At 65.2% G+C, this 217764-nt stretch carries 228 protein-coding genes, 4 tRNA genes and 3 pseudogenes (2 of these 235 running past the window's edge); 105 read left to right on the top strand and 130 right to left on the bottom strand.

The annotated features are described in order from the left end of the window. From AC1G9C_RS07860 to AC1G9C_RS07845, 4 genes are all read left to right on the top strand, one after another. Positions 1-824: the 3' portion of a nickel/cobalt efflux protein RcnA gene (locus tag AC1G9C_RS07860; protein ID WP_033985550.1), read on the top strand. It extends 298 nt beyond the left edge of the window; the window shows 824 of its 1122 coding nt (coding positions 299-1122); the start codon falls outside the window, past its left edge; its stop codon occupies positions 822-824. Then, the gene (locus AC1G9C_RS07855; protein WP_033985552.1) at positions 825-1265 is read left to right on the top strand and encodes a YqaA family protein; all 441 of its coding nucleotides are present in this window, start codon (positions 825-827) and stop codon (positions 1263-1265) included. Beyond that, positions 1265-1966 (top strand): TraX family protein, encoded by a 702-nt coding sequence (locus AC1G9C_RS07850; protein ID WP_033985554.1) that lies wholly within the window; start codon positions 1265-1267, stop codon positions 1964-1966. The genes AC1G9C_RS07855 and AC1G9C_RS07850 overlap by 1 nt, the downstream gene beginning before the upstream one ends. A 99-nt stretch (positions 1967-2065) precedes the next feature. After that, positions 2066-2200 (top strand): YHYH domain-containing protein, encoded by a 135-nt coding sequence (locus AC1G9C_RS07845; RefSeq protein WP_021489078.1) that lies wholly within the window; start codon positions 2066-2068, stop codon positions 2198-2200. A gap of 47 nt (positions 2201-2247) precedes the next feature. Here AC1G9C_RS07845 and AC1G9C_RS07840 read toward each other — a convergent pair whose 3' ends face one another. Genes AC1G9C_RS07840 through AC1G9C_RS07830 form a run of 3 tightly spaced genes read right to left on the bottom strand, consistent with a single transcriptional unit; the run spans position 2248 to position 4879 of the window. Next, entirely contained in the window at positions 2248-2571 is a 324-nt protein-coding gene (locus tag AC1G9C_RS07840; RefSeq protein WP_033985556.1) for a rhodanese-like domain-containing protein, read from the bottom strand. Between the two features lie 9 nt (positions 2572-2580). Next, positions 2581-3942 (bottom strand): chromate efflux transporter, encoded by a 1362-nt coding sequence (gene chrA / locus AC1G9C_RS07835; RefSeq protein WP_034012868.1) that lies wholly within the window; start codon positions 3940-3942, stop codon positions 2581-2583. After that, positions 3935-4879 carry a chromate resistance protein ChrB domain-containing protein gene (locus AC1G9C_RS07830; RefSeq protein WP_243715899.1) on the bottom strand — a complete coding sequence of 315 codons (945 nt, stop codon included), beginning with the start codon at positions 4877-4879 and terminating at the stop codon, positions 3935-3937. The genes chrA and AC1G9C_RS07830 overlap by 8 nt, the downstream gene beginning before the upstream one ends. Positions 4880-5293: 414 nt before the next feature. Here AC1G9C_RS07830 and phnC point away from each other — a divergent pair, with 414 nt between their 5' ends. The 6 genes from phnC to AC1G9C_RS07800 are packed head-to-tail and all read left to right on the top strand — an operon-like array spanning position 5294 to position 10358. Continuing rightward, on the top strand, positions 5294-6121 hold the full coding sequence (gene phnC / locus AC1G9C_RS07825; RefSeq protein ID WP_003117867.1) for a phosphonate ABC transporter ATP-binding protein: 828 nt from the start codon (positions 5294-5296) through the stop codon (positions 6119-6121). Next, complete coding sequence (phnD, locus tag AC1G9C_RS07820; RefSeq protein WP_003117866.1) at positions 6118-6981, top strand: phosphate/phosphite/phosphonate ABC transporter substrate-binding protein; 864 nt, start codon at positions 6118-6120, stop codon at positions 6979-6981. The genes phnC and phnD overlap by 4 nt, the downstream gene beginning before the upstream one ends. An 8-nt stretch (positions 6982-6989) precedes the next feature. Further along, positions 6990-7817, top strand: coding sequence for a phosphonate ABC transporter, permease protein PhnE (gene phnE, locus AC1G9C_RS07815; protein WP_003298907.1), 828 nt, complete (start codon positions 6990-6992; stop codon positions 7815-7817). 8 nt (positions 7818-7825) lie between these two features. Beyond that, positions 7826-8836 carry a phosphonate dehydrogenase PtxD gene (gene ptxD, locus AC1G9C_RS07810; RefSeq protein ID WP_003152798.1) on the top strand — a complete coding sequence of 337 codons (1011 nt, stop codon included), beginning with the start codon at positions 7826-7828 and terminating at the stop codon, positions 8834-8836. Continuing rightward, entirely contained in the window at positions 8830-9684 is an 855-nt protein-coding gene (locus AC1G9C_RS07805; RefSeq protein ID WP_031653268.1) for a LysR family transcriptional regulator, read from the top strand. The genes ptxD and AC1G9C_RS07805 overlap by 7 nt, the downstream gene beginning before the upstream one ends. Positions 9685-9737: 53 nt before the next feature. After that, entirely contained in the window at positions 9738-10358 is a 621-nt protein-coding gene (locus AC1G9C_RS07800) for a tyrosine-type recombinase/integrase (protein ID WP_003118388.1), read from the top strand. A gap of 144 nt (positions 10359-10502) precedes the next feature. On the opposite strand, the gene AC1G9C_RS07795 is transcribed toward AC1G9C_RS07800, so the two are convergent. From AC1G9C_RS07795 to AC1G9C_RS07785, 3 genes are all read right to left on the bottom strand, one after another. Next, positions 10503-10775: a hypothetical protein gene (locus AC1G9C_RS07795; RefSeq protein ID WP_236081659.1), complete on the bottom strand. Its 273-nt coding sequence runs from the start codon at positions 10773-10775 to the stop codon at positions 10503-10505. 106 nt (positions 10776-10881) lie between these two features. Next, the gene (locus AC1G9C_RS07790) at positions 10882-11163 is read right to left on the bottom strand and encodes a hypothetical protein (protein ID WP_058133589.1); all 282 of its coding nucleotides are present in this window, start codon (positions 11161-11163) and stop codon (positions 10882-10884) included. Positions 11164-11329: 166 nt separating this feature from the next. Continuing rightward, positions 11330-11563 carry a hypothetical protein gene (locus AC1G9C_RS07785; RefSeq protein WP_031653269.1) on the bottom strand — a complete coding sequence of 78 codons (234 nt, stop codon included), beginning with the start codon at positions 11561-11563 and terminating at the stop codon, positions 11330-11332. Between the two features lie 333 nt (positions 11564-11896). On the opposite strand from AC1G9C_RS07785, the gene AC1G9C_RS07780 reads away from it, so the two are divergent. Further along, positions 11897-12547: a hypothetical protein gene (locus AC1G9C_RS07780; protein WP_031653270.1), complete on the top strand. Its 651-nt coding sequence runs from the start codon at positions 11897-11899 to the stop codon at positions 12545-12547. 6 nt (positions 12548-12553) lie between these two features. Beyond that, positions 12554-13708, top strand: a complete 1155-nt coding sequence (locus tag AC1G9C_RS07775) for a helix-turn-helix domain-containing protein (protein WP_031653271.1) — start codon at positions 12554-12556, stop codon at positions 13706-13708. A gap of 63 nt (positions 13709-13771) precedes the next feature. Here AC1G9C_RS07775 and AC1G9C_RS07770 read toward each other — a convergent pair whose 3' ends face one another. The 4 genes from AC1G9C_RS07770 to AC1G9C_RS07755 form a co-directional block, all read right to left on the bottom strand. After that, positions 13772-14407 carry a DUF6088 family protein gene (locus tag AC1G9C_RS07770; RefSeq protein ID WP_034012863.1) on the bottom strand — a complete coding sequence of 212 codons (636 nt, stop codon included), beginning with the start codon at positions 14405-14407 and terminating at the stop codon, positions 13772-13774. Between the two features lie 14 nt (positions 14408-14421). Then, a complete protein-coding gene (locus AC1G9C_RS07765; RefSeq protein ID WP_034012860.1) occupies positions 14422-14685 on the bottom strand; it encodes a BPSL0761 family protein in 264 nt (87 codons plus the stop codon). Between the two features lie 66 nt (positions 14686-14751). Then, positions 14752-16152, bottom strand: coding sequence for a DEAD/DEAH box helicase (locus AC1G9C_RS07760; RefSeq protein WP_034012858.1), 1401 nt, complete (start codon positions 16150-16152; stop codon positions 14752-14754). Then, positions 16149-16736 carry a hypothetical protein gene (locus tag AC1G9C_RS07755; protein WP_034012855.1) on the bottom strand — a complete coding sequence of 196 codons (588 nt, stop codon included), beginning with the start codon at positions 16734-16736 and terminating at the stop codon, positions 16149-16151. Before AC1G9C_RS07755 ends, AC1G9C_RS07760 begins: the two co-directional genes overlap by 4 nt. Positions 16737-16840: 104 nt before the next feature. On the opposite strand from AC1G9C_RS07755, the gene AC1G9C_RS07750 reads away from it, so the two are divergent. The 5 genes from AC1G9C_RS07750 (at position 16841) to AC1G9C_RS07730 (ending at position 23626) form a co-directional block, all read left to right on the top strand. After that, complete coding sequence (locus AC1G9C_RS07750) at positions 16841-17062, top strand: helix-turn-helix domain-containing protein (protein ID WP_023083092.1); 222 nt, start codon at positions 16841-16843, stop codon at positions 17060-17062. 371 nt (positions 17063-17433) lie between these two features. After that, positions 17434-20214, top strand: a complete 2781-nt coding sequence (locus tag AC1G9C_RS07745) for a class I SAM-dependent DNA methyltransferase (protein ID WP_034012851.1) — start codon at positions 17434-17436, stop codon at positions 20212-20214. Beyond that, positions 20211-20339: a hypothetical protein gene (locus AC1G9C_RS07740; RefSeq protein ID WP_257648654.1), complete on the top strand. Its 129-nt coding sequence runs from the start codon at positions 20211-20213 to the stop codon at positions 20337-20339. Before AC1G9C_RS07745 ends, AC1G9C_RS07740 begins: the two co-directional genes overlap by 4 nt. A 91-nt stretch (positions 20340-20430) precedes the next feature. Further along, a complete protein-coding gene (locus AC1G9C_RS07735; protein WP_430285726.1) occupies positions 20431-22443 on the top strand; it encodes a DEAD/DEAH box helicase in 2013 nt (670 codons plus the stop codon). Then, complete coding sequence (locus AC1G9C_RS07730) at positions 22436-23626, top strand: GIY-YIG nuclease family protein (RefSeq protein WP_031653272.1); 1191 nt, start codon at positions 22436-22438, stop codon at positions 23624-23626. The genes AC1G9C_RS07735 and AC1G9C_RS07730 overlap by 8 nt, the downstream gene beginning before the upstream one ends. A gap of 121 nt (positions 23627-23747) precedes the next feature. On the opposite strand, the gene AC1G9C_RS07725 is transcribed toward AC1G9C_RS07730, so the two are convergent. The 5 genes and pseudogenes from AC1G9C_RS07725 to AC1G9C_RS07705 all read right to left on the bottom strand — a co-directional run. Further along, positions 23748-24110 (bottom strand): hypothetical protein, encoded by a 363-nt coding sequence (locus AC1G9C_RS07725; protein ID WP_049950624.1) that lies wholly within the window; start codon positions 24108-24110, stop codon positions 23748-23750. Between the two features lie 49 nt (positions 24111-24159). Further along, complete coding sequence (locus AC1G9C_RS07720; RefSeq protein ID WP_034012844.1) at positions 24160-26487, bottom strand: hypothetical protein; 2328 nt, start codon at positions 26485-26487, stop codon at positions 24160-24162. Continuing rightward, a complete protein-coding gene (locus AC1G9C_RS07715) occupies positions 26450-28102 on the bottom strand; it encodes a hypothetical protein (protein WP_034012842.1) in 1653 nt (550 codons plus the stop codon). The genes AC1G9C_RS07720 and AC1G9C_RS07715 overlap by 38 nt, the downstream gene beginning before the upstream one ends. Next, positions 28099-29298 (bottom strand): site-specific integrase, encoded by a 1200-nt coding sequence (locus AC1G9C_RS07710; protein WP_223677414.1) that lies wholly within the window; start codon positions 29296-29298, stop codon positions 28099-28101. The genes AC1G9C_RS07715 and AC1G9C_RS07710 overlap by 4 nt, the downstream gene beginning before the upstream one ends. A 203-nt stretch (positions 29299-29501) precedes the next feature. Further along, positions 29502-29630, bottom strand: a pseudogene (locus AC1G9C_RS07705) (tRNA 2-thiocytidine(32) synthetase TtcA); the annotation flags it as partial. 99 nt (positions 29631-29729) lie between these two features. On the opposite strand from AC1G9C_RS07705, the gene AC1G9C_RS07700 reads away from it, so the two are divergent. From AC1G9C_RS07700 to AC1G9C_RS07690, 3 genes are all read left to right on the top strand, one after another. Next, positions 29730-30326: a DNA-J related domain-containing protein gene (locus AC1G9C_RS07700; protein ID WP_480409898.1), complete on the top strand. Its 597-nt coding sequence runs from the start codon at positions 29730-29732 to the stop codon at positions 30324-30326. Between the two features lie 166 nt (positions 30327-30492). Then, positions 30493-31092, top strand: a complete 600-nt coding sequence (locus AC1G9C_RS07695) for a Yip1 family protein (protein WP_021444086.1) — start codon at positions 30493-30495, stop codon at positions 31090-31092. 87 nt (positions 31093-31179) lie between these two features. Further along, positions 31180-31674 (top strand): SprT family zinc-dependent metalloprotease, encoded by a 495-nt coding sequence (locus AC1G9C_RS07690; protein WP_480409897.1) that lies wholly within the window; start codon positions 31180-31182, stop codon positions 31672-31674. 175 nt (positions 31675-31849) lie between these two features. Here AC1G9C_RS07690 and AC1G9C_RS07685 read toward each other — a convergent pair whose 3' ends face one another. From AC1G9C_RS07685 to AC1G9C_RS07665, 5 genes are all read right to left on the bottom strand, one after another. Continuing rightward, a complete protein-coding gene (locus AC1G9C_RS07685) occupies positions 31850-32362 on the bottom strand; it encodes an O-acetyl-ADP-ribose deacetylase (protein WP_480409896.1) in 513 nt (170 codons plus the stop codon). Positions 32363-32397: 35 nt separating this feature from the next. Beyond that, positions 32398-33579, bottom strand: coding sequence for a CaiB/BaiF CoA transferase family protein (locus AC1G9C_RS07680; protein WP_480409895.1), 1182 nt, complete (start codon positions 33577-33579; stop codon positions 32398-32400). A gap of 168 nt (positions 33580-33747) precedes the next feature. After that, a complete protein-coding gene (locus tag AC1G9C_RS07675; RefSeq protein WP_480409894.1) occupies positions 33748-35394 on the bottom strand; it encodes an AMP-binding protein in 1647 nt (548 codons plus the stop codon). Between the two features lie 83 nt (positions 35395-35477). Further along, positions 35478-36299 carry an amidohydrolase family protein gene (locus AC1G9C_RS07670; RefSeq protein WP_480409893.1) on the bottom strand — a complete coding sequence of 274 codons (822 nt, stop codon included), beginning with the start codon at positions 36297-36299 and terminating at the stop codon, positions 35478-35480. 23 nt (positions 36300-36322) lie between these two features. Further along, entirely contained in the window at positions 36323-37462 is a 1140-nt protein-coding gene (locus tag AC1G9C_RS07665) for an acyl-CoA dehydrogenase family protein (RefSeq protein ID WP_480409892.1), read from the bottom strand. A gap of 162 nt (positions 37463-37624) precedes the next feature. Here AC1G9C_RS07665 and AC1G9C_RS07660 point away from each other — a divergent pair, with 162 nt between their 5' ends. The 4 genes from AC1G9C_RS07660 to AC1G9C_RS07645 all read left to right on the top strand — a co-directional run bounded on the left by AC1G9C_RS07660 (position 37625) and on the right by AC1G9C_RS07645 (position 40152). Next, positions 37625-38623 carry an AraC family transcriptional regulator gene (locus tag AC1G9C_RS07660; RefSeq protein ID WP_021442163.1) on the top strand — a complete coding sequence of 333 codons (999 nt, stop codon included), beginning with the start codon at positions 37625-37627 and terminating at the stop codon, positions 38621-38623. Positions 38624-38943: 320 nt separating this feature from the next. Then, a complete protein-coding gene (locus AC1G9C_RS07655) occupies positions 38944-39201 on the top strand; it encodes a hypothetical protein (RefSeq protein WP_480409891.1) in 258 nt (85 codons plus the stop codon). 231 nt (positions 39202-39432) lie between these two features. After that, positions 39433-39657, top strand: coding sequence for a hypothetical protein (locus AC1G9C_RS07650; RefSeq protein WP_480409890.1), 225 nt, complete (start codon positions 39433-39435; stop codon positions 39655-39657). Between the two features lie 117 nt (positions 39658-39774). Further along, positions 39775-40152, top strand: coding sequence for a hypothetical protein (locus AC1G9C_RS07645; RefSeq protein WP_480409889.1), 378 nt, complete (start codon positions 39775-39777; stop codon positions 40150-40152). Here AC1G9C_RS07645 and AC1G9C_RS07640 read toward each other — a convergent pair. Further along, the gene (locus AC1G9C_RS07640) at positions 40100-41128 is read right to left on the bottom strand and encodes an IS30-like element ISPsp7 family transposase (protein ID WP_033959121.1); all 1029 of its coding nucleotides are present in this window, start codon (positions 41126-41128) and stop codon (positions 40100-40102) included. The two genes, AC1G9C_RS07645 and AC1G9C_RS07640, sit on opposite strands and share 53 nt — an antisense overlap. Before the next feature lie 376 nt (positions 41129-41504). Here AC1G9C_RS07640 and AC1G9C_RS07635 point away from each other — a divergent pair, with 376 nt between their 5' ends. The 4 genes from AC1G9C_RS07635 (at position 41505) to AC1G9C_RS07620 (ending at position 45036) form a co-directional block, all read left to right on the top strand. Beyond that, positions 41505-42230: a hypothetical protein gene (locus AC1G9C_RS07635; protein WP_480409888.1), complete on the top strand. Its 726-nt coding sequence runs from the start codon at positions 41505-41507 to the stop codon at positions 42228-42230. A 109-nt stretch (positions 42231-42339) separates the two neighbouring features. Then, the gene (locus tag AC1G9C_RS07630; protein ID WP_480409887.1) at positions 42340-43395 is read left to right on the top strand and encodes an AbiJ-NTD4 domain-containing protein; all 1056 of its coding nucleotides are present in this window, start codon (positions 42340-42342) and stop codon (positions 43393-43395) included. A 98-nt stretch (positions 43396-43493) separates the two neighbouring features. Then, a complete protein-coding gene (locus tag AC1G9C_RS07625; RefSeq protein ID WP_480409886.1) occupies positions 43494-44243 on the top strand; it encodes a hypothetical protein in 750 nt (249 codons plus the stop codon). Between the two features lie 241 nt (positions 44244-44484). Next, positions 44485-45036 carry a YdeI/OmpD-associated family protein gene (locus AC1G9C_RS07620; RefSeq protein ID WP_480409885.1) on the top strand — a complete coding sequence of 184 codons (552 nt, stop codon included), beginning with the start codon at positions 44485-44487 and terminating at the stop codon, positions 45034-45036. Positions 45037-45187: 151 nt separating this feature from the next. Here AC1G9C_RS07620 and AC1G9C_RS07615 read toward each other — a convergent pair whose 3' ends face one another. The 4 genes from AC1G9C_RS07615 to AC1G9C_RS07600 all read right to left on the bottom strand — a co-directional run bounded on the left by AC1G9C_RS07615 (position 45188) and on the right by AC1G9C_RS07600 (position 49198). Continuing rightward, entirely contained in the window at positions 45188-46570 is a 1383-nt protein-coding gene (locus tag AC1G9C_RS07615) for an ATP-binding protein (RefSeq protein ID WP_021445709.1), read from the bottom strand. Then, positions 46567-47244 (bottom strand): response regulator, encoded by a 678-nt coding sequence (locus AC1G9C_RS07610; RefSeq protein ID WP_397496602.1) that lies wholly within the window; start codon positions 47242-47244, stop codon positions 46567-46569. Before AC1G9C_RS07610 ends, AC1G9C_RS07615 begins: the two co-directional genes overlap by 4 nt. Before the next feature lie 63 nt (positions 47245-47307). Then, positions 47308-47913 (bottom strand): porin family protein, encoded by a 606-nt coding sequence (locus AC1G9C_RS07605; protein WP_021445707.1) that lies wholly within the window; start codon positions 47911-47913, stop codon positions 47308-47310. Between the two features lie 112 nt (positions 47914-48025). Next, positions 48026-49198 carry an MFS transporter gene (locus AC1G9C_RS07600; RefSeq protein ID WP_480409884.1) on the bottom strand — a complete coding sequence of 391 codons (1173 nt, stop codon included), beginning with the start codon at positions 49196-49198 and terminating at the stop codon, positions 48026-48028. 204 nt (positions 49199-49402) lie between these two features. Here AC1G9C_RS07600 and AC1G9C_RS07595 point away from each other — a divergent pair, with 204 nt between their 5' ends. The 5 genes from AC1G9C_RS07595 to AC1G9C_RS07575 all read left to right on the top strand — a co-directional run bounded on the left by AC1G9C_RS07595 (position 49403) and on the right by AC1G9C_RS07575 (position 53606). Continuing rightward, complete coding sequence (locus AC1G9C_RS07595; RefSeq protein WP_021446424.1) at positions 49403-49570, top strand: periplasmic nitrate reductase, NapE protein; 168 nt, start codon at positions 49403-49405, stop codon at positions 49568-49570. 27 nt (positions 49571-49597) lie between these two features. Then, on the top strand, positions 49598-49852 hold the full coding sequence (locus AC1G9C_RS07590) for a chaperone NapD (protein WP_397496598.1): 255 nt from the start codon (positions 49598-49600) through the stop codon (positions 49850-49852). A 146-nt stretch (positions 49853-49998) separates the two neighbouring features. After that, complete coding sequence (gene napA / locus AC1G9C_RS07585; protein WP_457790052.1) at positions 49999-52503, top strand: nitrate reductase catalytic subunit NapA; 2505 nt, start codon at positions 49999-50001, stop codon at positions 52501-52503. Between the two features lie 11 nt (positions 52504-52514). Then, positions 52515-53000, top strand: coding sequence for a nitrate reductase cytochrome c-type subunit (locus AC1G9C_RS07580; RefSeq protein WP_397496596.1), 486 nt, complete (start codon positions 52515-52517; stop codon positions 52998-53000). A 9-nt stretch (positions 53001-53009) separates the two neighbouring features. Further along, entirely contained in the window at positions 53010-53606 is a 597-nt protein-coding gene (locus tag AC1G9C_RS07575) for a cytochrome c3 family protein (RefSeq protein WP_457790051.1), read from the top strand. Positions 53607-53765: 159 nt separating this feature from the next. On the opposite strand, the gene AC1G9C_RS07570 is transcribed toward AC1G9C_RS07575, so the two are convergent. Beyond that, a complete protein-coding gene (locus AC1G9C_RS07570) occupies positions 53766-54224 on the bottom strand; it encodes a TlpA disulfide reductase family protein (protein WP_397496637.1) in 459 nt (152 codons plus the stop codon). Positions 54225-54272: 48 nt separating this feature from the next. Here AC1G9C_RS07570 and AC1G9C_RS07565 point away from each other — a divergent pair, with 48 nt between their 5' ends. Both AC1G9C_RS07565 and AC1G9C_RS07560 read left to right on the top strand, forming a co-directional pair. Continuing rightward, positions 54273-55706, top strand: a complete 1434-nt coding sequence (locus AC1G9C_RS07565) for a PilZ domain-containing protein (RefSeq protein ID WP_480409883.1) — start codon at positions 54273-54275, stop codon at positions 55704-55706. A gap of 247 nt (positions 55707-55953) precedes the next feature. Then, positions 55954-56346, top strand: coding sequence for a hypothetical protein (locus tag AC1G9C_RS07560; RefSeq protein WP_397496593.1), 393 nt, complete (start codon positions 55954-55956; stop codon positions 56344-56346). A 51-nt stretch (positions 56347-56397) separates the two neighbouring features. On the opposite strand, the gene AC1G9C_RS07555 is transcribed toward AC1G9C_RS07560, so the two are convergent. Further along, positions 56398-56595 (bottom strand): hypothetical protein, encoded by a 198-nt coding sequence (locus tag AC1G9C_RS07555; protein ID WP_021446432.1) that lies wholly within the window; start codon positions 56593-56595, stop codon positions 56398-56400. A 165-nt stretch (positions 56596-56760) separates the two neighbouring features. Further along, the gene (locus AC1G9C_RS07550) at positions 56761-57975 is read right to left on the bottom strand and encodes a virulence factor BrkB family protein (RefSeq protein ID WP_122108617.1); all 1215 of its coding nucleotides are present in this window, start codon (positions 57973-57975) and stop codon (positions 56761-56763) included. A 74-nt stretch (positions 57976-58049) separates the two neighbouring features. Here AC1G9C_RS07550 and arsC point away from each other — a divergent pair, with 74 nt between their 5' ends. The 3 genes from arsC to AC1G9C_RS07535 are packed head-to-tail and all read left to right on the top strand — an operon-like array spanning position 58050 to position 59405. Next, entirely contained in the window at positions 58050-58403 is a 354-nt protein-coding gene (gene arsC, locus AC1G9C_RS07545; protein ID WP_480409882.1) for an arsenate reductase (glutaredoxin), read from the top strand. Beyond that, positions 58400-58996: an NAD(P)H:quinone oxidoreductase gene (gene wrbA, locus AC1G9C_RS07540; protein WP_021446435.1), complete on the top strand. Its 597-nt coding sequence runs from the start codon at positions 58400-58402 to the stop codon at positions 58994-58996. Before arsC ends, wrbA begins: the two co-directional genes overlap by 4 nt. 1 nt (position 58997) lies before the next feature. Next, positions 58998-59405, top strand: coding sequence for a DUF2069 domain-containing protein (locus AC1G9C_RS07535; RefSeq protein WP_021446436.1), 408 nt, complete (start codon positions 58998-59000; stop codon positions 59403-59405). A 78-nt stretch (positions 59406-59483) separates the two neighbouring features. Here AC1G9C_RS07535 and hda read toward each other — a convergent pair whose 3' ends face one another. The 3 genes from hda to AC1G9C_RS07520 all read right to left on the bottom strand — a co-directional run bounded on the left by hda (position 59484) and on the right by AC1G9C_RS07520 (position 62399). Beyond that, positions 59484-60188 carry a DnaA regulatory inactivator Hda gene (gene hda / locus AC1G9C_RS07530; RefSeq protein ID WP_031304327.1) on the bottom strand — a complete coding sequence of 235 codons (705 nt, stop codon included), beginning with the start codon at positions 60186-60188 and terminating at the stop codon, positions 59484-59486. After that, positions 60185-61276 carry an AI-2E family transporter gene (locus AC1G9C_RS07525; protein WP_021446438.1) on the bottom strand — a complete coding sequence of 364 codons (1092 nt, stop codon included), beginning with the start codon at positions 61274-61276 and terminating at the stop codon, positions 60185-60187. The genes hda and AC1G9C_RS07525 overlap by 4 nt, the downstream gene beginning before the upstream one ends. Positions 61277-61358: 82 nt before the next feature. Next, a complete protein-coding gene (locus AC1G9C_RS07520) occupies positions 61359-62399 on the bottom strand; it encodes a DUF2066 domain-containing protein (protein WP_480409881.1) in 1041 nt (346 codons plus the stop codon). A 243-nt stretch (positions 62400-62642) separates the two neighbouring features. Here AC1G9C_RS07520 and purM point away from each other — a divergent pair, with 243 nt between their 5' ends. The 4 genes from purM to AC1G9C_RS07500 all read left to right on the top strand — a co-directional run bounded on the left by purM (position 62643) and on the right by AC1G9C_RS07500 (position 66063). Continuing rightward, positions 62643-63701 (top strand): phosphoribosylformylglycinamidine cyclo-ligase, encoded by a 1059-nt coding sequence (gene purM / locus AC1G9C_RS07515; protein ID WP_021441843.1) that lies wholly within the window; start codon positions 62643-62645, stop codon positions 63699-63701. Continuing rightward, the gene (gene purN, locus AC1G9C_RS07510; protein WP_397496590.1) at positions 63701-64345 is read left to right on the top strand and encodes a phosphoribosylglycinamide formyltransferase; all 645 of its coding nucleotides are present in this window, start codon (positions 63701-63703) and stop codon (positions 64343-64345) included. Before purM ends, purN begins: the two co-directional genes overlap by 1 nt. An 8-nt stretch (positions 64346-64353) precedes the next feature. After that, a complete protein-coding gene (locus AC1G9C_RS07505; RefSeq protein ID WP_122108623.1) occupies positions 64354-65070 on the top strand; it encodes a DUF3108 domain-containing protein in 717 nt (238 codons plus the stop codon). Positions 65071-65289: 219 nt separating this feature from the next. Then, positions 65290-66063 carry an SDR family oxidoreductase gene (locus AC1G9C_RS07500; protein ID WP_397496589.1) on the top strand — a complete coding sequence of 258 codons (774 nt, stop codon included), beginning with the start codon at positions 65290-65292 and terminating at the stop codon, positions 66061-66063. Positions 66064-66105: 42 nt separating this feature from the next. Here AC1G9C_RS07500 and AC1G9C_RS07495 read toward each other — a convergent pair whose 3' ends face one another. Then, complete coding sequence (locus AC1G9C_RS07495) at positions 66106-66408, bottom strand: putative quinol monooxygenase (protein ID WP_021441847.1); 303 nt, start codon at positions 66406-66408, stop codon at positions 66106-66108. 61 nt (positions 66409-66469) lie between these two features. Between AC1G9C_RS07495 and AC1G9C_RS07490 the strand changes: the two genes are divergently transcribed. Beyond that, positions 66470-66886 carry a VOC family protein gene (locus AC1G9C_RS07490; RefSeq protein WP_480409880.1) on the top strand — a complete coding sequence of 139 codons (417 nt, stop codon included), beginning with the start codon at positions 66470-66472 and terminating at the stop codon, positions 66884-66886. A gap of 2 nt (positions 66887-66888) precedes the next feature. Here AC1G9C_RS07490 and AC1G9C_RS07485 read toward each other — a convergent pair whose 3' ends face one another. From AC1G9C_RS07485 to AC1G9C_RS07430, 12 genes and pseudogenes are all read right to left on the bottom strand, one after another. Further along, entirely contained in the window at positions 66889-67593 is a 705-nt protein-coding gene (locus tag AC1G9C_RS07485; protein WP_480410394.1) for a methyl-accepting chemotaxis protein, read from the bottom strand. Positions 67594-67794: 201 nt separating this feature from the next. After that, positions 67795-67932: pseudogene (locus tag AC1G9C_RS07480) on the bottom strand (hypothetical protein); the annotation flags it as partial. A gap of 1268 nt (positions 67933-69200) precedes the next feature. Then, complete coding sequence (locus tag AC1G9C_RS07475) at positions 69201-70661, bottom strand: sodium-dependent transporter (protein ID WP_021441973.1); 1461 nt, start codon at positions 70659-70661, stop codon at positions 69201-69203. 120 nt (positions 70662-70781) lie between these two features. After that, positions 70782-71432 carry a maleylacetoacetate isomerase gene (maiA, locus tag AC1G9C_RS07470; RefSeq protein ID WP_397496587.1) on the bottom strand — a complete coding sequence of 217 codons (651 nt, stop codon included), beginning with the start codon at positions 71430-71432 and terminating at the stop codon, positions 70782-70784. A 30-nt stretch (positions 71433-71462) separates the two neighbouring features. Continuing rightward, complete coding sequence (locus AC1G9C_RS07465) at positions 71463-72449, bottom strand: fumarylacetoacetate hydrolase family protein (RefSeq protein WP_480409879.1); 987 nt, start codon at positions 72447-72449, stop codon at positions 71463-71465. A 50-nt stretch (positions 72450-72499) separates the two neighbouring features. Then, complete coding sequence (locus AC1G9C_RS07460; RefSeq protein WP_480409878.1) at positions 72500-73639, bottom strand: homogentisate 1,2-dioxygenase; 1140 nt, start codon at positions 73637-73639, stop codon at positions 72500-72502. 4 nt (positions 73640-73643) lie between these two features. Next, on the bottom strand, positions 73644-74726 hold the full coding sequence (gene hppD, locus AC1G9C_RS07455; protein WP_480409877.1) for a 4-hydroxyphenylpyruvate dioxygenase: 1083 nt from the start codon (positions 74724-74726) through the stop codon (positions 73644-73646). Between the two features lie 384 nt (positions 74727-75110). Further along, on the bottom strand, positions 75111-76889 hold the full coding sequence (locus AC1G9C_RS07450) for an ABC transporter ATP-binding protein (RefSeq protein WP_457790026.1): 1779 nt from the start codon (positions 76887-76889) through the stop codon (positions 75111-75113). Next, positions 76882-77514, bottom strand: coding sequence for a DsbA family protein (locus tag AC1G9C_RS07445; RefSeq protein ID WP_480409876.1), 633 nt, complete (start codon positions 77512-77514; stop codon positions 76882-76884). Before AC1G9C_RS07445 ends, AC1G9C_RS07450 begins: the two co-directional genes overlap by 8 nt. Before the next feature lie 2 nt (positions 77515-77516). Continuing rightward, positions 77517-78455: an oxygen-dependent tRNA uridine(34) hydroxylase TrhO gene (gene trhO / locus AC1G9C_RS07440; RefSeq protein WP_480409875.1), complete on the bottom strand. Its 939-nt coding sequence runs from the start codon at positions 78453-78455 to the stop codon at positions 77517-77519. A gap of 252 nt (positions 78456-78707) precedes the next feature. Continuing rightward, the gene (locus AC1G9C_RS07435) at positions 78708-79001 is read right to left on the bottom strand and encodes a BolA family protein (RefSeq protein WP_457790023.1); all 294 of its coding nucleotides are present in this window, start codon (positions 78999-79001) and stop codon (positions 78708-78710) included. 11 nt (positions 79002-79012) lie between these two features. Further along, positions 79013-79507 carry a DUF2059 domain-containing protein gene (locus tag AC1G9C_RS07430; protein ID WP_480409874.1) on the bottom strand — a complete coding sequence of 165 codons (495 nt, stop codon included), beginning with the start codon at positions 79505-79507 and terminating at the stop codon, positions 79013-79015. 270 nt (positions 79508-79777) lie between these two features. On the opposite strand from AC1G9C_RS07430, the gene AC1G9C_RS07425 reads away from it, so the two are divergent. From AC1G9C_RS07425 to AC1G9C_RS07415, 3 genes are all read left to right on the top strand, one after another. Then, positions 79778-80788 (top strand): DUF2804 domain-containing protein, encoded by a 1011-nt coding sequence (locus AC1G9C_RS07425; protein ID WP_457790021.1) that lies wholly within the window; start codon positions 79778-79780, stop codon positions 80786-80788. A gap of 80 nt (positions 80789-80868) precedes the next feature. Further along, positions 80869-82263: a class II fumarate hydratase gene (locus AC1G9C_RS07420; protein ID WP_021443244.1), complete on the top strand. Its 1395-nt coding sequence runs from the start codon at positions 80869-80871 to the stop codon at positions 82261-82263. Further along, positions 82256-82873, top strand: a complete 618-nt coding sequence (locus AC1G9C_RS07415) for an NAD(P)H-dependent oxidoreductase (RefSeq protein ID WP_021443243.1) — start codon at positions 82256-82258, stop codon at positions 82871-82873. Before AC1G9C_RS07420 ends, AC1G9C_RS07415 begins: the two co-directional genes overlap by 8 nt. A gap of 51 nt (positions 82874-82924) precedes the next feature. On the opposite strand, the gene AC1G9C_RS07410 is transcribed toward AC1G9C_RS07415, so the two are convergent. Then, positions 82925-83887 (bottom strand): DMT family transporter, encoded by a 963-nt coding sequence (locus AC1G9C_RS07410; RefSeq protein ID WP_480409873.1) that lies wholly within the window; start codon positions 83885-83887, stop codon positions 82925-82927. 282 nt (positions 83888-84169) lie between these two features. Between AC1G9C_RS07410 and AC1G9C_RS07405 the strand changes: the two genes are divergently transcribed. Continuing rightward, complete coding sequence (locus AC1G9C_RS07405) at positions 84170-84430, top strand: DUF6316 family protein (RefSeq protein ID WP_457790018.1); 261 nt, start codon at positions 84170-84172, stop codon at positions 84428-84430. A gap of 40 nt (positions 84431-84470) precedes the next feature. Here AC1G9C_RS07405 and AC1G9C_RS07400 read toward each other — a convergent pair whose 3' ends face one another. After that, positions 84471-85460, bottom strand: coding sequence for an alpha/beta fold hydrolase (locus tag AC1G9C_RS07400; RefSeq protein WP_480409872.1), 990 nt, complete (start codon positions 85458-85460; stop codon positions 84471-84473). Positions 85461-85708: 248 nt separating this feature from the next. Further along, positions 85709-88012 carry a 5-methyltetrahydropteroyltriglutamate--homocysteine S-methyltransferase gene (metE, locus tag AC1G9C_RS07395; RefSeq protein ID WP_480409871.1) on the bottom strand — a complete coding sequence of 768 codons (2304 nt, stop codon included), beginning with the start codon at positions 88010-88012 and terminating at the stop codon, positions 85709-85711. A gap of 197 nt (positions 88013-88209) precedes the next feature. Here metE and metR point away from each other — a divergent pair, with 197 nt between their 5' ends. From metR to AC1G9C_RS07365, 6 genes are all read left to right on the top strand, one after another. Then, positions 88210-89127, top strand: a complete 918-nt coding sequence (gene metR / locus AC1G9C_RS07390) for a transcriptional regulator MetR (RefSeq protein WP_480409870.1) — start codon at positions 88210-88212, stop codon at positions 89125-89127. Between the two features lie 89 nt (positions 89128-89216). Next, positions 89217-89636, top strand: coding sequence for a hypothetical protein (locus AC1G9C_RS07385; protein WP_480409869.1), 420 nt, complete (start codon positions 89217-89219; stop codon positions 89634-89636). Between the two features lie 88 nt (positions 89637-89724). Next, positions 89725-89931, top strand: coding sequence for a DUF2933 domain-containing protein (locus AC1G9C_RS07380; RefSeq protein ID WP_480409868.1), 207 nt, complete (start codon positions 89725-89727; stop codon positions 89929-89931). Positions 89932-89949: 18 nt separating this feature from the next. Further along, entirely contained in the window at positions 89950-90621 is a 672-nt protein-coding gene (locus AC1G9C_RS07375) for a methyltransferase family protein (RefSeq protein WP_480409867.1), read from the top strand. After that, on the top strand, positions 90618-93005 hold the full coding sequence (locus AC1G9C_RS07370; protein WP_480409866.1) for a heavy metal translocating P-type ATPase: 2388 nt from the start codon (positions 90618-90620) through the stop codon (positions 93003-93005). The genes AC1G9C_RS07375 and AC1G9C_RS07370 overlap by 4 nt, the downstream gene beginning before the upstream one ends. 19 nt (positions 93006-93024) lie before the next feature. Further along, positions 93025-93450, top strand: a complete 426-nt coding sequence (locus AC1G9C_RS07365) for a hypothetical protein (protein WP_480409865.1) — start codon at positions 93025-93027, stop codon at positions 93448-93450. A gap of 79 nt (positions 93451-93529) precedes the next feature. Here AC1G9C_RS07365 and AC1G9C_RS07360 read toward each other — a convergent pair whose 3' ends face one another. From AC1G9C_RS07360 to AC1G9C_RS07345, 4 genes are all read right to left on the bottom strand, one after another. Continuing rightward, positions 93530-96655, bottom strand: coding sequence for an efflux RND transporter permease subunit (locus AC1G9C_RS07360; protein ID WP_480409864.1), 3126 nt, complete (start codon positions 96653-96655; stop codon positions 93530-93532). Continuing rightward, positions 96652-98157: an efflux RND transporter periplasmic adaptor subunit gene (locus AC1G9C_RS07355; protein ID WP_480409863.1), complete on the bottom strand. Its 1506-nt coding sequence runs from the start codon at positions 98155-98157 to the stop codon at positions 96652-96654. Before AC1G9C_RS07355 ends, AC1G9C_RS07360 begins: the two co-directional genes overlap by 4 nt. Next, a complete protein-coding gene (locus AC1G9C_RS07350; RefSeq protein ID WP_480409862.1) occupies positions 98154-99413 on the bottom strand; it encodes a TolC family protein in 1260 nt (419 codons plus the stop codon). Before AC1G9C_RS07350 ends, AC1G9C_RS07355 begins: the two co-directional genes overlap by 4 nt. A gap of 94 nt (positions 99414-99507) precedes the next feature. Beyond that, a complete protein-coding gene (locus tag AC1G9C_RS07345) occupies positions 99508-99837 on the bottom strand; it encodes a hypothetical protein (protein ID WP_480409861.1) in 330 nt (109 codons plus the stop codon). A gap of 190 nt (positions 99838-100027) precedes the next feature. Between AC1G9C_RS07345 and AC1G9C_RS07340 the strand changes: the two genes are divergently transcribed. The 5 genes from AC1G9C_RS07340 (at position 100028) to AC1G9C_RS07320 (ending at position 107139) form a co-directional block, all read left to right on the top strand. Further along, positions 100028-100684, top strand: coding sequence for a TetR/AcrR family transcriptional regulator (locus tag AC1G9C_RS07340; RefSeq protein ID WP_480409860.1), 657 nt, complete (start codon positions 100028-100030; stop codon positions 100682-100684). Positions 100685-100690: 6 nt separating this feature from the next. Next, positions 100691-101773, top strand: coding sequence for an efflux RND transporter periplasmic adaptor subunit (locus tag AC1G9C_RS07335; protein ID WP_480409859.1), 1083 nt, complete (start codon positions 100691-100693; stop codon positions 101771-101773). A 1-nt stretch (position 101774) separates the two neighbouring features. Further along, on the top strand, positions 101775-104921 hold the full coding sequence (locus AC1G9C_RS07330; protein ID WP_457789969.1) for an efflux RND transporter permease subunit: 3147 nt from the start codon (positions 101775-101777) through the stop codon (positions 104919-104921). A 115-nt stretch (positions 104922-105036) separates the two neighbouring features. Beyond that, on the top strand, positions 105037-105810 hold the full coding sequence (locus AC1G9C_RS07325; RefSeq protein WP_480409858.1) for a glutathione S-transferase family protein: 774 nt from the start codon (positions 105037-105039) through the stop codon (positions 105808-105810). A 633-nt stretch (positions 105811-106443) separates the two neighbouring features. Next, complete coding sequence (locus AC1G9C_RS07320) at positions 106444-107139, top strand: SOS response-associated peptidase (RefSeq protein WP_480409857.1); 696 nt, start codon at positions 106444-106446, stop codon at positions 107137-107139. Positions 107140-107146: 7 nt separating this feature from the next. Here AC1G9C_RS07320 and AC1G9C_RS07315 read toward each other — a convergent pair whose 3' ends face one another. From AC1G9C_RS07315 to AC1G9C_RS07295, 5 genes and pseudogenes are all read right to left on the bottom strand, one after another. Further along, complete coding sequence (locus AC1G9C_RS07315) at positions 107147-107413, bottom strand: hypothetical protein (protein WP_480409856.1); 267 nt, start codon at positions 107411-107413, stop codon at positions 107147-107149. Positions 107414-107574: 161 nt separating this feature from the next. Beyond that, on the bottom strand, positions 107575-108006 hold the full coding sequence (locus tag AC1G9C_RS07310) for a hypothetical protein (RefSeq protein ID WP_480409855.1): 432 nt from the start codon (positions 108004-108006) through the stop codon (positions 107575-107577). 128 nt (positions 108007-108134) lie between these two features. Next, positions 108135-108326: pseudogene (locus AC1G9C_RS07305) on the bottom strand (hypothetical protein); the annotation flags it as partial. Beyond that, positions 108250-108720, bottom strand: a complete 471-nt coding sequence (locus AC1G9C_RS07300) for a hypothetical protein (RefSeq protein ID WP_480409854.1) — start codon at positions 108718-108720, stop codon at positions 108250-108252. The pseudogene AC1G9C_RS07305 and the gene AC1G9C_RS07300, both read right to left, overlap by 77 nt. Further along, on the bottom strand, positions 108717-109256 hold the full coding sequence (locus AC1G9C_RS07295) for a hypothetical protein (RefSeq protein WP_480409853.1): 540 nt from the start codon (positions 109254-109256) through the stop codon (positions 108717-108719). Before AC1G9C_RS07295 ends, AC1G9C_RS07300 begins: the two co-directional genes overlap by 4 nt. Positions 109257-109342: 86 nt before the next feature. Here AC1G9C_RS07295 and AC1G9C_RS07290 point away from each other — a divergent pair, with 86 nt between their 5' ends. Next, positions 109343-109546 carry a carbon storage regulator gene (locus tag AC1G9C_RS07290; protein WP_480409852.1) on the top strand — a complete coding sequence of 68 codons (204 nt, stop codon included), beginning with the start codon at positions 109343-109345 and terminating at the stop codon, positions 109544-109546. Here the strand turns inward: AC1G9C_RS07290 and AC1G9C_RS07285 are convergent. From AC1G9C_RS07285 to AC1G9C_RS07095, 39 genes are all read right to left on the bottom strand, one after another. After that, on the bottom strand, positions 109543-109827 hold the full coding sequence (locus AC1G9C_RS07285; RefSeq protein ID WP_480409851.1) for a hypothetical protein: 285 nt from the start codon (positions 109825-109827) through the stop codon (positions 109543-109545). The genes AC1G9C_RS07290 and AC1G9C_RS07285 overlap by 4 nt on opposite strands. Next, on the bottom strand, positions 109827-110534 hold the full coding sequence (locus AC1G9C_RS07280) for a hypothetical protein (RefSeq protein WP_480409850.1): 708 nt from the start codon (positions 110532-110534) through the stop codon (positions 109827-109829). Before AC1G9C_RS07280 ends, AC1G9C_RS07285 begins: the two co-directional genes overlap by 1 nt. Next, positions 110527-110733 (bottom strand): hypothetical protein, encoded by a 207-nt coding sequence (locus tag AC1G9C_RS07275; protein ID WP_480409849.1) that lies wholly within the window; start codon positions 110731-110733, stop codon positions 110527-110529. Before AC1G9C_RS07275 ends, AC1G9C_RS07280 begins: the two co-directional genes overlap by 8 nt. Further along, positions 110733-111251, bottom strand: coding sequence for a hypothetical protein (locus tag AC1G9C_RS07270; RefSeq protein ID WP_480409848.1), 519 nt, complete (start codon positions 111249-111251; stop codon positions 110733-110735). The genes AC1G9C_RS07275 and AC1G9C_RS07270 overlap by 1 nt, the downstream gene beginning before the upstream one ends. Positions 111252-111256: 5 nt before the next feature. Continuing rightward, on the bottom strand, positions 111257-111763 hold the full coding sequence (locus tag AC1G9C_RS07265) for a hypothetical protein (protein WP_480409847.1): 507 nt from the start codon (positions 111761-111763) through the stop codon (positions 111257-111259). Continuing rightward, positions 111753-112328 (bottom strand): hypothetical protein, encoded by a 576-nt coding sequence (locus tag AC1G9C_RS07260; protein WP_480409846.1) that lies wholly within the window; start codon positions 112326-112328, stop codon positions 111753-111755. The genes AC1G9C_RS07265 and AC1G9C_RS07260 overlap by 11 nt, the downstream gene beginning before the upstream one ends. 9 nt (positions 112329-112337) lie before the next feature. After that, positions 112338-112904, bottom strand: a complete 567-nt coding sequence (locus AC1G9C_RS07255; protein WP_480409845.1) for a hypothetical protein — start codon at positions 112902-112904, stop codon at positions 112338-112340. A 12-nt stretch (positions 112905-112916) separates the two neighbouring features. Then, the gene (locus AC1G9C_RS07250; protein WP_480409844.1) at positions 112917-113390 is read right to left on the bottom strand and encodes a hypothetical protein; all 474 of its coding nucleotides are present in this window, start codon (positions 113388-113390) and stop codon (positions 112917-112919) included. Positions 113391-113402: 12 nt separating this feature from the next. Beyond that, a complete protein-coding gene (locus AC1G9C_RS07245) occupies positions 113403-115145 on the bottom strand; it encodes a hypothetical protein (protein ID WP_480409843.1) in 1743 nt (580 codons plus the stop codon). Beyond that, positions 115135-115551, bottom strand: a complete 417-nt coding sequence (locus AC1G9C_RS07240; protein WP_480409842.1) for a hypothetical protein — start codon at positions 115549-115551, stop codon at positions 115135-115137. The genes AC1G9C_RS07245 and AC1G9C_RS07240 overlap by 11 nt, the downstream gene beginning before the upstream one ends. Further along, positions 115551-117314, bottom strand: a complete 1764-nt coding sequence (locus AC1G9C_RS07235; RefSeq protein ID WP_480409841.1) for a hypothetical protein — start codon at positions 117312-117314, stop codon at positions 115551-115553. Before AC1G9C_RS07235 ends, AC1G9C_RS07240 begins: the two co-directional genes overlap by 1 nt. 3 nt (positions 117315-117317) lie before the next feature. Then, positions 117318-117836, bottom strand: a complete 519-nt coding sequence (locus tag AC1G9C_RS07230) for a hypothetical protein (RefSeq protein ID WP_480409840.1) — start codon at positions 117834-117836, stop codon at positions 117318-117320. Positions 117837-117888: 52 nt separating this feature from the next. Further along, on the bottom strand, positions 117889-120546 hold the full coding sequence (locus AC1G9C_RS07225; RefSeq protein WP_480409839.1) for a tape measure protein: 2658 nt from the start codon (positions 120544-120546) through the stop codon (positions 117889-117891). A 101-nt stretch (positions 120547-120647) separates the two neighbouring features. Continuing rightward, positions 120648-120953, bottom strand: coding sequence for a hypothetical protein (locus AC1G9C_RS07220; RefSeq protein WP_480409838.1), 306 nt, complete (start codon positions 120951-120953; stop codon positions 120648-120650). A 54-nt stretch (positions 120954-121007) separates the two neighbouring features. Continuing rightward, positions 121008-121304 carry a hypothetical protein gene (locus AC1G9C_RS07215; RefSeq protein ID WP_480409837.1) on the bottom strand — a complete coding sequence of 99 codons (297 nt, stop codon included), beginning with the start codon at positions 121302-121304 and terminating at the stop codon, positions 121008-121010. 459 nt (positions 121305-121763) lie between these two features. Next, complete coding sequence (locus AC1G9C_RS07210) at positions 121764-122543, bottom strand: phage tail tube protein (protein ID WP_480409836.1); 780 nt, start codon at positions 122541-122543, stop codon at positions 121764-121766. Positions 122544-122546: 3 nt separating this feature from the next. Beyond that, positions 122547-122750 carry a DUF7210 family protein gene (locus AC1G9C_RS07205; RefSeq protein WP_480409835.1) on the bottom strand — a complete coding sequence of 68 codons (204 nt, stop codon included), beginning with the start codon at positions 122748-122750 and terminating at the stop codon, positions 122547-122549. Positions 122751-122753: 3 nt separating this feature from the next. Continuing rightward, entirely contained in the window at positions 122754-123218 is a 465-nt protein-coding gene (locus AC1G9C_RS07200; RefSeq protein WP_480409834.1) for a hypothetical protein, read from the bottom strand. Next, the gene (locus AC1G9C_RS07195) at positions 123215-123532 is read right to left on the bottom strand and encodes a head-tail joining protein (RefSeq protein WP_480409833.1); all 318 of its coding nucleotides are present in this window, start codon (positions 123530-123532) and stop codon (positions 123215-123217) included. The genes AC1G9C_RS07200 and AC1G9C_RS07195 overlap by 4 nt, the downstream gene beginning before the upstream one ends. A 3-nt stretch (positions 123533-123535) precedes the next feature. Then, positions 123536-123886: a DUF2190 family protein gene (locus tag AC1G9C_RS07190; protein ID WP_480409832.1), complete on the bottom strand. Its 351-nt coding sequence runs from the start codon at positions 123884-123886 to the stop codon at positions 123536-123538. A 74-nt stretch (positions 123887-123960) separates the two neighbouring features. Further along, positions 123961-125952, bottom strand: coding sequence for a prohead protease/major capsid protein fusion protein (locus tag AC1G9C_RS07185; RefSeq protein WP_480409831.1), 1992 nt, complete (start codon positions 125950-125952; stop codon positions 123961-123963). Then, positions 125927-127471: a phage portal protein gene (locus AC1G9C_RS07180; protein ID WP_480409830.1), complete on the bottom strand. Its 1545-nt coding sequence runs from the start codon at positions 127469-127471 to the stop codon at positions 125927-125929. The genes AC1G9C_RS07185 and AC1G9C_RS07180 overlap by 26 nt, the downstream gene beginning before the upstream one ends. A 1-nt stretch (position 127472) precedes the next feature. Beyond that, the gene (locus tag AC1G9C_RS07175) at positions 127473-127676 is read right to left on the bottom strand and encodes a phage head-tail joining protein (RefSeq protein ID WP_480409829.1); all 204 of its coding nucleotides are present in this window, start codon (positions 127674-127676) and stop codon (positions 127473-127475) included. Positions 127677-127678: 2 nt separating this feature from the next. Continuing rightward, complete coding sequence (locus AC1G9C_RS07170; RefSeq protein ID WP_480409828.1) at positions 127679-129625, bottom strand: phage terminase large subunit family protein; 1947 nt, start codon at positions 129623-129625, stop codon at positions 127679-127681. Continuing rightward, positions 129597-130142 (bottom strand): terminase small subunit, encoded by a 546-nt coding sequence (locus AC1G9C_RS07165; protein ID WP_480409827.1) that lies wholly within the window; start codon positions 130140-130142, stop codon positions 129597-129599. Before AC1G9C_RS07165 ends, AC1G9C_RS07170 begins: the two co-directional genes overlap by 29 nt. Positions 130143-130257: 115 nt before the next feature. Further along, entirely contained in the window at positions 130258-131049 is a 792-nt protein-coding gene (locus tag AC1G9C_RS07160; RefSeq protein ID WP_480409826.1) for a hypothetical protein, read from the bottom strand. Beyond that, positions 131046-131342 (bottom strand): hypothetical protein, encoded by a 297-nt coding sequence (locus tag AC1G9C_RS07155; RefSeq protein ID WP_480409825.1) that lies wholly within the window; start codon positions 131340-131342, stop codon positions 131046-131048. Before AC1G9C_RS07155 ends, AC1G9C_RS07160 begins: the two co-directional genes overlap by 4 nt. Position 131343: 1 nt before the next feature. Beyond that, positions 131344-131649 (bottom strand): peptidase M48, Ste24p, encoded by a 306-nt coding sequence (locus tag AC1G9C_RS07150; RefSeq protein WP_480409824.1) that lies wholly within the window; start codon positions 131647-131649, stop codon positions 131344-131346. A 117-nt stretch (positions 131650-131766) separates the two neighbouring features. Then, positions 131767-132243 (bottom strand): hypothetical protein, encoded by a 477-nt coding sequence (locus AC1G9C_RS07145; RefSeq protein WP_480409823.1) that lies wholly within the window; start codon positions 132241-132243, stop codon positions 131767-131769. A gap of 133 nt (positions 132244-132376) precedes the next feature. Beyond that, a complete protein-coding gene (locus tag AC1G9C_RS07140) occupies positions 132377-132931 on the bottom strand; it encodes a hypothetical protein (RefSeq protein WP_480409822.1) in 555 nt (184 codons plus the stop codon). Between the two features lie 13 nt (positions 132932-132944). Continuing rightward, complete coding sequence (locus tag AC1G9C_RS07135; RefSeq protein WP_480409821.1) at positions 132945-133253, bottom strand: hypothetical protein; 309 nt, start codon at positions 133251-133253, stop codon at positions 132945-132947. Beyond that, on the bottom strand, positions 133253-133546 hold the full coding sequence (locus AC1G9C_RS07130; protein ID WP_480409820.1) for a DUF1064 domain-containing protein: 294 nt from the start codon (positions 133544-133546) through the stop codon (positions 133253-133255). Before AC1G9C_RS07130 ends, AC1G9C_RS07135 begins: the two co-directional genes overlap by 1 nt. A 57-nt stretch (positions 133547-133603) precedes the next feature. Continuing rightward, positions 133604-134638, bottom strand: a complete 1035-nt coding sequence (locus tag AC1G9C_RS07125; RefSeq protein WP_480409819.1) for a tyrosine-type recombinase/integrase — start codon at positions 134636-134638, stop codon at positions 133604-133606. After that, complete coding sequence (locus AC1G9C_RS07120) at positions 134638-134883, bottom strand: hypothetical protein (RefSeq protein WP_480409818.1); 246 nt, start codon at positions 134881-134883, stop codon at positions 134638-134640. The genes AC1G9C_RS07125 and AC1G9C_RS07120 overlap by 1 nt, the downstream gene beginning before the upstream one ends. Then, the gene (locus tag AC1G9C_RS07115; protein WP_480409817.1) at positions 134880-135083 is read right to left on the bottom strand and encodes a hypothetical protein; all 204 of its coding nucleotides are present in this window, start codon (positions 135081-135083) and stop codon (positions 134880-134882) included. The genes AC1G9C_RS07120 and AC1G9C_RS07115 overlap by 4 nt, the downstream gene beginning before the upstream one ends. Further along, entirely contained in the window at positions 135073-135747 is a 675-nt protein-coding gene (locus AC1G9C_RS07110) for a replication protein P (RefSeq protein WP_480409816.1), read from the bottom strand. Before AC1G9C_RS07110 ends, AC1G9C_RS07115 begins: the two co-directional genes overlap by 11 nt. Beyond that, on the bottom strand, positions 135744-136502 hold the full coding sequence (locus tag AC1G9C_RS07105; RefSeq protein ID WP_480409815.1) for a DnaT-like ssDNA-binding domain-containing protein: 759 nt from the start codon (positions 136500-136502) through the stop codon (positions 135744-135746). The genes AC1G9C_RS07110 and AC1G9C_RS07105 overlap by 4 nt, the downstream gene beginning before the upstream one ends. After that, positions 136492-137355, bottom strand: a complete 864-nt coding sequence (locus AC1G9C_RS07100) for a phage antirepressor KilAC domain-containing protein (RefSeq protein ID WP_480409814.1) — start codon at positions 137353-137355, stop codon at positions 136492-136494. Before AC1G9C_RS07100 ends, AC1G9C_RS07105 begins: the two co-directional genes overlap by 11 nt. A 68-nt stretch (positions 137356-137423) precedes the next feature. Beyond that, positions 137424-137846: a phage regulatory CII family protein gene (locus AC1G9C_RS07095; protein ID WP_480409813.1), complete on the bottom strand. Its 423-nt coding sequence runs from the start codon at positions 137844-137846 to the stop codon at positions 137424-137426. 89 nt (positions 137847-137935) lie between these two features. Here AC1G9C_RS07095 and AC1G9C_RS07090 point away from each other — a divergent pair, with 89 nt between their 5' ends. Next, positions 137936-138205, top strand: coding sequence for a hypothetical protein (locus tag AC1G9C_RS07090; RefSeq protein WP_480409812.1), 270 nt, complete (start codon positions 137936-137938; stop codon positions 138203-138205). A 60-nt stretch (positions 138206-138265) separates the two neighbouring features. On the opposite strand, the gene AC1G9C_RS07085 is transcribed toward AC1G9C_RS07090, so the two are convergent. Next, positions 138266-138472, bottom strand: coding sequence for a Cro/CI family transcriptional regulator (locus tag AC1G9C_RS07085; RefSeq protein WP_480409811.1), 207 nt, complete (start codon positions 138470-138472; stop codon positions 138266-138268). Between the two features lie 104 nt (positions 138473-138576). On the opposite strand from AC1G9C_RS07085, the gene AC1G9C_RS07080 reads away from it, so the two are divergent. From AC1G9C_RS07080 to AC1G9C_RS07040, 9 genes are all read left to right on the top strand, one after another. After that, on the top strand, positions 138577-139254 hold the full coding sequence (locus AC1G9C_RS07080) for a helix-turn-helix domain-containing protein (RefSeq protein ID WP_480409810.1): 678 nt from the start codon (positions 138577-138579) through the stop codon (positions 139252-139254). Continuing rightward, positions 139220-140011: a HipA family kinase gene (locus AC1G9C_RS07075; protein ID WP_480409809.1), complete on the top strand. Its 792-nt coding sequence runs from the start codon at positions 139220-139222 to the stop codon at positions 140009-140011. Before AC1G9C_RS07080 ends, AC1G9C_RS07075 begins: the two co-directional genes overlap by 35 nt. Continuing rightward, positions 140008-140901, top strand: a complete 894-nt coding sequence (locus AC1G9C_RS07070; RefSeq protein WP_480409808.1) for a hypothetical protein — start codon at positions 140008-140010, stop codon at positions 140899-140901. The genes AC1G9C_RS07075 and AC1G9C_RS07070 overlap by 4 nt, the downstream gene beginning before the upstream one ends. Before the next feature lie 234 nt (positions 140902-141135). Then, the gene (locus AC1G9C_RS07065) at positions 141136-141642 is read left to right on the top strand and encodes a DUF4760 domain-containing protein (RefSeq protein WP_480409807.1); all 507 of its coding nucleotides are present in this window, start codon (positions 141136-141138) and stop codon (positions 141640-141642) included. 452 nt (positions 141643-142094) lie between these two features. Further along, positions 142095-142979 carry a TAXI family TRAP transporter solute-binding subunit gene (locus AC1G9C_RS07060; protein ID WP_480409806.1) on the top strand — a complete coding sequence of 295 codons (885 nt, stop codon included), beginning with the start codon at positions 142095-142097 and terminating at the stop codon, positions 142977-142979. Position 142980: 1 nt separating this feature from the next. After that, on the top strand, positions 142981-143142 hold the full coding sequence (locus AC1G9C_RS07055) for a hypothetical protein (protein ID WP_480409805.1): 162 nt from the start codon (positions 142981-142983) through the stop codon (positions 143140-143142). Positions 143143-143653: 511 nt separating this feature from the next. Continuing rightward, complete coding sequence (locus AC1G9C_RS07050) at positions 143654-143917, top strand: hypothetical protein (protein ID WP_480409804.1); 264 nt, start codon at positions 143654-143656, stop codon at positions 143915-143917. Between the two features lie 10 nt (positions 143918-143927). Next, a complete protein-coding gene (locus tag AC1G9C_RS07045) occupies positions 143928-144383 on the top strand; it encodes a hypothetical protein (RefSeq protein ID WP_480409803.1) in 456 nt (151 codons plus the stop codon). Next, positions 144364-144678: a hypothetical protein gene (locus tag AC1G9C_RS07040; protein ID WP_480409802.1), complete on the top strand. Its 315-nt coding sequence runs from the start codon at positions 144364-144366 to the stop codon at positions 144676-144678. Before AC1G9C_RS07045 ends, AC1G9C_RS07040 begins: the two co-directional genes overlap by 20 nt. Before the next feature lie 3 nt (positions 144679-144681). Here the strand turns inward: AC1G9C_RS07040 and AC1G9C_RS07035 are convergent, their stop codons facing one another. After that, positions 144682-144897, bottom strand: coding sequence for a hypothetical protein (locus tag AC1G9C_RS07035; RefSeq protein ID WP_480409801.1), 216 nt, complete (start codon positions 144895-144897; stop codon positions 144682-144684). 117 nt (positions 144898-145014) lie between these two features. Here AC1G9C_RS07035 and AC1G9C_RS07030 point away from each other — a divergent pair, with 117 nt between their 5' ends. The 3 genes from AC1G9C_RS07030 to AC1G9C_RS07020 are packed head-to-tail and all read left to right on the top strand — an operon-like array spanning position 145015 to position 147349. Then, the gene (locus tag AC1G9C_RS07030; protein ID WP_480409800.1) at positions 145015-145314 is read left to right on the top strand and encodes a hypothetical protein; all 300 of its coding nucleotides are present in this window, start codon (positions 145015-145017) and stop codon (positions 145312-145314) included. After that, positions 145311-145547 carry a hypothetical protein gene (locus AC1G9C_RS07025; RefSeq protein WP_480409799.1) on the top strand — a complete coding sequence of 79 codons (237 nt, stop codon included), beginning with the start codon at positions 145311-145313 and terminating at the stop codon, positions 145545-145547. Before AC1G9C_RS07030 ends, AC1G9C_RS07025 begins: the two co-directional genes overlap by 4 nt. Beyond that, positions 145544-147349 (top strand): DNA cytosine methyltransferase, encoded by a 1806-nt coding sequence (locus AC1G9C_RS07020; RefSeq protein WP_480409798.1) that lies wholly within the window; start codon positions 145544-145546, stop codon positions 147347-147349. The genes AC1G9C_RS07025 and AC1G9C_RS07020 overlap by 4 nt, the downstream gene beginning before the upstream one ends. Before the next feature lie 2 nt (positions 147350-147351). On the opposite strand, the gene AC1G9C_RS07015 is transcribed toward AC1G9C_RS07020, so the two are convergent. Beyond that, positions 147352-147603 carry a hypothetical protein gene (locus AC1G9C_RS07015; RefSeq protein ID WP_480409797.1) on the bottom strand — a complete coding sequence of 84 codons (252 nt, stop codon included), beginning with the start codon at positions 147601-147603 and terminating at the stop codon, positions 147352-147354. A gap of 82 nt (positions 147604-147685) precedes the next feature. Further along, a complete protein-coding gene (locus AC1G9C_RS07010) occupies positions 147686-148315 on the bottom strand; it encodes a hypothetical protein (RefSeq protein WP_480409796.1) in 630 nt (209 codons plus the stop codon). 170 nt (positions 148316-148485) lie between these two features. On the opposite strand from AC1G9C_RS07010, the gene AC1G9C_RS07005 reads away from it, so the two are divergent. From AC1G9C_RS07005 to AC1G9C_RS06980, 6 genes are all read left to right on the top strand, one after another. Continuing rightward, the gene (locus tag AC1G9C_RS07005) at positions 148486-148686 is read left to right on the top strand and encodes a hypothetical protein (protein ID WP_480409795.1); all 201 of its coding nucleotides are present in this window, start codon (positions 148486-148488) and stop codon (positions 148684-148686) included. Between the two features lie 3 nt (positions 148687-148689). After that, positions 148690-149073, top strand: coding sequence for a DUF1937 family protein (locus AC1G9C_RS07000; protein WP_480409794.1), 384 nt, complete (start codon positions 148690-148692; stop codon positions 149071-149073). A gap of 216 nt (positions 149074-149289) precedes the next feature. Then, positions 149290-150288 (top strand): hypothetical protein, encoded by a 999-nt coding sequence (locus AC1G9C_RS06995; RefSeq protein ID WP_480409793.1) that lies wholly within the window; start codon positions 149290-149292, stop codon positions 150286-150288. Continuing rightward, complete coding sequence (locus tag AC1G9C_RS06990) at positions 150285-150914, top strand: hypothetical protein (RefSeq protein ID WP_480409792.1); 630 nt, start codon at positions 150285-150287, stop codon at positions 150912-150914. Before AC1G9C_RS06995 ends, AC1G9C_RS06990 begins: the two co-directional genes overlap by 4 nt. Beyond that, positions 150911-151300 (top strand): DUF7694 domain-containing protein, encoded by a 390-nt coding sequence (locus AC1G9C_RS06985; RefSeq protein ID WP_480408072.1) that lies wholly within the window; start codon positions 150911-150913, stop codon positions 151298-151300. The genes AC1G9C_RS06990 and AC1G9C_RS06985 overlap by 4 nt, the downstream gene beginning before the upstream one ends. A gap of 84 nt (positions 151301-151384) precedes the next feature. Next, positions 151385-151630 carry a hypothetical protein gene (locus AC1G9C_RS06980; protein WP_480409791.1) on the top strand — a complete coding sequence of 82 codons (246 nt, stop codon included), beginning with the start codon at positions 151385-151387 and terminating at the stop codon, positions 151628-151630. On the opposite strand, the gene AC1G9C_RS06975 is transcribed toward AC1G9C_RS06980, so the two are convergent. The 5 genes from AC1G9C_RS06975 to dapA all read right to left on the bottom strand — a co-directional run bounded on the left by AC1G9C_RS06975 (position 151627) and on the right by dapA (position 155899). Then, entirely contained in the window at positions 151627-152601 is a 975-nt protein-coding gene (locus AC1G9C_RS06975; RefSeq protein ID WP_480409790.1) for a tyrosine-type recombinase/integrase, read from the bottom strand. The two genes, AC1G9C_RS06980 and AC1G9C_RS06975, sit on opposite strands and share 4 nt — an antisense overlap. A 109-nt stretch (positions 152602-152710) precedes the next feature. Next, positions 152711-152800, bottom strand: a tRNA-Ser gene (locus tag AC1G9C_RS06970). Between the two features lie 128 nt (positions 152801-152928). Beyond that, positions 152929-153798 carry a phosphoribosylaminoimidazolesuccinocarboxamide synthase gene (locus AC1G9C_RS06965; protein WP_021444966.1) on the bottom strand — a complete coding sequence of 290 codons (870 nt, stop codon included), beginning with the start codon at positions 153796-153798 and terminating at the stop codon, positions 152929-152931. A gap of 87 nt (positions 153799-153885) precedes the next feature. Next, the gene (gene bamC / locus AC1G9C_RS06960) at positions 153886-155004 is read right to left on the bottom strand and encodes an outer membrane protein assembly factor BamC (protein ID WP_480409789.1); all 1119 of its coding nucleotides are present in this window, start codon (positions 155002-155004) and stop codon (positions 153886-153888) included. A gap of 16 nt (positions 155005-155020) precedes the next feature. Then, positions 155021-155899 carry a 4-hydroxy-tetrahydrodipicolinate synthase gene (dapA, locus tag AC1G9C_RS06955; RefSeq protein ID WP_021444964.1) on the bottom strand — a complete coding sequence of 293 codons (879 nt, stop codon included), beginning with the start codon at positions 155897-155899 and terminating at the stop codon, positions 155021-155023. 204 nt (positions 155900-156103) lie between these two features. Between dapA and AC1G9C_RS06950 the strand changes: the two genes are divergently transcribed. Then, positions 156104-156661 carry a glycine cleavage system transcriptional repressor gene (locus tag AC1G9C_RS06950; RefSeq protein ID WP_021444963.1) on the top strand — a complete coding sequence of 186 codons (558 nt, stop codon included), beginning with the start codon at positions 156104-156106 and terminating at the stop codon, positions 156659-156661. Between the two features lie 22 nt (positions 156662-156683). Beyond that, positions 156684-157157 (top strand): peroxiredoxin, encoded by a 474-nt coding sequence (locus AC1G9C_RS06945; RefSeq protein WP_480409788.1) that lies wholly within the window; start codon positions 156684-156686, stop codon positions 157155-157157. Positions 157158-157218: 61 nt separating this feature from the next. Here AC1G9C_RS06945 and AC1G9C_RS06940 read toward each other — a convergent pair whose 3' ends face one another. After that, positions 157219-158283 (bottom strand): AI-2E family transporter, encoded by a 1065-nt coding sequence (locus AC1G9C_RS06940; RefSeq protein WP_457789957.1) that lies wholly within the window; start codon positions 158281-158283, stop codon positions 157219-157221. 115 nt (positions 158284-158398) lie between these two features. Next, the gene (locus tag AC1G9C_RS06935; protein WP_021444960.1) at positions 158399-158638 is read right to left on the bottom strand and encodes a sulfurtransferase TusA family protein; all 240 of its coding nucleotides are present in this window, start codon (positions 158636-158638) and stop codon (positions 158399-158401) included. A gap of 107 nt (positions 158639-158745) precedes the next feature. On the opposite strand from AC1G9C_RS06935, the gene AC1G9C_RS06930 reads away from it, so the two are divergent. Next, on the top strand, positions 158746-160179 hold the full coding sequence (locus tag AC1G9C_RS06930) for a M48 family metallopeptidase (protein WP_457789955.1): 1434 nt from the start codon (positions 158746-158748) through the stop codon (positions 160177-160179). A gap of 223 nt (positions 160180-160402) precedes the next feature. Here the strand turns inward: AC1G9C_RS06930 and AC1G9C_RS06925 are convergent, their stop codons facing one another. Beyond that, positions 160403-165244, bottom strand: coding sequence for an NAD-glutamate dehydrogenase (locus AC1G9C_RS06925; protein ID WP_457789954.1), 4842 nt, complete (start codon positions 165242-165244; stop codon positions 160403-160405). Positions 165245-165411: 167 nt separating this feature from the next. Between AC1G9C_RS06925 and AC1G9C_RS06920 the strand changes: the two genes are divergently transcribed. From AC1G9C_RS06920 to AC1G9C_RS06895, 6 genes are read left to right on the top strand one after another with little or no spacing between them, the layout of a single operon-like run. After that, positions 165412-166371: an AAA family ATPase gene (locus tag AC1G9C_RS06920; protein WP_122107370.1), complete on the top strand. Its 960-nt coding sequence runs from the start codon at positions 165412-165414 to the stop codon at positions 166369-166371. 60 nt (positions 166372-166431) lie between these two features. Further along, a complete protein-coding gene (locus AC1G9C_RS06915) occupies positions 166432-167379 on the top strand; it encodes a DUF58 domain-containing protein (RefSeq protein WP_397496545.1) in 948 nt (315 codons plus the stop codon). Continuing rightward, on the top strand, positions 167376-167870 hold the full coding sequence (locus AC1G9C_RS06910) for a DUF4381 domain-containing protein (RefSeq protein WP_122107372.1): 495 nt from the start codon (positions 167376-167378) through the stop codon (positions 167868-167870). The genes AC1G9C_RS06915 and AC1G9C_RS06910 overlap by 4 nt, the downstream gene beginning before the upstream one ends. Beyond that, complete coding sequence (locus AC1G9C_RS06905) at positions 167863-168867, top strand: vWA domain-containing protein (protein WP_480409787.1); 1005 nt, start codon at positions 167863-167865, stop codon at positions 168865-168867. Before AC1G9C_RS06910 ends, AC1G9C_RS06905 begins: the two co-directional genes overlap by 8 nt. Then, a complete protein-coding gene (locus AC1G9C_RS06900) occupies positions 168864-170618 on the top strand; it encodes a VWA domain-containing protein (protein WP_480409786.1) in 1755 nt (584 codons plus the stop codon). Before AC1G9C_RS06905 ends, AC1G9C_RS06900 begins: the two co-directional genes overlap by 4 nt. Further along, on the top strand, positions 170615-172255 hold the full coding sequence (locus AC1G9C_RS06895) for a BatD family protein (protein WP_480409785.1): 1641 nt from the start codon (positions 170615-170617) through the stop codon (positions 172253-172255). The genes AC1G9C_RS06900 and AC1G9C_RS06895 overlap by 4 nt, the downstream gene beginning before the upstream one ends. Positions 172256-172606: 351 nt before the next feature. Here the strand turns inward: AC1G9C_RS06895 and AC1G9C_RS06890 are convergent, their stop codons facing one another. From AC1G9C_RS06890 to AC1G9C_RS06845, 10 genes are all read right to left on the bottom strand, one after another. Further along, positions 172607-174961 carry an efflux RND transporter permease subunit gene (locus tag AC1G9C_RS06890; protein WP_480409784.1) on the bottom strand — a complete coding sequence of 785 codons (2355 nt, stop codon included), beginning with the start codon at positions 174959-174961 and terminating at the stop codon, positions 172607-172609. 18 nt (positions 174962-174979) lie between these two features. Further along, positions 174980-176074 carry a WD40/YVTN/BNR-like repeat-containing protein gene (locus AC1G9C_RS06885; protein ID WP_480409783.1) on the bottom strand — a complete coding sequence of 365 codons (1095 nt, stop codon included), beginning with the start codon at positions 176072-176074 and terminating at the stop codon, positions 174980-174982. 198 nt (positions 176075-176272) lie between these two features. Continuing rightward, positions 176273-177643 (bottom strand): DUF1329 domain-containing protein, encoded by a 1371-nt coding sequence (locus AC1G9C_RS06880; RefSeq protein ID WP_122107378.1) that lies wholly within the window; start codon positions 177641-177643, stop codon positions 176273-176275. Between the two features lie 212 nt (positions 177644-177855). Then, positions 177856-179856: a DUF1302 domain-containing protein gene (locus tag AC1G9C_RS06875; protein WP_021445932.1), complete on the bottom strand. Its 2001-nt coding sequence runs from the start codon at positions 179854-179856 to the stop codon at positions 177856-177858. 484 nt (positions 179857-180340) lie between these two features. Next, positions 180341-183013, bottom strand: coding sequence for an aminopeptidase N (gene pepN / locus AC1G9C_RS06870; RefSeq protein ID WP_480409782.1), 2673 nt, complete (start codon positions 183011-183013; stop codon positions 180341-180343). A 52-nt stretch (positions 183014-183065) separates the two neighbouring features. Continuing rightward, positions 183066-183902, bottom strand: coding sequence for a DUF2797 domain-containing protein (locus tag AC1G9C_RS06865; RefSeq protein WP_480409781.1), 837 nt, complete (start codon positions 183900-183902; stop codon positions 183066-183068). Continuing rightward, positions 183902-184165 (bottom strand): YeaC family protein, encoded by a 264-nt coding sequence (locus AC1G9C_RS06860; RefSeq protein ID WP_021445929.1) that lies wholly within the window; start codon positions 184163-184165, stop codon positions 183902-183904. Before AC1G9C_RS06860 ends, AC1G9C_RS06865 begins: the two co-directional genes overlap by 1 nt. A 60-nt stretch (positions 184166-184225) precedes the next feature. Next, entirely contained in the window at positions 184226-185086 is an 861-nt protein-coding gene (locus AC1G9C_RS06855; RefSeq protein WP_480409780.1) for a rhomboid family intramembrane serine protease, read from the bottom strand. Beyond that, the gene (locus AC1G9C_RS06850) at positions 185083-186057 is read right to left on the bottom strand and encodes a metallophosphoesterase (RefSeq protein ID WP_021445927.1); all 975 of its coding nucleotides are present in this window, start codon (positions 186055-186057) and stop codon (positions 185083-185085) included. The genes AC1G9C_RS06855 and AC1G9C_RS06850 overlap by 4 nt, the downstream gene beginning before the upstream one ends. Then, positions 186058-186945 (bottom strand): NAD(+) kinase, encoded by an 888-nt coding sequence (locus AC1G9C_RS06845; RefSeq protein ID WP_021445926.1) that lies wholly within the window; start codon positions 186943-186945, stop codon positions 186058-186060. A gap of 98 nt (positions 186946-187043) precedes the next feature. Here AC1G9C_RS06845 and AC1G9C_RS06840 point away from each other — a divergent pair, with 98 nt between their 5' ends. Beyond that, the gene (locus AC1G9C_RS06840; RefSeq protein WP_480409779.1) at positions 187044-188009 is read left to right on the top strand and encodes a DUF1853 family protein; all 966 of its coding nucleotides are present in this window, start codon (positions 187044-187046) and stop codon (positions 188007-188009) included. A 70-nt stretch (positions 188010-188079) separates the two neighbouring features. Here the strand turns inward: AC1G9C_RS06840 and AC1G9C_RS06835 are convergent, their stop codons facing one another. From AC1G9C_RS06835 to AC1G9C_RS06815, 5 genes are all read right to left on the bottom strand, one after another. Continuing rightward, a complete protein-coding gene (locus AC1G9C_RS06835) occupies positions 188080-189189 on the bottom strand; it encodes a cyclic nucleotide-binding domain-containing protein (RefSeq protein ID WP_480409778.1) in 1110 nt (369 codons plus the stop codon). Positions 189190-189211: 22 nt separating this feature from the next. Then, positions 189212-190150 carry a 1-aminocyclopropane-1-carboxylate deaminase/D-cysteine desulfhydrase gene (locus AC1G9C_RS06830; protein WP_480410393.1) on the bottom strand — a complete coding sequence of 313 codons (939 nt, stop codon included), beginning with the start codon at positions 190148-190150 and terminating at the stop codon, positions 189212-189214. A gap of 8 nt (positions 190151-190158) precedes the next feature. Next, positions 190159-191526 carry a chromosome partitioning protein ParA gene (locus tag AC1G9C_RS06825; protein WP_480409777.1) on the bottom strand — a complete coding sequence of 456 codons (1368 nt, stop codon included), beginning with the start codon at positions 191524-191526 and terminating at the stop codon, positions 190159-190161. 202 nt (positions 191527-191728) lie between these two features. Then, positions 191729-192160, bottom strand: a complete 432-nt coding sequence (locus AC1G9C_RS06820; protein ID WP_480409776.1) for a nuclear transport factor 2 family protein — start codon at positions 192158-192160, stop codon at positions 191729-191731. Positions 192161-192226: 66 nt separating this feature from the next. Next, entirely contained in the window at positions 192227-194260 is a 2034-nt protein-coding gene (locus tag AC1G9C_RS06815; RefSeq protein ID WP_480409775.1) for an oxidoreductase, read from the bottom strand. A gap of 202 nt (positions 194261-194462) precedes the next feature. Between AC1G9C_RS06815 and AC1G9C_RS06810 the strand changes: the two genes are divergently transcribed. The 10 genes from AC1G9C_RS06810 to AC1G9C_RS06765 all read left to right on the top strand — a co-directional run bounded on the left by AC1G9C_RS06810 (position 194463) and on the right by AC1G9C_RS06765 (position 202732). Further along, positions 194463-195488, top strand: coding sequence for a carbon-nitrogen hydrolase family protein (locus AC1G9C_RS06810; protein ID WP_480409774.1), 1026 nt, complete (start codon positions 194463-194465; stop codon positions 195486-195488). After that, positions 195485-196522 carry an AraC family transcriptional regulator gene (locus tag AC1G9C_RS06805; RefSeq protein ID WP_480409773.1) on the top strand — a complete coding sequence of 346 codons (1038 nt, stop codon included), beginning with the start codon at positions 195485-195487 and terminating at the stop codon, positions 196520-196522. The genes AC1G9C_RS06810 and AC1G9C_RS06805 overlap by 4 nt, the downstream gene beginning before the upstream one ends. 125 nt (positions 196523-196647) lie before the next feature. Further along, a complete protein-coding gene (locus AC1G9C_RS06800) occupies positions 196648-197841 on the top strand; it encodes a PepSY-associated TM helix domain-containing protein (RefSeq protein WP_480409772.1) in 1194 nt (397 codons plus the stop codon). Beyond that, entirely contained in the window at positions 197838-198383 is a 546-nt protein-coding gene (locus AC1G9C_RS06795) for a thiamine pyrophosphate-binding protein (RefSeq protein ID WP_480409771.1), read from the top strand. Before AC1G9C_RS06800 ends, AC1G9C_RS06795 begins: the two co-directional genes overlap by 4 nt. Next, positions 198380-198700 (top strand): hypothetical protein, encoded by a 321-nt coding sequence (locus AC1G9C_RS06790; protein ID WP_021444579.1) that lies wholly within the window; start codon positions 198380-198382, stop codon positions 198698-198700. Before AC1G9C_RS06795 ends, AC1G9C_RS06790 begins: the two co-directional genes overlap by 4 nt. After that, on the top strand, positions 198697-199260 hold the full coding sequence (locus tag AC1G9C_RS06785) for a DUF6162 family protein (protein ID WP_480409770.1): 564 nt from the start codon (positions 198697-198699) through the stop codon (positions 199258-199260). The genes AC1G9C_RS06790 and AC1G9C_RS06785 overlap by 4 nt, the downstream gene beginning before the upstream one ends. A 19-nt stretch (positions 199261-199279) precedes the next feature. After that, positions 199280-200203: a metal ABC transporter substrate-binding protein gene (locus AC1G9C_RS06780; protein WP_480409769.1), complete on the top strand. Its 924-nt coding sequence runs from the start codon at positions 199280-199282 to the stop codon at positions 200201-200203. Further along, positions 200200-200952, top strand: coding sequence for a metal ABC transporter ATP-binding protein (locus AC1G9C_RS06775; protein WP_480409768.1), 753 nt, complete (start codon positions 200200-200202; stop codon positions 200950-200952). The genes AC1G9C_RS06780 and AC1G9C_RS06775 overlap by 4 nt, the downstream gene beginning before the upstream one ends. Next, positions 200949-201848 carry a metal ABC transporter permease gene (locus AC1G9C_RS06770; RefSeq protein WP_021444947.1) on the top strand — a complete coding sequence of 300 codons (900 nt, stop codon included), beginning with the start codon at positions 200949-200951 and terminating at the stop codon, positions 201846-201848. Before AC1G9C_RS06775 ends, AC1G9C_RS06770 begins: the two co-directional genes overlap by 4 nt. Further along, positions 201845-202732, top strand: coding sequence for a metal ABC transporter solute-binding protein, Zn/Mn family (locus AC1G9C_RS06765; RefSeq protein WP_480409767.1), 888 nt, complete (start codon positions 201845-201847; stop codon positions 202730-202732). The genes AC1G9C_RS06770 and AC1G9C_RS06765 overlap by 4 nt, the downstream gene beginning before the upstream one ends. A gap of 574 nt (positions 202733-203306) precedes the next feature. Here the strand turns inward: AC1G9C_RS06765 and AC1G9C_RS06760 are convergent. The 4 genes from AC1G9C_RS06760 to AC1G9C_RS06745 form a co-directional block, all read right to left on the bottom strand. Next, positions 203307-203383 (bottom strand) — tRNA-Asp (locus tag AC1G9C_RS06760). Between the two features lie 111 nt (positions 203384-203494). Then, a tRNA-Asp gene (locus AC1G9C_RS06755) sits at positions 203495-203571 on the bottom strand. Positions 203572-203602: 31 nt separating this feature from the next. Continuing rightward, positions 203603-203678 (bottom strand) — tRNA-Val (locus tag AC1G9C_RS06750). Positions 203679-203791: 113 nt separating this feature from the next. After that, entirely contained in the window at positions 203792-204265 is a 474-nt protein-coding gene (locus AC1G9C_RS06745; protein WP_031303122.1) for a MarR family winged helix-turn-helix transcriptional regulator, read from the bottom strand. Between the two features lie 113 nt (positions 204266-204378). Between AC1G9C_RS06745 and AC1G9C_RS06740 the strand changes: the two genes are divergently transcribed. From AC1G9C_RS06740 to AC1G9C_RS06720, 5 genes are all read left to right on the top strand, one after another. Further along, the gene (locus AC1G9C_RS06740; RefSeq protein ID WP_480409766.1) at positions 204379-206148 is read left to right on the top strand and encodes an N-acetylglutaminylglutamine amidotransferase; all 1770 of its coding nucleotides are present in this window, start codon (positions 204379-204381) and stop codon (positions 206146-206148) included. A 138-nt stretch (positions 206149-206286) separates the two neighbouring features. Further along, on the top strand, positions 206287-208026 hold the full coding sequence (gene ngg / locus AC1G9C_RS06735) for an N-acetylglutaminylglutamine synthetase (RefSeq protein ID WP_480409765.1): 1740 nt from the start codon (positions 206287-206289) through the stop codon (positions 208024-208026). A 76-nt stretch (positions 208027-208102) separates the two neighbouring features. Next, entirely contained in the window at positions 208103-209302 is a 1200-nt protein-coding gene (locus tag AC1G9C_RS06730) for an osmoprotectant NAGGN system M42 family peptidase (protein ID WP_021444346.1), read from the top strand. A gap of 162 nt (positions 209303-209464) precedes the next feature. Then, positions 209465-212209 (top strand): hybrid sensor histidine kinase/response regulator, encoded by a 2745-nt coding sequence (locus AC1G9C_RS06725; protein ID WP_480409764.1) that lies wholly within the window; start codon positions 209465-209467, stop codon positions 212207-212209. Positions 212210-212253: 44 nt separating this feature from the next. Next, positions 212254-212496, top strand: a complete 243-nt coding sequence (locus AC1G9C_RS06720) for a YheU family protein (RefSeq protein ID WP_480409763.1) — start codon at positions 212254-212256, stop codon at positions 212494-212496. Between the two features lie 54 nt (positions 212497-212550). Here AC1G9C_RS06720 and AC1G9C_RS06715 read toward each other — a convergent pair whose 3' ends face one another. From AC1G9C_RS06715 to AC1G9C_RS06700, 4 genes are read right to left on the bottom strand one after another with little or no spacing between them, the layout of a single operon-like run. Further along, on the bottom strand, positions 212551-213171 hold the full coding sequence (locus AC1G9C_RS06715) for an HvfX family Cu-binding RiPP maturation protein (protein ID WP_480409762.1): 621 nt from the start codon (positions 213169-213171) through the stop codon (positions 212551-212553). A gap of 5 nt (positions 213172-213176) precedes the next feature. Continuing rightward, positions 213177-213887, bottom strand: coding sequence for an HvfC family RiPP maturation protein (locus tag AC1G9C_RS06710; protein WP_480409761.1), 711 nt, complete (start codon positions 213885-213887; stop codon positions 213177-213179). Beyond that, positions 213884-214726, bottom strand: coding sequence for an HvfB family MNIO-type RiPP peptide maturase (locus AC1G9C_RS06705; RefSeq protein WP_480409760.1), 843 nt, complete (start codon positions 214724-214726; stop codon positions 213884-213886). Before AC1G9C_RS06705 ends, AC1G9C_RS06710 begins: the two co-directional genes overlap by 4 nt. 22 nt (positions 214727-214748) lie before the next feature. After that, the gene (locus AC1G9C_RS06700; RefSeq protein WP_021443516.1) at positions 214749-215042 is read right to left on the bottom strand and encodes an HvfA family oxazolone/thioamide-modified RiPP metallophore; all 294 of its coding nucleotides are present in this window, start codon (positions 215040-215042) and stop codon (positions 214749-214751) included. Positions 215043-215356: 314 nt separating this feature from the next. On the opposite strand from AC1G9C_RS06700, the gene AC1G9C_RS06695 reads away from it, so the two are divergent. Both AC1G9C_RS06695 and ggpS read left to right on the top strand, forming a co-directional pair. Then, on the top strand, positions 215357-216607 hold the full coding sequence (locus AC1G9C_RS06695) for an MFS transporter (RefSeq protein ID WP_480409759.1): 1251 nt from the start codon (positions 215357-215359) through the stop codon (positions 216605-216607). 118 nt (positions 216608-216725) lie between these two features. Beyond that, a protein-coding gene (gene ggpS, locus AC1G9C_RS06690; protein ID WP_480409758.1) for a glucosylglycerol-phosphate synthase crosses the window boundary here: on the top strand, positions 216726-217764 show its start. The gene runs 1220 nt beyond the window's last position; the window shows 1039 of its 2259 coding nt (coding positions 1-1039); it begins with the start codon at positions 216726-216728; its stop codon lies off the right edge, out of view.

The following is a 217764-nucleotide window of genomic DNA, read 5'->3' as shown; positions in this document are numbered from 1 at the left end:
TCATCACCATCGCGCTCTGGATGCTGTGGCGAACCTGGCGTGGCGAACAGATGTGGCGTTTCGAAGAAGGTGATCATGCGCATGATCACCACCATGACGAGCTTCGCCGAATCGATACCGGACACGGGCGAATCGAACTCTCGATCTTCGAGGAAGGGGTTCCCCCGCGCTGGCGTCTGCGCACTCTGACTGGTCACTCTTGGCCAGCAGAAGACGTGAATCTGTCGACGACGCGTCCTGATGGGACAGCTCAGCTGTTCCGCTTTGTGCATCGCGGCGAATACCTGGAATCGGTCGCGGAAATTCCAGAGCCTCATCAGTTCACCGCGCGTCTGAGCCTTGGCCACGCGGGCCATTCGCACGACTATGACCTCGATTTCCATGAGCACGACCACGGCCACGACCATTCCGATCTGCAGGGCCTGGAGCTGTCGCTGGAGGGATACCAGGATGCCCATGAGCGAGCCCACGCCAACGACATCCGCAACCGCTTCAATAACCGCAACGTCACTACAGGCCAGATCATCCTGTTCGGCCTTACCGGAGGACTGATCCCCTGTCCTGCCGCGATTACGGTGCTGTTGCTATGCCTGCAGGTGAAGGAAGTCGCACTCGGGGCTGTTCTGGTGCTGTGCTTTAGTGTCGGCCTGGCGTTGACGCTGGTATCCGTCGGCGTAGCTGCTGCGGTGGGCGCTCGCCAGGCCTCCAACCGGTGGCCATGGCTGGGAGCGGTCGCGCGTCGCGCGCCCTACCTCTCGAGCATGCTCATTATTGGGGTCGGTATCTACGTCGGTGTTCATGGCTGGATCGGTCTGACCGCCTAAATGTGGGAGCTATCAGGCTACCTGGGCCTACTCCTCGCGGCCTTCAGTGCCGCGACTTTGATCCCTGCACAGTCCGAGGCAGTGCTCACCGGCCTGCTGATAAGTGGCAACTACTCGGTGGTCATGCTGTTGGTGGTGGCTACGGCAGGAAACGTTCTGGGTTCCGCGCTCAACTGGCTGCTCGGTCTCTACATTGAGCGCTATCGGCACAGACGCTGGTTCCCGGTCAGTGACGACAAGCTGGCCCGCGCGCAGCGGGCCTACCACCGCTACGGCCGTTGGTCACTGCTGCTGAGCTGGGTACCGATCATTGGCGACCCGCTGACCCTGATTGCCGGTGTCATGCGCGAACCCTTCTGGAGCTTCTTTTTGATCGTGCTGCTGGCCAAGGCGGCTCGATACCTGGTGCTCACCGTGGTGACCCTCGGGATCATGGGGTAATGCGCTCGACCAGCCTGGATCTCGTCAAATGGCTCGCCATGCTGACAATGGTCATAGACCACCTGCGCTATCTCTGGCCCGAAGCAACAGCATGGCTTTTCGTGGTTGGACGCTTCGCCTTTCCGCTGTTCTGCCTTGGCATCGCCGCCAATGTGTCGCGTTCCCACCCAGGAGATCTGTACAGCGAAAATAACTTTCGCTACTTGAGTTGGATTCTGGCCTTCAGCCTCATATCCGAGATGCCGTATCGGGCGCTGTCCGAGATGAGCAATACGCTGAATGTGATGCCGACACTGATGTTGGGGCTCATAGTTGCTTGGAGCGTCCATCACAGCGATCGTACAGGCTTGGTGCTGGGGCTATTCACGCTGACCGTTTCGATAGTGCTGCATGATCGGCTGATGTACGGCGCGTTTGGCGTCCTGCTGCCGGCGACCATGGTGCTGGCAGTGCAGCGCCCCTGGATTACCTGGCTCATACCTGCAGTCTTCAGCGTGTTGGCCAATAGCCGTGACGGCTGGATCGGAGCTGGTCCCTTTGGCACCTGGTGGGCCATGGCCACGACCTTTGCGGCTCCGCTGGTTGGCCTGTGGCTATTGCGGCAGAAAATCACCCAACACATATGGCCAGTGGGGCGCTGGGGTTACTACTTCTACCCCGGCCATCTAGCGGTGCTGGCGTTGCTTCGTGTGGCTCTCTGACCGAACGATCAAAATTCCCTTGCTCAATGCAGGCCTTTTGCCATAATCCGGAGCGTGACCTAGATCACATATAAGAGCCAATCGAAACGGAGTTTGAACATGAAGAAGCTTTCTGCCGCCCTGATCGCCACCGTGATTGCCCTGTCCTCCGCCGCTGCCATTGCCCATAGCGGCGGTACCGACTCGAAGGGCTGCCATACCAACCACTCCACAGGGGCGTACCACTGCCATTGATTAAGGCAGCGCTGGTCGCCTCTCGCGAGGCGGCCAGAACCAGATGGCTAGACCAAATCGCACACCGGCTGCTTGGCTTCACGCCACCCTGCAAAGCCGTCGACGAGATACCGCGCATCCAGTCCCATCGCCCAGAGAGTAGCGGCACACCCTTGGCTGATTTCATGCCCATGCGCGCAGTAAAGAATCACGGGGCGATCCCGTGGCACCTGATCCTTCCAGGAAAAAAGCAGTTCGGGGTCCTGCCATTTCGCGTTGGCGATCTGTGCCCCGTCGGCGTTGCGCACGATGGCTCGGCGCACATCGAGCAGCTCAAAGCTGCGACCTGCAGCCTGCCACTCAGCGAGCTCGCGAATCGATATGCGCTCCATAACCCCTCCCTAACGCAGCAGGTGGATAGCCAATCCCACAAGAGCACATCCCACCAACACTTGGATGACTCCACGCTTGAAGCGGAACAGCGCCACCGCGGCACCGACAGCGATCAACGCCGAGGGCCAGTCGAAGCTGCCTGCAAAGCCCTCAGGCCACAGCACGTGATAACCGAAGAACAGCGCGAGGTTGAGGATGACGCCTACCACCGCGGCAGTAATGCCGGTCAACGGAGCGGTGAACTTCAGCTCGTTGTGCGTGGACTCCACCAGCGGCCCGCCGGCGAGGATGAACAGGAACGAGGGCAGGAAGGTAAACCAGGTTACGAGGCTGGCCGCCACGGCACCGGCAAGGAATGCCTGCTCTGGCCCGAAGACCTGGTGCACATAGGCGCCAACGAACCCCACGAACGCCACCACCATGATCAGCGGCCCCGGGGTGGTCTCGCCCAATGCCAGGCCATCGATCATCTGGGGGGGTGTCAGCCAGCCGTAATGGCCTACCGCGCCCTGATAGACATACGGCAGTACTGCATAAGCGCCGCCGAAGGTGAGTAGAGCGGCCTTGGTAAAGAACCACCCCATCTGGGTCAGGGTGCCCTCCCAACCATACAGGACGGTCAGCAGCCCCATAGGCAAGGCCCACAGCACGGCGCCTACTCCAACCAGCAGAGCTAGGTGCGACCAGCGGAAGCGCGCATGCGCCGGCGGTGGCGTGTCGTCGTCGATCAACGCCGGCCCATAGGACTGTTTGGATGCCCCATGCCCACCACCGACGCTGAACTTGTCAGGTGCATACCGCCCGCCCAGATAGCCGATAAGAGCGGCCCCCAGAACGATCAAGGGGAAAGGGATATTGAGCGCAAAGATCGCCACAAAGGAGGCTGCAGCGATAGCCCAAAGCCAGTTGTTCTTCAGCGCGCGTGAACCGATACGGTGGGCAGCCTGCACAACGATGGCGGTGACGGCGGGCTTGATGCCGTAGAACAATCCCGCCACCACAGGCACTTCGCCGAAAGCGATGTAGACCCAGGACAGGGCAATCAGGATGAACAGTGAGGGCAGCACGAACAGTGCGCCGGCGATCACCCCACCCCAGGTGCGATGCATGAGCCAGCCAATATAGGTAGCCAACTGCTGAGCCTCCGGGCCTGGCAGGAGCATGCAGTAGTTCAATGCATGCAGAAAGCGGCGCTCCGAGATCCAGCGCCGCCTCTCCACCAGTTCCTGGTGCATGATCGAGATCTGCCCAGCCGGGCCACCGAAGCTGATGAAACCGAGTTTCAGCCAGAACAGAAATGCCTCGAATAGGCCAACTTTCTCTACCCTGCCCTGGTCTTGCTCAGTCGCTTGCATAGCTGTCTCACTCATCACTCTGTCCTTCCTTGCTGAATGCAGCCAGCAACCCATCGAAGATGGCGCAGGCCGCAGCCAATAACTGATCGTCGTTCTCGATGCTGGCTCGCAGTCCAGCCAGTACGCGCTCTACACCTGTCGCTTCTGTGGGTTGCGCGCCCCCCACATCCAGGTAATGAACCAGTGCCCCTAAGCGCTGCAGCCCTGGAGCCTCCAGCCCGAAGCTAGCCATAAGGGTCTCGAAGGTGACCTTGTTGCCGACATGGCTGAACCGGGCACCATCAAAATCGAACCCAAGTGCTTCCGCAGGACATGCATCAGGAGAGGGAAGCCAGAGGATGCTGGCACCTGGATCGATGAAGCGGCGGATCAGCCAGGCGCTGGCCAGGCGGTCTACCCAGGGGCGCTGGCGAGTCGCCCAGGTTCGCCCTTCGTAGTCCCGCGGATCGAGCTGCTCGATGGCTTGCTCATGGCTGGTGGGCTCATCCTTGGAAAGCGCCCGGTTGATGGCCACTTCGAGATCACGCAGCAGCGCGTCTGTCTGTTGCAAAGGTTCGCCCGGAAAGAAGTCGATCGACTGGATCTGAGCGAACGACTTGCGCAACTTGCGGGCCTGGCGAGCAGTCGCCAGTGCATTCTCAGGAGTCAGCTGGGCCAGTTGGGGCTCAACCTCCGAGCGCAACCTGGCGTAGTCGTCGCCACGATCAAAGAGAGGTATGAAGCGCTCACCCTGGGGATCAGTGACCGGCAGGAGCGACGCCGAGCCACCGCTATCCAGCACGTCACGCTCGACGGACTCCAGTACCTCACGACTAGCCGAGCCATCTGGCAGGAGATAAACCCCATCGCGTAGCACCGCAGCCCCAGCGCTTTTCAACGTGCGCCAAGCGCGCATTCGCTCGGCGGCATTTGCCGTAGGCAGTGCCATCACGAGACATAGCCAATTAATCAATGTAACGATCTCACGAAATTTGTTCGATTGCTACATTACCTAGAGGTTGCTGAATTGGGAACTGGGAAGTTAGCCCTGCTGGGCGGAGTGGTATGCGATTTTCGCCGCCTCCGATTCAGAATGTCCGCTTATGGCCGCTAGTGTGCGCTCTCTTGCTTGGATGGCATTACGTTCTGGCCCAACGTTACTGTAGCGAATCCGCAGCAGTATCAATCAAAGCCTCCTGTATCCCGCGTGAAGAAAGACGCTACGTTGCGCCCGTTCTTCCACGGCTTCGCTTGCCGCCCCGCTACGGCAGATTCGAAGCATTCATCGAAATGTCATCATTTAGAAGCAGTGCGTTAACAAGGAATTTCTACCCTTTGCATCGCGAACCGCAATTGTGCGGCCAGCAATATTGCGAAAGGTGATCAAATGACGCCCCATCCGATACAGGACGCCGTGCTGCGGGTCGACCGGTTGAGCGTCGTCTACCCAGGCGGCGTGACAGCCCTACGCGATACCTCGATTGCATTTCGGCGTGGTGAGTTCACCGTGCTGCTTGGTCTCTCGGGCGCAGGCAAGTCGACCTTGCTCCGTAGCCTCAATCGACTCGTCACGCCCACTCGCGGCAGTGTCACCAGCGAGCTCGGTGAGCTCGGCAGCGGCTCAGCCTTGCGTCAGCATCGTCGGCGTACCGCCATGATCTTTCAGCACCACCAGCTAATCGAACGTCAAAGCGCACTGGCTAATGTGCTTACCGGTCGGCTGGCCTTTCACAACACGCTCCGCTCGCTGTTTCCTCTGCCGCGTGCCGATCAGGAGATTGCGCTCAGTTGCCTCGCTCGGGTCGGTCTGGCAGACAAGGCGCTAAGCCGGGTGGACAAACTGTCCGGTGGCCAGCAGCAGCGGGTAGGCATCGCGCGTGCGCTAGCGCAACAGCCCGCGATCATTCTTGCCGATGAGCCGGTAGCCAGTCTCGACCCGGCCACTTCGGTCCGTGTTCTCGGACTGCTGCGCGACATCTGCAAGGAAGACGGCATCACCGCCATCGTTTCGCTGCATCAACTCGAATATGCCCGCCGCTTCGCCGATCGCGTCGTCGGGCTGGCCGATTCTCAGATCGTTTTCGATGCCGCGCCCTCGGAACTCACCGATGCGCAGCTTGAGCGCATCTATGCAGGCCGCTCTACGACTCAGCCAGCAACTGCTCCGGCTGAAACCCCTGTCATGCTCGCACCTTCACTGGAGATGTCCCGATGAAACGCTTATCCGCTCTCTTATTGACCTGTTTGCTGTCCGCTGTTTCAAGTCTGTCCGCCGTAGCGGCCGATGCCGATCCGGATGTGCTAAAGGTTGCGCTGCTGCCGGACGAAAACGCCTCGGAGTTGATCAAGCGAAACCAGCCGCTGAAGGATTATCTGGAAGAGCATCTGGACAAGAAGGTGCAGCTGATCGTAACCACCGACTATTCCTCGATGATTGAGGCGATGCGCTTTGGCCGTATCGACCTGGCGTATTTCGGTCCGCTGTCCTACGTCATGGCCAAAAGCAAAAGCGACATCGAGCCCTTCGCTGCCATGGTCATCGACGGCAAGCCGACCTATCGCTCAGTGATTATCGCCAATGTGGCGTCAGGCGTGAATGAGTATGCCGACCTTAAGGGCAAGAAGATGGCCTATGGTGACCGGGCATCGACGTCCAGCCATCTGATTCCCAAAACCGTGCTTCTTGAGACGGCCGAGCTGACGGGTGGGCAGGACTACGAACAACATTTTGTGGGCACGCATGACGCCGTTGCCGTCAACGTGGCGAACGGAAACGCCGATGCGGGTGGGCTGTCGGAGGTAATTTTCAATCAAGTAGCCGAACGTGGCCTAATCGATCCGAGCAAGGTGAAAGTACTTGGTTACAGCGGCGAATATCCCCAATACCCCTGGGCGATGCGCTCGAACCTGAGCCCCGAGCTGAAAACCAAGGTGCGGGATGTATTCGTCGGTATCGACGATCCCGAAGTGCTGCGCAACTTCAAAGCCGAGGCCTTCGCGCCAATCACCGACGCCGACTACGATGTGATTCGCAACATGGGATCGCTGCTCGGCCTCGACTTCGCCACGATGTGAGCACCGATATGTCTACTCATCATGACGTGCAGGCGCTGCCTGCAGAGCAACGCGAGCACATCCTTCGAGGCTTCGGCCTCGGTTGGTGGCGCCAGCTGGGGCAGGTGGCAATTGTACTCGGAGTGGTGCTGTTGGCCTGCTGGTACGTGGGGCTGCTCGATGCCACCACGCTGCTGAACGGGCTGCCCTCCATCGCGACCCTGGCAGGCGAGGCCATGCCGCCAGACTTTTCGGGCTATCGAAGCTGGATTCGCCCGTTGATCGACACGCTGGCGATGAGCATCGCCGGCACGGCCATCGCAGTGGTGTTCTCGCTGGTGGTGGCCTTCGTTGCAGCGCGCAATACGGCGCCGCACCCCCTTGTGTTCGGTGTTGCCCGGGTGCTGCTCAATGCCCTGCGGTCGGTGCCGGAGCTGATCATGGGCATCATCTTCGTTGCAGCCGTAGGGTTCGGCGCCTTGCCGGGCGTGCTTGCCCTGGGTCTGCATTCGATCGGCATGGTCGGCAAGTTCTTCGCCGAGGCCATCGAGCACGTCGACGAAGCGCCGGTGGAAGCCGCTCGGGCGGCGGGGGCTACGCCGATGCAAGTGCTGCTGCACGCGGTTTTGCCACAGGTGACTCCGCAGTTCGCCGACGTGGCGATCTACCGCTGGGAATACAACTTTCGCGCCTCCACCGTGATGGGCATGGTTGGCGCCGGCGGTATCGGCTTCGAACTCATGGGCTCGCTGCGCATCATGCAGTACCAGGAGGTTGCAGCAATCCTGCTGGTCATCCTGGCCATGGTCACGCTAGTAGACGCCTTCAGTGGCGTGCTGCGCAAACGTTTCAAATAGGACAAACCATGCTGCCGAAACTCGTTATAACTCACCGAGTACACGATGAGATCCTGCAACTGCTGGCGCCACATTGCGAGCTGATGACCAACCAGAGCGACAGCACGCTGACGCGCGAGGAAATTCTGCGCCGCTGCCGCGATGCTCAGGCGATGATGGCGTTCATGCCCGATCGGGTCGATGCAGAATTTCTCCAAGCCTGCCCCGAGCTGCGTGTGGTCGGCTGCGCGCTCAAGGGCTTCGACAATTTCGATGTGGACGCCTGTACTGCCCGCGGGGTCTGGTTGACCTTCGTGCCTGATCTGTTGACGGTCCCGACTGCCGAGCTGGCGATCGGACTGGCGGTGGGGCTGGGGCGGCATCTGCGCGCAGCAGATGCGTTCGTCCGCTCTGGCGAGTTCCAGGGCTGGCAACCACAGTTCTACGGCACGGGGCTGGATAACGCGACGGTCGGCATCCTTGGCATGGGCGCCATCGGACAGGCCATGGCTGAGCGCTTGCAGGGATGGGGCGCGACCCTGCAGTACCACGAGGCGAAGGCTCTGGATACACAAACCGAGCAACGGCTCGGCCTGCGCCAGGTGGCGTGCAGCGAACTCTTCGCCAGCTCGGACTTCATCCTGCTGGCGCTTCCCTTGAATGCCGATACTGAGCATCTGGTCAACGCCGAGCTGCTTGCCCTCGTACGGCCGGGCGCTCTGCTTGTAAACCCCTGTCGTGGTTCGGTAGTGGATGAAGCCGCCGTGCTCGCGGCGCTTGAGCGAGGCCAGCTCGGCGGGTATGCGGCGGATGTATTCGAAATGGAAGACTGGGCTCGCGCGGACCGGCCGCGGCTGATCGATCCTGCGCTGCTCGCGCATCCGAATACGCTCTTCACTCCGCACATAGGGTCGGCAGTGCGCGCGGTGCGCCTGGAGATTGAACGTTGTGCAGCGCAGAGCATCATCCAGGCGTTGGCAGGTGCGCGCCCAATCAACGCTGCGAACCGTCTGCCCCAGGCCGAGCCTGCCGCATGTTGAATCCGGTCTGGCTGAAGAGCCTGGTAGCGATCGTTCAAACAGGCAGTTTTCAGAGCGCGGCGAGGGCGTTGGGGCTGGCCCAGCCGACGGTGTCGCAGCACTTGCAGAAGCTTGAAGAGCAGGTCGGCGTAACGCTGGTGCAGCGCAGTCGTAGCGGCTGCCAGCCTACCACACGTGCGCTGGCCTTCATGCCGCATGCGACCGCCTTGCTCGACATGCACGCCCGGGCGCTAGAAGCCCTGCATGGAAATAGTGAGCGCGTCGGGGCCAGCTCCAACATCGGCACCTACCTTCTCCAGCCATTCGTGCGCAGCTATCTGACGACCGCAAATGAGAGGGGCGAGGTGGATCTGCGCATCGCCGCCAACCCGGATGTGGCCGACCAGCTACTGGCGGGCCAGCTCGACGCCGCGATCATGGAATGGTGGCTACCTCACCCCGACTTCGAACACCGCCTCTGGCGGGTCGAGCCGCTGGTACTTATCGTCAGCCCCGACCATCCGCTGGCTGAAGCAGGGTGCATAGAACGCGATCGTCTGGTGGACCTGCCGATGCTGGGAGGTGAACCGGGTAGCGGTACCGGACGGCTTCTGACCGAATACTTTGGCGAGCTGGGCGTGCCTCGCAGCGGTATGCAGCTAGGCAGCACCGAGGCAATCAAACAAGCAGTCAGGGCGGGACTCGGCGTGTCGTTGGTGATGGCTTCCGCAGTACAAGACGAAGTTCGCAGTGGCGCGCTGGTAGCTCTTCCCATCCCGGGGCTTGAAAAGCGTCTCCAACTGATCTGGCGCAAACCGCCCGGAAATCTGCACCCGCCGGGATTTGTGCGGCACTTATTGGCCGGTTAGCGACCACCGTTCAGGCTAGCCATTCTTGTCCTCCCACACGTGGAGGACTTGCTATGAACATCATCGCTACCTGCAGCCGCCAGCCCTGGAACAAAGGAAAACTGGTCGGACAGAAAACCCCACTCCGACTGAGAGATATCTGGGCCATCCGAGTAAGGCTTCAAATTGCAGAAAGAACTCGGGATCTGGCTCTCTTCGACCTGGCCATCGACAGCAAGCTTCGAGCCTGCGACTTAACCAAGCTCCGTGTGCGGGACGTTGCCCATGGTGAGCAGGTGTCATCACGAGCAATAGTGATGCAGCAGAAAACACAGCGGCCAGTGCAGTTCGAGATCACTGAGCAAACTCGGGCGGCGCTCGCGGCTTGGATACATCAAGTACAGCTCCGCGGCGAGGACTACCTGTTCCCGAGTCGACTGCATAACTCAGACCATCTATCCACTCGTCAGTACGCCCGTATCGTCAAAGGCTGGGTGAAAGCCATTGGCCTTGACCCAGCCATGTATGGCACTCACACAATGAGACGCACGAAGGCATCACTGATCTATCGCAGGACGAAGAACCTGCGGGCCGTTCAACTGCTGCTCGGCCATACGAAGCTGGAGAGCACCGTTCGATATCTGGGAATTGAGGTCGATGACGCCTTGGAAATGGCGGAACAGACCGAAGTGTGACCATGTGTAGCGACGGCCAAAGTCAGGCCGTCGCTAACCGGCCAAGAGCTGCCCGAGTGCGAACTGACTCGATCTAGTTGACTCAAGCGTTCATTGCCCCAGAGCAATCAGCGAGGCGTGGACTGAATGACGGCTGTTGCGGCTCTATGATGAAACCTGCCTGATATCCAACACGACCCAGACCTCATACCCTTTCTCCCGTGCTGCTTTCTCGGCCTCGAGTTGGGCAGCGAGAGTACTGATGGAACGGGAGCGGTGCTCGAAGCGGAATGGCGAACCACCGTTCTTGCGCACGCTCAATTCAACGAGTGTGAAGGTGGAGTGCTGTTTGGGAATTGGCTGCTTCGATTCTGATGGAGCGGGATCAAGACCGAGTGCGCGCCGCATCTCGACTTCAGTGAGTATTGTGTCAGTCAAGCGAGATCCCTAGACGATTGCGGGTGACGCCATTGTAGCGAGAAGTCGTGCTGACATGGCCTGAGTTCGATGCTGGCGAGCTAATAACCTCATCTCTGCAATATGGCTACGAATCACCAAAGTAGTCATCACGGTCGACTAGTCCGAATGGGCGTTCCTCGCAGGGCTGCTCATCGCTGAACAGATTCTGCGTGCGGCGCTCCTGCTTCAAAAACGCTAGCGCCGCGAAAAAGCAACTTTCGCATAGATTGACTCGATAGCGTTCGCCATCATGCCCTGCGCCATAGCCCCAGAGCGCCTGAAGCGTCCCGAACTGCTCGCCGTACCCCGGCACCCTCGTACTGGTAGCGCATACATCGCAAATGGTGTCTTTATGGCTCTCTGTCACCGGGCAGGCCTCATCTTCGTATTAAAAAGAGTAACCGAGGGCACTGCGCAACGGAGCGCCTTTTGCCAGTTTTCCAGCCCCGCTGCGTTAGCTCAAGCATGGCCTGGTGTGCCATGCCGGCGGTGGATATGGCAGGTCTTCAACAGATGCGGTTGGCGTTGGTTGATCATGGTTGTCCGCTGCACGTTTCTTGCGTTGCCGGCGGCGACCACTCCATTCCCTCTTCGAGGATCGGATGGCTTTCACTAACGACGATCAACGGTTTGTTCCGATTCTCCAGCGCGAACATGGCGATGGAGCCTTCGACGTCCACCGCCGGCACCTCCCCCTGTGGGTCAAGCCTGCCAACCCAGACATATTGCCGGGTCTCCAAACATGCGAGGTAATACGAAATACCCATGCTTCCTCCGAATTTGAATCAAGTCTATTACTGTGCCAATCCGGAACGGGAGGCGGTACTGCCGCAAACATCAAATGTTATCGCCAGTGCATTTTTAACCCAGGTGCCGACGCTATTCTGCCCTAACCCAGCAGTCTGAAAGCAAAATTCTACAACTCGCTTGGTGCTCGAAACTGGGTCAATGAAATTCCGGCATGTGGGTGGAAAATGCACAGGCGGCAACACGCATGCTGCAACTTCCTCTCGGTCTCCCTCCGCGACGTGTGCTTCTTGTTTTTTAACCTCATTTGAGGAAGAATAACCGGAAGTCACCGTTGTGTTAGGAGTCCTCAGATGCAGGCTTGCCAGGTATTCAGTGATCAGGATGAAATCGCCGCCCGTCTTGAACAGTTGAGTCTGGAGCGCGAGCCACTGCGTGAGGCTATCAATCAAGCTCACCTACAGCGGGTTCGCCTGACTCCTAACCATCCCAGCATTTTTCCCGGCCTTGAAATGTGGGGCTGGTTGGTAGGAGCGGTGCGCGATCAGCTGCGCCCACTAGGGTGGGTCGCGCATGAACAGTCGAACTACCCGCTTACCGTTCACTCGGCGCTCAATCTCGCGATTGCGGTCGCATCGGGGGATAGCTATGTTGGAAATCTGCTGGGGATGCCGAGCAGCCGATCCAGGAAGGGTAAAAATACAGTTGATGCTGTTGAGCGGAATTGCCAGTTCGACATGTTTGCTGACTTGCTGCCCGATCCGGAGGAGCTGCCTGAATCAGGCCCTCATGAGACCTGGATCCTGCTCCACCACACCGACACGGTGAAGAAGGAAATCCGCATCGAGCTCTCACGTCCATCGGGAATGGGTAAAGGCGGCAAGATCAATTTCTGGTCTGAACGCATCATGCTTGGCACCCTTGCTCTTGATGATGATTTCTTTGAGGTTACCTCCCCAGGCGGTCCGGATATCGACATCGAAATTCGCCGTAAAAGCTCGTGATAGATCATGTTTAATCCACAACGATTTGCGCTCGCCCGTCGCCGGCGAGGTATGAAAAAGCGTGAGCTTGCCACTCATATAGGAGTAACGGAGCGATCGGTCTCCGGCTACGAGAGCGGCACGCAGGAGCCTGAGCCTGGAACCCTGGCAAAAATCGCTAAAACGCTTCGGTTCCCCGAAGCGTTTTTCTTTGGTGATGATCCTGAGGTGCCAACGCCGGATGTTGCCAGTTTCCGGTCGCTCTCAAAGATGACTGCTGGCCTTAGGGATTCAGCTCTCGGTGCAGGCGCAATTGCGCTCCTGCTGAATGACTGGATCGAGCAACGTTTCGATTTGCCAGAGCCAGATCTTCCGGACCTGGGGTCCGAACGCGCTGCACTGACGAATTTTGAGGCGCTCGATAAGCTGGCACTATCACGCAGTGCCCAAGCGCCAGAGGCCGCTGCGGAGATGCTGAGGGCACACTGGGGTTTAGGTGAGCAGCCGGTTAAGAACATGATTGCGCTTCTTGAGTCGAAAGGCGTTCGTGTCTACTCACTTGCAATTGATGCAAAGGAGGTCGACGCGTTCTCGATGTGGAGTGGCGGCCGCCCCTTTATGTTCTTGAATACCTTTAAGTCGGCCGAGCGTTGCCGCTTTGACGCAGCTCATGAATTAGGACATTTGGTTATGCACCAGCATGCCCACCCACAAGGACCTGATTTAGAGCGTGAGGCGAATGCCTTTGCGTCGGCTTTTCTAATGCCACGTGCAAGCGTTCTAGCGATGGCTCCACGTTCGATCACTATCAAAAGCCTCATCAAATACAAGAAGCTCTGGTCCGTTTCTGTGGCAGCCTTAAATTACCGGCTTCATAGCCTGGGGCTTTCCACGGAGTGGGCTTACCGAACGCTGTGTATTCAGATTGCTCAAGAGGGCTATCGCACCGAAGAGCCGGAATCTATTGCTCATGAGCGGTCAGTGATCCTGGAGAAGATTTTCGCCGCGTTACGTGCAGATGGGGTTGGGAAAGCTGGCGTCGCGGGAGAACTGGCAATCAGTCCTGAGGAGATCAATGAATTGACGTTCGGATTGATGTTGAACGTGTTGAAGGGGCAGAGCGCTAACCCATCCGACTCTGGTGGGAAATCAGGTGCCCATCTTCGTTTGGTCAAGGGGTGAAGGGATGCCGCCGATGTCGCTTGGTCGGACTCGGCCAGCAACGGAAATCTGCCTGACAGAGCGTTAAGGAGCAAGCGTGTTGACGGTGTGTATGCGCGCTGACTGCTCCAACGCCATGCGCATCCATTTCGGCATTTTGCAGGCCATTAATGTGGTTAGGTCTTCAGGCCTGAGCACCTTCTTGATCGCGGCAATGCATTCCGGGGTCGAGCCGTCTTTACCGAGATAAAATAGTGCGCTGATAGCCGTCCCTACCTCGGTCCCGGCACGCTGCATGACCATTGGTGCCGCATGTACCAACCGGACCTCACCCTTACCTATAAAAAACGAGCGGCTGGGTCCGCTGGTGTAATAGATCGGAATGAGCGGCACCTGGGTGCTCAGTCCAAACAACCTGACCGCATGAGCGCCATGAATCTGAAGAACATGGCGGTTCTGCCTAGCGATCAAGCTCACTACTTCCCATACATTGGGGCGGACCCGTGCAACGTATCGACTGGATTTCGGGCGCATGTAAATTCCTCGATGCACCCGTTCAAGTTCGCCTTGGCTGACCAGCCGAGCTACTGCCTTGGATATGGCGCCACGCGCTCCAAGCTCCGCAAAGCGGCTGATGCAGAAGGGTTGCCCTTTGGGTAAGCGCTTGACCCGTTGCGCAATGCGGGTGGATACCGACAGAGCAAAATCAGTGCTGGACATTGCGGCTCTCATTTCTATCGAGTGAAGTCCAATGACGAGCTGAACAGCGGCTGATGAAAAGCGATCACCCGCCGTCGATATTCATCATCTGATGCATCGCTCACCAGGCACTCTTCAAGGCGCCCCAACGAGAGGATCTGGTCGGCCGACGGGTAGTGCCTGAGCAGGCTTTTCGCATAGCTGCGGATATCCTGAGGCAGCTCAGTGTTACGGGCGAGCTCTCGCAGGAACGCTTCGGTCTTGATGACGCTGCGGGTTCTTTCGTGAGGAAGGGTCAATGCGGCTATCTCCTGATTCAGTCAACCACGTCTGCCGACGCTTGAATTCTGGCCTCCATACAAGCATCAAAAGCAAGCCAGCAACTGTTGCCGGTAGTGCTTGGAAAAGCTGACCAGATGGTTTGGCTCAGCGGCAGAGCCCCCCAGGGATAAGGTGCATGTAGCACCTGCCCCAATTACCTGCGCAATGCCACTTCCATTACTGTCATCCAGGACATCGATATTGCCAGCAGCCCCAATCCAGCCAGATATTGAACCTGAAGTGGAGGCTGGCATCTCTACCTCGTTCAGCACTGCCAGGTCATCCGGTAGATCATCTGCAATTCTCTCTGCCAAGCACTGCAGTGTCGGCTCCGCTAACATGAATAGCCACGCCTGATTATCGGGCTCGCCTGTGCGCCGAAGCACTCGCCCCAGCACTTGTCGGTAATGCAGCTCAGTGCGGATGCGACTGAGGTAGCAGCACACCTGGAGTCGAGGAATGTCCGTGCCTTCGCTGATCATTCCAACTGCGATAATCCAACGGCAGGCGCTGTGTCTGAACGCATTGATAACCTGCTGCGCAGCCGGGGTTTTGTTGGTGACGATGCGGCAACCTTCACCCAGGGTTTCCAGGGCCAAAGCAATTTGCTGGGCGTGCTCGATGTCGGTGGCAACCACCAAGCCTGCCGCATCAGGCTTGATCAGGCGAAGCTCATCCAGCTTGCTGCACCCGAGACCGAGTAACTGATCAATCACCTCGTCATGACGCAACAGCTCTTCGTAGGTGACAGGGGACTCCCCCAATAGTTTGGCAATGCTGGGAAACATCCTGACAGTGCTCTCAGTGTCCAGCTCCTCGGTAAGTTTCACCTTCTGGTTGTCGAGGAGGACAATGCGAGGGGAGCGGCACACACCATCAGCAATGGCCTCTTTCAATCCGTAGCGGTAGTCGCAGATCAGGTACCCCTCGGGCGTCGAGTAGCGGGCCAGAGCAATGGCCCGGTCGTCCGAACGCCATGGGGTGCCGGATAGGGCCAGGGTGAAGGTGGCCCTGTCCTGTACCCGCTGAAGAATCTGTTGGCCCCAGGCGTTGCTCAGGAGTACATCATGGCCGGCGCAGTGGTGGATCTCGTCAAAAACCGCGAATACACGGTAGTCATCGAGGAGTCGCCAGAACGCCTCATCTCGGTATTCCATGGCTTGATAGGTGAACGCTGCACCAACTGCGCCGAGTTGGCCATCCAAGCGTCTGCCGAGCACCGCAGCAAAGGACGAGCGAAAGCCCTCGACAACCTGACAGGACGGAGCGAAGCAGAGCACCAGATCGATTCTGTCCTGCTCAAGCAGTCTGTTGGCCAGCTCTGCCGCCATGCGCGTCTTGCCGGCGCCCGGCGTTGCCTGGCAGAAGAAGTGCGGCGTGGTAGTGAAGTGCTCTAGTGCCGTGTCGATGCAGCGGCGTTGCCAGTCTCGAAGCAGTGTGGTCATCGTGCGGAGGCAAGCGTCTTGAGTGTCTTCTCGATGGCGCGAAGATGGCCCAGCAGGCGCGAGCTTCGGTCTCTAGCTTCCAGGTACTCGCCTTCGACCTTATCCCGGAGATGCGGCATATCATCGAGGAGCAGCTTGTATCGCTCCGCCTCGCCCATCGATGCCAGGAAGTCCAGCCTGATTTCCTTGAGGAGCGCTTCCAGGTGCTGATCCACATCGGCTGATGGTTGCGGTGCCGCCGCATTATTGAACGCTGACGGCTCCTGCTCTGACTCACAAGCGGTCTTATGGCTGTTCTCGAACCCGTTGTCGATCAGCTCCAGTTGCAGATGTGCCGGAATCGGCAGCAGGTGGTAGACCTGTCCCCGCGAACGGCGCTCTTCATCGAGCACAACCCAGCCCATGCGCAGCATTCTGCGGATCTGTTCATACACGTAGTGGCGCACATCGGCGATACGGAACTGTGTGCCCTTCAGGCGAGCAGCATAGGCGTCACGCAGTTCACGCGTCGTGAACCTTGCACACCCTTCCTCCTGAAGCAGCTCATACAGACGCCTGTCGAAGATAAACGAGGCCGATTTCATTGAGGCACCAGAAGAGTTAACGCAGCAGAAATGCGGATTATAATCCGTGGCCCCTGCGTCCGCAAACACACGATAGTGCCGCCTCAAGTGGAATTGAGACGGTCATGGAGAAGTTGGCGAAAGCGTTAGGGGAACGCATCCGGACGCAGAGAAAGGCCTGTGGGATTTCTCAGGATGCGTTAGCGCTGGCCTGCAGTATCGACCGTAGCTATATGGGGCGTATCGAGCGTGGTGAAGTAAACATCACCGTCGAGAAGCTGTATCGGATCGCAAGCGAGCTCGCCTGCGATCCATCCTGCCTTATGCCTCAGTTGTCAGAGCTGTAGCTCCGCATCTGATCGAGAGCGGTGTCCAAGAAGGCCTGACCAGATCCCGGCCTAATTTCGCTCTCGGATGCCCCCTGCTACTGCAGACAATACTTGGAGGTCTGCGGCTTTTTCGCATTACAGAAGCGCCTTCCTTTATCATCCCCGGCATCGTGTAGTGGTTGATTTCCCCGTTACTGGTTCAGGACACCCGGCTGTCGCTGTCAATGGCATTAGGCATACGTCAATACTGCTGAGCAGAGCGGAGTTGCTGATGCTAACGCCAAGCCGACAGAGCAGCATGTGCCGGCCGGGGGATGTAGCCATTACCCAAAATCCTAGCGGCTAAAATCGCCGCCTTCGCGCATCAGCGATCTGGACAGTGGTAAACCATGAATGCAGTAGAAATTGAGTCCGCCATATCGAACCTGGCCCTTGAGCCCTTTGACGCGGCGGAGTTCCCGTTCACCTTCCTGGCCGCGTTCGGCAACAAGGAAACCGCGCTCAAGCGCCTGCGCGCCGGCAACAACAACGCCTCGGACGTACCCGGCGGCGTACTACTGCGCAGTAACATCCATATCGCCACTTGCGAGCTTGGCGGCGTGGGCGAAACGCTCAAGGCGCTGCGTGCCAGCCCGGCCACTACAAAAGCCAAAGCCAAGTTCATACTAGCCACCGACGGACAAACGCTGGAGGCCGAAGAGCTGATCACAGGTGAAACCATCGCCTGCGACTACCCGGACTTTCCCAACCATTTCGGGTTCCTGCTGCCGCTCGCCGGCATCTCCACCATCAAGGAGATCAAGGACAACCCCATCGACGTGCGCGCCACCAGCCGCCTGAACAAGCTGTACGTCGAGCTGCTAAACGAGAACCCGGACTGGGCCAAGGCCGAACGCCGCCATGACATGAATCACTTTATGGCGCGGCTGATTTTCTGCTTCTTTGCCGAAGATACCGATATCTTCCGTGGCGATGGTCTGTTTACCAAGACAGTTGAGCAGTTTAGCGAGCGCGACGGTTCAAACACCCACCAGTTGCTGTCGGAAATCTTCCGCGCCATGAACATCAAGCTGGCCGAGCGCGCCACTGCTCAGCCACGCCTGCCCAGCTGGGCCAACACCTTCCCTTATGTGAATGGCGGTTTGTTCTCCGGTAGTACCGAAGTGCCACGCTTCACGCGCATGGCGCGCACTTACCTGCTGCACGCTGGCAAGCTCAACTGGAAAAAAATCAACCCAGACATCTTCGGCAGCATGATCCAGGCCGTAGCCGATGATGAAGAGCGCGGCGCACTGGGCATGCACTACACCAGCGTGCCCAATATCCTCAAGGTGCTGAATCCGCTGTTTCTGGATGACCTTCGGGAGCAACTGGATGCATGCGGTGACAACAAAGCCAAGCTGCTCAATCTGCGCAAGCGTATGGCACGCATCCGCGTATTTGACCCAGCCTGCGGCTCCGGCAACTTTCTAGTCATTGCCTACAAGCAGATGCGTGAGATCGAGGCGGAAATCAATCGTCGCCGGGGCGAAGCCCACAACAAATCCGAAATACCGCTGACTAACTTCCGCGGTATCGAACTCCGCGACTTTCCGGCAGAGATTGCCCGCCTGGCGCTGATCATTGCCGAGTTTCAGTGCGACGTGCTCTATCGAGGCCAGCAGGATGCGTTGGCGGAATTTCTACCGCTGGATGCGCAAAATTGGATCATCTGCGGTAATGCGCTATGGCTGGACTGGCTGAACATCTGTCCTCCTACAGGCACAGCTGTGAAATTACTCGCAGATGACTTGTTCAGTACTCCACTTAATCAGGCGGAGATCGAATTCGCGAACGAAGGTGGAGAAACATATATTTGCGGGAACCCGCCATATGTTGGGACAAAGTACCAAACAAAAGACCAAAAAGACGACATAGCGGCACTATTTAAAAGCGAAGGCATAAATTCCGGAAACCTAGACTACGTTGGCTGCTGGCTCTTAAAGGCGGCGCAGTATGCTTCTAAAGTTGAGAGATTCGCCTTCTCGTTTGTGACAACCTCCAGCTTATTCCAAGGAGAGCAGGCTGAAATAGTCCTCCATACAATCTCTCGCTATAGTCTGAAAATTTACTGGTGTCATCCAAGCTTCATGTGGTCGAACAATGCATCTAATAATGCAGGTGTAACATGCAGTATCGTTGGCTGTGCTCGTGACGGGGCTCGACCTGAGCGATACATATATGGTGATGAGTCTAGGCGCAGAGTTGAGAACATCGGCCCATATCTTGTTCCAATGCCCGACATTGTTGTCTCAAAGCGACAGACTCCATTGTCGCAGGTATCTGCAATGAGTTATGGGAGCATGTCTAACGACAACGGTGAATTCACATTCTCCGATGACAGATACAGAGCCAGCATCAGTGCCAATCCGGAAAATAAGAGTATTTTCAAAGTCGCCGTAGGAGGAGCTGAATTCATCAGGGGGATTGTGCGAAGGAATATATATATCGATGAGACAACCACATTATCAAGTGCTCAGGAAGAAGAGTTTTCGGGCGTATTTGATCGCGTGCGCAAATATCGCGCAGCAAGCAATCGAGAAGCAACTCGAAAGCTAAGCGCAGTTCCAATGTATTTTGCCGAAAGAAGGCATGCGGCGGCATGTAAGATATTTATACCTCAGGTTTTATCTGAGCGAAGGGAATATGTTACATCGGGGCTGTTAGGTAGTGATGCTCTCGTTATTGCTCCGCACATGCAAATCGTCGGCGGGCACAGTTATGAATTCGCAATTATCAGCAGTAAAATTCATCATGTGTGGATTTCTACAGTATGTGGAAAGCTGAAGACGGACATTCGTTACTCAAACTTGCTCGGCTGGAATACCTTCCCCATACCACTGCTCACCGAACAGAACAAGGCCGATCTGACCCGCTGCGCCGAGGACATCCTGCTGGCTCGCGAAGCCCATTTTCCCGCGACCATTGCCGACTTGTACGATCCAGAAGCCATGCCGGACAACCTGCGCCACGCCCACGAGCGCAACGATGAAGTGCTGGAGCGTATCTACATCGGTCGTCGCTTCAAAAACGATACCGAGCGACTGGAAAAGCTGTTTGATCTCTACACCAAGATGACAGCGGGTACATTGGGGGCCGCATCGAAAAAGCCACGAGGGAAAAAGGTATGAGCGATATCCCTGCTAGCCTGACCACCTCCCCTGAAAGCTGCGGCGATTGGTTAGCTGATCTTGAAGGCCGCATCCACAATGCTCAGGCGATGGCACTCTCATGGAGCAAGAATCACAGTGACTAACACTACCAACCCGACCAACAGCTACACAGTGCCGTCGGTATCCATTGCTACCGCGCACACAGGGGCATCCAGCAAGGCCAATCAGCTAGGCATGCGTACCATGCAGGAGCGCGCTTATGCCAAGCGCGGTGAACAGTACTTGCTGATCAAGTCGCCGCCCGCATCTGGCAAGTCCCGCGCCCTGATGTTCATCGCCTTAGACAAGCTCCATAACCAGGGACTGCAACAGGCCATCGTCGTAGTGCCGGAGCGCTCCATTGGCGGCAGCTTTGCAGATGAGCCGCTGAGCCAACACGGCTTTTACTGGGACTGGCAAGTAGCCCCACAGTGGAACCTGTGTAATGCACCAGGTATTGATGAACCGCGTGTGGCCAAGTCCAAGGTGGATGCCGTGCGTGCCTTCCTGACCAGCAGCGACAAGGTGCTGGTCTGCACCCATGCCACCTTTCGTTTTGCCGTGGAAGAGTTGGGCATTGACACCTTCGACAACCGCCTAATTGCCATCGACGAGTTCCACCACGTTTCCGCCAACCCGGACAACAAACTGGGTAGCCAACTGAGCGCGTTCATCAGCCGCGACAAGGTGCATCTGGTGGCCATGACCGGCTCGTACTTCCGTGGCGACAGCGAGGCCGTGCTGGCCCCGTCGGACGAGAATAAGTTCGAGACGGTGACATACACCTACTACGAGCAGCTCAACGGCTATCGCTGGCTCAAGTCACTGGATATTGGCTACTTCTTCTACACCGGGAGATACGTGGATGCGGTCGCTAAGGTGCTGGACCCGGCGCTGAAAACCATCGTCCACATCCCACATCCAGCTGCTCGCGAAAGCCTTAAAGACAAGGAGCGTGAGGTCAATGAGATCATGAGCTCGCTGGGCGATTGGCAGGGTGTCGACTCGGTGACCGGCTTCCACCTGATCAAAGCCAAGGACGGCCGCACGCTGAAAGTGGCCGACCTTGTGGATGACAGCGACCCAGGAAAACGCTCCAAAGTGCTAGGCGCACTGAAAGACCCGGCTCAGAAGAACAACCGCGACAACGTGGATGTAATCATCGCCTTGGGCATGGCGAAGGAAGGCTTTGACTGGATCTGGTGTGAGCATGCCCTGACCATCGGCTACCGCTCGAGCCTGACCGAAATCGTGCAGATCATTGGCCGCGCCACGCGCGATGCTGAGGGCAAGGAACGCTCGCGCTTCACCAACCTGATCGCCGAGCCAATGGCTGATCAAGCAGCTGTAGCCGAGGCGGTAAACGATATGCTCAAGGCCATTTCCGCCAGCCTGCTGATGGAACAGGTGCTCGCCCCGCGCTATGAGTTCACCCCGAAAGATACCGGGCCGAAAGAAGGCTTCACTTACGGGCCGGAGGGGTATCAAACGGGTGGCACCAATCTGGGTGTGAATGAGACCACGGGCCAGTTCCATGTCGAGATCAATGGCCTGACCACACCGCAAAGCACAGAAGCCACGCGCATCTGCAAGGAAGATTTGAACGAAGTAGTAACCAGCTTCCTGCAGGACAAAACCGTGCTGGAGCGCGGTCTATTCGATAAGGAAAATACCTTGCCTGAGGAGCTGACCCAGCTGCGCATGGGCAAGATCGTGCGCGAGCGTTATCCCGACTTGAGCGACGTCGACCAGGAAGCCATCCGCCAACACGCCATCGCGGCCATGAACATTACCCAACAGGCCAAACTGGCTTTGGCGCAGGCAGATGCAAACGGTAGCGATAACGTGCAAGGCAGCAACGCACTGCTGGATGGCGTGCGCAAGTTCGTAAACGTGCGCGAGCTGGACATTGACCTGATCGACCGCATCAACCCCTTCGATGCCGCCTATGCGGTACTGGCGAAGGCGATGGATGAAAAGTCCCTGCGCCAGGTGCAGGCCAGCATTGCGGCCAAGAAGGTGAGCATTCCCGAAGACGAAGCACGAGAACTGGCAAAACGTGCTCTGCAGTTCAAGAATGAGCGTGGCCGCCTGCCTGACATCAATTCTGCTGATGCCTGGGAAAAGCGCATGGCCGAAGGTGTAGCTGCGTTGGCACGCTACCGCGCCCAGGCCAAAGCGGCACAGGGGGAATCCGCCAATGGCTGATATGAACGATGACGACCTTCTGGATGCGTTGGGGGTAGAAGTCCCCACGCTCAAGACAGCCACTCGAACTCCTCGCGAAGAACGCATCATCGCTGGTTTCGAGGACATTCAGCGCTTCTATCAGACCCACGGCCGCGCCCCACTGCATGGCGAAGACCGCGACATCTTCGAGCGCTTGTATGCCGTACGCCTGGATCAGCTGCGCAAGCTGCCGGAGGCACAAACCCTACTGGCCGGCCTGGATAGTCACGGCCTACTGTCAGGCAGTGCGGACGCCGCAGTAAATGTGGATGACCTGGATGAGGACGCCTTGCTCGCCGAGCTGGGCATCGGCAGTGAGTCCGTCGACCAGGACGACATCACAGTGTTGCGACATGTGCGCTCCAGCGCGGCAATCAGGGCGGCAGAAGAAATTGCCGCTCGAAACCCATGTAAAGACTTCGAGAAGTTCAAGCCGCTGTTTGATGAGGTGGAAGCGGGCCTCAAGCAGAAATTGTGGATAACCAAGCCCTTTGGCAAGAACGCGAGCATCGAGGCCGGGGACTTCTTCATTTTGAGCGGACTCATTGCCTATGTCGCCGAGGTGGGCGACACTTACAAGACGCCAAATGCGGAGATGAATGGGCGCTTGCGCGTCATCTACTCCAATGAGACGGAAAGCGATCTGCTATTACGATCCTTGCAGCGGGCGCTCTACAAAGACAGTGACGGGCGTGCCGGATCTCGGCTCATCAAGGTAGATTCCGGCCCACTGTTCAGCGACATAACCGAGCCGGACGACATCGAGACTGGCACTATCTATGTGCTGCGCAGCCAGTCCAGCCACCCATTCGTAGCCAAACACCGCGAGCTGATCCACAAGATTGGCGTGACCGGTGGCAAGGTGGAAACCCGTATAGCTGGGGCGAACAAAGATGCCACCTACCTATTGGCAGATGTGGAAGTGGTCGCTACTTACAAGCTGCACAACCTGAATCGCACCAGGCTGGAGAACATCTTCCACCGCCTGTTCGGCGCAGCGCAGTTGAACTTGACCATCGAAGACCGCTTCGGCAATCCGGTCAAGCCGAGGGAATGGTTCCTAGTACCACTGCATGTGATTGATGAAGCAGTTGAGCGTATTCGGGATGGATCGATTACCGGTGTAGCGTATGACCCGAAAACGGCTCGCCTGGTCAGTTAAGGCGCAGCTAAAGCGTGATGATCAAATCCGGGCGAAAGCCAGTCTCCTCGCCCGGATACCCCCTTGGGTTGCACACCGAGCGTGTGCCCAATACGGCATAGTCGAGGAGGTGTGCGAATGATTAGCCATTTTGTATCTCTTCAGGTCTTTTCTTGACCAAGGCATAAAGATCCAGGTTGGGGATGGCATTGGCGTTCAAAAGCATCCTCTCAATCATACGCAGTTGCTCTGCATTATTTCTTTTGAGAACCGCAACCTCAGCCTTCAAGTGCTCTATTTGCTCCACAAGCTTTACTTCAGAAGCAGTTATCTTTGTGAGCAGGGAAGGCGTTGCCCCCCGAAGTTGAGCTTTTTTGTTCTTATAAGATGTGTTGATACCCACATAAGTGCAGAGGGTTTGCCTAGTCGTTTTTATGCCAAGCTCAAGTTCAACCTTAGTCACCAGAGCATCCCACGTCAGCTTACCTACCCACTTAGCCAACATTATCTCTATCTTACGCTGCTGCTGAGCTGATATTTTTGGGACTACCACATCACACCTCGCCTTCAGACAGACCGAAAGAGGATAAAAGAGAGCGCAACTCGGGATTAGCATCAGATGCTGTTCTGGCAGTCTTATCTTCAATAATACCCTTCAGGCGAGCCTCAAAATCCGGTAGGGCACACGCGACCTTTGTAATGATCTTGGTATTTAGATCGGTCAAACTGAACTCAGAATTTTTATCTGAGTAACAAATCATCGTTCCGACAGCCTTACTTTTCATCAAATCATTCAGCATGGATAGAATATGGGTATTTCGCGAGTGAATTAGATACCACTGCCTCATTGCCTGGGAGCTTGGTAAGCGTGGATCACACGCTACCGATTCTAATCTCAAAGTTTGAAACGATAAATCTTTCTCAAAAAACTCGATTGTCTTCACATCGCCTGCTATGTGACAAGTATCCGGACACATGAAGCACTGCGAGACGAAATCGTTCAAATAATTGCAAGGCGTTACATTAAGATTTTGAGTACAAAGACCGGTGGAGGTGACAGATGCCGGCAGGTTGGTGGTTTGTGTAAGTTGATCTTGGGAAACGACTCGAATATCCCGCCTGTCGATATCTGGCGGATTCAATATCGCACTCACACGACTGGCTTTCTCGTCGTGAGTCGTATGAATATAAGTATGGGTTTGCTCGGGATTCTTTCTGCCAGACCAAGCAGTGATAATTTCAACTGGAATGCTACTTAAATCAGCAAGGGTGTTAGATAAGTGCCGCAGACTATGCGGTCGAAGAATTAATTCTGACGAAAATCCGTAATCCTGAAAAATCGATGTCGTGTAGCGCCCCTGGCCGACCAGTCGAGTAAGAACCGAGGCGCCTAGCGACGCTAATGGCACCACCGCATAGTTTGTCTTTTGAAAAACCTTCCCACCACTTCCGACACTCTCGGGCGCACCATAAAGCCAACTCCCCAAGAAGCAGAACATGGCATCCTTAAGTTTGATACTTGATTCTCCGGTTGAAAATGAGAGCGGAAATTCCGGCAAAATTGATGTCCTATAGAAAGCAATCCACCACTCCTGCACTTCTTCAACCGAAACGACAGACTTATCGGAAAAAACTTTTGGCATATTGGCGTACCCGAACAAGTGGGGTAATCCTGCTAAAGCTGCACTTCTCGTTTGCGACACGGACAACTGATCTTGAGGCTGCAACGAGTAAATCGGTTTTTTTTCGAAAAAACGACCTCTTTGACTTTGATGGATGGAAGTCAGATCAGCTCCTTCCTTAAGGACCGGAACGCAATCATTAACCCCATAAAACCCTAAAGCATACCCCAATGTGAAAAGATTAGGCCGTTTGGTTAAATTTAAATTTCTCTCTAGCTCTGGTTCCATTTCGAACCCACTGAGCAACGCTTTCAAGCTTTTGCCCGGACTCTCGTAGAATCGACAGAGAATTCTTGCAGGCTCGCATGCCTTGTAGAAGAAGTTTAGGGCTTTCTTTATCGGCTCAGCGAGCACCGCAAGTACGTGATTTTTGTGGTTCCCGTAGCCTTTACTTCCAATCCAGTCGAGATAATAAACTGGCTCTCCATTACTTTCAGAGTAACAATGCAGTTTTTGTTTAGGCAGAACTGGTATTTCCGCAGAAATTCGATTGGGCGATGCCAGCGACAGTAGTGCAGAAGTCACCACTAAGGCATCATGGATTTTTATCTCTTTACCAGGGCTCAGCGAGCCATGTTCATCCACATACTCAAACACACTAGAGAAGATGTCGGCTAGCGCAAGTACTGTTTGGGTATCTGGAAGTTTCTCCAGCGTATTGTCAAACGCGGCATGTCCCGTCCTGTCTCTGTTGTCGCTGCCCTTCAGGTTGACCTTTCGCATCACCCCCTTTTCAGCGCAGAACGCGAGAAACGGCCGCAAGCGGTCAGCTGAACGCGCCCCCAAATTAAGGCCGGTGATTGTGGACTCTGATTGCTCATAGAGATCACCATCTATGAGTGACAACATCTTCCTAGCTACCGACGTCCGAGCTTGTTTTTCTTTGGCGGAAAGTGGTGTATTAGTTGTTTCTATGATCCATATTTTTATCAGGTGGTCATAGGGGTAAGGAAGGGCGTCTATGGGGTGGTTGCCGGCGTTTCCTTTGCCCTTGCGGCCATGTACACCGCACAAGAATCGGGTTCGGCGGCCAGTATTGGGATCAATATGATACCAGACCAAATCATCAAACTCCGCTTTCTTGCCGCCATGCCCTTCAAATTGCGCTAGCTTGGCTTCGCGATATTCGCTGATGAGCCGTTCCAATCGGCCAAGGTATTTGTTAAGCATCGATTGTGCGCCGCCTTGCGAGTTCTTCATCGCAAACCATTATTGTTTGCCTCACCCAAACAATCTGTCTCTCCAATTTTTCAATACTGCGAGCGTAAAGAGGACTAACTAGGGAGTTGCGGTTTGCAGCAAGCTTGCCCTCTGCATCAGCCAATACCGACCTGTGATCAGCTTCTAGCATCGGACGAAAGTTTGGGCACCCATAACACCCCAATGGTCTCCCTAAAACAGTTGAACAGGTCGCGCAGGAATGCTTGTTGAGTGCCCCACCAACAGGGTTGAACTTATTGTCGACAATGACCTCATCGCCTTCCGGAACGACAGTTAAGGTATGGCTAAAAGCCTTCTTTAGAAACTCATTTCCGATATACTTTGTGTCAATCTCTCTCCTAGATACATAATCCAAATCTATGTAATGCCTTGCAGCCGGCACGGTGACACCTGTCATCTTGGCCAATTGAACGGCGGGCAGACCATTTTGAGCACCGCGAGTTAATACGGTGTGACGAATTCTGTTGGAAGTAGCCATACATTCGACAGTTCGATCAGAGGCAACCGGAACCCATCTCATGGCCTGTGCAACTGCAGTCTCCGATATGTGGTAGGCAGTAGACTTTGGCGTAAACATGCTTTTGAACAAATCTAAAGAGTCAAATCGCACTTCAAAAAAATCAACCGCTGGAAACATAGGCATATCATTCATGAGGCTCAAGAGTTCAGATTGATCCACTTGAATCTCTGCTGAGTCCATCACTAGTCTGAGCCCTTCCAATACCACCCGTTTATAGTCTATAAGAACCCTTGAGATATATTCGGAAAGATGTATAGGATAGCGCTCGGGCCGCTCCCTTGAGAATTGTGCGCCCTTAGACTTAACTATGAACACTCTAAGCTGCAATGTTTGCCCCCCTACCGTGCCGATTTCGTCCACAGGAAGAATTCCCGCGTCGCGAAAACTCGCACCCGAGGGGATCAAATCAGACCATTTCAATAGCGCAATTTGAATTGGCCGCCTTACGATGGAGAGCAACAACTTGTTAGTGACTATATTTCTGAGCCGCGCATATAGCCTCGGCGACTGAAAAAACAAAAGATCCCGACTGGCGCCCCAGTCGAACTCTTGTATATTTTCATTGATCTGCCTGGCTAACGAGTCAAACTCAATATCGCTTAGTGCCCCAATGGAAGGATCAAGAGTATTGTCTTTACCCTTGTCCAAATGTGTCCGCGTAAACTTGTGATATTCTTCATACCGTGTATTACCTTGCCTAGAGAGCGTCCCAAAGAACTGATTGAGCCCCTTCTTATTGTTTGTCTGCAGCCCACTCCATATAGATTTAACTCTGGCTAACGACGGAATGCCATTCAACATAAATGGCTTTACATTGCAAACGATACCTGACGCCGTACTCGCAGCCTTGGTTCGCACGTAGTCCACAAATACACTCAGAATTAATTTTTTATCATCATCTGGCATGTTAGACGAATGAACCCAGTCAACGCACAACCGTTTTCCTTTTCCATTATTCGGCAGTAATATCCATACATCGTCTGAGGTATTTACCATCAGGCCAGATTTGGCCGTAATCCATGAGCCTTCATTAGTCAGAGACTTAAAAACTTCCCGCCTCTTCTCGCGAGTCATTTTTGCTGATCCACTCTTTTTTGATGCGCCATTGATATCTCTCTCGTCTTCAGCGCAATTCTCTTTTCATTATATCGTCTGTTCTGAGTCGTATTTTGCGACCAGCCCATGGCATATTTTCTAGCATCCTCAAGCAAAGCCGGATTGACCCCAAGCGACTCCCCTTTCTTATCAAAAATTTCATTCCATTTGTGGCGCAACAAATGAGGATGGACATGAAAGCCCAGCGATCTAGAGAGCTTTTGAAATATTGCATTTATTGCCTTTAAAGAAAGAGGCTGACCCGCAGTGCCTTTAGAGTCATTTTCGCTGACAAACACGAAGTCATGGAATTGCGCACGAGGAAAGACAATACGAACGTTGTCAATATAGAACTTAACCTTCTCCAAAAAACCTGGATCAACCGAGGCGAAGTGTGCTTTTGTCTTTTGATTGGGTTTTTCAGAGCGCGGATCTGTTGGATCATTTGCAGATCGATAAATAGCTAGCTGATCGTTAGTGCCATGAAATAGACAGTCAGAAATCTTCAATTTTGCCAGCGCACCTCTTCTGATGCCGCTTAGGACTAGCAAATTGACGATCAAGTAATTCCTCACCCTAGATGCTTTAAAGGGATTATTAGGAGATGACGGCATCACCATCTCTAAAAACTTTACGAAAACGTCATCCGGGATCACCGATTCCTCAGGATCGCCGACATGTTGCTCTCCATTCTTGCCAAGGGCATCTTCATCTAACCTAATTTTTGAAATAAGCCCATTAAATTTATTTTTTGTTTTTTCGTCAGCATCTTGCACTTCGTGAAACTCATCGAACAGCCATAAAAGAAATTGTCGAAGTCGTCTGATGCGACCTTGCAAGGTTTCGCTAGCGACCTTTGTCATCCCTTTCTGATTGGCAACAATGATGTTCCTTAAATGTTTATCATTTATATCTAGAAATCTTATATTTATACCTTCATCACCAGAACCCTTACTTAAGCAGCATCTGTCATAGAACTGCATGTACTCCATCTGGGATATAAAAATGCCCGATGCAACTCGTTCGGGTAGGTCAATATTTTTTTCCGAAAAGTACTGCAGCACGAACAGCAGTTCATTTGCGTACCTAAATCTCGTATTGGCCGATTTAGCAGATAAAGCGCCATTGAGATAGCAGGAAACATACGGATCAATAGGGCAATCCGCTTCGTCCACTATCGACACGAAGGGCAACGAATTGAATTGGTATCGTTTGACTTTCATGATTGACAAAAAAGCTAGTCCAATAACCGATTTAGTTACAAACTAGCCCACAAATGAGTTCTGTCAAACGAGAGGAAAGAAAAAGCGACGGAAGGCGGGGCTTACAGGCAATGTCTACAGGTTTATAGGCTTTACAAATATTTTTTTGGTTATAACTTGCCGCCGGACAGGCAGACCATCACCTTGTCGCCATCCTCGATCATGTTGAAGTCGGTGATGGCTTCGCCGGCCAGGCGGCGAATGCGCTTCTGCAGTTTGTTCTGGTTGACCGAAAGGGTGCCCATGGTGCGTCGGAATCCGGGGGTAGGAACGAAAGCGCGACATTTTACGCACAATGGCCCGCTCGCCCTACCCCACCGACGGCGAAATGCTAGGCTCGGCCGATGAACGACGACCTCGACCCCGCCCTGGACCTGGCCGACCAGGTGCTCGAACTGCTACTCGCCGCGCCCGACGGGTTGGCCGAGTACCAGCTGATCCAGCAGCTCAAGCAGCGCCACAGCGGCCATATCCCCAACCTGCCGCTGACCGACAAGCTGGTGCTGTTTCGCACCCATTTCCTCCTGTTCAACGCCCTGTACCGCCTGCGCGAGCGGCTCTGGCAGGAGGGCCGCCACCTGCTGCAGATCGCCCCGCTGTGCATCCGCCTGCTGCCCTACCAGGCCGGCAGCGCGGCGCTCAGCGAGCGCGACGGGCTGCGCGACTACTACCTGGACATGAGCAACCTGCGCGATACCGACGAGCGCGATGTCGAGCGTCTGCTGGCCAGTTTCTGGACCCGCATGCAGGGCGGCGAGGAGAAACAGGCGGCGCTGGCGCTGTTCGAACTGGACGGCCCCGGCGCGGTCCTCGACCTGGCCAGCATCAAGCGGCGCTACCGCCAGCTGGTCAGCCAGCACCACCCGGATCGCGGCGGCAGCACCGAGCGGCTGCAGTCGATCAACAAGGCCATGGAAATTCTAGAGCGCTATTACAACTGACCGGCAGAGAGCAATTCGCTCTAAAGCCAGGCACCACGCGCCCTCCAGCCCCTGCCTATACTGCGACATACGGTCGCATAGGTTCGGCCTGGCACCCGGTGGCGCTGTACACGCGCGCCGGGCGTCCGCTGGGGGGCGATCGTCATAAAAAGAGGAGGTGTCTGGCATGATCCACCACGTTTGGGGGCTCTTCACCCATCCCGACCAAGAATGGCAAGAAATCCGTGGCGAGGAAGAAACCATCAGCCACATGTACCTGACCCATGTCCTGCTGCTCGCCGCCATCCCGGCGGTCTCGGCTTACATCGGCACCACCCAGGTGGGCTGGTCGATCGGCGACCGAGCGCCGGTGATGCTCACCGAGGGCAGCGCCCTGAGCATGACCATCATGTCCTACCTGGCGATGCTCGCCGGCGTCGCGGTGATGGGCGCCTTCATCCACTGGATGGCGCGCACCTACGACGCCAACCCGACCATGACCCAGTGCGTGGTGTTCGCGGCCTACACCGCCACCCCGCTGTTCATCGGCGGCCTGGCGGCGCTCTACCCGCACCTGTGGCTGGCGATGGTGGTCGGCACGGTGGCCATCTGTTACACGGTGTACCTGCTCTATGTCGGCATACCGACCTTCATGAACATCCCCGAGGACGAGGGGTTCATGTTCTCCAGCTCGGTGCTGGCGGTAGGCCTGGTGGTGCTGGTGGCGATGATCGCCACCTCGGTGATCCTCTGGGGCCTGGGCGTCGGCCCGGTCTACACCAGCTGAGGGCAATGGCGACTCGGCGAAACCACCTGCGGGTGGTTTCGTCGTTTATGGGCTGCCGCCAGGGCCATGATTGGGCATAATCGGCGCATGCCCGAACAGCTCCATGCCCGCGTCGAGGCCTGCTACCAGCTGGCCGAAACCTTCTTCAAGCAACGCTTCGCTCGCCCCGAGATCAGCTTCAAGCTGCGTGGGCAGAAGGCCGGCGTCGCCCATCTGACGGAAAACAAGCTGCGCTTCAACCTGCAGCTGTATCGCGACAACCGCGAGGACTTCCTGCAGCAGACCGTGGCCCACGAGGTGGCGCACCTGATCGCCCACCAGCTGTTCGGCCCGCGCATCCAGCCCCACGGCGAGGAATGGCAACTGATCATGCGCGGGGTCTACGAACTGCCGCCGCACCGCTGCCACAGCTACGACGTGCAGCGGCGCAAGGTCAGCCGCTTTATCTACCGCTGCAGCTGCCCCGACGGCGAATTCCCCTTCTCCTCCCAGCGCCATGCCCTGGTGGCCAAGGGCCGGCGCTACTACTGCCGACGCTGCAAGGTGACCCTGCAGTTCACCGGCCAGCAGCGGGTGGAATAGCCTGCGGCCAGGCCCCGGCACCGCCCGCAGGCATGCCCTACGTCAGGAACGTCCTGAAAAAGCCATTTATCGCCACCCCCGCGAAGGCGGGAGCCCGGGGACGACGCAGCTTCTGGACTATTGCGCCGTTCAGCGATAAAGCTGCTGTCCTGCCTGCGCGGGAACGACGGCTATTTCAGAGTTGCCTTAGTAAATCCCGATACCGTGCCAGATCGGCGGCGGAAAAACAGCAGAACAGCACGCGCTCTATCCTCGGCAGGTGGGCAACTTCCTCGCGTACCGTCGCCACCGCGATGCCGGCCGCCTGCTCGGCGGGATAACCGTAGATGCCGGTGCTGATCGAGGGAAAGGCGATGCTGCGCAGCTCATGCTCGGCGGCCAGGCGCAGCGCATTGCGATAGCAGCTGGCCAACAGCTGCGCCTCGCCGCGCTCGCCGCCGTGCCAGACCGGCCCCACCGTATGGATCACGCAGCGCGCCGGCAACGCGAAGCCGGGCGTCAGCCGCGCCTCGCCGGTGGGACAACCGCCCAGCGGCCGACAGGCCTCCAGCAGCCGCGGCCCGGCGGCGCGGTGAATGGCACCGTCCACCCCGCCGCCGCCGAGCAGCGAGCTGTTGGCGGCGTTGACGATGGCGTCGACCTCCAGGCCGGTGATATCGGCCTGCAGGGCTTCGAGCATGGCGATCATGGCCGGGCCCTCCCGCTTCAGCATAGCCCCGTCAATCAGCCCAGCGCCTTGACCGCCCGCAGCGCGGCGATCTGCTCGGCGCTGTAGCCCAGTTCGGTCAGGACTTCCTCGGTATGCGCGCCGACCGCCGCGCCGATATGCCGCGGCGCCGGCAAACCGCCCGAGAACTTCAGCGGGCAGGCCAGTTGCCGCTGCGCCGGCAGCCCATCGCGCGGCACCTCGGTGACCAGCCCGCGCGCCTGGATCTGCGGATGTTCCACCGCCTCGGACAGCGGCAGCATGGGCTCGACGCAGGCGTCCAGGGCGGCGAAGCGCTGGCACCACTCGGCGAAGTCGCGACGCTCGAACTCGATCTCGATCTCGCGCTTGAGCGCGCGCTGATCCTCGGGCTTCGGCGACAGCCCGCGTGCCGCCAGCTCCGGCCGGCCGATGGCCTGGCAGAACTGCTGCATGAACTGCGGCTCCAGGCTGCCCACCGAGAACCAGCGGCCGTCGCGGGTGCGGTAGTAGTCGTAGAAGCTGCCGCCGTTGAGCGCCTGGTTCTCCATGTCCGGCTCCACCCCGGCGCCGAGGTAGCCGGCGCCGGCCATGGCGTGCAGGCTGAAGGCGCAGTCGGTCATGCTCACGTCCACCTGCTGGCCCAGGCCCGTGACCTGGCGCTGCACCACCGCGGCGAGCAGGCCGATCACCCCGTGCAGCGAGCCACCGGCGATATCCGCCAGTTGCACCCCCAGCGGCAGCGGGCCGCTGTCGCGGCGGCCGGTGTAGCTGGCGAGGCCGGCCAGCGCCAGGTAGTTGATGTCGTGCCCGGCGCGGTCCTTGTACGGCCCGCTCTGGCCGTAGCCGGTGATCGACACGTAGATCAGCCGCGGGTTGATCGCCTTCAGCGCCGCGTAGCCGACGCCCAGCTTGTCCATCACCCCGGGGCGGAACTGCTCCAGCACGATGTCGTACTCGCCCACCAGCTTCTTCACCACCTCCAGCGCCTCGGGGCGCTTGAGGTCGAGGGCGATGGCGCGCTTGTTGCGGTTCAGGTAGGCGTGGCTGGTGGAGGTGCCGCCGTCGTGCGGCGGCAGCACGCGCACCAGGTCCATGCGCGTGGGCGACTCCACCCGCAGCACCTCGGCGCCCAGGTCGGCCAGCAGCAGCGAGGCGAAGGGCCCCGGCAAAAGGGTGGAGAAGTCGAGGATTTTCAGCGAAGACAGTGGGCCGGACATGGCGACTCCCGATCAGATGATGTGGTGTCGGGCGAGAGGCCCTAGCCCCTCTCCCCAGCCCTCTCCCCAGAGGGGCGAGGGGTAGAACGGTGCAACCCCGGCCGGCGCGGCCGGCTTGGCCCGGAGGCCATCCGGGGTTGCGCTAACGGATTGCCTGCGGGCCAGGGATCAAGGCTCCCAGACGATGGCCTCGCTCGCCGACAGGCCGGCCAGCGCCCCGGCGTAGCGCGCCTCCAGCACGTTGCGGCGGATCTTCATGGTCGGCGTCATGCAGCCGTTGTCCACCGTCCAGGCCTCGCGCACCAGGATGAAATGGCTGATGCGCTCGTGCGGCGCCAGGCGCTCGTTGAGTGCCTGCAGATGCGCCTGCAGCGCCTGGCCGACCACCTCCTGCGGCTGCTGGCGGGCCGCCGGCGACAGCTCGATCAGCGCCAGCGGCTGGTCCAGGTTGCTGCCCATCAGGCACACCTGCTCGACCCAGTGGCTCTTGGCGATCTCGCCTTCGATGGGCGCCGGCGCCACGTACTTGCCCTTGCTGGTCTTGAAGATGTCCTTGACCCGCCCGGTGATGCGCAGGTAGCCCGCCTCGTCCAGCTGGCCGCGGTCGCCGGTGTGCAGCCAGCCGCCCTCGAGCGTCTCGGCGGTCTTCTCCGGCTCGCGGTAATAGCCCTGCATCAGGGTCTCGCTGCGCAACAGGATCTCGCCGCTGGCGTCGATGCGCAATTGCAGGTGCGGCATGGGCCGGCCCACCGTGCCGAAGCGCACCTGCCCCGGCCGGTTGAAGCAGCCGTAGGCGAAATGCTCGGTCATGCCGTAGCCCTCGCAAATGGTCATGCCCAGGCGCCGGTACCAGTCCAGCAGCCCGGTGGAAATCGCCGCCGCGCCGGACACCAGGATGCGCGCACGATCCAGCCCCAGCCCCGCGCGCACCTTGCGCGCCACCAGGCGGCCGAGCAACGGGATGCGCAGCAGCCGTTCGAGCTTGTGCGCCGGCAGCTGCTCCAGCACGCCCTGCTGAAAGCGCGTCCACAGCCTGGGCACCGAGAAGAACACGGTCGGCCGCACCCGCCGCAGGTCGCTGGCGAAGGTCTCCAGCGACTCGACGAAGGCCACCGGCGCGCCGCAATAGAGGCTGTTGAACTCCACCAGAAAGCGCTCGGCGGCGTGCGACAGCGGCAGGTAGGAGAAGAACTGGTCCTGCGGCGTCATGCCCATCTCCGCCGTGGCGTGCGCCGCGGAAAAGGCCATGGCATGGGCCGAGAGCATCACCCCCTTGGGCTGCCCGGTGGTGCCCGAGGTATAGAGGATCGACAGCAGCTCGTCGCCGCGCTGCTGGCGGCTACCCGCCAGGGGCTCGTGGGCGGCCAGCAGCTCGTGCCAGCGGTGCTCGGCCGGCATGCTCGGATAGGGCATGGCGATGCGCGTGATATGCGGGCCGATGCCGGCGGCCAGCTTGTCCGGCTCGTCCAGCTTGCCCACCAGGATCAGCTTGCAGCCGGCGTGCTGCAGCACGTAGGCGATCTGCTCGGGCGCCTGCAGCGGGTACAGCGGTACGCTGACCAGCCCGGCGTGCTGGATCGCCAGGTCGCTGATAAACAATTCGGCGCAGTTCTTCGCCAGCAGCGCCACCCGCTCGCCGGGCAAGCAGCCCAGCGCCAGCAGCGCGCTGGCCAGGCGCCGCGCCTGCTCGTCGACCTGGCGCCAGGTGAAATCGTGCCAGACGCCGGCCACCGGCTGGCGCAGCCAGACCGCGTCGGGTTGCCGATCCAGCCAGTGGTTGAAGCGTTGCAGCGGCAGTTGCAGTGGTTCGGTCATCGCGGCGCACCTGTTGTCGGTTGTTGTGCGGGGCCAGCGGCAGATCCCGGCGCGGCGCCGGGGGCGTCTCGCTCAGTCGGACATTACAAGGCGAACACCCGGCGGGCGTTGCCGTACAGAAATTGCGCCTCCACCTCGGCGGCCAGGCCGAGTTCCTTGACCTGGGCCATGCAGCGGCTCAGGGACAGCTGGGGGAAATTGCTGCCGAACAGCACCTTGTGCGCGCCGTAGCTCTGCATGTACTGCAGCAGCTGCGCCGGGTAGTAACGGGGCAGATAGGCCGAGGTGTCGATGAAGACGTTGTCGTGCTTCCAGGCCACGCCGATCATCTCGTCCGTCCAGGGATGGCCGATATGCCCGGCGACGATGCGCAGCTCCGGAAAGTCCAACGCCACCTCGTCCAGATAGGGCACCGGGCGCCCGGTTTCCGACGGCATCAGCGGGCCGGTATGGCCAACCTGGGTGCAGAAGGGAATGTCCAGCTCGATGCACTTCAGGTACAGCGGGTAGTAGCGCCGGTCGTTCGGCGGCAATTTCCACAGCCAGGGCACGATGCGCAGCGCCTTGCAGCCCAGCTCGTGCACGGCCCGCTCCAGCTCGCGCACGGCGGCCATCGGCTTGCTCAGGTCGACCGTGGCCACGCCGACGAAGCGCTCGGGAAAGGCCCGGGTGAACTCGGCGATCTCGTCGTTGCTGAACACCCAGCCCTCGGGGCGGCACCAGGCGGCCAGCATCAGCTTGTCGACACCGGCCTCGTCCATCAGCGCGATGGTCTCCTCGGGGCCGAGTCGCACATCCAGCAGATGCGCACTGCCGGACTTCTCGAACAGCCGCGCCACTTCCGGCATGCGTTCGCGCAGCCGGCCACCGGCGGGCTGGGCCCATGCGTCAATCGCAAGATTCATCTCCACTCTCCGTCGAACGGCCGCTACAGCTTCATCCCGCGGCTGATGATCTCCTTCATGATCTCCGAGGTGCCGGCGAAGATGCGCTGGATGCGCGCGTTCGCGTACATCTTGCAGATCGGGTACTCCCACATGTAGCCCCAGCCGCCGTGCAGCTGCACGCCCTCGTCGACCACCTTGCACAGCAGCTCGGTGGTGAACAGTTTGGCCTCTGCGGCGACTTCTGCACTGAGCTTCTTCTGGTTGTGATCCATCACGCAGCGGTCGGTGAACACCTGGGCCACGTCGATCTGGGTGCGCATCTCGGCCAGCTTGAAGCGGGTGTTCTGGAAATGCGCCACCGGGCGGCCGAAGGCCTGGCGCTCCTTGACGTAGTCGATGGTGGTCTGCAAGGCCGCCTCGGCGCCGGCCACCGCGCCGCAGGCGTTGGTCAGGCGCTCCTGGGCGAGCATGTTCATCAGGTAGAAGAAACCGCCCTTGGCATCGCCCAAGAGGTTCTCCTTGGGCACCTTGACGTCGTTGAAGAACAGCTCGGCGGTGTCCTGGCTGTGCATGCCGAGTTTCTTCAGCTTCTTGCCGCGCTCGAAACCTTGCATGCCGCGCTCCACCAGAAACAGGCCCATGGCATGCTTGTTGGCCGGGTCGGTCTTGGCCGCGACTATCACCAGGTCGGCCAGGTAGCCGTTGGAGATGAACACCTTGGAGCCGTTGAGCAGCCAATGGTCGCCCTTGTCCAGCGCGGTGGTGCGCATGCCGGCCAGGTCGGAACCGGCGGCCGGTTCGGTCATGGCCACGGCGAGGATGGTCTCGCCGCGGACGATGCCCGGCAGCCAGCGCGCCTTCTGCTGCGCGCTGCCGTACTCGGCGATATAGGGGCCGCACAGCGCCGAGTGCAGTGGGATCATGAAGCCCGGTTCGTTGATCCGCGCCAGCTCCTCGCACATGATCTGCTCGTAGCGGAAATCCTTGAGCCCGGCGCCGCCGTACTCCTCGTCCGCCCAGGGCAGCAGAAAGCCCATCTCGCCGGCCTTGGCCCACACACTGCGGTCGACCACCCCAGCGGCCTCCCACTCCTCCTGATGCGGCACCACCTCCTTATCGAGAAAGGCCGCGAAGGCGTCGCGGAACAGATTGTGCTCGGTGTCGAAATGGTTGCGCTGCATGGGGCGGTTCCTCCGCTGATTGTGCTGCCAGCGAGGTTAGGCGCCGCCCCCGTCCCCCTCAATGACCCATGCGCTCAGCCTCGATTGACCCAATCGCTCGGCTGGCTTGCCCTGCACCACAGCCGCTGCCTACCATCGTCACCCCGATCACGGAAGCCCGACATGCGCGAACGCACCATCGCCAGCCATTTCGTCCGCGCCGCCCTGCGCGGCGCGCAGCGTCGGGGCCTGGCCTGCGAGCCGCTGCTGCGCCAGGCCGGCATCCAGCCGGCGGTGCTCATCGAGCCGCGTGCGCGCATCGCCCCCGAGCAGTTCGCCCGGCTGATGCAGCTGCTGTGGGAAGCGCTGGACGACGAGTACCTGGGCTTCGGCCGCCAACCGAGCAAACGCGGCACCTTCGCCATGATGGGCCACGCCATCATCCACTGCCGCACGCTGGAAAAAGCGCTGAGCCGCGGCGCGCTGTTCTACGGCCTGTTCCCCGATGCGCCGAGCATCCGCCTGCAGCGCGAAGGCGACTGGGCGCGGCTGAGCGTGGACGACAGCAGCCTGTGGGACCCCGACCACTTCCTGGTGGAAAGCCTGCTGGTGATCTGGCACCGCCTCGGCAGCTGGCTGATCGGCCAGCGCATCCGCCTGGAGGAAGCCACCTTCGCCTACCCCGAGCCGGAGCACGCCGCCGAGTACGAACTGCTGTTTCCCTGCACCCGGCGCTTCTGCGCAGGCGCCACCAGCCTGCTGTTCCACGCCCGCTACCTGGCCATGCCGCTGCTGCAGGACGAACGCACGCTCAAGCAGTTCCTCGAACACTCCCCCGCCGACCTGCTGGCCCGCCCCGACGGCGGCGACAGCCTGACCAGCCAGATCCGCCGCCTGCTCGGCCGCGACTGCCAGCAGTGGCCGGACCTGGAACGGGTCGCCCAGCAGCTGCATATCAGCCCGCAGACCCTGCGCCGCCACCTGCGCGAGGAAGGCACCAGCTTCCAGGAACTCAAGGACCACCTGCGCCGCGACCTCGCCATCTACCACCTCGGCCGCGACGAGCTGGCCATCCAGGACATCGCCGAACAGCTCGGCTTCTCCGAACCCTCGGCCTTCCACCGCGCGTTCAAGAAATGGACCGGGCTGACGCCGGGGGCCTATCGCGCGCAGGAGGGGTAAGGCGCGCTGGCGGCGTTGCAACCGCCGCATTCGCAGCCGGCACAAGCTCCCTGGCGCTGTGCATGGACAGAATCGGCAGTCTGCACTAGCTTCTGGCTCAAGCCTGCTGGCATTACGCCAGAAGCGACCAGCTTGCCGTTATCCCTGTCACGTTGCTCCCTGAGTGCTGTCGCGTTTGCCGCAAGCATCTTCAGGCCAGACAAGGACTTACAGGACGACAAGGAAGGTTATGCGACAGGTGTCGTGGGGAAACGCGACAGCTATGTCGCCTAATTAATAGTTACCCAACGATAGGGAAATCGGCGTTCAAGGACACGTAAATGACATGGAATCAAGGTGACCAAAAAGCAAAAAATATGCTAATTAGCGAAACCAAACAGCGCTATCGCTTAACTGCTGTTAAGGCGAACAGCGCTGTTTGGTTTCGCTGGAAGTCGCTGTTTTTTGATTTTTCCTCCCTTGAGTTTTACCTGCATTTACCGACCCGCTTCGCGGGCGAGTGCAAATCGTCGGATAACTACTCACTAGAGCGAACACTTCGTGTGGCTCACCTCGAACGTTATACATACACAAGGTAAATCATGAGCGCCCCACAAGAGCAATTTAAAATCAATCTGAACCAAAATCTCTGGGGGCTCATCGTTGGTTTGGGCGCTCTTGGCTCAGCAGAGCACTTCAATTTAAGCGTCACATTCTGGCCCGCACTAATAATTACCTGCGCAATGCTCTTATCTGTAATTTGCACTACAACGGCATATACCGTCAACTATTGCAAAAATAAAACCAACTAACAAAACAGAGAAGGCGCCATGTCAACCTACAAAAATAAGGGATTCAAACGATTAGCAATCGTAATTTCCGGCATAGCCTTTATCTGCACCTACATTGCACTCTGCCTAAATGAATTTCGCGTAGACACCAACGAACTACTCATCGGCTTCCCTATAGCATCAGCCCTCAGCGCCATAGGCACATTTATCTCAATAAGAATAATATATTGGGTAATCGATGGATTTAAGAGCGGCGCAGAGTGATGTATAACAATACGCTCAACACCGTTCGCTTCGCTCACTGGACTCGCAAAAGCTGCGCTTTTACTCGCCTGTTAGCTTAACCGTTAGGCCCTATGTTAACCATGCAAGGAGATAGAAATGGATAGTTCTGAAAAGGTCTTTCAGATTGGAATCCCTGGAGATGAAGCGTTTGCTGCACCATCAACGTGCCGAGGAAACGCGTGTAAAGACTTCGCTATGCGCGCCAATTACTGGCCGAACTCAAGAGAGATTCGGTCTGTCTCGGCCCACAATAGTGGAAGTAAATCAATTAATGTTTCAATTTGGTGGGGAACAGCTCTTGGCGGCTGCGGTACGGGCAGTAGCGAGGTAATTTTCCCGGGAGAAACAATTGAAATATTTACCCCATCCCGACTCATCCTAGGCTATTGCACGGCGGTTGCAGGAGCTGAGTGCAACACGGTTATTGAATTGAAGCCGGAGCATCATGCCGCATTGCCATGGCATTTTGCATGACCTCTCCCATCACCTCGATGGGGCATTTGAAGTCGAAGCGCTTGCGCGGTCGCATGTTCAGTTGCAGCGCAATGGCGTCCAGCTCCTCCTGGCTATGTACCGACAGGTCTGTGCCCTTGGGCAAGTACTGGCGAATCAGGCCGTTGATGTTTTCGTTGCTGCCGCGCTGCCAGGGGCTGTGCGGGTCGCAGAAGTAGATCGCCACGCCGGTTCTTTGGGTGATCTCGGCGTGTCGCGCCATCTCCCGGCCCTGGTCGTAAGTCATGCTCTTGCGCATCTCCAGCGGCATGCTATTGAGCGCGGCGCTGAAGCCTTCCAGCGCCGAAGTCGCCGTCGCGTCGTTCATCTTCACCAACATCAGGTAGCCACTGGTGCGTTCCACCAGCGTACCGACGGACGAGGCGTTGGCCTTACCCTTGATGAGGTCGCCTTCCCAATGCCCCGGCATCAGCCTGTCTTCAATCTCCGGCGGGCGCACATGAATACTGACCATCTCGGGGATCTGGCCGCGCCGATCCACGCCACCAGAGCGCGGCCGGCGCGTCGTCTTGCCTTGGCGCAGACAGATGATCAGCTCCTTACGCAGCTCACCCACTGGCAGGGCATAGATCGCGTTGTAGATCGTCTCGCGACAGACGTAGGCATCTCGCAGGTTGGGTATGTTCATGCTGCGCAGCTTGCCGGCAATCTGCTCGGGAGACAAACGCTCACGCAGCATATGGGTCACCAGTTCGAAGCGCTCGCTACCCGGCAACAGTTTTCGCATCGGTCGACAAACCTGGCGGCGGGCCTGCATTTGCTGCTGGGCCAGGCGGGCCGAGTAGCCACCGCAAGCACCTCGGTTACGGCGCAGCTCACGGCTGATGGTCGAAGGGGATCGGTTGATCAAGCAGGCAATCCTGCGCAGGCTGAAGCCTTGGGTACGACCGATTTGAATGGTGGCGCGCTCTTCAACGCTGAGTTCGGTATAAGACATAGGGGCAGCACCGTACCGGAAAGGTCAGGTGTTGCACTCAGTTTTTGCCGCCGCCCACCTTAACTGTAAGCTACACCTCTAAAGAAGAAGAGGATCAGTGGAAAACTATGGGTGCTCAGTGTCATTTCAACGGCAGCTGGTACAACGATGGCGAGACCACCTGCATAAGTGATACTGATCATAAGTGCAGGAATGGCCGCTGGGTAAGATTGGGAACCCGGGAATATTGCAAAGACTAAAAATGGCCTAACAAAGCCATCAAAACGGGCGCCAGAGACTCCGCACCTTTTGCGCATGGCTTCGCCATTTTATGCGCAAAAGGCGCTCCGCGCTGTCGCCGTTTATGGCGGCGTTATACGCCTGAATCGGAGACCTCATGAGCGACATATACGCAAACGCTGTTGACTCACTTCGAATCGGTATTGAGCACTTTTTGAAAGAGCCCGGGTACTCCAGTCGCAAGCACGCAATCTTGACGCTCTTTCATGCAATAGAGCTATTCCTGAAGGAACAGTTACATAGAACCAACCCGATTTTAATTTATCGAAATCTTGACGCAAAAATTACCGATGACTCAATGACGGTCGGAGTCAAAGAGGCACTTATACGACTAGAGAATCTAGGGTTAGGTTTGCCAAAGCAGCCCAGAGAAGTCATCGAGAAAATACAACAACGAAGAAATCGAATTGAACATCATCGTTACGATCACCAAGAAAAAGACGAAGCTATAATTTCGGAATCATTGGCATTCATTTTGTTTTTCGCGGACAGCGTACTTAAATCCAAACTCGAATGCGACATACCGCCAGAAACGCTTCGCGAAATTCAACTTCTGGTCTATGGCCGCCAAGACCTATACTGGATAGCAATGCATCGCCTTGAACAGTGGATGCATGATAATTGGCCTGAATGGAGCAACGAGGAGTCAGACACACCAGATGACTTCGCGGGGACACTTGACTGTCCAATTTGTCGCCAGTCCTATCTGGTTATTGGATATCATGAAAAACCATTCTGTTTTCACTGCAACACATCTGTAGACGCTACTGAGTGTAACGACTGCGGCCGTGTATATATTACTAGCGAAGGCTGCTGTACGTGAGTCAGGCGTATAACAACTGGTTCAAGTCGTTCGCTTCGCTCACTCGGGACCGGCTAAAGCCGGCCCCTTAACCAAACGTTAGCCGTCAATGGAGAGTTGAGTAACCCCGATGCTCACAGATATCTTTTCTTACCGATACAAAAACACCCCGATATGGTCGGTGTACTCGGAAAATGAGCGGAGATTGCTGACGCAAGCGTTTGGTATCGTCAAAGAGGCTCTGCCGTATTACGACGAAAGCGGCAAGGTCGATAAACGTGGCGAAGAAAAATGGAAGTCGCTGCACGACATACTTTGCAGAGAGCTTGGCGTCACAGAACTTTCTAAGCGGTACTACTCGTACCAACAAACAACCGCGCTAGGCACCAATCCTGTATCCGGTTTCTTTTCGTGGATTCATGTTTGTGAGCAATTTGTCACTGCTCAAGTACCAGGAGACTTAAATCCGGATCAATTCATCAAAGAGCGTCTTAGCTTCGTTGAGCTTGGCTTACGGTTACGTGGCGAGGAAATTGCTCAACTTAATGAAAATTTGCCTCACGCGATTATGGAAGCAAAGCTTAGCGACTCAGCTCCGCGGCGTGGAATGCGAATCCCCGGAAGCTCAGTTGATCGCGTCAAATCTTGGAATGCGTCGGCAAACGCGGCGTACAACTCCCAAGTAAACGAATTAAACGAGCGTTTCAGGCAAGCGAGTGTTCCTCTCAACTACCACAACGGCTTTGTCCAGTTGTCACCGGATGAAGTGATGGAAAGTCAGGTAGCCACGCCCTTCTGGGAGATTGTTTCCGATCCACTGTGGGAAAACGTCGATATCGACATGAAAGAAGCTTTGGATAGGAGGGATTCCAACTCGAAGGATCCCGCGCTATTTGCAGCAAAGGCGCTCGAAAGTACCATCAAGATCATCTCCGATAAGAAAGGCTGGACTCACGGCAAAGAAAAGGGAGCCGCAAATTACATCGACAATCTAGTCAGTAAGGCCAATGGTCAATTTCTGCAGGTTTGGGAGGGCGATATCTTGAAAGACTATTTTCGCAAAGTGCGAAATACGGTGGGTCATGGCCCAGGTTCGGAGCCTATGCCTGTGCTGACCCTAGAACAAACAGATTGGGCAATTGAGGTAGCAATGTCTTGGGTGAAGTCTCTTGTTAAACGTATGTGAGTTGACGGCTAACAAGTGGTTCAAACCGTTCGATTCGCTCACTGGGACGGGCTAAAGCCCGCCCCTTAACCAAACGTTATCACTTAAAAGGAAAAACTTTGCTTACTCAAGAAATGCCGATCGTATTTGTTCAATATGCAGCTGACATTCTCGCTGACACGAACTCCGGCCTGAGTGGGCCAAATATAGTCCGCATCACTGCGGCATACGGTGTTGAGCACGGTGTAAATCTAACGCACCCAACATATCCATTTGAAGCGCCGAATAAGCGAACCGCCCTACTTGATAACTTGATGTGTTTCACTCCGCAACAGCAATATAGAATCATAAAAGAATTGTGTGACCATCCCTCCTTTCCAGAAACCCCAAACCCTGAAAGAAAGAAGCTAAAAATACAGTTGGTAACACGCTATTCTCATCTTGACCCGCGCGACACGCCATCAGAAGTAAACGAAACGCTGGTAGAGGAAACTCGTCACTGGCTTGATGGCTATGCGGAGGCCCAATCACTTTACAATCAAGCACTCGAAAAATACGGACACGGGGCGTTCAGTAGAAACCTGCTAGACGACCTACGCTTATCGCTTGAAAAATTGCTCCATAAAATATTTGAAAACAGAAAATCTCTTGAGAATCAAATACAAAATGTAGGGCAGTTACTCAAAGAAAAAGGAGGCTCACCAGAGCTATCCAGCATGTTTGTAAAATTAATTGATTACTACACGAAATATCACAACTCATACATAAAGCACGACGATGCAGTAAATGAGCAAGAAATTGAATTTATTCTTGAAATAACATCATCACTAATGAAATATCTAATTCGTCTTGCGCGTAATGAGAGCTAACAACTGGTATATGGACTCTCCCCACAAGCAGTGAGTAAAGCTTTGCTTTTGCACCTGTCGTCAGCGCGGTTGTATTCGTATATCCGGCTTGCGTCGGGCATCGCCCGGGCCATTCTGTAGTTCGCACAACAGGGGCCAGCCGGGTGTGCTCCGTGGCCAGCGTCATCGTCGCGCTAGTCTGACCACAGCAGCCGACGCGTTTTGGCTGCCCCCTAGGCTCAACCCCGAAGGATTTATCCCAATGCCTCAAACGGATAAAAACGCCCAGTTCCAGGCACAACTGCTGCGCCCTCGCCTGCCGGCTGGCGAGCCCTCCTGGGCATTCGTGGTGCTGCCGCGGGAGGTGAGCGGGAAGCTGCCGAGGCGCGGCAGGACCAGCGTGGACGGCCGCCTCAATAGCCAGCCGTTCCGCGCCAGGCTCGAGCCGGATGGCCAGTTGAGTCATTGGCTGCGGGTGGATAGCGACCTGCTGCAGGCGGCGGGCGCGAGTGTCGGCGATCTGGTCACGCTGGAAATCGAGCCCGTGGCGGAGGAGCCCGAGCCGCAGGTGCCGGCGGATCTGGCCGCGGCACTGGCCGCCGCGCCCGCGGCGCGCAGCGTCTGGGACGCGACGACGACTATCGCGCGGCTGGACTGGATTCACTGGATCGAGTCGGCCAAGCAGGCCAAGACCCGCGCCAAGCGTATCGCCGATGCCTGCGCCATGCTCGGCGAGGGCAAACAGCGGGTCTGCTGCTTCGATCAGTCGGGCTACTACAGCAAGGCTTTGCGCGCGCCCGAGGCCGCGGAGTGAGCGAACGGGTCACGCCTATACGCCCGGTCAGTCGCCGCGGGTGACGTTCGGGCCGTCGCAGCGCAGCGGCTAGCCCCTCCACCGGGATGCGATTGGCGGCGACGGCTTCGCGGCTGAAGCCACTGCTACAGGGCGTGCAGCGGGCGCGGGCTCAATCGTACAGGCGCACCCTGAAGCAGGCGCCGCCCAGCGGCGAATCCTCTAGGCTCAGTTCGCCGTCGTAGCTGTCGATGATGTCCTGCACCACCGCCAGGCCGATGCCCTGCCCCGGGTTTTGCGCATCCAGCCGTTCGCCGCGGCGCAGCACGCGGGCGCGCTGGTCGGCGGGCACGCCGGGGCCGTCGTCCTCGATGGTCAGGCGGCAGCCGTCGGGCAGTTCCTCCAGGCTCACGCGCACGCGGTGCAGGCACAGGCGGTAGGCGTTTTCCAGCAGGTTGCCGAGCAGTTCCATCAGCGCGCCGCGCTCCATGCTGATCTGGCTGTGCTCGGCCACCTGCACGTCCACCTGCACGCGCTTGTCGCGGTAGACCTTGTCCAGCGACAGGCACAGGCCGTCGAGCAGCGGCCATACGGCCTCGCGGTGGCGCACCAGGCCGCTGCGGCGCAGGCTGGCGCGCTGCAGCTGGTAGCCGATCTGCTGGCTCATGCGTTCGATCTGCGCCTGCATCAGCTGCGCCTGGTCGCGGTTGGCCGGCTGGCCGGCGAGGGTTTCGCCGAGGCCCTGGAGCACGCTGAGCGGGGTTTTCAGGCTGTGCGCCAGGTCTTCCAGGGAGTCGCGGTAGCGTTCGCGCTGGCGCCGCTCGCTGTCCAGCAGGCGGTTGAGCGAGCCGGTCAGGCGCAGCAGTTCGCGCGGGTGCTGGTCGCTCAGGTGCTGACGGGTGCCGGCCTCGACGCCGTCCAGCTCGTCGCTCAGGCCGCGCAGGCTGCGAAAGCCCCAGGTCAGGCCGAACCAGAGCAGGCCGAGCAGCGCCAGCAGGGCGATGCCCAGCCACAGCTTGAGGCGCCAGACGAAGCCGTCGAACAGCTTCTGGTACTCGCTGGTGGGCTGCATGGTGACGATGCTGAAGGCGGCGGCGTTGCCGCGCAGCAGGTCGACCTCGATGTCGTAGAGGAAGAATTCCTCGCCGTGCTCGTCGCGCACGCGGGCGAACTCGTGGCCGCGGCCGTCGTAGCGCGGCTGGTAGCGGATCGCCTCGTCCTCGGAGGAGCGCGAGCGCCACAGCAGGCGGCCGTCGCGGTCGTAGATGAAGCCGAGCAGGTGCGAGTCGAGGTTATCGAACTCCTCGTCCGGCATCTTCTCCGGCATGCGCAGCTGGCCATCGTGGATGCGCGCGGCGGAGATCAGCGCGGCGGCGTCGGAGGCCAGGCGCTTTTCCACGGTCTGCTCCAGGGCCATGTTGAACACGCCCTGCAGCACCGGCAGCAGCACCAGCATGAACAGCACCGCCAGCACCGCGGTGCCCAGCATCAGGCGCAGGCGCAGCGAGCCCAGGCGCGCCCGCAGCCGGCGCAGGTAGGCGCGGCTGCGACTCACTTGCAGCGCTCGTTGAACAGGTAGCCCTGGCCGCGCACGGTCTCGATCGGCTTGCCGCCGAGGGCCGCCTCCAGCTTGCGGCGCAGGCGCCCGACCAGCACTTCGATGACGTTGGGGTCGCGCTCCTCGTCGCCCGGGTAGAGCTGCTCCATCAGCCGTTCCTTGGCCACCACCTGCTGGTGATGGCGCATCAGGTATTCGAGGATGCGGTACTCGTAGGCGGTCAGCTGCAGCGGCTGCTCGTCCACCGTGGCCTGCTTGCGGTTCAGGTCGAGCACCAGGCCGCCGGCCTCGATGGTCGATTTGGTGAAGCCCGAGGAGCGCCGCAGCAGGGCGTTCAGGCGCGCCTCCAGTTCCTCGAACTGGAACGGCTTGACCACGTAGTCGTCGGCGCCGCAGGACAGCCCTTCGACCTTGTCCTGCCAGTTGCCGCGGGCGGTGAGGATCAGGATCGGGAAGTTCTTGTCCTGGCTGCGCAGCTGGCGGATCAGGTCGATGCCGCTCATGCCGGGCAGGCCGAGGTCGACCAGGGCCAGGTCGTGGTTGTAGGACTCGGCCCGGTACAGCGCCTCCTCGGCGGTGCGCACGGCGTCGACGACGTGGCCCTGCTCGCTGAGACGGGTGAACAGATGGTGGCGCAGCAGCGCTTCGTCTTCCACCACCAACAATTTCATGACGCATCCCCTATTGGCTGGCAGGCCGGGCAAGAGGCCCGGCCGCGGTTAATGGCGTGAACCTCAGAAGGCATAGTTGGCGCCGAGGTAGACCTGCGAGCTGCTGTGCAGGTCCAGCGAGCCGGCCTTGGCCGCGCCGTGCGGCGCCATTTCGGTGCTGGCGTTGCTGCGCAGGTAACGATAACCCGCTTCGATCGAGGTATTGCGGTTGAGTTCCTGCAGGATACCGGCCTGCAGGCCCGCGGCGTAGCCGATGTCGCTGTCGCGCGAGAAACCGCGGCTCTCCTGCTCCAGCTTGACCAGGCCGGCGCTGACGCCGCCGAACAGCTTGGTATTGTTGTCGCCCAGCGGGACGAACAGGTCGTAGCTGCCGAGCAGGTTCTGCTGGCGCAGCTTGTAGCCGTTGTGACTGTCGGAGACGTTTTCGTAGGTGGCGTAGTAGCGGCTGTCGGCCGTCTGCTGGCCGGCGCGCACGCCCCAGGTGCCGCTGTCGTGGATCGCCTTGTCGAGCTTGGGATCGTTGAGGTTGGCGTTCAGCGCGCTGGATTTCTGGATGTTGTTGCTGGTCTGGCCCCAGGTCAGGCCGACGAAGCTGTCGGCGGCCTGGGCGCCGACGGCGGCGCAGGAAAGTAGAGTGGCCAGGGCGATGCGGTTCAGGGTGGGTTTCATCGGGATTACCTCGCGGATCGGTTGTTGACTGACTCGACAAGCAGTCTGCCCGAAGGCCACTGAACCCCTACTGAACCCTCCTTGAACCTCGCCTGAACGACTCACAGAGCGTCTACAACCGCCGCACCAGGGCCGCGGCGAGGAGGAACAGGGTCGCCAGCACGGCCAGCAGCGCCAGCCAGCCGGCGTGTTCCCAGACGTAGCCGCCGCCGTAGCCGACCAGGCTGGAACCCAGGTAGTAGGCGCACAGGTACAGCGCCGAGGCCTGCGCCTTGGCGCCCTGGGCGTGGGCGCCGACCTGGCCGCTGGCCACCGCATGGGCGGCGAAGAAGCCCAGGGTGAACAGCGCCAGGCCGGCCACCGCGGCGCTCAGCCAGGGTGTCGCGCAGAGGGCCACGCCGAGCAGCATCAGCGCGATGCCGCCGAGCAGCACCCGGCGCGCGCCGAAACGCGGCACCAGCCGGCCGGACCAGCCGGCGCTGAAGATGCCCAGCAGGTAGACGGTGAACAGCAGGCCGATCACCGTGGCCGAGAGGTTGAACGGCGCCGCGGCCAGGCGAAAGCCGACGTAGTTGAACAGGGCGACGAAGCCGCCCATGAGCAGGAAGGCCAGGGCGAACAGCAGGCGCAGCCGCGGGTTGCCCAGGTGCAGGGCGAAGTTGCCGAGCAGCCCGCGCAGCGACAGCGGCTGGGCGCGGAAATGCCGCGACGGCGGCAGCAGCCAGAGAAACAGCGCCAGCGCCAGCAGACCGAGGCCGGCGATGCCGCCGAGCGCCCAGGGCCAGCCGCCGAGATCGCTGAGCAGGCCGGCCAGCAGACGCCCGAGCAGCCCGCCCAGGGCGGTGCCGCCGATGTACAGGCCCATGGCCGCAGGCAGCGCGTCCGGGTCGAACTCCTCGCCGACGTAGGCCATCGCCAGTGCCGGCAGGCCGCTCAGGGCCAGGCCGAGCAAGGCGCGCAGCCACAGCAGGTGGTTCCAGCTCTCCACCAGCGCGCAGGCGATGCCGAGCAACGCGGCCAGGCCCAGGGCGCCGGCCATCACCGGTTTGCGCCCCCAGCTCTCGGCCAGCGCGCCGGATACCAGCAGGCACAGCGCCAGGCTCAGGGTGGTCAGCGACAGCGCCAGGCTGCTGCTGGCCGCCGACACGCGAAAATGCGCCGCCAGCAGCGGCAGCAGGGGCTGCACGCAATAGAGCATGGCGAAGGTGGCGAAACCGGCACAGAACAGCGCCAGGGTGGCACGCCGGTAGGCGGCGGTGCCGCGAGCGAGATGGGTAGCGGACATGGAACGGACTCACGAAACAGGGCGCCGGAACGGCCGGTAAAAAGCTTAGCACGCTACCTATCAACCTGGCTGCGCCGCACTGGCACAAGCGCTGCGCGCCGCGCGGGCGGACGCAAACCATTTGCCTTGATCCAGCTCAACGGCTTTTGCCCGTACTGCTTATAGGGTCTAGCCTGAAAGCGACGCGAGAACGGAGTCGATCGCATGCGCAAACCCGCTGCCGAAGCCACCCCGAAGGGCAAGGAAACCCGCCTGTTCCTGTTCCTGGTCGTCTGCCTCTTTCCCCTGCTGTCCATCGCCCTGGTCGGTGGTTACGGCTTTTTCATCTGGTTCATGCAGATGCTGCTGGGGCCGCCCGGCCCGCCCAGCTGATCCCGACTACCCCTGGAGCCACGGAACATGGCCGAAGCCCTGCACATCGCCAGCCTGCTGGTACAGGTCCGCCCCGAACTGTTCGAGGCGGTGAAGGCCAACCTGCGCCGCCTCGACGGCCTCGAACTGCACCAGGAAAGCCCGCAGGGCAAGCTGGTGGTGGTGCTGGAGGCCGAGCACGAGCGGCAGATTCTCGAACGCATCGAGCAGATCAACGCCCTGCCCGGCGTGCTCAACGCCGCCCTGGTCTATCACGAACTCCTCGCTGAAGCAGACCGTTGAAAAACGTAGGCGAGGCAGCCAGTGCAAGGCAAAAACAGGCGAGGACGCGGAGTTTACGAGTTGTAAATGAGCAGTCCGAGCCTGTTTTTAACGCAGCAATGGTAACGCAGGTAGTTTTTCAACAGTCTGCTGGAGGGAGATACCGAATGAAGCTAACCCGCCGTCAATTCGCCAAGGCCAATGCCGCCGCCATCGCCGCGGCCGCCGCCGGCCTGCCGCTCGCCAGCACGGCGAGCAACCTGGTCACCGAGGCGGACATGACCCGCCTGGACTGGAACAAGGCGCCCTGCCGCTTCTGCGGCACCGGCTGCAGCGTGATGGTGGCGACCAAGGACAACCGCGTGGTGGCCACCCACGGCGACGTCAAGGCCGAGGTCAACCGCGGCCTGAACTGCGTCAAGGGCTACTTCCTGTCGAAGATCATGTACGGCGTCGACCGCCTGACCCAGCCGCTGCTGCGCATGCAGGACGGCGCCTACCACAAGCAGGGCGAATTCCAGCCGGTGAGCTGGGAGCAGGCCTTCGACATCCTGGCGCAGAAGACCAAGCAGGCGATCGCCGAGCAGGGCCCCGAGGCGGTCGGCATGTTCGGCTCCGGGCAATGGACGGTGTGGGAAGGCTACGCCGCCAACAAGCTGATGAAGGCCGGCCTGCGCAGCAACAACATCGACCCCAACGCGCGCCACTGCATGGCCTCGGCGGTGATGGGCTTCATGCGCACCTTCGGCATGGACGAGCCGATGGGCTGCTACGACGATATCGAGGCAGCCGACGCCTTCGTCCTGTGGGGCTCGAACATGGCCGAGATGCACCCGATCCTGTGGAGCCGGGTCACCGACCGCCGCCTGAGCCATCCACACGTGCAGGTGGCGGTGCTGTCGACCTTCGAGCACCGCAGCTTCGACCTGGCCGACATCCCCATGGTGTTCAGCCCGCAGAGCGACCTGCTGATCCTCAACTACATCGCCAATCACATAATCGAAAGCGGCGCGGTGAACCAGGACTTCGTCGCCCGGCACACCAGGTTCGCCAAGGGCACCGACGATATCGGCTACGGCCTGCGCGCCGACCATCCGCTGGAGCAGCAGGCCAAGAACGCGGCCAAGGCCAACACCTGGAACGACATGTCGTTCGAGGCCTTCGCCGCCTTCGTCAAGCCCTACACCCTGGAGCGCACCGCCAAGGAGAGCGGCGTGCCGGCCGAGCGGCTCAAGGCCCTGGCCGAGCTGTACGCCGACCCCAAGCGCAAGGTCATGTCGTTCTGGACCATGGGCTTCAACCAGCACACCCGCGGGGTGTGGGCCAACAACCTGATCTACAACCTGCACCTGCTCACCGGCAAGATCAGCGAGCCGGGCAACAGCCCCTTCTCGCTCACCGGCCAGCCCTCGGCCTGCGGCACCGCGCGCGAGGTGGGCACCTTCGCCCACCGCCTGCCGGCCGATCTGCTGGTGACCAACCCCAAGCACCGCGAAACCGCCGAGAAGATCTGGAAGCTGCCGCCGGGCACCATCCAGGAGAAGGTCGGCTTCCACGCCGTCGAGCAGAGCCGCAAGCTCAAGGACGGCGTGCTCAAGGTCTACTGGACCCAGGCCAGCAACAACATGCAGGCCGGGCCGAACATCATGCAGGAGGTGCTGCCGGGCTGGCGCAACCCGCAGGCCTTTGTCGTGGTCTCCGACGTCTACCCCACCGTCTCGGCCCAGGCCGCCGACCTGATCCTGCCCAGCGCCATGTGGGTGGAGAAGGAAGGCGCCTACGGCAACGCCGAGCGCCGCACGCAGTTCTGGCACCAGCTGGTCAAAGCGCCGGGCGAGGCCAGATCCGATCTCTGGCAGCTGGTGGAATTCTCCAAGCGCCTGACCACCGACGAGGTCTGGCCCGCCGAGCTGCTGGCCAAGGCGCCGGCCTACAAAGGCAAGACCCTGTACCAGGTGCTGTTCGCCAACGGCCAGGTCGACCAGTTCCCGCGCGAGCAGATCGAGGCCGGCTACGCCAACGACGAGGCCGAGGCCTTCGGCTTCTACCTGCAGAAGGGCCTGTTCGAGGAATACGCCCAGTTCGGCCGCGGCCACGCCCACGACCTGGCGCCGTTCGACGCCTACCACGCCGAGCGCGGCCTGCGCTGGCCGGTGGTGGACGGCGCGGAAACCCGCTGGCGCTACCGCGAGGGCCTCGATCCCTATGTCGAGAAAGGCAGCGGCGTGCAGTTCTACGGTCACCCGGACAAGCGCGCGATCATCTTCGCCCTGCCCTACGAGCCGCCGGCCGAGGCACCGGACAGCGACTACCCGTTCTGGCTCAGCACCGGCCGGGTGCTGGAGCACTGGCACACCGGCAGCATGACCCAGCGCGTCGAGGAACTGCACGGCGCGGTGCCCGACGCCCTGGTGTACATGCACCCGGACGACGCCAAGACCCTCGGCGCGCGGCGCGGCAGCGAGGTCAAGCTGGTCAGCCGGCGCGGCGAGATACGCGCCCGGGTGGAAACCCGCGGGCGCAACAAACCGCCGCGCGGCCTGGTGTTCGTGCCCTTCTTCGACGCCAACAAGCTGATCAACAAGGTCACCCTGGACGCCACCGACCCGATCTCCAAGCAGACCGACTACAAGAAGTGTGCGGTGAAGATCGAACTGGTCAGCCTGGCCTGAGGAGCATCGCCATGAGCCTGCGTCATCTGCCCCTGCTACTGCTCGCCGCCTTCGGCCTGGCCGTCGCGGCCGAGCTCGACTACCCCCTCGACGCCCCGGCGCCGGACGGCCGCCGTCCCGGCGGCACCCTCAGCCAGACGCTACCGGCACCGGTGATCGCCAACGAGGAAAACAAGGACCTCAAGCGCGAGCGCAACTACCCCGAACAGCCGCCGACCATCCCCCACAGCATCCGCGGCTACCAGGTCGACGCCAACGGCAACAAGTGCCTGGCCTGCCACAGCCGCGCCAACAGCGCGCGCAGCCAGGCGCCGATGATCAGCATCACCCACTACATGGATCGCGACGGCCAGGCGCTGGCGGCGGTATCGCCGCGGCGCTACTTCTGCACCCAGTGCCATGTGCCGCAGAAGGAAGTGCAGCCGCTGGTGGGCAACAGCTTCCAGAACATCGACCGCCTGCTGCAGGGTGAAGCGGCCGGCGCGGCGCAGCCCTGAGGAGAATTCATGAAGTCATTACTGGCCCTGCTCAAGGACTACTGGGGCATCCTGCGTCGCCCGAGCGTGCACTACAGCCTGGGGTTTCTCACCCTCGGCGGCTTTATCGCCGGGATCATCTTCTGGGGCGGCTTCAACACCGCGCTGGAGGCGACCAACACCGAGCAGTTCTGCATTTCCTGTCACGAGATGCGCGACAACGTCTACGTCGAGCTGCAGGACACCATCCACTACAGCAACCGTTCCGGGGTGCGCGCCACCTGCCCGGACTGCCACGTGCCGCACCAGTGGACGGACAAGATCGCGCGCAAGATGCAGGCGTCGAAGGAGGTCTGGGGCAAGATCTTCGGCACCATCAACACCCGCGACAAGTTCCTCGCCATGCGCCGCGAACTGGCCGAGCACGAATGGGCGCGGCTCAAGGCCAACGACTCGCTGGAGTGCCGCAACTGCCACAACTTCGACTACATGGACTTCACCAAGCAGAGCCCGCGCGCCCGGCAGATGCACTCCAGCGCCCTGGCCGAAGGCTCCGCCACCTGCATCGACTGCCACAAGGGCATCGCCCACCAGCTGCCGGACATGAGCGGGGTGCCGGGCTGGTGAGCGGGCGCAATATTTCGCCGTAGGTTGGGTCGAGGCGCGCAGCGCCGAAGCCCGACGAATCAAGGAGCGTCGCGCGGAGCAATGCGTGCTCCCCGTTGGGCTTCGCTGCGCTCAGCGCCAACCTACGACCAGCCCCAAGTTGCTTGGGGCAACGCGTCCTTATTCGCCGCGCAAGCGCTCGAGATGCGCCAGCAGGCCGGCGGCGGTCTGCTCGCCGACCAGGCGCTCGCGCAGCTTGCCGTCGGCGTCGACTATATAGGTCACCGGCAGCACGTCGTTGCGCGGCAACTGGAAGCGCGGCGCCGGGTCGACGGCTAGCACGGTGAAGGCGATGCCGAAGGCCTCGGAGACGCGCTTGAGATCCTCGCCCGCAAGGCCGTCGAAGTTGACCCCGAGCACCCGCGCCGAGCGCCCCTCGAGCTGTTTGGCCAGGGCGTTGAGTTCGGGAATCTCGGTGCGGCAGGGGGCGCACCACTCGGCCCAATAATTAATGACTAGCCACTGGCCATCGACGCTGCCAGCCGGTACCTTTCGTCCATACTGGTCGAGGCCGAAGTCCTCGGCGCAACCAGCCAGCAGCAGACCGGCGCAGATACCTATAACAGCCTTGCAGACCATCCGGAGCCGTAAGCCCATGTATTCGATCCTCGTCCACCCGGGGTTGATATGACGCTGGATGCCCTGCGCCTGGAAGTACCCGACATCCGCGAAGACGGCGCCGCCGCGCCGGCAGAAATCGCCGAACAGCTCGCCGCCGCCCGCCACCTGGAGCCCGAACACGGCCTGCAACAGGTGCTCGGCCTGCTGTTCACGCTCAACCGCAGCGGCCTGACCTTACTGGAAAGGCAACGCGCGCTGCAAAATTTCAGCGACGAATACCGCCACTATGCCGCCCTGCTGGGCCGCGGCCACACGCCGAGCGCACTGTTCGTGCGCCTGTGCGGCGAGCTGGCGATCGGCTTCAAGCGCCTGCTGCTGCAGATCCTCCAGGGTCGCCAGCCGTCGCGCCCGCACCTGGCCTGGTGCCTGTACATGGCCCAGCACTTCCTCGCCCAGCAGCTGCTGCGCCACTTCCAGCTGTACCAGGAACCGCCGGCGGCGCTGTGGCGCGACAGCCACCTGCTGTACTGGATCGGCGAACACCAGCAGTGCCTGGACGAACCGGTCGCCGCCGCCTTCCAGCCCAGGCCGGCCAGCACCCTGCGCGGCCTGTACCAGCAGATGCTGCTGCTGGCCCTGAGCAACCCCTTCCACCTGGCCGAAGGCGAGTGCGCCACCCTGTTCGCCGCCCTCGCCCCCCTGGCCAGCCTGGCGCGCCTGCTGCCCTGGGACGAGGAGGACGAGGCCGAGGGCCCGATAGTCGATCTCAGCGAGTCGCAGGCCTGCCTGGCGTTCGAGCAGCGCATCGAGGGCGACAAGGCCTACCTGCGCCGCTTCGAGCTGGGCGCCCTGCTGATCGCCCTGCACGAGCCGGCACCGCTGCAGAGCCAGGCAGAGCGCCAGTTGCTCGAGCAGGTGCGCCAGCACTGGCTGGGGCGCCAGCAACGCCGCCACGAACGCGCTGAGCTCGACGGCCAGTGCAGCCTGGTGATCGGCCTGCCGGCCATCCACGCCCAGTTGCTGGACAAGCTGCCGCAGCGCACCGAAGCCCATATCCTCGACGCCAGCCCCGGCGGCGCGGGCCTGCTGTGCAATGCCAACGAGGGCGGTCAGCTGCAGGTCGGCCAACTGGTGCTGCTGCTCACCAACGGCACCCCGACCCTGGCCCTGGTGCGCTGGCGCCACCTCAACAGCGAGGGTCTGCACCTGGGCCTGCGCTATCTCAAGGGCCTGCCGCGCCCGGTCTGGCTGCGCCGCGCGCCCAATGCCCAGACCCACCCCGGCGTGCTGCAGAGCACCCCGGCGCCGGGCAACGGCTGGCACCACGGGGTGTGGCTGCCCAACGGCCAGTTCGCCGCCGGCGAGCACCTCTGGCTGCAACTGGCCAGCGTGCACAACCAGGCGATCCTGCCGCTGCCGGCGAGCAACCTGGAGACGCCCTCGGTCAGCCGTCATCCCTTGAAACTGGCCTGGAAACCAACGCAAAGCCTGCTGCGTTAAAAACAGGCTCGGACTGCTTACTCGTAAAGTCGAGCGCGACTCCGAGCGGTCCTCGCCTGTTCTTGCGGGGCCGCCATCGGTACTGCATGCCTCTGGCTCGCGAGCCTTTGAGCAGGTTCCGATACGCGAAACTGCGAGGCCAGTCACGCCGCCTGTCTGCAGAGTGCACAGTTTCGGCCGTGGCGGCCTGCTTATAATTCCTGGCACTGGTGTTTCATTTAATTCGCTATCAGCCTGGAATCCCGTCATGTCCCAAGCACAAGACAAGCTGATCGGCTCCGTGCCCTCGCGCATCGTCGACGTCGCCCGCCTGCAGGTCACGCCCTACGAGGGCCGGGTGGCCGAATACAATGTCGCGGCCTGGCTGCAACTGCCGGGCCTGGCCAACCTGCCGGTGTCGCTGCTGGTCAGCTACCGCGACGGCGACAAGCGCCGCGAGGTCAACGTCGACCACGGCAAGGTCAGCGCCCAGGGCAAGATCCTGCTGTCGGGCATCGCCCGCATGCCGGTCAAGCAGAAGATCGAGGACATGCAGGTACGCCTGCGCTCGGCGGTGCCGGCGCAGAGCCTGGTGGTCGAGGAATTCTTCGTCCAGGCCGTCGAACTGGCCAGCAGCGAGAGCCGCCAGGCCATGGCTTGAGCGCCTGGCGAATGGCTGCCGAACCCCGCGCTCAGTCGCGGGGTTTTCGTTTCAACCGGAGGAAACCCCGGGGCTGGCCGGTAACGGCGGCGACGCCTCGGCCGGTGGCTGCGCATCCTGCTCGGCATGCGCCAGCAGCGACTCCGGCCAGCGCGCGAAGTGCAGCCCGGTGATGCGGTTGAGCCGCGTCAGCGCCCCCTGCGGGTCACGCCGATGCAGATGGATTACCTTGTCTTTGCGACCAGTCATTACTGCCAATACCCTTAGCGACCCCTGCCCTGCTGGCAGTTCGATAGCAACTGATACTGCCTTAGCCAGAAGCGTGCCAGCCCATCCGTAGCCCCATCGCCTGGCGTCCAGGCCATCGCCATGACAGCGCTGCGGAAGACGGACGCCGCAAACTGACGTTTTTTGTCACCCCGGCCCAGCCAGCCAGTCCGCCAGGCTGGCGCCGAACAGCTCGGCGCGCTCGGCCTGCAATCGCTCCAGCGCCTGACGCAGCGCCGGGAACCAGGGCTCGTCGAGCTGCGCCGGCAACTGCGCCAGGCGCGGCAACGGCCAGGGGCTGCGCTCCAGCAGCTGCTGCAGACTGAAGCGATGCAGGTCGCGGCATAGCACCCAACCGCCGCTGGCGCGACAGGCCAGTTGCTCGCGCTCGAGAAAATCCAGCACCTCGCCCCACTCGTCTTCCGGCAAGCTCCAGCCGGCGCGTTGCATATCCGCATGGCGCAGCGCCTCGCCGCGTTGCTGGCGCTGCAGCAGCAGGCGCAGCACGCCCAGCAGCACCAGCGTGCGCGGCAACGGCTGACGCCGCCAGTGGCGCGGCTGCGACAGCCCGTAGACCAGTTCGGCACCGAGCAGCACGATCAACCAGGACAGGTAGATCCACAGCAGAAACAGCGGCACCGTGGCGAAGGCGCCGTAAATCAGCTGGTAGCCGGGGAACAGGCTGACATAGAGGCCGAACAGCGACTTGGCCAGCTCGAACAGCAGCGCGCTGAACAACCCGCCGAGCAGGGCATGGCGCAGCGGCACGCGGGTGTTGGGCACCGCCGCATAGAGCAGGGTGAAGGCCGCCACGCTGGACAGCAGCGGCATGAAGCCGAGCAGTGTCTTGGCGCCGAGCAGCGCATCCGGCCCGGAGATCAGCGACAGCGAGGTGATGTAGGTGCTGACGGCGAAGCCGGCGCCGAGCAGCAGCGGGCCCAGGCTGAGAATCGCCCAGTACAGCAGGAAGCTGGACATGCCGCGGCGCGGCTGGCGCACCCGCCAGATGTGGTTGAAGGTCTTCTCGATGGTCACCAGCATGAGGAAGGCGGTCACCGCCAGCAGCCCCACGCCGAGCCAGGTCAACTGCCGCGCCTGCACGGTGAACTCACGCAGGTACTGCTGCACCGTCTCGCCGGTGGAGGGCACGAAGTTGCGGAAGATAAAGCCCTGGATATCCTCGCCGACGTTCTGAAAGGCCGGAACGGCGGAGAGCATGGCGAAGGTCACGGTCATCATCGGCACCACCGCGAACAGCGTGGTGTAGGTCAACGCCGCGGCGCTGCCGGCACCGCGATTCTGGACGAAACGCCGAGACAGGGTCAGCCAGAACTCCAGCCAATCCTTCACGCGATGGTGCATGCCCTCTCCTTAGCTAACCACAGCCAACCGACCCGGTTAGAATAGCCGCCACTTCAAGCCGGATGCGACCCACCATGACCGACCTGACCCTCTATCACAACCCGCGCTGCTCGAAATCCCGCGGCGCCCTGGAGCTGCTCGAAGCCCGCGGCCTGCAGCCGACCGTGGTGCGCTACCTGGAAACCCCGCCCAGTGCCGAGCAGCTCAAGAGCCTGCTGGGCAAGCTGGGCATCGCCGCGCGGGAGCTGCTGCGCAGCGGCGAGGACGAATACAAGACCCTGGGCCTGGCCGATGCCAGCCTCAGCGAGGCACAGCTGATCGAGGCCATGGTGCGCCATCCGAAACTGATCGAACGGCCGATCCTGGTGGCCGGCGACAAGGCGGTGATCGGCCGTCCGCCGGAGAAGGTGCTGGAGCTGCTGGCATGAGCGCGCCCTATATCCTGGTGCTCTACTACAGCCGCCACGGCGCTACCGCGCAGATGGCCCGGCAGATCGCCCGCGGCGTCGAGCTGGCCGGCCTGGAGGCACGCCTGCGCACGGTGCCGGCGGTGTCCAGCGAATGCGAGGCGGTGGCCCCAGCCATTCCCGACGAGGGCGCGCCCTATGCGACCCTGGACGACCTGAGGCACTGCGCCGGCCTGGCCCTGGGCAGCCCGACCCGTTTCGGCAACATGGCCGCCCCGCTGAAATACTTCCTCGACGGCACCAGCAGCCTGTGGCTGACCGGCGAACTGGTGGGCAAGCCCGCCGGCGTATTCACCTCCACCGCCAGCCTGCACGGCGGCCAAGAAACCACCCTGCTGTCGATGCTGCTGCCGCTGCTGCACCACGGCATGCTGGTCTGCGGCCTGCCCTACAGCGAGTCGGCGCTGCTCGATACCCGCGGCGGCGGCACCCCCTACGGCCCCAGCCACCACGCCGGCGGCGACGGCAAGCGGCCGCTGGACGAACACGAGATCGCCCTGTGCCGCGCCCTCGGCCAACGCCTGGCGCAAACCGCCGGCAAACTGGAGAACTGATGTGGCCCGCGCGAAGAAACCGCTGCCCAGCCTCGACTGGCTGCAACCCCGGCTGAAGCTCAGCCGCGCCCTCAGCCTGCTGAGCTTTTTCGCCCTGCTGACGCTGCTGCTGGTGTGGAACCTGGCCTTCGCCGACCTGCACGGCGCCCGCATCGGCGTGGTCCTGGCGATCCAGCTGCTGCCGCTGGCGCTGCTCGCCCCCGGCCTGCTGCTGGGCAACGCCCGCACCCACGCCTGGGCCTGCTTCGTGGTCAATCTCTACTTCATCCAGGGCGTGCTGGCCGCCATCGACCCGGCCCGCGCAGTGTTCGGCGCCCTGGAAGCGGTGATCAGCCTCGGCCTGTTCTGCAGCGCCCTGCTCTACACCCGCTGGCGCTTCCAGTACGACCGCAAGCTGGCCGGGGAATAGGCGCAACTCGAGGCGTAGCCCGGATGCAATCCGGGAATGACGGGGCCCTGGCCGCGGAATGCATCCGGGCCAGGGCGTCTACCAGCCCAGGGTTTCCTTGAGGAAGGGAATGGTCAGCTTGCGCTGGGCCTGCAGCGAAGCCTGATCGAGGCGTTCGAGCAGCTCGAACAGCGCGCTCATGCTGCGCTCGCCACGGGTGAGGATGAAGCGTCCGACCTCGTCGCTCAGCTGCAGGCCACGGCGCGAGGCGCGCAGTTGCAGGGCGCGCAGCTTGTCCTCGTCGGCCAGCTCGTGCAGCTGGAACACCAGCGCCAGGGTCAGCCGCGACTTCAGGTCCGGCAGTTGCACCGGCAGCTCGCGCGGCGACACGGTGCCGGCCAGCAGCAGGCGCCGGCCGCTGTCGCGCAGGCGGTTGAACAGGTGGAACAGGCCCTCCTCCCAGTCGCTGCGCCCGGCCACCGCGTCGAGATCGTCGAGGCAGACCAGCTCGCACAGTTCCAGGTTGTCGAGCAGCTCGGGCCCGTGCTGCACCACCTCGCCCAGCGGCAGGTAGACCACCGCCTCGCCGCGCTGCTCGAAGCGCAGGCAGGCGGCCTGCAGCAGATGGCTGCGGCCGACGCCCTCGGCGCCCCAGAGGTAGATCAGGCTTTCCGTCCAGCCGGCGTCGGCCTCGCACAGCCGCTCGACATAGCCCAGCGCCGCGGCATTGGCGCCGGGGTAGTAGTTGGCAAAGGTGGCGTCGTCACGCAAACGTACGCCGAGGGGAAGCTGGATTGGTTTCATGCCGGGCTCGGCGGTTCGTCGGAACCGCTGTTGGACTCTCCGTAAAGGCCGGAAAGTTTATACAAATCATGGGCATGGCGCAGCAGAACCATGATCACCGCCGCCACCGGCAGGGCCAGCAGCACGCCGGTGAAGCCGAACAGCTGGCCGCCGGCGAGGATGGCGAAGATCACCGCCACCGGATGCAGGCCGATGCGGTCGCCCACCAGCAGCGGGGTCAGCAGCATGCCTTCGAGCAACTGGCCGACCATGAACACGGCGGCGATACCCAGCAGCGGATAGGGCTCCAGGCCGAACTGGAACAGCGCCGCGGTGACCGCCGCGCCGATGCCGACGATAAAGCCCATATAGGGCACGATGCTGGCCAGACCGGCCAGCACGCCGATCAGCAGGCCCAGTTCCAGACCCACCAGCATCAGCCCGGCGGCGTAGATGACGCTCAGCGCCAGCATCACCAGCAACTGACCGCGCAGGAAGGCGCCGAGCACCTCGTGGCACTCGCCCACCAGCCTGACCACCAGCGCCTCGCGCTGGCGCGGCAGCAGGCGGCGCAGGCGCTCGACCAGCAGGTCCCAGTCGCGCATCAGGTAGAAGCTCACCACCGGAATCAGCAGCAGGTTGCCCAGCCAGGCCAGCAGCGCCAGGCCCGAGGACGTGGCCTGGGCCAGCACCGTCTTGAGCACGTCGGTGGTCTTGCCCAGGTGCTCGGAGAAGGCCGCCTTGAGCTGGTCGAACTGCCAGAAGTCGTCGTTCAGGCCGAAATGTGCCTGCGTCCAGGGCAAGGCGGTGCCCTGCAGCCAGTCGAGTATTTCCGGCGCCAGCTGGTACAGCCGCGCCAGCTGGCGGCCGAGCATGGGCACCAGCACCAACAGCAGCACCAGCAGCGCCAGGCCAAACAGGGCGAACACCACCGTCACCCCGGCAGTGCGCGACAGGCGCTGCCGTTCGAGGCGATCGACCAGCGGATCGCCCAGGTAGGCCAGCAGGATGCCGATCAGAAAGGGCGAGAGAATCGGTTGCAGCAGGTACAGCAGCCAGGCGAGCAGGAACAGCCCAGCCATCCATAGCCAGCGGGTGGAATCGGTCATGCTCGCGTCCTCGATGCGAAACGGCGCCCGACCGGCGCCGCGGATGGAGCCCTGGCGCGGCACATGGCCAGGGCGCTGCAGTTTACCAGCGGAAACGCAGTTGGTTGCTGCGCGGCAGCACCTGCGGCGCCGCTTCCGTGCCGGCGTCGGCGCTGTCGACCGGTGCAGCGGCGCCCTGCGGCTCGGCGACCTCCTGCAACTGGCCCAGGGCCAGTTGCGCACGCAGTTGTTCCGGGCTGGCGTTGACCTGGTAGGTCAGGCGCTGCCCGTCGATCGCCTGCAGGCGCGCGGCGAACGGCTCTAGCAGGCGCTCCAGGGCGGCGAAACGGCTCAGGTCGGCGCCTTCGATCACCAGGGTCAGGCTCTCGGCCGCGCCCGGCTTGACCAGAAAACGCGGGGCCAGGCGCTGGCTGACCGCCAGCAACACGGCATCGGCCAGCGCTGCCGGATCGGCGGCCTCGGCCTTGCCCTGCTCGCGCTCGTCGCCCAGCCACAGGCGCCAGGTCGCCTGCCAGGTGCCGCCGCTCTCGCTCGCCTGCACCGCCAGCAGGGCGTCGGCGGCGTAGCGTTCGGAGGCCTCGCGCAGCGCCTGCGGATCGTTGGCCGCCAGGGCCTCCGGCGTGGCCAGCAGCTGCTCGCTGAGGTCCGCCAGCGGCAGGCGCAGCGGTAGGCCGCGGTGCTGGGCGGCGTCGCGCAGCATCGTCGCGGGGCCCTGGCTCTCGCCGATCAACTGGCTGCCCTCGGCCGACTCGGCGAGCCACCAGGTGAGAATCGCCGGGCGATTGGCCCCCCACAGGGCCAGCCCGGCCTGGCGCAGCTGGCGCTCGGTGCTGGCCGGGTCGAACTCCACCAGCAGCACATCGCCCTCGTAGCCGTACTGGCTGACGATCTGTTGCGGATCCTGGCGCAGGCCCTCCAGCTTGGTGCTCTGCAGCGCCTCGGCATCGCCGGTCAGGCGCTGCACCAGGGTCTGCAGGGCACGCTGCATGGCCGCGTCGCGGGTCTCCGGCTGCTGGTCGGCCACCGCCTCGCGCACCTGATACAGGCCGGCGACCGGCGCGGCCAGGGCCGGCAGGCACAGCAGCGACAGACAGAACAGGATCGGGCGGACGGACAGGCGCATGGCGGGCTCTCGCAGACGGGTGATGGCACGGAGTCCGTGCGCAAAGGCGTATACCTTAAACAGCCGCTCCAGCCCCGGCAACCTGAGCGCTTGCCCGCGACGAAGCGCATGCACGCGAGTGGCCGCTACCGGGCAAGCCTGATAAAATCGCGCGCCTTCGCCAGCCGGTGCATGCGCCGGGCCCCTGCACGGGCCCCGCCACATCGGCGCCTACACGAACTCCCCATCCAAAGGCCCGGATCTATGAGCAAGCAACCCTCCATCAGCTACAAGGACGCAGGCGTCGACATCGATGCCGGCGAGGCCCTGGTCGAACGCATCAAAGGCGTGGCCAAGCGCACCGCGCGTCCGGAAGTCATGGGGGGCCTGGGTGGCTTCGGCGCCCTGTGCGAGATCCCGGCCGGCTACAAGCAGCCGGTGCTGGTGTCCGGCACCGACGGCGTCGGCACCAAGCTGCGCCTGGCGCTGAACCTGAACAAGCACGACAGCATCGGCCAGGACCTGGTCGCCATGTGCGTCAACGACCTGGTGGTGTGCGGCGCCGAGCCGCTGTTCTTCCTCGACTACTACGCCACCGGCAAGCTCAACGTCGACGTGGCCGCCACCGTGGTCACCGGCATCGGCGCCGGCTGCGAGCTGGCCGGCTGCTCCCTGGTCGGTGGTGAAACCGCCGAGATGCCGGGCATGTACGAAGGCGAAGACTACGACCTGGCCGGCTTCTGCGTCGGCGTGGTGGAGAAGAGCGAGATCATCGACGGCTCCAAGGTGGTCGCCGGCGACGCGCTGATCGCCCTGCCCTCCTCCGGCCCGCACTCCAACGGCTACTCGCTGATCCGCAAGATCATCGAAGTCTCCGGTGCCGACATCGAACAGGTGCAACTGGACGGCAAGGCCCTGGCCGACCTGCTGATGGCGCCGACGCGCATCTACGTCAAGCCGCTGCTCAAGCTGATCAAGGACACCGGCGCGGTCAAGGCCATGGCCCACATCACCGGCGGCGGCCTGCTCGACAACATCCCGCGCGTACTGCCGCAAGGCGCCCAGGCCGTGGTCGACGTGGCCAGCTGGCAGCGCCCGGCGGTGTTCGACTGGCTGCAGCAGCAAGGCAATGTCGACGAGCACGAGATGCACCGCGTGCTCAACTGCGGCGTCGGCATGGTCATCTGCGTCGCCCAGGACCAGGTCGAGACCGCCCTGGCCAGCCTGCGCGCCAGCGGCGAAGCGCCCTGGGTGATCGGCCAGATCGCCGTGGCGGGCGAAGGCGCGGCCCAGGTTCAGCTGAACAACCTGAAAGCCCACTGATGCCCTGCAACGTCGTCGTCCTGATCTCCGGATCGGGCAGCAACCTGCAGGCGCTGATCGACAGCAGCGCCGATGACGGCAACCCGGCACGCATCGCCGCGGTGATCTCCAACCGCGCCGATGCCTACGGCCTGCGGCGCGCGCAGGCCGCCGGGATCGCCACCGCGGTGCTCGATCACAAGCAGTTCGACGGCCGCGAGGCGTTCGACGCGGCGCTGATCCAGGCCATCGACGCCCACCAGCCCGAGCTGGTGGTGCTGGCCGGTTTCATGCGCATCCTCACCCCGGGCTTCGTCCAGCACTACGCCGGCCGCCTGCTGAATATCCATCCCTCGCTGCTACCCAAACACAAGGGCCTGCACACCCATCAGCGGGCGCTGGAGGCCGGCGACACCGAGCACGGCTGCAGCGTGCACTTCGTCACCGAGGAACTCGATGGCGGCCCTCTGGTCGTACAAGCTGTGCTGCCGGTTGCCGCAGACGACAGCGCCGACAGCCTGGCCCAACGCGTGCACCGCCAGGAGCACCAGATCTATCCGCTGGCCGTGCGCTGGTTCGCCGAGGGCCGCTTGCGTCTTGGCGCCCAAGGCGCAATGCTGGATGGCCAGCCGCTGCCCGCCAGCGGCCACCTGATTCGAACCTAGGAGACTCTATGCGTCGTGCCCTGCTGTTCGCCCTGACCCTGCTCAGCCTGCCCGCCCTCGCCAGCGAGCTGCAACCCTTCTCCGCCAGCTACACCGCGGACTGGAAGCAGCTTCCGGTCAGCGGCAGCGCCGAGCGCAGCCTCAAGCGCGAGGACGACGGCCGCTGGACCCTCAATTTCGAGGCCTCGATGCTGGTCGCCAGCCTCACCGAGCAAAGCACCTTCCGCGTCGACAACCAGGCCCTGCTGCCGCTGACCTACCGCTTCAACCGCAGCGGCCTGGGCAAGGGCAAGACCGTCGAGCAGGACTTCGACTGGGAACAGAAGCAGGTGCTCGGCAACGACCGCGGCGACGCGGTACGCTTCCCGCTCAACCGCGGTCTGCAGGACAAGTCGACCTACCAACTCGCCCTGCAGCAGGACGTCGCCGCCGGCAAGCAGAGCATGAGTTACCAGGTGGTGGACGGCGACGAGATCGAGACCTACGACTTCCGCGTGCTCGGCGAGGAAGTGGTGCGCACCAAGGCCGGCCTGATCGACGCGATCAAGGTCGAGCGGGTGCGCGACCCCACCCAGAGCGCGCGCAAGACCGTGCTGTGGTTCGCCAAGGACTGGGGCCACCTGCTGGTGCGCCTGCACCAGGTGGAGAAGGACGGCAAGGAATACCAGATCATGCTCAAGGAAGGCACGGTCGACGGCAAGCCGGTCGAAGGCCGCCGCGACTGACTTCGAGCGAAACACGAGAGCCGGGCGCCTGCCCGGCTTTTTTCTGTCCGCACGACGGGCGCGTCGGAGCGCATCGGGGACAGGCTTTTAGCGCGCCTCGATCCGCACGCACGACGCCGCCTGCGCATAGGGCAGCATTTCGCCCGGCAATGATGCCTGCGTTCTGCCACGCGCGGCCCTAGGCTGGAGGCCCGATCAGCCAACTCCGAGGCCTCCTCCATGCATCGCTATTTCTCCCTTGCCGGGCGTACCGCCCTGGTCACCGGCGGCACCCGCGGCATCGGCCTGATGATCGCCAAGGCCTTCGTCGAGGCCGGCGCCCAGGTCTATATCTGCGCCCGCGACGGCGAGGCCTGCGCGCAGACTGCCGCCGAGCTGTCGGCGTTCGGCCACTGCCAGGGCCTCGCCGCCAACCTGGCCAGCGAGGAAGGCGTGCAGGCGCTGGCCCGCGAGCTGGGCGAACGCATCGAGCGCCTGGACATCCTGGTCAACAACGCCGGCACCACCTGGGGCGCACCGCTGGAAAGCTACCCGGCCAAGGGCTGGGAAAAGGTCATGCAGCTCAACGTCACCTCGGTGTTCGGCTGCATCCAGCAGTTGCTGCCGCTGCTGCGCAAGGCCGGCTCGACCGACTGCCCGGCGCGGGTGATCAATATCGGCTCGGTGGCCGGCATCAGCGCCATGGGCGAGCAGGCCTATGCCTACGGCCCGAGCAAGGCGGCGCTGCACCAGCTGTCGCGGATGCTGGCCAAGGAGCTGGTGGGCGATCACATCAACGTCAACGTGATCGCCCCCGGCCGCTTCCCGAGCAAGATGACCCGCTTTATCGCCGAGGACGAGGCGGCGCTGGCCGCCGATACCGCGGTCATTCCCATGCAACGCTGGGGCCGCGAGGACGAGATGGCGGCGCTGGCCCTGAGTCTGGCCGGCAGCGCCGGGGCCTATATGACCGGCGCCATCATCCCCATCGACGGCGGTTTTCATCTGGGTTGAGCCCGCCGGGGTCGGCGCGCGGCGCACCCGGCCGCCGCGCCGTCAGCGTGACGGATTGAGCGCCAGCAGGTCGGCCTCGATGGCGTCCTGGCGTTCGATCAGCGGTTCGACCAGCGGCCGGCTGGCGAGAAAATGCGGCGTGCGCATATGCGCCTCGAAGGCCGCCTCGTCGACGTAGACCTCGTACAGCCAGACCAGATCCGGGTCGCTGCGGTCGCGCAGCACATCGAAGGTCAGGCAGCCGGGCTCGTCGCGCACCGAGGCGGCGGCGTTGACGCGCATGGCGTCCATGAAGGCAGCGAAGCTACCCGGCTTGAGCTGGGTCTTGAGCAGCAGGCAGTACACAGCGAACTCCTTTATGTCTTATATTGAAAGACAAATTGTATACATATTGGAGTGCCCGCACATGCTCGAACGTCCTTCCCGCCTCAATGGCCTGCGCCACCTGGCGCTCCTGGTGCCCAATCTGGAGGAATGCGAGCGCTTCTACGTCGAGGTGCTGGGCATGCAGGTACTGCACCGTGCCAACCAGGACCTGGTCTACCTGACCTGCGGCAACGACAACCTATCGCTCGGCCGCGCCTACGCCGAAAGCCATGGCGTGCCGCTGGTCGATCATTACGGTTTCATCGTCGACAGCGTCGAGGAGCTGGACGCCTGGTACCAGTACCTCAGGGCCCGCGGCGTGCCCCTGCTGGATCGCCCCTTCGACCATGGCGACGGGGCGCGCAGCTTCCATCTGCTCGATCCGGCCGGCAACAAGGTGCAGCCGCTGTACCACCCGGCGCTGTCCGGGCAGCGTTTCAGCCAGCCGCAAGGCTAGGCTCAGGTGCGGAACTGCCGCACCAGTTCCTGCAGCTCCACGCCCAGGCGCGCCAGTTCGGCGCTGGAGGCGGCGGTCTGTTCACTGGCGGTGGCGCTCTGCTCGCCGATGTCGCGCACGCGGGTGACGCTCTCGTTGATCGCCTCGGCCACCGCGCTCTGCTCCTCGGCGGCGGCGGCGATCTGCTGGTTCATCTGCTCGATGGTGCTCACCGCCTGGGTGATGCGGCCGAGGGCGTCGCCCGCCTCTCCCGCCAGCTCGACGGTGCGCCGGGTCAGCTCGCGGCTGCTGTCCATCTGCTCCACGGCGCCCTTGGCCATGCGCTGCAGGCCGGCGATCAGGCTCTCGATTTCCTCGGTACTGTCCTGCGCGCGCTTGGCCAGCGCGCGCACCTCGTCGGCGACCACGGCGAAACCGCGGCCCTGCTCGCCGGCGCGGGCGGCTTCGATGGCGGCATTGAGCGCCAGCAGGTTGGTCTGCTCGGCGACGTTGCGGATCACCTCGAGCACGCTGCCGATGCGCGCGCTTTCCTGATTGAGCGCGGCAATGGCCTCGGCGGACTGCTCCACCTCGCTGGCCAGGCCGTCGATCTGATCCACTGCCTGCTGCACCACGCGGTTGCCCTGCTGCGCCTCCCGGTCGGCGTCGCGCGCCGCCAGCGAGGCCTGCTCGGCGTTCTGCGCGACTTCCTGCACGGTGGCGGCCATCTGGTGCATGGCGGTGGCGGTCTGCTCGGTCTCCAGCTTCTGCGTCTGCACCCCGGCGCTGGTCTGCGCGGTGATGGCCGAGAGCTGTTCGGCGGCGGCGGCGATCTGCCCCACCCCGCCGCCGATGCGGCCGACCAGGTTGCGCAGGCTGAGGGTCATGCCCTGCATGGCGGCGAACAGCTGGCCGACCTCGTCGCGGCGTTGCTGGGGAATGTCCTGGCTCAGGTCGCCCGCGGCGATACGCTGGGCGAAACCCACGCTCTGGCGCAGCGGCACGACGATCAGGCGGGTGATCAGCAGCGCGGCGCACAGCCCCAGCACCACCGCAGCGGCGCCCATCAGGCCGAGCAGCACCAGCGAGCGTCGGCTGTCGTCGAGCATGGCCTGCTCCGCGCCGGCCTGGGCGGCCTCGGCCAGGTCCACCACCGAGCGCGCACGCTCGATCATGGCGTTTTCCGTCGCCAGGTTCTGCTCGCGCAGTTGCTGGTAGTAGAGGAAGGAGCGCTGATACAGGGTCAGCGCCTGCAGCGCGGTCTCGATCGCCGCCTTCTGCTCGTCGTCGAGCCAGATCATCAGGCTGCGGGCCACGGTCTGCAGGTCTTCGCTGACGTACTCCCACTCCTCCAGCGCCTCGGCGGAGCCGTCGATGATGTACAGGCTCTCGTGACCGCGCAGATCGAGCATGCGCTTGCTCAGACCGGAGGCGGTCTCGGCCAGGGTCAGCGGATCGCTGCCGCGCAGCTTGTCGCCCTGCAGGCGCAGTTCGCGCACCGCGTCGTACATGTCCAGCTCGATCACCTCGAACTGATCGCGCGCCTCAGTGGCGGCGTTGCGCATGTCCTGCCGCGCTTCGCGCGCCCGATCCTGCTGCTCGACGTAGTTGTCGAACTGCTTGAGGTACTCGGCGACCGCCTGCTGCATGGTCTGCAGGCGCGTGCCCTCGACCGCGGCGGAGCCCTGCGCCAGGCGCTCCAGCATGCCCTGCACCTGGGTCAGGCTGGCGCGCACCCGCTCGGCGCTCTGCGGGCTCAGCTCGATGGCGAAGCTGCGCTCCAGACGCCGCGCCTGGAGAATCTCCTGATTGACCTGCGCCAGCTGGCCGACCTGAGCATGCCCCTGCAGCACCGCTTGCACGGCGAGAAAGCCGCTGCCGGTCATCGCCGCGGTGAGCAACAGCACCAGACCGAAGCCGATGAGTAATTTCTTGCCGACGGCAAGGTTGGCGAACAGACGTGCGGCAGGCTCGAACATACAGGGCAACTCCAGGTTCTTCTTATTAGGGTCGCACCTCGTGAGCGCGACCTGGTCGATAGCCTAGGCAACCCTTGTGCCAGGCCCGTGACAGCACATCGGCCGACACGGGCAGAGGCTTGAGTGCTGGCAGTTGGCCAAGAGCGGATTGCCGAGCGGAGCCTGCCGTCGGCGGGCGCCCCCGCCGATTCGGCAAGAATCCGCTTGTTGACGCCGGACTATTGGCGGATTTTCGCCAGGTATGGGTATGCAGCAATTAGCCCTGGCGTCGGTGCGCACGGCGCCCCCCACCGCTTTGGCCAGACGCAAAAAGGCGCAGCCCCTTGCGGAGCTGCGCCTGGATGTGCGCAGAGGACTCAGCGCCCGGCCAGCACCGGCATCACCCGCGGCCGCAGCACTTCGCCGGCCACCGCCAGCAGACCGATGGCGCCGGCGATCCAGTACCACTGCGCCACCGGGTCGAACAGCAGCCAGCCCAGCGCATGGAGGAACACCACCAGGATCAGCACCGGGCTGACGTAGCGCACCATGAACAGCCACAGCGCGTAGCCGGCCGGCGGCAGGTTCAGCTCGTCGCGCATGATCTCGCCGCGCAGCACATAGCCGGCGAGGATCACCATGCAGATGCCGCCCAAGGGCATCATCCAGCGCGAGGTCAGGTAGTCCAGCCAGTCGAAGAGGTTCTTGCCCAGCGGCGTCCAGCCGGCCAGCAGGTTGAACGAGAGCATCGCCAGCAGGCTGATCAGCAGCAGCACCGCGCCGGAAACCACGGCGGCGCGCAGACGGCTGATGCCGTGCTTCTCGTTCAGGTAGGCGACGGTGGCCTCGATCATGGAGATCGCCGAGGTCAGCGCGGCGATCGACACCATGGCGAAGAACAGCACGCCGAAGGCGGTACCCAGCGGCATCTGCTGGAAGGCCAGCGGCAGGCTCATGAAGATCAGCCCCGGCCCTGCGCTCGGGCTCATGCCGTTGGCGAAGATGATCGGGAAGATCGCCAGGCCGGCGAGCAGCGCCACGCAGGTATCGCAGATCGCCACCATAAAGGTGGTGCGGGCGATGGACTGGCCGTCGGGGATGTAGGAGCCGTAGGTGAGGATGGCGCCCGAGGCCAGGCTGAGGGTGAAGAAGGCGTGACCCAATGCGGCCAGCAGCGCCTCGCCGGTGATCTTCGAGGCGTCGAAATGGAACAGGAAGTCGAAACCGGCGCTGAAACTGCCGCTGGTGAAGGCGTAGCCGACCAGCACGATGAGCATCAGGGCCAGGCCCGGCATCATCCAGCGCACCGCGTTCTCGATGCCCTGCTGCACGCCCCTGGCCACGATCCACAGGGTCAGCAGCGCCACCAGCAGGCTCCAGCCGCCGAGCTGCCAGGGGTTGGCGTTGTGCGCCGCGAACACCCCGCCGAGCGCCTCGACGCTGCTGGCGGCCAGCGAGCCGTCGAGCATCTTCCAGGTGTAGGCGAAGGCCCAGCCGGCGACGACCACGTAGAAACACAGGATCATGAAACCGGCCAGCATGGCCATGCCGCCGACCGCCTTCCACAGCGGATTGCCGCCGTTCTCGCGGACCACCCGGCCGATGGCGTCGATGGGGCTGCCGCGGCCGCGGCGGCCGAGGGCGATCTCGGTCATCATCACCGGAATGCCGATGGCCAGGATGCAGGCCAGGTACATCAGCACGAAGGCGCCGCCGCCGTATTCGCCGGTGATGTAGGGGAATTTCCAGATATTGCCCAGGCCCACGGCCGAGCCGGTTGCAGCGAGGATGAAACCCCAGCGCGAGAGCCAGAGGTTCTTCGGTTTTTCACGGGTCATGCGTCACCTGTTTGTTTTTATCTGTGACGGAATCGGACCCGCCGCGCTTGTGGCGCAGCGGAATGCAAGGCTTTTATCGAGCCGGGTTCGCCTGGGCACGGCAGGCAAGGCCAGCCGGGCTCACTGGGCGTCGGGCTGCGCCTCCGGCGCGGCCTGTTGGAAGGCCTGCAGGGGTTCGCAGCGCGCCGCCAGGGCGAGAATGCGTGGGTACGCGGCAAGGTCACAGTTAAAACGCCGCGCATTATACAGCTGCGGGATTAGGCAGGCTTCCAGATAACCGGGCCGCGCGCCGAGCGACAGGCGCCCGTCGAACGGCGCCAGGCCCTCCTCCACCGCCGCCAGCCCCAGCGCGACCCAGTGCTGGTACCAGGCGTTCTTCGCCTCGTCGGAGGCGCCCAGCTCGGCGGACAGGTACTGCAGCACGCGCAGGTTGTTCAGCGGATGCAGATCGCAGGCGATATGCAGCGCCAGCGCCCGCACCTGCGCCCGCTCGGCCGGATCCGCTGGCAGCAGTGCCGGCACCGGGAAGATTTCCTCCAGGTACTCGAGAATCGCCAGCGACTGGGCGATGCGCACCCCGCCGTTCTCCTCGTCCACCAGCAGCGGCAGGAGCTGCTGCGGGTTCAGCGCGCGGTAGTCGGCGCCGTGCTGCTGACCGCCGTCCTTGACCAGGTGCACCGGCACCTGCTCATAGGCCAGGCCCTTGAGGTTCAGGGCGATGCGCACGCGGTAGGCGGCGCTGGAGCGCCAGTAGCCATAGAGCTTCAACATCTCGGATTCCTCTCGAAACGCTCCAAGGGATCAGCGGGCGTCGTACTTTTCCACCACCTGATCGATGGCGCCGAAGAGGCTCTGGCCGGCCGCGTCGAACATCTCGATACGCACCCGGTCGCCGAACTTGAGAAACGGCGTTTTCGCCTCGCCCGACTCGACGATTTCCAGCATGCGCTTTTCCGCCAGGCAGGAAGAACCCGCGCTGCGGTCGTAGTTCGACACGGTGCCCGAGCCGATGATGGTTCCGGCGCCCAGCGGGCGGGTCTTGGCGGCGTGGGCGACCAGGGTGGGGAAGTTGAAGGTCATGTCCACACCGGCATCCGGCTGGCCGAACAGCGCGCCGTTGATATGCGAGACCAGCGGCCGATGCACCTTGCCGTCCTTCCAGCTCTCGCGCAGCTCGTCCGGGGTGATCGCCACCGGCGAGAAGCTCGACGACGGCTTGCTCTGGTAGAAGCCGAAGCCCTTGGCCAGCTCGCCGGGGATCAGGTTGCGCAGCGACACGTCGTTGACCAGCATCAGCAAACGGATATGCCCGCCCGCCTCGGCCGGCGTGGCGCCCATCGGCACGTCGTCGGTGATCACCGCCAGCTCGGCTTCCAGGTCGATGCCCCAGGCCTCGTCGGCCAGGCGGATCGGGCTGTGCGGCGGGATAAAGCTGTCGGCGCCGCCCTGGTACATCAGCGGGTCGTGCCAGAAGGATTCCGGCATCTCGGCGCCGCGCGCCTTGCGCACCAGCTCGACATGGTTGACGTAGGCGCTGCCGTCGGCCCAGTGATAGGCGCGCGGCAGCGGGCTATGGCAGGCGGCCTGATCGAAGGCGAAGGCGCCCTGCTCCAGACCGTCGTTGAGGCGCTGGTAGACCGCCTCCAGCTTGGGCCGGGCCACGGCCCAGTCGTCCAGCGCGGCCTGCAGGGTGGCGGCGATCTGCGGCACGCGCACGGCGCGGGCCAGGTCGCGGGAGACCACGACGAGCACGCCGTCGCGGCCCTGGTTCAGTGATGCGAGTTTCATATGCGATTTCCGTTCTTGGCATAGGAGCCGGCTTGCCGGCTCCTACAGGTTCAACCTTGGGTACCCGGCGCGCGCCAGGAGTTGACGTACTCGGCCAAATCCACCGCAGCGGCGGCATCGGCCACTTCCAGGGCGCGGCGGGTGTCGATCATCACCGCCACCTCGTCGATGAAGGTCGCCGGGTCCTCCTGGCTCTTCTTCAGCGCCTTGGGATGCGGCCCGTGGGGGAAGCCGCAAGGGTGCAGGGTGACCATGCCGGCCTCGATGTTGTCGCGGCTGAAGAAGTTGCCGCGGTGATAGAACAGCACCTCGTCGTAGTCGTCGTTGTTGTGGAAGAACGGCACCTTGAGCGCGCCCGGGTCGGACTCGACCGGGCGCGGCGTGAAGGTGCAGACCACGAAACCGTTGGCGACGAAGGTGGTGTGCGCCGACGGCGGCAGGTGATAGCGGTGGCTGAGCAGCGGGCGAATGTCGCGCCAGTTCAGCCGCACCACGGTGTTGTCGCCGTGCCAGCCGACCACGTCCAGCGGGTTGTAGGGGTAGGTCACGGTGCTGATCTGATTGCGCCGCTTGATCCTGATCTGCCAGGTGTTCTCGTCCTGCTGCGCCTTGAACGCCTCATCGATATGCGGGTGCTCCAGCACCGCCGGATCGAAGATCGCCTGCGGGCCGAGCAGGCCCTTGTCCGGCAGCTGATAGGCGCCATCGCTGTTCTCGATCAGCAGGAAGTAGCTCGGCGTGCTGGCCTCGATGCGCCAGGCGGTGCCGCGCGGAATCAGCAGGTAGTCGCCGTCGCGATATTCCAGATGGCCGAAGTCGCAGTACAGGTGCCCCGCACCCTCGTGGACGAACAGCAGCTCGTCGCCGTCGGCGTTGCGCACCAGGTGGCGCATGGCGCCGTGGGTGCGCCAGACGCGCAGCTTCACATCGGCGTTGTGCAAGGTCAGCGGCGCCGCCAGCGGGCAGTCGCGCTCGCTGGGGATGTCGTTGAAGTTGAACGCGTGCGGGCGCAGCGGGCCTTCCCAGTCGATCCAGCCGGTCGGCGGATGCTTGTGGTGCAGGTGTGCGGTGGGGCCGAAGAAGCCCTCGCGGCCCATCTCGCGCTCGTAGGTGCCCTGCGGCAGGTCGCAGTGCGCCTGACGCGAGCACTCGCCCTCGCGCAGGGGAAAGCTGATCCATTTACGGCTCATGGCATCACTCCTCGGAGATCACGCCGCGACGCAGCTGGTCTTCCTCGATGGATTCGAACAGCGCCTTGAAGTTGCCCTCGCCAAAGCCCTGGTTGCCCTTGCGCTGGATGATCTCGAAGAAGATCGGACCGATCACCGTGTTGGTGAAGATCTGCAGCAGGATGCCGTCGTCGCCCGGCGCACCATCGATCAGGATATTCAGCTCGCGCAGCAACTCCAGCGGCTCGCCGTGGCCAGCGACGCGGCTGTCGACCTTTTCATAATAGGTGTCCGGGGTGGTCATGAAGTCCACGCCATTGGCGCGCAGCTGGCGCACGGTGGCGTAGATATCGTCGGTGGACAGGGCGATGTGCTGAATGCCCTCGCCGTGGTACTCGCGGATGAATTCCTCGATCTGCGACTTGTCGTCGGCCGACTCGTTGATCGGGATGCGGATCTTGCCGCACGGCGCGGTCATGGCGCGGGAGAACAGGCCGGTGAGCTTGCCTTCGATGTCGAAGTAGCGGATCTCGCGGAAATTGGCGATGCGCTCGTAGAAGCCGGACCAGACGTCCATCTGCCCACGGCGCACGTTATGGGTCAGGTGGTCGATGCACTGCAGGCCGACGGCGTTGTCGTTGGCACTGCGGCCTTCGATGTATTCGAAGTCGACGTCGTAGATGGTCTTGTCGCCGTAGCGGTCGACCAGATACAGCAGCGAGCCGCCGATGCCTTCCACACAGGGGATATTCAGCTCGCCGAAGTTGGCGTGGCTACCGACCAGCTTGGCGCCCTGCTGCTCGACGTAGGCCGCGGCCTGGGCCGCGTTCTTCACCCGGAAGGCCATGGCGCAGGCGCTGGGGCCGTGCTTCTCGCCGAAGGCGCGGACATGGCCGGTGGGGCTGCCGTTGAGGACGAAATTGATGTCGTTCTGCTGGAACAGCCAGACCTGCTTGGAGCGGTGCTTGGCGGTTTCGGTGAAGCCCATGGCGGTGAACAGCTGGCGCAGCTGGGCGATGCCTTCTTCGTTGGGCGCGGTGAATTCGACGAACTCGAAGCCGTCGGTACCGATGGGGTTGTGCTGCTCGATCTTGGCCACGGCGGTCATTTCGCCTCCTCGTTGTTGTTGTGGGCTGCGCCGTGAGGCGCGTTTGAATGAACCCATGACAACCCGGCGACAGACGGCGAACAAGGCGGCGCAACCGCCCGGCTGGGGCGATCTCAGCGAGGTATTGGCAAGTTTTCCTTACACCCTGAAAAACCGGGGGATGCGGCCTGGCAAGACCTGTAAATGCGTAAGGTTTTCTTGCCAGAGCGGTTCGCCAGGCTGCCAGACGAGCTGCCGCGGCGAGGCCGAGGAAGACCATGCGCAGTGGATCGGGGCGCCGCGCCGAGGCTCAAGCGCGCAACGGTGGATGGGTAAAGCCTCGGCCACGCGCCCCGATCCCCCTGGATCAGCTGTGCCTTGCCGGGCGGACAACGCGCCGGCGCCTCAGCGCTGCAGATGCCCGTAGAGCTTGGCGTACAGACCGCCGTCGGCGATCAGCTGCTGGTGGTCGCCGTCCTCGGCGACGCTGCCGCCGTCGAATACCAGCACGCGGTCAGCCTGCTTCACCGCGCTCAGGCGGTGGGCGATGATCAGCGTGGTGCGCCCGTTGAGGAACTGCGCCAGCGCCTCGTGCAGGGCGTATTCGGTGGCGGCGTCGAGCGCCGAGGTGGCCTCGTCGAGGATCACCACCTTGGGCTCGGCCAGCACCATGCGGGCGATGGCCAGGCGCTGACGCTGGCCGCCGGACAGGCGCACACCGCTGCGCCCGACCACGCTGTCCAGGCCCTGCGGCAGCGCCTGGATGGTCGGCGCCAGCTGGGCGATTTCCAGTGCGCGCCAGCAGGCCTGGTCGCTGCGCTCGCGGCCCATGCACAGGTTGGCGCGCACCGTGTCGTTGAACAGCGCCGGGTGCTGCAGCACCACCGCGACGTTGTCGCGCACGCAGTCCAGGCCGATCTCCTCCTGGCTGCTGCCGCCGAAGCGGATGCTGCCGGCCTGCGGCGTGTAGAGCCCCAGCAGCAGCTGCACCAGGGTGCTCTTGCCGCCACCCGAGGCGCCGACTATGGCCACCTTCTCGCCGGGGGCGATGGACAAATCGAGGCGATCCAGTACCGGCTCCTCGCCGTAGGCGAAGGTCAGCCCGCGCACCTCGATGCCGACGGTGTCGCGACCCTTGAACGGATCGACGCGGCCCGGGTACTGCGGCTCGTCGCGCCGCGCCAGCAGCTCGTTGATCCGCGTCAGTGCGCCGCCGGCGGCGTAGAAGGCGTACTGCAGGCTGAGCAGCTGCTCCACCGGGCCGATCATGAACCACAGGTAGCTGAACACCGCGAGCATCTGGCCGATGGACAGGTCGGAGAACAGCACGGTGAGCATGGCGGCGGCGCGGAACACGTCGATGCCGAACTGGAACAACAGGCCGCTGGCGCGGTTCGAGGCATCGCTCTTCCACTGCGAGGCCACGGCAAAGTCGCGTACCTCGCGTGCCCGCCCACCGAGGCGGCCGAGGAAATAGCCCTGGCGGTTGCCGGCGCGCACCTCCTGGATGGCGTCGAGGGTCTCGGTCAGCGCCTGGGTGAAGCGGCCGGTGCTGTCGTTCTCGAGCTTCTTCAGGTGCTTGACCTGCTTGCCCAGCTGCACCGTGGCGTAGATCACCAGCGGGTTGAACAGCAGGATCAGCAGCGCCAGCTGCCAGTGCATCCAGATCAGGATGGCCGAGGTGCCGACCAGGGTCAGCACCGCCACCAGGAAGCGGCTGAGGGTCTCGCCGACGAACTTGTCCAGGGTGTCCAGGTCGGTGACCAGATGGGTGGTGACCGTGCCGCCGCCGAGGCTCTCGTACTCGCCGAGGGAAATGCGCTTGAGCCGCTCGATCAAACGCATGCGGATGCGGTAGACGATGTCCTTCGACAGCCGCGCGAACAGGCGTGCCTGCAGCACATTGAACACCAGCGCCGAGCCGCGCAGCAGCAGGGTCAGCAGCAGCATCAAGCCGATATAACCGGCGGCGGTCTCCCAACTGGCCGGCAGGAAGTTGTCCATCACCTTGAGCGCGGCGTCGCCGTCGTGCAGCAGCACTTCGTCGACCAGCAGCGGCAGCAGCAGCGGAATCGGCACGCTGCACAGGGTGGCCAGCACCGCGACCAGGTTGGCGAGGATCAGCGCTTTCTTGTGCTGCAGGGCCAGGCGACGGATTTCTGCCCAGCTCAACCGATCAGGCATGGGCGGCGCGCTCCAGCCAGCGGCCGAGCAGCGGCGCCAGCACCTCCAGCGGTTGATAGCCGTTGGTCAGCAGCGCCAGCTGGCCGTCGCGCTCGGCCAGCAGGGTGGGGAAACCGGCGATGCCCAGATCCTGCACCCAGCTGAAATCGGCGGCGGTGGCATCAACCATGGCCTGGCTGTCGAAGGCCTCGGCGAACTCGATGCGCGGAATGCCGGCCTGCTCGGCCAGTTGCACCAGCACACCGGCCTGGGTGACGTCGACGCCCTCGGTGTAGAAGGCCTGCTGGATCAGCTTGAGCAGCGGCCAGGCGCTGGCCGCGTCGAGGCTGCGCGCGGTGACCAGGGCGCGGCAGGCCGGCTCGGTGTCGTAGACCAGGCCCTCGGGCAGGCCGCGCTCGAAGTCGAACAGCTGCCCGGTGCTGGCGTTGACCGCCTGCCAGTAGCCCAGGTAACGCACCCGCGCCGCGGCATCGATGGCCACCTGGTCGCGGCGCAGGCCGCCGACCACCAGCTGCAGCGGCACGCCGGCCACTGCGGCCTGCTCGGCGAGGGCCTCGGCCACCGGGGCGAAGCCCCAGCACCAGGAACACATCGGGTCCATCACGTAGAGCAGGCGGCTTGCCATGGTCAGGCCTCGTTCAGTTGGCGGGGGTCGCGTCCCAGAGGATGCGGCTGGTTGCGCGCGCGCGCCAGCTCGATCTGCTTCTGCCGCTCGCGGGCGCCTTCACGGGTCTTCTCCGGCAGTGAGTCCCAGCAATGCGGGCAGCTGACGCCGGGGCTGTAGCGCTCGGACTGGCGGTCTGCCACGGAAATCGGCGTGCGGCAGGCGTGGCACTGGTCGTAGTCACCCTCCGTCAGGTCGTGGCGCACGGTCACCCGGTTGTCGAAGACGAAGCAGTCGCCCTGCCACTTGGTCTCTTCCTGCGGCACTTCCTCCAGGTATTTGAGGATGCCGCCCTTGAGGTGGTAGACCTCCTCGAAGCCCTCGCCGAGCATGTAGCTGGAGGCCTTCTCGCAACGGATGCCGCCGGTGCAGAACATCGCCACCTTCTTGTGCTGGTGCGGGTCGAAGTGGGCCTTGATGTACTCGGGAAATTCGCGGAACGACTTGGTCTTGGGGTCGATGGCGCCCTCGAAGGTGCCGATGGCCACCTCGTAGTCGTTGCGGGTATCGATCAACAGCACCTCGGGGTCGCTGATCAGGGCGTTCCAGTCCTGCGGCTCGACGTAGGTGCCGACGCGCTGGTTGGGGTCGACGCCCGGCACGCCGAGGGTGACGATCTCTTTCTTCAGCTTGACCTTGGTGCGATAGAACGGCTGCTCATCGCAATAGGACTCCTTGTGGTCGATATCGGCCAGACGGGCGTCCTCGGCGAACCAGGCAAGCAACGCATCGATGCCGGCGCGGCTGCCGGAGACGGTGCCGTTGATGCCCTCTTCGGCGAGCAGCAGGGTGCCCTTGATGCCGTTATCGAGCAGGGTTTGCAGCAGGGGTTCGCGCAGCGCCTGGTAGTCCGGCAGGGAGACGAACTTGTACAGCGCCGCGACGACGATCTTGTCGGTCATGGAATGTCCTTCAGTAGTCGCCCACGTAAAGGGCGGACTGGGGCTCGATCGGCGCGAACTCGCCGGATCGAGAAGCCAAACGAAAGCGCCGGCGTGGGCCGGCGCGAGGCGGATTGTAACAAAGCCGCGAAGCGCCGGGGCGAGTTGCCGACAAGGCGCGACAGCCTGTCGCCTGGCCCGGCTGCAACGCTCCGCAGCGCGGGTCGAGCGCAGCGATAGCCGGGGAGCACCCCGGCGTTCATCCGGCCTGGGTCAATGACCGCCGCGGCAGGTCGGCGAGGCCGGCGCCACGCCCTGCGCCGCCCACTCCTCGGGGGTATAGGTGTGCAGGGCCAGGGCATGGATCTGCGCCATCAGCTCGCCGACCGTGGCATAGACCTTCTGATGCCGCTTGACCGCGTTCAGGCCGGCGAACGCCGGGCTGACGATCACCGCTTTGTAGTGGGTCTCCAGGCCACGGCTGTGCATATGGCTCTCGTCCAGCACCTCGAGGTGTTCGGGCTGCAGATCGGCCAGCGCGGCGACGATCAGGTCTTGCTTGGACATCGTGGGCTCCATCAGGGTTGTTTGACGCCGAGCTCGTCGCTCATATCGGCCAGCAGCTTGTTCACCTCCGGCACGGCGGTTTCCAGCTTGCTCTGGGTGATCTGTGCAGACTGCGCGGTGAGGGTCGGCATCTTCTGCAGCACCTTCTGCCCCAGCGGCGACTCGTAGAAGGCGATCAGCTGCTTGAGCTCCTGCTCGTCGAAGTTGCTGGTGTAGAGCTTGACCATGTCCGGCTTGAGCTTGTCCCAGCCCACCGCCTTGTCCAGCGCGGCATTGGCCTTGGCCTGATAGCTTTCCAGCAGCGCCTGCTTGCCGCCCGGCGCCTGGGCGAAGCGCTGGGCGAACATCTGCTGCACCTGGCCATACACCGGCACGGTCAGCTTGTCGGCATGTGCCAGCTTGAGGAAACGCTCGGCATCGGCGGCATGGCTGGCGGCATCGGCCAGGGCCAGGGACGCCGAGGCGCTGAGCAGAACGGCGGTGCACAGCTTGAATAGATGAGGCATGGGAAGGCTTCCGGGGGTGACGGGTGAGTCTGGGTAGACTGCGCTGGGGGCATTTTGTGCCCAAGCCCGGTTTACCTCAAGTCGGCCGCATCGTGCGCCAGCGCACAAAACCCCTGCGCACTGCCGCACCCGCTGGTCAGTTGCCAAAATGCCAGCACTTGCCCATGCTTGAACGTGCTCGGCATGCTGTGCGCCCCCGATTCGAATGGCGTGCGCACTCCTCGCCCCGGCAATTGATCGCCAGCCTGCGCACACACATGGACGTGCCCGATGACCAGTTTCGCCAGCCCCGCCGAATTTCCCCCCCAGCCGCTGTGCGACAGCAAGGGTCGGCTGCTGGCCGAAGCCATCGGCTGGTCGAGCCGACCGCAGGTGCACTGCGCCCTGCGCGGCCACCTGGGCCGGCGCAAGCGCTGGAACCACTGGTGCATCACCACCCCGCAGTGGATGCTCGCGCTGACCCTGGCCGACCTCGATTACCTGGGCTACGGCGCCGCCTACTTCCTCGACCTGGACAGCGGCCAGGCCGTCGCCCACACCCAGCTGCGCCCCTTCGCCTTCGGCTGCCAGCTGCCCGACCTGCCGCTGGAAAGCCACGCCTTCAACCACCCGCGCCTGCAACTGCGCATCGACGAGCATCCCGGCCGCCTGCGCCTGACCGCTGCCGCCCCGGATATCGGCGGCCAGCCGCTGCAGGTAGCGCTGGACATCCAGCGCCCCGCCCACCTGCAATCGGTCAACCTGGTGGCGCCGCTGCAGGGCGGCGGCTTCCACGCCACCAGCCGCCAGCTCGGCCTACCCGCCGCCGGCAGCCTGCAGCTGGGACGCAAGCAGTACAGCTGCGCCCCCGGGCAGAGCTTCGCCGCCCTGGATTTCGGCCGCGGCGTGTGGCCGCTGAACAGCCACTGGCAGCGCGCCGCCTTCGCCGCACCGGGCGGCATCGCCGGCAACTTCGGCTCCGGCTGGCTGGAACACAGCGGCCTGTCGGAGAACGCCCTGTGGTTCGGCGGCGAACTGCAGCGCCTGGACAGCCCGCTGAGCATCGAACAGAGCGCCCACGCGCCGCTGGCACCCTGGCGCCTGGACAGCGCGGACGAGCGCGTGGCGCTGCGTTTCAGCCCGCGCCAGCTGCACCGCGCCTGCCCCAAGCTGGGCCCCTTCCATGCCGACACCCAGCAGTGGTTCGGTCGCTACGACGGCGTGCTGCGCGGTCCCAAAGGCGAGCGGGTACCGGTGGACGGCGCCCTCGGCTGGCTCGGCGCGACCCACGCCCGCTGGTAATGGTCGCGATAGAAAATCCGCGGAACCAGTGCCCGACGCAACGGCCTAAACTGCCAGCCGTCCTACTCCCGGAGATCGCCATGAGCCGCACCGAAACCGACAGCATCGGCCCCATCGAAGTCCCCAACGAGGCCTATTGGGGCGCGCAGACGCAGCGCTCGCTGATCAACTTCGCCATCGGCACCGAGCGCATGCCGCTGGCAGTGCTGCACGCCCTGGCGCTGATCAAGAAGGCCGCGGCGCGGGTCAACAGCCGCAGCGGCGAGCTGCCGGCGGATATCGCCCGGCTGATCGAACAGGCCGCCGACGAGGTGCTGGGTGGCGACCACGATGCGCAGTTCCCCCTGGTGGTGTGGCAGACCGGCAGCGGCACGCAGAGCAACATGAACGTCAACGAGGTGATCGCCGGCCGCGCCAACGAACTGGCCGGCGGCACGCGCGGCGGCAAGAGCCCGGTGCATCCCAACGATCACGTCAACCGCGCGCAGAGCTCCAACGACTGCTTCCCCACCGCCATGCACATCGCCGCGGCGCAGGCGGTCAGGCACAGCCTGCTGCCGGCCATCGCCGAGCTGCGCGACGGCCTGCAGGAGCAGGCGCAGCGCCACGCCCACCTGGTCAAGACCGGGCGCACCCATATGATGGACGCCACCCCCATCACCTTCGGCCAGGAGCTGTCGGCCTTCGTCGCCCAGCTCGGCTACGCCGAGGCGGCCATCCGCGCCGCCCTGCCGGCGGTATGCGAACTGGCCCAGGGCGGCACCGCGGTGGGCACCGGACTCAACGCCCCACCCGGCTTCGCCGAGGCCATCGCCGCCGAGCTGGCCGCGCTGAGTGGCCTGCCACTGACCAGCGCGCCGAACAAGTTCGCCGCCCTCGCCGGCCACGAGCCGCTGGTGCAGCTCTCCGGCGCGCTGAAGACCCTGGCCGTGGCGCTGATGAAGCTGGCCAACGACCTGCGCCTGCTCGGCTCCGGCCCGCGCGCCGGCCTGGCCGAGGTGCGCCTGCCGGCCAACGAGCCGGGCAGCTCGATCATGCCCGGCAAGGTCAACCCGACCCAGTGCGAGGCGCTGTCGATGCTCGCCTGCCAGGTGCTGGGCAACGACGCCACCATCGGCTTCGCCGCCAGCCAGGGCCACCTGCAGCTCAACGTGTTCAAGCCGGTGATCATCCACAACCTGCTGCAGTCGATCCGCCTGCTCGCCGACGGCTGCCGCAACTTCCAGCAGCACTGCATCGCCGAGCTGCAGCCGGATGCCGTGCAAATGGCCGCGCACCTGGAGAACGGCCTGATGCTGGTCACCGCGCTGAACCCGCATATCGGCTACGACAAGGCCGCCGAGATCGCCAAGAAGGCCTACGCCGAGGGCAGCACCCTGCGCCAGGCGGCGCTGCAGCTGGGCTACCTGAACGACGCCCAGTTCGACCAGTGGGTGCGGCCACAGGACATGCTCGGAGCCGGCAAACATGACTGAGGGCAAGAGCGGCGCCACGCCGTTGGAGGGCGACGGCAAACGCATCCTGATGATCTTCGGCACGCCCAAGCGCGAAAGCCTGTGCCATGCCCTCGGCGCCGCCTACGCCCAGGGCGCGCGCGACCAGGGCCATGTGGTGCGCCAGCTGAAGCTGGGCGAGCTGCAGTTCGACCCAATCCTGCGTGACGGCTACGACCAGAGCCAGAACCTGGAGCCCGACCTGCTCGAGGCGCAGCGCCTGATCCACTGGGCCGAACACCTGGTATTCGTCTACCCGGTCTGGTGGGGCGGCCTGCCGGCGCTGCTCAAGGGCTTCTTCGACCGGGTGTTCCTGCCCGGCTTCGCCTTCAAGTACCGCCACCGCTCGCAGCTGTGGGACAAGCTGCTGAGCGGGCGCAGCGCCGACCTGCTGGTGACCCTGGACACCCCGCCCTGGTACTTCCGCTGGGTCTACGGCGCGCCGGCACACCGGCAGATGGTGCGCACCATCCTCGGTTTCTGCGGGATCAAGACCCGCCGCCTGGCCGAATTCGCCCCGGTGCGACCGTCCAGCGAGGAGCAGCGCCAGGCCTGGCTGCGCAAGGCCGAGGCGCTGGGGGTCAAGGCCTAGGCAGCGCGTAGCGCTGGCCAGGGTTGCCGGCTGCTGGTGCGCGCGGCGCCTCTACGCCCTGGCCAGCCGCCTTGCCTTGCGTGCGCGCAGCCCGGCCAGCAGCGACGGCCCCAGCGCGGTCAACGCCGAGCCCAGCACCACCAGCAGGGCACCGCCGTAGGCGATCCAGTTGACCTGCTCGGGCTGCACGTGATCCGGCCACCAGCTCGCCGCCACGGCCACCGAGGCGAAGGTCACCAGCGGGGTGATGGCCAGGGTGGCGCTGACCCGCGAGGCCTCCCAGTGCGCCAGCGCCTCGGCGAAGGCGCCGTAGGCGACCAGGGTGTTGAGGCAGCAGGCCAGCAGCAGCCAGCCCTGCAACGGGCTCAGCTCGAGAGCCTGCAGCGGATGCGCCCAGGGCGTCAGCAGCAGGGCGCAGGCCAGGTAGATCACCATCATCACCTGCACCGAGTTCCACAGGGTCAGCAGCTGCTTCTGCGCCAGACCGTAGAAGGTCCAGACGAAGGCCGCCGCCAGGACGATCAGTACGCCGGCGGTGTAGGCGGTGAGCGAGGTCAGCAGCTCGCTCAGGCGCTGATTGAAGAACAGCACGAAGCCCAGCAGCAGGATCGCCAGGCCGATGCCCTGGCCCAGGCTGAAACGCTCGCGGAAGACGAACAGGCTGCTGACCAGCAGCAGGATCGGCGCCACCTGGATCACCAGCTGCGTCGTGCCGGGGCTGAGCAGATTGAGGCCGACCAGGTACAGCACGTAGTTGGCGGTCAGTCCGGCGATCGCCAGCACCAGCAGCCAGGCGCCCTTGCGCCCCAGCGGGCGAAAGCGCGGCAGCCGGCGGGACGCGGCCAGGTAGGCGAGCAGCAGCGAGCCGGCCACCAGCAGGCGGTACCAGGTGACGGTGACCGGGTCCATCACCTGCAGCACTTCTTTCAGCTTGATCGGCAGGATGCCCCAGAGCACGGACGTGGTCAGGGCGAGCAGCAGGCCGTAGAGCCAACGGCCGGAGGAGATATGCATGGCGACCTCGAAACGGGCGACCCGGCAAGTCGCTCGGGCCGCAAAGCGCCATTCTAGGAGGCGGACCGCAACCGGCACAGTAACAGTTAGGTGGCATTGCACGGCGCAACTGTACCGCCCTCACCCCTGAAACTGTCAGGCTTCCGGCGCCAAAATATTGGAAAACTCGACAAAAAGCACCAATCAGGCCGACAACCTCGACCACTGGTCGCTTCGCTCGGCAGGGCGCAAGGCGCGCAGTAGACTCAAGTCATCCCGCCCCTTGCAGATGGAGCCCGCGTCATGTTCGGCCAACGCAACGTCGATCCCCAGCCCGGGACCCATTACCGCAGTTCGCGCCTGAGCGCCGTCAACGGTCAGTACTTCTTCGCCACCCGCGAAGGCACCCTGGAAGGTCCCTTCATGTCCCGCCACGACGCCGAGCTGAGCATCGCCCGCTACATCGACCGGGTGAACATGGCCGACAAGCTGCTGCGTCACAGCAACGAACATATCGACAACCTGCAACGCCGCGCGGCGATCAAGCATAACCAGGAACTCTGAGCGCACCTGGATGCCGGGGCGCATGCCCTCGCCTCTTATCTCACAGCCTTGCCAGCCCCAGATCCTGCCGGTGCGCGGCCAGATGCGGCAGCACCGCGGCCAGCAGCGGCTCCTTGAATGCCTCCTGAAAGCGATGGGCCAGCCCCGGGATCAGCTTGAGTTCGGCCCCCCGGATGTGCGCCGCCACGTGCACGCCGTGCATCACCGGCAGCAGCGGGTCGGCGGTGCCGTGCACCACCAGGGTCGGCACCCGCAGGCGACCCAGCAGCGCCACCCGGCTCGGCTCGGCGAGGATCGCCAGTAGCTGACGCTGCACGCCCTCGGGGTTGAAGGCGCGGTCGTAGGCCAGCTGCGCCTGCTGCAGCAACAGCGCACGGTCGTCGCGCACCGCCGGGCTGCCCAGTGCGGCGAGCAGGTCGGCCTGCTGCTGCAGCGCCGCCTCGCGGCTGCCCGCCTCGCGCCGCGCCAGCAGGCGCAGCAGCGACTCGTCCGGTGCCGGCAGGCCCTGGGCGCCGGAGCTGGTCATCACCAGGGTCAGGCTGAGCACCCGCGCTGGCGCCAGGTCGGCCAGGTGCTGGGCGATCATGCCGCCCATGCTCGCCCCCAGCACATGGAAAGCCGCAACGCCCAGAGCGTCCATCAGCCCCAGGGCGTCGCCGGCCATGTCGCGCAACCGGTAAGGCGCGCCCGGCGCCAGGCCCAGGCGGTAGCGCAGCACCTCGTAGCCCAGGTTGATGGTCGGCGCCGGCTGCCGCCAGCTGCTCAGGCCGACATCGCGGTTGTCGAAACGTATCACCCGAAAACCCTGCTGGCAGAGGCGCTCGACCACCTCGTCGGGCCAGTGGATCAGTTGCCCGCCCAGACCCATGACCAGCAGCAACGCCGGGTCGCGCTGGCTGCCGATGCTCTGGTAGGCCAGGCGCACGTCGCCGACATCCACGTAACGGGTCGGTTGCTCGAGCTCGCAGCGAGTCGCCGCCCAGGACGGCAGGCCGCACAGCAGCGCCGCCAGGAAAATAAATAGACGCATGAAAACACCGGAAACGCAGAACCCCACTAAACCGCGAGTCTGGTGATAGTCGTTCGCGAGCGCTGCCACACAACGATGACAATTTGATGAAGGAAGACAAGCGGTCGCCCTGCGGCTCCGCGTTGGGCTTCGCTGCGCTCAGCGCCAACCTACGCCCGTAGGTTAGGTTGAGGAGCCTGCGACGAAGCCCAACGCCCCTGGCTCCCATCGAACGGCAACGCAGGCAAACCGACAGGGCGAAGCGCCGATCAGGCCAGTTCGGCGCGCAACTGCCTGGCGGCGGCGACCATATTGACCAGCGCCGCCTCGGTCTCCGGCCAGGCGCGGGTCTTCAGGCCGCAGTCCGGATTGACCCACAGCCGCTCGACGGGGATGCGCGTGGCCGCCTTGCGCAGCAAGCCGGCCATCTCGGCGCTGTCCGGCACGCGCGGCGAGTGGATGTCGTAGACGCCCGGGCCGATCTCGTTGGGATAGGCGAAGCGCTCGAAGGCCTCCAGCAGCTGCATGTCCGAACGCGAGGTCTCGATGGTGATGACATCGGCATCCATGGCGGCGATGGATTCGATCACGTCGTTGAACTCGCTGTAGCACATGTGGGTATGGATCTGCGTCTCGTCGCGCACGCCGCTGGCGGTCAGACGGAAGGCCTCGGTCGCCCAGTCCAGATAGCCCTGCCAGGCGGCCCGACGCAGCGGCAGGCCCTCGCGGAAGGCCGCCTCGTCGATCTGGATGATCTTGACGCCGGCCGCCTCCAGGTCCAGCACTTCGTCGCGGATGGCCAGGGCCAGCTGGCGCGCCTGCACCTCGCGCGGCACGTCCTCGCGCGGGAAGGACCACATCAGCATGGTCACCGGCCCGGTCAGCATGCCCTTCATCGGCTTGGCGGTCAGGCCCTGGGCATAGCGAATCCAGTCCACCGTCATCGCCCGCGGACGGCTCAGGTCGCCGACTATCACCGCCGGTTTGACGCAGCGCGAGCCATAGCTCTGCACCCAGCCGAAACGGGTGAAGGCGTAGCCGTCGAGCTGCTCGGCGAAGTATTCGACCATATCGTTGCGCTCGGCCTCGCCGTGCACCAGCACGTCCAGGCCGAGGTTTTCCTGCACCTCAACGGCGTGGCGGATCTCGCTGTGCATGGCCTCGGCGTACTCGGCCGCGCTCAGCCTGCCGGCCTTGAATGCCTGCCGCGCCAGGCGAATGGCGGCGGTCTGCGGGAAGGAGCCGATGCTGGTGGTCGGCAACGGCGGCAGCTGCAGGTGCGCGCGCTGCTTGGCGCTACGCGCGGCGAAGGGCGACTGACGTTGGGCATGACGCGGGCCGATCGCCGCCAGGCACGCCTGCACCTCGGCCTTGTGGATGCGCTTTGATGCGGCGCGGGCGGCCTGCACCGCGCGGCTCTGCGCCAGCGCGGCCTGCACCTCGGCATCCTCCGGCGCCTCCAGCGCCTGGCCGAGCAACGCGACCTCGCGGCATTTCTGCACGGCAAAGGCCAGCCAGCTCTTCAGTTCGGCGTCCAGCTGATCCTCGCGTTCCAGGTCCACCGGGCTGTGCAGCAGCGAGCAGGACGGCGCCACCCACAGGCGCTCGCCCAGGCGTTCGTGGGCATGGCGCAGCAGCTCGAGCGCCTTGTCCAGATCGCTGCGCCAGACGTTGCGGCCGTTGACCACGCCGAGCGACAGCACCTTGTAGGCCGGCAGGCGGTCGAGGATGGTCGGGTACTGCTCCGGCGCGCGCACCAGGTCGATATGCAGGCCGTCCACCGGCAGATTGGCGGCCAGGCCGAGGTTGTCCTCCAGGCCGCCGAAGTAGGTGGCGATCAGCTTCTTGCCCGGCTCGCGCTGCAGCAGGTTGTAGGCGCGCTCGAAGGCGTTCTTCCAGTCCTGCGGCAGATCCAGCGCGAGGATCGGCTCGTCGATCTGCACCCATTCCACGCCCTGGGCGGCCAGGCGCTGGAGTATCTCGCCGTAGACCGGCAGCAGGCGTTCGAGCAGCTCCAGCTTGTCGAAGTCGCTGCCCTTGGTCTTGCCCAACCACAGGTAGGTCAACGGGCCGATCAGCACCGGCTTGACGGCGTGACCGAGGGCATGGGCTTCGTCCACTTCCTCGAACAACTGCCCCCAGCTCAGGGCGAACTGCTGGTCGACGGCAAACTCAGGCACCAGGTAGTGGTAGTTGGTATCGAACCACTTGGTCAGCTCCTGGGCGTGGGCGCCGCCGCAGCAACTGTGGCCACTCTGGTTACCAACGGCGCCACGGGCCATGGCGAACAGGGTATCGAGGCCCGGCTTGCCGGCGGCCGGACGAAAGCGCTCGGGGATCACGCCCAGCGCCAGGGAATGGCCGAGCACCTGGTCGTACCAGGCGAAGTCGCCGACCGGTAGCAGCTCGATGCCGGCGTCCTTCTGCAGCTGCCAGTGCTCGGCGCGCAGGCGCTGGCCGACCGCACGCAGGCCGGCCTCGTCGAGCGTGCCTTGCCAATGGGCTTCGAGGGCTTTCTTCAGTTCGCGGTCGCGACCGATACGGGGAAAACCGAGGGAATGGGACAGGGCCATGTCAGAACGCTCCATAGGGAAATCGGGATGGCGCTATTCTCGGCAGCCGCATCGAGTGAGACAAACTCAAGATATTTGTATTGAACTATAGAATTACTCATGTAGCCTGGATGAGGCTTTCCCCATCCACCATCGAGCGGCGCGCGCCGGCGGTGGATACACACAGCATCATCCACCCTAGGTTCCGTGAGTCCGCCATGCTCGAACTACGCCATCTGAAAACCCTGCACGCCCTGCGCGAAACCGACAGCCTGGTGGAGGCCGCCGAGCGCCTGCACCTGACCCAGTCGGCGCTGTCGCACCAGTTCAAGGAGCTGGAGGAGCGCCTGGGCTTGCAGCTGTTCGTGCGCAAGACCAAGCCGGTGCGCTTCACCAGCGCCGGCCTGCGCCTGCTGCAACTGGCCGACGCCACCCTGCCGCTGCTGCGCGGCGCCGAGCGCGACCTGGCGCGCCTGGCCGGTGGCACCGCAGGCCGCCTGCATATGGCCATCGAGTGTCACAGCTGCTTCCAGTGGCTGATGCCGACCATCGACCAGTTCCGCGATGCCTGGCCGGAGGTGGAGCTGGACCTGGCCTCGGGCTTCTCCTTCGCCCCGCTGCCGGCGCTGGCGCGTGGCGACCTGGACCTGGTGGTGACCTCGGATCCCATCGAGCTGGCCGGCATCACCTACGTGCCGCTGTTCACCTACGAGGCGATGCTCGCCGTGGCCAACCAGCACCGCCTGGCGAGCAAGGCCTATATCCAGCCCGAGGACCTAGCCAGCGAAACCCTGATCACCTACCCGGTGGAGCGCGACCGCCTGGACATCTTCACCCGTTTCCTCGAACCGGCCGAGGTCGAGCCGGCGCAGGTGCGCACCTCGGAGCTGACGGTGATGATGATGCAGCTGGTGGCCAGCGGCCGCGGCGTCTGCGGCCTGCCCAACTGGGCGCTGCACGAGTACAGCTCGCGCGGCTACGTCAGCGCCAAGCGCCTGGGCGAAAAGGGCCTGTTCGCCACGCTCTATGCGGCGATCCGCAGCGACATGCTGGATGCGCCCTTTATGCGCGACTTCCTGCTGACCGCCAAGGACACCTCCTTCGCCAGCCTGGAAGGGGTCAGCGTGGCGCGCTGACGGCCAGCGGCGACATTGATCTGGATCAAGGCGCCTCGCACGCGGCGGGTCTTTACTGACAATACTTTCACCCACCTGCGGCCCGCGCCATGATCCAAGCCCTGCGCCAGCGCCATTCGAGGCTTGCCGGACACCTGGCGGTGCTGTGGCTCGTGCTGTTTCTCGGCTGCTCCCTCGTCCATGTCGGCAGCCACGTCCATCTGGATGGGCAGCTGGGCGAGGAGTCGGCCAGCGTTCTCAATCTCGAGGAAGCGACCACGTTTCTGCAGACCACCCACGGCCATGGCGCGGCTGAGGCCGGCGCGCTGGACGACAGCTGCAGCACCCTGCAGAACATCCTTTTCAGCCAACTGCTGTCGCTGCTGGCACTGGCCGCGCTGATCGCCATGCCCGGCCTGCTCGCCCTGCCCGACAGGCTGCGCGGCCGCCTGCTGCGTCTCGTCCCCTGCGCGCACGCGCCCGGTTTCCCGCCGCCCCTGCACCTGCAACTGCAGCGCTTCAACGAATAACCCCGCCTCTTCCAGTGCAATGCGCAGCCTGCCCGCGCCGGTCATTCGCCGTGCCGGCAAGCTCCCTCCGATTCCTGGAGAGTCCGTCATGTCTCACGATCTGCGTCCGGCCCCCGCGGCCGCTACCTGGCGTTTCTGGCCGGCCCTGCTGCTGTTCGGCGCCATCGCCCTGTTCCTCCTCTGGGAGGAGCACGAAGCCCATCTGCTCGGTGCCCTGCCCTACCTGGTCCTGCTGCTCTGCCCGCTGCTGCATCTGTTTATGCACCGTGGGCACGGTCGGCACGATCGTCACTGAGGCGGGAGGCTGCCGCATATGGACGCTACGACCTCGGCCTACGGCCTGTGGGGCCTGGTGATAGTCAACTCACTGGTGTTTATACTGTTCGCCTTCAGCTTCTTCAAGCCCAGCAGCGCGCGGGACTGGCGTACCTTCGGCAGCTTCGCGGCCTTTATCGTCGCGCTGTTCGTCGAGATGTACGGCGCGCCGCTGACCCTCTACCTGCTGGCCGGCTGGCTGCAGAGCCGCTACCCGCAGCTCGACCCGCTGTCCCACGAGGCCGGCCATCTGTGGCACAGCCTGCTGGGCCTAGAGGGCGATCCGCACTTCGGCGCGCTGCATATTCTCGGCAACCTGCTGATAGTCGCCGGTTTCTGGCTGCTGGCCAGCGCCTGGCGCGTGCTCTACCGCGCGCAGCAGGCCGGCGAGCTGGCCGACAGCGGCCCCTACGCGCGCGTTCGCCATCCGCAATACCTGGCCTTCGTGCTGATCTTGTTGGGCTTCCTGCTGCAGTGGCCGACCCTGTTGACCCTGCTGATGTTCCCCGTGCTGCTGCTGATGTACGTGCAGCTGGCCAGGCGCGAGGAGCAGGAGATGCTCGTGCACTTCGGCGAGACCTATCGCCGCTACCGCGACGCCACCCCGGCGTTCCTGCCCTGGCCAACGGCCCGTCCGCACGCCGCCGCGGACACGAGGAAGCAACCATGAACCACTTGCCCATGCCGCAGCCCACGGCAGCGCCCGATGGCCAGGAACAGGTGCTCGACCCGGTGTGCGGGATGGCCGTCGCCCCTACCGCGGCCAGTGCCAGCGCCGAGTTCGCCGGCACCCGCTACTGGTTCTGCTCGGCCCATTGCCGCGAGGAGTTCCTGCGCGATGCGCCGCGCTACGTCGCCGGCAGCGCCGCCCAGCCCTGCCAGCACAGCCATGCGCCGGCTGCCGCCACGCCGGCGAGCGCAGGCCGACAACTGGCCAAGGACCCGATCTGCGGGATGATGGTGGACAAGGCCACCGCGCTGTCGCGTGAACGCGGCGGGCGCACCTACTACTTCTGCAGCGACAGCTGCGTGCGCACCTTCGAGTCGCCGGAGGCCGAACTCAAAGCCATGCAGACCCGCGTGGCCATCGCCCTGACCGGGGTGCTGGCGCTGGCCTTGCTGCGCGCCGGCGCCTTTATCGGCCTGGCCACCGGCGTCATGCTGATGAGCTGGGTGCCGTTCGACGCGCTGCCGTTCTTCACCTGGGGCATGTGGCTGTTCCTGCTGGTGACGCCGGTGCAGTTCATCGGCGGCTGGAGCTTCTACAAGGGCGCGTGGAATGCCATCCGCACGCGCAACATCAACATGGATTTCCTCATCGCCATGGGCACCTCGGTGGCCTACTTCTACAGCGTCGCGGTGCTGTTCTTTCCCGAGGTGCTGCCGGTCAGGGTGGGTGAGCGCGAGGTCTATTTCGAGGTCTCGGCGGTGATCATCGCCTTCGTCCTGCTGGGCCGCTACATGGAGGAAATCATCAAGAAGAAATCCTCGGCCGCGGTGCGCCGTCTGCTCGACCTCAAGCCGGCCATCGCCCACGTGATCCGCGACGGCGAGGAAGTCGACCTGCCGGTGGAGAACGTCATGGTCGGCGAGATGCTGGTGGTCAAGCCCGGCGAGAAGATTCCCACCGACGGCGAGGTCAGCGAAGGCCAGACGAGCGTCGACGAGTCGATGCTGACCGGCGAATCGATGCCGGTGGACAAGCGCCCGGGCAGCGTGGTGATCGGCGGCACCCTCAACCGCAGCGGGGTGTTCCGCTTCAAGGCCAGCCGGATCGGCGCCGACACGGCGCTGGCGCAGATCATCAGGATGGTCGAAGAGGCGCAGGGCAGCACCGCGCAGATCCAGCGCCTGGCCGATCAGGTCACCGCCTACTTCGTCCCGGCGGTGGTCGGCGTGGCCTTCCTGGCGCTGTTCGGCTGGTCGCTGGCCGGCAGCTTTCCCCAGGGGCTGATGGCCTTTATCGCGGTGCTGATCATTTCCTGCCCCTGCGCGCTCGGCGTGGCCACCCCCGCCGCACTGATGGTGGGGGTCGGCAAGGGCGCCGATAACGGCATCCTGATCCGCGGCGGCGAAGTGCTGGAGCGGGCGGAAAAGCTCTCCACCGTGGTGTTCGACAAGACCGGCACCATCACCCGCGGCGAACCCGAGCTGACCGACCTGCTGGCCTTCGGCGACGCCGCCGAGGACGAGGTGCTGCAACTGGCCGCCGCCGTCGAGTCCGGCTCCGAGCATCCGCTGGGCGCGGCCATCGTCCGCGCCGCCCGCCAACGCGGCATGCGCCTGCCGAAGGCCGACGCGATCGAGGGCATCGCCGGCCATGGCATCGCCGGCACGGTCGAGGGGCGCACCGTCTGGCTGGGCAACCGGCGCCTGTTCGCCCGCGAGGGGATCGCCAGCGCAGAGGCCGAGGCGAGCCTGGTCGCCCTGGAAGCCGATGGCAAGACCGCCATGCTGGTCGGCGTCGAGCAGCGCCTGCTCGGGGTGATCGCCGTGGCCGACACGGTCAAGCCGGAGGCGGCCGAGGCGGTCGCGGCGCTGCTCGCCGACGGCATCCAGGTGGTGCTGCTGAGCGGCGACAACCGGCGCACCGCCGAGGCGGTGGCGCGCCAGGTCGGCATCGGCCGGGTGATCGCCGAGGTGCTGCCGGACGACAAGGTCGCGGTGATCCGCCAGCTGCAGGGCGAGGGCCAGGTGGTGGCCATGGTCGGCGACGGGGTCAACGACGCCCCGGCCCTGGCCGCGGCCGAGATCGGCATCGCCATCGGCTCGGGCTCCGACGTGGCCAAGGAGACCGGCAGCATCATCCTGATCCGCGACGACGTGCGCGACGTGGTGGCCGCAATCCAGCTGTCGCGCGCAACCATGCGCAAGATCAAGCAGAACCTGTTCTGGGCCTTTATCTACAACAGCATCGGCATTCCCATCGCGGCCTTCGGCCTGCTCAACCCGATCCTGGCGGCGGCCGCCATGGCCTTGTCGTCGCTGTCGGTGATCGTTAACTCCGCGCTGCTCAAGCGTGTACGCCTGGGCAGTCTTCGCCACACCCCGTAAACCCCGCAGGAGCATCACCATGAACACCACCTCACGCAACGCACTGACCGCCCTGGCCCTGGCAGGCGCCCTGCTCACCGCCCCGGCCTTCGCCGAGCAGGCCCATCATCCGGAGCAGCTGGCGCAGAACCAGCAAGGCATGCCCATGGGACAAGGCATGGGCCAGGGCATGATGATGGACTGGTCGCAGATGCAGGACATGATGCGGCAGATGCACGGCACCACCGACCCTCAGCAGCGGCAGAAAATCCGCAGCGAACACCGTCAGGCCATGCGTTCGCAGATGGGCATGATGAACCAGCGCATGCAGCAGAGCCAATGCCCGATGGCCAAGGATGCGCCCATGCAGCAGCAGTGCCTGAAAGACATGCACCAGAACATGCAGGACATGCTGCAGATGATGGAGCAGATGCTGGAAAACCAGTCGACGGCAAACGGGCAGTGAGCCGACGCGGCTCCGGTTGGCCGCCGGAGCCGCGCTGCCCTAAGGTGCGCCGCACACCGCCTTTCGCCACCGGCTCCGCCTAGCGCACCTCGCGCAGGCGCAACAGCTGGTAGGCCGCCGGCAGCACCAGCAGCGACAGCAGCGGCGCGCTCAGCATGCCGCCGACCATGGGCGCGGCGATGCGACTCATGATCTCGCTGCCGCTGCCGCTGCCCAGCAGGATCGGCAGCAGGCCGGCGATGATGGTCGCCACCGTCATCGCCTTGGGCCGCACCCGCTGCACCGCGCCCTCACGAATCGCCTCCAGCAGCGCCGCCGGCGTGCCCTGTCCGGCCGCCTGGCGCTCGGTCCAGGCGTTGCGCAGGTACAGGAGCATGATCACGCCGAACTCCGCCGCCACCCCGGCCAGGGCGATAAAGCCCACCCCGGTGGCCACCGACAGGTTGTAGTCCAGCCAGTAGAGGAACCAGACGCCGCCGGTCAGGGCGAACGGCAGGGTGGCCATGATCAGCAGCGCCTCGTCCAGGCGCGAGAAGCACAGGTAGAGCAGCACGAAGATGATCAGCAGGGTCGCCGGCACCACCAGCTTGAGCCGCGCATTGGCCCGTTCGAGAAACTCGAACTGGCCGGAGAAACTCAAGCTCATGCCCGGCTGCAGGCGCACCTGCTCGGCGATGGCCTGGCGCAGGTCCTGTACCACCGAGGCCATGTCGCGGCCGCGGGTGTCGATATAGACCCAGCCGGAGGGCCGCGCATTCTCGCTTCTGAGCATGGGCGGGCCGTCGCTGACAGCAATGCGCGCCACCGTGCCGAGGGTGATCTGGCTGCCCACCGGGGTGTAGATCGGCAGCTCGCGCAAACGGCTCAGGGAATCGCGCCACTCGCGCGGGTAGCGCAGGTTGATGGGAAAGCGCGCCAGGCCTTCCACGGTTTCACCGACGTTCATCCCGCCGATGGCGCCAGCCACCAGTTCCTGCACCTCGGCGATATTCAGGCCATGGCGGGCGGCGGCCACCCGGTCGATATCCACGTCGATATAGCGCCCGCCGGTCAGGCGTTCGGCCAGCGCCGAACTGACCCCGGGCACGGTGCGCGCCACCCGCTCCACCGCCTGGGTCACCGCGTCGATCTGCGCCAGGTCGCTGCCGGCCACCTTGACCCCGATCGGGCTCTTGATGCCGGTGGCGAGCATGTCGATACGGTTGCGGATCGGCGGGATCCACAGGTTGGCCAGCCCCGGCACCTGCACCGCACGGTCCAGCTCCTCCACCAGCTTTTCCGCGGTCATGCCGGGGCGCCATTGCTCGCGCGGCTTGAACTGGATGGTGGTCTCGAACATCTCCAGGGGTGCCGGGTCGGTGGCGCTGTCGGCGCGCCCGGCCTTGCCGAACACCCGCGCCACCTCGGGCACCGTCTTGATCATGCGGTTGCTCTGCTGCAGCAGCTGCGCGGCCTTCTGCGCGGACAGCCCCGGCAGCGCCGTTGGCATATACAGCAGGTCGCCCTCGTCCAGCGGCGGCAGGAACTCGCCGCCCAGCTGGCTGGCCGGCCACAGCGCGCTGAGAAACACCAGCAGGGCCAGCACCAGGGTCGCCTTGGGAAAGCGCAGCACCCGCTCCAGCACCGGCTGATAAACACGTATCAGCCCGCGGTTGAGCGGATTGCGCTGCTCATCCGGGATGCGCCCGCGAATCCAGTAGCCCATCAGCACCGGCACCAGGGTCACCGACAGCCCGGCGGCGGCGGCCATGGCGTAGGTCTTGGTAAAGGCCAGCGGGCCGAACAGGCGGCCCTCCTGGGCCTGCAGGGTGAACACCGGGATAAACGACAGGGTGATGATCATCAGGCTGAAGAACAGCGCCGGGCCCACCTCCAGCGCCGCCGCGCCTATCACCTGCCAGTGCCGCTCGCCCTTGAGCTGCTGGCCCGGGTGCTCGGCATGCCAGTGTTCGAGCTTCTTGTGCGCGTTTTCGATCATCACCAGGGCCGCGTCGACCATGGCGCCGATGGCGATGGCGATGCCGCCGAGGGACATGATGTTGGCGTTGATGCCCTGCTGCTGCATGACGATAAAGGCGATCAGCACCCCCAGCGGCAGCGAGACGATGACCACCAGGGAGGAGCGCAGGTGCCAGAGAAAGGCCAGGCACACCAGGGCCACCACGACGAATTCCTCCACCATCTTCTCGCCCAGGTTGCGCACCGCGCGGTCGATTAGCTGGCTGCGGTCGTAGGTGGTGACGATCTCCACGCCCTCGGGCAGGCTGGCCTTAAGCTCGTCGAGCTTGGTCTTGACCGCGGCGATGGTGCTGCGCGCGTTCGCCCCGCTGCGCAGGATCACCACGCCGCCGACCACCTCACCCTCGCCGTCCAGCTCGGCGATGCCGCGGCGCATCTCCGGGCCGAGCTGGATATGCGCCACCTCGCCCAGGGTCACCGGCACACCGCCGGCGTCCAGGCGCAGGGGGATGGCGCGAAAGTCCGCGAGGCTCTGCAGGTAGCCGGAGGCGCGCACCATATATTCGGCCTCGGCCAGTTCCAGCACGCTGCCGCCGCTTTCCTGGTTGGCCTCGCCGATGGCCGCCGCCACCTGCTGCTGGGTGATGCCGCGGCTGGCCAGCTTGATCGGGTCGAGCAGCACCTGGTACTGCTTGACCATGCCGCCGATGGTCGCCACCTCGGCCACGTTGGCCAGGGCCTTGAGCTCGAAGTTGAGGAACCAGTCCTGCAGGGCGCGCAGCTGCGCCAGGTCGTGCCGGCCGCTGCGGTCGACCAGGGCGTACTGGTAGATCCAGCCGACCCCGGTGGCATCCGGGCCGAGGGCCGGCTTGGCCCCGGCCGGCAGGCGCTCCTGGATCTGGCTGAGGTACTCCAGCACCCGCGAGCGCGCCCAGTACAGGTCGGTGCCGTCCTCGAACAGCACATAGACGAAGCTGTCGCCGAAGAAGGAGAAGCCGCGCACCGCGCTGGCCCCCGGCACCGAGAGCATGGCGCTGGCCAGCGGATAGGTAACCTGGTTCTCGACAATCTGCGGCGCCTGGCCGACATAGGGCGTGCGGATGATCACCTGGGTGTCGGACAGATCCGGCAGGGCATCGATGGCGCTGTTCTGCACCGCCCACACGCCCCAGGCAGTGGCGAACAGGCTGGCCAGCAGCACCAGCAGGCGGTTGGCCAGGGACCAGCGAATCAGCGCGGCGATCATGGCTGCACCTCGTCATGGCCGTGGTCGCCATGCTCGGCGGCTGCCAGCGGCTGAATCCGTTCGATCAGCAGGCCCTCGTCGCTTTCGCGAACCGCCACGCGTACCCGCTGCCCGGGCTGCAGGCCCTGCAGCAGGGCGGCATCGGCCACCGGGAAGAACATGCTCATGCCCGGCATGCCCAGGGTCTTGAACGGACCATGGGTGAGCAGCAGACCATCGGCCTCAATCTCGTCGATCTGCCCCTCGGCCTCATGCAGGGCCGGCTGTAGCTTGACCTCGGCCGCCGGCTGGCCCAATTCCTGGGCCAGCAGACCACGCAGGCTGGCCTCGGAATCCAGCAGGAACTGCCCGGACGCCACCACCTGCTGGCCCTCGCTCAGGCCTTCGAGGACTTCGACCTGGTCGCCCTGCTCGCGGCCGATGCGGATTTCCAGCGGCCGGTAGCGGCCCTCGCCCTCGGCCAGCAGCACCAGGTTGCGCCGGCCGCTGCGGATCACCGCCTCGCTGGGCACTAGCAGGGTCTCGCTGCCCTGGCTGTGCTGCAGGCGCACCCGCGCGCTCATACCGGGGCGCAGGCGCCCCGCGGGGTTGTCCAGCACCACCCGCAGGCGCAGGGTGCGGCTGTCCAGGTTGGCCTCGGGCAACAGCGCCTCGATACGCCCGCCGATACTCTCCCCCGGCAGGGCCGGCAGCAGCACCTCGACCGGCTGGCCGGGCTCAATCGCGCTGGCTTGCGCCTCGGGCAGCGCCACCTCCAGCCAGACCCGCTGCAGACCGTTGATCCGCGCCAGGCTCTGCCCGGCACTGAGGGTCATGCCCTCGCGCACCTGCAGCTCCTGCAGTACCCCGGCGATCGGGCTGGTCACCGTCCACAGCCGCTGCACCTGGCCACTGCGCTCCAGGCGCGCGATCAGCGCCGCCGGCATGCCCACCAGTTGCAGGCGCTGGCGCGCCGCGGCCAGCAGCTGCGGCTGATCGAGATCGCGCAGGGCCAGGTATTCCTCCTGCGCCGCCAGCCAGTCGGGTACCAGCAGATCGACCAGCGGCGCGCCGGCCGCCAGCAGGTCCTCGGGCGCCAGCGGGTAGACCCGCTCGACGAAGGCGGCGCTGCGCGTCTGCACCAGGGCCACGTCGCGCTGGTCGAAGCCCAGGCTGCCGACCACCTCCAGCTCGCCCTGCAGCGGCCCGCGCACCACCGGGGCCAGGCGCATGCCGAGGTTCTGGGTCAGGCGCGGGTCGATCTGCATGGCCGTGCTCGGCGCATCGCCGGCCTGCGTATCGGCGTAGCGCGGCACCAGGTCCATATCCATAAAGGGCGACTTGCCCGGCTGCTCGAAGCGCTGCTGCGGGTACATGGGGTCGTACCAGTAGAGCACCGGGCGCTCGCTGTCGGCCGCCACGGGCGGCTGTGCAGGTTCCTGGCGGCCAAGCCAGTAGCCGCTGGCCGCGCCGACGGCAATCAGGACGACGAGGCCCAGGGCCTGGATCGGTGAGGGGCTCATAGGTCACGCTCCTGCTGGTTGGCGTAGGCGAAATGCAGGCGGGCAGCGACCAGCGCCCGCTGTTCGAGAAAATCCAGATGGCGCAACTGCGCCTCCACCCGCTCGCGGCGAGCGGCGATCAGCTCGCCCAGCTCGCCGCGACCGGCCTGGTAGTCGGCCAGGCTCAGGCGTACCCGCTGCTCGGCCAGGGGCAGCAACTGCTCCTGGCTGCGCTCGACGGCGCGCTGCAGGCGACGGTGCTCGGCCAGGTCCATGGCCAGCTGCAGGGCGTGCTCGCGCAGCAGCGCCTCGCGCTCGGCCTCCAGGGCCAGCAGCTCGGCGCGCTGGGCGGCGATGCGCGGGTTCTGCCGGCTGCCGGCGAACACCGGCAGGTCGATGCTCAGCTGTAGCGAGAGCATGTCGCCGAAGGCGCGATCACGCTGCTGGTAGGCCAGCTCCCAGCTCCAGTCGGGGCGCCTGTCGGCTTCGGCCAGCTTGACCCGGGCCTCGGCCTCGCGGGTCTGCGGGACGAAGGCCTGCAGTTCGGGGTGCTGGGGCAAGGCATGGCGGTAGCGCGCCTCGTCCACCGGCCAGTCGGGCAAGGGGCCGCGCAGCGACTCGTCGGCCGCCGCGCCGACCCAGCGGCGCAGCACGGCGCGGGCCTGGCTGCGCTGCTGCTGCAACTCATCCTCACGCTCAGCCAGGGCCAGGGCTTCCTGGCGCGGCGCCAGGCTGTCGGCGCTCGGTCCGCGGCCGCCGGCCAGGCGCGCCTGCACCGCCCGCTCGAGCAGGCGGTTCTCCGCATAGAACTCCTGGAACAGCTGCAGGCGCTGCTCCAGGGCCTGGGCGACTATCCAGGCCTGGGCGGTCTGCCGCTGCACCTGCAGGCGCTCGACCTGCTCCTGGGCCGCGGCCGAGTCGATGCCCGCCCGCGCCAGTTCGACCCGGGCGCTACGCTTGGCGCGGTTGGGCACCTCCTGCATAACGCCGAGCATACCCATGGTCATGGGCTCGGCATCCAGGCGCCAGCGCTCCTGCCCTTCGATGGGCAGGTTCTGCAGGCCCAGCAGCAGTTTCGGATCGGGCAGCTCGCCGGCGGGCACGGCGGCCTGGCGCGCCGCCTCCAGTTCGGCGGCGCGCGCCAGCAGGTTGGGCGCTTCACGCCCGGCCAGGGCCAGGGCCTGCTCCAGGGTCAGGGCCAGGCTCGGCATGCTGAAAAGACTCGCCAGCACGGCGCCGGCCAGCAGCGGGCCGAGGCGCGAATAGACAATGGACATCGGCTGATTCCTGTCGAAAACCAGCGTCCCGCGGGACGCACAGCCCCCCGCCGGCAGCCGGGCTGCACGGAGGGCATCGAGGTTGGCGAGGGAATCAGGCCCGGGGCGGACGCCAGGGCGCGAGCGAAGGTCGTGACAGGGGATCGGCGAGAGCCTGCCAGGCAAGCCGCGAGGGAGCGAGCAGCCCGTCCATCCGCGGCGGCTGGTTGCCGAGCAACAAGGCTCCGGCGCTGGAGCACTGCGACATCTCGGCGCACAGTTGATCGCCAGCGGCCATCGCCTCGTCGTCGCAGCAGTCGCCCGGCTGGCCGCTGCCCTGGCTCATCGGGCAGGGATCGCCCTGCGGCAGGAGGCCCGCCAGGGACTGCAGGGGCAGCACCAGCGTCAGCAGCAAGACCAGATAGAGGCGGGCCATGGCGTTCATGCCAGGCAGTCTAGTGCGCCGCCAGGTCGGCGGCAATTGACCGGGCTCAAGGCTGCCTCAGCCCTCTGCGCCCTGCGACAACCGCTGGGCATCGCACCGCCTCGGCCAAGCCCGGTTACAACTCTCGACTTGCTCGATGTGACCAGCAGTCATAGCATGACCGCCGGTCACAACTCGCCGCGGACAGTCCATGCGCTACCAGGATCACCTCTTCCAGCAACGCGAAAACGCCCTGCTCGAAGCCGCCCGCCAGCTATTCCAGGAGCAGTCCTGGGATCGCGTCACCATCGCCGAGGTGGCCCGCCACGCCTGCATCGGCAAGGGCACGGTGTACAAGCACTTCCCCAGCAAGGAGGCGCTCTACGCGCGCCTGGTGCTGGATCGCTCACGCCAGCATCTGGGCGAACTGCGCGCCGTCGCCCAGCAGGCGCCGGCGCCGCAGGCCATGCGCCGGGTGATTCGCCGCGCCTTCGAGCAGTTGCTGGCCGACCCGCTGCAGGCCGAGCTGTGCCTGCTGTGCGACCGTCCGGCCTTTCAGGAACGCCTGGAGCCGCCCTACCGCGAGCAGTTTCTCGAACTTGAGGGCCAGTACCTGGCGCTGTTCAACCAGTTGCTGCAGGCCAGCTTCGCCGAGCTCGAGCTGTCGCCGGCCGACTGCCAGCACCTGCTGTGGGGCGTCGAGGCCTGCGTCAACGGGGTGATGGCACGCATCGCCTCCGGCGGCTTCGCCCATTGGGCCGAGCCGATTGCCCTGGACGCCTACTTCGAGCGCGTCACCGATTTCATCATCGCCGGCCTGCAGGGTCAGGCCGCCGCGCTGCATCCAGCGCCCGCATTCAGCGAGTAACCCGCCATGTTCGCCCAACTCAGCAAACGCCCCTGGATCATCGCCGTCCTCATCGTCCTGGTGCTGCTGCTCTGGCTGCTCAGCGGCGAGCGCTTCGCCGCCCGCGACGAGGCCACGGCCGACCAACCGGCCGCGGCCGCCGAACTGCCGCGGGTCGAGGTGCAGTGGCTGCAGGCCGAGCCGATGCAACGCCAGCACGTGGTGCAGGGGCAGATCGAGGCCTGGCGCCGGGTCGAGCTGCGCGCCCAGGTCAGCGGCAGCGTGCAGCGCCTGGATCAGGACAAGGGCAACCGCGTCGCCGCCGAACAATTGCTGCTGAGCCTGTCGCCGGACGACCGCCCGGCCCAGGTGGCGCGCAGCGAGGCCGACGTGCGCCAGCGCGAGAGCGACGTGAGCGCGGCCAAGCGCCTGCGCGAACGCAGCCTGATCTCGGCCAACGAGCTGATGCGCCTGGAGAGCGAGCTGGCCAAGGCCCGCGCCGAACTCGACAGCGCCCGCCTGCAGCTGCGCAACACGCGGATCGTCGCGCCCTTCGCCGGCATCTACGACCAGCGCCAGGTCGAGCTGGGCGATTTCGTCCAGCCCGGGCAGAGCCTGCTGACCCTGGTGGACATCGACCGCCTCAAGGTCAGCGCGCAGATCGCTCAGCAGCAGGTGACCCAGCTGCAGCTGGGCCAGCCGGTCAAGGTCGAGCTGCTCGACGGCCGCACACTGGAAGGCGAGCTGCACTTTATCGCCGCCGCGGCCGACCCCGGCTCGCGCAGCTTCCGCATCGAGGTCAAGGTGGACAACCCCGCCGGCCTGCGCCTGGCCGGCGCCAGCGCCACCCTGCATATCCAGACCGGCGAGGCCCTGGCCCATCGCCTGTCCCCGGCCCTGCTCAGCCTCGACCAGACTGGCCGCCACGGGGTCAAGTGGGTCAACCAGGAGCAGCGCGTGGAGTTCACCCAGGTGCAGCTGATCAGCGTCGACAACCAGGGCGCCTGGGTCAGCGGCCTGCCGCCGAAGGTGGCGCTGATCACCCTCGGCCAGGGCTTCGTCGAGCCGGGCCAGCAGGTACGCACGCAACTCGCCGCAGAGGGCAGCTGAGATGCACGCCCTGATCGCCGCGGCACTGGATCGCAGCCGCACCAGCCTGTTGTTTCTGGCCTTCCTGATCCTCGGCGGGCTGGCCGCCTATATCGCCATTCCCAAGGAGTCCAACCCGGACGTGGCGATCCCGATCATCTACGTCTCGGTGACCCTGGAAGGCATCAGCCCGGAAGACGGCGAACGCCTGCTGGTGCGTCCTCTGGAACAGGAGCTGCGCAGCCTCGAGGGCGTCAAGGAAATGCGCTCGGTATCCAGCGAGGGGCATGCCTCGGTGACCCTGGAGTTCGACGCCGGCTTCGACGCCAAGGTGGCGCTGGCCGACGTGCGCGAGAAGGTCGATACCGCGCGCAGCAAGCTGCCCGAGGAGGCCGACGAGCCGACCGTCAACGAGGTCAACGTGGCGCTGTTCCCGGTGCTCTCAGTGGGCCTGTCCGGCCCCATCGCCGAGACCGAGCTGGTGTACATCGCCCGGCGCCTGAAGGAGAACATCGAAGGCATCGCCGAGGTGCTGTCGGTGGAGATCGGCGGCGACCGCGAAGACCTGCTGGAAATCGTCGTCGACCCGCAGGTGCTGGACAGCTATGGCATCGACTACAACGAGCTGTTCAACCTGGTCAGCCGCAACAACCGCCTGGTCGCCGCCGGCAGCCTGGACACCGGTGCCGGACGCATGAGCATGAAGGTGCCAGGGGTGATCGAGAACCTCGAAGACGTCATGAGCATGCCGATCAAGGTGGTGGCGGGCAGCGTGGTCACCTTCGCCGACGTCGCCAGCATTCGCCGCACCTTCAAGGACCCCACCGGCTTCGCCCGCATCAACGGCCAGCCGGCCATCGTCCTGGAGGTGTCCAAGCGCAGCGGCGCCAACATCATCGCTACCATCGAGCAGGTCAAGGCGCTGCTGGAGCAGGCCAAACCGCTGCTGCCGGCGGGCGTGGAAGTCAGCTACATCATGGATCAGTCGCAGGAAGTGCAGAGCATGCTCGGCGACCTGCTCAACAACGTGCTGACCGCCATCGTCCTGGTGCTGATCCTGGTGGTGGCGAGCATGGGCCTGCGTTCGGCGCTGCTGGTCGGCCTGACCATTCCCGGCGCCTTCCTGAGCGGCATCCTGCTGATCTGGATGCTCGGTTTCACCCTCAATATCGTCGTGCTGTTCAGCCTGATCCTGGTCGCCGGCATGCTGGTGGACGGCGCCATCGTCGTCTCCGAGCTGGCCGACCGCTACCTGCACCAAGGCCAGAACCCGCGCCAGGCCTGGGCCAATGCCGCTACGCGGATGGCCTGGCCGGTGATCGCCTCCACCGCCACCACCCTGGTGGTGTTCCTGCCGCTGCTGTTCTGGCCCGGGGTGGTCGGCCAGTTCATGAAGTACCTGCCGGCCACCGTGATCCTCTGTCTGCTGGCCTCGCTGGCCATGGCCCTGGTGTTCCTGCCGGTGCTCGGCGCCGTCACCGGCGGCGCGGCCCAACCGCAGGCGCAGCACGCCAGCCGCGCCGGCAGCGCCTACCGCCGGCTGCTGGAAAAGCTGCTCCGGCGTCCCGGCCTGACCCTGCTCGGCATGCTCGCGCTGATCGCGCTGATCTACGTCGGCTACGGCCGCTTCAACCACGGCGTGGAATTCTTCCCCGAGGTCGAGCCGGAAAGCGCGCAGATCTGGCTGCGCGCCCGCGGCGACCTGTCGGTGCAGGAGAAGGACACCCTGCTCAAGCAGGTGGAACGCCAGGTGCTCGGCATGCGCGAGGTCAAGGCGCTGTACGCGCGCTCCCTGGCCCAGCCGGACGGCCAGCTCGGCGCCGACGTGATCGGCACCCTGCAGTTCCAGTTCGTCGACTGGCACCAGCGTCGCCCGGCCAAGGACATCCTCGCCGAGATGAGCCGGCGCACCGCCGACATCCCCGGCGTGGTGCTGGAGTTCCGCAAGCAGGAACAGGGCCCCACCGACGGCAAGCCGGTCAAGCTGCAGATCAGCGCCATGGACCCGGCGCTGAGCGAGCAGTGGGTCGAGCGCATCCGCGGCGAAATGCACAGGCTCGGCGGTTTCGTCGACATCGAGGACGACCGCGCCCTGCCCGGCATCGAATGGCGAATCAAGGTCGACCGCGAGGCCGCCGCGCGCTTCGGCGCCGACGTGCTCAGCGTCGGCAACGCGGTGCAGATGATCACCAACGGCCTGAAGCTGGCCACCTACCGCCCCGAGGACGCCACCGACGAGGTGGACATCCGCGTGCGTCTGCCCGGCAACTGGCGCTCGCTCGACCAGCTCGGCCGCCTGACCCTGAGCACGCCGACCGGCCAGGTGCCGCTGAGCAACTTCGTCGACCTGCAGCCGGCGCCCAAGGTCGGCACCCTGCGCCGGGTCGACGGCGACCGCACCATCACCCTGCAGGCCGACCTGGCCGAGGGCGCACGCCTGGACGAACGGCTCAAGGCGTTGCGCGAGGCGCTCGGCGAGGTACCGGCCGAGGTCAAGGTGCAGTTCGCCGGCGAGGACGCCGACCAGCGCGAGGCGGCCACCTTCCTGATGACCGCCTTCGTCGTCGCCATCTTCCTCATGGCGATCATCCTGGTCACCCAGTTCAACAGCCTCTACCAGGCGGCGCTGGTGCTGTCGGCCATCGTCCTGTCCACCGCCGGCGTGCTGATGGGCCTGTTGATCAACGGCCAGTCGTTCGGCATCGTCATGGTCGGTATGGGCCTGATCGCCCTGGCTGGCATCGTGGTCAACAACAACATCATCCTCATCGACACCTACAACCAGTTGCGCCGCCAGGGCCTGGAGCCGCGCGAGGCAGCGCTGGAAACCGGCAGCCTGCGCCTGCGTCCGGTGCTGCTGACTGCGGTGACCACCATCCTAGGCCTGATGCCCATGGTGCTCAGCGTCAACGTCGACCTGCTCAGCCCGAGCCTGGGCTTCGGCGCCCCCTCGACCCAGTGGTGGACCCAGCTGTCCAGCGCCATCGCCGGCGGCCTGGCCTTCGCCACCGCGCTGACCCTGCTGCTGACACCCTGCCTGCTGGTGCTCGGCGCCCGCTTCGAACGTCGCCCGCCGCCACTGGAAACCTACGACACCGACCTGCTCGACCTGCCCGAACACCTGATCGCGGCCAAGCCCGACAAGGTGCAGCTGCAACGCACCGACTGAGCCAAGCGCCCCGCCGCATTGGCGGGGCGCCCAACAAAAGCCTGGCGCGCGCCACTCGACTGGGTGGTCAGGCGCTTTGCCCCTACACTCGGCGGCTCACTTGCAAGGAGCCGCCATGCGCACCCTCTACCAGTTCCCCATTTCCCACTACTGCGAGAAGACCCGCTGGCACCTGGAGCACAAGGGCCTCGACTACCGGGTCGACAACCTCTTCCCCGGCCTGCACCGGCTCAAGAGCCAGCGCCTGGCCGGCATCGCCACCCTGCCCATCCTGCAGGACGGCGAACGCACCATCGGCGACTCCACCGCCATCGCCCTGTATCTGGAAGAGCGCTACCCCGAGCACGCCCTGCTGCCAAACGACGCCGAACAACGTCGCCAGGTGCTGGAGCTGGAAGAAGGCTTCGACCGCCTCGGCGTGCACGTGCGCCGCTGGCTGTACGGACAGATTCGCCAGTGGGACTCGGTGATGCACGCCATGCTCAAGGTCTACCGCCCGCTGCTGGGTCTGCGCGACCTGATGAAGCCGGTGCTGATCAACGGCGTACAGAAGCTCTACGGCGTAACGCCCGAGCGCGTGGCCAAGTCCCAGGCCGAACTGCTCGCCGGGCTCGACCTGATCGAACGCCTGACCGACGGCGACCCAGCGCGCTACCTGGTGGGCGAGCGCCTGAGCCTGGCCGATGTCGCCGCCGCGGCGCTGTTCGCCCCGCTGTTTACCCCAGCCGGCACGCCCTGGGCCGACATCGCCGGCCACAACGCCGAGACCCAGACCCTGCTCGACCAACTGCACGCCCGCCCCGCCGGCCAGTGGGTGCTGCAACGCTATGCCCGGGACCGCCACCGCGACGCCCAACAAAATAATGGCAAAGCGCCAGTTATCGCCTAGGCTAAGCAACAGATACGACTAAGGGCGGGGATGGAGAGACGGCACGGACGCCTTTTATTCGACGGCCAACGCAACGCGCGCCGCAGCAAAACAACAAAGCCCTCCGAGCGAGGGCTTTGTCTTGTTCGTGCGCAGGCTGCGCACGACGGGAAAATCGAGTACCGAGCTAACGAAGTGTATGGGGTCGGCATCCTGCCTGTTGGCCACTTCGTTAGCCCGGTGACCGGAGAGTAGTGCAGACAGTGGCACTGTGCCAACCCTCGGTTGCGCGGTTTGTTTCACAGAAACGCGCAGGCTGACGAATCAGGGCTAGGCGCTGAAAAGCAAAAACCCCTGAGGCTGAAAGCTTCAGGGGTTTTTTATATGGCGGGAAGATAGGGATTTGAACCCTAGGTGCCATTGCTGACACAACGGATTTCGAATCCGTTTACAGGCCACTCATAGCGCACCCGCCATCACGCGAGCCCAGTAAAATAGGCGCCTCTATCAATCCGCATGCATCATGATGCAGCGCTGTTTGGGGGAGCTATTCCCCCATAATTCCCCCACGCCCCGCCTCGCCCGTCCTGGGTACCTTTAAACACCCCCACAACACACCTATCCTTCAGGCTTCCACCGACCTCGGAGCAAGCCATGTGTGGCCGCTACGTCTCCCCCGATGATCGAGCCATTGAGCAGTACTGGCACATCGGCGCGCGCAACTCCGGGCAGTGGATCAGGCGCTACAACGTTGCGCCGAGCACTCAGGTGCCGCTGCTGCGCCTGAACGATGATGGCGAACTGGAGCTGGACGGCGCCCGCTGGGGGCTGATTCCAACCTGGTGGAAGAAGCCGGTTCCGCCGACCTTCAGCTTCAATGCGCGCAGCGAAGAGGCCGCCAGCAAGCCGATGTGGCGCCAGGCGATCCGAGCGCAGCGCTGCATCATGCCGGCCCTGGGCTGGTATGAGTGGAATGAGCACCAGCAGGTGCGCAACCGCGCCGGCCGGCTGGTGAACCAGCCCTACTACCACCACGCAACCGACAACGGCATGCTCGCCATCGCCGGCTTGTGGTCATCCTGGGCCGGCCCGGAGGGTCAGCAGGTGCTGTCCTGCGCGCTACTGACGCGCGATGCTGCCGGCCCGGTGGCGACCATCCACCACCGCATGCCCGTCATCCTGGCGCCCGAGCAGTTCGACCTATGGCTGTCGCCCAGCACCAGCAGCGAGCAAGTGCACAGCGCTATCGCCCTCAGCCGCGAGGACTTCGACGCCTACGCGGTCACGACCGATGTCGGCAACAATCGCAACGATTACCCGGAGCTGCTGCAGCCGATTGAAGTGGCGTGATTCACCCTCAGCTGTCTGACTCGTAAGCCGCGACGCCCTCGCCGAACGGTATCCACTCAGCCTCTGGCGCCGATGCCTCCCGGCAGATGAATAGTTCAACGGCCTTACCCGCTGCAGGCTCGGCCGGCTTGATACGCGCCAGACGGTGCGTCTTCACGCCCAGGGTGTAAGAGCTTTCCGCACGGTGGAAATCCCACACCCCCCAGCCACCCGCCTCGCTAAGCTTGCGTTCTAGCTTGATCGGCCGCTTGCCGTTCACTCGGATCACCAGCACGCCACTACCCCTGCGAGGAAGAAAGACCGCAGTCTACCTCAGCCCATGCCGCAGCGTACCTCTCTATCCAAACCGGCACCTGCCGGGCGTAACCCAGCAACTCAGCTTCACCACCGGAGAGCCCGAGGCTTCAAAGCAAACGATGCGTCGTAGTTAGCCAACTAACCACATAACTCTTCAAGAATTACTTTCTCGGTCACTCCAAGGTACCTTCTGAGAAAACCTCGAACATCTGCTGGCAGGGCATAAGATATACCCATTGACTTAGTAGACTTATAGGTTTCCCCAGCAGCAAAAATCCCCAAGTTACCCATCACAGAAGAACAATACTTACAACATGGCTTAGCCGTACATTCAATCGTGACCGTATAGTTGGCAAAAGACGCCACATCCCATTGAATCGCTTTTAAGAATTGATACAGCGCATCAATTTCTGCGTGCCCGTGTCCATTATTCGTAGACCCATAGTACGTGATAGTAACTTGCGTAGCGTTATTGGTTGCCTGCAGCTCAGCATCACACCTCTGCTCTCCGTCCGAGAAGTTTCTCACTTCTGCAACAAACGCATCCCAACCATCTTTGAATATCCCCATCATCTGCTCCCTGCTTTACGCTATTTAGCCGCCCTAAACGACACCTCAGCCTAGTAGAGCGACTGCGAGCAAACCACGGGGATCAATCACTAATCCGACAAGCTGCTAGAACCTTACCGGCGGCCCCCTTAAGGCGGGACGCTTGCTGCCCGCTGCTTCGCCTGCCGCTCGATGCACGCCAGCACCTGACCGGCACAGCTCAGCAGCTCGGCCTCGGTGGCTTCCAGCGCGCGGCGCCAGTCGTCATTGATTACCAGCGGTGGCCTGGCCGGCAGGCGGCACGGCACCAGGCTGCACTCCAGCCGGGGCGGTGTAGGCGGCGGGGTCGGTGGTTTCGGGGCGCTGGTAGAGCAGGCCGAGAGCAGCAGGCACAGCAGCAGCGAGATAGTCGGCAACAGCCTGGTCATTGCGTTTGAGCTCCTCGAGGGCGGCCGCACTGGCGGCCTGGTTGCGGGTGATGGCCTGGCCGAGCTGCTGCATGCGGCGCTCGATGTCGGCGAGTTCGCCCAGGGTCTGCTGCTGGGCGGCGAGCACGCCGGCCTGCAGCTCCACCATGGCCTCTGCTTCGGCCTTCTCGCGCTCGGCACCGTCGGCGCGCTGCGCCTGGATGGCGATGCGCGGGGCCAGGCCCCACCAAACGGCGCCGCCGGCCAGAACCATGAGCAGCACCACGCCGGCGGCCTTGGCGGCCAGCCGGTACTGGGCCGGGATCATGCCGCCACCTGCAGCGCTTCCAGCACGCGCGCGTAGTTTGCGCCCCACTTCTGCCGCAGCTTGCGCCGCTCCGGCGGCGTGCCGCGCTCGTAGGCGCCGGGGCGCCAGGTGCGCAGGTAGCACTGCCAGGCGGCCTCGACGTCGCCCACGGCAGGCAGCGGCAGCGGGTCTGTCCAGAACAGCAGCCGGGCGAACACGGCGTCGATCACGTCCACCTGGCCGGGCAGCGCGGCGAACACCCCGTCAACGGTCGGCTCGATACCCAAGGCGCGGCAGGCGGCCACGGCTGCAGCGCGGCTGGCGTGGTGGCGCAGGACACCGGCCACGCCGCCACCGCGCTCGAACTGCCAGATGCCGCGGGCCGGCCCGCATTTGCCGGGGCGAATGGGCAGCTGGCACTGCTCGCGGTTCGGCGCCTCCTGCAGATGCGCGGTGAGCATGAGCAGGTCGACCTGCAGGCGCCGCTGGCTCATCTTCGCCGGCAGCAGCGCCAGCGCAGGCGTGATGGCCTGCTCGCGGATCTCGAGTAGGGTCATGGGTGCTCCAGAAATGAAAATGCCCGCACAGCGGCGGGCATGGTCTAGGATGGTTTGGGAACTACTACTGCAGGGAGGCAGGCAACATGGCACTGACACTTACACGACGCCCCGGCGAGCGGCTGCTTCTGCGGCTAGAGCCGGACGTGACGCCCGAGGAGCTGCAGGAGCTCATCAGCCACGGCATCATGATCGAGGTCGGTGATTTCAATGGCGCTCAGGTCAAAGTCAACATCAGCGCCCCACGAGTTGTATCCATCCTGCGCACCGAGCTGCTGCGCGAGCTCTAGTTCGGCAACTGCACCGGCCCATCCGGCACATCGAGCAGCGGCTCGGGGTACAGCACCGCATCGGATGCCTCGCCCCAGTAAGGCAGCAGCAAGGTCACGCTAGTTTCTGTAGCGGAGACGACGAAGTCAGGCCGCGGGTCTTCATCACCGAGAGCAGCCAAGGCCTCAAGGGCATGGGTGTGGCCATTGATAATTACAGCGCCGCCTAATACAGCCAGGGTGTAGACCGAAGATACCGAGCGCGGAGCGCTCGGGGATATCGGCGCAAAATAGATGTCCATTAGTACCACCTGGCGGATATGAGTATTCGTAGAGCAACAGCAGAAATCGTCGAAGAGGCGGAAAGAACTTGGAGAGTCACGCTGGAACTTCCTATGCTCGCTGTGAGCACCCAGGCGTATTGCCCCTGGTCTTGGCCACTGCCGCCCGCTGCGCCGCTACCAGCTATCGCCGTTGCTGGCAAACTGATGCTTTTCTGGTGCCTATACAGCCCTGCTGCTGCGGCCCCGTACACTGACGATGACCAGCCTGTGCCGTCGTCATGCAGAATGACAAAGTTGAGAGTCCCATCCGCCATACGGACGTAGCTACCACTCGCGTTTATCCCCCGCTCTATCTCTCGCCCAACGACAAACCGATCACCCACCGCATCGTAGGTAATCGTCGTATCCACATCCGTGCGGATATACCCCGCCGGCAGCGCGGCGCCCGTCACTGTGACGGCCGTTTTCGCGCCCAGACCTGCGACGTTGATCGTCGTAGCGCCAGTGTTGGCGGCGCTGGACCGGAAGCGGAACTGCTGGCCGGCGCGGTAGGCGCTGGGCTTGCCGAGGCCGTGCTGCAGGGTGAGGGTCAGCGCGTTGGCCGTGCCGCCCACCGTGCAATACGGCGCCACCACCCACCACTCGCCGTCGCCGTCGGCGAGCTCGCGCAACTCCCCCAGCCCGCCGCCGGCCGCCACCAGCTTCAACGGTTTCACATCAGCCATTGAGCACCACCTGGATGGTCAGTGACCCGCCGCTGGACTGGTAGGCCGTGAGCGAGTAGTCGAGGTTAAGGGCCAGCTTCAGCAGCGCGCCATCGGCCTGGTAGGCGGGCAGGTACGCCGGCAAGCCGAGCAGAGTGTCGCCGGCAGGCAACTGCCGGCGGCGGCCATCCACCGACACAATCGGCCTACGCGCTGCCATCACAGCACCACGTAGCCGTCGTCATCAGTCACCAGTTCGGTGGCCGACTTCGCCACGCCCAGGTACTGGCTGACCTTGTTGGCATTGCCGGCGTCGGTCTCGTCTAGCGGCGTGCCGATCACACCGCCGGCGGTGCCGAGCCAATAGCGGCCGCCGATGGTCAGGCCGGTCAGCTGCGCGTTGGTGCCGTCCAGCGGGTAGACGGTGGCGGTGGTGGCCGCGGTGAACTCCTCGAGCACGAAGCCATCGGCCTGGCGGCCGTTACTGTTGTCGGCCAGGCGCGCGGAGAACACGCCGCCGTCGTTGTGGTAGTTGACGAACTTGCCGGCGCCGAGCGTCTCGCTGGCCACCGCCTGGGTGGTGTCGGCGCCGATGCCGACGGGCATCACGCTCTCGTCGAGGCGGCCGTCATCGCCCAGGGCGACGATGTTGCCGGCATTGCCGGCACCAGCCGACACCACGGTGGCGAGGATCTGGCGGGTGCGGCCCGCAACGCGGGCGAGAAAACCTTGAGCCATGGGGGTTACTCCAGTTCGATGGGGGGTTGCAGGTTGAGCAGCAGCCGGGTGGCGGATACCGCCGCGCCGATCAGCACGTCGTAGCCGTCCGCCGGCGGGGTTTGCGTGAGCGCACCGGCGGCGCCGAGCCACACGGGGCCGGGCTGCCAGGTCCAGGCGCTGTCATCGAGGGGGCCGAGGACCTGCACGTTGATCGACGCGCCGACCTGGGCGGCAGTGAGGGTGATGCCCGAGAGCAGGTCGATGTGTTCACCGTCCCGGTAATCCAGCGCGAACACCTGGCCATCCAGTTCGTACACCGCGCGCAGCGCACTGAGGGTCTCGCCGGCCTGGCGCTCCACCGCGGCGCCGCCGGCCGGGCCGGGGCTGCCCTGGCGCCCTGGCGGGCCCTGCTCGCCTATCGTGGTGCCGTGCACCTCGGGCTGCTGCAGCACCACCAGGTACTCGCGCTCCACCTCGCCGGTCTGCAGGTCGGGTAGCTCCAGCACGGCAACGTAGGGTTCAGCATCCATCGCGGCACCGCGCCGGCGCCGGGCCGCCTTCGTAGTAGCGGGTCACCGTGCCGTCGCTGAACGTCACGTCCAGGGTGTAGCGCCAGTCGCCGGTGAGCAGCGCGGTCTGCTCCGGTGTGAGTTCGCGGGTGATGGTGCCCGGCGATGGGCTGGCCAGGCCGGCGCCGAGGGTGAGCTGCAGCAGCTGCTGGCCGACGCGGGTAAAGCGCATGGCCAGCGTGGCGCCGGCGAGATCCACCGGCAGGTTGTACGCCAGCTCGCCGCCGTTGGGCGCGAGGCCGGCGCCGGACAGCTGGTTGATTTCCAGGGCGTCGGCATCGAGGCGCTTGGCGCGCCAGGGCAGCGCCTTGCCCGGCTCGCGGTTCAGCGCGGGCATGCCCACCACGCCGCGCACCCACACCGGCCAGTCGCCGGCCAGGCCGTGCTCAACGGTGAGGCGCACCCCGCTCGACGTGCCGGCGATAGTGGTGATCGGCAGATAGACGAATGCCGGCTGCATGAGCCGCACGGTGTCGCGGTAGGTGGTGCCCGGGGTGATGGGCAGGTTTTCGCAGGCCGGCTGCATGGCGGCTCCTTACACGTAGCTGTTGGAGTTCGGCGCCTGGTACGCCTTCAGCTCGAAGGTCAGTAGCGCGGAGGCGCCAGCGATATCGAACGCGAGCAACGCCAGGCGAAATGGCGTGGCGGACTCGACATAGAAGCCGGCGCCGCCCAGGGTCAGGCCGGCGGTGTGCGTCATGCCGTCATCAAGCACAGTCACCTCCAGCGGTTTGTCCAGCGCAGTGAAATCCAGGCGCAGCTGCGTGCCCTCCGTTTCATTCACCCCCACGGTGAACGCCAGACCGTGCGGCTGAGCGGTGTATGCAGGCATGGTCAGGGTCAGCTCACCCAGGGCCGCCTCGGTCCAGTCGGTGACCTGCACGGCGCGGGCGCTGCGCGGCAGGGCCTCGGTGGTCGGCTCGGTTACCGTGTAGGCCTGCGCAGGCGCGGGGCCGGCGGCCTGCACCCAGTGCTCTGGCGAGCTGTCGCCGGCCGCGAGGTACAGCGCGCCCAGGGCGGTGTCCACGTAATGCGCATGAATGCTGGGCGGCGCGCTGGTCGGCGGCGTGGTGCCTGTCAGGGTGTGGGTCACGTTGGGCATGGATTACTCCAGTCAGATGAGGTAGTTGCCGGCCTGGTCGACCAGCGGGTTATTGGCGACGTCCACCAGCGCACCCTCCGGCAGGGCGCCAGACTCCAGCGCCGTCACGCGCGCGGTCACGTCTTCCATGTCCACTTGCAGGCTCTCAATCGCCGCCTGCTGCGCGACCAGGGTCAGCTGCTGGGTATTGAGCGCGGTCAGCAGTTCGGCCAGCTGTTGTTGCAGGCCGTGGAGGAAGCCGGCCGTCACCGACAGGTACATGACACTGCCGTCTGGCCAGTCCTGGTCGGTGGTACCCTCGCGGCCGCGGGTGAGCGTGGCGGTGCCGCTGGCCACCACCGCCTGGACGATCTCCCAGCGGGTGGCGGCGTTCAGGCTGTCGGCCAGGGTCAACAGGTAGGTGCCGTTGGCCAGGGCTACGTCCAGCGTGGTTACGCCGGGTGCGAGCAGCACGGGCTCCCACCAGTTGTTGGCGAAGTTCTGCATAGGCTCTCCGGGCTAGGCCCATGAAAATTGGCGGGTGGGGTCGCAGCGCGCTACCTGGCCGGTGACCGGGTTGTAGGCGCCAGACAGGAACACATCGCGCTGCGCGCCCGCCCAACCGCCGGGATAGCTGTAGCTGCCGGCATCCACGCCACCTGGCGTGAGCGCCGGGCCGGCAGTCAGGGTGGTGAAGTCGGCACCGGTGGCGCTGCGCTGGACGATGCAGGCCATGTGATTGCTCAGCGGCCAGATGGTCGACTCACGCGCCAGGTGATTGCTCTCCGGGTAGGCGTGCAGCAGGGTGCCGGCCGCGGTGGAGGTCAGCAGGCCCTGGCCGCGCAGCGACGGCGCGTCCTGGTAGACACGCCGCTGCAGGATCGCCGTGTCAGCCGGCAGCTCGATGCTGGCCACCTCGTTGCCGTTGATGCTGAACACATGGGTGTAAGGCTCAGACTCCAGCGTCTCGCTCAGCTCGGGGATGCGGTGGTGCTTGTAGAGCCGCGACCAGTTCGTCACGCCCTCGTAGTTGCGCTCGTCCACCAGCCCCCCGCCGTAGCCGTAGATGGCGTGGCGGATCTGCATACGCGAGCGCTCGTGCTCATCGAAAATCACATAGCTGTCGAGGTCGGATATCACCTCCACATCGCAGGACTGCCCGTCCTCGGCCAGCGAGTAGCGCCACTCCAGGTAGCTGCGGCCATGGTTGGTATGGCTGCGCACCAGGTCGCGCTCGTAGCTGTACTCGGCATCGTAGTGCGCCGTTTCCACCGCCCCGGCGGCGTTGTAGCGGGCGCACAGCAGGCCGCCCTGGATGCTGTAGGTGCGGTGGCGGTTATCGACCCGGTCGAACAGGAAACCCGATGGCCCCAGGCTGGTCTCCACCATGCCGCCGGGGGCGTCCTCGATGTAGCTGCCGGAGCAGGTAGGCCAGCCGACGCGGGTGTCGGTGATGGTCGGCGCCGGCCACTCCAGCAGGTTGCCGTTGACCTCGGCGCCGCCGGCGACGATGGTGCGCGTGCCCAGCGCGGCGGCACGGTCGAGCAGCACGTTGACGCTGGGGCTGAGCGCACTCCATTCCGGGTCGAACCCCACCACCAACTCCAGCAGGCCGATCAGCATGGGTGGGCGCTCCGGGTAGAAGGCACTGGCCACGTTGCCTGAGCCCCGCCCGGTGATGCCGAACAGCACTCGATCACCGCGCCCATCGAGCACCCGCCCGCCGTACTGCAGAATGCTGCTGCCCAGCACCGCCTGGCTGACCGTGGACGACGAGGAGAACAGCTCGATGGCGGGCTGCCCTGCCCCCTGGCCGCAATCCTCCAGCGGGAAATCCCAGGCGAAGGGCAGGCCCGCGGCGAATGTTTCCAGCGTGTAGACGCGCCCGGAAAACCGCAGCAGGCCGCCCACCGATATGCACTGCAGGTTGAGCCAGCACACCACGCGCTGCTCGCCACCCACCAGGGCGCAGATCGGGAAGCCGGGGATGGCGAAGCCCGGTGCACTGGCACCATTGAGCGAGTCGGTCAGCGACCACCGCAGAATGGCCTGCGACCACAGCTCGCCGCCCATCGCCGCCACCTCGGCTGGGGTTTCAATCGGCGGCCGGCCGATATCGAACAGGGTGGTGCACACGCCGCCATAGATGCGGTTGAACGGCACCTCCTGCTGCGGGTGGTGCAGGCCTTCTACGCTGTCGACCAGGCCGTGCCAGGGCCAGCCCCAGGCGACGATCTTGTCGTCATGCACCTCACGGAACATCGGCGAATCTCCTCTCCTCCTGCGTGCCCTCGGCGTCCTCCATTACCAGCACGTTGACGCGCTGGATCAGCAGCGGCACCAGGCCGTCGGCCGTCCACACCACACGTTGCGGGTGGTAGGTGCGCGACACCTCCTCGACAGGGCTCACCAGCCCGCCACCGCCGCCCAGCGCCGGCGCCCGCCAGCTGCCCACGCCCATGGTCGCCGGCACTCCGCCGCGGCGTTCCAGGCGCGGCAACTGGGCGCTCTTGCGCGGCGTGGTTTCCAGGGCGTTGAGGTCGTCCTTGATGCCGCGGCGGGTGTTCACCAGCTGCTGGCCGAGGGCCTGGCGCTCGGCCGGGCCGCTGGCGCGGCGGCTGGCGGCCATGCCTTCGGCGATGGCGCGGCGTTCGTCAGCGAGGGCCATCAGATGAACTCCAGCAGGTCATTGGGCACCGCCACGCGGTAGGTGGCGGTCTGGGTCAGTTCCAGTTCGTCGGTGTAGAACTCGTCGATTTCCGGCGCCCGCAAGCGGAAGTCCCGCGGGTAGGTCTCCGCGCCGGGGAACGGCACGTCGTAGTTGCCGCTGAACCCCTGCAGGGTGTCGTCGAACGGCGGCGAGTCAGGCCGGCCGCCGAGCTGCGTGGGCAAGGTGAACTCCGGCTGCGGGTCCGGCACCGGCGGGCCCTCGGGCAATGCCGGCGCCGCGGGCACGGTGATCGCGTCGGTCACCTCGCCGCCGCCCTGGCTCACGCCAAGGGCGATGGTGGTGATGGCCGTTTGCGCGTCGATGCTGAGCTCGTTCAGCAGCACCCACACCGGCGCCTCGCAGCGGCACAGCTGGTCCTCCACCCGCACGGTGTGCGCCAGGGTCACCCCCATGGCGTCGCTGGTGGGTACCTGGAAGCTCAGCCGGTTGCCCCGGTGGGCCGCCAGCACCTGCACGCGGGCCATGGCCACGGCGCAGGTCAGTGCCTGCTGCCAGCGCCCATGCTCGCGCAGCTCCACTACCCAGTCGCCGTTGGGGTCGTTGACGGCATCCGGCGCCAGGCCGGCCCAGGTGCCCTCGCCCCAGGTGGCGGCGCGCTCCTGCTCGGAGCTGTCCACGGCCACGCGATCGCGGCGCAGCACCTCACCCGCCGCGGCAATGCTGCCGGGCGCCTCGATACGCAGGGTGTAGGTCTCGGTCACGGCCTGCACCCAGCGCCGCGCGGCCGTCCAGGTGGCGCCCAGCAGCAGGTCGGCGTAGTTGTTCACCCACACGAACTGCGGGTCGCAGAACTGCCCGGTGTTGGTGCCGTCGGTGCTGCTCAGCGGCAGCCGGTACCACAGCGGCGCGAGCAGCGCGCCGTAGCCTGCGCTGCTGTTGGCCTCCTCGATCATGGGAATGTCCGGCAGTTCGCCGGCCTCCACATGCCAGGCGCAGAACCCGCCGATGCCCGTGAGGCCGCTCAGGTTCGGGTGCTCCCAGTTGTGGTTGGCGCGGCGCTCGCGCAGCAGCGGGTAGCGCAGCAGCGCCTCGACCTCTACCACGTTCACACGCTCCGGCAGGTCGACCGGACTCCAGGCCAGGCTGCGGTCCAGGGTCACCCCCTCGCCGTAAACGAACGCCGGCGCGGTGGCCGCCCAGGGCGATACCACCAGGGTGCCCGCGGCGGTGCGGTTGAGGCTGGCGGCGCGGGTGCTGAGGCGCTCCTGCGCGTAGTCCCAGCGGCTGCGGCCTACTGGATCTTCGAACAGGTCGGCGCTCCAGTAACCGCCAGTCAGGGCATCGACCTGCGCCACGCTCAGCGCCTCGACGGCATCCTGCAGGCGGTCGCTGCACTCGAACGCCACGGTGCGGTCTACCGGCTCGAAGCTCGGGCGAATCACCCAGCCGCTGAACAGCAGGTACTCCACCCACGCGCCGTCGCGCCATTCCAGATAATGCAGGGTCACGGCCTGGCCAGTGTAGGCCAGCGGGTTGACGGCGCCGGGGTCGAGCAGGATGGACCAATCGGCCAGCGCGGCGGCGCCGCGCTCCTCCTCCACGCGCACAGTGCCCACCAGCAGGTGGCTCACGTTCGCCCCGCCGAGCATCGCCCGCACATCCCACAGAATGCTCTGCCGCGGCACCACCTCCACCGGCGGCGCCGCGCCAGGCAGCGCGCTGTTGACGGGGGCGCCGTTGATCAGCAGTGCGTTGATCATCGGTTACGCCTCCTCGGCGGTGAAGGACCAGCTGTGCACGTTGGTCCCGGCGTCCAGCCCGCGCGTAGGGCGCGCCATCAGCACGGTAAACACCGGCATCCAGCACACCTGGTACTCCAGGGCGCCGGCCACGGGGGTGATGCTCACGGCCTTGGTTTCGGCATTCCAGGTGATCGGCGTCTGCACCCAGTCGCGGCCGGTGTAAGCCAGGGCCCAGGGGGCCACGTCCGGGCGGACATTGCCGGGGATCACCGTGCTGGTGCTGGTGGTGTGCAGTTCCATCTGCTGGGTGCAGCGCAGCTCCAGCGCCTGGGTGAAGTCCAGCGCCGCCAGCCCCGGCCCCATCCAGCCTTCGCCGGAAACGGTGATCTGCCAGCGCAGGTCCCAGTGCTGCATTTTCACCCCCGCACCGCGGCTGCGCCGCAGAACCGGGCCGTCACCCAACGGGGTGTAGGTCTGCTGCGGCAGGCCGTGCTGCAGGCGCAGCGGCACGCCGCCGAGCATCACGCGATGGGCAGTCATTCAATACTCCGTGCATGAAAAAGCCCGCGCGGGGCGGGCTTGGTTCAGGGGTTCAGGTACGCGGCCGGGGGCTGCCAAACTTACGCGCGGCGCGGCGGATCTCCTCGGCCGTGCTGCGCGGCATGCGGATCGGCGCCGGGCCATGGCCCAGGTCGATCACCATCGAGCCCCAGTCCTGGTCAGCGCCGCCGCCAGATGCGGACAGTTGCTGCTGCAGGGCTGGGGCCAGCGACGGGATGGATGGCACAGGAATGTTCCCTACTACCCCACCCGTTGCGAACCTCGGCACGCGCAGCCGATTCAGCTGGTGGATCAGGTCGGCGCCGTAGTGCTGCACCGCACGAGCATTGATGATGCCTTCTCCGTTAGAGATCCGCGCCAGGATGCTGTCGCTGGTTCCAGTACCAGGGCCTCGCGCAACACCGCCGCCAGCGAACTGAGGCACTTTCAGGTCGCGAATTACCACGTCCTGCGGCGCCGCGCCGATATCCTTGAGGATCGGGCCATCCGGGTGCGCCACCCGCACAGGAATGACGACCTCCTTCTGACCAAGCTGCGCGACCAGAGACTCGATCTGGCTGCGCACCTGCTCGATGCTCGCCTCGTCGGCCTTCACCGACACCGGCATGCCCTCCAGCTCCTTGGCCTTGTCCTTCAGCTGCTGCATCTCGTCGCGGATGCTCGCCAGCTTGTCCTCGGCGTTGCTCTGCTCCAGGTCGTTGGCGGCCAATTCGATATCGCGCAGCTCGCGCACGAAGAAGCTAAAGCCCACCGTGCTCTCGCCGGCGGCGGCCAGATCCTGCAGCACCTTCAGCGCCGCCTGGGCCTGCTGCTGGGCGCCGGCGATATCGCCATTGTCCAGCGCCGCCTGGGCGCCGCGCTTCAGCGCGCTGTACTGCATCAAGCTCGGCGCCGCGCCGGGGCCGTTCTGGATATCCGCCAAGGCCTGCTGGTAACGCTGGTCGATCTTCAGACGCTCATCGCGCACCTTCTGCAGGTCGCTGATCGCCTTCTTCTCGGCGCTGACCAGCTTCTTGGCGCCAGCCTCGGCGGCCTTGATCTGCTTCTCGCGCAGCTTGTCGAGATCGGCGATGTAGGAGGCGTAGTTGCTGAGGTCCTCCTCACGCTGCGTTGCAACCTCGTCCACCACCTCTCCCACCTCGTCCGCCTGCTCTTTGGCTCCGTCAAAGCCGAAGAACAAGAAGGAGAACGCCGTGGATTGGAGTTTTGAATTACTGAGCAGGCGGAAGGTTTCGCCGAATCGGTCGAGCCAGGAGGGAGCCTTGGCCTTGCTAACCGCGCTAAGCGCCCCAGAGAAACGCCCCAGAGAACCGATGGCCGACTCGGACGCCCCAGTAAATTGGTCCAAGACCGTAATTGCACCAATCAGTTCGTTCTTGAACTTGGTGGATGCGCCAGAAAAAGTCTCCGGCAGTTGCGCGGCCTCCTCCGCCAGCTTGGGGAGTTGGCCGATCAGGGCGTCAGAGATCACATTCGCGGTGAGCTCCCCATCTGCGGCCATCTGGCGCAATGCGCCAACGTTCGTGTTCAGGCCATCGGCCAGTGCCCGGAGCAGGCGGGGGGAACTTTCGGCCAGCGTATTGAACTCTTCGCCACGGAGAACGCCCGATCCAAGCGCTTGAGAGAACTGCTGGATCGTGGAGGCCGTCTCCTGAGCAGTCGCGCCACTGATGCGGAGCGACTTGGTCACTGCTTCGATGATCTTCAGCGCATCGCCCTGTCCACGACCGACTTCACGCAGCGCTGGCGTCAAACGAGAGTAAAGGCTCACTACGTCTGCGAGCGGAGCCTGGTTTTCCTGCGCAATTCGGTAGGTTTCCGCCTGAGCGCGGTTGAACTCTTCCTGGGAGTCAGTGGCGAGGCGCAGTTGCGCTTCCATTTTCTTGGCGAGGTCAGTGGCGTTCGCAAAGCCGCGCACAGCCTCAATAATGCCGAAGCCGCCCAGGACTCCGCTGACCGCACCGCCAACGCCACCGCCGCCACCCGACTGAGACGAAGACGTCTCCCTCAGCGCTTGATTGGTCTCACGAATGCGCCTGGTCAGGTTGCTCTGAGCGACCGCGAGCTCTTGGTTGGTCAGTTTTCCGGACGCCCTCAGCAATTGGTACTGCCCTTGCAGCTTGCCAAGCTCAGCCTGAAGTGCCCGGTAACGATTCACGCCGAGGTCAGCCCTAGCCGCCTCGATGTTGGCGGCCCGCTGCTCGCGAGAGACTTGCGCCAGCGCCGCCGCGCGGGCGCGAATGCCAGCAACGGCCTGGTCGTTTCTGCCGGCCGTTAGGGCGGAGTTCAACTCACGAGACAGGCGCTGTTGTTCGTCCGCGAGCTTGCGCGTGTCCACGCCGGCACGCCGCAGCTCGTCGCGCTGCTCACGGACTTTGCTCTTCTGGCGCTCGAACTCGCGGGTAGCAGCCGTAAGAGTTCGCTGGGCCTGAGCATATGCACGATCCAGCTCGCGCACCGGCTGGCCGGCCTTCGCGATAGCGTCTCGCAATTCTTCGACGCGGCGCTTCGCGCCAAAATAGGCCGTGCTCGCGGCTTTTGCAGACTCCTGCGTCCTCTGCAGCGCATCAACCTGGCGCAGCGGTTTCTCGACCGCACGCACCATCTCGACGTATTCCTTCCGGAACCCAGCCACCTCCTTGGTGGCCTGGTCAAGGTCGGCCGTGAGCCGGAGTTCGACATCGGTCATCGCTTAGCCCTTGAGTGCGCGCATAAAAAACGACCACGGATAGCTGAGCACATCGCGATGGCCAAGGCGGATTAGCTGGCAGCAGGCGCTGTCCAGCCGGCTCACGGATTGCTCCGCACTGCATCCAGCCTGGCCATCAGCGCGAAAAAATCTGGATTTGCCTCCTTGCACGCCTGCACCACCTTGGCCAGTTCGCTCGGCAGCATGCGGTCGACCTCCTTCTTGCTGAGCGAGCAGAAGATCGGCAGGTCGTCCAGCGGGATGTCCTTGAATATCAAGTCCACGACATCCACCTGCTCTGGCCTGGCCCTGCTCATCAACTCTCGAACCTTGCCTACCGTGAGCTCTCTGCAGATCACCTCACGTCCCGCAATTTCTAATACGGTCGTCATTCCAGGGGTACTCATGAAACCTCCAGGCAATAAAAAACCCGCCGAAGCGGGCTCTCAGATGGGTGGTCGTCACCGACCGACAAGCGCGCCCGATAAGCCGCCCAGAAACCCAAGCAGCACGGCGCCGACAATGAACAGGATGATAAAGGCTGGGATTGACGCAATAGCCGCCTTAACCATGAACCACATGATTGACATGAAGCTCATGTGCAGATCAACGACTACCACAGGCTGAGCGCCAGCATAGTCCCGCAGTGCCGCCCTCACGCCAGGGGCGACGGATATTCTTGCTGCTCGGTCCTCCAGCTCAGTCTCCCGCGCACGGGCACACTGCGGGCAATCCGCCTCTTGCTGAACTTCCTTCATCGTGAATTCGTAAGAACAAAAGCTGCACTTCACAGGCGTCCCTCCCAGATGATCTGGCAGGGACTCTATCCGATCCGCGGCACCGCCGAAACCCGGCCTACCCCACCAACACTTTTACCAGCGGCGTGGCTGCAAGCAGCAGGCCGCCAAGCGCGACCATCAGTAGCGAAACGCCGATGCAGATACGAATCCATCGGTCTGTTACCAAATCCATCTTCAGGCCCTCCTTCGGATGAATCTCTACTCTTGATCGGCTATCATCCAATCACTTTCTCCTCATGCCATCTCATGGGGTTGAAACAAAAACCCCCGAGAGCCGGCCAGCTCCGGGGGTTTTGCTTTTTTGGCCGGTGAAGCAATCGTGCCGTCACGACCTGGCCGGAACAAACCCTACAGGGGGTCTTTCGTTCCGCTCTTTACGTATGTGACTTCAAGCCCGGCCATCCATGGCCGCACCGATCAAGCCGCGACCGGCAGTTCCTTCTTGATGCGGAAGTACTTCGACTTGCCTGCGCCGACCTTGGTCGGGTCGCTGATCACCTTGCAAGTGGACTCGGCGCCCATGAAGTCCTCGACGTTCAGCCAGTCCTGGCTAGTGGCGGGGTTCAGGCGGCACTTCCAGAAACGCGCCTCGATGCGCTTCTTGGTGCCGGCGGCGTTCTCGCCCTCGAACAGCAGCTCCAGCTCCAGGCCGGAGTTGGTCAGCGCCTCGACCACGTCCACCGCGGCGGAGCTGTAGTCGACAGACACCAGGTACGGGGTGCCGGCGGCGGCCACGATAGCGGTCTCCAGCGCGCCACCGGACACCACCTCGATGCCAGAGCCAGTCATGACCCAATCGTCGAACTCGTCGAAGGTGACGTCGCCGGCCAGGTTGGTGACGCCGTCGATCTCCAGCGGCATGTTGTCCAGGGCGATGGTGCCATCGACAGCGGCCACATGATCTTCGCCGGTGTGGGTGGCGGCCGGCACGGTGGTGGCGTCGCCCCACAGGATGCCCGCCAGGATCGGGGTGAAGAACTCGCGGAAGTTGATCGCCAACCCCACCGAGGTGATGCGATCAACCGCGTCGTACTCACCGCCCTGTGGGGTGGTGGTGTCGGTCAGCGTCAGGTTGGTGGTTTCGATGGTGGTCTGGATCGTGGACACCAGGCCGCACTTCTGGAACGGCAAGCCGCTGCCCGCAACGCGCATCTTCAGGTGACCGCCGATCACGAGGGTTTCTTTCTGAATTGCCATGGATCAGGCCTCCTGGTTGGCGCCAGCGACAATGCCGCGCGCGATGAGCTGGTCGCGCTGGGCCTCGCTGACCTTCAGCTTTTGGCCGGCGGCGTAGTCCTTGCGCTTGTGGGTGTGCGGCTTGGCGAGGGTGACCTCGACCAGGTCAACGGCCTTTTTCGGGGCGGCCGCATCCCCTGCCGGGGCGGCAGTATCTTTCTGGGTCATGGACTAGGTCCTTTCGATGATGGTGTGCAAGTGCACGGGGATGAGCACGCTGGCGGCGATCTCGCCGTTGCCTGGGGGAAACTGCTCGGCAGCGCCGACGGTGATGCCCTTGATGCCGCGCGGCAGCCAGCGCAGAGGCACGCCTTCGCTGGGCGTGAGCGCCAGCAGCAGGTCGTGCTCAAGGTCGTCGAGGGCGTCCTCGTAATCGTCCAGGCCCGCCTTGATGGCGCCGATGACGTAGTAGCCGTTGAACATGGTCAGCGCCGCAGGGCCCGGGCGCGGCGGTTGATCCTTGCCCTTCTGCACGCAGATGAACGGGAAGCCCTGCGTCTCGCTCTTGAGCACCTCGTTGAACCAGCCGCTTTTCACGTTGGTGCCGGCGTTGGTGGTGTAGCCGTTGGCCACGGTGATCGTGCCCAAGTGCTGCACCAGCGCCTTGCGCCCGAGGCTGATGGGGTTCTTGTTCATTGATCCTCCATGCAGGCCGCGGTGGCCATGTGGCCGTCGTCCATGATGGGTTGCTCGACGATGAAGCGCCGACCGCCGAACACGAACACCCCGCCGCGCTCAACCTGCTGCAGCTGCTCCTTGCGCCAGGTGATGCCCACGGCATCACTCGGAAACACGCCCTCCGGGCCGTTCTGCATCAGGTTGTGATCGACGATGACCTCGACGCCGGCCACCACCGGCGCCCCGGCGGGGCCGGTGTACTGGGCGCAGCCGTCCTTGAGGTGCGCGACCACGCGCTGGTGCATGCGGTCGCGCATGTCCGCCCAGGCCATGGCTTAGGCGGTTACCGGATGGCCCAGCGAGCCGTTGAGGCGCACGCGACCGGTGGCGGACGGGTTGGCTGCCACGGCAGTGGCCACGCCAACAAGGTAGTTGCCGGTACCGGCCACGTTGGTGAGCACGTTGGTGGCGGCGATGGCGTAGATCGGCTCACCAACGGCCCAGGCCTGGGCGCTGGTCTTTGCCAGGTCGAAGACGCCAGTGGTCTTGATCTCGACCTCTTCACCGATGGCGGCATCGGTTGCGGCCACGCCGATCAGGCCGTTGGCGCGCACCAGGGCGCCGGCCGCAATAGCGGCGGCGGCAACGATGGTCACCATGTCGCCGTGCTGAACGAAGTTCTTCATGTTGGGTTCCTCGATTCGAGAGAGCAGAAACGACAAGGGCGCCCGCTGGCGCCCTTAGTCGATGGGGTTGGCGATTACGCGCCGGCGTTCTTGTAGGCGCCGCGGTAGTCGATCCAGGCGGCGCCGAACACCAGGCGGGCCTTGATCTCCATGCCGTCCACTTCGAAGCCCTCGCGGGTTTCGGTGAACACGCCCTGCTCGCCTTCCAGGTAGGCGTACTCGAAGGTATCCACCATGCCCGGCGCGGCGTAGAGGTACCACTGGTTGCCGGTGATGCGCGCGTCGACGATCACGGTCAGCGAGGTGTTGCGGCTGTCGTTGATGTCGGCGTTCTTGGCCGGCACGTAGTTGGAGCTGGTGAACTGGAAAGCCTCCAGTTCCTTGTCCGGGCCAACCACCAGGAACTGCGGGCCCAGGTTGAGGAAGTGCCCGGCCTTGGACTTCTGCTTGCGCATAGCAGCGCGGGCAGCGGCCAGGGTGGCGGTATTGATGGGGCCGGCGCTGCCGGCCAGGTTGCCGTGGTCGGCATGGAACACCGCAGTGCCATCGACGAAGTTCGGGTTGCTGAGCAGCAGATCCCAAACCAGGTCGGATTCGGTTTGCGCGGCGGCGGCGCCCAGCGCGCGCGGCACACGGGTCAGCGCCGCCAGGTCGTCATTGACAATCGACTCCCAGGTGATGGCGATGATCTTGCCGAACTTGGCCACCTTGATCGGGGCCCCATCTTCGCCCAGGCTGCCGTACTTGTACTCGCCGTGCTCGTTGACCTTCTCCAGGGCGGTGATATCACCCAGGGCGACGCGGGTCACCTCGCGGAAGTCCGGCACGGTGGTCTGGCTGCCGAGCGGGCGCCAGGTTTGCGGGGCCAGCTCGTAGCCGGCGCGCAGGGTGCGGTTGACGGTGCTGCCCAGCAGCAGCGGGAAGTCGCTGGTGGTGTGCATACCGGCGGCACGGAAGGCCTGGCGGTCGCAACCCAGGGCGGCGCGAGCCACTTCCTGCGGGGTCATGCCGCGTACGCTGCCGCCGACCAGCTCCACGCTCTCGCGGGCCATGTCGATCAGGCGCATGCCGCGGAACTCGCGGGCGGGCTCCTCGAGCTTCACGTTCGGGTCGCAGCGGTGCAGCAGGGCGTTGAGCATGGCGCCGCGCTTGGCGACGATCACCGACTGGTCGATCTCGCTGTTGACGCGGGTGGCCTGGGTGCTGCGAGTGGCCGGCTGCTCCGACTCCTGGCCCTCGGCCAGCTTGTCGATCATCGCAGCGCTGGCATCGGACACGGACACGCCGCGCTCCACCAGGTCTTCGGCGAATTCTTCCGGCAGGCCGACCTTCTTGGCCATCTGGCGGATGGTGAGGCCGCGCTTGCGCTCGGTCTCCTGGGCCTCACGGCGGATCTGCTCCTCGGCCGCGCGCTTCTCTTCTTCGGTCATGACGTTTTCCTCTTGGATGGTGGCCACGGCGGCCGGTTGTTCGGCAGGCTGTTCGGCCTCCCGAGTCTCGAAAACAGTGGTGAAGCGTTGGCCCTGGTACTCGCCCGGGGTCTTGGCGCTGCGAACCTTGGCGCCGTCGTCGAAGCCGATCGGCACCAGGGAGAGCTCGGTGGGCTCCCAGTCGGTGGCGCGGTACAGCGGCATGGCGTCCTCGCCGTCCTCGACGAGGACATAGCGGTGCACCATGTAGCCGACGCTGATGTTGCGCAGGATGCCGTCCTTGACGTCGCGAAAGATCGGGTCGACGTCCTCGCGGGAACTGAAGCGGATCACCGCCCGGCCCTCGCCGCCCTCCAGCCAGGCCCGTTCGACCACGCCGATGACGTCGTCGAGGTCCCACTGGCCATGGGCATTGAGGAACGGCGCGCCGTTGTTGAGGCGCTCCATGCGGATGGCGCCGTCGCTGACGTCCAGCTCTTCCTGGTATTCGCCGATGGACCAGCTCCAGCGCTTGCCGCGCGCGCCGGTGGTCCAGGTGATTTCTACAGTGCGCTGCTCGATATCAACGGTGCCCGGGCGGACAGCCGCGCGAATACTCAGCAGCGGGGTTTCAAGCGTCTGGGTCGCCGTCGTCATGGGTCTGGCTCTCTTTGGTTGGTGGCTCCGGGTCGACTTCCGTCGATGGGATGACGGTGCCTTGCGGGCGGGCCTGGGTGAGGCCGGCGTTGGAGACTTTGCGCGGGTCGCAGTCCAGCACCAGGCCGAGCTTGTCGAACAGCTCGTTGGCCTTGGCGATCTCGTCGGCGTGGGCGTTCGGGTCGGTGATGCCGAGTTCGCGCAGGGCGTTCGGCCAGGTGATCAGGCCGGAGCGCAGACGCTCCTTGACCGTCTCGGTTTCGGTCTTGGGGTCGACCATTTCGCGCCGGGGCGGCACCCACTCGGCGAGCACGTCAGTCAGTACGGCGCCAGGCAGCAGGGCCTGGGCCTCCATGAACCACTGCCAGACCACCTCGCAGAGCTGCGGGATGAGCATGCGCCACTGCCACACATCCACCCGGCGGGCGAAGTGCAGCCAGCCCATGCGGCCGCTGGAGAAGTTCACGCCCTTGAGGTCGCCGGTGATCAGCTCGTAGGGCACGCCCATGCCGACCGAGATGGCATGCAGCGACTGCCAGCTGTAGGGCTGGTAACCGTTGAAGGTGGGCGGTGCGGCGAAGCTGACGCTCTCGCCGATGGCCAGCTCCTGGATGATGCCGGGCTCCATGCGCTCGATCAGCGGTTTTTTCTTGCTGGCGTTACCGCTCGTGCCATCGTTGGTGACGAAGGCGGCGAAGCAGGCGGCGATCTTCGCCTGCTCCATTACCGCGTCTTCCATCTCGTCGAAGTTCTTCAGGCGCTGCATCACCGGGGCGAACCAGGTGTAGCCGCGGGCCTGGCCGGCGCGCTTGGGCAGGAAGACGTGGATCACGTCCTCGGCCGGGATGCGCCGCGACTCGATGGAGCGCATGGACGAGTTGGAGCCCGGGTGTTCGTCGAACAGCCAGTAGGCAACCCGCTTGCCGAGGGAATCGAACTCAATGCCCTGGATGATCAGGTTGCTGCCGTTGGCGCCGGTCTTGGCGTCGTCGAGGAAGTCCGGCTCCATCACCTGCAGCTGCAGGGGCACGGGCAGGCCGTCAGAGCTGTAGCGCCGGCGGCGGCGCACCAGGCATTCGCCGCTCTCGACCACGCACTCGGTGATCTTGTGCTGCAGGCCGTAGAAGTTCTCCAGGCCATCGGCATCGCACAGCAGGGTTTCGCCCCAGGCCGCCCACAGGCCGGCCAGGCGCTTGTTGTTGCGGTCCCGATCGGCCATGGGCCGCGGCACGATGCCCGCCCCCACCACGTTGTCGGCGATACCGGTCACGGCGCGCTCGGCGTAGGGGTTGTTGCGGCGAAGGTCGCGCGCGCGATTGCGCAGCACGGCAAGGGCCGGGCCGTTCTCCGCGTTGGCGTCGGCACCAGCAGCGCGCCAACCGGCATTGCGGCGGCCGCCGGCGGCACCCTCGAAGCGGCGCTCCATGGCATTCAGGATCAGGTCGGCGCGCTTTTTCTCCAGGCGAGCCATGGCGCGCTTCGCGGCGTAGCCGGGAAACAGGGTGTCGATCACGCGCATGTCAGTAGCCTTTCGAGAAGGAGGTCAGCCGGCGGCCGCCGGTGGTGTCTGCGTTGAGGCCCAGTTCGTTCTCCATCAGCCGCAGGATTTGCAGCATCTCGGCGATGGAGCGGTACGTGACGCTGCGGTCGGCGTAGCGCACGGACAGTTCGCCGCCGGCGATGGCCGCCTGCAGGGCCTTGTACTGCTCGAGGGTGTAGGCCATCGCTATCGCTTCCAGTATTTGGATTTCGCCCGTGGGCGCTCTTGGTTGTCAGCTGCGGCGTCGCCGCCCGGGTGCGGGTCTTCTGCCAGCACGTCGAGGTCGAGGCCGAAGCGCTGTTGACTGATGCGCAGCGCCGCCAGGGCGCCAACGAAACAGTCGAGCGCTTCGTTGCGGCGGCCTTGGCTGTCAAAGCACAGAATGCGTTTGCCACGGCTGATCTTGGGCACCTTCACTTCGCTGACCAGTTGCCTGACTTCGCTCTCGTCGCACACGTTGTCATTGGCTGGCAGGTGCACAACGCCTGGCTGCGGTTCGCCGGCCTGCGACTTGGCAGTGTCCAGCGGCAGCTTGAGGCGGCTGTAGATCAGTTCCTTGGCGTTGTCAGTACCGATCTCGGTCAGGTAAACCTTCGATTTGTTGCGGGTGCGCGGCATGTTGGCAATCGGCTTGCCGTACACGCTGGCACCCTTGGTGGGGATGACCCACAGCACGCCGTGCCGCAGGCTCTCGCCATATACTTCATCGGTGTAGTGCCCGCCGGAGTCCCAGCCCCAGCGGTCAACGCGCATCACCAAGCCGTCAGCGCGGGTGAACTGCTTCTGGAGCTCTGCCGCAACCTTGCGGCGCAGCACTTCGCTGGCTGGGTCGCCCATGAGAATGAAGCGGTAGACAAGCCAGGCTTCTTCTCCCGGCCCCCACGCCCATACGCGCCCTTCGTAGCGATCATCCTGGGTATCGATGAAACCGGTGAGCACTACGGCGCGCTGGGGCACCTGGCCCGTCCACACCTCGCGCCGGCCGTAGAGCACATCCCACTCGACCTTGTCCTGGGTCTCCTCCCACACCTCGCCCAGCGTGGTGTTGGTGAAGGTGACCAGCTTCTCGCGGTCGCCCTTGATCTTGAGGAACTCGGTGGCGATCTTCAGCCAGGTGGACCAGGTGCTGTAGATCGCCCAGCAGTAGAAGGCGATCGAGCGCGGCGTGCGGATCGGCTCACCATCCGGGCCGAACCAGTCCATGGCGTCGCGCGTCCAGATGCCGGTCACTTCGCAGATCCAGCGGCCAGTGCGGGAGGCCTCGACCATGTCGGGGTGGAAGAACATCGCCTTGCAGTGCTCGCACAGGTACCAGGCCTTCACCGGCTCGCCGAGTGCGTCCTTCTCCCACTTGAGACCGTGATCGCAGTCCTTACCGCCAAACTTGAGCGTCTGCTCACCGTGGCAGTGTGGGCACTCAATATGGAAACGCAGCCGGATCGGCGACTCGCTGGCGGCCTTGCTGACCTGGCAGCTGCCGGCCTTCTTCGGCGTAGAGCCACGGATCGACTTCGGGTAGACGGCGCCATCGAGGCGCTTGTCGCCCAGGGTGACGGGGTCGCCCTCGCCTTCGACGTCGGCGTCGAAGTTCGACAGCTCGTCGTAAATGACCTCGTCGGCCGACTTCTCGCGGTAGTTGCGCGAGGCCTTGCCGCCGCGCACCCATAGCGTCTTGCGGTTGGCGAAGACCTTCTGGTCGAGCGTGTTGTCGCTGTGCTTGCGGCCGAACCAGGGGGCCAGCTCGCGAACGACTGGCACGTCACGGATCAGGCCATTGACGTGGCTCTTGCTGATGTCCTCTGCGTCCGGGTCGGTCGGCGACCACATCATCACGTTGCGGCGCTTGTGCTGGACCTTGTAGCCGATGTTCGCCAGCAGCAGCTTGGTGTAGCCGATCCGCGCCGACTTCACGAAGTTGACGACCGCGATCAGGTCGTTGCCCATCGCGTTGAGGATGGCTACCTGAAACGGGTCGGTTGTCCACTTGCCCTCGTTGTAGGAGGACTCGGACGACATGTAGAAATGCTTGTCGGCCCACTCCACCGCCGTCAGCGGCGGCTCCTTGTACATCCCCTGCAGGCCGAGCCTGACCGCCTTGCCGAGATCATTGATCCATGGTTGCAAGGTACTCATCGAGGATTCCTGGTAGGTCGTCACCGAACTGCGCGGTGATGTTGCGGGCCATGGCTATCTCCCGCTCCAGGGTTTCCAGGATTCGTGGGTCGATCTCCGGGTGGCGGCGGCTTACCGTCTTGCCTACGGTCTCCAGCTTCGAGCCGATCTGAGCGGCGATCTTGGCCAATGCGAAGGTCGCGAATGGCACGGGCACCAGGATCTTGTCGTTGACCTGGTTCTTCTGCTCCTGGGCGTACGCCTGGGCAGTGGTGAGGCGAAGCTTCTGCTGAGTCAGCTTGGCGTCGGCCAGCGGATCGATACCTTCCAGTTCCGATCCGTTCAGTTGCTGCTTCCGGGCGGCGTGGTCGACGCGGTTCTGCACCACATCCTGCACCCGGTAGAACGCCTCGCGCCCTACCCGCGCAACAGGCTCAACGCCCCATTTATCAAAGGCTTGCGGGGATATGCCGAGCGACTTCGCCATCTCGGACTTGTTCAACCATCCCGGCTGCTTGGTTGTTTCGTTCTTGGCCATGACTAAACAACAACCAACCTCCGAAAAATGCCCATACATAGTGGAAGGGCGGGGCCCGAATTACCCTCCAGGCACCCCCACCCGGGGAGGACCCAAAACGCACCACAGTGGTGCATCACCGCCGCCGCGTCCCGAGGGCGCGGGCCAGAGCTAGCTCGAACTGGATGGGCAGCTGATCCTCTGCGACCTTCTCGGCCACGCCGAAGAAGTCCAGGCGCTGCCTGTACGCTGGGCCACCCACGAAGGCCAGCACCATGCGGATGTTGTTCCTGCTGCCCTTGCCATATCCCAAGCGCTCAGCAATACCGATCGGCCTGCTCCCCTTCTTGATCAGGAAGTAGCGGCGATTGCCCTTGCGAGAAGAGCGGCGGCTGTCTGTGGCGTTGGCGGTGTAGCCCTCCTCGGTGAAGAGCTGGGCACCGGACAGGATCTTGTTCAGCTGGCCACGGCCGATGTTGCCGTACTGGTCCAGCGGTAGCTTGTCGCCAGGGACGACGTACTGGCCTGGGCCGAGGACGCCCTTGCGGCGCAGCATCTTCTCGAAGCCCTTCTCTCTACGGCCACCACCGTACACCTGGGGTGTGAGCCAGGTAGATGCAGCCCTACCCTTCCCCCACTGCCCCTCCTGGCCTACCAGGTTGCCCGCGGCATTGGTGCTGCGACCATCCTTGATCCAGACCCGCGCCTCCATCTTCTCCTTGGTCGCCGGCTGGATGAACAGGCTGTTGAGGGTTGCGCGCGTGGGCCGGTCGAACACCGTCTCCATCTCGGAGCGGATGCCCTTCTGCACTTCCTGGGCGGTGCGGGTCAGCGCAAGCGCCGCGGCGAACGGCAGCTGCTCGCGCTCAAGGCGATCCAGCGTCTGCAGGCGTTCTCGCAGGCCGGTGAACGTCACTTTGAAACTCATGGCCGAGAATGGCGGCGCTCCTTGCCATCCCAGCGCCACTCATGCAGGAAGATCTGCGGGTAGTGCGCCGCCGCGTAGAGCGTCACGCCGAGGTGCAGCAGCACCTCCCAGGCTGACGGCTGCTTGCCCGCGTACAGCGTGACCAGGATGCCGAACGCGCCGACCACCACCAGATAGAACGCGGCGCACACAAGCGGCTGATCCATGAAGTAGACCGCGCGCAGGTAGTCCAGAGCGGCGAGCATGATGAGGATGCACAGCACGGCATCCAGGCCGATCAGGATGGTTGCCATATCACGCACCTCGCAGGGCGACGATCCGTTCGAGCATCGCCTTCACGGCCGGGATCAGGTTCATGGCCAGCAGCCCGATCAAGAAGGCCACGCCATAGCGCGACTCCAGGTCGGCCGGCAGGCCGAAGTAGGCGACCACGAACGGCGTGGTGAACACGGAAGACGCAAAGCCGGTCAGCACCGCGGCCACTGCTTCCTTGCGGGTCAGCCCCTTGAGAAAGCTGAGCGAAAGGATGGCGCCGACGAAGCCGGCAATCACCGCGCCGTACTTCGCCAGCACGGCGCTGCCTGCGGTGGTCGGGTCCATAAGCCTCTCCGAAATAAAAAGCCCGCACGAGGCGGGCAAGGGCGACGGGCTAGGGAAATCCGCCGCGGAGCAGAAACTAAACCCAAGCATAATCGCTGGGCATTTACCACCATGAGGTCAGGCCAGTCTTGCGAACTCGCCGTGCAGCTTTACTGCGGCCTTCTTGTAGGCCTGGCTGGCCTCCTCAGCCGTGCTGTATCGACCTAGATTGAACTTCTTCCCAGCAACGCGAATTTGCGCGCGCCAGGGCCGAACACTCAGGCTTCTGTCGAAATAGATGCCCTTAAAGCCGGAACGGTTATTCGCATGGACCTTCCGGTTTCTCAGATTCTCGGCATGGCTGCATATCCGTAGATTGCAACGCCTATTGTCGAGTCCGTTCCCGTTCATATGGTCGACCACATCACCCTGCCCGCAACCGGCTATTAAACGGTGGAGACTTTCATACCCAGAGTATTCGTGGCCGGCATAGGTGTTGCGCTGTACGTATGACGTACCACCACTCCTCCTAATGAACCATGAAGTGGACTCGATTAAGTGCAAGTCTTCTTTATCCAGCAGGACGTCATGCCCAGCAATCTTAATTGTGGGCATAGCAACTCCGACTGTTCGGCATAGCGTTCGCGCATAAAAAAGCCCGGCGCAGTGGCCGGGCTTTCGGGATTATCAATCCTGAACGCGCAAGATCGACAGTATGGGGAAATACTCGGCCACTCGGACAATCAAGTCAAGCCGCATGTGAGAGAAGCACGCCCTCGCCTGCCAAGATCGCCTCAGCCGCCATCAGCGCCTCAGTGACCATCTCCTCGAGCACCACGCCGACAGCCTGGCGCCACCGACGACGGGTGCGCTCGTGATTCGCTTCCAGATCCCACGTGTTCATGTCGTAGAACGACGCCGGCAGGACGATCATCTTGGACGAGCGCTTGCCTTCTGCGCCCTTCATTGGCGGGATAGCCCAGGCCGTCACTGCCTTGTACACAAACAGCTTCGGCGCCGGCGACGCGATGATCGGCGCCAGGCGGCCGATGGCCTCCACCTTGCGCGCCTGGTGGGTGCTGTACTTCGCCACCAGCGCATTCCAGTGCCGCGGTATCAGCTCGCTGTGCAGCCTGGCGAACACCCAGCAATCGACCAGCGTCCGATCCGGAGCCCCGCCACCACTACCAACCCTGGCGGTATCCAGATCGATCAGCTTCTGCCAGGCCTGCTTGGCCGTGTTGTCGATGCACTCGGCCGCCAGGGCCGACACCACCGCGCTCAGCACGCTCGAATAGACCATGTTCTCCTCCCCCTCAATCCCCAGTGAAGTGCGCCCCGCCGGCGCCCTTCTTGTTGTTCCCGCGGTAATCGTTGGCGACATCGCCCAGCGGCCACAGCCCCGCCCGCTCAAGGGCCTGCTGCATGCGCAGCTGCTCGGCGCCGGAGCGCTCCAGGCGCAGGCGCAACTGCTGCACCAGCTCCGGGTAATCCAGCGCCGTGCCGTCCTGGCGCACGAAGGCGCCGCCGTTGCAGGCCGCGCACTCCATCAGATGGAAGATGCCGCGTATCCGGCCGGCCCCCTTGCAGATCTCGCAGCGCTCCAATTCGATCAGCCCGACCATCAGAACTCCTCGACCGTCCAGCCAGCCGCCTGGCGGCTCTTCTTCAGGGCGATGAAGCGGAACGGGTACTGCGCCGCGGCGACCTTGATCTTCACCCTGGCATCGTCGGTCCAGTGCCCCTTCACCTCGTGCACCTCGAGCTCGCCCGTCGAGAGCATCACCGTGAAGTCCGTGTCGTAGAACGTGGCATCCGCCAGGCGCAGCTTCAGCCCCTCGAACACCCACCAAGCCACCTCACCGGCAGCCTTGCGGCACTCCAGATGCACGGCATAGGCGGCCTCGGTCTTGTTCATTCGCCCCCTGGGGAGACGCCCCAGCGCCTGCCAATTCTTGGTGCCTTGGCGCATTCTTCACCCTCCCCACGTAGAAATACTGGAATCGGCGGGAATGCCCGCCACTACTGGCGGCGCGCCAATTTGCAGAAGTGCAGGAACGGCCACTTTTACGCCGTGCGCACCGGCGAACCCGCACTCATCCAACCGCGCATGCCAGCGCTCCAGCGCCTCGCGCCGACGCTCCATCGCATCGCGGGTCAGGTATGTCTCGGTGGTCACGCCCAGGGCATGGTTGATCAGCAGCTCGCCCACCATGTGGTCGACGCCGATATCGGCCAGGCTGGAGCGCATCAGCTTGCGCAGGTCGTGGCTCGTCCACTGCCGGCCGCTCACCTCGCGCATCAGCGCATGGCCGCTGGTGAGCGCCATGCCGGCGCCGCCTCGCACCGGGAACAGCCAGGCCGCCTTCATCCGCGCATCCGGCAGCGCCTCGCGGTAGCGCGCCAGCAGGCCGAGCACCTGGGCGGTCAGCGGCAGCACGTGCTCGCGGCGGCTCTTGGTGTTCGCCTCGGGGATCACCCAAACCCGCTCATCGAGCGAGATGTGCGACCAGCGCGCCGCCAGCGTCTCCGCGATGCGCGTGCCGTGCGCCAGCATCATCAGCGGCAGCATGCCCTTCGCCGGGTCACGCTCGAACACCTCCACCAGATGCTGCACCAGCGCCTGCAGGTCGACCCGCGACAGCGCCGCCGGCTTCGGCCGCAGCTTGCCCTTGTAGAAGTCGCGGAAGGTGGTGCCCGCCAGCGGGTTGGCCTCAATGCGCCCCTGCGTCTCCGCCATGCGGAAGGCCTGGCGCATCCCCTGCAGGGCCTTCTGCACGGTGCGCGGCGCCAGCTCCTGGTGCATGGGGAACACCAGCTTATCGTCCAGCAGCACCCGGTCCAGCTTGCGCAGCGCCACCCGGCCCACGCGCGGGATCACGTGCCGGCGCATCAGCGAGCCCATGCTGCCGCGGTACTTCTCGCTGCGCGTCCGGTCGCCCTCGATGCGCGACAGCCACCACTCCACCACCTCGCCCACCGAGCGCATGCCCGCCTTCTTGCTCGCCACTACCCCGCCTCCCCCTCGAACTTCGCCACCGGCTCGCCGGCCATGTGCGCCCGGATCGCCGCCACCACCCCGTCACGCCCACGGCGATATGCCAGCGCCACCGATTGCCCCGGCGCTGTCACGGTGTAGACCTTCACCTCATCCACCAGGAACTCCGCCACCAGGTAGCCCGCGGCGGTGATCCAGCAGCCCGGCACCACCTCGCCGTCGCGGTTCTTCTTGGGCGCCCAGCCGATCGCGTTCATGGCTGCAGGGCCTCATCGACGGCCAGCTCCACCACCTCGGCCAGGGCGCCGTACAGCTTGCGGCCGTGCGCCTCTGCCGTTGCCCGGCAGGCGAACAGCGCCACCGGCTGACCGCGATCAGCAGCCAGGCCCAGGCGGTCGGCACGTGAGTACAGGGCGAAGCGATAGCGCGCGTAGATCTGAACCGGATCAACGCCCACGACCACCTCCCAGCCTCGCCCGCATCTTCGCCAGGTGCTCGTTGGCCACCTCCGGCGAGCCCTTGCGCAGCGGCGCCGGCAGCGCGGCAACCGGGGCCGGCGCCAGCTCCTCGCCGCGCGCCATGCGCCGGCGCTGCTCCAGGTACTTCTCGGCGAACAGCTGCTGGCCCATCTTGCGCTCCAGGTTCTGCAGCGCCAGGTAACCGCAGGCCACCGCTGCGTGGTACAGCGCCGGGTGCGGCCAGCGCGCCATGCCGGCCTGGGCCGGATGGGTGTTGCGCATGGCGATCTTGTAGGCCTTGTCCTCGCCCGGCAGGCCGAACGCCTCTGGCGCCAGGCACCAAGCCACGAACTGGCCCGGGGTCGGCGGCCACGGCCGCTGGTCGCGCCCGGCGATGCGCATGCCGTGGTCGACCAGGCCGGCGCGCAGCACCCCGGAGCGGATGCCCTCGCCCAGGAACTCGTCCTGCCAGGCGAACTCCTCCTGCTCGGTCGGCCACACCTGGCGCCAGCCGGTGTACACGCCCTTGAGGCGGAGCATCAGGTCGGCCAGCGCGTCCTGGGTGGCGTCGTCCACCACCACCTGCTGCGGGGCTGGCACTTGCGCCATGGGCTGGGGCTTGAGGTTGGCGGCCACCTCGCCGGCATTGCGGGGCGCGCTCATACGGTCACCACTCGCGGGCCGCGCGGCCCTGCCGAGCGCTCACCGCGCAGCGGCGTCACCTTCCCCGCCGCCGCAGCGCCCCGCGCCGCGTCCTGCTTCGCCCAGGCCACCAGCTTGGCGTGCCACTCGGCCGAGGTCAGCGCCAGCCCCTTGGCCTCGTGGTGCGCCACGAACAACCCCAGCGCCTCCAGGCAGCCCGCCAGGGTCACCCCGGCGCGAAACGCCACGGCCTTCAGCCGTTGGTGATCAGGCTCCCACTCCAGGGTCATCGCGAAGGGTGCGCCGCTGTCGGGCTCCTCGGCCGGCTCCGGTTCGGGCTCGATCGGCTCGCGCGCAGTGTGAGAGGGTTTTATATTCTTCTCTTCTCTAGCTCCGGTCGGTGTCCGGGTTTTGTCCGCTTGCGATGCGGACGGATTGCGGACAGCTGCCTTGCGCTGCGCGTCCTGGCAGCGACGTTTCGCGGACACGCCGTTGTGCTCGCTGAACTTCACCACCTCGATACCGCCCTCCACTTCCGCCAGCCAGCCGATCTGCACCAGGGCATCGCCCAGGCCAGCCACGCCCGTCTTCCGGTCGATGGCGCGCAGGGCCATGCCCGGCAGCACGCCGTCCTCGGAGTGCTCGTCGGCCATCGACCACAGCCAGTACAGGCCGCCCACCACCATCGCCTCGGGCTGCTCCACCAGGTCGCACAGGTGAGACACGCGCGGGTCGTCCCAGAGGTTGGTGCGCATCTTGATCCACTCACCGGCCATGCTGTGCACCCTCGCTGCGCGCCACGTTTTCGACGTTCGCTGAATGTGGCGCGCCGAGCTTCTGCGCCAGCAGCGCCAGCCCCTTCGGCGTTACCCGCACCTGGCTGGCCAGGCGCTTGGCGCCGTCGTCCTCGGTACCGATCACCGTCACCTTGTGGTCGAGCAGGCCGGCGGCCTGGCGCGGCTGGTAGGCCATCCAGCGGGCGCTCCCCTCGCGGCGGTAGATCCAGCGGTTGGCGCGCATCCACTCGATCAGCCGGCCGCGCGGCACACCCAGGTGCTTGGCGGCATCGGTGAGGCACATCGAGCCGCTGGCATCGGCAATGCGCGCCAGGGCCTCCACCTTCGGCGCCTGCTCGCTCACCACCACCTGCAGGCGGTTGTTCTGCTCCGCCAGGTCGGCGGCCAGGCGCAGGGCCTCGGGCAGGGTGCGCGGGATGGCGGGGCCGGCCGGGCGCTGCTCCAGTTCCATCCAGCGGTCGATGATCCGCTTGCGAAGCTTGACGTTGTATCCAGACACCAGGGTCAGCGAGTGCTCTTTGTCCAGGCGGAACTCGCTGACGTAGCCGCGCGAATCTCGATCCCAAGCGAAACCCCGATGATCCTGATGGCGCCGATCGGCGCCATCGCCAAACAGCGCCTTCATGATGCTGTCGGCGTTCTCGCGGATGTACTCGGAATGGCGGTTGCGGTACTGCTCCGGCACTACCGCATCCAGATGCTCATCACCGTAAAGCCCGATCAGCATCACCCGCACGTCGCGGATCACGTCCTTGTGCTGCTTGCCGGTGATGGCCGCGATCTCTCGGGTCGACATCGTCACCGGGTTGTCGGTATTCAGCAGTTGGTTCATACTTCGGTCACCTCTGTAGGTGTTGTTGAAGAAGCCGGGCTGCCACCCGGCTTTTTTGTGTCTGCTGATCAGGCAACCTTCACCGAAGCTTCCAGCACATCCAGGCTCTGCCTGGCGCCCAGCAGCTCGCGCTTGATCGCCTGCTTCTCGGTCTGGCTCACCCGACCGTCTGCCAGGGCATCCGCCACCGCCCGCGTCACGTCCGCCACCTCGGCGGACATCTGCAGCAGCGCACCCGTCAGGTTCTGCGGGCGCACCTGCTCGCGCGGCACCAGGTCGTAACCGAACTCCGCGGCCAGCGCCTTCAGCGCGCGCATGTCGTTGCTGTGCACCAGCACCTGCAGGAACTGCTCGATGTTCAGTCGGTGGCTGTCGTCGTTCGGGTTGCTGCGGTTCAGCAGCGCCGTGTGCGACATCCCCATCAGGTGCGCTAGCGTCTTCGGGCCTGCCTCCAGCACCGTCTCGTGAATCGCGCGGTGTACCTCTTCCATCTCGGGAACCTCTCTCTGCTTTGTCGTGGCGCCCTAGGCATGCCTGGGCGACTCTGTAATCACTCGATAAGCCGCCAGGGACCACGCCCATGCGCCAGCCAACCGTCCAACACCTGCAGGGAGAGCTGCTCGCCCTGCGCTGCTACGTGGCAGCCCTGATCCAGGTGCTGCCCGAGCCCTACCAACACCGCCTGCCGGCCGCCTTCGGCTCCCGCGCTGAACTCGTGCGGGGCCAGCTGTGTGCCGCCGGCGACGCCGCCTTCGAGCAGGTGGCTATCGCTCTGGCGGCGGGTGCCGCTCCAGGTCTTCCCGAAGTCGCTCCAGGTCGTCCTCCAGCAACTCCATGTGGTGCTTCATGACCTCCAGTCGCTCCAGCGGGCTCTCGCCCTGCCCCGGCGCTGCAGGCCCAGTCTCCCCGGCTAGGCCACGGCTTTTTTTGCTGAAGGCTGCGACGGAAACGGCCGCGACTCCTCGGCGGAGAACGAGCCGTCAGAATGCTCGGTGACGAAAACGGCACGGCCCACGCGCAGGGCCTTGCTCAGCGCGCCTTGCGACATGCCGAGCAACGTGGCCGCCTGCACCTGGCCTTTCTCGTTTGCGAATTCATGTAGGGGGATGCGTCGCATCACGTGACCTCCTGCTGCTTTTCACAGAAGGTTATATCCATGGGATATACATAGCAAGCCCATTGGAGATAGAAGCCTATAGCCATTGGGAATACGATTTAGGAATGAGCACAGACCGCCGACCACTGACCGACCTAGAGAAAGCCGAATGCGCTGCGCTTAAAGCAGAGATAGCGGCGCGCAACTCGCAGAACACTGGAGGTCGCAGGCTCACCCAGGAGTTTCTGGCGCAGGAACTGGGCATGACCCAGGGCAACCTAAGCAGTCACCTCAATGGCAAGCGGGCCATCAGCAAAGACATGGCCGCCAAGGCCGCGTTGCTGCTCGGAATCCCGGTCGAGAGATTCAGCCCACGCCTCGCGAAGGAGATCGCCACCATGGCGCAGGCTGTCCAGCCACCCAAGAACCCGGGCTCATCCGGCGAAAGCCAGGGCAGCTATTCGGCAGCGCATCGCAGTGGCGAGGTCGCTGATCAGACAGCCGCACTGCTTGCGACGCTCGCCGCCCTGACCTCCATCCAGGCCGGACTGCTCTCCGGGCAGTTGACCGATGACCAGGTTCGGCGCCTGCTGCAGATCCGCAATGAAATTGCCCACCAGAAGCCGCACGCCGACAGGGCCCGCCGCCTGCAGGGATTGCTCGCCGCGGCCTTTCAGGTCGATGGCAACGGCCACTCGCCGGACGACCTGCTGAAGATGTACCAGCTGGGCATGGAAAAAGAGTTCGCAAAGGAAGGTGCCAAGGCCCATGAGCCAGGAAAAAAACCCGCTCGCCGATCCTGAAGTTGGCATGTACCTGGGTGGTGACCCGGTCGAAGACCGCGATGTGCGCGGCAAGAACCCGCTGTTCTACGGCATCGTCAAATTCTCCGGTGGCCGCAAGTACCACGCATACGTCAAGCTCCTGCCACCAAAGCAGATGTACGCCGAGATGCTCAGTGCTGCCCTCGGCCGACATTTCGGCCTGCCCATCCCTTACACCTCCGTGGTCGCCGCACGGGGTGCTGATGTGGGGGTCGTCGCCGATATCGTGCCCTGCCTGGCCAGCGTCGACACCGGGGCCAGGCCTATCTCGCGCATGGTCCGGCTCGATGAAGTCAACGACCTGCTCAACAAATGGGCGCACCGCCGCACCGCCATCGTCTTCGACGAGCTGATCGCCAACTCAGACCGTAACCTGCGCAACCTGCTGCTGGGCGGCGACGGCAAGCTCTGGCTTATCGACCACGAGGAGGCCATGGGCGACCCGCTCAGCGTGCCCCATCGCACCATCTGCAACCACCTACTGGAACGCCTGCTGGCCGATGTACAGAAGTTCGAGCGACGGCGCAGCGGGCAGCTCCTGGCCGAGCAGGCCCAGGCCTTCGAGGCGTGCGACTTCAACGCGCATGCCCTTAAGAGCCTGCCCGGCAACTGCCGGGTGGATGCCAATCATGTGCGCGAGGTTGTGGAATTTCTCCAGGCCCGGATCCATCATATGCCTCGCCTTATCGGCAAAAGCATCGATCCCAACCAACCCCACCTGGACCTTGGCACGTGAGCAGCTCAATCGCTGACTTCTCCGACTTTCCCGCCATGCCCACCTACGAAGCGCAGTGGGCGGCCGTGTACATGGAGCCCATCGTGCAATCCGGCGAGCGCCTGACTATTGGCGTGGTGGCGTTCGACGGCGCCGAGGCCGGCGGCCAGTTGGCCATCAGTCGCAAGGCGCTGGAGTGCCTCTACGGTGACTCGGCGGCCGGCCTGGAAAAGATGATGACCATGGCCCTGGAGCGCGCCATGCGCTTCGCTCGGGGCGGCTTTCGCGGCGAATTTACCTCGGGCATGCACGGCGTCAGCCTGGGCAAGAAGCGGGTGGCCATCGGCGACGACCTGCAGGACGTGATCGACCAGGGCATCAGCCTCACCTCCAGCCTCAGCACCATCCACGCCGGCGATGACGCTCGGTACGACCACGACCGCACCATGTACTGGAAGCGCTTCAAGAAGGCCATGGAGAAGGTCAACCCCGCACTGGTCGAGCATTTCGGCCGTTCGGTGGATGTGCAGGTAAAGGGCTCGATCATCTCCCTGCCTTGCGACTACTTCTCTTCCCGGATCGCCGCCAACATCTGCAGTGTCAGCGCCGGTTACCGCCAGAGCAACCTGTTCGACGTGGCCAGCTCGCGCATCCTGCGCCTTGAGCAGCTCAAGGAGCACGATGGGTTGGTCGAGCACCACCAGCAGCCCACCATGATGCTCGTGGTGCCAACCGAACAGCACATCGACAACCTCAAGCCAGCCAACAAACAGTCGTTCCGCGACCGACTGCTGCTGCTCCAGGACATGGCCGACAAGAAGCAGTTCCCGCTCGTCACCATCCACGATCCCGTGGAAGGCGCGCGGCGCCTCCAGGACATCGAGACATCGATTAAGGTAGCTGCAGGCTGAAGACTAGATGGCGGCTAGCCATAAAAATGGTGGCCAGTCAATATTGAACTTATCCACAGGTTACTATACTAATTACGCAACTGGACCCTCTCGTTGGGGCCAGCTAGAAGGAGCGAAAATTATGGCTGATAAACTTGTGAGTGGCGGGCGCGAAGAATACGACGGCCTCTAAAGCGTCGAGGCTGGACGGGGAGACCATGAGGTCTCCCTTTTTTGTTTCCGGGGAGGGAGCTTATGGAAGTAATAACCTGGCTATGGGAGCTTCTGGCAAAGCCGCAGGTAACCACGCTAGTACTCATTATCGGTGTGGCAGTAGCCGTGCGGTCCATCAACATGCACAGACTGACCGAGATGCAGAAGGAGACAGTCGTCTTGCTTTTCAACTCAAGGACGGATGACCGCCTCGCTGAGGGCCTTGCCGTTCTGGAGCGCATCCACGACGACCCAAACGACAACATTCGTGCGTATGGTAGGGAGAAGAAGCAGGAGCAGGACGCGGTCCTGATCCGCTACGTGATCAACCACTGGGAGCGTATCTCGATCGGCGTACAAGAGGGCACCTACTGCGAGAAGATCCTCAAAAAGGCGCAGTGCAGCAGCCTCCTCTCCCTGCATGAGCAAGCGTCGCCGATGATCCTGGCGATTCGCGCGGCGACCGGAAAGCAGACCTATTATCAGGATCTCGACTGGCTGGCCGAGCGCTGGAAAGCGAAGCCGCTGAAGCAGAAGAAGAAATCCTAGCGCTACCGGTGCAATCGATTGCACCGTCTATTCACCGCATGCCCGATCGAAGCCCGCCTAGCGCGGGCTTTTTCATGCCCGCGCGAAATATTATTTCCAATGGATTTGACAAATGTATATCCCGTGGATATATTCACTCCCATGCCGGCCCGCAACCGGCCAGGCCGAAAGGCCACCGCTCTTTAACAACACGCGCCATGAACGACTACCCGGCCCAGCCGGCTAGGTCAGCCCGAGCGATCTCCTGGCGGGCGACAGTAATCCAGGGGAGCAACAGCGCTGCGCCAGAAGGCGACCGGCGCGCACGTCAAGCCGCAGAGGGGCCAAGCGTGCGCGAGGTGCTGACCGAACCGTGCGAATGACCCGGACGACGTAGCGAGCAAGACCCGATTTCACTGGCTGGCCTTCCCATGAGGGCCAGACGGGAAACCAACCAGCAGGAGCCACACCCCATGAAACACATCGCACTCATGCTTGGCCTGATGCTCGCCCTCGCCGGCGGCGCCCAGGCCGCGCCCGCGCCGCTCACCTTCTGCACCGGCGGCGAAGGCGGCTTCTACGAAAGCCTCGGCCAGGCGATCGGCAAGGCCATCACCCGCAACACCGGCGCGCAGCTGGAGGTGCTCAACACCGGCGGCTCCGTCGAGAACGCCCAGCTGATGAAGGACGACGACTGCAGCATCGCCATCCTGCAGGCCGACGTCGTCACCAGCATGCCGCTGCCGGCCGACATCAAGGTCAGCGACGCCCACACCGAGATCGTCTACTGGCTGCACGGCCGCAACGGCGTGGACGACTTCGGCAAGATGGAGAAGGACAGCGTCGCCGAGAAGTACGCCTTCGCCGCGGTGTCCGGCTCCGGCGCGCTGGTCACCGTGCGCAACTGGATCAAGACCGACAAGGATTACGAAGGCGCCCGCATCGTCGAGTTCGAGGACTGGTACAGCGCCGCCGAGGCCGTCGCCCAGGGCTACGTCTCCAAGGCCGGCGTGCGAATCGAGATCGCCGGCATGCTCTACATCGGCCGCGCCGGCAAGATCACCACCGATATCACCGAGGACTTCGGCAACCAGATCCTGATCGGCGAGGTCAACGACAGCTCCTTCGCCAACGCCAAGGACGTCAACAGCAACCCGCTGTACACCGCCTGCAGCGTCGACAACCAGGCCGCCAGCGGCCTCAAGACCAGCACCACCCTCGCGCCGGACACCTACTGCCTGCGCGCCCAGGTCGTCTACAACAACGACTACCACAAGGACCTGCCCGCCAAGGAGCAGCGCGCCGTGCGCCGCGCCGTCGACAAGGGCATCAACTCCATCGTCAAGGCGGTGCGCTGACATGCTGCGTCTGGCCCTGGCCGCCGTTCTGGTAGGCCTGCTGCTGGCCGCCACCACCGTTCTGCACCTGCTCACCACCTCCTACCTGCTCGGCCTGGCCTCCGGCCTGCTGCTGGGCATGGTGCTGTGGCTGAAGGTGCGCCGGCGCAAGCCGGCACCCTGAATCCCCGCCACCACGACACGGGGCGTCGCCGGCAACGCATGACGCCGCGCCGGTAACGACAGGCTGGCCACTTGGGCATTCGGCCGAATCAGAAGGCGAGCGGACGCCTATCACTACCGCGCTACCCGAGGGCACCGCCATGCACTAGACCCGCCAGCGCCGGCGCGACCAAGGCGCATTGGGCGAGCGGTAAGCCTGAAGGCTGCTCGCGTAAACCATGGCAGGCAGCGGCCAAACGGGGCGCCGATCTCACCGCGGATCAGCCGGCACAACCGGCAGCCCCACCGAAATGCATCCCTCCACCGTGCCGCTTCGGCATGCAGCTGCGTTAGCGCCGGGCACTTACACCGGCAGATCGGGCGCCCCATCGCCTGGATCAAAGCGCGCGGCTGTGAATAAAGCGGTAGCCAGGGTGCCCGGTGAATGCCGGGAGTCCATTGCGGCGGTGGGCCTCGCCGCTGGCGACAAAGAGGCCGCCCCAACTCTCCCTTCACCTACAAAGGTGCCGACGATGAATGCACTCACCCAGGCCCGCGAGGCCATCGCCGAACTGATCGACGCCATGCGCCAAACCGGCCAGGCGCGCATGGCTGCCGACGCTCGCCGCCGCCAGCCGGTACCAGCGCCGCGCGCCATCCACCTGGTGTGCAGCGGCAACGCCATGATCCGCGTCGTCGACGTCGACACCGGCAAGGTGCTCGGCTTCCGCCGCACCATCCGCGAGGCGCGCTGGCTGGCCGAACACCTGCAGCGCGGCCTGCACCTGCAGCAGTGAGGGCGCCAGCATGATGCCCTCCCCGCGCTTCAACTCCCACGCCGAGCAGCAGGCCGCCCTGGGCTGCGCCGCCAACCTCGACCCCGACAAGCACCCGCGGCGCTACGCCATGCAGAAGGCGCGGGAGAAGTTCACGCCGTTCAAGCGCATCAGTCAGCCCTCGTCCGAGGGCCGCAGCGCGCTTGTCGAGCGGGCGCGCGCCCTCTCCCACCTGAATATCAATGCGGCCGCCCGGGCGCTCGACATCAGCCGCAGCGCGCTCAACCGGCTGCGCTACGACTACGGCCTGGAGTTCGCCCCGTCGCCGCGCCCCAACGCATCCGACCGACTCAAGGCCCTGGCCGGCGACAACCCAACCCTGAAGGAACTGGCCGCCGCGGCCGGCGTCTCCTACGCCACCGCGCACCGGCTCTGCGGGGAATACGGCATCGAACCAGGAGTGCCCCATGCCCAAGACCCAGCGTGACCGTGACCAGGCGCTCGCGCTACGCCGCCAGAAGGCGGCCGAGACCGAACTGCGCCACCGCGTGCGCCCGGGCATCACGGCCATGCTCGCCGAGCTGATGCAGTGGCACGGCCTGGACGAGAAGTCCGAGGCCATCCAGCTGCTCATCATCAACGCCCACGCCGCCGGGCCGGATGGCTCCGCACCAATGCTCGCCATACCGCGCCACGAATTCACGCCATCCGAAAACGTGGCGCGCCAGCTCTACCAGCAAGGCGCCGAACAAGCTGGCCGCCTCGATCGGCAAGAGCAATAGCGGTCAGCGAGTAAGGACCATGACCTCTGCATGCGCGTCGTTTAGCGCTTTCACCGCGTTACTCACATGCGGATGCTCGACATAACGGATCTGGTTGTTCCCGAGAAGCAGCGCACCTGCGTGATCGACAAGGGCGCGCTCATCAAGGCCCTTGTGTTTTGCCGCGCCGATCAACGCGACCAGCGCCTGTTCTAGTGCAATTTCGCGATCTGTAGCCATAACCCTTTCTCCTTGATCCGGCTCCATGCCGGGCCATCACAGATACCCCATTCCCAAACAACAAGCCACTGGCCAGTAGTCGCAGGCCAGCGGGACTACTCACGCCTGGAGAACGCCATGACACGCGAAGAGGCCTACAAAGAGATTGGCCGCATAGGCGAAGAGCACGCCCTAATCGCCCAAGCGTTTGGCGGCGTCATCACCGTTGTGCATCCAGACGTACAGCGCGAGTACGGAATTGAGGCCAAGTGCCTCTACATGGCCGGGCAAGGCCCGTGGCCTGGCGATTCACCCGCCACGCCTGAACCACAATCCGCGCAGGAGCTAGCCGCGGCGCCGGGTAATGCTCCCATTCGTGAAGAACAAACCGACCTCTTCGCCCTGCCCGATGCCGAGCAGCAGGAAGGTGCGGAATGACCACCTACCACATCGGCCTATCCATCGCCGGCACCCTTCGGCAGCCAGGCCACCACATCGAAGGGCTGATCAGCAGCGATGGGCGCGACCTTTCCGCCAGCGAGGTTCGCCACTTCCTGCGCGAGTTGAAAGAGCAAAACCCCGCCCTGGAACTGTTCACCGGCGACAAATGCGACAACCAGGGGCCGAACGGCGGCTGCCTGGGCCACCCGGATAAGGAAGCATCTGAATGATCACCCAGACCCTGCACCATTTTCATTTCTGCTGCGGCCTGGGCGGCGGCGCCAAGGGCTTCAACCGGGCGAAACCCATCGTCGGCAACGTGCAGGCGCGCTGGGAATGCCTGGGCGGCATCGACGTTGATCCTGCTGGCCTGCGCGACTTCGAGCAGCTCGCCGGCGTGCCTGGCACGCTCATGGATCTGTTCACCCGCGACCAGTACACCCGCTTCCACGGGAAGGAGCCGCCTGCAGGCTGGCGCGAGGCCTCGGCCGACGACGTGCGGCGAGCCGCCCAGAACAAGCGCCCCGATGCTGTGTTCATCAGCAGCCCCTGCAAGGGCGCCAGCGGCCTGCTCTCCGAGAAAATGAGCCAGACCCCAAAGTACCAGGCGCTGAACGAACTGACCCTGCGCTGTATCTGGCTGATGGGAGAGGCCTGGAAGAACGACCCGGTGCCGCTGATCGTCTTCGAGAACGTGCCGCGCCTGGCCACCCGCGGCCGGCACCTGCTGGACCAGATCAACAGCCTGCTGAGCCACTTCGGCTATGCCGTCGCCGAAACCACCCACGACTGCGGCGAGCTCGGGGGCCTGGCGCAGTCTCGCAAGCGCTTCCTGCTGGTAGCGCGCCACGTCGAGAAGGTGCCGCCGTTCCTGTACGAGCCGGAGAAAAAGAGCCTGCGCGCCGTCGGCGATATCCTCGGCCGCATGCCTCTGCCGGGCGATATTGACGCCGCAGGCCCGATGCACCGCGTGCCCTCGCTGCAGTGGCAGACCTGGGTACGCCTCGCCCTGGTGCGCGCCGGCAGCGACTGGCGCAGCCTCAACGAGCTGGCGATCGAGGATGGCCACCTTCGTGACCTGATCATCGTGCCGGAGTACCGCAGCGGGTACCTCGGTGTGCACGGCTGGGACGATACCAGCGGCACCATCGCCGGCCGCAGCAGCCCCACCAATGGCGCCTTCTCGGTTGCCGATCCCCGGTACCGCCAGGCCGCGAACTGGAATCACGGCCAGCAGTTCGGCGTCATTCGCTGGGACGATTCGTCGCCGACCATCCCCGGGCAAACCATGCCCGGCCAGGGCACCTTCAGCGTTGCCGATCCCCGGTACCACAACTGGCACCAGGGCGCGAGCAGCCGCAAGCTGCACGTCGGCAAGTGGGACAGCCACACCGGTACCGTGACCGGCTCGCAGCAGGTGGCCAGCGGCGCCCTGTCGATCGCCGACCCTCGACCGAACGGGATTCGTCATAACAACGTCTACCGTGTGGTTCGCATGGATCAGCACGCGGGAACGATCACGGGTGGCCAATCGCCAAGCTCTGGCGGTCAGTGCATTGCCGATCCTCGCATCCTGCATCGCGGCAAGGGCGACAACTACCTAACCGGCGGCCACTACGGCGTAATCCCGTTCGACCAGAACTGCGGCGCGATCGCCGCCAGCTCGCGCTACGACAGCGGGCGCTTCAGCGTCGCAGACCCGCGCATCCCTGCCGCCAATGACCGCCTGACCTGCATCATCCGCAGCATCGACGGCACCTGGCACCGCCCGTTCACCACCTTGGAGAAGGCAGCGCTGCAGAGCCTGGTCGACCCGGAAGAGCAGCTGATTCTGGATGGCCTGAGCGACAAGGACTGGAGCGAACGCATCGGCAACGCGGTCCCACCGCACGCCGCCGAGGCCATCGCCCACGTCATGGGCACCACCCTGTTACTGGCCGCCCAGGGCGAGACCTTCATGCTCAGCAATATGCCGGTGTGGGTTCGCCCGGTAGCCGTTGGCCTGAGCGTCGCCGAGGTGCCGCAGGCATGACCCTAATTGTCTGCGCCCCGGTGCCGCTCGTCGGTCATAAGCGCCTGCAGCCGATGCAGCGCCATCAGGTTGCCGCCAACGCTGTGCCGCCACGCTTCGTGCGTGGCCTTGTACAGCCCATCAACCTCGGCGATGACCCGGCGGTAGCGCTCGATTTCCAGCACCAGGCGGCGCATATCCGGGTGCTCGGCCCAGATCTGGCGCAACTCGTCCTGGGTGACCGGGCGGAAGTCGGGGAGTCGGTAGTCGTTCATGGCGCAGAATGCTGTATGGATTTACAGCATTCTGACAAATAGCAGCGCGGTGGTCACTGCGGGCCGATGCGCGGCACGACGCTCAAAAGTGATGGCCAGACCTATTGAGCGCAGCCTCAGACCGCCTGGCGATATCCATGGCGCCCTCTGCTAACTTGACCATGCTAAAAACCTCACCGCGAAATGTGAAATCCCCGGTGCCAGGGTCAAACTGACGCATCATGTCCGTTTCTTCTAGGCCGACAATGCCACCCGCTGGGCCGATATAGTCCTGCACATAATTACGCCTCACGCTGGTTTGCTGCCATGCATCCAGCCTTTCATCAAAGTGCTCAAGGTGATCTCTGAGAGAGCGATCCTTGAGAACGTGCTCCTCTCCTGCGATTTCGAGCTCCCGCTGAACAATTTCTGCCCTCTTCCTGGCCAGGCAATGCCCGCAGGTAAGACCCTTGGCCTTAGGCCTTCCGCAATAGCAGTCCTTCTTGAAGAACGAAGGAGGCCAAATAAGCCTTGATGTGTTGCTCAGGTGAGTCAGGAAGCTATGGATCGTTCGAAAGTGCTCCGAATGCATGATTTGACGATCAAGCTGCTGATCTCCCCGACCATCTCGCATCCTCCTGTTAATAGCGCCTAGCGCGTTCATTGCGTTCACCGACATCAACGCCTGGTTTCTGATTTCTCTCAGAAAAGTTGTAGTTGCGTGAGCGTCCATTTTCCCCTCCTGGCCGGGCCCCATGCCGGCCCCTGAACCTACCCCACAACCACCCTTCACGCCAATGGCGAGGGAGAAGCCATGTCCGCGCAAACGTACTGCCGCACCACCCGCCTCCCGATCACCGATTGCCGGTGCCTGCGCTGCAACACCGCCAAGGAGCCAGCGCCATGATGACCATCAGAGCCTGCCACCTCGAGCGCGACAAGATGGAGCCGATCATCTCCGTCGCCGGCGCCGGCGTGGTTACCACCATCAGCGGCTACTTCACCGCCGCCCAACTGCGCGCGCTCGCGCGCCAGCTAATCACCATCGCCAACGACGCCGACCAGGGCGAACGCGGCCCTGTCACCTACACCGCCGAGGAATAACCCATGCAGCCACTCATCTACGTGGCCGGCCCATACCGGGCGGCCACACGGGACGCTATTGCCCAGAACATCGACGCCGCGCGCCAGGTTGGCACCTCCGCCGCGGCGATCGGCTGGTACCCGGTAATCCCCCACGCCAACACCGCGCACATGGAACTTTCGCTGCCGCACCTGGGCGACGAGTTCTGGCTGCGCGGCACGCTCGAGCTGATGGAGCGCTGCGACGCCCTGGTGCTGTGCCCGGGCTGGGAACGCAGCGAAGGCACCCTGGGGGAGATCGCGCGCGCCGATACCCTGCGCCTCCCCATCTTCCGCAGCCTCGACCTCCTCCCCAGCGCCAGCGAGTTCATCGCCTGGCTGCACGCCGTCGAGGCCAGGCGGGCATGAACGGCCAAGGCGGCCTCTGCGCCAGCGCCGTCATGCGCCGCATCTGGCGCCTGGTCAACGGGTGCTGCTACTGCGGCCGGGACGGCCACACATCCGCGAACTGCCCTTGGCACAAGGCCGGCTGAATCCAGCCCGGCCGGACTTCCCTGCCCGATGCCGCCGGCCAGGCCAGACAACGATTATCCCACAGCTGTGAGGTGACCAATGAACGAAGCTATGGAACCTATCCACCCCGCATTCGCCGCACTGCTTATGGGCAAACGCCCTGAGCCTTGCGAGCCCTTCGTCGAGATATCCAGCAAGGCGCTGACCCGCCTGCTGGATGTTGTCGAGTTTGGCGACCAACTGGAGCGCGTCGAGAAAGACAACATCCTGTCCTCGATGAAGGAACTGCTGGCCATGGAGCAGCCCGAGTTGTGGGTGCTCCACAGCGTAGGCCCGGGCGAACTGCACCCGATGATTTCGAAGGAAGCCGCCGAAAGCCAGGCCGCCGAGCTGGCGGAAATGTTCAAGGAGCACGTCGGCAAGCTGGGGATTCGCTTCGACGTGATCCGCTCGCCATTCACGCCGCTGGAGCACTTCGAGATCCTGGCCGAGGAAGTCACCGAGCACCGCGACAACCTGCTGCAGCACTGCAAGGCGCTGGAGAAGAAGCTGGCTGAGCGCCCCGTCATTAAAGCTGAAGTCGTCATGCCCGATCGACTCGACGACAAGTACAAGGAGTACTTCGAGGATGTTGAAGGTGACTCTTTCAACTATGCCCTCTACCTGCGTGACGTTGAGGCGGCCATCGAAGCAGCCGGAATGCAGGCCGTCCAGCCAGCCCCTGCAGTTGTAAACCAGCGGTTTAGTCCTGCAGCCATCGACGTTCTGCTCGAGCGCAAGCGCCAGGTTGATAAAGAAGGCTGGACGCCAGAGCACGACGACGAGCACGACAGTGGCGAGCTCGCTGCAGCAGCTGCGGCCTACGCCATGCATGCCGCCGATCATCTAAACCCATACAGCCAGGGCGATGGAGGAGACGAAGCGCCGATTTGCTGGCCATGGCATGACGGCATTGCAGGGCGCGGTGAAGGCCCGGAGAAAACTAAGCCGGCCTGGTGGAAGCCAGGCGCCCCTCGCCGCAACCTCATCAAGGCAGGCGCCCTGATCCTCGCCGAGCTCGAGCGCCTGGATCGTGCCGAACAAGCCAAGCAGCAGGAGCAGCAGCTATGACCGACGCTGAGTTTCTGAGTGACGTAGCCAACCATGGCCTGAAAATCCTGCGCGACGACGGGCTCTATCGCCACCTCCGCTTCAAGCAGCCGGACACCAGCTGCATGTACTTCGACCTGATCACCTGGCCAGGCCACCTCTGCTACACCGGCGACATGGGCACCTACGTGTTCCAGCGCGTCGAGGACATGCTGGAGTTCTTTCGGCGCGACTGCTCCGATGCGCTGCCGATCAACCCAGGATACTGGTCGGAGAAGGTTCAGGCCGCCGACGGCGGACGCCACCCCGGCTGCGTATTCGAGTATGACCACGACCGTTTCCTTGCAGTCGTAAACGAATACCTGAGCGACTGGCTCGAGGGGCTCGACGAAGAAGCTGCATCGGACCTGCGCGAGGCCGTAGACGACGATGTTCTGCAGTGGTCGGACGCAAACGATGAGCATGGCAATTACAAGCGGGCCTACGAGTTCAGCGCAGAAGTTGGCGGGCACACCTATCAGTTCACCGACTTCTTCGAGCGCAACTTCCGGCGCTTCACCCACCGCTATCTGTGGTGTTGTCGCGCGCTGGTATGGGGCATCGACCAGTACGACAAGCTGAAGGCCGGCGCAGAGGTTGCAGCATGACCAGCCTAAGTCGACAGCAGCGCCGACTGCTGGAAAAGGAAAACGCCAAACAACCGCGAACCCTGCAGCCAGTTCCTCGCAGTCAATGGCCAGAGCATCAGCGCCAGCCCAAGGAGGTCTGGCGCTCTCGCGACTTCCTGGTGCAGATCTACGAAGAGCCCAACGGCATCGAGCGCATGAGCATCAGCAGGACTTCTCTGCACGGTGAGCGCTGGATGGACGGAATCACCTGGGACGACCTGATGGGGCTCAAGCGTCAGGCCGGGCGCGGCGATCGGGACGCGCTGGAGGTCTACCCGGCCGACAAGGACGTCATCAACGTGGCCAACATGCGCCACCTGTGGCTGCCGCCTGAGCCTGTGGCCTTCGCCTGGAGAAAGCCATGATCCCCGACACCGACCGCCCCACCGTCTACGACTGGAACTCCACCTGCGATATCGGCCGGCACCGGGCTGAAAAGGAGTGCAACCATGGAACCTGAAATCATCCACGTGCCAGAACTGGCAAAGCTTCTGGGGCGCACCGAGTCATCGATCCGTAGCGCGATTCAGGCCCGGCCTGACTGGCTGCCGCCCTACTTCAAGCAGGGTGTGCGGGTTTGCTGGCGGCTGGAGAGCGTGCGCAAGTTCCTGCGCGAGTACGAGGCGGGAGAGCACAAGGCTGTGAAGGCGGGTCGGCCAAGGCGCGAACCGCCGAGGCTGGCCAAGGTTGGCTAGCCCAGCTTGTCGGCCAGGTCGTGAGGGGAAAGGTGGGTGTAGCGCTTGAGCATGGCCAGCGTCTTGTGGCCGGTGATGGCTTGCACCTCCATGATCGCGAAGCCGCGCTCGAACAGGCGTGACGTCGCCTCATGGCGGAGGTCGTGGAAGGTCAGGCCGGAAACTCCGGCCGCCCGGCAGGCCTTCGGGAAATAGTTGCTGACCGTGTTCGGCGCCAGGCTGAAAACCTTACCGTCGATCCGGGCGGGCAGCGACTTGAGCAGCTCGCGCGCCCGACTGGAGAGCGGCACCATTCGGCGCTCACCGTTCTTCGTCTCCTCAAGCACGGCAATCTTTTCCTTCACCTGCTCGCGGCGCAGCAGCAGGAGCTCGGAACGGCGCATCGCGGTGTCAGCGGCCAGCTCGATGATCACCGGCAACTCTGGGTGCAGCTTGGCAGCCTCGGCGTAGACCCGGCGAAGTTCATCCGTGGTCGGCCGCCGGTCGCGGGCCTTGCTGCCCTTCGGCATGCGCAGGTTCTGGCAGGGGTTGGTCAGCCCCTCCAGGCGCCACTCTTTCGAAGCGACGGTGTAGAGATGGCTGATGATCGCCAGGTCGAGGCGGACGGTTGCCGATGAAGCGCCGGCCTTCAGGCGCTCGTCGCGGAACTCAGCCAGGTCTGACGGGGTGATCTCGCCCAACCCCTTGTCGGCGAGCGGATGATCGAGCCAGCGCTTGATGCGGGTGCGCTCCTGGCTGGCGCCCTTCTTGTGCTCGGTCACCTCGCGATCGTACTGCTGCAGGGCCTTGCCCAGCGTCGTGCGCATGGCGGCGCGAGTATCGACGAAGCGCGAGCGCGACATGTCGCCCTCGATCTCAGCCGCCCAGCGCTGGGCCTCGGCCTTGGTGTCGAAGGTCGCGGAGAGTGTCGGGTGACCTTTGCGGCGGATCTGGGCGCGCCAGGCGCTGCCGCGTTTCTCGTAGTACGCCATGCGGCGAACTGTAGTGGGGGAATGGGGGAATGTCACGCAAAGTGGCTCCCCCAAAATTCCCCCAAAAGCAAAAGGCTCCAGAGGTGTGAACCTCTGGAGCCCTTTAAAATGGCGGGAAGATAGGGATTTGAACCCTAGGTGCCATTGCTGACACAACGGATTTCGAATCCGTCCCGTTCGACCACTCCGGCATCTTCCCAAGCGGCGCGCATCATAACAGCTCGAGGCGCTTTGGCGAAGCTTATTTTGAAAAATTTTCTTGTGCTATCAGGCGCTTGTGAAAAGGCCGAGCGATGCACGGCCTGGCTGTAGCGTTCGCCTTGGGCCTCAGGCCGTGAGGCGGGTCAGGGCTTCGCGGTATTTGTCGGCGGTCTTCTGCGCCACCTCGGCCGGTACCGCCGGGGCCGGCGGTTGCTTGTTCCAGCCGGTGGATTCCAGCCAGTCGCGCACGAACTGCTTGTCGAAGCTGGGCGGGTTCTTGCCCTCTTCATAGCTGTCGGCCGGCCAGAAGCGGCTGGAATCGGGGGTCAGCACTTCATCCATCAGGGTCAGGGTGCCGTCTTCGTCCAGGCCGAATTCGAACTTGGTGTCGGCGATGATGATGCCGCGGGTGGCGGCGTACTCGACGGCGGCGCTGTACAGGGCGATGGCGGTGTCGCGCACCTGGGCGGCCAGTTCGGCGCCGATGATGGCTTCGCACTGGGCGAAGCTGATGTTCTCGTCATGGTCGCCGACGGCAGCCTTGGTCGAGGGGGTGAAGATCGGTTGCGGCAGCTTGGCCGCTTCCTTCAGGCCGGCCGGCAGGGCGATGCCGCACACGGTGCCGCTGTTCTGGTACTCCTTCCAGCCGGAGCCGACGATATAGCCGCGCACGATGGCCTCCACGGCCACCGGCTTGAGGCGTTTGGCGACCACTGCGCGGCCTTCCACCAGCGGCAGTTCGGCGGCCGGTACCACGTCTTCGACCTTGTCGCCAGTGAAGTGGTTGGGCACCAGGCCGGCCAGCTTGTCGAACCAGAAGTTGGAGATGGCGGTGAGGATCTTACCCTTCTCCGGGATAGGTTCGGCGAGGATCACGTCGAAGGCCGACAGACGATCGGTGGCCACCATCAGCATGCGCTTGTCGTCGATTTCGTAGAGGTCGCGGACCTTGCCCGAGTAGATCTTCTTCAGGCTCAGGGTGGTGGGTGTGCTCATGTCGGCATTTCCGTTTCTGGCAAACAAAACAGGCGAAACCTTTGCGGGTTTCGCCTATCGGTTATCGGCAGGTGGCGCGAGCGCCGATCAGCCGAGGTTGTCCTGGATCAGGCTCAGCACGCGGCGCGAGACATCGGCCGGGGCAATGGTGTTGAGGTCTTTTTCCACGGTGACCTGGACGCCGTCGCCAACCGGCGTCAGGCGCACCTGGTAGCGTTCGGCGCGGGCTTCGAGCTCTTCCTTGCTCGGCTCGCTGCCGAACATGCGGCCGAAGAAGCCGGGCTTCTCCTCATTGACCTGGGCCCCTTCGGCCAGGTTGATGTAGTACAGGCCGAGGCTGCGGTTGAGGTCGTCGACGCGCACATCGGCCAGCTCCAGCGAACGGCCGACGCCCGACCAGGCGCGGTCGAAGTCGGCGCCGAGGTTGAGCACCGGGTTGCCGTTGCCGTCCTCGCTCAGGCTGACGCGGCTGGGCGCATCGAAGTCGCGGGCGGCGAGCAGCGACACCGAACCGCCCTGCTCCACGCTGCGCGCCATGCTCACCAGCATTTCGTCAAGCAGCGCGGCTTCCAGGCTGGCGTTGCCGCTGCGCGCGGCGAAGGCGACATCGGCAGTGCTGCCGGCCGGACGCTCGGCGCTGGTGACGAAGACTTCGCTGGTGTTGCGCTGCACGCCCGGCTCGATACGCACCCGCACGCGGGTCTCGGCATCCGGGGCAACGCCGGAGACGCGGCTGCTCAGGCGCCGCGCCATGCTCGCGGAAAGTTCGTCGAAACGTTGCCAGGCGGTGGTGAATTCGCCGGTCTGCGGGCGTTCGTCGGCGATACGGAAACCATTGTCCTCGAAGAACTGACGGGCCAGCGGCCAGACTTCGGCCGGCACGCGCTGGGCCACGACCCAGCGCGACTCGCCGCTGCGCTGCAGGCTGAATTCGCGTTCGTCGGCACGCACCTGCAGGCTCTGCGGGCGCGGCACCTCGAACTTGCCGCTGGCCTCGGAGCTGGCCACCTGCGCCGGCACCGGCAGCAGCGGGTCGAGGCGCTTGGCCTGGACATCGGCCGGCAGCTGCATCGGCGCGGTCTGCCGCGCTTCCAGGTAATCGCTGCCGCGGTCGCGGAAGTAGCCTTCTTCACCCCAGAGCCAGCCACAGCCGCTGGTACTGGAGACGATCAGAGCAAGGGCGGACAATCCGGCCAGTCGCTTCATGCGTAAAATTCCTCGATTAAACCAATACGCCGCACTGGCGCATGGCCTGGCGCAGCGGTTCATGACAGCGCGGGCTGAGCCAGGTCAGCGGCAGACGAATACCGTCGCCCATCATGCCCATTTCGTGCAGCGCCCATTTCACCGGAATCGGGTTGGATTCGATGAACAGCGCCTTGTGCAGGGGCATCAGGCGGTCGTTGATGGCGCGGGCGATGGCCGCCTCGCCGCGCATGGCGGCGGCGCACAGCTCGCTCATCGCGCGCGGAGCGACGTTGGCGGTGACCGAGATGTTGCCCTTGCCGCCCAGCAGCATCAGTTCAACCGCGGTGGCGTCGTCGCCGGAATAGACAAGGAAGTCCTTGCTCACCCGATCCAGCACGTCCTGGGCGCGCTGCAGGTCGCCGGTGGCTTCCTTGATGCCGATGATGTTGTCGATCTTCGACAGGCGCTCGACGGTCTCCGGCAGCATGTCGCAAACGGTGCGACCCGGCACGTTGTAGAGGATCTGCGGGATGGCCACGGCTTCGGCGATGTGGCGAAAATGCAGGTACAGGCCTTCCTGGGTCGGCTTGTTGTAGTAGGGGGTGACCAGCAGGCAGGCGTCGGCGCCGACGTCCTTGGCCGCGCGGGTCAGCTCCACCGACTCGCGGGTGGAGTTGCCGCCGGTGCCGGCGATCACCGGAATGCGCCCGGCGACCTGGTCGACCACGCGCTTGATCACCTCGATGTGCTCGGGCACTTCCAGCGTGGCGGATTCACCGGTGGTGCCGACCGCGACGATGGCATTGGTGCCCTCTTGCAGGTGGAAATCCACCAATTTGCTCAGGGCCTCCCAGTCCAGACCACCCTGCGCATCCATGGGCGTGACCAGTGCCACCATACTGCCCGCAATCATGCAACCGCTCCTGCCGGAAAAATTGAGCCGTAATGGTACTGGCGCCACCAGTCCTGCACAAGCAACGGACAAGGCCGTGCACGGCCGTCTCGCCGCACGCGGGAAGCGCTTGCCGGCATTCCCCTGGGCGGTGCTTTTCGCTAACCTGCTGCCTTTGGTCGACGGCTGTCGCTCGCCGACCGTTCATCGCTTTAGGAAGGCTGCATGTCCACCCCCCTCGTTCGCGAACAATTTCTCCTCATCAGCGCCCTCGGCCCCGACGCCATGGCGCTGACCAACCTGCTGTGCCGCACCTGCCACGAGAACCGTTGCGCGGTGGTCAGCACGCGCCTGAGCCGCCACGGCGAGTTCAGTGCCCTGGTGCTGCAGGTCTCCGGCAGCTGGGACGCGCTGGCGCGCCTGGAGTCGAGTCTGCCGCTGCTGGCGAAGAAAAACGCCTTCTCGGTCAACCTGATCCGCAGCGCCGCCGCCGAGGCGCGCCCGCAGGCCCTGCCCTACGTCGCCTACGTCAGCTCGGTATACCGCCCGGACATCCTCAACGAGCTGTGCCAGTTCTTCATCGACCACCGCGTCGAGCTGGAAAGCCTGACCTGCGACACCTACCAGGCACCGCAGACCGGCGGCACCATGCTCAACGCCACACTGACCGTGACCCTGCCGGCCGGCACCCAGATCAGCTGGCTGCGCGACCAGTTCCTCGACTTCGCCGACGCCCTCAACCTGGACGCGCTGATCGAACCCTGGCGCCCGCAGAATCCCTGACAGCCAACCTCAAGGAGCTCCCATGACCGTCGCCATCGACCACGCCGTCGCCGACTTCCAGGCCGAGGCCACCAGCGGCAAGCAGGTGAAACTGTCCGACCTCAAGGGGCAGCAGGTCGTGCTGTATTTCTACCCCAAGGACGCGACCCCGGGCTGCACCACCGAGGGCCTGGACTTCCGCGCTCGCTTCGCCCAGTTCCAGGCGGCCAATACGCAGATCTTCGGCGTGTCGATGGACAGCCTGAAGAAGCATGAAAGCTTCAAGTGCAAGCAGGAGTTCCCCTTCGAACTGATCAGCGACCCGGACCACCAGCTGTGCGAGCAGTTCGGCGTCTACCAGCTGAAGAAGAACTACGGCAAGGAATACATGGGCATCGTGCGCAGCACCTTCCTCATCGACAAAGACGGCGTGTTGCGCCAGGAGTGGCGTAGCGTCAAGGTCGCCGGGCATGTCGACGAGGTGCTGGCGGCAGCCGAGGCCCTGCACAAGGCCTGACCCTCACCGCTATCGAAAAAGGCCGCAATTGCGGCCTTTTTTCCGTCCGTGCATTTGTCTCTCACTCGGCAGACACCGGCTCGATCCGCGGCCAGGCGTTGAGTACCGCCTTGAACAGGGTCGCCAGCGGGATGGCGAAGAACACTCCCCAGAAGCCCCACAGGCCGCCGAACAGCAGCACCGCGCAGATGATCGCCACCGGGTGCAGGTTGACCGCCTCGGAGAACAGCAGCGGCACCAGCACGTTGCCGTCCAGCGCCTGGATGATGCCGTAGACCACCATCAGGTAGAGGAACTGGTCGCTCCAGCCCCACTGGAACAGGCCGATCAGCGCCACCGGCACCGTCACCACCACCGCGCCGATATAGGGCACCACCACCGACAGGCCGACCAACAGCGCCAGCAACGCGGCATAGTTGAGGCCCAGGTAGGCGAAGGCGATATAGCTGACCACACCGACAATAATGATCTCGATGAACTTGCCGCGGATGTAGTTGGCGATCTGCTGGTTCATCTCCTGCGCCACCTGGGTGATCAGCGCACGCTCGCGCGGCAGGTAGCCACGGAACCACTGGCCGATCTGCTCACGGTCCTTGAGGAAGAAGAACACCAGGATCGGCACCAGCACCAGGTAGATCATGATGCTGACCAGCATCGGCAGGCTGGACAGGGAGAACGACAGCGCCCACTGACCGAACTTGCCGGCCTCGCCGCGCATGCTGTCGATCAGCTGAACGATCTGCGCGTCGGTGATCAGGTTCGGGTAGCGTTCCGGCAGCAGCAGGAACACCGACTGCCACTCCGCGGCCATCCGCGGCAGTTCATTGAACAGGGTGCTCAGCTGCTGCCAGAGCAGCGGCATCAGCACCAGCATGAACATGGTCAAGCCGCCCAGAAACAGGGCGAACACCAACCACACGGCGAGCACCTGCGGCACCCTCAGGCGCTCCAGGCCGTTGACCAGGCCCTGCATCAGGAAGGCCAGTACCAGGCCGGTCAATACCGGCGCGAGCATGCCGCCGAGGGTCAGCACCACGGCGAAACCGAGCACCAACAGCACCGCCAGCACCACCGCTTGCTCGTCGGAGAAGTAGCGGTGCAGCCAATCGCGTAAAACCTTGACCATCAGAATTCCTTACCCCGGGACAATACCGGCTCACTCATACGCCAGACGCATGAAAAATGACGTGCACGGCCAACAAACGGCGACAGCGCATATGTTTCAAGCCGCTACAGCGGTTTCAAGCCTTGCGCAGCCAGTAGCGATACACCCCGCCCTCCACCTCTTCGTGCAGCAGGGCATGCCCGGCCAGGCTGGCGAAGGCGCGGAAATCGCGCTGCGAGCCGGCGTCGGTGGCACTGACCTTGAGCACCGCGCCGCTGGCCAGGCGATTGAGCTCGAGCTTGGCCTTGAGCAAGGGCAGCGGGCAGTTCAGCCCGCAGGCATCCAGTTCGGCATCGAAGGCCGGTACGTCTGTCATCGTCTACTCCATAAAGGCGGCTAGGATACCCAAGGCTGAAGAACCCTGGCCAGCGCCGCAGCTGGCCGGCTACAGTAACGCCTTTGCCGCCTGAGAGCCTTGAGTGCATGACTTTTCTGCGCCCTACCCTGTTGACGCTCGCCTGCCTGTTCGCCGGCCAGATCGGAGCCAGTGACCTGCCGTCGCTGGGCGACGCCAGTTCCTCGATCGTCTCGCCGCAGCAGGAACACCAGCTCGGCCGCGCCTGGCTGGGCCTGCTGCGCGGCCAGGTGGCCCAGCTGGACGACCCGCAGCTCAAGGACTTCGTCGAGACCAGCGTCTATCGCCTGTCGGAAACCAGCCAGCTGCAGGATCGCCGCCTGGAGTTCGTGCTGCTCAACAGCCCACAGCTGAACGCCTTCGCCGCGCCCGGCGGGATCATCGGGGTCAACGGCGGCCTGTTCCTCTACGCGCAGACCGAAGCCGAATACGCCTCGGTGATGGCGCACGAACTGGCGCACCTGTCGCAACGCCACTTCGCCCGCGGCGTCGAGGCCCAGCAACGCATGCAGCTGCCGGTGATGGCGGCCATGCTCGCCGGCATAGTCGCGGCGGCGGCCGGTGCCGGTGATGCCGGCATGGCGGCGATCATGTCGACCCAGGCAGCGGCGATTCAGGAGCAGCGCCGCTTCTCCCGGCAGAACGAACAGGAGGCCGACCGTATCGGCCTGCTCAACCTGGAAAAGGCCGGCTACGACCCGCGCGCCATGCCGCTGATGTTCGAGCGGCTGATGCGCCAGTACCGCTACGACGCCAAGCCGCCGGAATTCCTGCTCACCCACCCGGTGTCCGAATCGCGTATCGCCGATACCCGCAACCGCGCCGAGCAGTACCCGGCCCAGGGCCGCGAAGACAGCCTGCGCTACCAGCTGATGCGCGCCCGCGTGCAGCTGACCTACGAGGAAACCCCGGGGGTGGCGGCCAAGCGTTTTCGCGCCATGCTCGACGAGAACCCCGGCCTCGACGCCGCGCGTTACGGCCTGGCATTGGCGCAGATGAAAACCGGCCAGCTCGGCGAAGCCGGGCAGACCCTGGCGCCCCTGCTGAGCAAGGCGCCGGAGGATATCGTCTACAACCTGGCGCAGATCGAGCTGGACATGGCCGCGAACCGCCTGGACGCCGCACAACGGCGCCAGGAGCGCATGTTCGCGCTGTATCCCAGCAACTACCCGCTGCAGCAGGCGCATATCGACCTGTTGCTCAAGCAGCAGCGCACCCGCGAGGCCGAACGGGCGCTGGACGAGTTGCTGAAGAACCGCGCCAAGGACCCGGACGTCTGGTACCAGGTCGCCGAGGTGCGCGGCCTGAGCGGCAACACCATCGGCCTGCATCAGGCCCGCGCCGAGTTCTTCGCCCTGGTCGGCGACTACAACCAGGCCATCGAGCAGCTCGACTTCGCCAAGCGCCGCGCCAGCGGCAACTTCCAGCTGGCCTCGCGCATCGACGCCCGTCAGCGCGAGCTGGCCGAGGAAAAGCGCCTGGTGGAGCAGATGCTGCGCTGATCGCACTCCCCTGCGTAGGGTGGATGACGCTTTTTCATCCACCGGGGCGGCGTGATGGTGGATCGGTGAAGCGTGATCCACCCTACGACGCTACACGTCATGTAAAGCGCCCTATCCCGGGTATCGCTGCGCTCAACCCAGGCTACGCAAAGCTCATGAATACCGCACCACCTGAATGAACAAGCCCCGCACTGGGCGGGGCTTGTTCATTTCAGCGGATGGATCAGGCGCTCTGCGCCAGGTCCATCAGCTCGCGGTTGGCCACCGCGTACATGGCATAGTCAGTGCCGGTGGCCGCGCGCAGCTCGGCCAGCATCAGCTTCCAGCGCTCGACCAGGCGGTGGTGCTGCTCCAGCCACAGCGCCACCCGCGCCTCGATCTCCTGCGGGCCGTCGGCCATCTGCAGCACCGACACGGTGATCGCACGCTGCTGCCAGTCGAGGTCGTCGCGGAAGGCTTCGCGGGCCAGCGCCTGCCAGTTGTTTTCCACCGGCAGGCCGGTGATCTGCTGCAGGTACCAGGACAGCTCCAGCGCGCCGCCGACGGCGAAGTAGGCGGTGGCCACCTCGCTGGCGTCCTTGCCGGTGACGTCCGCCGCTTCGATGATCGGCAGCAGGGTGTACAGGTGACTGGTGCCGGCCACCACGCGGGCCAGCTCCTCCGGCGTGCCGGCTTCGACGAAGCTCTGGTAGCGCGCCAGCCACTGCTCGCGGGCCGGGCCCTCGAGCAGTTCGTCCAGACGGCCGACCAGCGCTTCGATACGCGGTGCAAAATGCGCCACGTCGCGCGCGGCGTCCAGCTCGTTGCGTCGGCTACGCAGGAACCAGCGGGTGGCGCGGCGGCCCAGACGCATCAGCTCGTCCATCAGCTGCAGCTGCAGCTCGGCCGGCACCTTGTAGTCCAGCGCCTCGATCTGCGCCCACCAGTACGGCAGGCGGAACAGGTCGCGGACGATCACATAGGCGCCGGCGACGTTGGCCGCGCTCATGCCGGTGGACTCCTTCAGGCGCTGCACGAAGGTGATGCCCATATGGTTGACCAGGTCGTTGGCGATCTGCGTGCTGACGATCTCGCGCTTGAGGCGATGGCGGCGCATGGCGTCGCCGAACTTCGCGCTGAGCACCGCCGGGAAGGCGGTCTCCATCTCGCGCGCCAGGTAGTCGTCGTCCGGCACCAGGGACTTGAGCAGCGATTCCTTGAGGTCGATCTTGCTGTAGGAGATCAGCACCGACAGCTCCGGCCGGGTCAGGCCCTGGCCGTTGGCGGCGCGCTCGTTGAGCGTTTCGTCGCTGGGCAGGAACTCCAGCGCCCGGTCCAGCTTGCCGGCGCCCTCCAGGGCGTTCATCAGGCGCTTGTACTCGCCGACCCGCTCGCGGGCGCGGCGCTCGGCCAGCGACAGCGCCTGGGTCTGCTTGTAGTTGTTGCCCAACACCAGCTCGGAGACGTCGTCGGTCATCTCCACCAGCAGCTTGTTGCGCTGCTTCTCGGTCATATCGCCGGCGGAGACGATTTCGCCGAGCAGGATCTTGATATTGACCTCGTGGTCGGAGCAGTCCACACCGCCGGCGTTGTCGATAAAGTCGGTGTTGCTCGCTCCCCCATTGAGACCGTATTCCACGCGCCCCAACTGAGTCATGCCCAGGTTGCCGCCCTCGCCCACCACCTTGGCGCGCAGCTCACAGCCATCCACGCGCAGGGCGTCGTTGGCCTTGTCGCCGACGTCGGCGTGGCTTTCCTTGCTGGATTTCACATAGGTGCCGATGCCGCCGTTCCACAGCAGGTCGACCGGCGCCTTGAGCAGCGCATTGAGCAGCTCGGTCGGCGCCAGCTTGTCGGCGGCGATATCGAAGCGCGCCTTCATCTGCGGGCTGATGGCGATGCTCTTGGCGCTGCGCAGGAAGATGCCGCCGCCCTCGGAGATCAGCCCCGCGTCGTAGTCGGCCCAGCTCGAGCGCGGCAGATCGAACAGGCGCTTGCGTTCGGCGAAGCTCTTGGCCGCGTCCGGATTGGGGTCGATGAAGATGTGCAGGTGGTTGAAGGCGGCCACCAGCTGCAGTTTGTCCGACAGCAGCATGCCGTTGCCGAACACGTCGCCGGCCATGTCACCGATGCCGATCACCGTGACGTTGTCCTTCTGCACGTCGATGCCGCGCTCGCGGAAGTGGCGCTGCACGCTGACCCAGCCGCCCTTGGCGGTGATGCCCATGCCCTTGTGGTCGTAACCGGCCGAGCCGCCGGAGGCGAAGGCGTCGCCCAGCCAGAAACCATATTCCGCCGCAATCCCGTTGGCGATATCGGAGAAGGTCGCGGTGCCCTTGTCGGCCGCCACCACCAGGTAGGGGTCGTCGGCGTCGTGGCGCACCACGCTCACCGGCGGCACCACGGCGCCGTCCTTGAGGTTGTCGGTGATGTCGAGCAGGCCGCTGATGAAGATGCGGTAGCAGGCGATGCCCTCGGCCATTACCTCGTCGCGGCTACCGCCGACCGGCATCTTGCGCGGCACGAAGCCGCCCTTGGCGCCCATCGGCACGATCACCGCGTTCTTCACCTGCTGCGCCTTGACCAGGCCGAGCACCTCGGTGCGGAAGTCCTCCTCGCGGTCCGACCAGCGCAGGCCGCCGCGGGCGACGTCGCCGAAGCGCAGGTGCACGCCCTCGACGCGCGGGCTGTAGACGAAGATCTCGAACTTCGGCGTCGGCCGCGGAATCTCCGGAATCGCTCGCGGGTTGAGCTTGAAGCTGAAATAGCTCTTCGCCGCGCCGCTGGCATCGGCCTGGTAGAAGTTGGTGCGCAGGGTGGCCTTGATCAGGTCCAGGTAGCGCCGCAGGATGCGGTCTTCGTTGAGCACCGCGACGTTGTCCAGGGCGGCGAGGATGGCCTGCTCGAGTTTCTGCTGCTTGTCTTCCAGGTCCTCGGCGGCGAGCTTGCGCGCCAGGTAGAAGCGGGTGCGGAACAGGCGCACCAGCTCCTTGGCGATATCGGCGTGGTTGACCAGGGTGGCAGCGATGTAGCTCAGGTCGAAGCCCAGGCGGATCTGCTTGAGGTAGCGCGCGTAGGCGCGCAGCAGGGCGACGTCGCGCCAGGGCATGGCGGCGGTCAGCACCAGGCGGTTGAAGGCGTCGTTCTCGGCATCGCCGCCGACGATATGGATAAAGGCGTCCTGCAGGGTGTCGTTGAGCTGCTGGATGTCGACGTTGAGGCCTTCGGCGTAGGTGAAGGCGAAGTCGTGGATCCAGAACTCGCGGCCGTCGACGCGGCGCAGCTTGTAGGGGAACTCGCCGAGCACGCGCAGGCCGAGGTTCTCCAGGATCGGCAGGACGTCCGACAGCGGCAGCGGCGTGTCGGCGTGGTACAGCTTGCAGTGCAGCTGCTGGTCGCCCTGCGCCAGCGGCTGGTAGAAGCTCATCACCAGCGGTTTGTCGTTGCTCAGGCTGAGCAGGTGCTGCATGTCGACCACCGCCGAGTGCGGGGCGAAACGCTCGCGGTAGCCGGCCGGGAAGCCGCCGGGGAACTCGGCCAGGACGTTGGTGCCCTGGGCCTCGCCGAGGCTTTCCACCATCAGACTGACGTAGTCGTCCTTCCACGAGCGGCAGGCCTGGATGACTTCCTTCTCCAGACGCACGGGGTCGATCTGCACCTTGTTCTTCGGGTCGACACGCAGGATGAACTGCACCCGCGCCAGCACCGACTCGGAGAAGAAGGTCCAGAACTCGCAATCGGTGGCCTGCAGGCGCTCCATCAGCACCTGCTGGATCTTCATCCGGGTTTCGGTGGAGTAGACGTCGCGCGGCACATAGGCCAGGCAGTAGCAGAAACGGCCGTAGGGGTCGCGGCGCAGGAACACGCGAATCTTGTTGCGCTCCTGGATCTGCACGATGGCCAGGGCGGTGGCGAACAGGTCGTCCACCGGGGTCTGGAACAGGTCGTCGCGCGGCAGCACTTCCAGCACCTGGGCCAGCTCCTTGCCCAGGTGGGCGCTGCTGTCGAAGCCGGAGCGCTGCTTGATCACGTCCACCTTGCGGCGAATATAGGGGATGTTCCACACGCTCTCGGCGTACACCGCCGAGGTGTACAGGCCCATGAAGCGGCATTCCTTGACCACGTTGCCCTTGGCGTCCAGCTCGCGGATCGAGACGAAGTCCGGGTAGGCCGGGCGGTGCACGCGGCTGGGCACGGCGGCCTTGGCAAACGACAGCAGCTGCGGCTCGCGCAGGTAGGCCACCGCTTCCGGCTCGATGTGCAGTTCCTCGGCCTTGAGCCCGCTGCGCAGGCGCTTGGACAGGCCGAGCAGGGATTTCTCGTCGTAGACCAGGGTGCCGCCGTCGGCGCTCGGCGTCACGGTGAACTCCTCGTAGCCGAGGAAGGTGAAGTGGTTGTCCAGCAGCCAGCCGAGGAACACCTTGATCTCGTCCAGCTCGGCCTTGTCCACCTTGAGCTTGGCGCGGTCGAGCCAGGCCAGCAGCTCGCGGGCCTTGGCCTTCATCGGCTGGAAGTCGGCGACGCTCATGCGCACGTCGCCGAACACCTCGTGAATGGCCTTCTCCAGGGTCTTCAGCTCGCCGGCGCTGGCGCAGCGGTCGATCTCCAGGAACATCAGCGCTTCCTGCAGCACGCCCTCGCCCTGGCTGCCCTTGGGCAGGATCTCCAGCAGCTCGCCGTTCTTGTCGCGGCGCACGCTGAACACGCTGTTCTGCAGGGTGTGGATGCTGTAACCGCGACGGTTCAGTTCCATGCGCACCGAGTCGACCAGGAACGGGATATCGCCATGCAGGATCTCCACCGCGGTGTGGGTCGACTGCCAGCCGTGCTTCTCGTAGTCGGGGTTGAACGCACGTACCTGCGGTTTGCCGTGATCGAAACGCTCCAGCATGCGCCAGGCCGACAGGGTGCAGCCGACCAGGTCGGACAGGCGCCGCTGGGTCAGCTCCTCGAGGGCGATGATGCCGAAGAATTGTTCGGCGAACAGCGCCACTTGTGGCAGCGCCTGCTCGCTCACGTGCTGCGCCAGCGCCGCTTGCAGTTGATGCTGGAAGTCGGCTTTGCTGGCCGCCGTAAAGAACGCCATGGTTGTGCTCCATTTTCGACTGGGGGCGTGAAGAGGTGGGGGTGACCGTCGCCACAAGGTTATGGATCAACGTTAGTCTAGGTGACCGCGATTGCATTAAAGTGGCGGTCCCAGAACCCCGGCGAAGTCTTCGACTCGCCGGTCACTCTCGCCGGATGAGCTTAACGATGGAACACCGTGAGGCGCTTGTCGCGCTGCGACATTTTCTTTCAACCCAGATCCTCGGCCAGGAAAAACTCATCGAACGGCTGCTGATCGCCCTGCTCGCCGACGGCCACCTGCTGGTCGAGGGCGCCCCCGGGCTGGCCAAGACCAAGGCGATCAAGGAGCTGGCCGAAGGCATCGAGGGCGAGTTCCACCGCATCCAGTTCACCCCCGACCTGCTGCCGGCGGACATCACCGGCACCGAGATCTACCGCCCGGAAACCGGCAGCTTCGTGTTCCAGCAGGGGCCGATCTTCCACAACCTGGTGCTGGCCGACGAGATCAACCGCGCCCCGGCCAAGGTGCAGTCGGCGCTGCTCGAGGCCATGGCCGAGCGCCAGGTCTCGGTGGGCCGCTCGACCTACGACCTGTCGCCGCTGTTTCTGGTGATGGCGACGCAGAACCCCATCGAGCAGGAAGGCACCTACCCACTGCCCGAAGCTCAGCTCGACCGCTTTTTGATGCACGTGAAGATCGGTTTTCCCGACGCCGCGGTGGAGCGCAAGATCCTCGCCCAGGCCCGCGGCGAGGCGCTGCACGGCGAGACCAAGCCGGAGCACCGGCTCAGCCAGCAGGCGGTGTTCGCCGCACGCAAGGAGATCCTCGGCCTGTACATGGCCGACGCGGTGGAGGAATACCTGGTGCAACTGGTGATGGCCAGCCGCACCCCGGCCAAATTCGACCCCGAGCTGGCCGAGTGGATCGCCTACGGCGCCAGCCCGCGCGGCTCCATCGCCCTGGACCGTTGCGCACGCGCCCACGCCTGGCTGGCCGGGCGCGACTTCGTCAGCCCCGAGGACATCCAGGCGATGCTGTTCGACGTGCTGCGCCACCGCATCATCCTGTCGTTCGAGGCCGAGGCCTCGGGCATCGACCAGGACCGGGTGATCCAGCGCATCCTCGACGTGGTGGCGGTGGCCTGAATGCGCATCCCTGGCCGCACTGCCGCAACCCGGATGCAATCCGGGAACGCCCCCTAGACCATGTCCAGCCCCGCCGGCGCCAATGCCATCCACCTCGATCTCGCCGAGCTGATCGAGATGCGCCATCGCGTGCATGAGGTGCCGCTGTTCTCCACCCCGGCGCGGCGCAGCCCGCTGATCGGCCTGCACCACTCCAAGCTGCGCGGGCGCGGCGTCGACTTCGACCAGGTGCGCGTCTACCAGGCCGGCGACGACGTGCGCAACATCGACTGGCGCGTCACCGCGCGCACCCAGGAACCGCACACCAAGCTGTTCCACGAGGAGCGCGAGCGGCCCATCTTCATCCTCGCCGAACAGAGCCAGCGGCTGTTCTTCGGCTCCGGGCAGTGCTTCAAGTCGGTGCTCGCCGCCCGCGCCGCGGCGCTGGTCGGCTGGGCCGCGCTGGCGCACAACGACCGCATCGGCGGCCTGGTGTTCGCCGACACCGAGCACCACGAGGTCAAGCCGCGGCGCAGCAAGCAGAGCCTGCTGCAACTGCTCAACCTGCTGGCCCGCGCCAACCAGGCGCTGGGCCCCGACGCTCCGCCCGGCGCCGCGCGCGACACGCTCGGCCTGGCCCTGCGCCGCGCCCGCGAGGTGCTGCGCCCCGGCAGCCTGGTCATAGTGCTGTGCGACGAGCGCGCGCTGAACGACAACGCCGAGCAGCAGCTGACCCTGCTCGCCCGCCACACCGACCTGCTGCTGCTGCCGCTGTCCGACCCGCTCGACCACGCCCTGCCGGCCGCCGGCCTGCTGCGCTTCACCCAGGGCGGCGCGCAGCTGGAGCTCGACACCCATAACGGCGACCTGCGCCAGGCCTATCGCGCCCAGGCGCAGGCCCGCGAGGCGCGCTGGCAACGCCTGGCGCAGAAGCTCGGCGTGCCGCTGCTGCCGCTGAGCACCCAGGTCGAGCTGATCGAACAGCTGCAGGAACTGCTCAGCGCCCTGCGCCCGAGGAAGGCGCCATGAATCCGCTCGACCAGCTGCAGCCCTTGATCGACCCGCCACCGGTGCCCTGGTGGCCGCCGGCACCCGGCTGGTGGCTGCTGGCCGTGCTGCTGCCGCTGGCCGGCTGGGGCCTGTGGCGCCTGCTGCGGCGCTGGCGCGTCCGCCGCCGCCAGGTGCGCGCCGAGGCGCCGCTGGAGCCGCTGCGCCAGGCCGCCCTGGCGGAGCTGGCGCAACTGCGCAAACCCTACGACGGCGCCCCGGCCGGGCCCTGGCTGCAGCAGCTCAACGCCCTGCTCAAGCGCCTGTGCCGCGAACGCTATCCGGACAGCCACAGCCACGTGCTGAGCAGTCGCGCCTGGCTGGCCTTCCTCGACAACCGCTGCCCGGCCGCCGGCCTGACCCGCTGGATGGTGCTGGTCGAGGGCGCCTACAAGCCGCAGTGCACGCTCAGCGACAAGGCCATCGACGAGCTCGAGCAGGCCGTCGCCACCTGGATTCGCAAGCATGTTTGAGTTCGCCTGGCCCTGGGTCTTCGCCCTCGCCCCATTGCCCTGGCTGCTGCGCCGGCTGCTGCCGGCCGCCGACAGCGGCGACGCGGCGCTGCGCGTGACCTTTCTCGACGAGCTGCAGGCGCTCAGCGGCCGCCGCGCCCGCGCCGGCCTGCCGAGCTGGCGCCAGCAGGCGCCGCTGGCCCTGCTCTGGCTCCTGCTGCTGTGCGCCGCGGCCCGCCCGCAATGGGTCGGCGAGCCGCTGCCGCTGCCGGCCAGCGGCCGCGATCTGCTGCTGGCGGTGGATGTCTCCGGCTCCATGGATTACGCCGACATGCTCTGGGACGACGAGCCGATCAGCCGCCTGGAACTGGTCAAGCGCCTGCTCGGCGACTTCATCGAGGACCGCCGCGGTGATCGGGTCGGCCTGATCCTGTTCGGCAGCCAGGCCTACCTGCAGGCGCCGCTGACCTTCGACCGCCACACGGTGCGCACCTGGCTGGACGAGGCGCTGATCGGCATCGCCGGCAAGAACACCGCCATCGGCGACGCCATCGGCCTGGCCGTCAAGCGCCTGCGCCAGCGCCCGGCGCAGAGCCGCGTGCTGGTGCTGATCACCGACGGCGCCAACAACGGCGGCGAGATCGAACCGCTGACCGCCGCGCAACTGGCCGCCGAGGAAGGCGTGCGCATCTACACCATCGGCATCGGCGCCGATCCGCAGCAAAGCGGCGTGCTCGGTGCGCTCGGCTTCAGCACCCTCGACCTGGACGAAACCAGCCTGCGCGCCATCGCCGACGCCACCGGTGGCGAATACTTCCGCGCGCGCAGCCAGGCCGAGCTGAGCCAGATCGAGCTGACCCTGGACCGCCTCGAACCGGTCGCCCAGCAACCCACCCTGGCCCGCCCGGCCCGGGCGCTGTATGCCTGGCCGTTGGCCCTGGCACTGCTCGGCAGCCTGCTGCTGGCCAGCCGCACGCTCTGGCCGGACCTGCCGCAACGCCTGCGGAGGCGCGCATGAGCCTGCTCTGGCCGCAATGGCTGCGCCCGCTGTGGCTGCTGCTGGTGCCGCTGCTGGTCTGGCTGCTGTGGCGCCTGTGGCACCGCGAGCGGCAGAGCGGACGCTGGCAACTGCTGCTGCCGGCCGCCTTTCATCAGACGCTGCTGGCGGGCGGCAACGGCCGTGGCAGCCGGCTGCCCTGGCTGGCCCTCGGCCTGGCCTGGCTGCTGGCCGTGCTGGCGCTGCTCGGGCCGAGCTGGCAGCGCGTCGAGCAGAGCAACCAGAAACCGGCCGACCCGCTGCTGGTGCTGCTCGAACTGACGCCGCAGATGCTCGCCGCGGACGGCCCGCCGAACCGCCTGGAACAGGCCCGGCGCAAGCTGCTCGACCTGCTCGAAGCCCGGCGCGACGCGCAGACCGCGATCATCGTCTACGCCGGCAGCGCGCACAGCCTGGTGCCGCTGTCCGACGACCTGGCCACCAGCCGCAACCTGCTCGAAGCGCTCAAGCCCTCGCTGATGCCCGAACCGGGCCGGCGCGCCGACCTGGCCGTGGCGCGCGGCCTGCAGTTGCTCGAGCAGGCGCAACTGGGCCAGGGCCGCCTGCTGCTGATCACCAGTGCCCTCGACGAGCAGGAACGCAGCGGCATCCGCCAGGCGCTGGAACGCCGTGCCACGCCGCTGCTGATCCTCGGCATCGGCAGCCGCGAAGGCGCGCCGGTGGTGCAGGAGGACGGCAGCTTCCTCAAGGACGAGCGCGGCGCCATCCTCATCCCGCGCCTGGACGCGCCCGGCCTGCGCGAGGTCGCCGAGGCCCACGGCGGCCGCTACGCCCAGGCCCGCCTCGACGACGACGACCTGCGCCGCCTCGGCCTGCTCGATGGCCCGCAGGCGCTGCGTGCCGCCGGCGAGCCGACCCAGCTCGAGGCGCGGATCGACCAGGGCTACTGGCTGCTGCTGCCGCTGCTGCTGCTGGCCGCCTGCGCCGGGCGGCGCGGCTGGCTGTTCTGTCTGCCCCTGCTGCTGATGCTGCCGCCGCAGACCAGCCAGGCCGTGACGTTCGACGACCTGTGGCTGCGCCCGGACCAGCAGGGCCAGCGCCTGCTCCAGGCGCAGCGCCCGGCCGAGGCGGCACAACGCTTCGCCGATCTGCAGTGGCAGGGCAAGGCGCTGTACGAGGCCGGCGACTACGCCGCCGCCGCCGAACGCTTCGCCCAGGGCGACGGCGCCGCCGACCACTACAACCGCGGCAACGCCCTGGCCAAGGGCGGCGAACTGGAGGCGGCGCTGGACGCCTACGAGCAGGCGTTGGAGCGCCAGCCCGAGCTGAGCGCGGCGCAGCACAACAAGGCTCTGGTCGAGGAGGCGCTGCGCCAGCGCCAGGCGCAGCAGCAGTCCGGCGACAACGCGCAAGCGCCACCGCCGAGCCAGGAGGCGGACAGCGGCGAGCCCAACGAAGCCTCGGCCGGCCAGGCTGCCGAGCCGCCGCCGAGCCAACCGGCGCAAGCGAACCGCCCGGACGAAGCGGGCGACAACGGCGAGCCGCAGCCGGGCGAGAGTGACGACAACGCCGCCTCGACAGCGCCGGGCGACGAAGCAGCGGCGGATACCGGCACCGCCGAAGGCCCGCTGGCGGAAGAACAGCTGGGCTCGGCCGACGAGCGCCAGCAAGCGCTGGAACAATGGCTGCGACAGATTCCGGACGACCCGGCCGAGCTGTTGCGGCGAAAATTCTGGTACGAACAGCAACAGCGTCAGGAACCCTCCCGATGAAGCGTCTAGCCACGCTGCTCCTTCTCCTGCTGGCCGGCCAGGCCAGCGCCGAGGCCTTCTTCGCCAGCGTCGACCGCACCCGCCTGAACGAAGGCGAGACCGTGGTACTGACCCTCGAGTCCACCGACCCGACCCGTTTCGGCCGGCCGGACCTGAGCCCGCTGGACGAGCACTTCGAAATCCTCGGCAGTCGCCAGGTCAACCGCCTGAGCAACCTCGGCGACACGCCGCGCGCCGCCACACGCTGGATCCTCACCCTGCAACCCAAACACAGCGGCGAGGTGGTGATCCCGCCGATCCGCCTGGAAGATGCCGAAACCCTGCCCATCACCCTGCAGGTGCAGGCGACCGGCGAGCCGGGCAACGGCGAGAAGCTGGCGCCGGTGTTCATCGACGCCAGCCTGGATCAGGACAGCGTCTACGTGCAGGCCCAGGCCGTGCTGACCCTGCGCATCTACCACTCGGTGTCGATGTACGACGACAGCAGCCTGACCCCACTGCAGATGCAGGATGCGCGCATCGAGCAACTGGGCGAGCCGCGCACCTACGAGAAGACCATCGGCGGCGTGCGCCACGGCGTGATCGAGCTGCAGTACGCCATCTACCCGCAGCGCAGCGGCGAGCTGAGCATCCCCGGCCAGGTGTTCAGCGCCACCCTGGTCGACCGCTCGCGCGGCGACGACTTCCTGCCCTTCGGCCCGCGCGCCGGCAAGGTGTCGCGGGTCAAATCGCCGGACATCCCGCTGCAGGTCAAAGCCAAGCCGGCCGAGTACCCGGCCGACGCCCCCTGGCTGCCGGCACGCGCCCTGGGCCTGGCGGAAACCTGGAACCCGCAGCCGGGACAGAGCCGGGTCGGCGAGTCGCTGACCCGCCGCCTGATCCTCAAGGTCGATGGCCTGTCCAGCGCCCAGCTGCCGCCGTTGCCCGCCACCCAGGTCGACGGCCTGCGCCGTTATCCGGATCAGCCGCAGCTCAGCGACCAGCGCAGCGAAACCGGCATCATCGGCAGTCGCGAAGACCGCGAGGCGCTGGTGCCGAGCCGCAGCGGCAGCTTCGAGCTGCCGGCGCTGGAGGTGCTATGGTGGAACACCCAGACCGACAGCCTGGAACGCACCGCCCTGCCCGCGCGCACCCTGCAGGTGGCGGAAAACCCGCAGTTGCACAGCGACGAGCCGGCCAGCCCCAGCGTGGTGACCACACAGGTGCTCGAAGGCCCGCCGCTGTGGCCCTGGCAGCTGGCCTGCGCCCTGCTCGCCGGCACCAGCCTGCTCGGTTTCGGCCTGTGGTGGCACGCCCGGCGCCAGCCGGCGATCCAGCGCGCCGCGCAAAGCGGCCCGAGCCCGCGCACCCTGCTCGACGACCTCAAGCGCGCTTGCCTGGCCGGCGATGCCCAGACCACCCGCCACGCCCTCGACGCCTGGGCGCGCCAGCAGCCGGAAACCCTGGCCGATATGGCGGCGCGCTACGTGCCGCTGTCCGACGCCCTCGACGGCCTCAACGGCGCGCTGTACAGCGAAACCGGCCAGCAGTGGCAGGGCGAGGAATTGTGGAAGGCGATCCGCAACCTGCCGGCCGCCCAGCAACCGAGCGCCGCCACGCAGGAAAGCAGCGCGCTGCCGCCGCTCTACCCACGCTGACGGCGATATTGCGGGTGCGCACGGCGCCGCCAGGGTCGATCGCAGGCAGGCTTGGGTAGGGTGCGCCGCGCGCACCGGCTATCGGGCATTTATCCGCTGTAGCCGCCCACCCTTGATCGGCAGCCGTTGTCGGTAGTTCGCCAACGCAGGGCGTACCCCCGTATCCATCGGAACCGGCTGCCGGCGAAGGCCCCGGATTTCATCCGGGCTACCGGCGCCAGCGCGTGCCTTCGCCAGCGCCCCCGGTTGACGGACAAGCCTGGCGGCCTATCCGCCCTGCGCGCGGCACACCCCAGCGCCATAAAAAAACCGCGACCCAAGGGCCGCGGTTCTTCTGCTGCAGGTCAGGCATCAGCCCTTGGCGCGCAGCTTCTCCGGGTTGATCAGGAAGCGGGCCAGGGCCGGCAGCAGCCAGATCGCGCCGATCATGTTCCAGAGGAACATGAAGGTCAGCATCAGGCCCATGTCGGCCTGGAACTTGATCGCCGAGAAGATCCAGGTCGCCACGCCGATGGCCAGGCACACGCCGGTGAACAGCACCGCCTTGCCGGTGGACTTGAGGGTCTCGTAGTAGGCGTCCTGCAGCGACAGGCCCTGACGCAGGTAGGTCTCCATGCGGCTGTAGATGTAGATGCCGTAGTCCACGCCGATGCCCACGCCGAGGGCGATCACCGGCAGGGTAGCGACCTTGACGCCGATGCCCATCCAGGCCATCAGCGCGTTGCCGAGGATCGAGGTCAGCACCAGCGGCAGGATCACGCACAGGGTCGCGGCCAGCGAACGGAAGGTCAGCAGACACATGATGCTCACCGCCGCGTAGACCGCGATCAGCATGGTGGTCTCGGACGCGGCGATCACCTCGTTGGTGGCCGCCTCGATACCGGCGTTACCGGCCGCCAGCACCACCTGCAGATCGTCGCTGCTGTGCTGCTTGGCGAACGCCTCGGCGGCGGCCACGGCACGCGACAGGGTCTCGGCCTTGTGGTCCTCGAGGAACACCAGCACCGGCGCCACCGAGCAGTCGGCGTTGTACAGGCCTTCGGCACGGGCGATCGAGTTGTTCAGCACGTCCTGGTTGCGCGACAGGGTTTCCCATTTCAGGTTGCCCTCGTTCATGCCCTTGATCACCTGCTTGGACACGGTGACCATGGAGATGGCCGATTGCACGCCCTGGGTGTTCTCCATCTGCCACATCAGCTCGTCCATGGCGGCCAGGGCCGGATAGGTGGAGCAGCCTTCGGTGGCAGTCTTGATCATCACCACCAGCACGTCGGAGCTGGTCGAGTAGTTGCGGATGACGAAGTCGTTGTCCAGGTTGTAGCGCGAGTCCGGATGCAGTTCCGGGGCGCCCTGGTCGAGGTCGCCGATCTTCAGGTTCTGCCCGTACCAGACGCCGCCGGCCAGGGCCACCACGGCGACCACCACGGAGATCGGCGCCACCATCGGGTGGGCGAAGTTGGAGATGGCACGCCACAGCGGATGGTCCTTGGCTGCCTCTTCGCGGCTGATCTTCACCGCCTTCTTGCTGATGCCGATGTAGGAAATCATTACCGGCAGCAGGATCAGGTTGGTCAGGATGATCACCGCCACGCCCATCGAGGCACCGATGGCCAGTTCGCGGATCACGCCGATGTCGATCAGCAGCAGGGTGACGAAGCCCACGGCGTCGGACAGCAGCGCCACCAGGCCGGGGATGAACAGCTGACGGAAGGCCATGCGCGCGGCGGACAGGGCGTCGGTCGCCTCACCCGAGGCCATGGCGATGCCGTTGATCTTCTGCACCCCGTGGGAGATGCCGATGGCGAATACCAGGAACGGCACCAGCATCGAATAGGGGTCGAGACCGAAGCCCAGGGTGTGCAGCAGACCGAGCTGCCAGACCACCGCGATCAGCGTGGTGATGACCACCGCCAGGGTGCTCTTGAAGCAGTGGGTGAACCACAGCAGCAGGACGAAGGTGATGCCGATCGCCACGGCGAAGAACAGCGCCACGCCGAACAGGCCGTCGATCAGGTCGCCGACCTTCTTGGCGAAGCCGATGATGTGCACCTTAACGTCGGGGTTCTGCGCCTGGTACTTCTCGCGAATCTTCTCTTCCAGCTCGTGGGAGAACTTCTGGTAGTCCAGGGACACCAGCTTGCTCTGGTCGTTGGGGTCCGGGTAGGACTCCAGCAGCGGCACGTCGATGATGCTCGACTTGAAGTTGTTCGCCACCAGGCGGCCGATCTGTCCGGACTTGAGGATGTTGCTGCGCAGGTCCTCCAGGCTTTCCACGGAACCGTCGTAGGTCTGCGGAATCACCTCGCCGCCGGCGAAGCCTTCCTCGGTCACTTCGGTCCAGCGCACGCTGGGGCTCCACAGCGACTTGAGGCCGGAACGATCGACGCCGGGGATGTAGAACACCTCGTCGTGGATCTGCCGCAGGGTCTCCATGTATTCCTTGCTGAAGATGTCGCCCTCGGTGGCTTCCACCGAAATGCGCACCGTATTGCCCAGGTTGGCCAGGTCGTTACGGTGCTCGAGCATCTTCTGGATATAGGGGTGGCCCAGCGGAATCATCTTCTCGAAGCTGGTCTGCGGGCGTACCTGGGCGGCCTGGTAGAACAGGAACAGGCTGATCAGCAGGCAGATCAGGATCACCGCCGGGCGATTGTTGAAAATCAGCCGCTCGAGGAAAGAGGCAGGCGTTTGTTGATGCTTGGTCATGCAAAGGCTCCCGGCTTGTTATTGTTGGCCCAGATCGGCGCCGGTCGCGGCGGCGAGGTGAACGCCGCCCTGCCCCACCAGGATCAGGTTGCCGTTATCCAGTGCAGTTACCCCGGCCAGCGAGATGCGGTCGGGACGGTTGATCAGGCTGAAACTCTGCCCGTGGTCGGTGCTGCGCAGCACGGTGCCGCCATGGCCGACCACGGCGATGCTGCCGTCGGCCAGCAGGGTGCCGTCGGCCAGGCCGAATTCCAGCGGGCCGTTGTTCGGCGTGTTGATGACGATCTGCTGCCAGCTGTCGCCGAAATCGGCGGAGCGGAACAGGTGGCCGCGCAGGCCGTAGGCCAGCAGGGTGCCGGCCTGGTCGGTGCCGAGCACGCCGAACAGCGAGCCATCGTAGGGCTGCTCCTCGATGCGTTCCCAGGTCTGTCCCCAATCGGCGGAACGGAACATCTGACCGAGTTCGCCGACGACGAACAGCCCCGCATCCTTCACCGCAGTGATGGCATTGAGGTGATAGGCATCTTCGTTGTCGAGGCGGTCGCTGACGTCTTCCCAGTTCTGCCCGCCGTCGCTGGTTTCCAGCAGCGCGCCGTAGGCGCCGATGGCGTAGCCGGTTTGCAGGTCCTTGAACCAGATGTCCAGCAGCGGCGCTTCGCGCTCGAGGTCTTCGAACTGCTTGATCCAGCTCAGGCCGCCGTCACTGGTGGCGAGGATCTGCGCGTCGTGGCCAACGGCCCAGCCATGCTGCGCATCGACGAAGAACAGCGAGGTGAGCATCTGCCGGCTGGGCACCTTGGCCTGCGTCCAGCTCTGTCCCTGGTCGTCGGAATAAAGGATATGGCCGCGGTCGCCGACGGCGACCAGGCGCTTGCCGGTGTTGACCACATCGAGCAGCAGGCTGTGCACCGCCTGGGGCGACTCGATGGCATAGCCGGCCTCTGCGGCTGCCGAGGTTTCGGCCTGCAGTGGCGCGGCGGCGAAGCTCAACACGGACAGCACACTGCACAGCGAGAGCGCTTTGGCCAGCGGCGAATGGACACGGAGCGCCGGTTTGCGCGCCAGGATGGACGCCAGACCGGACTGGGTGCGCCGCATGACGGGCTCACTCATATACCTTCCCCCTTATTGTTATAGGCGGTACTGCCTTATTAGCAGGCCGCTCATCCTAGCGAGCTTCGGAAAGCCCTGACAATCGGCGCGACGTTATGTTTTGTTAAGGCCGCAGCCGCTTGAGCACGGCCCATTCGCCGAGCTGATACGAAAAGGCCGCTACTACTGTAGCGGCCTTCGCGTGAGACTACACGACTATTAGCGGGTACCGCGACGACGCAGGGCGGCCGGCTTGAAATAACCGTCGTCCGGAATCGCCTGGCTGAAGTCGATGGTGTTGTTCTCTTCGTTGTCCAGGTTCTGCACGTGGTAGCGACGCGCCTGCAGATCGTGGAACACGTCCAGCGCGGACCAGGTGGTCGGCAGGTCGTAGTAGTTCTTCAGGTAGGCGATGGATACGCGCCACAGCTCGCCGCGACCGTCGTACTGATCCACCACCGCGGCCTGCCAGCTGTCCTCGTCGAGGAACAGGGTGCGCTTGGAATAGATGTGGCGGGCGCCGGACTTCAGCGTGCCTTCCACCACCCAGACGCGGTGCAGCTCGTTGCGGGTCAGCGCCGGGTTGAGGTGGCCGACCTGCAGCAGATCCTTGTACTTCACGTCCGGGCTGGTGACCTGGTAGTTGTTGTAGGGGATGTAGATTTCCTTCTTGCCCACCAGTTTCCAGTCGTAGCGATCCGGCGCACCGTTGAACATGTCGGTGTCGTCGGCGGTACGCAGGCCGTCGGCGGCAGCGATCGGGGTGTCGTAGGCCAGGTTCGGCGCACGCCGCACGCGACGCTGGCCAGCGTTGTAGCCCCAGGCCTGACGCGGCTCCTTGACCTGATCCAGGGTCTCGTGAACCAGGGTGGCGCCACCGGCCAGGCGCGCCGGGCTGGTGGTGAACGACAGGTAGTAGAACATGATGTTGTTCAGATCGGCGAAGGAGCCGTTCTGCATGTAGTACTTGAACATCGCCTCCTGCTGCGAGGTCACCAGCGAGTAGGCGCCGTTGCGCTGCACCGCCACTTCCGAGGCGCGGCGCACGATGTAGGTGCCGCGGTAGCGGGCGATGTGGTTCCACAGCGCCTCGACGCCGTTCTGCGGAATCGGGAACGGGATGCCGCCATAGGCATTGCTGAAGCCGTTACCGCCATCGGCCAGCTTGGCGCTGGTGGCGTTCTTGATGCTGTTGTCGTAGACCCACTGCGGCGCGGAGCCGGAGCGGCGGGTCTGGTACACCGGCATCTGGTAGGTTTCCGGATAGGCCTTGAACATGGCGATCTGACCCGGGGTCAGGTTGGCCTCGTACTGGCTCAGGTTGGCCGCGGTGATGGTGAACAGCGGCTTGTCTTCCGGGAAGGGGTTGACGTGGTGCTGGCCCGAGCGGGTGTAACCGGCCGGCGCCTGGGTGATGCCGCCGGTCCAGGCCGGGATGGTGCCGGCGGCGTTGCCGGCCTTCTCGGCGCCGAAGGGGGTCAGGGTATCGCCGAGCTTGGCGGCTTCCTGCGGGGAAACGGCAGCCAGCGCGGTGCCGGCGGAAAACGCCAGTGCAACGGCTACGGCCATCAGCCTGTGCTTGTTCAGCATGGTAATTCTCCGTGAAGAGTCTGGCCGCACGCCCTGCGGCGCCCGGCTGTTTTTCTGGTTATGGGTCTTTAGAGCCTGTTTACGATCTCGCGAGCTAGAGATAAACGGTGGCGAAAACGGCCGAGGAAGCGGAGTTTACGTATGTAAATGAGCATTCCGAGGTCGTTTTCAACGCCGTTTAGCCGACACGCAGCAGATCGTGGACAGGCTCGTTAGAAGGAGTACTTGACGTTGACGCCGACGTTGTCGCGGTCGCGCGAACCGTTGTTCTGCCCGGCACCGTAGAACTCGGTGTACTGGATCTCGGCTTCCAGGCTGTTCAGGTAGCTGGCGCGCATGCCGACGGTGTAGGCCATACGGCCTTCGACGAAGTTGCCGGTCTGGTGCGAGTTGCCCTCGAAGTCGTGCTTGAACACGGCGAACGGCGACAGGTTGACGCCGGCGTAGACGTCGTTCCAGGTGCCGGACATGACCAGGGTGTAGCCGTAGGCGTTCTTGTTGATCTGGTCGTCGCGGTCATAGCCGGAAACGTAGGAGTTGTTCGGCCGGCCGGCGTAGTAGCGCACGTTGCCCTGGTAATCGACGTACTGCAGGCTGTCGCCGCGCACGTGCTCGGACGCCAGCTCGGCGACGCCGAACAGCGAGTCGAAGCCCAGCGACGGACCGAAGTTGTAGATGGTGCCCAGCGAGGTGTTGAAGGCCTCGACACGGGTGGAGTTGTGGATCTGATCGTCGATATCGACCATCTGACCGCCGATGTTCACCGGGCGGCCGGCGGACAGGTGGGCGGCCTGGCCGAGCAGGTCGCCGAGCAGGTCGTTGGTGGTGGCGATGCCGATCGGCAGGTTCGGCCGGTAGGACAGCTCGCCGAACACCGAGGCCTCGCCGACCGTGGTGTTGAAGCTCATGCCGTACATGCGGATATCTTCGGCATACTCGCGGCGGGCGTTGACCTGGTTGGCCACGTCCACGGCGGCGGCGCCGTTGACCAGGCCCAGCACGGTAGCCGCGGCTGGGTTGCTGGCGGCCTGACTGACCAGATCGTCGTAGCTGGTGGCGCTGACGCCCAGCAGGCTGCCCAGGCTGGCCAGCTGATCGATGTTCAGGCCGGCGTAGGTGGAGTTGATATCGGCGTAGATGGTCGGTTCTTTGGCGTGGTAGTTGACGAAGTAGAAGCCGAACTCGGTGGAGTTGAGCTCTTCGGCGATATAACGGAAGGCGACGCCGAACTGGCCATCGTTCTTGGCATTGATGTCGGAGCCGACGCTGGCCACCTTGATCACGCCGTTGCTGTCCAGATAGTTGGTGCCCTGCAAGCCGCCGAAGTTGGCCGGCAGACCGGCGAAACCGCCATTCACCGCGCCGTTGTAAACGGTCTGGAACAGCGGATTGGACAGTGCATCGACCGTGGTGTAGGCGGTGTTGCCGCCATCGGCGAACAGATCGGTCTCGGAGAAGTAGGTGCCCACCGGGTCGACCGCGGTTTCCTTCCAGTTCCACTGGTAGAAGGCTTCCATCGACAGGTTGTCGGTCAGGCCGAGGTTGAAGCTCAGCGCCTCGACCGGCACCAGCACTTCCTTCACTTCCGAACCGGGCAGGCGGAACTTGGCGGCGTCGACCGGGTTGGTGGTGTTCACCCCGCCGCGGTAGAACAGGCCTTCGCCCCAGTTGAACACCTGCTTGCCGAGACGGCCGGAGACCGGCATATCGCCCACGTCCCAGTTGCCGTAGACATAGGCATCGAGGATCTGCGCATCGCGGCCGGCCTTGTGCCGGGTCTCGTAGGTGAAGCTGTCGTCGCGCGGGAAATTCTGGCTCGGCTGGGCCGGATCGTTGGCGCCGTAGTAGTCGTTGCGCTTGTCCATGATCTGGGTGTCGTAGAACGCGGTGCCGCGCACGAACACGCCGTAGTTCTGATACGAGGCTTCCAGATCGGTGGTGATCTTGAACACTTCGGAAACCAGGCCGGTATCGAAGTTGCGGTTGCCGTCGTTGGTGTTGATGTCGTTGTTGCTCTTGTCCTGGCCCTGCACGCGCCACAGCTGGCCGTAGGACACGGTGGTATCGATGGAACCGGTAATTTCGTTGTCGGCGAAGCTGAACTCCACCGCCTGAACCTGGGCGGCAACCAGCAACGGCAGGACGCCAGCGAACGCGAAGCCGGCGGTGGCCGGGGCAAATCGCAGAACGGGCTTGCGGGACTTAATTTCCATCGAGACTTTACTCCGTGGACAGATCATTCTTTTGGGCGATCCCGCAGGCGGGACGGCGATATGCCGTACTGACGACGGCTTTTTTTGGCTTGCGCCAATGCGTTGCAGCGGCCCCTGGCGCAGCGGCGTGGGGCCGAATCCCGTCCTGCACTGCAACCATGGTGCCAATTCAAACGGGCGTATCAGCGCAAAGGCTCTAGTTAGACAATCGGCGGTGTTTCCTTCGGTGACTGATCATTCACTGACCAATCTGTCAGCTATTCGCCAGGCCGGTGGCGTCTTTTGTCCTACGATCCGACGCTTTATGCCCCTTGCTAGAGGTCTTGCGTGGGTTTTCGCGCAAGCAAGAGCACCACTCAGTCAAGGGCCAAGACCCTAACTTAAGTGTGCAAATGCATAACAGGCGAAGGGCATATTTCTTTGAGTAACAAAAAAGTGTTACCAGCCAGAGACTGGTAACACTTCTTGTGCAGCAGAACCCGTCTTAGGCCAGGCTTTTGCTCACCACCTCGTAGACATCGCTGGACAGCTCACCGGAGGCGAGGATGCGCTGCAGTTCAGCCTGCATTTGCGCCTGACGGGCGGCGCCGTACTTGCGCCAGCGGGTCAGCGGCGCCAGCAGGCGCGAGGCGATCTGCGGGTTGAGGGCGTTGAGGGCGATCACCTGGTCGGCGAGAAAGCGGTAGCCCGCCCCGTCGGCGCGGTGAAAGTTGACCAGGTTCTGGTTGGCGAAGGCGCCGATCAGCGCGCGCACCTTGTTCGGGTTCTTCAGGGTGAAGGCCTCGTGCTGCATCAGCGCATGCACCCGTTCCAGGCCGCCGGGCAGCGGGCAGCCGGCCTGCACGCTGAACCACTGGTCCATCACCAGCGGGTTGTCCTTGAAGAAGTCGGCGAACATCGCCAGGGCCTTGCCCTGCTCGTCCCGGAACGGCGAGTTGACCAGCACCGCCAGCGCCGCCAGGCGCTCGGTCATGTTGTCGGCGTTCTCGAACTGATCGACGCAGGCGGCCAGCACCTCGGGCCGCTCGCTGAGCATCAGGTAGGACAGTGCGATGTTCTGCAGGCTGCGGCGGGCGAAGTGGGCGGCCTCGGCGACATAGGGGGTGACCTTAGACACTTCGCGGTTGGCCTGGTAGCGCGCCCACAGTGGCTCGAACAGCGCGCTGGCCAGCTCCTTGCGGGCGAACTCGCGGGCGACGTGGATGGCCTCGACGTCGGCCACCTCGCTGATCTCGGTGAGGTAGGCTTCGCCCGGCAGCGAGAGCATCTCGGCGACCATGGATTGATCCAGCGCTTCGTCCTCGAGCAGCGTGCGCAGCGCCGTGACCAGGCGCCGATCCAGCAGCAGGGTCTCGCCGCGCTGCTGCTGGCCGATCAGCTCCTGCAGCACCTGCACCGACAGCTGCTGGCCGGCTTCCCAGCGATTGAAGCCATCGCTGTCGTGCTGCATGAGGAACATCAGCTGGTCGCGGTCGTAGGGAAAATGCAGCTTGACCGGTGCGCTGAAGCCGCGCAGCAACGACGGCAGCGGCCGCTCGGCGACATCCACGAAGGTGAAGCATTGCTCGGCCTCGGTGACCGACAGCACGCGGCTGGCGCCCTGCGCGGCAGCCTCGCCCTGCAGGCGCAGCGGCAGCTCGTGGCCCTGGGCATCGAGCAGGCCGAGCGCGACGGGGATGACGAAGGGCTGCTTGTCCTTCTGCCCCGGCGTGGCCGGGCAGCTCTGGCGGAAGCTAAGGCTGTAGGTCTGGGCCGCGGCGTCATAAGCCTCGCTGACCTCCAGGCGCGGCGTGCCGGCCTGGGTGTACCAGCGCTTGAACTGGGTCAGGTCGACGCCGCTGGCATCCTCCATGGCCTTGACGAAGTCGTCGCAGGTCACGGCCTGGCCGTCGTGGCGCGCGAAGTACAGATCCGAACCCTTGCGGAACAGCTCCGGCCCGAGCAGGGTGTGGATCATGCGCAGCACTTCCGAGCCCTTTTCATAAATAGTCAGGGTGTAGAAGTTGGAGATCTCCATGTACGCATCCGGGCGCACCGGGTGGGCCATGGGGCCGGCGTCCTCGGCGAACTGGTGGGTGCGCAGATAGGCCACGTCCTCGATGCGCTTGACCGTGCGCGAGTGGGTGTCGGCGGAGAACTCGGCGTCGCGGAACACGGTGAAGCCTTCCTTGAGCGACAGCTGGAACCAGTCGCGGCAGGTCACGCGGTTGCCCGACCAGTTGTGGAAGTACTCGTGCGCCACCACCGCCTCGACGCGCTGGTGGGCGGCGTCGGTGGCGGTCTCGGCCTTGGCCAGCACGCAGCTGGAGTTGAAGATGTTGAGGCCCTTGTTCTCCATGGCGCCCATGTTGAAGTCGTTGACCGCGACGATCATGAAAATGTCCAGGTCGTACTCGCGGCCGTAGACCTCCTCGTCCCACTTCATCGAGCGCTTGAGGCTGTCCATGGCGTGCTGCACCTTGTCGATGTTCTCCGGCTCGACGTAGATGCGCAGCGCGACTTCCCGCTGGCTCATGGTGGTGAAGCTGTCTTCCACGCACCACAGGTCGCCGGCGACCAGGGCGAACAGGTAGGCCGGCTTCTTGAACGGGTCTTCCCAGGTCGCCCAGTGGCGACCGCCCTCTTCCGTGCCGCTGGCGATCGGGTTGCCGTTGGACAGCAGCACCGGGTAGCTGTGTTGCTCGGCGCTGACCGTGGTGGTGAACTTGCTCATCACGTCCGGGCGGTCGAGGTAGAAGGTGATCTTGCGAAAGCCCTCGGCCTCGCACTGGGTACAGAACATGCTGCCGGACTTGTACAGGCCCTCCAGCGCGGTGTTGCTTTCCGGATGGATACGCACCGTGCTGTCTACCACGAAACGCTCCTGGGTCGGCTGCAGGGTCAGGTGGCTGTCGGTCAGCGTGTAATCGCCTTCGCCCAGCTCGCGGTCATCGAGCTTGAGCTCCAGCAGTTCAAGCTGCTGACCATCCAGCACGAGCGGCGGCATGCGGCCCCCCGACAGGCCGGCGCCGGCCTCGGGATTACGGCGCATGACCAACTGCGCGTGCACCAGGCTATGGTCCTCGAACAGCTCGAAGGTCAGGTGGGTCTCGTCGATCAGGTAGTCGGGGGCCTGATAGTCCTTGAGGTAGATCATCTTCGGTTGTTCGGTACGCATGGCTCTTGGCCTCTCGTCTGCGGCGCGCCGGGCGCCGGGTGGCAATCGGGGGTCAGGCGGCGATCTCGTGGACGGCCAGCTGGTAAGCGGTGTACTTGCGGATATTGATCACGCCGGTGTCGAACATCAGGTACTGGCCCTTGATCCCGAGCAAGGTCCCCTCGGCCAGTGGCTGCTTGTCCAGGTTGAAGCTGGCGATCTTGGCCGGATAGGCTGCGATGGGATAGCGGATGTCCAGCACCTCGGCGGCGCCGAGCGGCTGAATGGCCTGCAGACCGAAGCGCTGCTGCAGCTCGGCGATGCCCGCGGCGCAGCTGGCGAACAGCTGCTCGCGGATCGCCGGCAGATCGACCGGCACGGCATCGCCCTTGAGCAGCGCGCGCCAGTTGGTCTTGTCCGCCACCTGGCTGCGCAGCAGGTCCTCGACGAAGCCGGACTGCTGCCTGGTGGCCACGCGCAGGATCGGCAGCGCCTGGGTCGCGCCTTGGTCGATCCAGCGCGTCGGCACCTGGCTGGCGCGGGTGATGCCCACCTTCACGCCGCTGGAATTGGCCAGGTAGACGATATGGTCGGTCATGCAGAACTGCTCGCCCCAGCTCGGCTCGCGGCAGGTGCCAGAGTCGTAATGGCACCTTTCCGGGCTCATGATGCACAGATCGCACTGCGCCAGCTTCTGCATGCAGGGGTAGCAATAGCCCTGGCTGAAGCTGGTCTTGGTCTTGCGCCCGCAATGGCTGCAATGGATGGCGCCGAGGTATTCCAGGCGCAACGTCTTGCCCAGCAGCGGGTTGACCGGCACCTCTTCGTCGCCGAGGCGCAAGGCGTACTGCACCGGCGCGTCCAGGCGCGCCGCCATCTTGCTCAGCGAGCCACGTCCCAGTTCGCTCATCAGTGCAGGGTTTCCGAGGACTTGAACAGCAGGTTGGGCACCGGCTCGGACTTGCTGCTGCACTCCTGCGGGCCCATGTAGCCGGTGCGCTGATCCTCCGGCAGGTTCTGCTGTTCCCAGGCGATCATCGCCTGCAGGCTCAGCTCCTTCTGCTCCTGGGTCAGCTTGCGGCCATCGGGCCATTTGCCGATTTCCACGGCCAGCTTGAGGCTCTGGTAGATTTCCGGGGTGATGTTTTCGATGGCTTCGAGAAAGGACGACATGGGGTCTCCGGATGGATCCTGGGGCGGGTGCAACCCGCCGGAACGGTCAATATGATCGGTTCAAGCGCTGCGCCTGGCCAGCATACCGCCAAGCAGCCCGGTGAGGCAGCCGCCGAGCAGGCCGCCGAGATGCGCGGCATTGGCGATAGCGCCGAACTGCAGCAGTTCGAAGATGCCGGTCATGCAGATCGCCAGCCAGGCCAGCATCATCACCAGCACGCCGGGCGGCAGGCGATAAGCCGGATTGGGCGCCAGGCGTTGGTAGATCCAGCAATGCCCGAGCAGGCCGTAGAGTACGCCGGACAGGCCGCCGAACAGCGACGGCCCGGCCCACCAGTACTGGGCGAAGTTCGACGCCAGGGCGAACAGCAGGGTCAGCCCGAGCAGGCCGATGGCGCCCTGCCGAAATTCGATGCGCCGGCCCAGCTCCCAGTACCAAAGGCTGTTCATCGCCAGGTGCAGCCAGCCGAAGTGGATCAGCATGGGCGTCAGCAGACGCCACCACTGGCCGCTGGCGAGCGTCGCCTCCAGGTAGGTCAGATAGAGGTGCTCGCCGTCGATACGGAAGTCGACGAAGCTCAGCCAGCGGATGGCGGCGAAGTTCTCCCCGGCCGCGGTCACGGCGAAAACGATGAAAGTCAGCAGCAGCACGGCGCCAGTCAGCGGACTGCGGCGCAGTTGCAGCAATACGCCCTCGCGCTCCGGCGCGACGGGGTCGGCAACCTCGCCGGCGGCATCGCCATCCGGGTAGCGCGCATAGAGCTCGCGCACCTGTTCGGCCAACTCCTCGCCGGCCACCCAGAGCACCTGCTCGCCGCCCTCCTCGATCACCCGGTGCGGCACCTGCAGACGCCGCAGCAGGGCGACGAAACCGCTCAGATCGGCGGCGAGCGGCAGGCGCAGCACGGCCACGGCGCTCATCGCGGCGCCTCCGCGGGATCGACGTCGACCCAGACGAACTTGCCCGACTCCAGGCGCTGCTCCTGGTCCAGGCGGTAGGCCACCAGCTTGCCGCCAACCACCGCGCTGTAGTCCAGGCAGGCCAGGTTGGCGCGAATCGGCGCCGGCTTGCCGCGGCGCCAGTAGTGGCCGACGAACAGCAACGGCTCGTGTGCGCCGTAGCGCAGCAGCTCGTCCTTCTGCAGTTCGGTCAAAGGCGTCTGCGCCGCCAGCTCGGGCAGCGCGTCGGGCTGGAAGACGATGTCGCCGTAGGTCTCGGGATTCTCTTCCCAGAACTTGGTACGGAAATAGGAACGGGTGAAGCCGTCGTCGCTGGTCAGGGTCAGGCCGTGCGGCAGGCGCATGTCGGTGCCGCGCAGCAGGCGATCCAGGGCCAGGTTGGCGAAGCTGCCGGGCACCGCCGAGGCCTGGACGAAATGCTCGTCGATGCAACCGTCGGCGAACTGCGCGCGCAGCGGCTCGATCAAGCCGCTGTCCCAGCAGGCATGCACCACGCGAAAACGCCCGGCATCGAGAAACAGCGGCATCTCGTAGAACCAGCGCAGGAACTCGCGCCATTCCTGCGGATAGGCCTCGAACTGCGCCAGGGTCTCGCGCATCAGGCGCTGGTGGCGCGGGCTGTGTTCGCGGACGAACTGCCGGCCGCTGCCCGGCGGCGCCGGCGTGCTCCAGCCCAGGGCGTTGAATTCGTGGTTGCCCATGATGCACAGCGCCTGGCCGGCCGTGACCATGGCCTGCACCAGGTGCAGGGCCTCGCGGATGCCGGGGCCGCGGTCGATCAGGTCGCCGAGGAAGATCGCCTGGCGCGAGGCATGGCGCCACACGCCGCCCTGCTGGCGATAGCCGAGCTGCTCCAGCAGGCGCTCCAGGGTGCGCGCGCAGCCGTGGATATCACCGATCAGGTCGTAGCCACGATGGGGGTCGAGGGACATTCAGTCGTGCCCCCCGAGGCGGCTGCCCCAGCCCAGCTTGGTGCGGCAGACCTCGTAATAGTTGTGATCCAGCGGATGGATCAGGCGCAGCTTCTGCGCCTTCTTGGCCACGTGCAGGGTGTCGCCCGGCGCGCAGGTGAAGTGGTTCTGGCCGTCGCAGGAGACCTGCGGGTAGATCTGCAGGTCCTGCGACACCACTATCTTCAGCTCGCTGTTGCCGTCCACCACGATCGGCCGGCTGGACAGGGTGTGCGGGTACATCGGCACCACCACTATGGCGTCGAGCTTGGGGTGCATGATCGGCCCGCCAGCCGACAGCGCGTAGGCGGTGGAGCCGGTCGGGGTGGCGACGATCAGGCCGTCGGCCTTCTGGCTGCAGACGAACTGGCCGTCGATGAACAGCTCGAACTCGATCATCCGCGTCGACTTACCTGGGTGCAGCACCACGTCGTTGAGCGCATCGCCCTGGCCGATGGCTTCGCCGTGACGACGCACCTCGGCCTCGAGCAGGAAGCGGTTCTCGGTCAGGTACTGGCCTTCGAGCACCTGGGCCACCTTGAACTCCAGCTCGTCGGGGCGGATATCGGTGAGAAAGCCCAGGCTGCCGCGGTTGATCCCCAGCACCGGCACCTTGTGCCGGGCCAGCGCGCGCGCCGCACCGAGCATGCTGCCGTCGCCGCCGACCACTATCACCAGGTCGCAGACCTCGCCGAGCATCTTCCGTGAGGAGGTCTGCAGGCCGTGGCCGGGCAGCACCTCGGCGATGGTGTCCTCGAGGATCACGTGCAGGTGGCGGTCGATGAGATAACGCTTGAGTCGGCGGACGGTCTCCAGCACCCGCGTGCTGCCGAGGCGCCCGATGATGCCGATATTGCGAAATTGCTCCATGGGATGCCCGCCAGACTTGAGAAGGGAGAGACGGCGATTATCGGTCAAAGGCCGAGGCCGCAGCAAACCGCCCACCGCACTGGGCTATGCTCGCTTACATGAGCCCGCTCGATGTCCTCCACGACCTGCCCCGCCACCTGCACCGCCCCGCCGTCCGCGACCTGGCCTGGGTGCTGCTGTCGCCGCCGCTGCTCGGGCAGACGCCCAAGCCGCAGCGCCACCCGCTGCAGGCCAGCCGCTGGGGCACCCAGCCGGCGCTGCTGGCCGACTGGCTACGCCGGCTGGACCGCGACGACGGCGAGCTGAGCGCCTGGCTGGCCGGCAATCCGGTGCGCCGCCTGGGCCTGTACTACGAACGCCTGTGGCAGTTCGCCCTGCATGGCGCGCCGGATATCGAGGTGCTGGCGGCCAACCTACCGATCCGCCAGAGCGGCCAGACCCTGGGCGAGCTGGACCTGCTGCTGCGCGACGCCGAGGGCGAGCACCACCTGGAGCTGGCGGTGAAGTTCTACCTCGGCCCGCCCGCCGAAGACGGCGGCGACGCCGCGCAGTGGCTCGGCCCCGGCAGCCACGACCGCCTCGACCTCAAGCTGGCCCACCTCAGCCAGCGCCAGCTGCCGCTGTCCTCGCGGCGCGAGGCGCGCAGTACGCTCAACGCCCTGCGACTGGGCGACACCCAGGCCGCCCTGTGGCTCGGCGGCTACCTGTTCTATCCCTGGGCGCAGAGCTGCGCCGCGCCGCGCGGCGCCTCGCCGCAGCACCTGCGCGGACGCTGGCTGCACCGCCGCGACTGGCCGGCCTTCCTCCGCGAGCAGCCGCCGAGCGTCTGGCAGCCGCTGCCGCGCCTGGCCTGGCTGGCCCCGGCGCGGGTGGACGCCGAGCAGCGCTGGTCGGGCGAACGCCTGCAGCAATGGCTGGATGCCCTGCCGGCACAGGCCGGCGCGCAGTTACTGGTAAGTTTGGAAGAAGCCGCTGACGGCAGCTGGCAGGAAGTGCAGCGGATCTTTCTGGTCGGCGACCAGTGGCCGCGCCAGGCCGAGCCCCAGGCGGTCGACAGACCGTAGCCCGGCTGCAATCCGGGACAGGCTGCAGCCCTCCGCGGATTGCATGCGCGCCGCAACCGCCCCCGTCAGCTCAGCGGCTACGTTCGATGCGCCCGCCCGAACGCGCCAGGTAGCCGGCGCCGCTCTCGCACAGCAGGGCGTCGCGCTGCACCGCCGGCAGGCCATCGAGGCCGTTGCGCAGGGCGTAGACGCTGTAACCCAGCTGGGCGAGGAGGAACACCGCGCTGGCGCTGCGCTTGCCGCTGTCGCAGTAGCACAGGTAGGTGCGCGCCTTGTCCAGCAGACGCGCCTTCAGGCGCAACAGCTGCAGCGGCATGTGCAGGGCCTGCGGCGCATGCGCCTGCTGGTATTCCTCGAGCAGGCGCACGTCCAGCCACTGCGCGCCCTGAGCCAGCAGGCGCGCCGCTTCGCCGAGGGACACCTCGGCCACCACCGGCGCCTTGAGCAGGGCGAAGAACTCCTGGCGATCCAAGCGTAGCACGCTGCCGTCCTCGATCATGGTCACCGTGGCGTTGCGCGGCCGGTCGGCCAGCAGCGCCTCCTCGCCGAAACAGGCGCCCACCTCTAATTCGGCCAGCACCTGACTATCGCCGCCGGCGCCGCGGATCACTTCGGCCCGGCCGCTTTCGAGGAAAAAGCAGCAATCGCCCGCCGCGCCCTCCTCCAGCACCCGGCTGCCGGCCGGGAGCTGGATGCGCTGCAGGCGGCCGAGCATGTTCTGCACGTTGGCCGGCGGCACCTTGGCGAACAGCGGGTTGTCCAGCAGGCGCTCCAGCCACTCGACGTCCGCGCCGCTCTGCTGCAGCGCCAGCAGCAGGTCCTGATAGGCCAGGCGCCAGGTCAGCAGACGATCCAGGGTGACGCTGTCGATGGCCAGCACGCTGACGTCGCTCAGCGCACGCGCCTCGTGCAACCGCGGCAGGCTGGGCGACAAGGGATGGCAGCTGGCCTCGCTGCCGGCCCGCAGACGCTGCACCTGGCCGTCGGCGCCCTGCAACTGCAGCTCGCCCGCCAGCAGGTAGTAGGTCAGGCGCGCCTGATCGCCCTGGCGGAACAGCAGTTGGCCGGCCAGCAGGGGCTGCGGCACCAACTGGCTGCGCAACTCGCGCCACTGCTGGTCGGACAGCACGTTGAGCGGGGTCAGGCTGCGCAGCTGTTCGGGGTGGAGAGGTTCGCTCATGGGGGATTCCAGGCTCCGCTGGTCAGACCTCAGTGTAGTCGGCGGCGGCGCCCATCAGTGCGCGCCGCCCCTGCAGACCGCCGGTATGGACGAAGATCAGGCGACTGCCGCGGGCAAGGTAACCGCCCTCGACATGCTGGCGCAACGCCATTAACGCCTTGCCGGTGTAGACCGGCTCCAGCAGCAGGCCGCTGGCCCGCTCGCTGCGCAGGATAAACTCGTGCAACTCGTCGTCGATGCGGGCGAAGCCGCCGCGCGCCGCCTCGATCAGCCGATAGCCCCGATCAGGGCGACCAGCCTGGCGCAGCAGCGCGCTCACCTGCGCGGCCACGCCATGGCTGCCCGGCACCGCCAGGGCGCCGTACACCGGGCAGCGCCCCGCCTCGCCCAGCACCAGGCCGGCCAGGGTGGTGCCGGTGCCGACGGCCAGCCACCAGCCGTCGCAGTCGTCCCAGCCGAGACCGGCCAGCTGCGCCCGCGCCATTGGCACCAGGCCGCTGCAGCCCTCGGCCGCGAGCAGGCCCAGGCCACCCTCGTCGACCGGATGAAAGCGCGGGTAGCGCTGCAGCCAGGGCTGCCAGAAATCCGCCTGATGCCGCGCCCGGTAGCCGCCGTAGCCCAGCCAGTGCAGTTGCATGCCGCAGGCCTGCAGATCCGCGACGGTCGGCGTCTGCTGCGGCTCGCCGCGTAGCAGGCCGACGGTGGCAAAGCCGAAACGCTTGCCGGCCGCGGCCAGCGCATGCAGGTGATTGGAATGGGCGCCGCCCAGGCTGATCACCCCGGCTGCGCCGCCGGCAGCGGCGGCCTGCAGGTGCGGGGCGAGCTTGAACCACTTGTTGCCGGACACCAGCGGGTCGATCAGCTCCAGGCGCAGGCAGGCCAGCTCGATGCCGGCCGCGTCCAGCCAGTCCAGATGCAGGGGTTGCAGCGCCGCCTGCGGGCGCCAGTCGGGGAATTGCAGGGCCAAGATCAGCCGACGGTACGCAGGCGACTACCCGCCTTGTGCCGCGCGCAGCAGTTGGAGTCGCCGGCGTTGAAGCGACTGGGCGAGTCGATCCGGTCGATGGGAATGGCGCAGCGTTCGCCGCTGGGCAGGCTGGCATCGCAGGTCGGCTGCTGATAATGCGCCAGCCACTGGCGGTACTGCGGCTCGGAGACGAAGCATTTGGCCGCGGCATAGGCCATGGGGTTGTCCTGGTAGCGGGCGATGTCCTGCAGCGGGATGGTCAGGTGGCCGGCGCCCGGGTGGTAGACCACGAATACCACGCCGAGCTTGGCCAGGCGCTCGAGCACCTGGTCGCCGCCCTGGCTGGCGAATTCGTCGCGCTCGCGCTTGAGCCGGGCGTTCTCCCGCTGCAGCTGGGCATCCTGCTCGTTGCGGTAGGCCAGCTCGACGTCGCGGATGGCGATCTGTTCCTTGTACTCCACTACCGCTGCGGCGACCTTGGCCTGCAGCTCGCCGTCGAACTGCGCGCGGAGGATATCGCCTTCGGTGCGGCCGTGGCGCTCGAGGGCGCGCAGCTGCTGGGTCATTTCCTCGCGGCTGCTCTGGAAACTCTCGGCCTGGGCGGCCAGCTGCGCCTTGAGACTGGCGTTGAGCTCCTCCTGCTGGCGCAGCGCCTGGTGCAGGCCGTGGATCTGCGCCTGCAGGTGTTTGCTCTGCTCCTCGCTGGCCAGCTTGAACTTGGCCAGTTCCTCCTCGTGCTGCTGGCTCAGGCTGCTGATGCGCAGGCGCTGCTGCTTGATCAACTGGGCGGTCTTCAGGCGGTGCTCCTGATCCATCTTGCGCGCCAGCTGGTCGGCCACTTCCTTGGCCGGATCGGGGGCGTACCACTTGTCCTCGGACGCCATCTGCAGGCGCTCGGCGACCACCGCCTGGGCATTCTCGTCCTCCACCAGCAGCCCGAGCTTATTGCCCTTGACCGCATCGCGCAGCAGTACCAGGTCGTTCTGCCCCGGCGCCAGGCTGGGGTCCCACAGGTGCATCTGGTGCCAGGACACCGGGCACTGGCTGCGGCAGGCCAGGCGGATGGGGCCGGCGCCCAGGTCGGGGCCACGCCCGGCGCGCTCGGCCAGGTGCTGCAGGGGAATGTTCCAGCCCTTGTCGGGGCTGCCGTCCTCGTTGAAGTCCAGGTAGAAGAACACCGCCGCCTTGACCAGCAGGCGCGGGTTGATGGTGACGAAGGCCACGCGCATCTGCTGGTCGGCGAATTCGGGCATGTTGACCACGCCGTCGAGCAGGGCCTCGAACTCGGGGAACAGCATCTGTTTGCAGATACCGCGTTCACTGAAGAACATCACGGCTTCCACCATCTGCGGCTTGTTCTGCATGCTCATCGGGTTCCCTCTGGACCAACGCGGGTGGCATCTGCGCGCACGGAGGACTGCCGACAAGGCCTTGTCAGGCCTGAGCGGCGGGCGCCCTCCGTTGTTCAGCCAAGTCTAGGGGAAAAACCCGCCGCAGCAATGTGACGGGCTTGGCACTCGACCAGCCACCCAGCAGAGTGCGACGAGCCGCAAAACAAAACTGTGATGGATTTCAGTGCTTGTCCGCGGCGAGAAAGGGCGCCAGGCGTTGTGCCATCTCCGCGCCCAGCGCCTGCAGGCCGCTCATCGGGCGGATCATCACCTCGAACTCGACGATCCTGCCGGTCTCGTCGAAGCGGATCATGTCGATGCCTTTAAGGTCCCGGCCAGCGACCCTGGCGCTGAACTCCAGCACCACGCTGAACCCGTCGGCCGTGGCCAGCTCGCGGTGGTAGGCGAAGTCCTCGAACACCTTGAGCACGGTATTGAGGATCAGGTTGACCGCCTGCGCGCCCGGGTAGGGGGTATGCGCCATGGGCGAGCGAAACACCGCCTGCGGGTGCAGCAACTCCGGCAGCGGCCCCAGGTCCTTGGCGGCGATAAGCTGGTGCCAGCGTTGCAGGCTGGCCGCGGCGGCGGGCTGCAGTTGGGCTTCGAGGGACATCGGGCTTCTCCTTGTTATTGTCGGCCACAAACAAAATGCCCCGCACAAGGCGGGGCGTCTTCTTGCTTAGAGCTCGGCGGCCAGGCGCGAGCCCTGGTTGATCGCGCGCTTGGCGTCCAGTTCGGCCGCCACGTCGGCGCCGCCAATCAGGTGCACGCGCTGGCCGGCGTCTTCCAGGCCCTGCTGCAGCTCGCGCAGCGGATCCTGGCCGGCGCAGACGATCACCGTATCGACCGGCAGCAGCTGCGGCTCGCCGCCAGCGATGCGGATATGCAGGCCGGCGTCGTCGACCTTGAGGTACTCGACCGAGTTGAGCATCTGCACGTTCTTGTTCTTCAGCCCGGTGCGGTGGATCCAGCCGGTGGTCTTGCCCAGGCCGTCGCCGACCTTGGACTTCTTGCGCTGCAACAGGAACACCTGGCGCGCCGCCGGGTGCGGCTGAGCCGCGATACCGGCGACACCGCCGCGCGCCTCCAGTTGGCCGTCGATGCCCCACTCCTTCCAGAACGCCTCGCGGTCCAGGCTGGTGGCCTGGCCCTGGTGGGTGATGTATTCGGAAACGTCGAAACCGATGCCGCCGGCGCCGATCACCGCGACCTGCTGGCCGACCGGCTTGCGTTCGAGGATGGCGTCCAGGTAGCTGATCACCTTGGGATGCTCGATCCCCGGAATCTCCGGAGTACGCGGGGCGATGCCGGTGGCCAGGACGATCTCGTCGAAACCGCCGCCCGCCAGCTCGTCGACGCCGACGCGGGTATTGAGGCGCAGATCGACGCCGGTGGTTTCCAGCTTGCGCTTGAAGTAACGCAGGGTCTCGAAGAACTCCTCCTTGCCCGGCACGCGCTTGGCCACGTTGAACTGGCCGCCGATCTCGCTGGCGGCATCGAACAGGGTCACGCTGTGGCCGCGCTCGGCCGCGACGGTCGCCGCCGCCAGCCCGGCCGGGCCGGCGCCGACCACGGCGATCTTCTTCACCTGCTGAGTGGGGATATAGTTCAGCTCGGTCTCATGGCAGGCGCGCGGGTTGACCAGGCAGCTGGTCAACTTGCCGCCGAAGGTGTGGTCCAGGCAGGCCTGGTTGCAGCCGATGCAGGTGTTGATCTCATCGCTGCGGCCTTCGGCGGCCTTGTTGACGAAGTCCGGGTCGGCAAGGAAGGGACGGGCCATCGACACCATGTCGGCATCGCCCTCGGCCAACACCTGCTCGGCGACTTCCGGGGTGTTGATGCGGTTGGTGGTGATCAGCGGGATCGACACCTCGCCCTTGAGCTTGGCGGTGACCTTGGTAAAGGCCGCGCGCGGCACCTTGGTGGCGATGGTCGGGATGCGCGCCTCGTGCCAGCCGATGCCGGTGTTGATCAGGGTGGCGCCAGCGGCCTCGATGGCCTTGGCCAGCAGCACGATCTCGTCCCAGGTGCTGCCGCCCTCGACCAGATCGAGCATCGACAGGCGGTAGATGATGATGAAGTTCGGCCCCACCGCCTCGCGCACGCGACGGACGATCTCCACCGGCAGGCGCATGCGGTTCTCGTAGCTGCCGCCCCAGCGGTCGGTGCGCTGGTTGGTGTGGGCGACCAGGAACTGGTTGATGAAGTAGCCTTCCGAACCCATGATCTCGACGCCGTCGTAGCCGGCCTGCTGGGCCAGGGCGGCGCAGTTGACGAAGTCCTGGATCTGCTTCTCGATGCCCTCCTCGTCCAGCTCGCGCGGCTTGAACGGGTTGATCGGCGCCTGGATGGCGCTCGGCGCGACGGATTTGGGGCTGTAGGCGTAGCGCCCGGCATGCAGGATCTGCATGCAGATCTTGCCGCCGGCCTCGTGCACCGCCTGGGTGACGACCTTGTGCTTCTCCGCTTCCTCGACCGTGCTCAGCTTGGCCGCGCCGGCGTACACACCACCCTCCTCGTTCGGACCGATGCCGCCGGTGACCATCAGGCCGACGCCGCCGCGGGCGCGCTCGGCGAAATAGGCCGCCATGCGCTCGAAGCCGCCCGGCTTCTCTTCCAGGCCGGTGTGCATGGAGCCCATCAGGGTGCGGTTGCTCAGCGTGGTGAAGCCGAGGTCGAGCGGGGCCAGCAGGTGCGGGTAACGAGCAGTCATGGAATTCTCCACATCGCGGTGCAGTTCACGGATTGCCGCGGTCTCATGGTCACGCGGTCGGTTATGAGGCCAGACGATAAAGAGCCCGCCAGCCCGGCTCAATGATCAAAACTGACAAGATAATGATCGAAATGAGCAAGCTGACTTGGCAGGCCCGCCCAATCGACCTAACCTGCAGCGCAACTCCAATGAAAGCCCCGCCATGCGTTTACTGATCCTCAGCGTCCTGTCCCTCGCCCTGCTCGCCGGTCTCGGCAGCTACGCCCACTGGTGCGAGCAGCGCCCCAGCGGCCACTACCTGTCCGACCTGCGCAGCCGGCTCGCCCTCGACCGCGGCCAACCCGGCCCGCGCGGCAACCTGCTGGGCATCCAGCCCGAGCTGTTCGCCGCCGACTACCAGAGCCTCGACCGCCTGCGCCTGAAACTGGCCGCCTACCTCGACCAGGCACGCGACCTGGGCCTGCTCAGCGAACGCACCATAGTCGTGCTGCCGGCACATATCGGCACCTGGTTGCTGGCGGTGGGCGAGAAGGACGAGCTGTACCGCGCCGCGGATCGGCGCCAGGCCCTGCGCTGGCTGGCGGCGAGCAACCCGCTGGCCTTCCTGCGCGCCCTGTTGGCCGCCGAGGGCGACGCGCGCCTGGACGACGCCCTGCTGCGCACCAAGGCCAGGGCCATGGCCCAGGACTACCAGCAGCTGTTCGGCGGCCTGGCCCGCGACTACGGCATCACCCTGGTGGCCGGCTCCATCGTCCTGCCCGAGCCGCGCGTCGAGCTGGGCCGCCTCGAGGTGGGCCGCGGGCCGCTGTACAACGTCAGCCTGGTGTTCGACCGCGCCGGCAATCCGCTGGGCCAGCCGCAGCGCCAGGCCGTTGCCGCAGGCGCCGTGAGCGCCGCCCCGAGCGCGGCGCTGCAGGTGCTCGACACACCGGCCGGACGCCTCGGCGTGCTGCTCGGCGACGACGCCCGGCAGGCTGCCAGTCGCGCCGCCCTGGTCGGCCAGCAGGTCGAGCTGCTGGCCATGCCCGGCGACCTGGAAGGCGCCGGCCACAGCGCCGAGCTGGCCCGGCACCTGCATGCCGACGGCGTACGCGCCGGCCTCCGGGTGCACCTGCGCGGCCGCCTGTGGGAGCGCAGCGGCCAGGCTGCGGGGCTGGCGTTCGACGCCGGTCAGGTGCAACAGGGCGCCGAGGACCGCGGCGCGCAACTGCTCAACCTGTGGCTATGAAAGCCTCGCGCGTTCGCCTCGGCGACCTCTCGGTCGGCTTCACCCAGGCCCTGGCCGCAGCCCTGCGCGAACGCGGGCACGACCCGCAGCCGCTGCTCGAGCAGTTCGGCCTGGACGCCGCGCGCCTGAGCGAGCCGCGCGCACGCCTGTCGATCCCGCGTTTCATGCGCCTGGGCCACAGCGCCATCGCACTGTGCGGCGACCCGGCACTGGGCCTGGACATGGGCCGCCTGAGCCGGCTCGGCCAGGTCGGTCTGGCCGGTATCTGCGCCGCCCAGGCGCCCAACCTGGGCGCGGCGGCGCGCGTGCTGACCGACTTCGAGGCGCTGTATGCGGCCAACTACCGCGGCAGCTCGGGCTTGGTCGAGGACGGCCGCGGCGCCTGGCTGCATTTTTATTCCATCAGCCCGTACAACGCCTACAACCGCTTCGTGGTCGACTCGGTGCTGGCCGGCTGGCAGAGCAACCTGAGCCAGGTGATCGGTCGCCCGGTGGCCCTGGAGAAAGTCGAGATCGAGTTCCCGGCGCCGGTCTATGCCGAGCGCTACGAGGCGCTGTTCGGCTGCCCAGTGGAGTTCGCCGCCGGCGCCAACCGCCTGCGCCTGAGCGCCGCCAGCCTGGCCCAGGGCAACCCGGAGCACTGCCCCGGCACCTGGCAGCAGTTGCTGGAACTGTGCGAGCGCGAACGCGAACAACTGACCCGCACCCGCAGCCTGCGCGAACGGGTGATCCAGTTGCTCGGCCCGCTGCTGCACGGCCGCGAGCCGGACCTGGAAGAGCTGGCAAGACGCCTGCAACTGCCGAGCTGGACGCTGCGGCGCAAGCTGGCCGAGGAAGGCACGCAGTTTCGCGCCATTCTCAACGACACCCGCCGCGATCTGGCCATGGCCTATATCCGCGACACCGAGCTGGCCTTCGGCGAGATCGCCTACCTGCTCGGCTTCGCCTCCGCCGAAGCCTTCCAGCGCGCCTTCAAGCGCTGGCTGGGGCAAACGCCCGGCGACTACCGGCGCGCGCAACGCCGAGCGGGCTGATCGCGCACGGCAACCTTGATCGCCAATCGTTTGCAACTTAGAATCCTTTTCATCCGCGTTTGCGGTCGCTTCTTACTCCATTCATTTCGCGCCGGCCCGCCGCGCGCGCCAACGACCCCGCGACCATGTCCAAGAAATCCCGCTCCAGACTCTGGTTTCTCGTCCATAGCTGGCTGGCTCTGCCGGTCTGGTTCTTCCTGCTGATCATCTGCGTCACCGGCACCCTGGCCACGGTCAGCCAGGAGATCGTCTGGCTGGCCAACCCGGACGTGCGCGCCAGCAAGCCGTCGGACGACGCCGAGCGGCTCAGCTACGGCCAGGTGCTGGCGGCGATCCAGCGCGCCGAGCCGGAACTGGTGGTGCAGAGCATCGAGCGCCCGGACGAGGATCACTTCGCCCTAACCGCCCGGGTCAGCTACCCGGACGGCAGCTCGCCGATAATCTACGTCAACCCCTACACCGGGGTGATCCAGGGCATCAGCCCGCAGTTCGACTTCCGCCAGTTCACCCGTGCCCTGCACGGCTGGTGGCTGGTGCCCTTCACCAACGGCTTCAGCTGGGGCTGGTACCTGGTGTCGCTGACCGGCATTCCGATGCTGCTGTCGCTGATCACCGGGCTGGTGGTCTACAAGAAATTCTGGAAAGGCTTCTTCCGTCCGCGCCTGCGCGTGGGCCAGGGCGCGCGGATCTTCTGGGGCGATTTCCATCGCCTGTCCGGCATCTGGTCGATCTGGTTCATCGCGGTGATTTCCATCACCGGCATCTGGTTCCTGATCCGCGCGCTGCTGTTCGACTTCCACATCTCCATCTCCACCGAGGGCGTGCCGCCGGTGGTGAGCCGCGAGGAAGTGCCGCTGGCGGCCAGCGCCAGGGAGGTGCCGCGCATCGACCTGGACAAGGCGGTGAGCATCGCCCAGGGCGCGGTGCCCAGCCTGGAGGCCAGCTCGATCGACCTGCCCATCTATGCCTATGGCCACATCACCGTCTCGGGTCGCGGCTGGTATCCGCTGATGTTCCAGTCGGTGACGGTCAACCCCTACAACGGCGAGATCGACGCCAAGCGCCTGCTCGACGACCGCTCCGCGCTGGAATTCGTCACCGAGTCCATGCGCCCGCTGCACGTCGGCGACTTCGGCGGCCTGTGGGTCAAGCTGATCTGGTGCTTCTTCGGCCTGCTGCTGAGCATGATGGTGCTCAGCGGCCTGCTGATCTGGAGCAAACGCACGGTGCAGGCCACTGCCGCAGTGGTCAGACGCGCCCCGCGCCCGACCCGGGCGGCGCCCATCGCCATCGCCGAAGTCTCGGAGGGTCGTCCATGAGCAAGGCCGCAACCGCCGCCCCGGCGCCTTCTGCCCTGAGCCGCTGGTGGCACAGATGGCGCTTCCACCTGAATGCGCTACTGATCCTGATTCCGCTGGGCTTCATGCCCAAGTATTTCCACGACGTGGCGCTGTTTCGCGGCGACAGCGGCCTGGGCGAGCGCGAGATCGGCGAAGTCCAGGTCGGCCCCTGGAGCCTGCGCCTGGCCGAGTTCCGCAATCTGCCGCCGCAGCTGGAAGGCCCGGCCGGCTACATGAAGGCGTTCAACGCCGCGCTATGCCAGGGCTGCGGCGAGCAGGTCAAGGCCACCTACCTGCGCATCGGCAAGCCGCGCAGCCTGCGCGCCGCCGGCGGGCTGTTCTTCGGCAGTCCCTATCGCATGGGCGCCAGCATTCCCGTACCGCCGCGCACCAAGCCCGACGCCGAGCTGTGGATCACCGCCGAAGGCTGGGACGGCACGGTGCACCAGGCATCCATTCCCCTGGCCGAGGCGTCGCCGGCGACCCTCGCCTGGCTCAAGCAACAAGGAGGCAAACAATGACCCCCACCCTGCGCATCGGCCTGTTCGTCCTCGGCGTCGGGCTCGCGCCCCTGGCCCTGGCGCACAACCCGATCTGCCAGTGCGAAGCCGGCGACGGCGAGGAAATCGTCTGCACCGGCGGCTTCTCCGACGGCAGCGGCGCCCCGGGCGTGACCCTCGACGTGATCAGCTACGAGGAAGAGGTGCTGGTGCCCGGCAAGCTCGGCGAGGATTCCCGGCTCAGCTTCAAGCGCCCGGACGGCGAGTTCTACGTGCTGTTCGACGCCGGCCCCGGCCACGTGGTGGAGATCGACCACACGGAAATCGCCGCGCCATGACCATCCAGGTGGTACGCCCAGCCGGCGCCGGCCACGAAAGCCTGCAGGTGCTGCTGCTCAGCCTGGCGATCCTCGCCCTCGCTGCGCTGGCCATCGTCTGGCGCAGCGAGCCGGCGCCGCAGCAGGAGGTCGCCGGCCACCAGCTCGACGCCCGCCGCGATCTCAATGCCGCCGAGCAGGGCATCCACACCGACCTCGGCGTGGCGTACGACGAAATCCTCCTGCTGCAAGGCGAGCTGCAGGCCCTGCCCAGCCCGCAGGTCCTGGCCGACGAGGGCCTGCCGCCCTTCGTCGCCGACGCCAGCGCGAGCAAGCGCGGCGGCCATCGCTGGCAACTGCTGCAGCTCGGCGAGCGCAGCGCCTACCTGGGCCTGAGCGGCGACGTCGCGGTGGCCGGCGCCTTCCTCCTGCTGCCCGGCGGCGACACGCCAACCATCTGGCTCAAGCGCAGCGCCGCCACGCCGCCGACCGCGCTGCACGACGACGCCCTGAGCGCCGCCGGCTGGCAGCAGGTGGTGACCCACTACGATGCCGGCGTCACCCGCCAGCATCGCCACTGACCCTTTGGAAGACCCGCAGATGACCCTCTCCGCCCCCCTGCGCCGCCTGCTCGGCGGCCTGCTGCTCGGCGCCGCGCTGCTGCCGGGCCTGGCCCAGGCCGCCGACGGCCAGCGCCTGCGCATCGGCATCACCCTGCACCCCTATTACAGCTACGTCAGCAACATAGTCGGCGACCGCGCCGAGGTGGTGCCGCTGATTCCCGCCGGCTTCAACCCGCACGCCTACGAGCCGCGTGCCGAGGACATCAAGCGCATCGGCGGCCTCGACGTGGTGGTGCTCAACGGCGTCGGCCACGACGACTTCGCCGACCGCATGATCGCCGTCAGCGAGAAGCCGCAGGTGCCGGTGATCGAGGCCAACGCCCGCGTGCCGCTGCTGGCCGCCACCGGCCAGGCCGCGCGCGGCGCCGGCAAGGTGGTCAACCCGCACACCTTCCTCTCCATCAGCGCCTCGATCGCGCAGATCAACAACATCGCCCGCGAGCTGGGAAAGCTCGACCCGGACAATGCCAGGTACTACAGCCAGAACGCCCGTGCCTACGGCAAGCGCCTGCGCGGCCTGCGCGCGACGGCGCTGAGCCAGCTCAGCGCCGCCTCGGGCAACGAGCTGCGGGTGGCCACCATCCACGGCGCCTACGACTACCTGCTGCGCGAGTTCGGCCTGGAGGTCACCGCGGTGGTCGAGCCGGCCCACGGCATCGAACCCAGCCCCAGCCAGCTGAAGAAGACCATCGACCAGCTCAAGGACCTCGACGTGCAGGTGATCTTCTCGGAGATGGACTTCCCCTCCAGCTACGTCGACACCATCCAGCGCGAATCCGGGGTCAAGCTCTACGCCCTGACCCATATCTCCTACGGCGACTACAGCCCGCAGAAGTACGAGGAAGAGATGCGCCACAACCTCGACACCGTGGTGCGGGCGATTCGGGACTCCGGCGCATGAGTGCGCTGGAGAACGCGCTGCCGCGCCCGAGCGGCCCGGCCATCGAGTTCGACGCGGTGCAGCTGGCGCTCGGCCGCACGCGCATCCTCGACAACGTCGGCTTCCAGGTGCGCGCCGGCAGCGTGCACGCCCTGGTCGGCCCCAACGGCGGCGGCAAGAGTTCGCTGATCAAGACCCTGCTCGGACAGATGCCGCACCAGGGCGAGCTGCGCCTGCACTGGCCGGCCAGCCCCGGCACCATCGGCTACGTGCCGCAGGCGCTGGAGTTCGACCGCGGCCTGCCGATGACGGTGGACGACTTCATGGCCGCCATGTGCCAGCGCCGCCCGGCCTTCCTCGGCCTGTCGCGGCGTCACGCCCCAGCCATCGAACAGGCGCTGGCGCGGGTCGGCATGCTGGATAAGCGCAAGCGGCGCATGGGCGCATTGTCCGGCGGTGAGCGCCAGCGCGTGCTGCTGGCCCAGGGCCTGGTGCCCGAGGCGCAGCTGCTGGTGCTCGACGAGCCGATGTCGGCGCTGGACGAGCCCGGCGTGCAGGTGTTCGAACAGTTGTTGCGCGACTGGCGCCAGGCCGGCACCACGGTGCTGTGGATCGAGCACGACCTGCAGGCCGTCGGCCGTCTCGCCGACCGCGTCACCGGGCTCAACCGCCGCGTGCTGTTCGACGATGCGCCGCAGCAGGTGCTGAACCCCGAGCGGCTGCTCGAACTGTTCTCCAGCCATCCGCGCCAGCAAGAGGCCTCGTCATGAGTTTCGAAGACATCCGCCTGGCGATCCAGGCCTGGGCCAGCGCCGGCTACCTGCCCGAGGCCCTGGCCTACGGCTTCGTGGTCAACGCCCTGCTCGCCGGCCTGCTGATCGGTCCGGTGCTCGGCGGCCTCGGCACCCTGGTGGTGGTCAAGCGCTTCGCCTTCTTCTCCGAGGCGGTCGGCCACGCCGCGCTGACCGGGGTGGCCATCGGCATCCTGCTCGGCGAACCCTACACCGGTCCCTACGGCAGCCTGTTCGGCTACTGCCTGCTGTTCGGCATCCTGCTCAACTACCTGCGCAACCGCACCGGCCTGGCGCCGGACACCCTGATCGGCGTGTTCCTCTCGGTGTCGCTGGCGGTCGGCGCCAGCCTGCTGCTGGTGCTCGCCGGCAAGATCAACATCCACATCCTGGAGAACGTGCTGTTCGGCTCGGTGCTGACGGTCAACGCCCAGGACCTGGCGGTGCTGGCGCTGGTCTCGCTGCTGGTGCTGGGCCTGGCGCTGCCGCTGTACAACCGCATCATGCTGGCCAGCTTCAACCCGCAGCTGGCCAGCGTGCGCGGCGTCGCGGTGAAGCCGCTGGACTACCTGTTCGTGATGCTGGTGTCGCTGGTCACCGTGGCCGCGGTCAAGGTCATCGGCGCCATCCTGGTCGGCGCCCTGCTGGTGATCCCGGCGGCCGCCGCACGCCTGCTCAGCCAGTCGCTGAAGGGCTTCTTCTGGCTGTCGGTGCTGATCGCCACCTGCAGCACCCTGGCCGGCATCTTCCTGCCGATAGCCCTGGAACTGCCGGTCCCCTCCGGCGCCGCGATCATCATGGTCGCCGGCCTCGCCTTCGCCCTCGCCGCCATCGCCCGCGGCATCCTGCCTAGCCTGAAAGGGAACCTGGGATGAACCTGCAACGCCTGAGCCTCGCCCTCGCCGCCTGCGCCCTGCTCGCCGGCCCGCTGCACGCCGAAACACAGCCCGTGCGCATTCTCGCCAGCCTGCCGATCACCTACGGCCTCGGCGCCAGCCTGCTCGACGGCAGCGCCGTGCAACTGCAACGCGCCGCCCCGGCCAACTTGCCGGCCAGCCGCCAACCCTCGTACTTCGCCGGCCGCGGGGCGGGCGCGCTGGACAAGGCCGCGCGCGACGCCGACGCGGTGATCGCCCTGCGCTCGCTGTGGCCGGACGACCCGCTCTACCCCCTGGCGCGGCGCAGCAATATCCGCATCGTCGAAGTCGACGGCGCGCGCCCGGTGGACGGCGCCCTGCCCGGCGTCGCCCTGCGCAGCGACGGCGGCGACGCCCTGGCCAGCCAGCCCTGGCTCAACATCAACAACCTGGGGCGCATGGCCGATGTGATCGCCGCCGACCTGGGCCGCCTGGCGCCAGAGGCCAAACCGCAGATCGAAGCCAACCTGGCGACGCTCAAGCAGCGCCTGCTCAAGCTCAGCGCCAGCAGCGAAAGCCGCCTGGCCGAACTGGACAACCTCAGCGTGGCCAGCCTGTCGGATCACTTCGATTACCTGATCGGCGGCCTCAACCTCGACCGCATCGAGCTGAACGTGGCGCAAGACGCCGAATGGACGGCCGAAGCCCTGGCGCAACTGAGCGCCGAGCTGCGGGACAACGAGGTCGCCGCCGTGCTTATCCAGCGTCAGCCGACAGCCGATCTGGCCAAGGCGATCAGCGACGGCGGCAGCCGTCTGGTGGTGATCGAAGACAACCAGGACGCGCCCATCACCGGACTGGAAACGGCCATCGGCCAGGTGCTGGACGCTCTTTCACCCTGAGCGCGGGTAGCCCGGATACAAGGCCGGGCTACGAGAGCGAGCGGCAGCCGCCTGACCGGCGCCCCATTGCGGGGCGCCATGGCCCGTTAGAGCTCGGTGGCGTCCTCGACGCCATCCACCGCATCCTGCTCCAGGGCGCTCAGTTCCAGCAGTTCTTCCTGATAATCGTCCATCGCTCGCTCCTCCCGCATGACCCGTTCAACGATAAACAAGAAACATGCCCATCAGGCTAGAACGGCGGGATGAAGACAAGATGACGAAAAGCCGCGGGCAGGAAAAATTGCCGGGCGCCATGGCTGGCGGGAAGAAAGCCTGCCCCCACAGGTAGCGTGGGAGGGGCTTTAGGGAAATTCTGAAAAAGCCACTTATCGTCACTCCCGCGAAGGCGGGAGCCCAGGGACTACGCAGGCTCTGGATTCCCGCCTGCGCGGGAATGACGGCTATTTCAGAGTTTCCTTAGCCGCGACCGACAGCCACGCAAAGCTCGCCGCTTGAGCGCCGCCACAGAGAAGCGGCGCCCAGACGATGGGCAACAAAAAACCCGCTGATCTTGCGATCAGCGGGTTTCCGTATATGGCGCAGCGGACGGGACTCGAACCCGCGACCCCCGGCGTGACAGGCCGGTATTCTAACCGACTGAACTACCGCTGCGTGTCGGCTGGACTTGCGTCCAAGGAACTCTTTTTCAATAAGCAGTGTTGCATCTGATGGCACCTTTTAAGGTTTGCCATCTCGGCCCGAGCATGCTCGAACCGGAGAATATGGCGCAGCGGACGGGACTCGAACCCGCGACCCCCGGCGTGACAGGCCGGTATTCTAACCGACTGAACTACCGCTGCGCGTCGGCCGGACTTGCGTCCGAATTCGCTATGGTGGGTGGTGACGGGATCGAACCGCCGACCCTCTGCTTGTAAGGCAGATGCTCTCCCGGCTGAGCTAACCACCCATGTGCCTTAGCGAGGCGCGCACTTTATGCAGGCGACGACGCTAAGTCAACACCCTGCTTGAATTTTTTCTGGAAAAAGCGGTTTTCCAGCGCCGCCCCGAGGCGGCGCCGCCTCAATCCATTTCCCCGCACAGCTCGGCGGCGCGCAGCAGCGCGGCAGTCAGGCTGTGGCGCTCCCAGTCGGCCAGGGCGGCGAAGCGCCGGTTGAACTCCGGCGGCAGCAGCGACGGCGCCTGCTGGATCAGCTCGCGGCCGGCGTCGCTGATCAGCAGCCACTGGCGGCGGCGATCCTGGTCGTCGCGCTGACGCTGCAGCAGGCCGCGTTCCTCCAGGCGGTCGAGCATGCCGGACAGGGTCGCCGCGGTCAGGCTGACCCGCCCGCTGAGGGCGCTGGCGGTCAGGCGCGTCTCGCTGGCCAGCACCTGCAGGATCAGCAGCTGCATGGGCGTCAGCCCGCCGAAACGGGCCAGGCGCTTGGCGTGCACCTCGCCCGCCTGCTGCAGCCGTCGCAAGGCCTGGAACAGGGGCATTTCGAAGGCCAGCACGGATGACAAATCTATTTCAGTAGGAACTTTTTTATCACTCATACATACCTATATATCGCACCATAAACTTTGACATAAAAGCATTTTTTTGTTTTGGTGTAAAAGGCTCGGCCACCACCGAGCCCCTCCCCAACGGCAATACCGGTAAGGAAAATATGTGCGGAATAGCTGGAGAACTACGTTTTGATCGCCGCCCCGCGGACCTCGCGGCCGTCGAGCGCATCACCCATCACCAGGCCCCTCGCGGCCCCGACGCCCACGGTTTCCACAGCCAGGGCCCCGTCGCCCTCGGCCACCGCCGCCTGAAGATCATGGACCTGGCCGAAGCCTCCGGCCAGCCGATGATCGACAGCGACCTGGGCCTGTCCATGGTGTTCAACGGCGCCATCTACAACTACCCCGAGCTGCGCTCCGAACTGCAAGAGCTGGGCTACCGCTTCTTCTCCGGCGGCGACACCGAGGTGCTGCTCAAGGGCTACCACGCCTGGGGCGAAAAACTGCTGCCCAAGCTCAACGGCATGTTCGCCTTCGCCGTGTGGGAGCGCGACAAGCAGAGTCTGTTCATCGCTCGCGACCGCCTCGGCGTCAAGCCGCTGTACCTGTCGCGCACCGGCGAGCGCCTGCGCTTCGCCTCCTCGCTGCCCGCCCTGCTGCAGGGCGGCGATATCGCCAGGACCCTCGATCCCGTGGCGCTCAACCATTACCTGAACTTCCACGCCGTGGTGCCGGCGCCGCGCACCATCCTCGCCGGCGTGGAGAAGCTGCCGCCGGCCACCTGGCTGCGCATCGACGCCGACGGCAACTGCCAGCAGCAGAGCTGGTGGCAGCTGGAGTTCGGCCCGCAGCGCGAGGAAATCCCCTTCACCCTGGAAGACTGGCGCGAGCGCGTGCTCGACGGCATGCGCGAGGCGGTGTCGATCCGCCAGCGCGCCGCGGTGGATGTCGGCGTGCTGCTGTCCGGCGGCGTCGACTCCAGCCTGCTGGTCGGCCTGCTGCGCGAGGCCGGGGTAGAGAATCTGCTGACCTTCTCCATCGGCTTCCAGGATGCCGGCGGCGAGCGTGGCGACGAGTTCCAGTACTCGGACCTGATCGCCGAACGCTTCGCAACCCGCCACCACCAGCTGCGCATCGACGAGCACGAGATCATCGAGCAGTTGCCGGCGGCCTTCCGCGCCATGAGCGAGCCGATGGTCAGCCACGACTGCATCGCCTTCTACCTGCTGTCGCGCGAGGTGGCCAAGCACTGCAAGGTGGTGCAGAGCGGCCAGGGCGCCGACGAGCTGTTCGCCGGCTACCACTGGTACCCGCAGGTGGACGGCGCCGACGACGCCTTCGCCGCCTACCGCGCGGCCTTCTTCGACCGCGACTACGACGAGTACGCCGCCTGCGTGCAGCCGCAGTGGCTGACCGGCGACATGGCCGGCGAATTCGTCCGCCAGCACTTCGCCGCCCCCGGCGCCGTCGCGCCGGTGGACAAGGCGCTGCGCCTGGACAGCACGGTGATGCTGGTCGACGACCCGGTCAAGCGGGTGGACAACATGACCATGGCCTGGGGCCTGGAGGCGCGCACTCCGTTCCTCGACTACCGCCTGGTGGAACTGTCGGCGCATATTCCGGCGCGCTTCAAGCTACCGGACGGCGGCAAGCACGTGCTCAAGGAAGCGGCACGCCAGGTGATCCCCGGCGAGGTGATCGACCGACCCAAGGGCTACTTCCCGGTGCCCGGACTCAAGCACCTGGAAGGCGCCACCCTGGGCTGGGTGCGCGACCTGCTGCTCGACCCCAGCCAGGATCGCGGCCTGTTCAACCCGGCCATGCTCGACCAGCTGCTGACCGATCCGCAGGGCCAGCTGACGCCGCTGCGCGGCTCCAAGCTGTGGCAGCTGGCGGCGCTCAACCTGTGGTTGAGCGAGCAAGGCCTGTAAACGCCTAGGGTGGATGTGAAAAGCGACATCCACCCTACGCTCCGGCACAGCCGTAGCCCGGATGCAATCCGGGGTTGTCGCGACTCCATTCACGCCCGGATCCGATCCGGGCGTTGCAGACAGCAAAGGACCATTCCAATGCGCACCACTGCCTACAACCAACGTCTGCTGCGCGGTCAGACGCCCTCCTACGAACGCCTGCAGGCGCGTCTGGCCGAGGATCACAACGCCCCGCCCAGCCAGCCGCTGGCCGTGCACTGCGGCTGGGGCCGCCTGCTGATCGGCCACACCTACCCGGATGCCGGCGAACTGGCCGCCGCCCTGCTCGACGAGCAGCCCGGCGAGCGCGATATCGCCCTGTACGTCGCCGCCCCGCACCAGGTGCTGGCGCAGGCGCCGCAGCAGCTGTTCCTCGACCCATCCGACACCCTGCGCCTGTGGTTCACCGACTACCGGCCGGCGCGCCGCGGCTTTCGCGGTTACCGCATCCGCCGCGCGCAGAACGAGGCGGACTGGCAGGCGATCAACTGCCTGTACCAGATGCGCGGCATGCTGCCGATCGAGCCGGGGAAACTCACCCCCTACAACGAAGGCGGACCCACCTACTGGCTGGCCGAGGACGAGGACAGCGGCGCGGTGATCGGCAGCGTCATGGGCCTCAACCACCAGCGCGCCTTCCACGACCCGGAAAACGGCAGCAGCCTCTGGTGCCTGGCGGTGGGTCCGCAATGCAGCCGCCCCGGCGTCGGCGAGGTGCTGGTGCGCCACCTGATCGAGCACGGCATGAGCCGTGGCCTGAGCTACCTCGACCTGTCGGTGCTGCACGACAACAAGCAGGCCAAGCAGCTCTACGCCAAGCTGGGTTTCCGCGAGCTGCAGACCTTCAGCCTCAAGCGCAAGAACGGCATCAACCAGCCGCTGTTCCTCGGCCCCGGCCCGCAGGCCGAGCTCAACCCCTATGCGCGCATCATCGTCGACGAGGCACTGCGCCGCGGCATCGAGGTGCAGGTGGACGACGCCGAGGCCGGGCTGTTCACCTTGAGCCAGGGCGGCCGGCGCATCCGCTGCCGCGAATCGCTGACCGACCTGACCAGCGCGGTGAGCATGACCCTGTGCCAGGACAAGCGCCTGACCCACCGCGCCCTGTCGCGCGCCGGCCTCGCCGTACCGGCGCAGCGCCTGGCCGGCAGCGCCGAGGACAACGCCGCCTTTCTCGCCGAACACGGCGCCCTGGTGGTCAAGCCGGTGGACGGCGAACAGGGCCAAGGCGTGGCGGTCGACCTGCGCACGCCGGGCGAGGTGCAGGACGCCATCGAGCGCGCCCGCGTGTTCGACCAGCGCGTGCTGCTGGAAAGCTTCCACCAAGGCCACGACCTGCGCGTGCTGGTGATCGGCTACGAGGTGGTCGCCGCGGCAATCCGCCGCCCGGCCGAGATCATCGGCGACGGCCGCCACAGCGTCGGCGCGCTGATCGACGCGCAGAGCCGCCGGCGCCAGGCCGCCACCGGCGGCGAAAGCCGCATTCCCAAGGACGCCGAAACCCTGCGCACCCTGCACGGCGCCGGCCTCGACTACGACAGCGTGCTGCCGGCCGGTCAGCGCCTGGCCGTGCGCAAGACCGCCAACCTGCACACCGGCGGCACCCTGGAGGACGTCACCGCGATCCTCCACCCGAGCCTGCGCGAGGCGGCGATCAAGGCCGCGCGAGCCCTGGAGATCCCGGTGGTCGGCCTCGACCTGCTGGTGCCGGCCGCCGACCAGCCGCAGCATGTGTTCATCGAGGCCAACGAACGCGCCGGCCTGGCCAACCACGAACCGCAGCCGACCGCCGAACGCTTCGTCGACCTGCTGTTCCCGCTGAGCCAGGTGATCAGCTGAGCGCTGATCGGTAGCCCTCTCCCCCGCCCCTCTCCCGTAAACGGGCGAGGGGCAATGGCAACGCCGAGGAGTCCATATGCCGCAACTACCCGAACCCGACCTCGACTACCTGCAGAAGGTGCTGCTGGAGATGCTCGCCATCCCCAGCCCCACCGGCTTCACCGACACCATAGTGCGCTACGTCGCCGAGCGCCTGAACGACCTCGACATCCCCTTCGAGCTGACCCGCCGCGGCACCATCCGCGCCACCCTGAAGGGCCGCCAGAGCGATTGCGAGCGCTGCGACCGCGCGGTGTCGGCGCACCTCGACACCATCGGCGCCATCGTCCGCGAGGTGCAGGACAACGGCCGCCTCGGCCTGGCCCCGGTGGGCTGCTGGTCGAGCCGCTTCGCCGAGGGCAGCCGGGTCAGCGTGTTCACCGACCAGGGCGTGCTGCGCGGCAGCGTGCTGCCGCTGATGGCCTCCGGGCACGCCTTCAACACCGCGGTGGACAACCTGCCGATCAGCTGGGACCACATCGAGCTGCGCCTCGACGCCTACACCACCACCCGCGCCGACTGCGAGTCGCTGGGCATCTCGGTGGGCGATTTCGTCGCCTTCGACCCGCTGCCGGAATTCACCGAGAGCGGCCATATCAGCGCCCGCCACCTCGACGACAAGGCCGGCGTCGCCGCCCTGCTGGCCTCGCTGAAGACCATCAAGGAGCACGGCCTGCAGCCGGAGATCGACTGCCACCCACTGTTCACCATCACCGAGGAGGTCGGCTCCGGCGCCGCCGCCGCGCTGCCCTGGGACGTCAGCGAGTTCGTCGGCATCGACATCGCCCCGGTGGCGCCCGGCCAGCAGTCCAGCGAACACGCGGTCAGCGTGGCCATGCAGGACTCCGGCGGCCCCTACGACTATCACCTGTCGCGCCAGCTGCTGCGCCTGGGCGCCGAGCAGGAAATCCCGGTGCGCCGCGACCTGTTCCGCTACTACCACAGCGACGCGCAGTCGGCAGTCACCGCCGGCCACGACATCCGCACCGCGCTGCTGGCCTTCGGCTGCGACGCCACCCACGGCTACGAGCGCACCCATATCGACAGCCTCAAGGCGCTCAGCCGCCTGCTCACCGCCTACCTGCTCAGCCCGCCGGTGTTCGCCAGCGACGCGCAGCCGGCGCAGGGCTCGCTGGAGCGTTTCAGCCACCAACTCGAACACGACGCGCAGATGGAAAGCGAGACGCGCGTCCCGCCGGTGGACAGCCTGCTCGGCCAGCACGACAAGGACGCTTGAAGGGGCCCGCGCATCCGGGCAAAGTGGCGCGAAAGAACCAGGGGGGCCGCGAGCGCCCCCGCTGCAACCGCCAGCCATCCCTGGCGGTCACCCTTCGGGCCGTCGCGACGCGACGTTGGACATGATTCCCGGCCATTGTTGGTGGCCTACTGAGGTTTCCGGATGCCTCGTCTGTGCCTGGCTTTGCTGCTGTTCTGGCTGACGTCCCCGAGCTGGGCCCTGCCACCCGCGCCGCTGGATAGCGACGACCTGCGCCTTTCCCTCGGCCCCTACACCGGCTACTACGAGGACGTCGGCGGCCAGCTGAGCGTCGACCAGGCGCTGGCACTGGACGACGACGCCTTCCGCCGCATCGAGGGCGAGCACGCCAACCAGGGCAAGAACGCCTCGGTGTGGTGGTTCAAGGTGCGCCTGGTCAACGGCCTGACGCAGGCGCTGGGCGGCTACCTGGAGGTCAACTACCCGCTGCTCGACCACCTGCAGGTGTTCCTCGTCGGCCCCGACGGCCGCCGCCTGGAACAGGAAAGCGGCGACCGCTACGCCTTCTCCCAGCGCCCGGTGCAGGTGCGCAACTTCTGGTTCCCGCTGCAGCTGGAGCCCGGCGTCAGCACCCTGCTGGTGCGCGTCGAGACCACCAGCACGGTGTTCGTGCCGCTGTTCTTCAGCACCTACGGCGCCAGCGCGGTGGCCCAGGAAAACCTCATGGGCTTCAACGGCGCGTTCTACGGCGTGCTGTTCGCCATGTTCTGCTACAACCTGTTCCTTTACCTGTCGCTGCGCGAAGCCGCCTACCTCTGGTACCTGGCCTACAACCTCAACGTCGGCCTGCTCGCCGCCTGCTTCGACGGCATGCTGTTCAAGCTGCTGCCCGAGCACGTGGCCTTCCAGTCGGTGAGCATCTACATCCTGATGTACCTGCACTGCCTGACCGCCATCCAGTTCAGCCGCCACTTCCTCCACGCGCGCCAGTACTTCCCGCGCCTGGACACCGGCCTGCGCCTGCTGATGCTGGCCTGCGCCGGCATCCTGCTGTCGGCGCCGCTGATCGGCCTTTCCGCCTGGAACATCCTGGCCAGCGTCACCGTCTCGCTGGTGTCGCTGATCCTGTTGCTCACCGGCGTCTACGTCTGGCGCCGCGGCGTGCGCTACGGCTCCTACTACACCCTAGCCTGGGCCATCCTGCTGTTCGCCTTCATCCAGGCCACCACCGGCTCGCTGGGCCTGGAAGTGTTCGGCGTGTTCGGCGCCACGGTGGTGAAGATCGGCGTGACCATCGAGCTGATCACCCTGTCCATCGGCCTGGCCGACCGCATCAACCTGCTCAAGGAGGAAGGCTTCCGCTCACGCCGCGCCGCCGAGCAGGCCGAGTTCGAGAGCCAGGCCAAGAGCCGCTTCCTGGCCAAGATGAGCCACGAGATCCGCACCCCGCTCAACGGCGTGCTGGGCATGCTGCAGCTGCTGCGCGAGACGCCACTGGATCGCAGCCAGCGCTTCTACGTCGACACCATCTCCAGCTCCGGCAGCTCGCTGATGGCGGTGATCAACGACATCCTCGACTACGCCCGCATCGAGTCCGGCAAGCTCAGCCTGGAGCAGATCGAGTTCGACCTGGAAGACCTGATCTCCGAGACCCTCAGCCTGTTCACCGGCCAGGCTCTGGACAAGCGCCTGCGCCTCTACGTCAGCCTCGAAGGCGGCGTGCCGCGGCGCATCCAGGGCGACCCGACGCGGCTCAAGCAGGTGCTGATGAACCTGCTCAGCAACGCCCTGAAATTCACCCCCGAGGGCCACGTGGCGATCAGCGTCAGCCGCCGCAGCGACAGCCACGGCCAGCCGCACCTGGTGTTCGCCGTCAGCGACAGCGGTATCGGCATCAGCGAGCAGGCCCTGGCCCAGCTGTTCGAATCCTTCGCCCAGGGCGACTCCAGCACCACCCGCCGCTACGGCGGCAGCGGCCTGGGCCTGGCCATCAGCAAGGAGCTGGTGGAGATGATGGACGGCCGCATCGAGGTGCAGAGCACCCCCGGCCAGGGCACCCGTTTCGCCTTCGACATTCCGCTGCTGAGCGCGGCCGAGGCGCCCGACGAACTCGGCCGCCTGCTGGCCGGGCGCACCGCCCTGCTCGCCTCGCTCGACGGCCTTGGCCTGGACGCCGCCAGCCGCCTGCTCGGGCGCTGGGGCATGCGCACCGAACGCTGCCAGACCCCGGAACGCCTGCTGGATTACCTGGAGGATTTCGCCGCGCCGCCGCTGCTGGTGCTGATGGCGCCCTGGCCGGGCAGCGTCAACCACTGGCTCGACTCGCTGCGGCCCAAGCTGCAGCCACAGCAGCGCGTGCTGCTGGTCTGCCCGCCCGAAGCCTGCCAGCAGCTGCCGGCCAGCCAGGGCCTGCGCCTGCAGCACCTGGCCCAGCCGATGGCGGTCAACGCCCTGCGCAACGCGCTGGGCGAACTCTACGAAGAACCCCGCGCACAGGTACATCAGTTGCTCAGAGAGATACGCAGCGACAACCACGACGCCCCCTGCATCCTGGTGGCCGAGGACAACCCGGTGAACCAGCTGGTGGTCCAGGGTTTCCTGAAGAAGCGCGGCTACAGCGTGCGCCTGGTCACCGACGGCCAGGCCGCGGTCGCCGAATACGGCCGCGACCCCGGCGCCATCCAGCTGATCCTGATGGACTGCGAGATGCCGCTGATGGACGGCTTCGAGGCCACCCGGCAAATCCGCCGCCTGGAGCGCAGCCAGCAGCTGGCGGCGGTGCCGATCGTCGCGCTGACCGCGCATATCCTCGACGAACACCGCCAGCACGGCCTGGACGCCGGGATGGACGACTTTCTCGGCAAACCGCTGGACAGCGGCCTGCTCTACAGCACCCTGGAGCGCTTTCTCCGGGTGCACAGTACCTGACGCGCGCGCTAGCATGGGCGCCGTTTGACTGGAGCCTTCCTGCCGTGCTGATTCCCGCTCACCTGCTGCAAGCCGCTACCCTCACCGCGCTGATCGAGGACTTCGTCACCCGCGAGGGCACCGACAACGGCGACGAAACCCCGCTGGAAACCCGCGTGCAACGGGTGCGCCGCGCCCTCGACAAGGGCGAGGCGGTGATCGTCTTCGACCCCGACAGCCAGCAGTGCCAGCTGGCGCTCAAGCGCGACGCGCCCAAGGAATGGCTGGTCGAACTACGCCAGGAGTAGGTTGGCGCCGAGCGCAGCGAAGCCCACCCATCGCCGCCCCGGATTGCATCCGGGCTAGGCCCCGCCGTCGATCCGCGTGCGCTGCTGCCGCCAGCGCCGCGCCAGCCAGTAATCCAGGCTCAGCCAGCGCCCCGCCCCGCCGAAGAACAGCGCCAGCAGCATCGCCAGGTAGGTGGCGGCGAACTCGATGCCGTTGTTCAGCACCACGAACTGGCCGCTGCCGGTCAACCACTGGTAGTTGCCGTGCTCGCGCAGCAGCGCCCGTGCCCGCTGCAGTTTCTCCGCCGCCGCCAGCACCCGCTCGTTGGCGAAGGGCGCGGACGGGTCGGCGATGGCCTGCCAGCCATAGGGCCAGTGCACGGCGAAGATTGCCACCAGCATGGTCACCATCAGCGGAATGCTCACCCAGCGCACCGCCAGGCCGAACAGCAGCAGAATCGCCCCGCCGGCCTCGGTCAGCGCCGCGGCCCAGGCCAGCAGCTCGGGAAACGGCAGGCCCAGGCCCCAGTCCGGGTTGCCGAACCAGGCGGCGGTGGCGTCGATATCCTTGAGCTTCCGCGTACCGGCCATCCAGAACACCGGCACCAGGTACAGGCGCAGCAGCAGCGGGCCGAGAAAATCCAGGCGGCGGGTGGCGTCCAGGGCATCCTGGCATCGATTGAGCACGGCGAGCATGAGGGTCAGTCCTCGGTGGAAGGAAACCAGATGGCGCGCCGCTGCCAGTCGTCCAGCAGCGCGCGGGCGTTATCGAGGTAGTCGCCGTCGGCGACCAGGCCATGCTCGGCGGCCAAGGCCGCGAGCGCGGCAGCGGGCGCCTCGCCGGCCTGCAGGCGCAGCGCCAGGCGGTAGGCGAACGGCGCCAGCTGCATGAAGCGCACCCTGTCCTGGCCGTCGCGCCAGGCCAGCAGGCAGCTGGGTTCGGCCGGGAGCGTCTCGGGGCGGTAGTCGCGGCCGATGCGCTGCACCGGCCAGGCATAGGCCAGCGGCCAGGCCAGGGGCGACCAGCCGCGGGCCGGCAGCTCGGCCTCGCTGACGTCCAGCGCCAACTCCACCCATTCGTAGTGCGCCAGCTCGAGGATGAACGGCGGATCGCCCGCCTGCGCCCGGTAGCCCTGCTGCAGCCAGGCGAGAAATTCCTGGCTGATCGCAAGAAAGTAAGGCGTCGTCGCCTGATGAGCGGCGATAAAGGCGCGCAGCAGCGAGCGCCAGCGCGCCTCGTCAAACAGCGAACGCAGCACAGGGAAGGCGCCGCTGACGAAACCCTCGATATTGTTGAAGAACAGCTCTTCATAGACCGCCATGCGCTCGGCCGCGATGCCGGGCAGCAGGGGCTCGGCCTCGGGCTGACGGATGCGCGCGGCGAAGGCGCGCTGATGGTCGACGCCGTTCATGTGCCGTACCTGCGCGCGCCCGCGGCCGCGTCCTGCAGGCGGCGGATCTGCGCCAGCTCGGCGTACAGCTCGGCCAGCGGCGGGAAGTTGAAGTCGCGCTCCAACAGCGTCGGGCGCACGCCGTGACGCGCGTAGGCATGTGCCAGCAAGGCCCACACCGGGTCGATCACCGGCGCGCCGTGGGTGTCGATCTTGAGATCGGCGGCCTGGTCGTAATGCCCGGCCACATGCAGGTAGGCGATACGCTCGCTCGGCAGCGCGGCGATATAAGCCTGGGCATCGAAGTTGAAATTGATGCTGTTGACGTAGAGGTTGTTGACGTCCAGCAGCAACTGGCAATCGGCGCGCTGCAGCACCGCACGGACGAAGCTCGCCTCGTCCAGCTCGCCCGGCAGCTGCGCGTAAGCCGAGACGTTCTCGATGATCAGCGGCCGCTCCAGCAGGTCCTGGACGATGCGCACGCGCTCGGCGATGCGCACCACCGACTCCTCGGAGAACGGCAGCGGCATCAGGTCGTAGAGCTGGCCGTGGTCGGCGCAGGCCGACAGGTGCTCGCTGTAGCCGAGCACGCCATGGGCATCGAGAAATGCCTTGATGGCCCGCAACAGCTCCAGGTCCAGCGGCGCGAAGCCGCCGAGATTGAGGGACAGGCCATGGCAGAGCAGTGGCCGGCGTTCGCTGAGCGCGCGCAGTTGCCTGCCCAGGCGCCCACCGACGCCGATCCAGTTCTCCGGCGCCACTTCGAGAAAGTCCGCACCGCTCGCCCCGTCCTCCTGCAAGGCGGCGAGCAGGCCGCGACGCAAGCCGAGGCCGGCGCCGCTGACGAAACGAGCCTGCATGATCCGTCCCCCGTTCCCTGCCTTATTCGCTCTTCTCGGCGCCGCACTTGCCCTCGCCGCATTTGCCTTCGCCGTCGGCCTTCATCTCGCCGCCGCATTTGCCCTCGCCACACTTGCCCTCGCCTTCGGCCTTCATCTCGCCGCCGCACTTGCCTTCGCCGCAGCTGCCCTCATGGCCCTTCTCGTGCGCGGCCAGACTGTAGCCGCTGGCGAGTTCCTCGGCGGCGAAGGGATTGCCCGCCGCCTGGGCGGTGAAGGCGACGGACGTGAGCAGCGCGGCGCCCAAGGTGGCGGTCAGGGTATTGAGCTGTTTCATGGCAATTCTCCGGAAGTTTTCCTGCGTGGGGCCGGACTGGCACCCTCGCTGAAATGGACGGGGCGGCCTGCCTGGCGTTACAGCGCCGCCGGCTCTTTTTTCCGGGCCCATGCAGGAAACGCCGCTCGCGGCACGCCGGGACTATCGGCCGAGCCCTGCACCGCCAGGGTGCGCCGCCGCGTGCAGAAAAAATCCATGGACCTTTTGTCGATAAATTTACTTCCTATATTTCAACAACTTAATTAATTACCCAGCTATTCATTGGCGTACTTCCTGCTTGCCATCACCGGCACAGTCCCCTAGGGTAGTTCGCCATGTGGTCCCTGATTGCCCCCATCGGCTCGTTGCTGAGCGGGGTCGCGTTACTCCTGCTCGGCAATGGCCTGCTCAACACCCTACTGACCCTGCGTGGCGTCGCCGAAGGCTACTCCACCACGATGCTCGGCCTGATCATGTCCGGGTACTTCGTCGGGTTCCTCCTCGGCACCTGGCTGGCGACGCCGCTGGTCAGACGCATCGGGCATATCCGCGCGTTCGCCTGTTGCGCCGCCCTGGCCGCCATCGCCGCCCTGCTCCACCTGCTGCTGATCGATCCCTGGGTCTGGCTGGGCCTGCGGGTGCTCTACGGCCTGGCCCTGGTGACGCTGTACATGGTCATCGAGAGCTGGCTCAACGCCCAGGCGCCCAGCGAGCAGCGCGGCCAGGTGTTCGCTGTGTACATGGCGGTCAACCTCGGCGCCCTGGCCCTGGCCCAGCAACTGCTGCACCTGGCCGACCCGGTGCAGTTCACCCTGTTCGCCCTCGCCGCCATCCTGATCAGCGCGGCGCTGATGCCCATCACCCTGACCCGCCAGGCCCAGCCGAGCCTGCCGGAAGCGCCGCCGAGCAACCTGCGCCAGCTGTGGGCCATCGCGCCACTGGCCATAGTCGCGGCGGGCCTGTCCGGCCTGGCGCTCGGCGCCTTCTGGGGCATGGCGCCGGTGTACGCCAGCCTGGCCGGCTTCGATACGCCCGGCGTCGGCCTGCTGATGACCGCGACCATCCTCGGCGGCGCCCTGCTGCAATGGCCCATCGGCCTCTACTCGGATCGCCACGACCGCCGTCGGGTGCTGCTCTGGGTTGTGCTGCTGGCCGTGGCCCTGGCGCTGGTCATGAGCCTGCTGCCGGCCGGCCCGTTGCTGCTCGGCGCGATCTTCGTCTGGGGCGGCCTGGCCTTCGCCATCTACCCCATCGCCGTAGCGCAGCTGATCGACCAGTTGCACAGCGACGAAATCCTCTCCGGCTCCGCCAGCCTGCTGATGGTCAACGGCATCGGCTCGGTATGCGGGCCGCTGCTGGCCGGAGTACTGATGGAGCAACTCGGCGCTGGTGCGCTGCCGCTGTACTTCGCCTGCACCCTGGGCCTGCTGGCCGCCTACGCCTTCTACCGGCTGCGCCATGTCAGCGACCTGGTCAGCGGCGACGCCGCCCACTTCGTGCCCATGCTGCGCACCAGCCCCACGGTGCTGGAGCTGATGCCCGATGCGCCGCCCCATGATTCGACGGAGGAGACGACCACGTCCTGAAGTCATGCCACCGGCTGTTTCGGCAAGGCCCCGAGCCTATCCCAAGCAGCCAGAAACCCGGCCCGTCGGCCGCGCGCATTCGCGCCGAGCCGTACCGGCCACTTCTGGAGAAACCACGATGCTACTTGCTACCGACCTGGATGGAACCTTTCTCGCTGGCGACCCCGAAGATCGCCTGAGCCTTTATCAGACCATCGCCGCTCACCCCGAGATCAAGCTCGCCTACGTCACCGGGCGCAGCCTGGAGGCGGTGCTGCCGCTGCTGGCCGACCCGACGCTGCCGCAGCCGGACTACATCATCGCCGACGTCGGCGCGACCCTGGTGCACGGCGACAGCCTGCAACCTATCCAGCCACTGCAGAGTCTGGTCGATGCCCGCTGGCCCGGCGAAAGCCAGGTGGCCAGCGCCATCGAGCCGTTCGCCCTGGAACGTCAGGACGTGCCGCAGGCGCGCCGCTGTTCCTACTTCTGCACGCCCGAGCAGGCGGCCAACCCGGCGCTGCGCGAGATCGCCGACGCGCTGGGCTGCGACCTGCTCTACTCCGCCGAGCTGTACCTGGACTTCCTGCCCAAGGGCGTGAACAAGGGCAGCAGCCTCAAGGCCCTGGCCGACTGGCTGGAGCTGGACCACGACCAGGTGCTGGCTGCTGGCGACACCCTCAACGACCTGTCCATGCTCAGCGCCAGCTTCCACGGCGTCTGCGTCGGCCAGTCGGAAACCGCACTGCTGGAAGCCACCGCCAACCACTCGCGCACCCTGCACGCCAGCCGACCGGGCTGCGGCGGCATCCTCGAAGCCTTCGCCCACTTCGGCTTTCTCGGCGAGCACGGCATCGCCGCCGAACGCCGCCAGGCCGCGCAACCGGGCAAGGCCGAGCTGGTGATGGTCTACCACCGCCTGCCCTACGAGGAATACCGCAACGCCGCCGGCAAGCTGCAACGCCGCCGCCCGACCTCGCCCAACGGCATCATCCCCACCCTGCTGAGCTTCTTCGGCGACGGCCGCCCCGGCTCCTGGGTGGCCTGGGCCGTGCACGAGGACGACGCCGAGCCCTTCGACAGCCACACCACGGTGGATGCCGAGCGCTATCCCAAGCTCACCGCCGCGCGGGTCAAACTGAGCAAGGAAGAAGTCGACATCTTCTACAAGCGCTTCT

The organism is Pseudomonas sp. ABa2, assembly GCF_056676075.1.
This window is presented reverse-complemented; position numbering and strand designations above follow the sequence as displayed.

Bases quoted from the DNA above. Each gene is read 5' to 3' on its own strand.
- AC1G9C_RS06835 (WP_480409778.1), bottom strand. From the start codon at position 189,189: ATGAGCGAACCTCTCCACCCCGAACAGCTGCGCAGCCTGACCCCGCTC.
- napA (WP_457790052.1), top strand. From the start codon at position 49,999: ATGAAGCTAACCCGCCGTCAATTCGCCAAGGCCAATGCCGCCGCCATC.
- AC1G9C_RS07630 (WP_480409887.1), top strand. From the start codon at position 42,340: ATGCTCACAGATATCTTTTCTTACCGATACAAAAACACCCCGATATGG.
- AC1G9C_RS07735 (WP_430285726.1), top strand. From the start codon at position 20,431: ATGCGTACCATGCAGGAGCGCGCTTATGCCAAGCGCGGTGAACAGTAC.
- AC1G9C_RS06730 (WP_021444346.1), top strand. From the start codon at position 208,103: ATGCCGCAACTACCCGAACCCGACCTCGACTACCTGCAGAAGGTGCTG.
- AC1G9C_RS07045 (WP_480409803.1), top strand. From the start codon at position 143,928: ATGATGCCCTCCCCGCGCTTCAACTCCCACGCCGAGCAGCAGGCCGCC.
- AC1G9C_RS06950 (WP_021444963.1), top strand. From the start codon at position 156,104: ATGTCCACCCCCCTCGTTCGCGAACAATTTCTCCTCATCAGCGCCCTC.
- AC1G9C_RS07760 (WP_034012858.1), bottom strand. From the start codon at position 16,152: ATGACCACACTGCTTCGAGACTGGCAACGCCGCTGCATCGACACGGCA.
- AC1G9C_RS07195 (WP_480409833.1), bottom strand. From the start codon at position 123,532: ATGGCCTGGGCGGACATGCGCGACCGCATGCACCAGCGCGTGGTCGCG.
- AC1G9C_RS07745 (WP_034012851.1), top strand. From the start codon at position 17,434: ATGAATGCAGTAGAAATTGAGTCCGCCATATCGAACCTGGCCCTTGAG.
- phnC (WP_003117867.1), top strand. From the start codon at position 5,294: ATGACGCCCCATCCGATACAGGACGCCGTGCTGCGGGTCGACCGGTTG.
- AC1G9C_RS06780 (WP_480409769.1), top strand. From the start codon at position 199,280: ATGACCCTCTCCGCCCCCCTGCGCCGCCTGCTCGGCGGCCTGCTGCTC.
- AC1G9C_RS07295 (WP_480409853.1), bottom strand. From the start codon at position 109,256: ATGACCCTACTCGAGATCCGCGAGCAGGCCATCACGCCTGCGCTGGCG.
- AC1G9C_RS07200 (WP_480409834.1), bottom strand. From the start codon at position 123,218: ATGAACAAGAACCCCATCAGCCTCGGGCGCAAGGCGCTGGTGCAGCAC.
- AC1G9C_RS07645 (WP_480409889.1), top strand. From the start codon at position 39,775: ATGGATAGTTCTGAAAAGGTCTTTCAGATTGGAATCCCTGGAGATGAA.
- AC1G9C_RS07650 (WP_480409890.1), top strand. From the start codon at position 39,433: ATGTCAACCTACAAAAATAAGGGATTCAAACGATTAGCAATCGTAATT.
- AC1G9C_RS07010 (WP_480409796.1), bottom strand. From the start codon at position 148,315: ATGGACGCTCACGCAACTACAACTTTTCTGAGAGAAATCAGAAACCAG.
- AC1G9C_RS07255 (WP_480409845.1), bottom strand. From the start codon at position 112,904: ATGCCCAACGTGACCCACACCCTGACAGGCACCACGCCGCCGACCAGC.
- AC1G9C_RS07335 (WP_480409859.1), top strand. From the start codon at position 100,691: ATGTTCGCCCAACTCAGCAAACGCCCCTGGATCATCGCCGTCCTCATC.
- AC1G9C_RS06965 (WP_021444966.1), bottom strand. From the start codon at position 153,798: ATGAGCACACCCACCACCCTGAGCCTGAAGAAGATCTACTCGGGCAAG.
- metE (WP_480409871.1), bottom strand. From the start codon at position 88,012: ATGGCCCTGTCCCATTCCCTCGGTTTTCCCCGTATCGGTCGCGACCGC.
- AC1G9C_RS07160 (WP_480409826.1), bottom strand. From the start codon at position 131,049: ATGAGTTTCAAAGTGACGTTCACCGGCCTGCGAGAACGCCTGCAGACG.
- AC1G9C_RS07020 (WP_480409798.1), top strand. From the start codon at position 145,544: ATGATCACCCAGACCCTGCACCATTTTCATTTCTGCTGCGGCCTGGGC.
- AC1G9C_RS07325 (WP_480409858.1), top strand. From the start codon at position 105,037: ATGCGCACCCTCTACCAGTTCCCCATTTCCCACTACTGCGAGAAGACC.
- AC1G9C_RS07350 (WP_480409862.1), bottom strand. From the start codon at position 99,413: ATGTCCATTGTCTATTCGCGCCTCGGCCCGCTGCTGGCCGGCGCCGTG.
- AC1G9C_RS07500 (WP_397496589.1), top strand. From the start codon at position 65,290: ATGCATCGCTATTTCTCCCTTGCCGGGCGTACCGCCCTGGTCACCGGC.
- hppD (WP_480409877.1), bottom strand. From the start codon at position 74,726: ATGACCGCCGTGGCCAAGATCGAGCAGCACAACCCCATCGGTACCGAC.
- AC1G9C_RS07715 (WP_034012842.1), bottom strand. From the start codon at position 28,102: ATGACTCGCGAGAAGAGGCGGGAAGTTTTTAAGTCTCTGACTAATGAA.
- AC1G9C_RS07730 (WP_031653272.1), top strand. From the start codon at position 22,436: ATGGCTGATATGAACGATGACGACCTTCTGGATGCGTTGGGGGTAGAA.
- dapA (WP_021444964.1), bottom strand. From the start codon at position 155,899: ATGATTGCGGGCAGTATGGTGGCACTGGTCACGCCCATGGATGCGCAG.
- AC1G9C_RS07080 (WP_480409810.1), top strand. From the start codon at position 138,577: ATGAGCACAGACCGCCGACCACTGACCGACCTAGAGAAAGCCGAATGC.
- AC1G9C_RS07700 (WP_480409898.1), top strand. From the start codon at position 29,730: ATGAACGACGACCTCGACCCCGCCCTGGACCTGGCCGACCAGGTGCTC.
- AC1G9C_RS06895 (WP_480409785.1), top strand. From the start codon at position 170,615: ATGAAGCGTCTAGCCACGCTGCTCCTTCTCCTGCTGGCCGGCCAGGCC.
- AC1G9C_RS07675 (WP_480409894.1), bottom strand. From the start codon at position 35,394: ATGACCGAACCACTGCAACTGCCGCTGCAACGCTTCAACCACTGGCTG.
- AC1G9C_RS07310 (WP_480409855.1), bottom strand. From the start codon at position 108,006: ATGGGGATATTCAAAGATGGTTGGGATGCGTTTGTTGCAGAAGTGAGA.
- AC1G9C_RS07360 (WP_480409864.1), bottom strand. From the start codon at position 96,655: ATGATCGCCGCGCTGATTCGCTGGTCCCTGGCCAACCGCCTGCTGGTG.
- AC1G9C_RS07000 (WP_480409794.1), top strand. From the start codon at position 148,690: ATGCAGCCACTCATCTACGTGGCCGGCCCATACCGGGCGGCCACACGG.
- AC1G9C_RS07375 (WP_480409867.1), top strand. From the start codon at position 89,950: ATGGACGCTACGACCTCGGCCTACGGCCTGTGGGGCCTGGTGATAGTC.
- AC1G9C_RS07620 (WP_480409885.1), top strand. From the start codon at position 44,485: ATGCCTCAAACGGATAAAAACGCCCAGTTCCAGGCACAACTGCTGCGC.
- AC1G9C_RS06985 (WP_480408072.1), top strand. From the start codon at position 150,911: ATGACCAGCCTAAGTCGACAGCAGCGCCGACTGCTGGAAAAGGAAAAC.
- AC1G9C_RS07245 (WP_480409843.1), bottom strand. From the start codon at position 115,145: ATGTTCCGTGAGGTGCATGACGACAAGATCGTCGCCTGGGGCTGGCCC.
- metR (WP_480409870.1), top strand. From the start codon at position 88,210: ATGCTCGAACTACGCCATCTGAAAACCCTGCACGCCCTGCGCGAAACC.
- AC1G9C_RS07450 (WP_457790026.1), bottom strand. From the start codon at position 76,889: ATGCCTGATCGGTTGAGCTGGGCAGAAATCCGTCGCCTGGCCCTGCAG.
- AC1G9C_RS07555 (WP_021446432.1), bottom strand. From the start codon at position 56,595: ATGACTGGTCGCAAAGACAAGGTAATCCATCTGCATCGGCGTGACCCG.
- AC1G9C_RS06925 (WP_457789954.1), bottom strand. From the start codon at position 165,244: ATGGCGTTCTTTACGGCGGCCAGCAAAGCCGACTTCCAGCATCAACTG.
- AC1G9C_RS06940 (WP_457789957.1), bottom strand. From the start codon at position 158,283: ATGGTCAAGGTTTTACGCGATTGGCTGCACCGCTACTTCTCCGACGAG.
- AC1G9C_RS07505 (WP_122108623.1), top strand. From the start codon at position 64,354: ATGCGTCGTGCCCTGCTGTTCGCCCTGACCCTGCTCAGCCTGCCCGCC.
- arsC (WP_480409882.1), top strand. From the start codon at position 58,050: ATGACCGACCTGACCCTCTATCACAACCCGCGCTGCTCGAAATCCCGC.
- AC1G9C_RS07405 (WP_457790018.1), top strand. From the start codon at position 84,170: ATGTTCGGCCAACGCAACGTCGATCCCCAGCCCGGGACCCATTACCGC.
- AC1G9C_RS07600 (WP_480409884.1), bottom strand. From the start codon at position 49,198: ATGTCCGCTACCCATCTCGCTCGCGGCACCGCCGCCTACCGGCGTGCC.
- AC1G9C_RS06855 (WP_480409780.1), bottom strand. From the start codon at position 185,086: ATGAGCGCCGTGGCCGTGCTGCGCCTGCCGCTCGCCGCCGATCTGAGC.
- AC1G9C_RS07550 (WP_122108617.1), bottom strand. From the start codon at position 57,975: ATGCACCATCGCGTGAAGGATTGGCTGGAGTTCTGGCTGACCCTGTCT.
- maiA (WP_397496587.1), bottom strand. From the start codon at position 71,432: ATGTTGAAGCTCTATGGCTACTGGCGCTCCAGCGCCGCCTACCGCGTG.
- phnD (WP_003117866.1), top strand. From the start codon at position 6,118: ATGAAACGCTTATCCGCTCTCTTATTGACCTGTTTGCTGTCCGCTGTT.
- AC1G9C_RS07590 (WP_397496598.1), top strand. From the start codon at position 49,598: ATGGCCGAAGCCCTGCACATCGCCAGCCTGCTGGTACAGGTCCGCCCC.
- AC1G9C_RS06995 (WP_480409793.1), top strand. From the start codon at position 149,290: ATGGAACCTATCCACCCCGCATTCGCCGCACTGCTTATGGGCAAACGC.
- AC1G9C_RS07175 (WP_480409829.1), bottom strand. From the start codon at position 127,676: ATGGCCTACACCCTCGAGCAGTACAAGGCCCTGCAGGCGGCCATCGCC.
- AC1G9C_RS07270 (WP_480409848.1), bottom strand. From the start codon at position 111,251: ATGGCTCAAGGTTTTCTCGCCCGCGTTGCGGGCCGCACCCGCCAGATC.
- AC1G9C_RS07380 (WP_480409868.1), top strand. From the start codon at position 89,725: ATGTCTCACGATCTGCGTCCGGCCCCCGCGGCCGCTACCTGGCGTTTC.
- AC1G9C_RS07065 (WP_480409807.1), top strand. From the start codon at position 141,136: ATGGAAGTAATAACCTGGCTATGGGAGCTTCTGGCAAAGCCGCAGGTA.
- AC1G9C_RS07595 (WP_021446424.1), top strand. From the start codon at position 49,403: ATGCGCAAACCCGCTGCCGAAGCCACCCCGAAGGGCAAGGAAACCCGC.
- AC1G9C_RS07775 (WP_031653271.1), top strand. From the start codon at position 12,554: ATGTTTAATCCACAACGATTTGCGCTCGCCCGTCGCCGGCGAGGTATG.
- AC1G9C_RS07805 (WP_031653268.1), top strand. From the start codon at position 8,830: ATGTTGAATCCGGTCTGGCTGAAGAGCCTGGTAGCGATCGTTCAAACA.
- AC1G9C_RS07570 (WP_397496637.1), bottom strand. From the start codon at position 54,224: ATGGTCTGCAAGGCTGTTATAGGTATCTGCGCCGGTCTGCTGCTGGCT.
- AC1G9C_RS07370 (WP_480409866.1), top strand. From the start codon at position 90,618: ATGAACCACTTGCCCATGCCGCAGCCCACGGCAGCGCCCGATGGCCAG.
- purN (WP_397496590.1), top strand. From the start codon at position 63,701: ATGCCCTGCAACGTCGTCGTCCTGATCTCCGGATCGGGCAGCAACCTG.
- AC1G9C_RS07610 (WP_397496602.1), bottom strand. From the start codon at position 47,244: ATGAAATTGTTGGTGGTGGAAGACGAAGCGCTGCTGCGCCACCATCTG.
- AC1G9C_RS07445 (WP_480409876.1), bottom strand. From the start codon at position 77,514: ATGGCAAGCCGCCTGCTCTACGTGATGGACCCGATGTGTTCCTGGTGC.
- AC1G9C_RS07840 (WP_033985556.1), bottom strand. From the start codon at position 2,571: ATGGAGCGCATATCGATTCGCGAGCTCGCTGAGTGGCAGGCTGCAGGT.
- AC1G9C_RS07430 (WP_480409874.1), bottom strand. From the start codon at position 79,507: ATGCCTCATCTATTCAAGCTGTGCACCGCCGTTCTGCTCAGCGCCTCG.
- AC1G9C_RS06910 (WP_122107372.1), top strand. From the start codon at position 167,376: ATGAATCCGCTCGACCAGCTGCAGCCCTTGATCGACCCGCCACCGGTG.
- AC1G9C_RS06815 (WP_480409775.1), bottom strand. From the start codon at position 194,260: ATGACTGCTCGTTACCCGCACCTGCTGGCCCCGCTCGACCTCGGCTTC.
- AC1G9C_RS07520 (WP_480409881.1), bottom strand. From the start codon at position 62,399: ATGCGCCTGTCCGTCCGCCCGATCCTGTTCTGTCTGTCGCTGCTGTGC.
- AC1G9C_RS07660 (WP_021442163.1), top strand. From the start codon at position 37,625: ATGCGCGAACGCACCATCGCCAGCCATTTCGTCCGCGCCGCCCTGCGC.
- AC1G9C_RS06775 (WP_480409768.1), top strand. From the start codon at position 200,200: ATGAGTGCGCTGGAGAACGCGCTGCCGCGCCCGAGCGGCCCGGCCATC.
- AC1G9C_RS07055 (WP_480409805.1), top strand. From the start codon at position 142,981: ATGCTGCGTCTGGCCCTGGCCGCCGTTCTGGTAGGCCTGCTGCTGGCC.
- pepN (WP_480409782.1), bottom strand. From the start codon at position 183,013: ATGCGTACCGAACAACCGAAGATGATCTACCTCAAGGACTATCAGGCC.
- AC1G9C_RS06885 (WP_480409783.1), bottom strand. From the start codon at position 176,074: ATGAGTGAGCCCGTCATGCGGCGCACCCAGTCCGGTCTGGCGTCCATC.
- AC1G9C_RS07155 (WP_480409825.1), bottom strand. From the start codon at position 131,342: ATGGCAACCATCCTGATCGGCCTGGATGCCGTGCTGTGCATCCTCATC.
- AC1G9C_RS06945 (WP_480409788.1), top strand. From the start codon at position 156,684: ATGACCGTCGCCATCGACCACGCCGTCGCCGACTTCCAGGCCGAGGCC.
- AC1G9C_RS07060 (WP_480409806.1), top strand. From the start codon at position 142,095: ATGAAACACATCGCACTCATGCTTGGCCTGATGCTCGCCCTCGCCGGC.
- AC1G9C_RS07030 (WP_480409800.1), top strand. From the start codon at position 145,015: ATGACACGCGAAGAGGCCTACAAAGAGATTGGCCGCATAGGCGAAGAG.
- AC1G9C_RS07140 (WP_480409822.1), bottom strand. From the start codon at position 132,931: ATGGTCTATTCGAGCGTGCTGAGCGCGGTGGTGTCGGCCCTGGCGGCC.
- AC1G9C_RS06805 (WP_480409773.1), top strand. From the start codon at position 195,485: ATGAAAGCCTCGCGCGTTCGCCTCGGCGACCTCTCGGTCGGCTTCACC.
- AC1G9C_RS07435 (WP_457790023.1), bottom strand. From the start codon at position 79,001: ATGTCCAAGCAAGACCTGATCGTCGCCGCGCTGGCCGATCTGCAGCCC.
- AC1G9C_RS06695 (WP_480409759.1), top strand. From the start codon at position 215,357: ATGTGGTCCCTGATTGCCCCCATCGGCTCGTTGCTGAGCGGGGTCGCG.
- AC1G9C_RS07575 (WP_457790051.1), top strand. From the start codon at position 53,010: ATGAAGTCATTACTGGCCCTGCTCAAGGACTACTGGGGCATCCTGCGT.
- AC1G9C_RS07755 (WP_034012855.1), bottom strand. From the start codon at position 16,736: ATGAAATCGGCCTCGTTTATCTTCGACAGGCGTCTGTATGAGCTGCTT.
- AC1G9C_RS07580 (WP_397496596.1), top strand. From the start codon at position 52,515: ATGAGCCTGCGTCATCTGCCCCTGCTACTGCTCGCCGCCTTCGGCCTG.
- AC1G9C_RS06785 (WP_480409770.1), top strand. From the start codon at position 198,697: ATGACCATCCAGGTGGTACGCCCAGCCGGCGCCGGCCACGAAAGCCTG.
- AC1G9C_RS07385 (WP_480409869.1), top strand. From the start codon at position 89,217: ATGATCCAAGCCCTGCGCCAGCGCCATTCGAGGCTTGCCGGACACCTG.
- AC1G9C_RS06915 (WP_397496545.1), top strand. From the start codon at position 166,432: ATGTCCAGCCCCGCCGGCGCCAATGCCATCCACCTCGATCTCGCCGAG.
- AC1G9C_RS07170 (WP_480409828.1), bottom strand. From the start codon at position 129,625: ATGAGTACCTTGCAACCATGGATCAATGATCTCGGCAAGGCGGTCAGG.
- AC1G9C_RS07130 (WP_480409820.1), bottom strand. From the start codon at position 133,546: ATGAACAAGACCGAGGCCGCCTATGCCGTGCATCTGGAGTGCCGCAAG.
- AC1G9C_RS07780 (WP_031653270.1), top strand. From the start codon at position 11,897: ATGCAGGCTTGCCAGGTATTCAGTGATCAGGATGAAATCGCCGCCCGT.
- AC1G9C_RS07605 (WP_021445707.1), bottom strand. From the start codon at position 47,913: ATGAAACCCACCCTGAACCGCATCGCCCTGGCCACTCTACTTTCCTGC.
- AC1G9C_RS07785 (WP_031653269.1), bottom strand. From the start codon at position 11,563: ATGGGTATTTCGTATTACCTCGCATGTTTGGAGACCCGGCAATATGTC.
- AC1G9C_RS07035 (WP_480409801.1), bottom strand. From the start codon at position 144,897: ATGGCTACAGATCGCGAAATTGCACTAGAACAGGCGCTGGTCGCGTTG.
- AC1G9C_RS07460 (WP_480409878.1), bottom strand. From the start codon at position 73,639: ATGAGCCGTAAATGGATCAGCTTTCCCCTGCGCGAGGGCGAGTGCTCG.
- AC1G9C_RS06745 (WP_031303122.1), bottom strand. From the start codon at position 204,265: ATGAGTGATAAAAAAGTTCCTACTGAAATAGATTTGTCATCCGTGCTG.
- AC1G9C_RS07465 (WP_480409879.1), bottom strand. From the start codon at position 72,449: ATGAAACTCGCATCACTGAACCAGGGCCGCGACGGCGTGCTCGTCGTG.
- AC1G9C_RS07425 (WP_457790021.1), top strand. From the start codon at position 79,778: ATGACCAGTTTCGCCAGCCCCGCCGAATTTCCCCCCCAGCCGCTGTGC.
- AC1G9C_RS07770 (WP_034012863.1), bottom strand. From the start codon at position 14,407: ATGTCCAGCACTGATTTTGCTCTGTCGGTATCCACCCGCATTGCGCAA.
- AC1G9C_RS07485 (WP_480410394.1), bottom strand. From the start codon at position 67,593: ATGGCCGCCACCGTGCAGGAAGTCGCGCAGAACGCCGAGCAGGCCTCG.
- ngg (WP_480409765.1), top strand. From the start codon at position 206,287: ATGCGCACCACTGCCTACAACCAACGTCTGCTGCGCGGTCAGACGCCC.
- trhO (WP_480409875.1), bottom strand. From the start codon at position 78,455: ATGACCGACAAGATCGTCGTCGCGGCGCTGTACAAGTTCGTCTCCCTG.
- AC1G9C_RS06810 (WP_480409774.1), top strand. From the start codon at position 194,463: ATGCGTTTACTGATCCTCAGCGTCCTGTCCCTCGCCCTGCTCGCCGGT.
- AC1G9C_RS06715 (WP_480409762.1), bottom strand. From the start codon at position 213,171: ATGCTCGCCGTGCTCAATCGATGCCAGGATGCCCTGGACGCCACCCGC.
- AC1G9C_RS07095 (WP_480409813.1), bottom strand. From the start codon at position 137,846: ATGGAAGAGGTACACCGCGCGATTCACGAGACGGTGCTGGAGGCAGGC.
- AC1G9C_RS07725 (WP_049950624.1), bottom strand. From the start codon at position 24,110: ATGTTGGCTAAGTGGGTAGGTAAGCTGACGTGGGATGCTCTGGTGACT.
- AC1G9C_RS07180 (WP_480409830.1), bottom strand. From the start codon at position 127,471: ATGCGCGTGATCGACACCCTGTTTCCCGGCTACGCCGCGAAGCGCGCC.
- AC1G9C_RS07220 (WP_480409838.1), bottom strand. From the start codon at position 120,953: ATGAGTACCCCTGGAATGACGACCGTATTAGAAATTGCGGGACGTGAG.
- AC1G9C_RS07205 (WP_480409835.1), bottom strand. From the start codon at position 122,750: ATGACCCAGAAAGATACTGCCGCCCCGGCAGGGGATGCGGCCGCCCCG.
- AC1G9C_RS07355 (WP_480409863.1), bottom strand. From the start codon at position 98,157: ATGAGCCCCTCACCGATCCAGGCCCTGGGCCTCGTCGTCCTGATTGCC.
- AC1G9C_RS06975 (WP_480409790.1), bottom strand. From the start codon at position 152,601: ATGGCGTACTACGAGAAACGCGGCAGCGCCTGGCGCGCCCAGATCCGC.
- AC1G9C_RS07740 (WP_257648654.1), top strand. From the start codon at position 20,211: ATGAGCGATATCCCTGCTAGCCTGACCACCTCCCCTGAAAGCTGCGGC.
- AC1G9C_RS07285 (WP_480409851.1), bottom strand. From the start codon at position 109,827: ATGGACATCTATTTTGCGCCGATATCCCCGAGCGCTCCGCGCTCGGTA.
- AC1G9C_RS07105 (WP_480409815.1), bottom strand. From the start codon at position 136,502: ATGGCCGGTGAGTGGATCAAGATGCGCACCAACCTCTGGGACGACCCG.
- AC1G9C_RS07165 (WP_480409827.1), bottom strand. From the start codon at position 130,142: ATGGCCAAGAACGAAACAACCAAGCAGCCGGGATGGTTGAACAAGTCC.
- AC1G9C_RS07670 (WP_480409893.1), bottom strand. From the start codon at position 36,299: ATGAATCTTGCGATTGACGCATGGGCCCAGCCCGCCGGTGGCCGGCTG.
- AC1G9C_RS07400 (WP_480409872.1), bottom strand. From the start codon at position 85,460: ATGCGTCTATTTATTTTCCTGGCGGCGCTGCTGTGCGGCCTGCCGTCC.
- AC1G9C_RS07025 (WP_480409799.1), top strand. From the start codon at position 145,311: ATGACCACCTACCACATCGGCCTATCCATCGCCGGCACCCTTCGGCAG.
- bamC (WP_480409789.1), bottom strand. From the start codon at position 155,004: ATGAAGCGACTGGCCGGATTGTCCGCCCTTGCTCTGATCGTCTCCAGT.
- phnE (WP_003298907.1), top strand. From the start codon at position 6,990: ATGTCTACTCATCATGACGTGCAGGCGCTGCCTGCAGAGCAACGCGAG.
- AC1G9C_RS07665 (WP_480409892.1), bottom strand. From the start codon at position 37,462: ATGCAGCGCAACCATTTCGACACCGAGCACAATCTGTTCCGCGACGCC.
- AC1G9C_RS07225 (WP_480409839.1), bottom strand. From the start codon at position 120,546: ATGACCGATGTCGAACTCCGGCTCACGGCCGACCTTGACCAGGCCACC.
- AC1G9C_RS06840 (WP_480409779.1), top strand. From the start codon at position 187,044: ATGAGCCCGCTCGATGTCCTCCACGACCTGCCCCGCCACCTGCACCGC.
- AC1G9C_RS07230 (WP_480409840.1), bottom strand. From the start codon at position 117,836: ATGACTGCCCATCGCGTGATGCTCGGCGGCGTGCCGCTGCGCCTGCAG.
- AC1G9C_RS07235 (WP_480409841.1), bottom strand. From the start codon at position 117,314: ATGATCAACGCACTGCTGATCAACGGCGCCCCCGTCAACAGCGCGCTG.
- AC1G9C_RS06825 (WP_480409777.1), bottom strand. From the start codon at position 191,526: ATGAGCATGCAGAACAAGCCGCAGATGGTGGAAGCCGTGATGTTCTTC.
- AC1G9C_RS07215 (WP_480409837.1), bottom strand. From the start codon at position 121,304: ATGAAGGAAGTTCAGCAAGAGGCGGATTGCCCGCAGTGTGCCCGTGCG.
- AC1G9C_RS06890 (WP_480409784.1), bottom strand. From the start codon at position 174,961: ATGACCAAGCATCAACAAACGCCTGCCTCTTTCCTCGAGCGGCTGATT.
- chrA (WP_034012868.1), bottom strand. From the start codon at position 3,942: ATGAGTGAGACAGCTATGCAAGCGACTGAGCAAGACCAGGGCAGGGTA.
- AC1G9C_RS07090 (WP_480409812.1), top strand. From the start codon at position 137,936: ATGCGCCAGCCAACCGTCCAACACCTGCAGGGAGAGCTGCTCGCCCTG.
- AC1G9C_RS07800 (WP_003118388.1), top strand. From the start codon at position 9,738: ATGAACATCATCGCTACCTGCAGCCGCCAGCCCTGGAACAAAGGAAAA.
- AC1G9C_RS06905 (WP_480409787.1), top strand. From the start codon at position 167,863: ATGTTTGAGTTCGCCTGGCCCTGGGTCTTCGCCCTCGCCCCATTGCCC.
- AC1G9C_RS07040 (WP_480409802.1), top strand. From the start codon at position 144,364: ATGCCCAAGACCCAGCGTGACCGTGACCAGGCGCTCGCGCTACGCCGC.
- AC1G9C_RS06790 (WP_021444579.1), top strand. From the start codon at position 198,380: ATGACCCCCACCCTGCGCATCGGCCTGTTCGTCCTCGGCGTCGGGCTC.
- AC1G9C_RS06935 (WP_021444960.1), bottom strand. From the start codon at position 158,638: ATGACAGACGTACCGGCCTTCGATGCCGAACTGGATGCCTGCGGGCTG.
- AC1G9C_RS07210 (WP_480409836.1), bottom strand. From the start codon at position 122,543: ATGGCAATTCAGAAAGAAACCCTCGTGATCGGCGGTCACCTGAAGATG.
- AC1G9C_RS07345 (WP_480409861.1), bottom strand. From the start codon at position 99,837: ATGAACGCCATGGCCCGCCTCTATCTGGTCTTGCTGCTGACGCTGGTG.
- AC1G9C_RS07410 (WP_480409873.1), bottom strand. From the start codon at position 83,887: ATGCATATCTCCTCCGGCCGTTGGCTCTACGGCCTGCTGCTCGCCCTG.
- AC1G9C_RS06820 (WP_480409776.1), bottom strand. From the start codon at position 192,160: ATGTCCCTCGAAGCCCAACTGCAGCCCGCCGCCGCGGCCAGCCTGCAA.
- AC1G9C_RS06865 (WP_480409781.1), bottom strand. From the start codon at position 183,902: ATGAGCGAACTGGGACGTGGCTCGCTGAGCAAGATGGCGGCGCGCCTG.
- AC1G9C_RS07100 (WP_480409814.1), bottom strand. From the start codon at position 137,355: ATGAACCAACTGCTGAATACCGACAACCCGGTGACGATGTCGACCCGA.
- AC1G9C_RS07250 (WP_480409844.1), bottom strand. From the start codon at position 113,390: ATGCAGAACTTCGCCAACAACTGGTGGGAGCCCGTGCTGCTCGCACCC.
- AC1G9C_RS07145 (WP_480409823.1), bottom strand. From the start codon at position 132,243: ATGCCCACAATTAAGATTGCTGGGCATGACGTCCTGCTGGATAAAGAA.
- AC1G9C_RS07185 (WP_480409831.1), bottom strand. From the start codon at position 125,952: ATGACGACGGCGACCCAGACGCTTGAAACCCCGCTGCTGAGTATTCGC.
- AC1G9C_RS07005 (WP_480409795.1), top strand. From the start codon at position 148,486: ATGATGACCATCAGAGCCTGCCACCTCGAGCGCGACAAGATGGAGCCG.
- AC1G9C_RS07240 (WP_480409842.1), bottom strand. From the start codon at position 115,551: ATGGCCCTCGCTGACGAACGCCGCGCCATCGCCGAAGGCATGGCCGCC.
- AC1G9C_RS07560 (WP_397496593.1), top strand. From the start codon at position 55,954: ATGTCCCAAGCACAAGACAAGCTGATCGGCTCCGTGCCCTCGCGCATC.
- AC1G9C_RS07265 (WP_480409847.1), bottom strand. From the start codon at position 111,763: ATGGATGCTGAACCCTACGTTGCCGTGCTGGAGCTACCCGACCTGCAG.
- AC1G9C_RS07640 (WP_033959121.1), bottom strand. From the start codon at position 41,128: ATGTCTTATACCGAACTCAGCGTTGAAGAGCGCGCCACCATTCAAATC.
- AC1G9C_RS07290 (WP_480409852.1), top strand. From the start codon at position 109,343: ATGGCACTGACACTTACACGACGCCCCGGCGAGCGGCTGCTTCTGCGG.
- AC1G9C_RS06880 (WP_122107378.1), bottom strand. From the start codon at position 177,643: ATGCTGAACAAGCACAGGCTGATGGCCGTAGCCGTTGCACTGGCGTTT.
- AC1G9C_RS07050 (WP_480409804.1), top strand. From the start codon at position 143,654: ATGAATGCACTCACCCAGGCCCGCGAGGCCATCGCCGAACTGATCGAC.
- AC1G9C_RS07275 (WP_480409849.1), bottom strand. From the start codon at position 110,733: ATGGCAGCGCGTAGGCCGATTGTGTCGGTGGATGGCCGCCGCCGGCAG.
- AC1G9C_RS07655 (WP_480409891.1), top strand. From the start codon at position 38,944: ATGACATGGAATCAAGGTGACCAAAAAGCAAAAAATATGCTAATTAGC.
- AC1G9C_RS06800 (WP_480409772.1), top strand. From the start codon at position 196,648: ATGTCCAAGAAATCCCGCTCCAGACTCTGGTTTCTCGTCCATAGCTGG.
- AC1G9C_RS07340 (WP_480409860.1), top strand. From the start codon at position 100,028: ATGCGCTACCAGGATCACCTCTTCCAGCAACGCGAAAACGCCCTGCTC.
- wrbA (WP_021446435.1), top strand. From the start codon at position 58,400: ATGAGCGCGCCCTATATCCTGGTGCTCTACTACAGCCGCCACGGCGCT.
- AC1G9C_RS06795 (WP_480409771.1), top strand. From the start codon at position 197,838: ATGAGCAAGGCCGCAACCGCCGCCCCGGCGCCTTCTGCCCTGAGCCGC.
- AC1G9C_RS06740 (WP_480409766.1), top strand. From the start codon at position 204,379: ATGTGCGGAATAGCTGGAGAACTACGTTTTGATCGCCGCCCCGCGGAC.
- AC1G9C_RS06930 (WP_457789955.1), top strand. From the start codon at position 158,746: ATGACTTTTCTGCGCCCTACCCTGTTGACGCTCGCCTGCCTGTTCGCC.
- AC1G9C_RS07415 (WP_021443243.1), top strand. From the start codon at position 82,256: ATGACTGAGGGCAAGAGCGGCGCCACGCCGTTGGAGGGCGACGGCAAA.
- AC1G9C_RS07075 (WP_480409809.1), top strand. From the start codon at position 139,220: ATGAGCCAGGAAAAAAACCCGCTCGCCGATCCTGAAGTTGGCATGTAC.
- AC1G9C_RS06990 (WP_480409792.1), top strand. From the start codon at position 150,285: ATGACCGACGCTGAGTTTCTGAGTGACGTAGCCAACCATGGCCTGAAA.
- AC1G9C_RS06770 (WP_021444947.1), top strand. From the start codon at position 200,949: ATGAGTTTCGAAGACATCCGCCTGGCGATCCAGGCCTGGGCCAGCGCC.
- ptxD (WP_003152798.1), top strand. From the start codon at position 7,826: ATGCTGCCGAAACTCGTTATAACTCACCGAGTACACGATGAGATCCTG.
- AC1G9C_RS06850 (WP_021445927.1), bottom strand. From the start codon at position 186,057: ATGTCCCTCGACCCCCATCGTGGCTACGACCTGATCGGTGATATCCAC.
- AC1G9C_RS06980 (WP_480409791.1), top strand. From the start codon at position 151,385: ATGGAACCTGAAATCATCCACGTGCCAGAACTGGCAAAGCTTCTGGGG.
- AC1G9C_RS06705 (WP_480409760.1), bottom strand. From the start codon at position 214,726: ATGCAGGCTCGTTTCGTCAGCGGCGCCGGCCTCGGCTTGCGTCGCGGC.
- AC1G9C_RS07685 (WP_480409896.1), bottom strand. From the start codon at position 32,362: ATGATCGCCATGCTCGAAGCCCTGCAGGCCGATATCACCGGCCTGGAG.
- AC1G9C_RS07635 (WP_480409888.1), top strand. From the start codon at position 41,505: ATGAGCGACATATACGCAAACGCTGTTGACTCACTTCGAATCGGTATT.
- AC1G9C_RS07750 (WP_023083092.1), top strand. From the start codon at position 16,841: ATGGAGAAGTTGGCGAAAGCGTTAGGGGAACGCATCCGGACGCAGAGA.
- AC1G9C_RS07720 (WP_034012844.1), bottom strand. From the start codon at position 26,487: ATGAAGAACTCGCAAGGCGGCGCACAATCGATGCTTAACAAATACCTT.
- AC1G9C_RS07280 (WP_480409850.1), bottom strand. From the start codon at position 110,534: ATGGCTGATGTGAAACCGTTGAAGCTGGTGGCGGCCGGCGGCGGGCTG.
- AC1G9C_RS07150 (WP_480409824.1), bottom strand. From the start codon at position 131,649: ATGGACCCGACCACCGCAGGCAGCGCCGTGCTGGCGAAGTACGGCGCG.
- AC1G9C_RS07260 (WP_480409846.1), bottom strand. From the start codon at position 112,328: ATGCAGCCGGCCTGCGAAAACCTGCCCATCACCCCGGGCACCACCTAC.
- AC1G9C_RS07490 (WP_480409880.1), top strand. From the start codon at position 66,470: ATGCTCGAACGTCCTTCCCGCCTCAATGGCCTGCGCCACCTGGCGCTC.
- AC1G9C_RS06875 (WP_021445932.1), bottom strand. From the start codon at position 179,856: ATGGAAATTAAGTCCCGCAAGCCCGTTCTGCGATTTGCCCCGGCCACC.
- AC1G9C_RS07680 (WP_480409895.1), bottom strand. From the start codon at position 33,579: ATGTCCGGCCCACTGTCTTCGCTGAAAATCCTCGACTTCTCCACCCTT.
- AC1G9C_RS07300 (WP_480409854.1), bottom strand. From the start codon at position 108,720: ATGATCCCGGCCCAGTACCGGCTGGCCGCCAAGGCCGCCGGCGTGGTG.
- AC1G9C_RS07695 (WP_021444086.1), top strand. From the start codon at position 30,493: ATGATCCACCACGTTTGGGGGCTCTTCACCCATCCCGACCAAGAATGG.
- AC1G9C_RS07690 (WP_480409897.1), top strand. From the start codon at position 31,180: ATGCCCGAACAGCTCCATGCCCGCGTCGAGGCCTGCTACCAGCTGGCC.
- AC1G9C_RS06860 (WP_021445929.1), bottom strand. From the start codon at position 184,165: ATGTCGTCCTTTCTCGAAGCCATCGAAAACATCACCCCGGAAATCTAC.
- AC1G9C_RS07565 (WP_480409883.1), top strand. From the start codon at position 54,273: ATGACGCTGGATGCCCTGCGCCTGGAAGTACCCGACATCCGCGAAGAC.
- AC1G9C_RS06845 (WP_021445926.1), bottom strand. From the start codon at position 186,945: ATGGAGCAATTTCGCAATATCGGCATCATCGGGCGCCTCGGCAGCACG.
- AC1G9C_RS06725 (WP_480409764.1), top strand. From the start codon at position 209,465: ATGCCTCGTCTGTGCCTGGCTTTGCTGCTGTTCTGGCTGACGTCCCCG.
- AC1G9C_RS06920 (WP_122107370.1), top strand. From the start codon at position 165,412: ATGGAACACCGTGAGGCGCTTGTCGCGCTGCGACATTTTCTTTCAACC.
- AC1G9C_RS07110 (WP_480409816.1), bottom strand. From the start codon at position 135,747: ATGAGCGCGCCCCGCAATGCCGGCGAGGTGGCCGCCAACCTCAAGCCC.
- purM (WP_021441843.1), top strand. From the start codon at position 62,643: ATGAGCAAGCAACCCTCCATCAGCTACAAGGACGCAGGCGTCGACATC.
- AC1G9C_RS07330 (WP_457789969.1), top strand. From the start codon at position 101,775: ATGCACGCCCTGATCGCCGCGGCACTGGATCGCAGCCGCACCAGCCTG.
- AC1G9C_RS07320 (WP_480409857.1), top strand. From the start codon at position 106,444: ATGTGTGGCCGCTACGTCTCCCCCGATGATCGAGCCATTGAGCAGTAC.
- AC1G9C_RS06765 (WP_480409767.1), top strand. From the start codon at position 201,845: ATGAACCTGCAACGCCTGAGCCTCGCCCTCGCCGCCTGCGCCCTGCTC.
- hda (WP_031304327.1), bottom strand. From the start codon at position 60,188: ATGAAACCAATCCAGCTTCCCCTCGGCGTACGTTTGCGTGACGACGCC.
- AC1G9C_RS06710 (WP_480409761.1), bottom strand. From the start codon at position 213,887: ATGAACGGCGTCGACCATCAGCGCGCCTTCGCCGCGCGCATCCGTCAG.
- AC1G9C_RS06900 (WP_480409786.1), top strand. From the start codon at position 168,864: ATGAGCCTGCTCTGGCCGCAATGGCTGCGCCCGCTGTGGCTGCTGCTG.
- AC1G9C_RS07525 (WP_021446438.1), bottom strand. From the start codon at position 61,276: ATGACCGATTCCACCCGCTGGCTATGGATGGCTGGGCTGTTCCTGCTC.
- AC1G9C_RS07085 (WP_480409811.1), bottom strand. From the start codon at position 138,472: ATGCGACGCATCCCCCTACATGAATTCGCAAACGAGAAAGGCCAGGTG.
- AC1G9C_RS07420 (WP_021443244.1), top strand. From the start codon at position 80,869: ATGAGCCGCACCGAAACCGACAGCATCGGCCCCATCGAAGTCCCCAAC.
- AC1G9C_RS07845 (WP_021489078.1), top strand. From the start codon at position 2,066: ATGAAGAAGCTTTCTGCCGCCCTGATCGCCACCGTGATTGCCCTGTCC.
- AC1G9C_RS07190 (WP_480409832.1), bottom strand. From the start codon at position 123,886: ATGAAGAACTTCGTTCAGCACGGCGACATGGTGACCATCGTTGCCGCC.
- AC1G9C_RS06700 (WP_021443516.1), bottom strand. From the start codon at position 215,042: ATGAAACAGCTCAATACCCTGACCGCCACCTTGGGCGCCGCGCTGCTC.
- AC1G9C_RS07855 (WP_033985552.1), top strand. From the start codon at position 825: ATGTGGGAGCTATCAGGCTACCTGGGCCTACTCCTCGCGGCCTTCAGT.
- AC1G9C_RS07850 (WP_033985554.1), top strand. From the start codon at position 1,265: ATGCGCTCGACCAGCCTGGATCTCGTCAAATGGCTCGCCATGCTGACA.
- AC1G9C_RS07475 (WP_021441973.1), bottom strand. From the start codon at position 70,661: ATGACCCGTGAAAAACCGAAGAACCTCTGGCTCTCGCGCTGGGGTTTC.
- AC1G9C_RS07120 (WP_480409818.1), bottom strand. From the start codon at position 134,883: ATGAACGCGATCGGCTGGGCGCCCAAGAAGAACCGCGACGGCGAGGTG.
- AC1G9C_RS07015 (WP_480409797.1), bottom strand. From the start codon at position 147,603: ATGAACGACTACCGACTCCCCGACTTCCGCCCGGTCACCCAGGACGAG.
- AC1G9C_RS07135 (WP_480409821.1), bottom strand. From the start codon at position 133,253: ATGGTCGGGCTGATCGAATTGGAGCGCTGCGAGATCTGCAAGGGGGCC.
- AC1G9C_RS07365 (WP_480409865.1), top strand. From the start codon at position 93,025: ATGAACACCACCTCACGCAACGCACTGACCGCCCTGGCCCTGGCAGGC.